This is a genomic window from Flavobacterium niveum (genome assembly GCF_055231775.1).
The window spans coordinates 115,343-346,028 of sequence record NZ_JBUYSX010000006.1 but is presented as its reverse complement, the minus strand read 5'-3'; the positions used below and the strand labels follow the sequence as shown (position 1 = coordinate 346,028).

At 43.7% G+C, this 230,686-nt stretch carries 185 protein-coding genes, 3 tRNA genes and 1 pseudogene (2 of these 189 cut by a window edge); 67 read left to right on the top strand and 122 right to left on the bottom strand.

Annotation, left to right across the window (positions count from 1 at the left end):
* Both hemC and hemA read right to left on the bottom strand, forming a co-directional pair.
* On the bottom strand, nucleotides 1-469 hold the 5' portion of the coding sequence (hemC, locus tag ACZIX4_RS16265; protein ID WP_463336697.1) for a hydroxymethylbilane synthase. It extends 455 nt beyond the left edge of the window; the window shows 469 of its 924 coding nt (coding positions 1-469); the start codon lies at nucleotides 467-469; its stop codon lies off the left edge, out of view.
* Between the two features lie 45 nt (nucleotides 470-514).
* Nucleotides 515-1,777 (bottom strand): glutamyl-tRNA reductase, encoded by a 1,263-nt coding sequence (gene hemA, locus ACZIX4_RS16260; protein WP_463336696.1) that lies wholly within the window; start codon nucleotides 1,775-1,777, stop codon nucleotides 515-517.
* A gap of 228 nt (nucleotides 1,778-2,005) precedes the next feature.
* On the opposite strand from hemA, the gene ACZIX4_RS16255 reads away from it, so the two are divergent.
* From ACZIX4_RS16255 to ACZIX4_RS16230, 6 genes are all read left to right on the top strand, one after another.
* A complete protein-coding gene (locus ACZIX4_RS16255; protein WP_463336695.1) occupies nucleotides 2,006-2,878 on the top strand; it encodes a helix-turn-helix transcriptional regulator in 873 nt (290 codons plus the stop codon).
* Nucleotides 2,879-3,158: 280 nt separating this feature from the next.
* On the top strand, nucleotides 3,159-4,196 hold the full coding sequence (gene hemH, locus ACZIX4_RS16250) for a ferrochelatase (RefSeq protein ID WP_463336694.1): 1,038 nt from the start codon (nucleotides 3,159-3,161) through the stop codon (nucleotides 4,194-4,196).
* A complete protein-coding gene (locus ACZIX4_RS16245) occupies nucleotides 4,196-5,530 on the top strand; it encodes an MATE family efflux transporter (RefSeq protein ID WP_463336693.1) in 1,335 nt (444 codons plus the stop codon). Before hemH ends, ACZIX4_RS16245 begins: the two co-directional genes overlap by 1 nt.
* Before the next feature lie 37 nt (nucleotides 5,531-5,567).
* The gene (locus ACZIX4_RS16240) at nucleotides 5,568-5,717 is read left to right on the top strand and encodes a hypothetical protein (protein ID WP_463336692.1); all 150 of its coding nucleotides are present in this window, start codon (nucleotides 5,568-5,570) and stop codon (nucleotides 5,715-5,717) included.
* On the top strand, nucleotides 5,718-6,269 hold the full coding sequence (locus ACZIX4_RS16235; protein ID WP_463336691.1) for a CopD family protein: 552 nt from the start codon (nucleotides 5,718-5,720) through the stop codon (nucleotides 6,267-6,269).
* Nucleotides 6,270-6,429: 160 nt separating this feature from the next.
* Nucleotides 6,430-7,131, top strand: a complete 702-nt coding sequence (locus tag ACZIX4_RS16230) for a DsbA family oxidoreductase (protein WP_463336690.1) — start codon at nucleotides 6,430-6,432, stop codon at nucleotides 7,129-7,131.
* Between the two features lie 77 nt (nucleotides 7,132-7,208).
* Here the strand turns inward: ACZIX4_RS16230 and ACZIX4_RS16225 are convergent, their stop codons facing one another.
* The 4 genes from ACZIX4_RS16225 to ACZIX4_RS16210 form a co-directional block, all read right to left on the bottom strand.
* Nucleotides 7,209-7,991 carry an enoyl-CoA hydratase/isomerase family protein gene (locus ACZIX4_RS16225; protein WP_463336689.1) on the bottom strand — a complete coding sequence of 261 codons (783 nt, stop codon included), beginning with the start codon at nucleotides 7,989-7,991 and terminating at the stop codon, nucleotides 7,209-7,211.
* 18 nt (nucleotides 7,992-8,009) lie between these two features.
* Nucleotides 8,010-9,488 carry a sensor histidine kinase gene (locus ACZIX4_RS16220; RefSeq protein WP_463336688.1) on the bottom strand — a complete coding sequence of 493 codons (1,479 nt, stop codon included), beginning with the start codon at nucleotides 9,486-9,488 and terminating at the stop codon, nucleotides 8,010-8,012.
* Between the two features lie 184 nt (nucleotides 9,489-9,672).
* Nucleotides 9,673-11,469: a translation elongation factor 4 gene (lepA, locus tag ACZIX4_RS16215; protein ID WP_463336687.1), complete on the bottom strand. Its 1,797-nt coding sequence runs from the start codon at nucleotides 11,467-11,469 to the stop codon at nucleotides 9,673-9,675.
* Between the two features lie 160 nt (nucleotides 11,470-11,629).
* Entirely contained in the window at nucleotides 11,630-11,911 is a 282-nt protein-coding gene (locus ACZIX4_RS16210; RefSeq protein WP_463336686.1) for a hypothetical protein, read from the bottom strand.
* A gap of 319 nt (nucleotides 11,912-12,230) precedes the next feature.
* On the opposite strand from ACZIX4_RS16210, the gene dusB reads away from it, so the two are divergent.
* Nucleotides 12,231-13,223 (top strand): tRNA dihydrouridine synthase DusB, encoded by a 993-nt coding sequence (gene dusB / locus ACZIX4_RS16205; RefSeq protein ID WP_463336685.1) that lies wholly within the window; start codon nucleotides 12,231-12,233, stop codon nucleotides 13,221-13,223.
* A 50-nt stretch (nucleotides 13,224-13,273) separates the two neighbouring features.
* On the opposite strand, the gene ACZIX4_RS16200 is transcribed toward dusB, so the two are convergent.
* From ACZIX4_RS16200 to ACZIX4_RS16165, 8 genes are all read right to left on the bottom strand, one after another.
* The gene (locus ACZIX4_RS16200) at nucleotides 13,274-14,056 is read right to left on the bottom strand and encodes a Bax inhibitor-1/YccA family protein (protein ID WP_463336684.1); all 783 of its coding nucleotides are present in this window, start codon (nucleotides 14,054-14,056) and stop codon (nucleotides 13,274-13,276) included.
* Between the two features lie 258 nt (nucleotides 14,057-14,314).
* The gene (gene proC / locus ACZIX4_RS16195) at nucleotides 14,315-15,091 is read right to left on the bottom strand and encodes a pyrroline-5-carboxylate reductase (RefSeq protein ID WP_463336683.1); all 777 of its coding nucleotides are present in this window, start codon (nucleotides 15,089-15,091) and stop codon (nucleotides 14,315-14,317) included.
* Nucleotides 15,092-15,273: 182 nt separating this feature from the next.
* Nucleotides 15,274-15,660: a hypothetical protein gene (locus ACZIX4_RS16190; protein ID WP_463336682.1), complete on the bottom strand. Its 387-nt coding sequence runs from the start codon at nucleotides 15,658-15,660 to the stop codon at nucleotides 15,274-15,276.
* Between the two features lie 19 nt (nucleotides 15,661-15,679).
* On the bottom strand, nucleotides 15,680-16,162 hold the full coding sequence (locus tag ACZIX4_RS16185; RefSeq protein WP_463336681.1) for a hypothetical protein: 483 nt from the start codon (nucleotides 16,160-16,162) through the stop codon (nucleotides 15,680-15,682).
* A gap of 109 nt (nucleotides 16,163-16,271) precedes the next feature.
* Entirely contained in the window at nucleotides 16,272-17,816 is a 1,545-nt protein-coding gene (locus tag ACZIX4_RS16180; protein ID WP_463336680.1) for a glycine--tRNA ligase, read from the bottom strand.
* Between the two features lie 73 nt (nucleotides 17,817-17,889).
* Nucleotides 17,890-18,624 (bottom strand): protein phosphatase 2C domain-containing protein, encoded by a 735-nt coding sequence (locus ACZIX4_RS16175; RefSeq protein WP_463336679.1) that lies wholly within the window; start codon nucleotides 18,622-18,624, stop codon nucleotides 17,890-17,892.
* 150 nt (nucleotides 18,625-18,774) lie between these two features.
* Nucleotides 18,775-19,365, bottom strand: coding sequence for a putative polyvalent protein kinase domain-containing protein (locus ACZIX4_RS16170; protein ID WP_463336678.1), 591 nt, complete (start codon nucleotides 19,363-19,365; stop codon nucleotides 18,775-18,777).
* Between the two features lie 25 nt (nucleotides 19,366-19,390).
* Entirely contained in the window at nucleotides 19,391-19,816 is a 426-nt protein-coding gene (locus ACZIX4_RS16165; protein WP_463336677.1) for a VOC family protein, read from the bottom strand.
* A 158-nt stretch (nucleotides 19,817-19,974) separates the two neighbouring features.
* Between ACZIX4_RS16165 and ACZIX4_RS16160 the strand changes: the two genes are divergently transcribed.
* Nucleotides 19,975-21,216, top strand: coding sequence for an OmpA family protein (locus ACZIX4_RS16160; RefSeq protein ID WP_463336676.1), 1,242 nt, complete (start codon nucleotides 19,975-19,977; stop codon nucleotides 21,214-21,216).
* Between the two features lie 4 nt (nucleotides 21,217-21,220).
* On the opposite strand, the gene ACZIX4_RS16155 is transcribed toward ACZIX4_RS16160, so the two are convergent.
* The 5 genes from ACZIX4_RS16155 to ACZIX4_RS16135 all read right to left on the bottom strand — a co-directional run bounded on the left by ACZIX4_RS16155 (nucleotide 21,221) and on the right by ACZIX4_RS16135 (nucleotide 27,097).
* Nucleotides 21,221-21,640 (bottom strand): DUF1801 domain-containing protein, encoded by a 420-nt coding sequence (locus ACZIX4_RS16155; RefSeq protein WP_463336675.1) that lies wholly within the window; start codon nucleotides 21,638-21,640, stop codon nucleotides 21,221-21,223.
* 237 nt (nucleotides 21,641-21,877) lie between these two features.
* The gene (locus ACZIX4_RS16150) at nucleotides 21,878-22,639 is read right to left on the bottom strand and encodes a succinate dehydrogenase/fumarate reductase iron-sulfur subunit (RefSeq protein ID WP_463336674.1); all 762 of its coding nucleotides are present in this window, start codon (nucleotides 22,637-22,639) and stop codon (nucleotides 21,878-21,880) included.
* A 16-nt stretch (nucleotides 22,640-22,655) separates the two neighbouring features.
* Nucleotides 22,656-24,665 carry a fumarate reductase/succinate dehydrogenase flavoprotein subunit gene (locus ACZIX4_RS16145; RefSeq protein ID WP_463336673.1) on the bottom strand — a complete coding sequence of 670 codons (2,010 nt, stop codon included), beginning with the start codon at nucleotides 24,663-24,665 and terminating at the stop codon, nucleotides 22,656-22,658.
* Nucleotides 24,666-24,682: 17 nt separating this feature from the next.
* Nucleotides 24,683-25,528, bottom strand: a complete 846-nt coding sequence (locus tag ACZIX4_RS16140) for a succinate dehydrogenase cytochrome b subunit (protein WP_463336672.1) — start codon at nucleotides 25,526-25,528, stop codon at nucleotides 24,683-24,685.
* A gap of 717 nt (nucleotides 25,529-26,245) precedes the next feature.
* Nucleotides 26,246-27,097 (bottom strand): ChaN family lipoprotein, encoded by an 852-nt coding sequence (locus ACZIX4_RS16135; protein WP_463336671.1) that lies wholly within the window; start codon nucleotides 27,095-27,097, stop codon nucleotides 26,246-26,248.
* 210 nt (nucleotides 27,098-27,307) lie between these two features.
* Here ACZIX4_RS16135 and ACZIX4_RS16130 point away from each other — a divergent pair, with 210 nt between their 5' ends.
* Complete coding sequence (locus tag ACZIX4_RS16130) at nucleotides 27,308-28,669, top strand: hydroxymethylglutaryl-CoA synthase family protein (RefSeq protein ID WP_463336670.1); 1,362 nt, start codon at nucleotides 27,308-27,310, stop codon at nucleotides 28,667-28,669.
* A 328-nt stretch (nucleotides 28,670-28,997) separates the two neighbouring features.
* Here ACZIX4_RS16130 and ACZIX4_RS16125 read toward each other — a convergent pair whose 3' ends face one another.
* Complete coding sequence (locus ACZIX4_RS16125; protein WP_463336669.1) at nucleotides 28,998-31,862, bottom strand: triple tyrosine motif-containing protein; 2,865 nt, start codon at nucleotides 31,860-31,862, stop codon at nucleotides 28,998-29,000.
* 269 nt (nucleotides 31,863-32,131) lie between these two features.
* On the opposite strand from ACZIX4_RS16125, the gene ACZIX4_RS16120 reads away from it, so the two are divergent.
* The 3 genes from ACZIX4_RS16120 to ACZIX4_RS16110 all read left to right on the top strand — a co-directional run bounded on the left by ACZIX4_RS16120 (nucleotide 32,132) and on the right by ACZIX4_RS16110 (nucleotide 36,815).
* Nucleotides 32,132-33,553, top strand: a complete 1,422-nt coding sequence (locus ACZIX4_RS16120) for a glycoside hydrolase family 30 protein (protein WP_463336668.1) — start codon at nucleotides 32,132-32,134, stop codon at nucleotides 33,551-33,553.
* A complete protein-coding gene (locus ACZIX4_RS16115; protein WP_463336667.1) occupies nucleotides 33,553-35,865 on the top strand; it encodes a glycoside hydrolase family 3 N-terminal domain-containing protein in 2,313 nt (770 codons plus the stop codon). Before ACZIX4_RS16120 ends, ACZIX4_RS16115 begins: the two co-directional genes overlap by 1 nt.
* Nucleotides 35,866-36,050: 185 nt before the next feature.
* Complete coding sequence (locus ACZIX4_RS16110) at nucleotides 36,051-36,815, top strand: amidohydrolase (protein ID WP_463336666.1); 765 nt, start codon at nucleotides 36,051-36,053, stop codon at nucleotides 36,813-36,815.
* A 240-nt stretch (nucleotides 36,816-37,055) separates the two neighbouring features.
* On the opposite strand, the gene ACZIX4_RS16105 is transcribed toward ACZIX4_RS16110, so the two are convergent.
* The 5 genes from ACZIX4_RS16105 to ACZIX4_RS16085 all read right to left on the bottom strand — a co-directional run bounded on the left by ACZIX4_RS16105 (nucleotide 37,056) and on the right by ACZIX4_RS16085 (nucleotide 41,441).
* Nucleotides 37,056-38,666, bottom strand: a complete 1,611-nt coding sequence (locus ACZIX4_RS16105; RefSeq protein ID WP_463336665.1) for an Ig-like domain-containing domain — start codon at nucleotides 38,664-38,666, stop codon at nucleotides 37,056-37,058.
* Between the two features lie 231 nt (nucleotides 38,667-38,897).
* Complete coding sequence (locus ACZIX4_RS16100; protein WP_463336664.1) at nucleotides 38,898-39,578, bottom strand: ComF family protein; 681 nt, start codon at nucleotides 39,576-39,578, stop codon at nucleotides 38,898-38,900.
* 12 nt (nucleotides 39,579-39,590) lie between these two features.
* Complete coding sequence (locus ACZIX4_RS16095) at nucleotides 39,591-40,217, bottom strand: hypothetical protein (protein ID WP_463336663.1); 627 nt, start codon at nucleotides 40,215-40,217, stop codon at nucleotides 39,591-39,593.
* 19 nt (nucleotides 40,218-40,236) lie between these two features.
* The gene (locus tag ACZIX4_RS16090; RefSeq protein ID WP_463336662.1) at nucleotides 40,237-40,758 is read right to left on the bottom strand and encodes a hypothetical protein; all 522 of its coding nucleotides are present in this window, start codon (nucleotides 40,756-40,758) and stop codon (nucleotides 40,237-40,239) included.
* Nucleotides 40,759-40,928: 170 nt separating this feature from the next.
* Entirely contained in the window at nucleotides 40,929-41,441 is a 513-nt protein-coding gene (locus tag ACZIX4_RS16085) for a hypothetical protein (RefSeq protein ID WP_463336661.1), read from the bottom strand.
* 560 nt (nucleotides 41,442-42,001) lie between these two features.
* Between ACZIX4_RS16085 and ACZIX4_RS16080 the strand changes: the two genes are divergently transcribed.
* The 6 genes from ACZIX4_RS16080 (at nucleotide 42,002) to ACZIX4_RS16055 (ending at nucleotide 51,812) form a co-directional block, all read left to right on the top strand.
* Nucleotides 42,002-42,706 carry a hypothetical protein gene (locus tag ACZIX4_RS16080; protein ID WP_463336660.1) on the top strand — a complete coding sequence of 235 codons (705 nt, stop codon included), beginning with the start codon at nucleotides 42,002-42,004 and terminating at the stop codon, nucleotides 42,704-42,706.
* On the top strand, nucleotides 42,684-46,043 hold the full coding sequence (mfd, locus tag ACZIX4_RS16075) for a transcription-repair coupling factor (RefSeq protein WP_463336659.1): 3,360 nt from the start codon (nucleotides 42,684-42,686) through the stop codon (nucleotides 46,041-46,043). The genes ACZIX4_RS16080 and mfd overlap by 23 nt, the downstream gene beginning before the upstream one ends.
* A gap of 135 nt (nucleotides 46,044-46,178) precedes the next feature.
* Nucleotides 46,179-47,072: a PGN_0703 family putative restriction endonuclease gene (locus ACZIX4_RS16070; RefSeq protein ID WP_463336658.1), complete on the top strand. Its 894-nt coding sequence runs from the start codon at nucleotides 46,179-46,181 to the stop codon at nucleotides 47,070-47,072.
* Nucleotides 47,073-47,269: 197 nt separating this feature from the next.
* Nucleotides 47,270-47,704, top strand: a complete 435-nt coding sequence (locus ACZIX4_RS16065; RefSeq protein ID WP_463336657.1) for a DUF2314 domain-containing protein — start codon at nucleotides 47,270-47,272, stop codon at nucleotides 47,702-47,704.
* A 109-nt stretch (nucleotides 47,705-47,813) separates the two neighbouring features.
* The gene (thiL, locus tag ACZIX4_RS16060) at nucleotides 47,814-48,866 is read left to right on the top strand and encodes a thiamine-phosphate kinase (protein ID WP_463336656.1); all 1,053 of its coding nucleotides are present in this window, start codon (nucleotides 47,814-47,816) and stop codon (nucleotides 48,864-48,866) included.
* Nucleotides 48,867-49,007: 141 nt separating this feature from the next.
* A complete protein-coding gene (locus ACZIX4_RS16055) occupies nucleotides 49,008-51,812 on the top strand; it encodes a T9SS type A sorting domain-containing protein (RefSeq protein WP_463336655.1) in 2,805 nt (934 codons plus the stop codon).
* 18 nt (nucleotides 51,813-51,830) lie between these two features.
* On the opposite strand, the gene ACZIX4_RS16050 is transcribed toward ACZIX4_RS16055, so the two are convergent.
* Nucleotides 51,831-52,220, bottom strand: coding sequence for a DUF1634 domain-containing protein (locus tag ACZIX4_RS16050; protein WP_463336654.1), 390 nt, complete (start codon nucleotides 52,218-52,220; stop codon nucleotides 51,831-51,833).
* Nucleotides 52,220-53,056 carry a sulfite exporter TauE/SafE family protein gene (locus tag ACZIX4_RS16045; protein WP_463336653.1) on the bottom strand — a complete coding sequence of 279 codons (837 nt, stop codon included), beginning with the start codon at nucleotides 53,054-53,056 and terminating at the stop codon, nucleotides 52,220-52,222. Before ACZIX4_RS16045 ends, ACZIX4_RS16050 begins: the two co-directional genes overlap by 1 nt.
* A gap of 401 nt (nucleotides 53,057-53,457) precedes the next feature.
* Between ACZIX4_RS16045 and rbfA the strand changes: the two genes are divergently transcribed.
* From rbfA to ACZIX4_RS16030, 3 genes are all read left to right on the top strand, one after another.
* Entirely contained in the window at nucleotides 53,458-53,850 is a 393-nt protein-coding gene (gene rbfA / locus ACZIX4_RS16040; protein WP_463336652.1) for a 30S ribosome-binding factor RbfA, read from the top strand.
* A 6-nt stretch (nucleotides 53,851-53,856) separates the two neighbouring features.
* Nucleotides 53,857-55,065 (top strand): ABC transporter permease, encoded by a 1,209-nt coding sequence (locus ACZIX4_RS16035; protein WP_463336651.1) that lies wholly within the window; start codon nucleotides 53,857-53,859, stop codon nucleotides 55,063-55,065.
* Nucleotides 55,066-55,622: 557 nt separating this feature from the next.
* Nucleotides 55,623-57,047 (top strand): MATE family efflux transporter, encoded by a 1,425-nt coding sequence (locus ACZIX4_RS16030; RefSeq protein ID WP_463336650.1) that lies wholly within the window; start codon nucleotides 55,623-55,625, stop codon nucleotides 57,045-57,047.
* Between the two features lie 126 nt (nucleotides 57,048-57,173).
* On the opposite strand, the gene ACZIX4_RS16025 is transcribed toward ACZIX4_RS16030, so the two are convergent.
* From ACZIX4_RS16025 to ACZIX4_RS15995, 7 genes are all read right to left on the bottom strand, one after another.
* Nucleotides 57,174-57,581, bottom strand: coding sequence for a VOC family protein (locus ACZIX4_RS16025; protein WP_463336649.1), 408 nt, complete (start codon nucleotides 57,579-57,581; stop codon nucleotides 57,174-57,176).
* A 130-nt stretch (nucleotides 57,582-57,711) separates the two neighbouring features.
* Nucleotides 57,712-59,355, bottom strand: coding sequence for a glucose-6-phosphate isomerase (gene pgi, locus ACZIX4_RS16020; protein WP_463336648.1), 1,644 nt, complete (start codon nucleotides 59,353-59,355; stop codon nucleotides 57,712-57,714).
* Nucleotides 59,356-59,362: 7 nt separating this feature from the next.
* A complete protein-coding gene (locus tag ACZIX4_RS16015; protein WP_463336647.1) occupies nucleotides 59,363-60,601 on the bottom strand; it encodes a peptidoglycan DD-metalloendopeptidase family protein in 1,239 nt (412 codons plus the stop codon).
* A gap of 24 nt (nucleotides 60,602-60,625) precedes the next feature.
* Nucleotides 60,626-61,558 carry a tryptophan 2,3-dioxygenase family protein gene (locus ACZIX4_RS16010; protein WP_463336646.1) on the bottom strand — a complete coding sequence of 311 codons (933 nt, stop codon included), beginning with the start codon at nucleotides 61,556-61,558 and terminating at the stop codon, nucleotides 60,626-60,628.
* Nucleotides 61,559-61,564: 6 nt separating this feature from the next.
* Nucleotides 61,565-62,332 carry a DUF3108 domain-containing protein gene (locus ACZIX4_RS16005; RefSeq protein ID WP_463336645.1) on the bottom strand — a complete coding sequence of 256 codons (768 nt, stop codon included), beginning with the start codon at nucleotides 62,330-62,332 and terminating at the stop codon, nucleotides 61,565-61,567.
* 301 nt (nucleotides 62,333-62,633) lie between these two features.
* Entirely contained in the window at nucleotides 62,634-63,794 is a 1,161-nt protein-coding gene (gene hppD, locus ACZIX4_RS16000) for a 4-hydroxyphenylpyruvate dioxygenase (protein ID WP_463336644.1), read from the bottom strand.
* A gap of 304 nt (nucleotides 63,795-64,098) precedes the next feature.
* Nucleotides 64,099-65,256, bottom strand: a complete 1,158-nt coding sequence (locus tag ACZIX4_RS15995) for a homogentisate 1,2-dioxygenase (protein ID WP_463336643.1) — start codon at nucleotides 65,254-65,256, stop codon at nucleotides 64,099-64,101.
* Between the two features lie 1,266 nt (nucleotides 65,257-66,522).
* Between ACZIX4_RS15995 and ACZIX4_RS15990 the strand changes: the two genes are divergently transcribed.
* Entirely contained in the window at nucleotides 66,523-67,719 is a 1,197-nt protein-coding gene (locus ACZIX4_RS15990; protein ID WP_463336642.1) for a T9SS type A sorting domain-containing protein, read from the top strand.
* 97 nt (nucleotides 67,720-67,816) lie between these two features.
* Complete coding sequence (locus ACZIX4_RS15985) at nucleotides 67,817-68,995, top strand: right-handed parallel beta-helix repeat-containing protein (protein ID WP_463336641.1); 1,179 nt, start codon at nucleotides 67,817-67,819, stop codon at nucleotides 68,993-68,995.
* A 117-nt stretch (nucleotides 68,996-69,112) separates the two neighbouring features.
* Here ACZIX4_RS15985 and ACZIX4_RS15980 read toward each other — a convergent pair whose 3' ends face one another.
* The 5 genes from ACZIX4_RS15980 to ACZIX4_RS15960 form a co-directional block, all read right to left on the bottom strand.
* Nucleotides 69,113-69,511, bottom strand: coding sequence for a protein-export chaperone SecB (locus ACZIX4_RS15980; RefSeq protein ID WP_463336640.1), 399 nt, complete (start codon nucleotides 69,509-69,511; stop codon nucleotides 69,113-69,115).
* 4 nt (nucleotides 69,512-69,515) lie between these two features.
* On the bottom strand, nucleotides 69,516-70,067 hold the full coding sequence (locus ACZIX4_RS15975; RefSeq protein ID WP_463336639.1) for a hypothetical protein: 552 nt from the start codon (nucleotides 70,065-70,067) through the stop codon (nucleotides 69,516-69,518).
* Complete coding sequence (locus ACZIX4_RS15970; RefSeq protein WP_463336638.1) at nucleotides 70,064-70,498, bottom strand: hypothetical protein; 435 nt, start codon at nucleotides 70,496-70,498, stop codon at nucleotides 70,064-70,066. Before ACZIX4_RS15970 ends, ACZIX4_RS15975 begins: the two co-directional genes overlap by 4 nt.
* A 257-nt stretch (nucleotides 70,499-70,755) precedes the next feature.
* Nucleotides 70,756-71,715 carry a succinylglutamate desuccinylase/aspartoacylase family protein gene (locus ACZIX4_RS15965; RefSeq protein WP_463336637.1) on the bottom strand — a complete coding sequence of 320 codons (960 nt, stop codon included), beginning with the start codon at nucleotides 71,713-71,715 and terminating at the stop codon, nucleotides 70,756-70,758.
* A complete protein-coding gene (locus tag ACZIX4_RS15960) occupies nucleotides 71,712-73,160 on the bottom strand; it encodes an ATP-binding cassette domain-containing protein (RefSeq protein WP_463336636.1) in 1,449 nt (482 codons plus the stop codon). The genes ACZIX4_RS15965 and ACZIX4_RS15960 overlap by 4 nt, the downstream gene beginning before the upstream one ends.
* Before the next feature lie 973 nt (nucleotides 73,161-74,133).
* On the opposite strand from ACZIX4_RS15960, the gene ACZIX4_RS15955 reads away from it, so the two are divergent.
* From ACZIX4_RS15955 to ACZIX4_RS15940, 4 genes are all read left to right on the top strand, one after another.
* Nucleotides 74,134-77,295 (top strand): UvrD-helicase domain-containing protein, encoded by a 3,162-nt coding sequence (locus ACZIX4_RS15955; RefSeq protein WP_463336738.1) that lies wholly within the window; start codon nucleotides 74,134-74,136, stop codon nucleotides 77,293-77,295.
* A gap of 5 nt (nucleotides 77,296-77,300) precedes the next feature.
* The gene (locus ACZIX4_RS15950) at nucleotides 77,301-77,762 is read left to right on the top strand and encodes a hypothetical protein (RefSeq protein ID WP_463336635.1); all 462 of its coding nucleotides are present in this window, start codon (nucleotides 77,301-77,303) and stop codon (nucleotides 77,760-77,762) included.
* A 208-nt stretch (nucleotides 77,763-77,970) separates the two neighbouring features.
* On the top strand, nucleotides 77,971-79,767 hold the full coding sequence (gene uvrC / locus ACZIX4_RS15945; protein WP_463336634.1) for an excinuclease ABC subunit UvrC: 1,797 nt from the start codon (nucleotides 77,971-77,973) through the stop codon (nucleotides 79,765-79,767).
* 85 nt (nucleotides 79,768-79,852) lie between these two features.
* Nucleotides 79,853-82,051 carry a patatin-like phospholipase family protein gene (locus tag ACZIX4_RS15940; protein ID WP_463336633.1) on the top strand — a complete coding sequence of 733 codons (2,199 nt, stop codon included), beginning with the start codon at nucleotides 79,853-79,855 and terminating at the stop codon, nucleotides 82,049-82,051.
* A 436-nt stretch (nucleotides 82,052-82,487) separates the two neighbouring features.
* Here ACZIX4_RS15940 and ACZIX4_RS15935 read toward each other — a convergent pair whose 3' ends face one another.
* Both ACZIX4_RS15935 and kbl read right to left on the bottom strand, forming a co-directional pair.
* Entirely contained in the window at nucleotides 82,488-83,873 is a 1,386-nt protein-coding gene (locus tag ACZIX4_RS15935; protein WP_463336632.1) for an OmpA family protein, read from the bottom strand.
* Nucleotides 83,874-83,984: 111 nt separating this feature from the next.
* Entirely contained in the window at nucleotides 83,985-85,178 is a 1,194-nt protein-coding gene (gene kbl, locus ACZIX4_RS15930; RefSeq protein WP_463336631.1) for a glycine C-acetyltransferase, read from the bottom strand.
* Nucleotides 85,179-85,549: 371 nt separating this feature from the next.
* Between kbl and ACZIX4_RS15925 the strand changes: the two genes are divergently transcribed.
* The 3 genes from ACZIX4_RS15925 (at nucleotide 85,550) to ACZIX4_RS15915 (ending at nucleotide 87,175) form a co-directional block, all read left to right on the top strand.
* Nucleotides 85,550-86,158, top strand: a complete 609-nt coding sequence (locus ACZIX4_RS15925; protein WP_463336630.1) for a superoxide dismutase — start codon at nucleotides 85,550-85,552, stop codon at nucleotides 86,156-86,158.
* 85 nt (nucleotides 86,159-86,243) lie between these two features.
* Nucleotides 86,244-86,714, top strand: a complete 471-nt coding sequence (locus ACZIX4_RS15920; RefSeq protein WP_463336629.1) for a hypothetical protein — start codon at nucleotides 86,244-86,246, stop codon at nucleotides 86,712-86,714.
* A 104-nt stretch (nucleotides 86,715-86,818) separates the two neighbouring features.
* Nucleotides 86,819-87,175: a TfoX/Sxy family protein gene (locus ACZIX4_RS15915; RefSeq protein ID WP_463336628.1), complete on the top strand. Its 357-nt coding sequence runs from the start codon at nucleotides 86,819-86,821 to the stop codon at nucleotides 87,173-87,175.
* Between the two features lie 244 nt (nucleotides 87,176-87,419).
* Here ACZIX4_RS15915 and ACZIX4_RS15910 read toward each other — a convergent pair whose 3' ends face one another.
* The 9 genes from ACZIX4_RS15910 to ACZIX4_RS15870 all read right to left on the bottom strand — a co-directional run bounded on the left by ACZIX4_RS15910 (nucleotide 87,420) and on the right by ACZIX4_RS15870 (nucleotide 101,684).
* On the bottom strand, nucleotides 87,420-88,469 hold the full coding sequence (locus ACZIX4_RS15910; RefSeq protein WP_463336627.1) for a PA0069 family radical SAM protein: 1,050 nt from the start codon (nucleotides 88,467-88,469) through the stop codon (nucleotides 87,420-87,422).
* A 120-nt stretch (nucleotides 88,470-88,589) separates the two neighbouring features.
* Nucleotides 88,590-90,023, bottom strand: a complete 1,434-nt coding sequence (locus tag ACZIX4_RS15905; protein WP_463336626.1) for a T9SS type B sorting domain-containing protein — start codon at nucleotides 90,021-90,023, stop codon at nucleotides 88,590-88,592.
* 122 nt (nucleotides 90,024-90,145) lie between these two features.
* Nucleotides 90,146-90,985 carry a T9SS type A sorting domain-containing protein gene (locus ACZIX4_RS15900; protein ID WP_463336625.1) on the bottom strand — a complete coding sequence of 280 codons (840 nt, stop codon included), beginning with the start codon at nucleotides 90,983-90,985 and terminating at the stop codon, nucleotides 90,146-90,148.
* Nucleotides 90,986-91,092: 107 nt separating this feature from the next.
* On the bottom strand, nucleotides 91,093-94,059 hold the full coding sequence (locus tag ACZIX4_RS15895; protein ID WP_463336624.1) for a T9SS type B sorting domain-containing protein: 2,967 nt from the start codon (nucleotides 94,057-94,059) through the stop codon (nucleotides 91,093-91,095).
* A 75-nt stretch (nucleotides 94,060-94,134) separates the two neighbouring features.
* On the bottom strand, nucleotides 94,135-94,977 hold the full coding sequence (locus ACZIX4_RS15890; protein WP_463336623.1) for a helix-turn-helix domain-containing protein: 843 nt from the start codon (nucleotides 94,975-94,977) through the stop codon (nucleotides 94,135-94,137).
* 435 nt (nucleotides 94,978-95,412) lie between these two features.
* On the bottom strand, nucleotides 95,413-96,810 hold the full coding sequence (locus tag ACZIX4_RS15885) for an efflux transporter outer membrane subunit (protein ID WP_463336622.1): 1,398 nt from the start codon (nucleotides 96,808-96,810) through the stop codon (nucleotides 95,413-95,415).
* 16 nt (nucleotides 96,811-96,826) lie between these two features.
* Complete coding sequence (locus tag ACZIX4_RS15880; RefSeq protein ID WP_463336621.1) at nucleotides 96,827-99,988, bottom strand: efflux RND transporter permease subunit; 3,162 nt, start codon at nucleotides 99,986-99,988, stop codon at nucleotides 96,827-96,829.
* Nucleotides 99,989-100,005: 17 nt separating this feature from the next.
* Nucleotides 100,006-101,151 (bottom strand): efflux RND transporter periplasmic adaptor subunit, encoded by a 1,146-nt coding sequence (locus ACZIX4_RS15875; protein WP_463336620.1) that lies wholly within the window; start codon nucleotides 101,149-101,151, stop codon nucleotides 100,006-100,008.
* 44 nt (nucleotides 101,152-101,195) lie between these two features.
* Nucleotides 101,196-101,684, bottom strand: coding sequence for a GbsR/MarR family transcriptional regulator (locus ACZIX4_RS15870; protein ID WP_463336619.1), 489 nt, complete (start codon nucleotides 101,682-101,684; stop codon nucleotides 101,196-101,198).
* Between the two features lie 269 nt (nucleotides 101,685-101,953).
* Between ACZIX4_RS15870 and ACZIX4_RS15865 the strand changes: the two genes are divergently transcribed.
* Nucleotides 101,954-102,526 carry a lipoprotein signal peptidase gene (locus ACZIX4_RS15865; protein WP_463336618.1) on the top strand — a complete coding sequence of 191 codons (573 nt, stop codon included), beginning with the start codon at nucleotides 101,954-101,956 and terminating at the stop codon, nucleotides 102,524-102,526.
* A 65-nt stretch (nucleotides 102,527-102,591) separates the two neighbouring features.
* Here the strand turns inward: ACZIX4_RS15865 and ACZIX4_RS15860 are convergent, their stop codons facing one another.
* The 10 genes from ACZIX4_RS15860 to ACZIX4_RS15815 all read right to left on the bottom strand — a co-directional run bounded on the left by ACZIX4_RS15860 (nucleotide 102,592) and on the right by ACZIX4_RS15815 (nucleotide 110,718).
* Complete coding sequence (locus ACZIX4_RS15860; protein ID WP_463336617.1) at nucleotides 102,592-103,158, bottom strand: NAD(P)H-dependent oxidoreductase; 567 nt, start codon at nucleotides 103,156-103,158, stop codon at nucleotides 102,592-102,594.
* 13 nt (nucleotides 103,159-103,171) lie between these two features.
* Nucleotides 103,172-103,975: an enoyl-CoA hydratase/isomerase family protein gene (locus ACZIX4_RS15855; protein ID WP_463336616.1), complete on the bottom strand. Its 804-nt coding sequence runs from the start codon at nucleotides 103,973-103,975 to the stop codon at nucleotides 103,172-103,174.
* A gap of 78 nt (nucleotides 103,976-104,053) precedes the next feature.
* Nucleotides 104,054-104,950, bottom strand: a complete 897-nt coding sequence (locus tag ACZIX4_RS15850; protein ID WP_463336615.1) for a helix-turn-helix domain-containing protein — start codon at nucleotides 104,948-104,950, stop codon at nucleotides 104,054-104,056.
* A 131-nt stretch (nucleotides 104,951-105,081) separates the two neighbouring features.
* Nucleotides 105,082-106,212, bottom strand: coding sequence for a hypothetical protein (locus tag ACZIX4_RS15845; RefSeq protein WP_463336614.1), 1,131 nt, complete (start codon nucleotides 106,210-106,212; stop codon nucleotides 105,082-105,084).
* A gap of 27 nt (nucleotides 106,213-106,239) precedes the next feature.
* Entirely contained in the window at nucleotides 106,240-106,701 is a 462-nt protein-coding gene (locus tag ACZIX4_RS15840; RefSeq protein WP_463336613.1) for a hypothetical protein, read from the bottom strand.
* 364 nt (nucleotides 106,702-107,065) lie between these two features.
* The gene (locus ACZIX4_RS15835; protein WP_463336612.1) at nucleotides 107,066-107,677 is read right to left on the bottom strand and encodes a hypothetical protein; all 612 of its coding nucleotides are present in this window, start codon (nucleotides 107,675-107,677) and stop codon (nucleotides 107,066-107,068) included.
* Nucleotides 107,678-107,882: 205 nt separating this feature from the next.
* Nucleotides 107,883-108,413 (bottom strand): hypothetical protein, encoded by a 531-nt coding sequence (locus ACZIX4_RS15830; RefSeq protein WP_463336611.1) that lies wholly within the window; start codon nucleotides 108,411-108,413, stop codon nucleotides 107,883-107,885.
* Between the two features lie 110 nt (nucleotides 108,414-108,523).
* Nucleotides 108,524-108,814 (bottom strand): hypothetical protein, encoded by a 291-nt coding sequence (locus ACZIX4_RS15825; RefSeq protein ID WP_463336610.1) that lies wholly within the window; start codon nucleotides 108,812-108,814, stop codon nucleotides 108,524-108,526.
* 3 nt (nucleotides 108,815-108,817) lie between these two features.
* Entirely contained in the window at nucleotides 108,818-109,705 is an 888-nt protein-coding gene (locus tag ACZIX4_RS15820; RefSeq protein WP_463336609.1) for a hypothetical protein, read from the bottom strand.
* 308 nt (nucleotides 109,706-110,013) lie between these two features.
* Nucleotides 110,014-110,718 carry a hypothetical protein gene (locus tag ACZIX4_RS15815; RefSeq protein WP_463336608.1) on the bottom strand — a complete coding sequence of 235 codons (705 nt, stop codon included), beginning with the start codon at nucleotides 110,716-110,718 and terminating at the stop codon, nucleotides 110,014-110,016.
* A 386-nt stretch (nucleotides 110,719-111,104) separates the two neighbouring features.
* Between ACZIX4_RS15815 and ACZIX4_RS15810 the strand changes: the two genes are divergently transcribed.
* Entirely contained in the window at nucleotides 111,105-112,838 is a 1,734-nt protein-coding gene (locus tag ACZIX4_RS15810) for a helix-turn-helix domain-containing protein (RefSeq protein WP_463336607.1), read from the top strand.
* Nucleotides 112,839-113,003: 165 nt separating this feature from the next.
* Here the strand turns inward: ACZIX4_RS15810 and ACZIX4_RS15805 are convergent, their stop codons facing one another.
* From ACZIX4_RS15805 to ACZIX4_RS15785, 5 genes are all read right to left on the bottom strand, one after another.
* Nucleotides 113,004-120,059 carry a T9SS sorting signal type C domain-containing protein gene (locus ACZIX4_RS15805; RefSeq protein WP_463336606.1) on the bottom strand — a complete coding sequence of 2,352 codons (7,056 nt, stop codon included), beginning with the start codon at nucleotides 120,057-120,059 and terminating at the stop codon, nucleotides 113,004-113,006.
* Between the two features lie 509 nt (nucleotides 120,060-120,568).
* A complete protein-coding gene (locus ACZIX4_RS15800; protein WP_463336605.1) occupies nucleotides 120,569-121,006 on the bottom strand; it encodes a type II toxin-antitoxin system death-on-curing family toxin in 438 nt (145 codons plus the stop codon).
* Nucleotide 121,007: 1 nt separating this feature from the next.
* Nucleotides 121,008-122,063, bottom strand: a complete 1,056-nt coding sequence (locus ACZIX4_RS15795; protein ID WP_463336604.1) for a DNA-binding protein — start codon at nucleotides 122,061-122,063, stop codon at nucleotides 121,008-121,010.
* A gap of 294 nt (nucleotides 122,064-122,357) precedes the next feature.
* Nucleotides 122,358-122,429 (bottom strand) — tRNA-Arg (locus ACZIX4_RS15790).
* A gap of 84 nt (nucleotides 122,430-122,513) precedes the next feature.
* Nucleotides 122,514-123,566 (bottom strand): glycosyltransferase family 9 protein, encoded by a 1,053-nt coding sequence (locus ACZIX4_RS15785; RefSeq protein WP_463336603.1) that lies wholly within the window; start codon nucleotides 123,564-123,566, stop codon nucleotides 122,514-122,516.
* An 88-nt stretch (nucleotides 123,567-123,654) separates the two neighbouring features.
* On the opposite strand from ACZIX4_RS15785, the gene ACZIX4_RS15780 reads away from it, so the two are divergent.
* Entirely contained in the window at nucleotides 123,655-124,161 is a 507-nt protein-coding gene (locus ACZIX4_RS15780; RefSeq protein WP_463336602.1) for a hypothetical protein, read from the top strand.
* A gap of 249 nt (nucleotides 124,162-124,410) precedes the next feature.
* On the opposite strand, the gene ACZIX4_RS15775 is transcribed toward ACZIX4_RS15780, so the two are convergent.
* From ACZIX4_RS15775 to ACZIX4_RS15730, 10 genes are all read right to left on the bottom strand, one after another.
* Nucleotides 124,411-125,406, bottom strand: coding sequence for an aldo/keto reductase (locus tag ACZIX4_RS15775; RefSeq protein ID WP_463336601.1), 996 nt, complete (start codon nucleotides 125,404-125,406; stop codon nucleotides 124,411-124,413).
* A 130-nt stretch (nucleotides 125,407-125,536) separates the two neighbouring features.
* Nucleotides 125,537-126,754, bottom strand: coding sequence for an MFS transporter (locus tag ACZIX4_RS15770; protein ID WP_463336600.1), 1,218 nt, complete (start codon nucleotides 126,752-126,754; stop codon nucleotides 125,537-125,539).
* 300 nt (nucleotides 126,755-127,054) lie between these two features.
* On the bottom strand, nucleotides 127,055-127,606 hold the full coding sequence (locus tag ACZIX4_RS15765) for a hypothetical protein (RefSeq protein ID WP_463336599.1): 552 nt from the start codon (nucleotides 127,604-127,606) through the stop codon (nucleotides 127,055-127,057).
* Nucleotides 127,607-127,610: 4 nt separating this feature from the next.
* Nucleotides 127,611-128,612: an alpha/beta fold hydrolase gene (locus ACZIX4_RS15760; RefSeq protein ID WP_463336598.1), complete on the bottom strand. Its 1,002-nt coding sequence runs from the start codon at nucleotides 128,610-128,612 to the stop codon at nucleotides 127,611-127,613.
* 33 nt (nucleotides 128,613-128,645) lie between these two features.
* Nucleotides 128,646-130,409 carry a MutS-related protein gene (locus ACZIX4_RS15755; protein ID WP_463336597.1) on the bottom strand — a complete coding sequence of 588 codons (1,764 nt, stop codon included), beginning with the start codon at nucleotides 130,407-130,409 and terminating at the stop codon, nucleotides 128,646-128,648.
* Nucleotides 130,410-130,441: 32 nt separating this feature from the next.
* Nucleotides 130,442-131,428, bottom strand: a complete 987-nt coding sequence (locus ACZIX4_RS15750) for a 2-hydroxyacid dehydrogenase (RefSeq protein ID WP_463336596.1) — start codon at nucleotides 131,426-131,428, stop codon at nucleotides 130,442-130,444.
* A 478-nt stretch (nucleotides 131,429-131,906) separates the two neighbouring features.
* On the bottom strand, nucleotides 131,907-132,857 hold the full coding sequence (locus ACZIX4_RS15745; protein WP_463336595.1) for an aldo/keto reductase: 951 nt from the start codon (nucleotides 132,855-132,857) through the stop codon (nucleotides 131,907-131,909).
* A 13-nt stretch (nucleotides 132,858-132,870) separates the two neighbouring features.
* Complete coding sequence (locus ACZIX4_RS15740) at nucleotides 132,871-133,239, bottom strand: DUF1304 domain-containing protein (RefSeq protein ID WP_463336594.1); 369 nt, start codon at nucleotides 133,237-133,239, stop codon at nucleotides 132,871-132,873.
* Between the two features lie 19 nt (nucleotides 133,240-133,258).
* Nucleotides 133,259-134,299, bottom strand: a complete 1,041-nt coding sequence (locus ACZIX4_RS15735; RefSeq protein ID WP_463336593.1) for a Gfo/Idh/MocA family oxidoreductase — start codon at nucleotides 134,297-134,299, stop codon at nucleotides 133,259-133,261.
* A 406-nt stretch (nucleotides 134,300-134,705) separates the two neighbouring features.
* Nucleotides 134,706-135,776: an NADH:flavin oxidoreductase/NADH oxidase gene (locus tag ACZIX4_RS15730; protein WP_463336592.1), complete on the bottom strand. Its 1,071-nt coding sequence runs from the start codon at nucleotides 135,774-135,776 to the stop codon at nucleotides 134,706-134,708.
* A 270-nt stretch (nucleotides 135,777-136,046) separates the two neighbouring features.
* Here ACZIX4_RS15730 and rseP point away from each other — a divergent pair, with 270 nt between their 5' ends.
* Entirely contained in the window at nucleotides 136,047-137,384 is a 1,338-nt protein-coding gene (gene rseP, locus ACZIX4_RS15725; RefSeq protein ID WP_463336591.1) for an RIP metalloprotease RseP, read from the top strand.
* A gap of 124 nt (nucleotides 137,385-137,508) precedes the next feature.
* A tRNA-Asn gene (locus ACZIX4_RS15720) sits at nucleotides 137,509-137,582 on the top strand.
* Nucleotides 137,583-137,751: 169 nt separating this feature from the next.
* On the opposite strand, the gene ACZIX4_RS15715 is transcribed toward ACZIX4_RS15720, so the two are convergent.
* The 3 genes from ACZIX4_RS15715 to ACZIX4_RS15705 form a co-directional block, all read right to left on the bottom strand.
* On the bottom strand, nucleotides 137,752-138,171 hold the full coding sequence (locus ACZIX4_RS15715; protein ID WP_463336590.1) for a hypothetical protein: 420 nt from the start codon (nucleotides 138,169-138,171) through the stop codon (nucleotides 137,752-137,754).
* 38 nt (nucleotides 138,172-138,209) lie between these two features.
* Nucleotides 138,210-138,686, bottom strand: coding sequence for a hypothetical protein (locus tag ACZIX4_RS15710; RefSeq protein WP_463336589.1), 477 nt, complete (start codon nucleotides 138,684-138,686; stop codon nucleotides 138,210-138,212).
* 410 nt (nucleotides 138,687-139,096) lie between these two features.
* Nucleotides 139,097-140,008, bottom strand: a complete 912-nt coding sequence (locus ACZIX4_RS15705; RefSeq protein ID WP_463336588.1) for a WG repeat-containing protein — start codon at nucleotides 140,006-140,008, stop codon at nucleotides 139,097-139,099.
* Nucleotides 140,009-140,109: 101 nt separating this feature from the next.
* On the opposite strand from ACZIX4_RS15705, the gene ACZIX4_RS15700 reads away from it, so the two are divergent.
* Nucleotides 140,110-140,343, top strand: a complete 234-nt coding sequence (locus tag ACZIX4_RS15700; RefSeq protein ID WP_463336587.1) for a helix-turn-helix domain-containing protein — start codon at nucleotides 140,110-140,112, stop codon at nucleotides 140,341-140,343.
* A gap of 178 nt (nucleotides 140,344-140,521) precedes the next feature.
* Here ACZIX4_RS15700 and ACZIX4_RS15695 read toward each other — a convergent pair whose 3' ends face one another.
* Both ACZIX4_RS15695 and ACZIX4_RS15690 read right to left on the bottom strand, forming a co-directional pair.
* Entirely contained in the window at nucleotides 140,522-140,956 is a 435-nt protein-coding gene (locus ACZIX4_RS15695) for a JAB domain-containing protein (RefSeq protein WP_463336586.1), read from the bottom strand.
* Between the two features lie 60 nt (nucleotides 140,957-141,016).
* The gene (locus ACZIX4_RS15690; RefSeq protein ID WP_463336585.1) at nucleotides 141,017-141,400 is read right to left on the bottom strand and encodes a hypothetical protein; all 384 of its coding nucleotides are present in this window, start codon (nucleotides 141,398-141,400) and stop codon (nucleotides 141,017-141,019) included.
* A gap of 465 nt (nucleotides 141,401-141,865) precedes the next feature.
* Between ACZIX4_RS15690 and ACZIX4_RS15685 the strand changes: the two genes are divergently transcribed.
* Complete coding sequence (locus ACZIX4_RS15685; protein WP_463336584.1) at nucleotides 141,866-142,708, top strand: phospholipase D-like domain-containing protein; 843 nt, start codon at nucleotides 141,866-141,868, stop codon at nucleotides 142,706-142,708.
* Between the two features lie 95 nt (nucleotides 142,709-142,803).
* Here the strand turns inward: ACZIX4_RS15685 and ACZIX4_RS15680 are convergent, their stop codons facing one another.
* The 8 genes from ACZIX4_RS15680 to ACZIX4_RS15645 all read right to left on the bottom strand — a co-directional run bounded on the left by ACZIX4_RS15680 (nucleotide 142,804) and on the right by ACZIX4_RS15645 (nucleotide 152,159).
* Nucleotides 142,804-143,916, bottom strand: a complete 1,113-nt coding sequence (locus ACZIX4_RS15680; RefSeq protein WP_463336583.1) for an HNH endonuclease — start codon at nucleotides 143,914-143,916, stop codon at nucleotides 142,804-142,806.
* A gap of 58 nt (nucleotides 143,917-143,974) precedes the next feature.
* A complete protein-coding gene (locus tag ACZIX4_RS15675) occupies nucleotides 143,975-145,048 on the bottom strand; it encodes a DUF3871 family protein (RefSeq protein ID WP_463336582.1) in 1,074 nt (357 codons plus the stop codon).
* Nucleotides 145,026-145,892, bottom strand: coding sequence for an AAA family ATPase (locus tag ACZIX4_RS15670; protein WP_463336581.1), 867 nt, complete (start codon nucleotides 145,890-145,892; stop codon nucleotides 145,026-145,028). The genes ACZIX4_RS15675 and ACZIX4_RS15670 overlap by 23 nt, the downstream gene beginning before the upstream one ends.
* Before the next feature lie 216 nt (nucleotides 145,893-146,108).
* On the bottom strand, nucleotides 146,109-146,972 hold the full coding sequence (locus ACZIX4_RS15665; protein ID WP_463336580.1) for a hypothetical protein: 864 nt from the start codon (nucleotides 146,970-146,972) through the stop codon (nucleotides 146,109-146,111).
* A gap of 166 nt (nucleotides 146,973-147,138) precedes the next feature.
* On the bottom strand, nucleotides 147,139-148,341 hold the full coding sequence (locus ACZIX4_RS15660; RefSeq protein WP_463336579.1) for a site-specific integrase: 1,203 nt from the start codon (nucleotides 148,339-148,341) through the stop codon (nucleotides 147,139-147,141).
* An 11-nt stretch (nucleotides 148,342-148,352) separates the two neighbouring features.
* A complete protein-coding gene (locus ACZIX4_RS15655; RefSeq protein WP_463336578.1) occupies nucleotides 148,353-149,501 on the bottom strand; it encodes an AAA family ATPase in 1,149 nt (382 codons plus the stop codon).
* A gap of 190 nt (nucleotides 149,502-149,691) precedes the next feature.
* Complete coding sequence (locus tag ACZIX4_RS15650; protein WP_463336577.1) at nucleotides 149,692-151,236, bottom strand: recombinase family protein; 1,545 nt, start codon at nucleotides 151,234-151,236, stop codon at nucleotides 149,692-149,694.
* Between the two features lie 131 nt (nucleotides 151,237-151,367).
* Nucleotides 151,368-152,159, bottom strand: coding sequence for a hypothetical protein (locus ACZIX4_RS15645; RefSeq protein WP_463336576.1), 792 nt, complete (start codon nucleotides 152,157-152,159; stop codon nucleotides 151,368-151,370).
* Nucleotides 152,160-152,518: 359 nt separating this feature from the next.
* Here ACZIX4_RS15645 and ACZIX4_RS15640 point away from each other — a divergent pair, with 359 nt between their 5' ends.
* Nucleotides 152,519-152,698 (top strand): hypothetical protein, encoded by a 180-nt coding sequence (locus tag ACZIX4_RS15640; protein ID WP_463336575.1) that lies wholly within the window; start codon nucleotides 152,519-152,521, stop codon nucleotides 152,696-152,698.
* 26 nt (nucleotides 152,699-152,724) lie between these two features.
* Here the strand turns inward: ACZIX4_RS15640 and ACZIX4_RS15635 are convergent, their stop codons facing one another.
* The 4 genes and pseudogenes from ACZIX4_RS15635 to ACZIX4_RS15620 form a co-directional block, all read right to left on the bottom strand.
* Nucleotides 152,725-153,063 (bottom strand): hypothetical protein, encoded by a 339-nt coding sequence (locus tag ACZIX4_RS15635; protein ID WP_463336574.1) that lies wholly within the window; start codon nucleotides 153,061-153,063, stop codon nucleotides 152,725-152,727.
* A 1-nt stretch (nucleotide 153,064) separates the two neighbouring features.
* Entirely contained in the window at nucleotides 153,065-153,754 is a 690-nt protein-coding gene (locus ACZIX4_RS15630; protein ID WP_463336573.1) for a hypothetical protein, read from the bottom strand.
* Nucleotides 153,734-153,949 (bottom strand): annotated as a pseudogene (locus tag ACZIX4_RS15625) (RHS repeat-associated core domain-containing protein); the annotation flags it as partial. The pseudogene ACZIX4_RS15625 and the gene ACZIX4_RS15630, both read right to left, overlap by 21 nt.
* 50 nt (nucleotides 153,950-153,999) lie before the next feature.
* Entirely contained in the window at nucleotides 154,000-154,170 is a 171-nt protein-coding gene (locus tag ACZIX4_RS15620) for a hypothetical protein (RefSeq protein ID WP_463336572.1), read from the bottom strand.
* A 427-nt stretch (nucleotides 154,171-154,597) separates the two neighbouring features.
* On the opposite strand from ACZIX4_RS15620, the gene ACZIX4_RS15615 reads away from it, so the two are divergent.
* Nucleotides 154,598-154,966: a hypothetical protein gene (locus tag ACZIX4_RS15615; RefSeq protein ID WP_463336571.1), complete on the top strand. Its 369-nt coding sequence runs from the start codon at nucleotides 154,598-154,600 to the stop codon at nucleotides 154,964-154,966.
* Nucleotides 154,967-155,011: 45 nt separating this feature from the next.
* Here the strand turns inward: ACZIX4_RS15615 and ACZIX4_RS15610 are convergent, their stop codons facing one another.
* The 6 genes from ACZIX4_RS15610 to ACZIX4_RS15585 form a co-directional block, all read right to left on the bottom strand.
* Entirely contained in the window at nucleotides 155,012-155,356 is a 345-nt protein-coding gene (locus ACZIX4_RS15610) for a hypothetical protein (protein WP_463336570.1), read from the bottom strand.
* Between the two features lie 27 nt (nucleotides 155,357-155,383).
* A complete protein-coding gene (locus ACZIX4_RS15605) occupies nucleotides 155,384-156,265 on the bottom strand; it encodes a tyrosine-type recombinase/integrase (protein ID WP_463336569.1) in 882 nt (293 codons plus the stop codon).
* Entirely contained in the window at nucleotides 156,262-157,173 is a 912-nt protein-coding gene (locus ACZIX4_RS15600; protein WP_463336568.1) for a tyrosine-type recombinase/integrase, read from the bottom strand. The genes ACZIX4_RS15605 and ACZIX4_RS15600 overlap by 4 nt, the downstream gene beginning before the upstream one ends.
* A 97-nt stretch (nucleotides 157,174-157,270) precedes the next feature.
* Nucleotides 157,271-158,944, bottom strand: a complete 1,674-nt coding sequence (locus tag ACZIX4_RS15595; protein WP_463336567.1) for a hypothetical protein — start codon at nucleotides 158,942-158,944, stop codon at nucleotides 157,271-157,273.
* A gap of 4 nt (nucleotides 158,945-158,948) precedes the next feature.
* On the bottom strand, nucleotides 158,949-159,512 hold the full coding sequence (locus tag ACZIX4_RS15590) for a hypothetical protein (protein ID WP_463336566.1): 564 nt from the start codon (nucleotides 159,510-159,512) through the stop codon (nucleotides 158,949-158,951).
* A gap of 199 nt (nucleotides 159,513-159,711) precedes the next feature.
* Nucleotides 159,712-159,936: a hypothetical protein gene (locus ACZIX4_RS15585; RefSeq protein WP_463336565.1), complete on the bottom strand. Its 225-nt coding sequence runs from the start codon at nucleotides 159,934-159,936 to the stop codon at nucleotides 159,712-159,714.
* 268 nt (nucleotides 159,937-160,204) lie between these two features.
* Here ACZIX4_RS15585 and ACZIX4_RS15580 point away from each other — a divergent pair, with 268 nt between their 5' ends.
* Nucleotides 160,205-161,515, top strand: coding sequence for a site-specific integrase (locus tag ACZIX4_RS15580; protein WP_463336564.1), 1,311 nt, complete (start codon nucleotides 160,205-160,207; stop codon nucleotides 161,513-161,515).
* Between the two features lie 3 nt (nucleotides 161,516-161,518).
* Here the strand turns inward: ACZIX4_RS15580 and ACZIX4_RS15575 are convergent, their stop codons facing one another.
* Nucleotides 161,519-162,190 carry a recombinase family protein gene (locus tag ACZIX4_RS15575; protein WP_463336563.1) on the bottom strand — a complete coding sequence of 224 codons (672 nt, stop codon included), beginning with the start codon at nucleotides 162,188-162,190 and terminating at the stop codon, nucleotides 161,519-161,521.
* Between the two features lie 221 nt (nucleotides 162,191-162,411).
* Here ACZIX4_RS15575 and ACZIX4_RS15570 point away from each other — a divergent pair, with 221 nt between their 5' ends.
* Nucleotides 162,412-163,401 carry a DNA cytosine methyltransferase gene (locus tag ACZIX4_RS15570; protein WP_463336562.1) on the top strand — a complete coding sequence of 330 codons (990 nt, stop codon included), beginning with the start codon at nucleotides 162,412-162,414 and terminating at the stop codon, nucleotides 163,399-163,401.
* A 48-nt stretch (nucleotides 163,402-163,449) separates the two neighbouring features.
* Here the strand turns inward: ACZIX4_RS15570 and ACZIX4_RS15565 are convergent, their stop codons facing one another.
* The gene (locus ACZIX4_RS15565) at nucleotides 163,450-163,893 is read right to left on the bottom strand and encodes a hypothetical protein (RefSeq protein ID WP_463336561.1); all 444 of its coding nucleotides are present in this window, start codon (nucleotides 163,891-163,893) and stop codon (nucleotides 163,450-163,452) included.
* An 11-nt stretch (nucleotides 163,894-163,904) separates the two neighbouring features.
* Nucleotides 163,905-164,330 (bottom strand): hypothetical protein, encoded by a 426-nt coding sequence (locus ACZIX4_RS15560; protein ID WP_463336560.1) that lies wholly within the window; start codon nucleotides 164,328-164,330, stop codon nucleotides 163,905-163,907.
* Between the two features lie 114 nt (nucleotides 164,331-164,444).
* Between ACZIX4_RS15560 and ACZIX4_RS15555 the strand changes: the two genes are divergently transcribed.
* From ACZIX4_RS15555 to ACZIX4_RS15545, 3 genes are all read left to right on the top strand, one after another.
* Nucleotides 164,445-164,666, top strand: coding sequence for a helix-turn-helix transcriptional regulator (locus tag ACZIX4_RS15555; RefSeq protein WP_463336559.1), 222 nt, complete (start codon nucleotides 164,445-164,447; stop codon nucleotides 164,664-164,666).
* Between the two features lie 550 nt (nucleotides 164,667-165,216).
* The gene (locus ACZIX4_RS15550) at nucleotides 165,217-166,695 is read left to right on the top strand and encodes a BT4734/BF3469 family protein (protein ID WP_463336558.1); all 1,479 of its coding nucleotides are present in this window, start codon (nucleotides 165,217-165,219) and stop codon (nucleotides 166,693-166,695) included.
* Nucleotides 166,696-166,815: 120 nt separating this feature from the next.
* Nucleotides 166,816-167,097: a hypothetical protein gene (locus ACZIX4_RS15545; protein ID WP_463336557.1), complete on the top strand. Its 282-nt coding sequence runs from the start codon at nucleotides 166,816-166,818 to the stop codon at nucleotides 167,095-167,097.
* Between the two features lie 20 nt (nucleotides 167,098-167,117).
* Here the strand turns inward: ACZIX4_RS15545 and ACZIX4_RS15540 are convergent, their stop codons facing one another.
* The 5 genes from ACZIX4_RS15540 to ACZIX4_RS15520 form a co-directional block, all read right to left on the bottom strand.
* Complete coding sequence (locus tag ACZIX4_RS15540; RefSeq protein ID WP_463336556.1) at nucleotides 167,118-167,534, bottom strand: hypothetical protein; 417 nt, start codon at nucleotides 167,532-167,534, stop codon at nucleotides 167,118-167,120.
* Between the two features lie 55 nt (nucleotides 167,535-167,589).
* Nucleotides 167,590-171,114: a DUF6443 domain-containing protein gene (locus tag ACZIX4_RS15535; protein WP_463336555.1), complete on the bottom strand. Its 3,525-nt coding sequence runs from the start codon at nucleotides 171,112-171,114 to the stop codon at nucleotides 167,590-167,592.
* An 11-nt stretch (nucleotides 171,115-171,125) separates the two neighbouring features.
* Nucleotides 171,126-174,554, bottom strand: coding sequence for a hypothetical protein (locus tag ACZIX4_RS15530; protein WP_463336554.1), 3,429 nt, complete (start codon nucleotides 174,552-174,554; stop codon nucleotides 171,126-171,128).
* A gap of 14 nt (nucleotides 174,555-174,568) precedes the next feature.
* Nucleotides 174,569-176,188, bottom strand: coding sequence for a T9SS type A sorting domain-containing protein (locus tag ACZIX4_RS15525; RefSeq protein ID WP_463336553.1), 1,620 nt, complete (start codon nucleotides 176,186-176,188; stop codon nucleotides 174,569-174,571).
* A gap of 268 nt (nucleotides 176,189-176,456) precedes the next feature.
* Nucleotides 176,457-176,993 (bottom strand): hypothetical protein, encoded by a 537-nt coding sequence (locus tag ACZIX4_RS15520; RefSeq protein ID WP_463336552.1) that lies wholly within the window; start codon nucleotides 176,991-176,993, stop codon nucleotides 176,457-176,459.
* 82 nt (nucleotides 176,994-177,075) lie between these two features.
* Between ACZIX4_RS15520 and ACZIX4_RS15515 the strand changes: the two genes are divergently transcribed.
* The 4 genes from ACZIX4_RS15515 to ACZIX4_RS15500 all read left to right on the top strand — a co-directional run bounded on the left by ACZIX4_RS15515 (nucleotide 177,076) and on the right by ACZIX4_RS15500 (nucleotide 185,524).
* A complete protein-coding gene (locus ACZIX4_RS15515; RefSeq protein WP_463336551.1) occupies nucleotides 177,076-177,309 on the top strand; it encodes a helix-turn-helix domain-containing protein in 234 nt (77 codons plus the stop codon).
* A gap of 810 nt (nucleotides 177,310-178,119) precedes the next feature.
* The gene (locus tag ACZIX4_RS15510) at nucleotides 178,120-180,648 is read left to right on the top strand and encodes a glycosyl hydrolase 115 family protein (RefSeq protein ID WP_463336550.1); all 2,529 of its coding nucleotides are present in this window, start codon (nucleotides 178,120-178,122) and stop codon (nucleotides 180,646-180,648) included.
* Between the two features lie 99 nt (nucleotides 180,649-180,747).
* The gene (gene galB, locus ACZIX4_RS15505) at nucleotides 180,748-183,423 is read left to right on the top strand and encodes a beta-galactosidase GalB (RefSeq protein WP_463336549.1); all 2,676 of its coding nucleotides are present in this window, start codon (nucleotides 180,748-180,750) and stop codon (nucleotides 183,421-183,423) included.
* Between the two features lie 16 nt (nucleotides 183,424-183,439).
* Nucleotides 183,440-185,524 carry an alpha-glucuronidase gene (locus tag ACZIX4_RS15500; RefSeq protein WP_463336548.1) on the top strand — a complete coding sequence of 695 codons (2,085 nt, stop codon included), beginning with the start codon at nucleotides 183,440-183,442 and terminating at the stop codon, nucleotides 185,522-185,524.
* A gap of 69 nt (nucleotides 185,525-185,593) precedes the next feature.
* Here the strand turns inward: ACZIX4_RS15500 and ACZIX4_RS15495 are convergent, their stop codons facing one another.
* Complete coding sequence (locus tag ACZIX4_RS15495; RefSeq protein WP_463336547.1) at nucleotides 185,594-187,507, bottom strand: sialate O-acetylesterase; 1,914 nt, start codon at nucleotides 187,505-187,507, stop codon at nucleotides 185,594-185,596.
* 330 nt (nucleotides 187,508-187,837) lie between these two features.
* On the opposite strand from ACZIX4_RS15495, the gene ACZIX4_RS15490 reads away from it, so the two are divergent.
* From ACZIX4_RS15490 to ACZIX4_RS15470, 5 genes are all read left to right on the top strand, one after another.
* A complete protein-coding gene (locus ACZIX4_RS15490; RefSeq protein ID WP_463336546.1) occupies nucleotides 187,838-189,364 on the top strand; it encodes a xylulokinase in 1,527 nt (508 codons plus the stop codon).
* On the top strand, nucleotides 189,336-190,658 hold the full coding sequence (xylA, locus tag ACZIX4_RS15485) for a xylose isomerase (protein WP_463336545.1): 1,323 nt from the start codon (nucleotides 189,336-189,338) through the stop codon (nucleotides 190,656-190,658). The genes ACZIX4_RS15490 and xylA overlap by 29 nt, the downstream gene beginning before the upstream one ends.
* A gap of 79 nt (nucleotides 190,659-190,737) precedes the next feature.
* Nucleotides 190,738-191,835: a glycoside hydrolase family 43 protein gene (locus tag ACZIX4_RS15480; RefSeq protein WP_463336544.1), complete on the top strand. Its 1,098-nt coding sequence runs from the start codon at nucleotides 190,738-190,740 to the stop codon at nucleotides 191,833-191,835.
* Nucleotides 191,836-191,847: 12 nt separating this feature from the next.
* Nucleotides 191,848-192,975 carry an endo-1,4-beta-xylanase gene (locus ACZIX4_RS15475; protein ID WP_463336543.1) on the top strand — a complete coding sequence of 376 codons (1,128 nt, stop codon included), beginning with the start codon at nucleotides 191,848-191,850 and terminating at the stop codon, nucleotides 192,973-192,975.
* A gap of 136 nt (nucleotides 192,976-193,111) precedes the next feature.
* A complete protein-coding gene (locus ACZIX4_RS15470; protein WP_463336542.1) occupies nucleotides 193,112-194,101 on the top strand; it encodes a PfkB family carbohydrate kinase in 990 nt (329 codons plus the stop codon).
* A 52-nt stretch (nucleotides 194,102-194,153) separates the two neighbouring features.
* On the opposite strand, the gene ACZIX4_RS15465 is transcribed toward ACZIX4_RS15470, so the two are convergent.
* Complete coding sequence (locus tag ACZIX4_RS15465) at nucleotides 194,154-196,775, bottom strand: glycoside hydrolase family 3 C-terminal domain-containing protein (protein WP_463336541.1); 2,622 nt, start codon at nucleotides 196,773-196,775, stop codon at nucleotides 194,154-194,156.
* 574 nt (nucleotides 196,776-197,349) lie between these two features.
* Between ACZIX4_RS15465 and ACZIX4_RS15460 the strand changes: the two genes are divergently transcribed.
* The 3 genes from ACZIX4_RS15460 to ACZIX4_RS15450 all read left to right on the top strand — a co-directional run bounded on the left by ACZIX4_RS15460 (nucleotide 197,350) and on the right by ACZIX4_RS15450 (nucleotide 203,651).
* Nucleotides 197,350-200,439 carry a SusC/RagA family TonB-linked outer membrane protein gene (locus ACZIX4_RS15460; RefSeq protein WP_463336540.1) on the top strand — a complete coding sequence of 1,030 codons (3,090 nt, stop codon included), beginning with the start codon at nucleotides 197,350-197,352 and terminating at the stop codon, nucleotides 200,437-200,439.
* An 11-nt stretch (nucleotides 200,440-200,450) separates the two neighbouring features.
* Entirely contained in the window at nucleotides 200,451-202,403 is a 1,953-nt protein-coding gene (locus tag ACZIX4_RS15455; protein ID WP_463336539.1) for a RagB/SusD family nutrient uptake outer membrane protein, read from the top strand.
* 201 nt (nucleotides 202,404-202,604) lie between these two features.
* The gene (locus ACZIX4_RS15450) at nucleotides 202,605-203,651 is read left to right on the top strand and encodes a LacI family DNA-binding transcriptional regulator (protein ID WP_463336538.1); all 1,047 of its coding nucleotides are present in this window, start codon (nucleotides 202,605-202,607) and stop codon (nucleotides 203,649-203,651) included.
* A gap of 329 nt (nucleotides 203,652-203,980) precedes the next feature.
* Here ACZIX4_RS15450 and ACZIX4_RS15445 read toward each other — a convergent pair whose 3' ends face one another.
* A complete protein-coding gene (locus tag ACZIX4_RS15445; protein WP_463336537.1) occupies nucleotides 203,981-205,879 on the bottom strand; it encodes an amidophosphoribosyltransferase in 1,899 nt (632 codons plus the stop codon).
* A 70-nt stretch (nucleotides 205,880-205,949) separates the two neighbouring features.
* Complete coding sequence (locus tag ACZIX4_RS15440) at nucleotides 205,950-206,879, bottom strand: PfkB family carbohydrate kinase (RefSeq protein WP_463336536.1); 930 nt, start codon at nucleotides 206,877-206,879, stop codon at nucleotides 205,950-205,952.
* 185 nt (nucleotides 206,880-207,064) lie between these two features.
* Here ACZIX4_RS15440 and ACZIX4_RS15435 point away from each other — a divergent pair, with 185 nt between their 5' ends.
* Nucleotides 207,065-207,979, top strand: a complete 915-nt coding sequence (locus ACZIX4_RS15435) for a phospholipase D family protein (protein ID WP_463336535.1) — start codon at nucleotides 207,065-207,067, stop codon at nucleotides 207,977-207,979.
* Between the two features lie 164 nt (nucleotides 207,980-208,143).
* On the opposite strand, the gene pyk is transcribed toward ACZIX4_RS15435, so the two are convergent.
* The 5 genes from pyk to ACZIX4_RS15410 all read right to left on the bottom strand — a co-directional run bounded on the left by pyk (nucleotide 208,144) and on the right by ACZIX4_RS15410 (nucleotide 212,639).
* On the bottom strand, nucleotides 208,144-209,574 hold the full coding sequence (gene pyk / locus ACZIX4_RS15430) for a pyruvate kinase (RefSeq protein ID WP_463336534.1): 1,431 nt from the start codon (nucleotides 209,572-209,574) through the stop codon (nucleotides 208,144-208,146).
* 4 nt (nucleotides 209,575-209,578) lie between these two features.
* A complete protein-coding gene (locus tag ACZIX4_RS15425) occupies nucleotides 209,579-210,058 on the bottom strand; it encodes an IPExxxVDY family protein (protein ID WP_463336533.1) in 480 nt (159 codons plus the stop codon).
* Between the two features lie 118 nt (nucleotides 210,059-210,176).
* Complete coding sequence (gene rnc, locus ACZIX4_RS15420) at nucleotides 210,177-210,923, bottom strand: ribonuclease III (protein WP_463336737.1); 747 nt, start codon at nucleotides 210,921-210,923, stop codon at nucleotides 210,177-210,179.
* Between the two features lie 7 nt (nucleotides 210,924-210,930).
* Complete coding sequence (gene fabF, locus ACZIX4_RS15415) at nucleotides 210,931-212,184, bottom strand: beta-ketoacyl-ACP synthase II (protein WP_463336532.1); 1,254 nt, start codon at nucleotides 212,182-212,184, stop codon at nucleotides 210,931-210,933.
* 218 nt (nucleotides 212,185-212,402) lie between these two features.
* Entirely contained in the window at nucleotides 212,403-212,639 is a 237-nt protein-coding gene (locus tag ACZIX4_RS15410; RefSeq protein ID WP_026980165.1) for an acyl carrier protein, read from the bottom strand.
* Between the two features lie 178 nt (nucleotides 212,640-212,817).
* On the opposite strand from ACZIX4_RS15410, the gene purN reads away from it, so the two are divergent.
* The 3 genes from purN (at nucleotide 212,818) to ACZIX4_RS15395 (ending at nucleotide 214,605) form a co-directional block, all read left to right on the top strand.
* Entirely contained in the window at nucleotides 212,818-213,387 is a 570-nt protein-coding gene (gene purN / locus ACZIX4_RS15405; protein ID WP_463336531.1) for a phosphoribosylglycinamide formyltransferase, read from the top strand.
* A 103-nt stretch (nucleotides 213,388-213,490) separates the two neighbouring features.
* Nucleotides 213,491-213,961, top strand: a complete 471-nt coding sequence (rnhA, locus tag ACZIX4_RS15400) for a ribonuclease HI (protein WP_463336530.1) — start codon at nucleotides 213,491-213,493, stop codon at nucleotides 213,959-213,961.
* 203 nt (nucleotides 213,962-214,164) lie between these two features.
* Nucleotides 214,165-214,605, top strand: coding sequence for a response regulator (locus tag ACZIX4_RS15395; protein ID WP_463336529.1), 441 nt, complete (start codon nucleotides 214,165-214,167; stop codon nucleotides 214,603-214,605).
* Between the two features lie 98 nt (nucleotides 214,606-214,703).
* On the opposite strand, the gene ACZIX4_RS15390 is transcribed toward ACZIX4_RS15395, so the two are convergent.
* Complete coding sequence (locus ACZIX4_RS15390) at nucleotides 214,704-214,838, bottom strand: hypothetical protein (protein ID WP_463336528.1); 135 nt, start codon at nucleotides 214,836-214,838, stop codon at nucleotides 214,704-214,706.
* 263 nt (nucleotides 214,839-215,101) lie between these two features.
* Nucleotides 215,102-216,286, bottom strand: coding sequence for an MFS transporter (locus ACZIX4_RS15385; protein WP_463336527.1), 1,185 nt, complete (start codon nucleotides 216,284-216,286; stop codon nucleotides 215,102-215,104).
* 96 nt (nucleotides 216,287-216,382) lie between these two features.
* On the opposite strand from ACZIX4_RS15385, the gene ACZIX4_RS15380 reads away from it, so the two are divergent.
* Entirely contained in the window at nucleotides 216,383-217,216 is an 834-nt protein-coding gene (locus ACZIX4_RS15380) for a helix-turn-helix domain-containing protein (protein ID WP_463336526.1), read from the top strand.
* A gap of 4 nt (nucleotides 217,217-217,220) precedes the next feature.
* Here the strand turns inward: ACZIX4_RS15380 and ACZIX4_RS15375 are convergent, their stop codons facing one another.
* Together ACZIX4_RS15375 and ACZIX4_RS15370 are read right to left on the bottom strand one after the other, a co-directional pair.
* Complete coding sequence (locus tag ACZIX4_RS15375) at nucleotides 217,221-217,616, bottom strand: helix-turn-helix domain-containing protein (protein WP_463336525.1); 396 nt, start codon at nucleotides 217,614-217,616, stop codon at nucleotides 217,221-217,223.
* 30 nt (nucleotides 217,617-217,646) lie between these two features.
* The gene (locus tag ACZIX4_RS15370) at nucleotides 217,647-219,764 is read right to left on the bottom strand and encodes a hypothetical protein (protein WP_463336524.1); all 2,118 of its coding nucleotides are present in this window, start codon (nucleotides 219,762-219,764) and stop codon (nucleotides 217,647-217,649) included.
* A 136-nt stretch (nucleotides 219,765-219,900) separates the two neighbouring features.
* Between ACZIX4_RS15370 and ileS the strand changes: the two genes are divergently transcribed.
* The 3 genes from ileS to ACZIX4_RS15355 all read left to right on the top strand — a co-directional run bounded on the left by ileS (nucleotide 219,901) and on the right by ACZIX4_RS15355 (nucleotide 224,560).
* Nucleotides 219,901-223,365 carry an isoleucine--tRNA ligase gene (gene ileS / locus ACZIX4_RS15365; RefSeq protein ID WP_463336523.1) on the top strand — a complete coding sequence of 1,155 codons (3,465 nt, stop codon included), beginning with the start codon at nucleotides 219,901-219,903 and terminating at the stop codon, nucleotides 223,363-223,365.
* Nucleotides 223,366-223,372: 7 nt separating this feature from the next.
* Nucleotides 223,373-223,756: a TraR/DksA family transcriptional regulator gene (locus ACZIX4_RS15360; RefSeq protein ID WP_463336522.1), complete on the top strand. Its 384-nt coding sequence runs from the start codon at nucleotides 223,373-223,375 to the stop codon at nucleotides 223,754-223,756.
* Between the two features lie 114 nt (nucleotides 223,757-223,870).
* Nucleotides 223,871-224,560: a hypothetical protein gene (locus ACZIX4_RS15355; protein WP_463336521.1), complete on the top strand. Its 690-nt coding sequence runs from the start codon at nucleotides 223,871-223,873 to the stop codon at nucleotides 224,558-224,560.
* A gap of 82 nt (nucleotides 224,561-224,642) precedes the next feature.
* Here ACZIX4_RS15355 and ACZIX4_RS15350 read toward each other — a convergent pair whose 3' ends face one another.
* Nucleotides 224,643-225,317, bottom strand: a complete 675-nt coding sequence (locus tag ACZIX4_RS15350) for an MBL fold metallo-hydrolase (RefSeq protein ID WP_463336520.1) — start codon at nucleotides 225,315-225,317, stop codon at nucleotides 224,643-224,645.
* A 175-nt stretch (nucleotides 225,318-225,492) separates the two neighbouring features.
* Between ACZIX4_RS15350 and ACZIX4_RS15345 the strand changes: the two genes are divergently transcribed.
* The 3 genes from ACZIX4_RS15345 to ACZIX4_RS15335 all read left to right on the top strand — a co-directional run bounded on the left by ACZIX4_RS15345 (nucleotide 225,493) and on the right by ACZIX4_RS15335 (nucleotide 229,053).
* Nucleotides 225,493-228,258: a PD-(D/E)XK nuclease family protein gene (locus tag ACZIX4_RS15345; protein ID WP_463336519.1), complete on the top strand. Its 2,766-nt coding sequence runs from the start codon at nucleotides 225,493-225,495 to the stop codon at nucleotides 228,256-228,258.
* A gap of 43 nt (nucleotides 228,259-228,301) precedes the next feature.
* Nucleotides 228,302-228,871, top strand: coding sequence for a hypothetical protein (locus tag ACZIX4_RS15340; RefSeq protein WP_463336518.1), 570 nt, complete (start codon nucleotides 228,302-228,304; stop codon nucleotides 228,869-228,871).
* Between the two features lie 108 nt (nucleotides 228,872-228,979).
* A tRNA-Ile gene (locus tag ACZIX4_RS15335) sits at nucleotides 228,980-229,053 on the top strand.
* Between the two features lie 143 nt (nucleotides 229,054-229,196).
* On the opposite strand, the gene ACZIX4_RS15330 is transcribed toward ACZIX4_RS15335, so the two are convergent.
* Together ACZIX4_RS15330 and ACZIX4_RS15325 are read right to left on the bottom strand one after the other, a co-directional pair.
* Nucleotides 229,197-230,126 (bottom strand): BT4734/BF3469 family protein, encoded by a 930-nt coding sequence (locus ACZIX4_RS15330; RefSeq protein ID WP_463336517.1) that lies wholly within the window; start codon nucleotides 230,124-230,126, stop codon nucleotides 229,197-229,199.
* A 190-nt stretch (nucleotides 230,127-230,316) separates the two neighbouring features.
* A protein-coding gene (locus ACZIX4_RS15325; RefSeq protein ID WP_463336516.1) for a DNA primase family protein crosses the window boundary here: on the bottom strand, nucleotides 230,317-230,686 show its end. The gene runs 1,292 nt beyond the window's last position; 370 of the gene's 1,662 nt are visible here — the last part of the coding sequence; its start codon lies beyond the right edge, outside the window — the gene reads right to left on this strand; its stop codon occupies nucleotides 230,317-230,319.

Genomic DNA, 230,686 nt, shown 5'->3' with positions numbered 1-230,686 from the left:
CTTCCAGCTTTTTAAGGCGGGTGTTTACGTTGCCACGCAGGTCGGTAATCGTGTGGTTCGGGTAACGGTGCAGCCATTGTGCCTGTCTGCGAAGGCTTCCGGTGGCTATGGTAGCCGCATCCTGAAAGAAACCGTCGTTTCCTTTGTGTACCAGTATGTCATGGGTGTCGGCGCGTTCCAGCACTGCTGCCTGAACGATGCCTTTCGGCAGGGCGGTAGGTACATCCTTCATGCTGTGCACGGCTATGTCCACTTCGCCTTTAATCATGGCTACGTCCAGCGTTTTGGTAAAAATACCGGTAATACCCAGTTCGTACAGCGGTACATCGAGTATCAGGTCGCCGGTGCTCTTTACGGCCACAATTTCGGTGGCGTAGCCTAATGACTCAAGCTTCCGTTGTACAGTATGGGCTTGCCACAATGCGAGTTCGCTGTCGCGGGTGCCAATCCTTATTGTTTTTTGTTCCAAGTTTAAAGTTTCAAGTTACTGACTCGACTGAAAGTTCTTTACAGTTTAAGAAGCTTGCTCTTTGGTTTCCAGTTTAAACACCTTTTCTATCCACTCTATGCTTTCGTCTACCGAAGTAGTGTGGTCTTTAAGGTGGTTTGCAAAATGCGTTGTAATTTTCTGGATGATGCGCTGGCTGATAATCTCTGCCTGCTCTTCGTCAAAATTACGTATTTTTTTGCGCTGGAAATCCAGTTCGCTGTCTTTTATGGAGTTAAGCTTGTCCTTAAGTGCGTTTATGGTCGGGGCAAACTTACGGGCGTTTGTCCAGTCGATAAACTCGTCCATTACTTCGGTGATAATGGCCTCAGCAGCAGGGATGTGCTTTTTGCGGTTTTCCAGCGTGCTGTCGGTAATTTTGCTCAGGTCATCCAGGTGTACTACGGTAACACCCGACAACTGGCGCACGTTTTCGTGTACGTTCATCGGTACCGAAAGGTCCAGTATCAGCAATGGCTTTTTAAGGTCCAGTATATCTTTGTCTATAGTAGGTTTTTGTGCGCCGGTGGCAACCACAAGCACGTCGGCTTTTTCTATTTCCAGCGGAAGCAGGTCGTAGTCCTTTACCTCCAGGTTAAACTTCCCGGCTATTTTTTCCGCCTTTTCGCGAGTACGGTTTATCAGTACTATGTGGTTGTTTTTGGTATGCTTTACCAGGTTTTCGCAAGTGTTGCGGCCTATTTTACCCGTGCCGAAAAGCAGTATGTTCTTGTTTTGGATATCCTCTACATTCGCCATCATGTACTGCACCGATGCAAAAGATACCGATGTGGCACCGCTGCTCAGCTCGGTTTCGTTTTTGATGCGCTTGCTGGCCTGTATTACGCTGTTTACAAGGCGCTCTGTAAAGGCATTGGCAAGCCCGGCTTCCTTGCTTTCGTTAAAGCTGGCTTTTATCTGTCCGATGATTTCAAAGTCACCCAGTATCTGGCTGTCAAGCCCGGTACCCACGCGGAATACGTGTTCCATGGCTTCGTTTCCTTTAAACACAAAAGCGGCGCGCTGAAATTCTTCAACCGAACCATTACTGTTATCGCAAAGCAGTTTTATAAGCTGGAAAGGGTGCTGGGCAAATCCGTAGATCTCAGTGCGGTTGCAGGTGCTTACCACAATAAGGCTCTCTATGCCCTCGGCAGCGGCCTGCTCTAATACGGCAGCACGCCCGGTGGCATCAAGGCTGAATTTTCCCCTTACTTCGGCATCAGCTTTCCTGAAACTCAGTCCCACTGCATAAAAGTACTGATGCCTGTGCATGTTATTATTGTCCATATACACTTTTACCTAAAAAGTTTAACAAAAGTATAACAAGCCTGTTTTAAAAAATAACGCTCTACGTCCTTTTTGTATCGCTGTGGGATATTTTGGCCCTGCAGCGTTATTTTTTGCAGAAATCCTCTAACTTTGCACTAATATCAATGCTTTGTAAAAACACAGTTTAGAAACATTCTAAATAAAAATAAGCTCGTTTGTGTTTTTGGCTGATGAAAAAATATCGCTATGGGTTCGCATGAGGAGATAATGATTGAAGACGGTTTTTATGTGCTGAAGTTTGAAAACAACAGCGACGAAACCTCACATTTTACAAGGGAAGCAGGCACCGAATTGATACAATTCCACTTCGGGATAAAGGGGCGGGGCAAGTTTATTTTTAATGAGGGCCGCTACGCGCTGGACCTGCGTGAGGAGGTTTCGCTGTTCCTGTACAACCCGCAGATAAGCCTGCCCATGCAGCTGGAAGTGGCGCCACACAGTTGGGTAATATCAGTGCTGATTTCCATAAAAAAATTTCACGGTTTTTTCTCTGAGCAGGCCGGCCATATACCGTTCCTCAGTCCTGAAAATATCGACCGTAAATATTATAAAGACGATACCATAAACCCGTCTATGGCCATAGTGCTGAGCCAGATGTTCCACTTTAACATGCACCCTTCTATAAAGAAGCTGTATTTTAAAGGCAAGGTGTACGAACTGCTGAGCCTGTACTTTAACCGTGCCGAAGACCCGAATGCCGAGCAATGCCCGTTCCTGATAGACGAAGACAACGTACTTAAAATACGCCGTGCAAAGGATATTGTTATTGCCAATATGGCCGAACCACCCGGGCTGGAAGAACTGAGTGAACAGGTGGGCATCAGCCTGAAGAAGCTGAAAATGGGCTTCAGGCAGATTTATGGCGACAGTGTGTACGGCTTTTTGTTTGATTATAAGATGGACTATGCGCGTAAGTTGCTGGACAGCGGCTCGTATAACGTAAATGAAGTGGGCCTGAAGATAGGTTACAGCACGGCCAGCCATTTTATTTCGGCATTTAAAAAGAAATTTGGCACCACACCTAAGAAGTATTTGATGAGTATAACGGAGAAGGTGTAAAGCCCCACCCTAACCCTCCCCAAAGGGGAGGGAATCCGAACCCGTTCACCCAGCGTCCTGTCATTGCGAGCGAAGTGCAACGGAGCGTGGCAATCTCATCCTTGCGAAGTATCATTATAAGATTGGTTCGTTCCTCTCACACGAGGGCTTGCCCGAACTGACGAAGTAATGACGGCGCGTGAAGAAAGGAACGGTTGAATGAACAAAAGTTAAATAAAAAACAGATACCGCCCGTTATGCGATATTTGCAGTACAAGCGGAAATACTATAAAACAGACAAATGAAAGGCGTATTACTTGTAAACCTTGGCTCGCCTGAGAGCCCTACACCTAAAGATGTAAAACCGTACCTGGATGAGTTCCTTATGGATAAGTACGTTATAGACGTGCCATACTTGCTGAGGGCACTGCTGGTACGCGGTATTATACTGCGCAAAAGGCCTGAGGAATCGGCGCATGCGTATGCCAAGATATGGTGGCCTGAGGGTTCCCCACTTATCGTACTTTCTAAACAGGTGCATGAACTGGTAAAACAGCAAACCGATGTACCCGTGGCACTGGCCATGCGCTATGGCAAGCCGTCTATAGAAAGCGGGTTGCAGGAACTTGCTGCTAAAGGGGTAGATGATGTACTGTTGTTTCCGCTGTACCCGCAGTATGCCATGGCAAGTACCAAAACCATAGAGGTGCTGGCAGAGGAGATAAGGGCGAAGAAATTCCCGAATATGAAAGTAACCAATGTACCGGCGTTTTACAATAATGAGGATTACATTGATGCATTGGCAAACTCCATAAAAAAAGGGTTGGAAGGCTTTGAGTACGACCAGCTGGTATTCAGTTACCACGGCATACCCGAAAGGCACGTGCGCAAGACTGATGCTACCGGTTCGCACAAAAAGTTTGTTACGGGCCAAATGTGCTGTACACCCGGTACACCGGCGGCAGAATTCTGTTACCGTACCCATTGCTACGAAACTACAAGGTTGGTGGTAGAAAAACTCGGCATACCTGAAGATAAGTATGTGCAAACGTTCCAGAGCCGCCTGGCAGGCGATAAGTGGCTGGAGCCGTATACCGATGTAGAAATAAACAACATGCCTGCAAAAGGCATTAAAAATATAGCTGTAGTAACGCCTGCCTTTGTGGCCGACTGCCTGGAAACCCTGGAGGAAATAGGCATGCGTGCCGATGAGGACTTTAAGGAAAACGGTGGCGAAAACTTTAAAGCCATACCGTGCCTTAACGACGACCCGCAATGGATAGCTGCACTGGGTAAATGGATAAACAACTGGGCACAGACCGGTAAAGTACTAAACTAATGGAACCCACCAGCCGTGACCTGGCCACACAAAGCATCCGTTCGCTGCTCATAAAGCAAAGCATACCGTCATCTGTAGGTATCTTGTTTATGAGCCTTAACGTGGTGATAGATACCATTTTTGTGGGGCAGTGGATAGGGCCGCTGGCTATAGCCGCGCTAAGCGTGGTGATGCCCATTACGTTTTTTATATCGTCTATGGGTATGGCGGTGGGCATAGGGGGCAGCTCGGTACTGTCGCGCGCACTGGGTGAGGGCAATACCGAGAAGGCAAATGCTACCTTTGGACACCAGTTGGTTATGACACTGCTGGTATCGGTGGTTTTTGTGGCTGCCGGGCTTTTTTATGGCGATGATATTTTGGTGGCTTTTGGTGCCAGGGGCAAAATTTTCAAACCGGCACAGGAATTCTTTTTCCCGATACTGCTGGCGGTGCCGTTCCAGGCATTCAGCATGATGGGGAGCAACGTTATCCGTGCCGAAGACAAATCGAAACACGCCATGCGGGGCATGATCATTGCCTCTGCGGCCAACCTGATACTGGATGTTATCCTGATAAAGTTCTTTAACCTTGGGGTGTTTGGTGCGGCGGTAGCTACCGGTACTTCATTTGTACTGGGCAGCCTGTACACACTGTGGTTCTTTATCTTCCGCAGCGAACTGAAACCCGGCATGAAAAGCTTCCGTTGGGACATTCCCCTTACCAAAGAAATACTCAGCCTTAGTTTTGTCACCTTTGCCCGCCAGGGTGTTATAAGCCTGCTGAACCTGGTGCTGAACCAAACCCTGTATACCCACGGTGGCGAACACGCCATTACCGTATACGGCATTGTAAGCCGCATGCTTATGTTTGCCCTGTTCCCGGTATTAGGTATTACGCAGGGATTTTTGCCCATAGCAGGGTATAATTATGGGGCAGGAAACCGCGGCCGCGTGCGCGAAAGCATACTCACTTCCATAAAATACGCCGGGGGATTTGCCATTATCATCTTTGTAATCATACTGGTTTTGGCCAAACCCATTGTAGGCGCTTTCACTACTGATGAAGCTGTACTGCGCGATACGCCGGGTGCACTGCGCTGGGTATTTGCCGCTTCGCCCATTATAGCGGTACAGCTTGTGGGTGCAGCGTATTTCCAGGCGGCGGGGAAAGCGACCAAGGCACTGCTGCTTACGCTAACCAAGCAAGGGTTTTTCTTAATACCTTTGGTACTTGTGTTGCCAAAATGCCTGGGGCTTTTCGGGGTGTGGATTGCCTTCCCTATAGCCGATGTGCTGTCAACGATTGTAACGGGTATTTTCCTGAAGAAGGAGATGGCAACAGAGTTGAAATAAACAGAAGAATACGAAATAATTGTAAATCAAATATACCATGGCGGCTAAAGATAGTATTATCCGGCTTTCAGAATCTCAAATCTTCATGCTCAATATGAGTGAAGATGATATTCAGAATAACAGGGTATTATCTCAGGACGATTTGGATAAGATTGATTTAGAATGGCTAAGGCTTACGCAAAAATAGATGGACTACAACTACATAAAATCACTGCACCTTATCTTTGTTATTACCTGGTTTGCCGGGTTGTTTTACATTGTACGGCTGTTTGTATACCACATAGAGGCCAACAGCAAGCCTTCACCGGAAAAAGAAATCCTTATTAAGCAATATAAGCTGATGAGCTACAGGCTGTGGTATATCATTACGTGGCCGTCGGCAGTGCTGGCCAGTATTTTCGCGTACTGGATGCTGTTTTTTACCCCTACGGGCAATGCCTGGCTTACCCAGCCGTGGATGCATGTAAAGCTTACATTCGTATTCCTGCTGTACCTATACCACCTGAAATGCCACCAGATATTTAAACAATTACAGCGCGATGAGGTAAAACATACCACCGGTTTTATGCGTTTGTGGAACGAAGGTGCCACACTGATTTTGTTTGCCGTGGTTTTTTTGGTAATTTTAAAAAATGCCATCAACTGGATATACGGCGTGGTGGGCATCATGGCGTTTAGTATACTGCTGATGCTGGGGTACAAATTTTATAAAAGAATAAGGGAGAAAAACAACTCCTGATTTTTGTAATACTGAATTACCTGGAAAGACCTTGTGGCCTTAGCACGGAAAGTACATCTCCCGATGAAAATACAAAGCAAAAGAACAAATCCCCTTACCTCAAGTATAGCAGCCCGTAACCCCAATTTACCCTACCTTTGCATACTAAAACAGTACGACTATGAAAGTTGAGATATGGAGTGATATTATGTGCCCGTTTTGCTACATTGGCAAGCGCCGTTTTGAGGAAGCACTGGGGCAGTTTGGCAACAGCCAGAATATAGAGATAGAGTGGAAAAGCTACCTGCTTTCGCCGGACATGAAAACCGACCCATCTAAAAACATCCACCAGTTTTTGGCAGAGCACAAGGGTATTTCGCTTGAGGAAGCCAAGGGCATGAACAACTACGTTACAGAAATGGCTGCAAGTGCCGGCCTTACATATGATTTTGACAAAGCCATACCGGCCAACAGCTTTAATGCACACCGCTTTTTGCACTTTGCCAAGCAATACGGCAAACAAAACGAAGCCGAAGAGCTATTATTCAAAGGTTATTTCACTGAAGGTAAAAACATAGATGCAGCCGAAACGCTGATAGCCATAGCGCAGGAACTCGGCCTTGATGTGGCTGCACTTACGCAGGCTATGGGCAGCGATGCGTACGTTAACGATGTGGTGGCCGACATACAGGAAGCCCAGCACATAGGCGTGCGTGGCGTACCGTTCTTTGTGTTCGACCGTAAGTATGCGGTATCGGGTGCGCAAACGGCAGATGTGTTTATGCAAACGCTGCAACAGTCGTATGACGAATGGCAGCAGGCACACCCGCAACTCACTGTTATAGAAGGCGACAGTTGCGCTGTAGACGGGGAGTGTAATTAAACATAAAAGCTAACGGCAGGAGAAATCTCATTTCTGAGTTTCTCCTGCCGTCATTATTTAAACCTTAAAGAGCAGTATTATTTCCCCGGGAAATTCGCTTTTCTTTTCTCTACAAAGGCTGTTGTGCCCTCTTTAAAGTCCTCAGTGCCGAATGCCTCGCCAAAAGCCCTTATTTCGCTTATAAAGCCGTTTACACCGGCTTCGTAGCCCGCATTTACAGCTTTAATCGCCTTACTTATTGCCACGGGTGAGTTCTTCATTATTTTAGCGGCAATGCCTTTGGTAAATTCCAGCAGTTCGGCCTGCGGCACTACGTGGTTTACTAGCCCCCATGCTTTGGCATCATCGGCAGTAACCATACCTGCGGTCATTATCATTTCCATTGCCCTGCCCTTGCCTATAAGCTGCGGCAGGCGTTGCGTACCACCGTAACCCGGTATTACACCCAATGATACTTCAGGAAGTCCCATTTTGGCATTATCACTCGCTGTACGGAAATGGCATGCCATAGCCAGCTCTAACCCGCCACCCAGTGCAAAGCCGTTTACGGCAGCTATTACCGGGGTACCCAGGTTCTGTACAAAGTCAAACAGCATGGCCTGCCCTTCGGCCGCCAGCCGTTCCCCCTCTTCCACACCGAAGTGTGCAAACTCAGCAATATCGGCACCGGCCACAAAAGCCTTTTCACCGCTGCCGGTTACTATTATCACCTTTACGGTTTCGTCGGCATCCAGGGCTTTAAACGCCTCGTGGAGTTCGCCTATGGTATCTTTATTCAGGGCATTCAGCTTGGCAGGCCTGTTTATGGTAACCAATGCGATGCCGTTATCGGTTTCGGTAAGTATGTTTTCAAAAGCCATGGTTATGTATTTTGGTTCTTATTGTTCTTTAGTAATGGGCAATGCTACTGTAAATATAGTGCCTTTTGTGGGAGTACTGTCAAAAGTTATGGTGCCGTGGTAACTTTCCACTATGTTTTTTATGATGCTGAGGCCAAGCCCCATACCGCTTGATTTGGTCGTAAACTTCGGCTCGAAGATGCGGCTGTGGTCTTCCGTGCTTATTCCCTTTCCGTTGTCGGCTACGGTAATTTTCACCTTATCACCTTCACGAAGCACCTGTATGGCCACGCGCGGGTTGGGCTTGTCCTCATCCAACGCCTGTATGGCATTCTTCACCAGGTTGGTAATAATGCGTATCAGCTGGGTGCGGTCCATGCGGGTGATGATGATGTTCTCATCGGCATGGAAGCTGATGTAACTTTCGTTGAATATGTCCAGTGCCAGCTTTACAATCTCCACCACATTCAGCGTCTCGTTCTGCTGTGCCGGTAACGAGGCAAAGTTGCTGAACGCCGATGCCACCGATGTCATCGTATCTATCTGCTGTATCAGCGTATTTACAAACTCGCCCAGTTTTTCACGTATGTTAGGGTCCGCCGGGTCAAATTTCCTCTGGAAACTCTGCACCGTAAGGCGCATGGGCGTAAGCGGGTTCTTTATTTCGTGGGCTACCTGCTTGGCCATTTCGCGCCAGGCTTCCTCACGTTCCTTTTGTGCCAAAAGCGCCGCACTGGCCTCCAGGTCGTCTACAAGGCTGTTGTAGGCATCTACCAGCAGGGTAATTTCCTGCGGGGTATTGTCCATATGTATCTTTTCGTTTACCTCATTCAGGCTGGCTTCCTTTATACGGTTACTCACGGCCTTAATGCTTTGTGCAATATAACTGCTGAGGAAATACGCTATAATCACCGAAATGATAAGCATAAACGAATATACCTGTATAAAACGGGCAATGAAGTTGTTTATCTCCTTTTCGTAATAGCCGTCGTCTTCCATATACGGCAGGTTAAGGATGCCCAACGGTTTGAACTTGGTATCTTTAATGTAGCTGTATGAGGAACGGAAATTTTTATTGTTTGGCGTAGTACCCGCTTCCACGTAACGTTTTTCGGGATTGGTGCGGATAGAGTCCAGTATTTTTACAGGCAAATCCTGGTTGATGGTATCTACCGAAAAGGCCGCTTTGCTCGATTTAAGCAACTGCCCGTTAAGGTCGTATATATTGATTTCGGTACCCTGTATGTTTGCCAATTCGTGGATGCGGTCACGAAAAATAAGCGGAAGGTTCTCTGTAGTAAGCGGATAGGTGGTATTGGCCAGTACGTAGCTGATGTGCTCCTTTATGGAGTTTTCCTTACGCTCCAGGCGGTCCTGGTGGTATTCTTTGGCCTCCCGGTTAAACTGGTAAATGGATACCAGCGCTATAAGGAATGATGCTATAAGGGTAATGAATATCATGGATATGAATATCCGCACCCGTAACGACCATTTTTTTATTTTAAATTTTTCTTTCATTTAAGCGTGTAGTAAAGCTACACCAAATTTTTCTTTTATCAGTAAAGGACCCTAAAATAGGTTACTGTATTAGTCAACTTTTTTGCAAAGATACTATACAAAAAATCCCGCCTTTCGGGCGGGATCTAATATCTATTATCTTACGTCTTTAAGTCCTGATTCCCCCTTTGGGGGTTAGGGGGCTTTAGTCGTTCAGCTTCAGTACAGCCATAAATGCTTCCTGAGGTATCTCTACGTTACCCACCTGGCGCATACGCTTTTTACCTTTCTTCTGTTTTTCAAGGAGTTTACGCTTACGTGAGATGTCACCACCGTAACACTTGGCCGTAACGTCTTTACGTAGTGCCTTAACCGTTTCGCGGCTGATAACCTTAACGCCAATCGCGGCCTGGATAGGAATATCAAACTGCTGGCGCGGGATAAGTTCCTTCAGCTTTTCGCACATCTTTTTACCGATGTTGTAGGCATTATCCTCGTGGATAAGTGCCGACAGCGCATCTACCGGCTGGCCGTTTAGCAGTACGTCAAGGCGTACCAGCTTAGACGTACGCATACCTATAGGCGAGTAGTCAAACGAGGCGTAACCTTTAGATACAGTCTTTAACCTGTCGTAAAAGTCGAATACAATCTCGGCAAGCGGCATGTCAAAGTTAAGCTCCACACGCTCTGTAGTCAGGTACGTTTGGTTGGTAATAATACCGCGCTTTTCTATACACAGGCTCATTACGTTACCCACAAAGTCGGCTTTGGTAATGATGGTCGCTTTAATATAAGGCTCCTCTACATGGCTCAGTTTAGACGGCTCAGGCAGGTCGCTCGGGTTGTTTACAATAAGGGCTTTTTCCGGCTCTTTTTTGGTGTAGGCGAAGTAACTAACGTTAGGTACGGTGGTAATCACCGTCATGTCAAACTCGCGCTCTAAACGCTCCTGGATGATTTCCATGTGCAGCATTCCTAAGAACCCGCATCGGAAACCGAAGCCCAGTGCCGCCGAACTCTCCGCAGCAAATACAAGCGAAGCATCGTTAAGCTGCAGCTTTTCCATAGAGTTGCGCAGCTCTTCGTAATCCTCAGTATCTACAGGGTAAATACCCGCGAATACCATCGGTTTTACGTTCTCAAAACCGGCAATCATATTTTGGGTAGGCACTTTGGCATCGGTAAGCGTATCGCCCACTTTTACCTCTTTTGCCTCTTTAATACCGCTTATAAGGTAACCAACGTCACCCGCGCTCACCACTTGTTTCGGAACCTGGTTCAGTTTCAGGGTACCAATTTCATCGGCAAAGTACTCGTTGCCCGTAGCCATGAATTTAATCTTCTGGCCTTTTTTAATTTCACCGTTTATCACACGGAAAATAACCTCAATACCACGGAACGGGTTATACACCGAGTCGAAAATCAGTGCCTGTAGCGGTTCGGCAGGATCGCCCTTAGGCGCAGGGATGCGCTCTATAATGGCTTCAAGTATCTTGTCTACACCAAGGCCTGTTTTACCCGAAGCCGGGATAATATCCTCCAGCTTACAGCCCAGCAGGTCTACAATATCGTCGCTTACCTCCTCAGGGTTGGCGCTTGGCAGGTCTATTTTGTTCAGTACCGGGATAATCTCCAGGTCGTTTTCCAGGGCCAGGTACAGGTTGCTTATGGTTTGCGCCTGTATGCTCTGTGCGGCATCTACAATAAGCAGTGCGCCTTCGCACGCCGCTATAGAGCGCGACACCTCGTAGCTAAAGTCTACGTGGCCCGGGGTATCTATAAGGTTCAGTATATATTGTTCGCCCTTGTAGGTGTATTCCATCTGTATGGCGTGGCTCTTTATGGTAATACCACGCTCACGCTCCAGGTCCATATTGTCCAGCAGCTGCGCCTGTTGTTCACGGGCTGTTACGGTTTGTGTAGCATCCAGCAGTCGGTCGGCCAGGGTACTTTTACCGTGGTCTATGTGGGCAATAATACAAAAGTTCCTAATGTGCTTCATCTTCGTCAGTTATCATAGTTGGTGCCTGGGCACAGCTTACCCATAAAGGTACGCGTTTTAATCGGCAAATATAGTTAAAGTTAGCGGGTTTCAAAACGCATTTTGTAAGTGGCATAAAAAACAAACGCCGGCCCCTCATGGCCGGCGTTTGTATAGGAGCTTAGCAGGTGCTGTAGCTCTTTTTATTTAATGAGTATGGTATCAGTATCGGGTCTTTCTTTTTACGTACTCTTTTTTGTATCCTGCTTTCAGCAACCTCTTTGGCAGTAAAGTAGTGGTTTAGCGCTTCGCCCATGTTTTGTTTGGCAACAGCGTTAAATGTAACAGCAGTTTTTGCTTCGGCAGCAACAGTGGTGTTACCGTTTTGGGCAAAAGCGCTTCCGGCAGTTAGCATGCAGGCTATAACACTTATTTTTACTACGATGTTTTTTAGAGGTTTCATTTGCTGTATTCTTTTGTTTTAACTTCTGAAGCAAAGGTACGGTGTAATCAAAATCTTAATAATGGGTTAACGTTAAACGGCGTTTTTCGTTCGACGAATGGTATTTTAGCATGGACAAAAAGTGCTTAACCTCTTTAAAAGCAACAATTGTTCGGTTTGAAGCATCGGTAAATGGCAATTTAGCAAGGATAAACTGATATTTAAAATTTAAATAATTATTCTTTCCGGTGAAAATTCTGCACAAAACCGCATCGGGCATAAAAAACTACGGCTGGGGCGGTTATCATATTAATTTGTACTTTTGCACAAAATGTAGATGATGGTAAAGATTGGAGACATAGAACTGCCTGAATTCCCGCTGCTTCTGGCCCCGATGGAGGATGTAAGCGACCCGCCGTTCCGCAGGTTGTGCAAAACCCATGGCGCCGACCTTATGTTCAGCGAATTCATTTCGAGCGAAGGCCTTATACGCGATGCTATAAAAAGCCGCCAGAAACTGGATATATTCGACTACGAACGCCCGGTGGGCATACAGATATTCGGTGGCGATGAAGAGGCCATGGCCATGAGTGCCCGCATTGTGGAAGCTGTAAACCCCGATATTGTAGATATTAACTTTGGCTGCCCCGTAAAAAAGGTGGTGTGCAAAGGCGCCGGTGCCGGTGTATTAAAGGACATTGACCTGATGGTGCGCCTTACCAAAGCAGTGGTAAACAGTACCAGCCTGCCCGTAACAGTAAAAACGCGTTTGGGTTGGGACGAAAATTCCATTAATATAGACGAGGTTGCCGAACGCCTTCAGGATGTGGGTATAAAAGCGCTGAGCATCCACGGGCGTACGCGCGCACAGATGTACAAGGGCGAAGCCGACTGGAGCCACATAGCCCGGGTGAAGAACAACCCGCGCATCCAGATACCTATTTTTGGCAATGGCGATATAGACAGCCCCGAAAAGGCTTTGGAATATAAAAACAAATATGGTGTAGACGGGCTTATGATAGGCCGTGCCGCCATAGGTTACCCATGGATTTTTAACGAAATAAAGCATTTCTTTAAAACGGGTGAACATCTGCCGGAGCCAACTATTGCCGATAGGGTAGAGGCTGCACGCAACCACCTTAAATGGTCTATAGAATGGAAAGGCGAACGTGCCGGTATAAACGAAACCCGCAGGCACTATACCAACTACTTTAAGGGCATACCTAACTTTAAGGAATACCGCCAGAAGCTGGTTACCAACGATGCCGCTGAAGATGTATACGCTGCATTTGAAGAAATACTACAGAAATTTGGCGAAGGCCAACCGGTATAAACAACAAAGCCCCTTTATTAAGGGGCTTTGTTGTTTTATGTAGGTATGATTTAGTTCCTGCCTCGTGATTTGGCCAGGAGTTTCAGTATTTCCAGGTACAGCCAAATTATAGTAATCATAAGGCCCAGGCTGCAATACCATTCCATATATTTTGGCAGGCCTTGTTCGGCACCTTCTTCTATAATGGCAAAATCAACAAGCAGGTGCATGCATGCCAGTACTATAAGGAACAGGCTGAAGCCGATACTGGCCAGCGAAGAACCCATATGGAAAGGCTGCACACCACTAAACATGCTGAATACCCAGGCGATGATGTAGTAGCTGATTACGGCCAGTGTAGCTGCAATAGTTATAGATTTAAAACGCTCTGTTACTTTAATAACCCTGAAACGGTAGAGTGCAAGGCATACACCAAAAGTAACCAGTGTACCCATTACCGCCTGCAAAACAATGCCCTGCATTTTAGGGCTTGATGCCTCTATAAGGATGGATACTGTGGTAACAAACACACCCTTAAATAAAGCATAGGCCGGTGCCAGGTAAACAGAAGATTTGGGTGAAAATGATGCTATAATCACCAGCACCAAAGCAACTAAAGTACATGCTATGGCCGGAGGTAATGGGTTAATGCCTGCTGCCATCATGTAAAACGGCACCATGGCACCTGCAAACAACAATGCAAACAGTATTAATGTTTTATTGATGGTCCCTTTAACCGTCATGGTTTCATTACGGTCTATTATGTATACCGGGTTGCCCTGGGCATCATAAACGTTTGTCTGTGCTTTTTCGAATGATTTTCTTAAAAATGGGTTGCCTGATTTCTGTTCCATTGGTTTAATAATTTACGATGTAAATATAGTTGTTTTGAACAAATCGGGATATTTCACGGCTTGGTTTTAAAACATAAAAAAAAGGGAAAACGATGTGTTTTCCCTTTTTTGCCCCCAAAAATACCGTAAAACTTAATTTTACTAATGCTATTTTACTGATACAAACATATGTTAGTTTTTCGGGTTGCCAAAATTTATTAGATGTATATTAAATAAATCCGATGAAATGCTTCATATTAACATAATGAAACCTTAATATCACCCTTTTATCTGTTTTAGCGAGGTTTTTATACCCTTTATCAACGACGAACTGAAGCCTTCGTGCTCCATTTCGTTAAGTCCCGCTATGGTACAGCCCTGCGGTGTGGTTACTTTATCAATGAGCTGTTCCGGGTGGGCACTTTCCTTCAGTAGCATTTCGGTAGCACCCAGGGCAGTCTGTGCCGATATGGCCAGTGCTGTTTTGGCATCAAAACCTATCTCTATACCCGCCTGCATGCTGGCGCGGATATAGCGCAGTGCAAAGGCAGTTCCGCAGGCGCCGAGTACGGTGGCGGCATCCATCAGTTTTTCGTCGATAATAACAGCCGTACCCACCTTATCAAACAAGTCGACAACCGGCTGGGCTTTGGCTACATCTTCCCCCTTAGCCGAAACACACGTAGCCGAAGCCCCATATTGTGCTGCTATGTTTGGCATGATGCGCACCACGGTATTGGTTCCGGCTATTTTGGCATGCAGCTGTTCCAGCGTTACACCGCTTGCCGCCGAGGCTATTATTTTTTCCGATACATGCGGCAGTATTTCATCCAGCACCGCATCGGCCTGCCACGGTTTTATGGCCAGCATTACAATGTCGGCAGCAGCTATACCTTCGGTGTTATCAGCTGAAGTGGTTATGCCGTATTGTTTCAGGTTGTCTATCAGCTTTATGTTGCGGCGGGTTACGGTAATGCTGTTGCCCGTAGTGTATTGCGCCAGCCCTATGGCAATGGCGGTACCCAGGTTGCCCCCTCCTATAATGTGGATGTTCATGATGTGCTATTGATTATTTGCAATGTCCTAAAGATAGGGATTTTTCCCGTAGAGACGCATTGCGTGCGTCTCGCGAATGAGTATGTGTGTGAGACGCACGCAGTGCGTCTGTACAAAGGAACGTGAAGAAAGCGGTGCAATCCGGTACGTCACTGCGAGCGGAGGTATGGAGCGTGGCAGTCTTAATCTATAAGTGTATTTTTCAAAATCAGTAATAGGTTTGACAGCCTTTCATCTTCTAAGGATTCAACTGTGAAATCGCTATGCAGAACCTCGCCGTTAATAAAAACCACCCTGAATTTATCATTTTCGGATATGATTCGTATACTTTTTTGATCCGGCCTTAACCCATGGTCAACCGAGCGAGATATTATTAAATGGTGTACCGATGTGCTAAGCCTGAAATATTTTTGTTGCCGTTCATTACGTTTGTCCCTGATAAATTGTAAAAGAGGCATAAGCCTGTCCCAGCCTTTATATTCGTAAATAAGCGTATTATAAAATTGCTCGGTATTATCCCAGGAGACTTCAAATCGTTTCAATATTTCAACTGTGGTTTCTGGTGTCATATGGTAGTGGTTGTTAATCTTAAAATAAGTATTCAGAGTAATTATAAACGCCAATTTTCGATTTGCATTCAGATTTAATTTCTAAAAAATCTTCATCCCAGTCACCCCCATATACAGGCCTTTTTAAAATAATGTAGTTGTAAAAGGCTACTAAAAAATTGTCGTAGCTTTTTAATGTTATGGTGTAATTGAAAGTAAAATGCGAAATTAAGTCATATGTTTTTGCTGCACTTATGCTGCCCTTTTCATACTGACTGATGATAATTAATAGCTTCTCATATGGATTTATTTTGATAATACCCAGCTTTTCAAAAAACAGCTTTTCAATTTCATAGAGTTGTGGCTTATGAGAAGAAGCAAGTTCGATTAAATGTCTGTCATCATAATTTTCCGGATTAGAAAATAGATGTTCAATTACTAAATCAGGAATTTCATCTGCCCGTATTAATTCAAGTTCGAGAGATATGTAAATGTCTTTTACCGTCTTGATTTCTAAACTCATTACTTGTCAGATAAGTATACTTGTAGGTAAATATAAAGAAAGTATACTGTTTCCAAGCAAAAAAAACGCCCCACAAAGTGAGGCGTTTCATATATCTAAAATAAAAATCTTATTTCATTTTAAGCAACCAGTTCCTTATCGAAACCTCGTCGTTTATAATACCGCGCAGTTCAGAGATTTTCACCCTGTCCTGAGCCATGGTATCGCGGTGGCGAATGGTTACGGTTTGGTCTTCCAGCGACTGGTGGTCTACCGTAATACAGAACGGCGTACCCAGCGCATCCTGGCGGCGGTAACGGCGGCCTACGGCATCCTTCTCATCATAAGCCACGTTGAAGTCCCACTTAAGGTCTTCAATGATTTCGCGGGCAAGATCAGGCAGGCCGTCTTTCTTAACCAGCGGAAGTACAGCAGCCTTGGTAGGGGCAAGCACCGCAGGCAGGCTCAGTACGGTACGTACAGAACCGTCTTCAAGGGTTTCCTCTTTAAGCGATGTGGCAAATACGGCAAGGAACATACGGTCCAGCCCCACAGAAGTTTCTACCACGTATGGCACGTAGTTTTCGTTCAGCTCAGGGTCAAAATACTGTAGCTTTTTACCGCTGTACTGTTCGTGCGCCTTGAGGTCGAAATCCGTACGGCTATGGATACCCTCAAGCTCCTTAAAGCCAAACGGGAAGTTAAATTCAATATCGGCAGCAGCGTTAGCATAGTGCGCCAGCTTTTCGTGGTCGTGGAAACGGTAGTTCTTTTCGCCAAGGCCCAGCGACAGGTGCCACTTCAGCCTGGTTTCTTTCCAGAACTCGTAGTATTTCATTTCCTCACCCGGACGCACAAAGAACTGCATCTCCATCTGTTCAAACTCCCTCATACGGAAGATGAACTGGCGGGCTACAATCTCATTACGGAACGCCTTACCGGTCTGTGCGATACCAAACGGCACTTTCATACGGCCGGTTTTCTGCACGTTAAGGAAGTTAACGAAGATACCCTGTGCCGTTTCCGGACGCAGGTACAAATCCATAGCGTTAGCCGCCTCAGCGCCCAGCTTGGTACCAAACATCAGGTTAAACTGGCGTACGTCCGTCCAGTTTTTAGAACCGGTATCCGGGTCGGCTATTTCCAGCTCTTCGATAAGGGCTTTAACGTCGGCCAGGTTTTCGGTTTCAAGAGAACGTGCCATGCGCTCCAGTATCTCGCGGTTTTTGGCAAGGTACTCTTTCACGCGGCCGTTAGTAGCCTTAAACTCCTCTTCGTTAAAGGCATCGCCATATTTGGCACGGGCCTTTTCTATTTCTTTTTGCGCTTTCTGGTATATTTTCTCGGCGTGGTCTTCTATAAGTACGTCGGCCCTGAAGCGTTTTTTACTGTCTTTGTTGTCTATAAGCGGGTCGTTAAAGGCATCAACGTGTCCCGATGCTTTCCATGTGGTAGGGTGCATAAAAATTGCGGCATCTATCCCCACAATGTTTTCGTGCATTTGCACCATGCTTTTCCACCAGTACTCGCGGATGTTTTTCTTTAGCTCGGCACCATTCTGGCCGTAGTCGTATACGGCGCTAAGGCCGTCGTATATTTCACTCGACTGGAATATGAATCCGTACTCCTTAGCGTGCGATATTACGTTCTTAAATAAATCGTCTTGTTTTGCCATGGTGCAAAAATAGGAAAAGGGATTATTTAATTGAAAGATTGAAGATTGAAAAGATTGAAAGATTTTATGTCTATTACTTAATCATCCTTATTATAGCCAGATCATCTGTAGGTTTTAAGCCGTACTCATGTTCCAGTGTTTTCAGTTTTAAATTGAGCATTTCTTCACTCTTTATACCTGATTTCTCCAGTATCAGGAACTCAGGTGTGTTTATAATGCTCTCATTTTGTGCTTTTTTTACCCGTTCAAAACTGAAAATTCCGTCTGTAGCAATGCTTATATCCTGGATATCATTAAAGGAAATTTTTTGGTTCTGATTATCATACCATATATCAAAATCCTCGGTCAGGTGAAACCCCAGATAATCAGGTTTGTTATCCTGGTCAAATTCGGTTATTTGTCCGTTGATGCTTACAAGTCCATCGCCAATTGTCAAAATAATTCCCTCATTGGCTTTAGTGTCTGCCAGAAGGATTATCAGTGTGGTAAGCAACTCGTTTCTTTCAAGCAGGAGTTGGTTTTTTACAATAATGAGCTCTTTAAACAATTCCCTTAATATTGATTTCAACGTAACATCAATATCAGAAGAAGCTCCGGTATTGTAAAGTTCTTCATATCCTTTTTCTATTGCTATTTTACGCAACAATTTACCCACTAACGCCGATACAAAATGACTGTCTATAGCTGTAGTACAGCCGTCCATTACAGCGCACAGTATTTTATCGTTGCTAATTTTCCCTGTAAATAAATAATCTTCGCAATGGTTAGTGTGGTAATCGCCTATTTGTAAGGCGGTGTAAATTTTCATGCTGTAATATTATGCTTCTTTTTTTAGATTTCAAATGAAATTGAAAAAAGAGACTGTCGAAATGTACTATATGTTTTTTGTTTGAATGCGCTATGACTATTTCTGTTATTCCCAAAATTCATCGGTAATGTAAAATACGGTGTCAATAAATTAGAGTACTCCATTTCGGGTTAATACATTCTCGTCGTGTAAATCTTCTAAAATTATCCCGAGTCCATGGTTTTGATAATCATTGTTTCTTGTGTTATCAAAACCATTAGATATTAAAAATCGCCGCACTTCTTCTAAGTCAGTAAGTTGGGTTATCGAAACAAATGGTTGCGCTACTACACCATACAGCACATTTTCTTGTTTAGTAAACCCCCTTAACTCGTAAGCCGTATCCGGGAAAAAGAAATTGTGAAGCAGTAAGTTACGAAAGTAGTCAAGCCAGGATGTGTAATATATAGCATCGTTTAGTTTAATAACATGGTCGGTACCATTTAAGTAAACTTTTTGTTCTGCTCCTTCGCTAACGTATTGCGATAAATCAATGTTGCGAATCCAGAGATTGTTTAACGAAATATATTCTTCTAAGTTCTTTGTTTCTTGTTCCCGGACCTGCTTTGTGTTTTCAGTTCCTCTGCCTGCCTGCGCGCCATTGTTAAGGTAACTGGCGATTGATTGGATAGTTGCTCCAAAGCTAACTTCGCTCTTTCCTGAAAAGACATTGTGTATTTCATTTTTAAGCAGGTTTTTCATTTACAAATATAAGAAAATCTAATTATTACCTCCCGTCAAAACTCACCATCCATTCTATGCCGTATTTGTCACGGAACATCCCGAAATACGAACCCCACGGACTGTCGCCAATAGGCATTTCTACCGCACCGCCTTCAGACAGGCCGTTGTACAGTTTATCGGCCTCTTCCTTGCTTGCTGCGGCTATCGAAATTTTGCTGCGGTTTTCGTTTTCATTTACAGTGCCAAGCATTTCCGGGACATCGCTGCCCATAAGGATGCTGGTTTCGCTTATCGGCAATGAAATATGCGCAATCTTATTTGCTTCTGCTTCCGATACAGGAAATTCCGGGTTTTCAAATGCCGTAAAGCGGACTACCGATGCGAATTCCCCGCCGAAAACCGATTGGTAAAATGTAAATGCTTCTTCGGCATTGCCGTTAAAATGGATGTAAGGATTTAAGTGTGCCATAAGTATTGTTTTTGTTTAAGTGATGCGTTTGAGTGACTTACATAAACCTACGACAAAATTTACTCGCAGCCAATTTTTTTGGTTTAAGAACGGTTTAATTTTTACTGGATTCCAACCCTTTCTTATCCTCCCCGCATCTTTATAAGAAACAACCGATTATGAAACACTATAGCTTTTACCTGTTATTACTTTTGGCTGCCGGTGCATTTGCCCAAACCGCAAACCACCACGCTACCGTTTATTTTGATTTCGACCGCTACAGCCTGAAAAAAGAGGCGTGCAAAACATTAGACAGCATTGCCGCACTGGCCGGTGCCGATGAAAATGTATACATCTATGGTTTTACAGACGACCACGGCAGCCGTACCTATAACGATACGCTGGCACTGCGTCGCGCGGGTATTGTAAGTAGCTACCTGAAGGACTTTAACAAGAAAGCCTGCTTTATAGCCCTGGGAGATTCCGACCCGCAGTGGGCTACCTTTACCGATGTGCAGAAACGCAGGGTTACGGTGTCCTTTGGCAGGGCACTGGCATTTGGTAAACCGAAAGAACTGTTGCGCAATGAAGACGGCATCTCGGTTTTGGGATATACCGGTTTGGGTTGCGGCCTGCCCGATGAAGTGCTTGATAAAGATGATTTCGGGTTGAGGGGCTACCTTTCGGCATCGCAAATGATAGCCGATGATATGTATGCTGTGGCGACTGACGGCGAAGTGATAGAAACCGGCGGTATGGTTTCTATGGACTTGTCTGAAGATGCAGTGAGGGCTTTGGCCGGACGCCCGCTTACGGTAAAGCTTCCCGTTAAGGGTAAGGCATTGCCGAGCATGACCGTGTGGGTAGGTGTAGAGGAAAACGGGGTTATCCACTGGAAGAATACCGAAGTAAAAGTGTCTACGGACGGCAAAAGCTATAGTATGGAAGTACCGCCGCAACGTGGCCGCGTGTATTTTAACTGCGACAGGAGGGTGTGTGGCTACGATGACAGGGTAGTGAGCAACGCGGGGCGCGACAGCATTGCCAGGCAGGCGCCAAAAGGGCCGTGGCAAAACAAGGTGATTTATATAGCCACCCACAAAAAGCATAAATTCAGGGATTTGTCGCTACGGGGCGGTGGGTACAGTATGCAATTTGCAGCTAAGGTAAACGACACGCTGTGGGCATTTACAGCACCGGTTAAGTTTAATACCAAAGGATTGATATTCCAGGGGTATACACAGGAAGACCGTGCGCTGAAAAGGCCTACGGTACGCATCAACCTAAAACGTTGTGTATACACCGCCCAAACCGACGGTAACGACCTGTACTACATTTGCCCCGAATGTATCAACAAACCGACTACCGTTCGAGAAAAAGGTTTTTGGGCCTGGGTAAAAAGGACGCTGGGTGTGAGTTAGTAGCTTACAATCCGGCACCAAACAGTATCGCGGCTTTAAGCACCTTAATATTTATATCTTTTAGTGCTTTAAACTTAATGCAATAGCCCGTTACGGTTGCCTTGCCAATCGTTGCGCCGTAAGTGTCAGCCAGGTGTTTTTTATCGGCAATGCCCATAATGTACACTGAAATCCCCGTGGTGTTGCCGCTAAGCCCTATACGGTAAAACTCACGGGTTTTGCCACCGGCAAGTTGCATCACCATGTTGCCGTAGCCTATGTTGGGGTTAGATACTACTTTGCCTTCATCATTTTTACCGTCTAAAAACCACAGCGTACACCCCGGCATGAGTTGCAGGATGGTGTTGTGCAGCGTTTCCATATCGGTACGCTTGGGTTCCGGCAGGGAGGTTATGTAGTGGTGTATATGTTGTTGCAGTGACATGGCTGGTTTTGTTTGGCAGTAATTCGCTTACTATTATTGATATATAAAGATATTACTTTGTATTGGCGAAAGGCTGTTAAAAAGTTACAGAGTGGTAAAATTACAAAGTTTTCCCGTAGAGACACATTGCATGCGTCTAGTCTCCATTTTGTACAGGAGACGCATGCAATGCGTCTCTACAAAACAAAAACGCGCCCCAACCGGAGCGCGTTTTTATATCTGAAAAAGCGAAGCTTATTACTTAACGCTGGCGAAAAGGTATTCCCTGTTCATACGGGCAATGTTTTCAAGCGAAATACCTTTAGGGCATTCTACTTCACAAGCACCGGTATTGGTACAGTTACCGAATCCTTCTTCGTCCATCTGGCGTACCATGTTCAGTACACGCTGTGTAGCCTCTACCTTACCTTGTGGCAGTAGTGCATACTGAGATACCTTAGCACCTACAAACAGCATGGCAGAACCATTCTTACAGCTGGCCACACAAGCACCGCAACCGATACATGCAGCGGCTTCAAACGCGCGGTCTGCATCGTGCTTAGGCACCGGGGTAGCATTAGCATCTATAGTACGGCCTGAAGTGTTTACCGATACGAAACCACCGGCCTGCTGTATACGGTCGAACGCCGATCGGTCTACCATAAGGTCTTTAATTACCGGGAATGCCTTACTCCTCCATGGCTCTACGTAGATGGTATCGCCATCTTTAAACGAACGCATGTGCAGCTGGCAGGTAGTAACTTTATGTGCAGGGCCGTGTGCCTGGCCGTTAATGTATAGCGAACACATACCGCAAATACCCTCGCGGCAGTCGTGGTCAAAGGCCACCGGCTCCTGCCTGTTGCTTATCAGCTGTTCGTTCAGCTGGTCCAGCATTTCAAGGAATGAGCTGTCTGTTGAAACGTCTTTAAGTGTATACGTTTCTATGCTTCCCTTTTGTTTGGCGTTTTTCTGGCGCCAAATTTTCAGGGTTATATTTATATTTTTATTAGAAGCCATATCTCTGTAATGTTTTTTATTTGTAATTCCTGGCTGCGATTTTGATATACTCGTAGTTCAACACTTCTTTATGAAGTACTTCGGTGTTAATGTCGTCGCCTTTGTATTCCCAGGCGCCAACAAAATTGAAGTTCTCGTCATCACGAAGCGTTTCACCTTCAGAGTCCTGGTATTCTTCACGGAAGTGGCCACCGCAAGATTCCTTACGTTGCAGTGCATCGCGTGCCATAAGCTGGCCCAGGTCTATAAAGTCGGCTACACGTATTGCTTTTTCAAGCTCAGTGTTTATCTCATCGGCAGTACCCGGTACAAATACATCTTTGTAGAATTCTTCTTTAAGGGCAGCAATTTCGGCAATAGCCTCAGTAAGCCCCTGCTCGTTACGGCCCATACCTACCTTGTTCCACATAATGTGGCCCAGGCGTTTGTGGAACGAGTCTACAGATTTAGTACCGTTATTGTTAAGGAAACCGTTTATCTGCGCTACTACACCAGCTTCGGCTTCATCAAATTCAGGAGTGTTTGTAGGTATCTTACCTGTACGGATTTCGCCGGCAAGGTAGTCTGATACTGTATACGGAAGTACAAAGTAACCGTCGGCAAGTCCCTGCATCAGCGCTGAAGCACCAAGGCGGTTAGCACCGTGGTCTGAGAAGTTAGCCTCACCTGCCACAAAACAGCCCGGTATAGAGCTTTGCAGGTTGTAGTCTACCCATACACCACCCATAGTGTAGTGTACCGCAGGGTAAATCTTCATTGGCACTTCATACGGGTTTTCGTCGGTAATCTGCTGGTACATCTGGAAAAGGTTACCGTATTTCTCCTCTATCCATGCTTTACCAAGTTTGGTAATTTCAGCATCAGACGGGTTGTGGTTACCCTGTGCATAGGCAGCCTGGCGCCCTTTGTTGATGATTTCTGAAGAGAAATCAAGGTAAACACCTTCGCCTGATTCGTTGTTTTCGATACCGAAACCGGCATCTGAACGCTCCTTGGCAGCACGCGAAGCTACGTCGCGCGGTACAAGGTTACCAAAGGCAGGGTACCTTCTTTCAAGGAAGTAATCCCTGTCTTCTTCTTTAATATCGGTAGCTTTAAGTCTTCCTTCGCGGATGGCCTGTGCGTCTTCAAGTTTTTTAGGGACCCATATACGGCCCGAGTTACGCAGCGACTCAGACATCAGCGTAAGCTTAGACTGGTTAGTGCCGTGTACCGGGATACAGGTAGGGTGGATTTGTACGTAGCACGGGTTAGCAAAGTAAGCGCCTTTTTTGTGGATTTTCCATCCGGCTGTTACGTTACTGCCCATAGCGTTTGTAGAGAGGAAGTATACGTTACCGTAACCGCCCGAAGCAATAATAACCGCGTGAGCCGAGTGCCTTTCTATAGCACCGGTAACCAGGTTACGGGCTATGATACCGCGAGCTTTGCCGTCTACTTTTACAATATCAAGCATTTCGTGGCGGTTGTACATGGCCACACGGCCAAGGCCTATTTGCCTTGAAAGTGCAGAGTATGCACCCAGTAGCAGCTGCTGGCCTGTTTGGCCTGCTGCGTAGAACGTACGTTGTACCTGTGTACCACCGAACGAACGGTTATCAAGCATCCCGCCGTAATCGCGGGCAAAAGGTACGCCCTGTGCCACACACTGGTCGATGATGTTTGCAGAAACTTCTGCAAGGCGGTGTACGTTAGCTTCACGCGCACGGTAGTCACCACCTTTTATAGTATCGTAAAACAGCCTGTACGTACTGTCACCGTCGTTTTGGTAATTTTTAGCGGCGTTAATACCACCCTGTGCAGCAATAGAGTGCGCACGGCGTGGCGAATCCTGGAAACAGAATGCCTTAACGTTGTAGCCCATTTCGCCAAGCGAAGCGGCAGCCGAAGCGCCGGCAAGGCCGGTACCTACAACTATTACATCAATCTTAGGCCTGTTGTTTGGGGCAACAAGCTTAAGGTGGTCTTTATATTTGGTCCATTTTTCGGAGATGTCCCCGGCTGGTATCTTAGAATCTAAACTCATATCGGTAGACGTTGGGATTATTTAAGCTTAAAGTGAATGAATAGTGGGATTATGGCAAATGCAAGTGGCACTATAACGGCAAAACCGTAACCAAAGCCTTTTATAAAGCCATTGTATTTAGGGTTGTTAAGCCCCAGCGACTGGAATGCGCTGCTGAAGCCATGCCATAAGTGGAAGCCCAGCGTACCCATAGCCAGTACATAAAGTATAGCTGCTATAAGCCCGAATTTATCATTGGTAAAGAAAGCCACTGTAATCCTGTACAAGTCTTTGTAACCTTCTTTTATTTTAACATTGGCCTGCGCATCATAAAATGCGGTCCTGTCTTTTATAACTACAGCACCACCGTCTACCTGAGATTTGGCTATGTAACCGCCATCGGTAGTAACATATAGTTCCTGTGTTTGGCCCTGTATGTTTATGGTTGTAGTTTGCAGTGGCATTTGCTCTGAATCACCAAAGTGCATTACTGCCCAGAAGTTTACCATGTGCGTAACAATAAACACCAGTACCAGTGTACCCAGTACAGCCATATTCCTTGAAGCCCACTTAGAGTTTTTAGAAGGCCTGTTCATGGCATACCCCACAGGGCGTGCCTTTTTGTTCTGTATGGTAAGCAGTATACCGTCTACAGCGTGGAAAAGGATAGAGAAGTACGTAAGGTAAGACAGTGCTTTTACTGCCGGGTTGGTGGTCATGAAAAGCGCATACTGGTTAAAGTGCAGTGCAGCGTGCTCGCCGGTAGCCAGCAGCTGTAAGTTACCCAATAAGTGCCCCGTAAGGAACAGGCAGAGAAATAAACCTGTTAAAGCCATCCAGTATTTTTTGGCGATGGACGACTTCAAAAATGCAGATTTTGCCATAATGTTTGTATAAAAGTATAAGGTTTTAAAAAAAATCAAACAAAAGTAAGGCTAAATCAGTTTTACCGCAACCTTTCGAACCTAATTTATAATCAGTTTAAAGTAGGGATTTTTTAAAGGATTTACAGAGATAAAATAGAAAATGTGTTTTTTTTACCCAAAAAAATCTTAAATAACGCAACGGCTTAAGGAATCCCTACTTTGGTCATTTAGCCTGCTGTATTCCCTACAACGGTTTAGTGGATTAAAAAACGCCTGAACTTTCAAAATTTTTGAAAGTTCAGGCCGAATTATTTTATATAGAAATCTTAAATCCGTCTTTGCAAAAAATGATGAAGTCAAGCTTCAATATGAGTGAAGCTATTTCCTCTGCGGGCTATCGTATGGAGGCAAGTCACTTTGTGGACTTGTTTAGCTTTCCTTTGGAAAGCCTTTGTGTTCGTGTTGTGTATGATTTATGTGTTTCGTGTACTTTGTGAAAAACTTTGTGAACCTTGTGGTAAAAATTTCTCGCAAAGCCGCTAAGTCGCCAAGAAGTGTCACACGATAGCTCCCCGAGATGATGTGTGTTCGTTCTTATAGAGAAAGCTATTACCCAAAGTCCCCCAAAGGAAACGCAAAGTTTCCCAAAGTTTTCATTTGTAGTATGGAAGCACACAAAGCATTCCTGCGGAATGTAAGGAAGGACGCTAAGTTCTTTGTTTATACATGACAAAATTAATATGTCTTCGTCATGTTATCATCTACCACAATGATAAAGTCGGCTTTTTTAAGGTGTTCCGTTTCCAGCTTATCCAGGTCTTTTTGCGAAACGGCGGCTATCGTAACAATCTTCAATCCCGGCTTGTATTTGTTTAAATACCAGCTAATACCCTCATAATTTTCGCTGTGGTAAGATCCGTTATAGTGGATGAACGTACTTCCCGGTTTTACGTTTTGGCTTATAGACCATGCCATGGTAGCATCTTTTATGGCCTGCGCCTTCGGCAGGTTATCGCCACCGTGGCCGCCACCCATTTCCAGCATGGCTTTATATCCCGGCAGTGAAGCATCATAGGCTATAGGCAGCGGGGCTATCCACGCTTTTTCGTCAGCAGGAAGGGCTTCAAGAGATTCCAGGCCTTTTTTGTACACCTGGCTGGCGTACCTGCGCGGTACATTGGCCGCCACAAACGGCAGGTGGAATTCCTTAGCCAAATCCACCAACGGCTTATAGTCAGTTTTATGGTTTTGCCAAAGGCGTGCCAGGCTGTCCAGCTGCTTTTGGTTTATTTCTCCGGCAAGGTAACGGTTCAGCGCCTGCTGGTTGTCGGTTTCTACCATTTCAGCGCCCAGTATCACCGGCTTTTGCTTTATAACATCGGCAGCGAGCTCGTACTCCAGCCAGTGGATGATGCTATTATCGTGCAGCTCGCCAAACAGCACAACATCGGCACCTGCGGCGGCTTTTAGTAAATCTTTATAGGTAGTTTTCTTTCCTTTTGCATTATACAGTTGGTATCCCTGCTTGTCTTGTGCGGTGGCAGTCAGGGTTATGATAAGGGCGGCAAAGAGGGTGTAAAGTTTCATTGGTTATTTATAATGAATATGAATAATGCGCTAAAGTAAGGATTGTTTGCCGAAAGTACTGCCACGGATTACGGTAATTCCACAAATTTTTACAGCAGGCTGATGTTTAACACACATTATGCACCTGATGAGATCACAATAATTCGGGAAATTGGTGCAATTCGTGGCTTATTCTTTTAAATTTGCATTCTTTCAAACCCTGACACAATAATGAATACCGGAATTGACGCTATAGCATACGACATTGCCAAGATACATTTACCCATAAAAGACCTTGCCATAGCGAGGGATATAGACCCCGATAAACTGGAAAAAGGCCTTGGGCTGCTGAAAATGACCCTACCCGATGTGCATCAGGACACTGTAGTGTTCGGGGCCAATGCATTGACCAGGCTGATAGACGAAAACCACCTTAACCCTGCCGACATAGCCCGCATATACGTAGGTACCGAAAGCGGTATAGACAACTCTAAACCAGTGGCCTCATTTATCGTGGCGCTTATGGAGCAGAAATACGGGCACAACAGCTTCCTGCATACCGATGTGGTAGACCTTACCTTTGCCTGTATCGGTGCGGTAGATGCCCTGCAAAACTGTATTGACTTTGTACGCCTTAACCCGGATAAAAAAGCCGTGGTTATAGCCAGTGACATAGCCAAATACGACCTGGAAAGTAGCGGCGAATACACCCAGGGTGCCGGAGCCGTGGCGCTTTTGGTAAGTGCCAATTCGCGTATCATTGCTTTTGACAACACCTGGGCAGTGAGCACACGCGGCGTGTTCGACTTCTTTAAGCCGTACCGCACCATCACCAAAAAAGACATTACCAATGTTCCCGGCAACGAACCGTGGTTCGGTAACCTTGAAGCCGAGATAGAAATACACAAAGACCAGCCGGTTTTTGATGGCCAATACAGCAACGTGGTATACACTGAGCGCACCAAAGAAGCCTACTATAGCTTTAAAAAACTGAATAACATAGAGGGTTCGCTGTACGAAACGTGGGAGAGCATCATCATGCACCTGCCGTACGCGTTCCAGGGCCGACGCATGTTCAGCGAAATTTTTGCGCTTGACGCAAACGAACCGCTGCTTACCGGCAATGAAGATGCGGCTGACTTTGCCAACCGCGTTAAGGAAATTGGTAAAAGTGATGATTACAAAGCTTTTGTAAACCAGAAATTACAACCTGCCGAGCCTGCTTCATCGCTTATAGGCAACCTGTACACCGGTTCTATTTTTATGGGCTTGCTAAGTGCCCTTGTGGTAAAAGCGGAACAGGGTACTGAGCTTGAAGGCAAGAAATTCGGGTTCCTGGCGTATGGTAGCGGCTCTAAGAGCAAGGCATTTCAGGGTACGCTGCAAAGCGGCTGGAAGGCTGCAGCCGAAAAAGCCCGCCTGTTTGAAACCCTTGGCGGAAGCACCGCCATTGACTTTGAAACCTACAACAAACTCCACAAAAAGGAGCAGCACTACAGCGTGGTTGCCCCGGTAAACGAGTGGATTTTAGACAAAATAGAGACTGAACTGCCTAACCTTACCGGTGCCCGCTACTACCGCTGGGTAGAGTGATTTGGGTTATGTGGTGATTTGGTTATGTAATTATTCGTGGATTCGTTAATCCGGAAAAATGCCCGGGCTGTACGTAGTTCGGGCATTTTTTATCTTGGTTATGCACTATCTGTTGCTCTGTGAACATTGTCGCTTTCTGAAAGAAAGCCTTTGTGTCCCTATATAATATCCTCTAAGCTTCGTGAACTTTGCGAAAAAACTTTGTGCACCTTGTGGTAAAAAATCCACTTAAAGTGTCAACCCGCAAAGCTTTGAACCTACAAACATTGCGTAGCAATACCTTAGCGACTTAGCGGCTTTGCGAGACTTTTAAAAAATGATATTCTGACTACTCCTGTGTGGTAACCTCATCTACAATCCCCTCCAAAAAAGCCGAGAAATTATCCTCATTCGCTACATTCAGCTTTTTACGGATGCGGTAGCGTGCGTTTTCCACCCCGCGCAATGATATGCCCAATAGCGGTGCAATCTCTTTATTGGACAAATTCATTTTTACAAAGGCGCACAGGCGCAGTTCACGCTGGGTGAGGGTAGGGTTTAGTTCCTTCAGCCGTTCAAAGAAGTTGTGGTGGACTTTCTCAAAATGCACGTCAAACACCTCCATATATTCCTCGCCCACCCGGTGGCGGTTCAGCTTCTGGAATATTTCCAATATCTTTTTGCGGCTCTCCTCGTTGCGCAGGTAATCCTTCAACTCCTTAAGGTCGTCAGTAATCTCGGCAAAGAAATCCTTTTTCTGCACCAGCAGCATGGTATAGTTGGCCAACTCTTTACTCTTATATATAACGTCTTCTTCCAGCTGGGCTTTATCACGTATTACGGCCTCCTTATCGCGTTGCAGCTTCAGCTGTTCCAGTTCCAGTTCCAGCATGCGTTTGCTGCGTTCGGCTTCGCGGGTACTCTTTGCCTTCTCGTAGCGTATACGCCTTTTTACCAATAGCCTTATGCCGTATATGGCAAAGCCCGCTGCCACAATATAGAGCACAAACGCCAGGGTAGTCTCATACCAGCGTGGCAGCACGGTAAATGAATAATACGCTTCGGCTCCGGCTATGCCCGCAGTATTGCGGCTACGCACTTTAAAAGTATATGTCCCGGCACTGAGGTGGGTGTATTCCTTATAAGGTTCATCCTGCCAGGGGCTCCACCCGGCATCGCTGTTTTCCAGCAGGTAACTGTACTGTACGCGGGTGCCGTGCGGCATTTTTGGCGCAGCAAAATCGATACGGATAATATCGGTGCGGTTGGGTAGTTCAGCCACTTCCTTCCCCGAAAGGCCGAGCAATACCTGCTTACGGTTGCGTGAATACGACACGCCCGTTATCGCCGTTTGTACCTGAACAGTAGCCGGGTGGCTGTTCAGGTTGTAGAGGAACAGCCCGTTAGTAGTGCCAAACAGCATTTTGCCACCGGGCAGGCCTATAAGACATTCCATACCACGGTTAAAAGTGCCCTTCAGGTTCAGGAACAATTCTTTTTCAATCTTTTTATCATTGCCAAAATACCCCGCCTCATCGTCCTGTATAAACCAGGTGCGGCCACCGTATTGCAGCAGCTTACGGGTGTTTTTGGAAGTATTGAGCACAGTGTTTAGAGGCGCAAAAGGGATGAAACGCCCCGATGGCGCATCAAACGTATAAATGCCGGTATTGGTGGTAAACACTATAGTGCCGTTCCAGCGGAATACGTTAACGTTAAGCGGATTTTTAAGCCCGTTTTTATTGGTAAACTGGTCTACGGCACTCACGCGGGTGTACGCCGGGTCTATGCGCACGCGGTACACCCCCTGGTAGCCGTGGCAAATCCAGTACGTATCGGGTTCGCCCGAAGGCAGTATATCGCGCGCCGACTCGTTAAAGCCTGCTATTTTACTGTGCAATACCCATTTGCCCTGTTGGTTTTCCAGCAGGTAAAGGCCATTGTATTGCGAAGCCAGGTAAAAACCGGGCTTGGTGCTGATGGGGGTTATTTTCCAGAAGCCGGTGGCGCTGCCGATGCGTGCAGCGGAATGCCCCGATATTTCATAAAGCCCCGTATCGGCAGCCGCGATAATAGAACTGCCAGCCTGCTGCACGCTCCATACCTGTCCCTGTATTTCGTTGATTTTGATAAAATCGGGTGCTGCGTTATTGTACACTGCCGCATGCAGCCCCTGGGTGGTAGCCACATAAAGCATGCCGTTGTGCAGCAGGGCATCATACACCGAAGCCTTGTTAAATAGCATACGGTAGGGCGAACGGAAATCGGCATAGGCGAGGCCGTTATTTTGTAAAATCCACACATTACCGTCGGCAGCGCGGTACAGTTTCTGGATTACGCCTTCGGGCACACCTGTAAACGCCGGGGCATTGCGCACCACTTCCCCTTTCAGGTTGATGCTTATCATCCCCGAATCCACACTGCCTACATAAATGCTGCCGTCGGCATTTTTCAGTGCTGATGTAGCCCAACCGGGGTGGCCAGCATCAAAAAAGCGGTTCATCAGCAGCATTTTCCCGGTGGCAAGTTCGCCCAGGTACAGCCCGCCCTGCAGGGTAATTACCCAAATGGTCCCGGCACGGTTACCGGGTAGTATTTCGGCAATAGCTTCATTGTTATAGGTTTCCGCGCTGAATACACGGGCCAGCGTATTGCTTACAGGTTGCAGCGTAAGTATGCCGTGGCCTTCCTCTTCCACATAATAATTATTACCCGCCACAGCCGAATAGGTAAACGTAGATGCCGAGGGGATGTGCGTAGCCGTTTTACCGGATGTAATGATGATTTCGCCATAAGCGCGGTACAGCATACGGTTGCTGAAGTACTGTATATCCCAAATGTTTTCTATGTTTTTGCCTGCCCCGGCTATGTCTTTTATCAGCGAACGGTAGGCATATTCGCCCGTCGGCTTGCGGTATACAATACCAGCTTCGTCATACCCACCGGCATAAATTTGCCCTTTCGGGCCTATGGCAAGGCTGCGTACCGATGAGTTATTGGGCAGGGCTATCTTCTGCCAATGCTCGCCATTGTAGGCTAAAACACCATCGTTATTCCCAAAAAACAATGTTCCGTCTGCCGATTCACAAACCGCCCAAAACTGGCTGTCGGCATTAAAGTCGGTTTTGGTATAGGCATGTATCTTCAGGTTGTCCTGGCTGAACAGCACAGCAGGAAAAAACAGCAGGATAATTTTTAAAACGATTTCTCTCATTATCGGGCAAATGCATCAAAGCTTTCGAAAACGATATACTTCAGGTTGAATTTTGCTTCCAAAAATAAAATTTTAAATGAAAAAGTGTATAAATATTTCTGAGTTAATTTTTTGAAAATAAATTTTTTACAAAAAATAACGAATAATAAACGTAGGCATATTATGTATTGATGTAAACAAAGTGTAGTAGGATTTTTCGTGGCGGCGATGCTAACCGTTAATTTTGGGATTGTGATGCTGCGAGTGCATTCACCCAAATTTCAAATTTCATGCAATACCCCACAAAAAGAGTAACTACATTCTTTGCTGCCGGAGTAACCTGCGCCATGCTTGTGAGTGCATGCGCAGGCTCGGGCACTGCAAAGCAACCTAACGGAGCAATGGCGTATGTAACCATGCCCGACAAATCGGCATTACTGCAACCCACGCTGCTGTACGGTAAACCCGATGCCGCACACGAACAGCTTACCATAAACCCGAAGCAAACCTACCAGGTTATGGACGGTTTTGGCTATACGCTTACCGGTGGTAGCGCACTACACATAAGTAAAATGAGCGCGGAAGCTCGTGCTAAACTGCTGAACGAAATCTTTGGCCACGGCCCTGAGGGCATTGGCGTAAGCTTCCTTCGTATCAGCATAGGTGCTTCCGACCTTGACGAAATGGTATTTTCGTACGACGACCTGCCCGCCGGGCAAACCGACCCAAAACTGGAGAAGTTCAGCCTCGGCTACGACCGTAAATACCTGATACCGGTATTAAAGCAAATACTGGCCATTAACCCAAACATTAAACTGCTGGGCTCGCCGTGGTCGCCACCCGCATGGATGAAAGACAACGGCGATACCCGTGGCGGCAGCCTGAAGCCGGAGTACTATACCACCTACGCAAACTATTTGGTAAAGTACCTTCAGGAAATGAAGAAAGAAGGTGTAGATATTTATGCCATAACCGTACAGAACGAACCGTTACATCCCGGTAACAACCCCAGCCTGCTGATGCCTGCCGACGCCCAAAAGGAGTTTGTAAGGGATCATTTGGGCATAGCCTTTTCCAAAAACAATATCCAAACCCGGATTATTATTTATGACCACAACGCCGACAGGCCCGATTACCCTATCAGTATACTAAACGACCCTAAGGCCGCACAGTATATAGACGGTTCGGCATTCCACATGTACGGTGGTGAAGTAAATGCCATAAGTAAGGTCCACACTGCCCACCCGGACAAGAACCTGTATTTTACAGAACAATGGGTGGGCGCACCGGGAGATTTCGCCAAGGAAATGACTTGGCATACCGAAAACCTCATCATCGGTGCCCCGCGCAACTGGTGCAAAACGGTGCTGGAATGGAACCTGGCCGCAGACGATGCCCAGCAACCCCACACCGACCGCGGCGGCTGTAAAGGCTGTATGGGCGCGGTAACCATAACGGGCGATACTTACAAGCGCGAACCGGCCTACTACATTATAGCGCAGGCGAGTAAATTTGTACCCGCAGGTTCGGTACGGGTAGCAAGTAACATGCCTGAAGGCTTGCCTAACGTGGCCTACAAAACGCCCGATGGCAAAACGGTAACCATTTTACAAAACACCTCTGCCGAAGAAAAAACGGTTGACGTAACAGACGGAACCATTAAAACTACTATAACACTAAAAGCGGGTGGCATAGCTACCCTTGTATTGTAATGAAAATTTTTACGCAGAAAATTGCCCTTGGCACGCTGCTCCTTGCAGGGTTTGTGGCACAGGCACAGCAAAAACAGGCCGACATCGACAAAAAAGTGGAGGCGCTTATAGCTAAAATGACCCTTGAGGAAAAGGTGGGCCAGATGGCGCAGGTAACCCTTGACGTAATAGGCAAAGGGGGCAACCGCTATGCCGCGGCACAGCCTTTTGACCTTGACCCGGCCAAGATGAACGATGTATTTAACAAATACCACATCGGTTCTATACTGAATACATCGTACAACACGGCGCTTACGCCAAAACGCTGGTATGAGGTTATCAGCGAGATACAAAAGGCATCGCTAAAAACAGACCGTAACAAAATCCCGGTACTGTATGGCGTAGACGAAATACACGGCGCTACCTATACCGATGGCGCTACCATGTTCCCGCAGCAAATAGCGCAGGGAGCGGCGCGTAACCCTAAGTTTACCGAACTGGGCGCATCAATAACAGCTTACGAAACCCGCGCGAGCAATATCCCGTGGAACTTCAGCCCGGTGCTGGATTTGGGCTTAGACCCGCGTTTCAGCCGCATGTGGGAAAGCTTTGGCGAAGACCCGTACCTGTGTTCGGTACTTGGTGCCGCAATGATAGACGGGTACGAGGGCAAGGACAACAACATAGCCGACCCATACAAACTGGCCAGCTGCATGAAGCACTTTTTGGGCTACCATGCAGTGATTTCGGGTAAAGACCGTACGCCAAGCTACATAAGCATAGATGCCCTGCGCGAATACCACCTGCCGTCGTTTAAGGCTGCGGTAGATGCCGGTGCACATACCATTATGATAAATTCGGGCATTATCAACGGGGTTCCGGTGCATGCCAACTATGATATCCTTACCAAACTGCTTAAGGAAGAGCTGGGCTTTAACGGCCTTGTGGTTACCGACTGGGCAGATATAGAAAACCTGCACAGGAGAGACAGGGTAGCCGCTACCGACAAAGAAGCCATAATGCTGGCCATAAACGCCGGTATAGACATGAGCATGATTCCTTATAACTACGAGGTTTTTTGTGATAATTTAACCGCCCTTGTAAAAGAAGGCAAAGTAAAGCAGGAAAGGATAGACGATGCCGTACGCCGTATACTTAAAGTGAAGTATGCACTGAACCTTTTTGATAAGCCGAATACCCACTACAAGGATTACCCAAAATTTGGCAGTAAAGAACACGAAAAAGCCGCGTACGATATGGCTGCCGAAGCCATTACCCTGCTGAAGAACGAAGGTAATGTGCTTCCACTTAAAAAGACAACCAAGGTACTGGTTACAGGCCCTAACGCTAACAGCATGCGTACCCTTAACGGCGCGTGGACCTACAGTTGGCAAGGCGACCGCGTGGACCTGCACGCTGCTAAATACAACACCATACTGGAGGCCGTTCAAAATGAAATAGGAAAACAAAATGTTACCTACGTGCCGGGTGTGAGCTATAAAATGGACGGACACTACTACGATGAGTATGCCGACAAAATGGACGAGGCTGTGGCTGCTGCCAAAAATGCCGATGTAGTACTGCTTTGCCTTGGCGAAAACAGCTACACCGAAAAGCCGGGCGACATGAACGACCTGTACATGAGCGACCTGCAAACGGAACTGGCACAGAAAATAGCCGCTACCGGAAAAACGGTTATCCTTATCCTTAACGAAGGCCGCCCAAGGGTAATAAGCAAGTTTGAGCAGCAAATGAAGGGTATTGTACAAACGTACCTTCCGGGTAACTTTGGTGGTGATGCCCTTGCCGACGTGCTTTTTGGCGATGTAAACCCAAGTGGTAAGCTGCCGTATACTTACCCGCGCTACCCTAACGCTACCATTGGCTACATACACAAGCCGAGCGAAGAACAGAAGAAAGCTGAAGGGGTGTACAATTATGAAGCCGACTACAATCCGCAGTTTATATTCGGGCACGGGCTTAGCTATACCACATTTGAATATAAAGACCTTACGTTGGGCAAACCCTCAATTAAAAAAGGCGAAAAGATACAGGTAAGCGTTACGGTAACCAATACCGGTAAAGTAACCGGAAAAGAGGTGGTACACCTGTTTACCAGCGACTTGTATGCCAGCAGCGTAACGCCGGATGTGAAGCGCCTGCGCCGCTTTGAGAAAATAGAACTGAAACCTGGCGAAAGCAAAACGATAAGTTTTGAGCTGAACCCGGCCGACCTTAGCTACATAGGCCGCGATGGTAAAACCATGCTTGAGGCGGGCGGCTTTGAAGTAGCCATAGGCAAGCTAAAGGCACAGTTTACAATGACAGAATGATAAATGTTATCATAAATTAGAGTTTTAGGTTAGTACATTTGCAAGGACCGGCAGCTGAGCACTGCCGGTTTTTTTGTTTTGATTTTTTTGTAGTGCGGAGGTGTTATATATCAACGCTTAAAAATTCAAACGAATCAAAGATGTTGTCAATAAAATTCGTGAACTTCGTGTCAAACAAAAAAGAAATGAAAATATCCCTTATACAAACCACCCTGGCGTGGGAAGATTCCGCTGCTAACCGTACGCATTTTACCTCGTTTATAGATACCATAGAAAGCACCGACCTTATTGTACTGCCCGAAATGTTTGCCACAGGGTTTACCATGAACCCGGCTACCGTAGCCGAAGCTCCTGATGGAGATACGGTGAAATGGATGCAGCAAACGGCCATAGCTAAAAACTGTGCCATAACCGGTAGCCTTGCCATAAAAGAAGGTAACAGCTACTACAACCGCATGTTTTTTGTATTTCCTGACGGAAGTATAGAGACCTACAACAAGCGCCACCTGTTCTCCTATGCCGATGAGCACAAGCACTACACCAAAGGCACCGAAAAACTGATTGTAGAATATAAAGGCTGGAAGCTATGCCCGCTGGTATGCTATGACCTGCGTTTCCCTGTTTTTGCGCGAAATGTGGAAGATTATGATGTGCTGTTGTATGTGGCCAACTGGCCGCAGGTACGCACCTATGCCTGGGATGCGCTGCTGAAAGCCCGCGCTATAGAAAACCTTAGCTATACCATAGGTGTCAACCGTGTGGGGCAAGACGGCAACGGCCATACCTACAGCGGCCATACACAGGTGCTGGACGCACTGGGCGCTTACCTGCTGGAACCGACCGAAGCCGATGGGGTTTTTACTGTAGAACTGGACAAGGAAGCGCTGGAAGCCACACGCAGCCGTTTTGCATTCCTGAATGATAAAGATGACTTTGAGATAAAACTGTAAAGAGAAGGGGCTGTCTCAACATTATTAATTACAGTCGAGTGTTCCATTTCGACGATAGGAGAAATCTCGACTACAAATTTTGAGATTTAACTTCGTTCGGCCTTCGGGGTCTCGACTCCGCTACGCTGCGCTCGAAATGGAACCCCTGTTTGCGCCAGCGAGGAAAATAAAGCTATAACAAAACTGCCGGATATTCCGGCAGTTTTGTATAATTCGTAATTGAAAATTCACAATTCTAAACTACCCTCCGGCGGGGAAATCCTGGTCTACGTCCCACATGGCGCGGACATCTACGGCACCGGTATGGTAAATAACCTCTTCGGGTTGCAGTTTTTTCTGGTAGTCGCCCGTATCCCACTCCTTGTTTTTGTTGTCGTCGTAAAACAGGCGCAGGGTATACTTGTTTGGTTCTATCAGGTCAAAATTCAGTTCGGGCGTTTCGGTGTAGGCCGATGCATACACGGTGCCCTTGTCGTCAGTAAGTTCTACTACCACCGGCCAGCGTTTTACATCTTTCAGCTTTACCCTCATATTGCCATAGTCGTTAAAAGCTTTGGTAGCCAGCTTGTAGGACAGTGTGTCGTTCTGCTTACCGTAAAAATCGGTTAGGGCGCCGGGCAGTAACTGTACCGTGTACTTTTCGTTTTCCGTTTTTTCGAAATCAAAGGTTATCTGTTGCTCAAAGTCGTCGTACACATGGGTAAACGGCACCGCAACAGAGTCTTTGTTTGTTACCGATATTTTTGCTATGTCAATGGTGTCCAGTGGGGTACTTACCTTCACCTGGAATTTCTCCCTAAAGTGCAGCCCACCTTTCTGTACTGCTTCCACCGCAAGGGAGTCGGCCGCCTTCATTTCCTTCAGCTTTATAAGGTAACTTTTTTCACCCGATGGCTCGGTAACCTGTACCCTTAACGAGTCTTTAAGGCCGCGTGGCAGCCACAGATTTAGCGAGTCTTTATCCTTAACACGGGTGAGGCGTGTTTTTATATCCTCTTTGGTAACAGCATTTTTCACCGAAGCCCTTAGCTCTTTTACCCCACTCTTGCCTTCGTAGGGTAGAAACAGCCTGTTAGACGACGCCTGGAACGGCTTTAGCGATTTTACAGGTATCTTTTCCTTAAATAGTTCCAGTAAAAACAGTGTATCGTTCGGCACGGTAAGCGGTGCGCCGAGGAACGCTATCTTATCCGATTTCGGGTTGTACATGTAGTTGTTGCCCACATCCTTCACGGCAAAAAGGTGGTACCTGCCCGCCTTTATGTTTTGTATGGAATATATTTTAAGGCTGTCCAGCGTATTGGTTACGTAGTGCGGTTTCTGTTTGTAAATGGTACTGTCGTTAAAGGTTTCGTTGTCCTCGTACAGCATTATGGTTACAAAGTTGTCGGTCTTCAGGTCGTGCGCATCCTTAATTTGGCCGTTAACGCGCAGTGAGTCGATATAATCGCCGGTAGAAAACACAAAACGGAACTGCGAATACGGGTTGCCCTCATTATTATCGGTAATACTCTGCCCGAAGTTAAGGCTGTAGGTAGTGTTAGGCGGCAGCGTATCTTTAATCTTTACGCTGATAAACTTGCTCGCGCTGCCCTGGGGTATAATTTCGGGCTGGTATTTTAGCGGCGGCGAAATAATCAGCTGCTTATTGATGTCCTTTATCTTTATGTATTCGTCAAAGTCGATGCGGATTTCCTTGCCGTTAAAGTTGGTCGTCATGTTCTTAGGCGAACTGCTTACCATGGCGGGGGCCAGGGTATCTTTAGGGCCGCCGGTAATACCGCCCCTTTTGGCACAACTGCTCATAAGTGCCAGCAGGAATATGTAGATAAGAAGGTTATTCTTAAGCATAGTTTTTTACTGATTGTAACGGCAAAATAACGATTATATTTACTGATGCGGAAATGTTTTGCCGAAATTTAAAGCGTTAAGGCGTTTTGCCACGAATTACACTAATTCACACAAATTCATATACAGGTTAAATCTGTTTTATTTCTTTAGATAAATTAAAAAGAAAATGAATTCCTTTAATTCGAGCAATTGCTTCGCCCGTTCGCTATCGTTTGGGTCGTGGCTGTATTTTTAGCTTTGCGCGTATGCTATGGTAACGATGCTGAGGCGTGCGCCGGGCAGTTGCAGCAGCAGTTTGCCGCAGGCCTCAAGCGTGGCGCCGGTGGTGATAACATCGTCTATGAGCAGGAAGTGCCTGCCTTCGCCCGCATTTTCGGGGCGTACGGCAAATGCACTGGCAATGCCTGCACGTTTTTCGCGGTCTTTTTGGGTCTGGGTTTTGGTGTAGGCTTCACGCACCAGTATGTTATCGGTGTATGGGATATCCAGTCCGTCTGATAACGCACGTCCAAACTGCTCCACCTGGTTGTAGCCGCGTTCGCGCAGCCTGCGAGGGTGCAACGGCACGGGGATGATATCCGTTACGTCGGCAAGTTCGGGCACCTGTTTCAGCAGCGGGGCGTACCACTGCCCCATAACACGGCCTACAGATTGCTGCTTGCGGTACTTAAGGTTGTGGATGAGCTGCTGCACCATACCCTCCTTATGGAAATATACCAGTGCCGAGGCATGCTCCAGCGGCAGGCGCCCGTAAAACTTTTGTGCGGTTTCGTTGCCCGGGTTCAGGTAGTGGTGCGTGAGGGGCATATCGTGCCGGCAATGGGTGCACAGGGTGTCTTCGTATTCCAGCAGCAGGGCATCACAGCCGTTGCAAAGGGTTGGGTACAGGAGGTTGATTAGGGATTGGAGCATTTTGGTTGTTGGTTATTTTCTAATTTTTATTAGCGTGTCCTTAGTCATTATATCGTGCTCAATAGTATCCATATATTCGATACTGAACTTAAATTCGGTTTTGTCTATTTTAGTTACAAGGTTGCTATAAGTATCCTTTTCATACATCCAGTTCTTGGCTAGAACAACCCAACTTTTCTTTTCCTTGTCAAACGAATAAATATAAACACTGACGTGGCTACCGATCCACCAGCCCGTCAGGAACACAAACTCATTAATACCATCTTCGTCAAGGTCGCCTAACGGCTCTACCGACCCCCACAATGAGTTTCCATGCCATATTTCGGGATAACCGGCAGAAAACCTTATGCGGTTGTAGCAGGTATCGCCTACACAGCCAGCATATTCAAATTTACCGGGGCGTCCTTCAAACGGTATTTCATAGTAGGGCGGGGTATATACCTCTGCAAAATCACGTTTACCATCACCATCCATATCACCAAGCCGGAATTTCTCCCATTCACCTTTTACGTAGGTTTTACCGGGTGGAATTTTTATAGCGGGTTCAGATGTTTTCTTAGTATGACAACTTATGAAGAATGTCGTTGCAATAAGAAAGATGGTGTAGCGGAGTAGCGGATTGATTAGGGATTGGAGCATTTGGTTGTTGGTTGGTTAATTATTCTTCAGTAACACCATTGTCATATTCAAAATACGACTGTATAATTACGGCATCTTTTGTGATTATACCCCTTATGCAGGCATTTCCTTCTATAAGCCATTCGGCAGCATACTTACCCTTGCCTTCAGAAAACCTGACTTTCACAATACAGGCGCCATCAGCACCGCATATCATCTCAAATAATTTCTCATCAGCACTTTCACCCAGCCAGGGATTGTACATGTTGTCAACCTGGAGGTTATAGGTTTTACCACTTTTTTTCAAGACTGCTTTTGAAAGCACATATTTTGGAACTTCTGTGTCTGACCCAAATATTGGGATATTATCAATCGAAATAATATGTGTGTCCTTGTATTCGATTTTGTGTTTTTTCGGATTGAACTTTTCCCGGGATAATTCAAGGGTGGTATCGCCGCCGAGCGTAATTTTAATGTTATCACCTTTTAATTGTGTTTCCTGCCCGTTACATAAAATGGGGATAAGGAGTAGTATTGGTATGAGTTTCTGTAAAAATTTCATTGTCAAATGGTGTGTTGTTGTTTTTGTAGGTAGGTTGAAAGATTTATTCCATAAACCTACAAAAAATATCTTAATAATTAAGATTGCCGCGGTCGTACCTCCCTCGCAAAGACAGGCCGTATTGGGGCATTGGTTTTGGTTGGTTATTTTTGACACGTTAAACAATTACATTATCTGATTATGGCCTCAACTTTAAATATTTCCTGACTATGGTATTTCATAACTGAAGGCAATGCGTCATTAAAAGACTCTCTTAAGTAATTCCAGTCGCTTGCATTTACACTTCCATTTCCGTTTAAATGAAGATTGTCTACTACATCTAAATTGCCAATAAACTGAAAATTATCGAGAAACTTTACTAAGGCTTTTCTAAGAATTAAAAAACCATAAGAACTCAAAACATATGGCTTAATTTCAGGATGTATACTCCACATTTTAGCGAGTTCGTCTTCATTATATTTAAAATAATCCCCTTTTGTTGCATTGCCAACACCAAAAAAGCTACTTTGTTTTATATCTTCAATTGATGGAGTTACAGTATCACTATAAGTAGTAGCACAAAAGTAAAAATGGTATGGGCTTTTGTCTTTATATACGCTTGTACAGATAATAGCCTTATGCTTACCATCGGCGGCCCTAAATGTAAATGTATCGCCAATCGCTATATCATTTATTTTTTTCATCTTTATTTTAGTCAATCGGTTTTGCTAAAGATACAAACCCCTCCCGTATATTCATGAAAACTTTGGTGTTGGATTTGTATATTTTCATGGTTTTTTGTTTCCATAAACCTACAAAAAATATCTTAATAAAAGATTGCCGCGGTCGTGCCTCCCTCGCACACGAGGGCTTGCCCGAACTGACGGAGTAAAGACGGACCGGATTGGGGCGCTTTCTTCGCGTCCCGTCATTGCGGTACGAAGCAGTCTAATAAGCACACCTTTAGGATATTATGTAGGTACATCATTTTGTGAACTTCATAGCCTTCCAAAGGAAAGCCTTGGTGCACTTTTCAGGGCATGTTATTATACACTGTTAAAGAAATTGTGGACTTAGTGAAAACCTTTGTGCACTTTGTGGTAAAAAACACACCCCTAACCCCTCTCGCAGAGGGGAACAGCTTCACTCATGCCCATGAACACTCTTGCTCAGTCGCTAAGTAGCTCAGAAACTAAGTAGCCCTAATTTATTTATGAAAAACTTTGGCGCGGGATTTGTATTTTTGCGTGGCAATATTGTATCCATGAAATATTTAAAGATTTTAACGTTCAGCTGCCTGGCATTGCTGGTGGTATCGTGCAAGGACGACGAGCAGCTCCGCATAGCGGAAACCCAGCGCACGCAGAAAACGAACGACTCTATACTGAAGGTGCTTAGCCGCAGCTGGCATTTTGATGTGGCACAGCCTGCCCCAAAGGTAGCCGACCGCATAAACGGCTGGAACGAATGGCAGCAGTTTAACAACGAACTGCACCAGAAGCCTACCGGTACGCTGGAAGCCTTTAAGCGCAAAAGCAAGGTGCTGGTAAGCAAAGCCAGTGTGCTGAGGGACAACGTACCGGTGTTTTTTAACAAGCCGCAGGTACGCGCCCGCCTGGATGTGGTGGTAACCAACATACAGATGATTTATACCTACATGAACCTGGAAACGGTACCCGATAAAAAAATCATAGCGCTGATAGGCAGTGTAACGAGTGAGCTTAACGCCACGCAAAACCAGTTTGACGAAATTATCCGCGTAAGCGAAATACCTAAGGAAGAGGGCGAAGAGCAAATGCTGCGTGCCCTGGATACCACAAGGCTGGCCAACCCCGATGCGATACCCATGGAGGAAGGAAGGCCGCTGCCACAAGCAAAACCCTTAACACCACAAACAAACCTGCACACACCGCCAGGCCACGGTGCAGGTGCTAAGAAACAACGTTTTGGAAAACGAAATAACCCGTAAATACCATAGTTCAGGTAAAATAAAACAGATAGCGGAAGCCTTGCAGCAACCCGGCAGTAAAGTGCTGGTTAAGGGGCTGGTAGGTTCGTCACTATCGTTTGTTACCGACCCGCTGTTCCGTGAAAGCGGGCTGCCGTTCCTGCTTATTTTAAAGGATAAGGAGGAGGCTGCCTATTATCTTAACGACCTTGAAGCCCTTGTGGGCCAGGACGATGTACTGTTTTATCCAGGATCATACCGCCGCCCCTACCAGATAGAAGATACCGATAATGCTGCCGTACTGCTCCGCGCCGAGGTGCTGAACCGCATCAACTCGCGTAAGAAGCCTGCAATCATCGTTTCGTACCCTGAAGCACTGTTTGAAAAGGTGGTGACCCGCCAGCAGCTGGACAAGAATACCCTGAAAATTTCCGTGGGCGACCAGGTGAGCATCGACTTCATTAACGAAGTGCTGTTTGAGTACGAGTTCCGCCGTGTGGATTTCGTTGCCGAACCGGGCGAATTCAGCGTGCGCGGAGGTATTGTGGACGTGTTTTCGTTCAGCAATGACAACCCGTACCGTATAGAGTTCTTTGGCAATGAGGTAGACAGCATCCGTACGTTTGATGTGGCGAGCCAGCTGTCATTGGAACAGAAAAAGAAGATAACGGTTATCCCGAATGTGGAAAACAAGCTGGTGAACGAAAAGCGCGAAAGCTTCCTCGAATACATCAGCCCGAATACCGTACTGCTCATAGAAAACACCGATGCGCTGTTGTCAAGGCTCGACAGCCTTTTTGAACGTGCCAACGATGCTTTCAGCAAGCTGAGCACCGAGATTAAGCACGCCACCCCCGCCGAGTTGTTTGTAAACCAGGAGGCATTCATAAAAAAAGCACTCGATTTTACCATAGCCGAAATTGGCAGCAAAGCCATATTCAAGGCGCAAAAGACCTTTGAGTTCCGCACAAGGCCCCAGCCGTCGTTCAATAAGCAGTTTGACCTGCTGCTGAACGACCTGAACATCAACCAGAACAACGGTTACAAAAACTATATTTTTTGTAGCAATGAAGCCCAGGCGAAGCGTTTTGCCGACATCTTCGAAAGCCTGGACAGTGCCAACCAAAAGGACGTAAACAAGCAATACAAAACCATCGTCTTCCCGATATTCGAGGGTTTTGTAGACGAAGAAAACCAGATAGCCTGCTATACCGACCACCAGATTTTTGAGCGCTACCATAAATTCAGCATCAAAAACGGGTACAGCAAAAAACAGGCGATTACCATAAAAGACCTTACCTCGCTAAGCGTGGGCGACTACGTAACACACATAGACCACGGTATCGGTAAGTTTGGCGGCCTGCAAAAAATTGAGGTCGACAACAAATTACAGGAAGCAATAAAGCTGGTCTACGCCGATAACGACATTGTGTATGTGAGCATCCACTCGCTGCACAAGATTTCGAAGTACAACGGTAAGGACGGCGTAACGCCGAAAGTCCACAAAATAGGCAGCAGCGCCTGGAAAACCCTGAAGCAGAAAACCAAGGCGCGTGTAAAGCACATTGCCTTTAACCTGATTCAGCTGTATGCTAAACGCAGGCTGGAAAAAGGCTTCCAGTTCGGGCCGGACAGCTATCTTCAGGCGGAGCTTGAGTCGTCGTTCATTTACGAAGACACGCCCGACCAGGTAACTGCCACAGCCGACGTAAAGCACGATATGGAAAGCGAACGCCCAATGGACCGCCTGGTGTGTGGCGACGTGGGTTTTGGTAAGACTGAAGTCGCTATCCGTGCTGCATTTAAGGCGGTAGATAACGGCAAGCAGGTGGCTATCCTTGTCCCGACAACGATACTTGCCTTCCAGCATTATAAAACGTTTAGCGAGCGCTTAAAGGATATGCCCGTTACGGTAAGCTACCTGAACCGTTTCCGTACTGCCAAGCAGAAATCGGAGACCCTGAAAGGTTTGGCTGAGGGGAAGGTTGATATACTAATTGGCACGCACCAGTTAGTAAACAAGAACGTGCAGTTTAAAGACCTTGGACTGCTCATCATCGACGAAGAACAGAAATTTGGCGTAAACGTAAAGGACAGGCTAAAAACCATAGCCGAAAACATCGACACCCTTACGCTTACCGCTACCCCTATACCGCGTACGCTGCAATTTTCGCTTATGGCTGCGCGCGACCTTTCGGTAATAAGCACGCCACCGCCCAACCGTTACCCGGTGGAGACTAATGTGGTAGGCTTTAACGAGGAAGTAATCCGCGATGCCGTGGCGTATGAAATAGAGCGCGGCGGCCAGGTGTACTTCATCAACAACCGAATAGAGAACATTAAGGAAGTAGCCGGGATGATTCAGCGCCTGGTACCGCATGCCAAAGTGGGCATAGGCCACGGCCAAATGGATGGTAAAAAGCTGGAAGAGCTGATGCTGGCCTTTATGGCGGGCGAGTTTGACGTGCTTGTAGCCACCAGTATTATAGAAAGCGGCCTTGACGTACCGAATGCCAACACGATTTTCATCAACAACGCCAACCACTTCGGGCTTAGCGACCTGCACCAGATGCGCGGGCGTGTGGGCCGTAGTAATAAAAAAGCGTTCTGTTACTTTATAACCCCGCCATACAGCGCCATGACCGAGGAGGCACGCAAGCGCATACAGGCACTGGAACAGTTCAGCGACCTGGGCAGCGGGTTTAACATTGCCATGAAAGACCTTGAAATCCGTGGCGCGGGCGATATACTGGGCGCCGAGCAAAGCGGTTTCATTAACGAGATAGGCTTTGAAACCTACCAGAAGATAATGAATGAGGCCATTGAGGAACTGAAGGAAAATGAATTCAAAGACCTGTACGATGAGGTAGAGGGCGAAACCGAGAAGGAATACGTAAAAGACCTGCACATAGACAGCGACTTTAGTATGATGTTCCCTGATGAGTACGTGAACAACATTAGCGAAAGGCTGAACCTGTACAACGAACTCGGCACCCTGAAAACCGAGGAGGAGCTAAAAGCCTTTGAGCAGCGCCTTATCGACCGTTTCGGGCCGCTGCCGAAACCTGCGCAGGCGCTTATTACGAGTATAAAAATCAAGTGGCTGGCTACCAAAATGGGTATTGAAAAACTGGTACTGAAACAGGATAAAATGGTGGGCTACTTTGTGGGCGACCAAAACAGCCAGTACTACCAGAGCGGTAACTTCCACCGCGTGCTGCAGTTTGTACAGCAGTTTCCTACCCTGGGTAAAATGAAGGAAAAGCAAACCAAGAACGGCCTGCGCCTGCTGCTTACCTTTGAAAATGTACGCAGCCTTAAAAAAGCACATGACTTGCTGAAGATGGTTTTTGAGTAAAGATGCTTAGATTCTGAGTTTGGGAGACGCTGAGTTTTTTCTGCGGCTGTATTTGCTAGGGAGGCACGGCCGCGGCAATCTTTTTTTGTCAGGATATTTTTTGTAGGTTTATGGGAACCACCAAATTTTATTTTAATGACTCTACCGAACATAAGATGTAAATGCGGAAATCTAACACTCTTAGCATCAACGGAAATTAAAAGAACCTCCTCTTATTCTGACTGTATTAGACGTTGTAATAACTGTAAAATTGGTTTTTCAAATTCAAAAAACAATCCAATTCTTATTTATGAAAATCATCTTGAGAATGTTCCAGAGCTACTTAGGCACAATATAGATAACGTACTAACCGAGTCATTAAATAAAGTAAATCGAAAAAACAAGATAAACAAGTTTGGGTTTTCTACTTCTGAGGATGCTCTTTCATGGAGTTTTTTCAACTATTTTGTAGTAACAAAAAAATACTCTCAGCTACTTAAATTATTGAATATAAAAAGTGAAGAGAAAGAATTTGGAATTTATTTGTGGGGCTCTAAGATTAACGAAATTTCGATTAATTCAAATTTAATAGATACCTTTTTAAAAATATCGGATTCATTTAATGAACTTTCAAATAGAAGAACTGAGCCAGACGTAATTATAGAGTTATCGGATAGATTAATTTTTATTGAAGTAAAGTATAGAAGTAAAAATGATAATATAAAAGATAAAAACAAATTCGATAAATATATAATTGAAGATATAGATGAAAAGCAATTGTTAGAAAGTGGATATTACGAGCTCTTTCGTAATTGGGCTTTTCTAACTAGGTTAAGTGCCGGACGAGAATATGAGTTAATTAATCTTGGGCCTGATAAATTATTCCGAGGAAAAAATAAAGAGACTCTTGATATCTTTGAAAGTTCCCTTAATACTAATATTGGCAAATTTTCGAAAATTAGCTGGAAAGATATTTTCGAAAAGATGGATGTTAAACAATATGAACAATGGTTCTTAGATTACCTAACGGAAAAATTTAAATTAATTTGAAGGTGTAGTAAGATTGCCACACTCCGCTATGCTGCGTTCGCAATGACGGTACGTGAAGAAAACACCGCAATCCAGTCTGTCATTACTCCGTCAGTTCGGATAAGCCCTCGTGTGTGTGTGAGACACAACCGCAGCAATCTTTTTTGTCAGGATATTTTTTTGTAGGTTTGGATTAAATCAACCTTAACAGATTTACCATGGCCAAACCAACCTTATTTTTAATCGCCCTTATCTTTATCATCGGCTGTAACCCGCAAAAAAGGACCGCAGAATGGGACCGTGACAATGTAATAAGGGTAAAAAAAAGCGACAGCAGATACATTGATGCGGCTAAACTGGCACAGGAAAACCTGCCCGCTTTTATACAACTTTTAAACAGCAGGGAAAAGAAACGCTATAAATTTAATATCAGTGCGCCATACACGGAGGGTGAATACACTGAAACAATGTGGTTTAAAGTACAGTCTGTTGACGGCGATACGTTTACTACTACACTGAACAATGTTCCCTTGCGGCTGAAAATAATAAAACTGGGAGATGAGGTAAAAATTCCGAAAGACAGTGTAAAAGACTGGGTAATATCCAGAAAACATAAAGTAGTTGCCGGAAATTTTGCCAATGAAGATTTGTAGGATTGCCGCACCATACAATATCACCCTGCAAGGTATGCCGCTCTGTAACTTTTAAACTACCTTTGCGGCTTAGTTACTCAGTAGCTAAGAAACTCAGAAGCTAAAGAAAATGATTGAAGATAAAAACCAGCAGCGCACCAGCCTGGGTTCGCTGGGCGAATTTGGCCTTATAGAACACCTTACAGCAAACATCGAACTAAAGCAGCCCTCTACCCTTACGGGGATAGGCGATGATGCCGCTGTACTCGATTTTAAGGATAAAAAAGTGGTGGTAAGCACCGACCTGCTTATAGAAGGCGTGCATTTTGACCTGGCCTATATGCCGCTGAAGCACCTTGGCTACAAAGCTGTGGTGGTTAACCTGAGCGATATTGCCGCCATGAACGCCAAGCCTACGCAAATTACGGTGTCGCTTGCCGTGAGCAACCGTTTCCCGGTAGAAGCGTTGGACGAACTGTATGACGGTATTAAACTGGCTGCCCGTACCTACGGTGTGGACATCGTAGGTGGCGATACTACGTCATCGCAAAAGGGGATGATCATCAGCATTACCGCGATTGGTGAGGCCGATGCCGAAGATATAGCCTACCGCAACGGTGCAGGTACTAACGACCTGCTTATTGTAACCGGCGATGTGGGTGCTGCCTATATGGGCCTGCAGGTTTTGGAACGCGAAAAACAGGTGTTCCAGGTGAACCCGAACAACCAGCCCGACCTTGATGCCTACAATTACCTTATAGAACGCCAGCTGAAACCGGAAGCCCGTACTGATGTACGCGAGCTGCTGAAAGAACTGGACGTGAAGCCTACAGCTATGATAGATGTGTCAGACGGGTTGTCGTCTGAGATTATACACATTTGTAAGCAGAGTGGGGTGGGGTGCAACCTGTATGAGGAGAAAATCCCTGCCGATCCGCAACTCATAAATACATGCGAAGAGTTTAATATAGATATTACAACAGTAGCCATAAACGGTGGTGAGGATTACGAACTGTTGTTCACCATAAAAATGGAAGACTTCGACAAGATTAAGGGCAATCCTAATTTTACCGTTATAGGCCATACCACGCAGGAAAGCGAGGGCATACACCTTGTAACCCGAGCCAATACCAAAATCCCGCTTAAATCGAGGGGATGGAATGCGCTTCAGGAAAACGAATAGTTTTCAGGATAGAGAAATATATTAAAAGCGGTTGTTCTTACAACTGCTTTTTTATTTTTTTTAAGTTATTTGTTGTGTATTTATTTGGTTTTTAGTTTAATATTGTATTATTACATCTTTTAAATTTAAACACTAACCAATATGAAATCAACCATCAACCTGCAACGTGCCTTATTAAGGTGCTTTTTTTTAATTACGGTTTTTGCTTACAGTCAAAACCCCGGAGATTTAGATACTTCTTTTAATACTCTTAACGCCCAGTTTTTGGCTAACCCGGGATTTAGCAACTATGTAACATCCTTGGCGGTGCAGCCCGATGGCAAAATTATTGTTGGCGGTGGGTTTGATTCTTATAATGAAACCGGAAGCAACCTTATAGCGCGCCTTAATGCAGACAGTACATTAGATACCACATTTAATATTGGCACCGGCTTTAATTATTTTGTCCAGGAAATAGTATTGCGGCCTGATAACAAGATAATTGTAGGCGGCGGTTTTAATTATTTTAATGGTGTAGAGCGAAATGGCATGGCCCTCCTTAACGAAGACGGAAGCCTTGATACAACGTTTAATACCGGCACAGGCGCAAACGATATGGTTATGTGTATGGCGTTACAGCCAGACGGTAAAATTATTATAGGGGGAGACTTTACTTCTTATAACGGCATAAGCTGTAACCACATAGCCCGACTTAATGCTGATGGCAGCCTTGATACAAGTTTTGATGGCGGCACAGGTGCAAATAACAGTATAAGGACTATGGCTTTGCAGCCAGACGGCAATATACTTATAGGTGGGCTTTTTACTACTTATAATGGCGTAGGCAGTAATCGTATTGCAAGGTTAAACAGCAACGGTAGCTTAGATACAGGTTTTAACTATGGTACAGGTGCAAATGATTGGGTAATGGGTATTACACTTCAGCCGGATGGAAAAATACTTTTCGTAGGCGACTTTACCAGTTACAATGGCTCAGCATGCAGCGGTATTGCGCGGTTAAATACCGATGGAAGCATAGACAGTAGTTTTAATATAGGTACCGGCCTTGTGGGTGCGGTTTACCCGTCTGGTGATAGTGTACTCATGCAGCCCGATGGTAAATTACTTGTTTGTGGAGGCTTTACTACGCATAACGGTTTAAGCCGCCACGGAATTACACGTTTTAATGCTGATGGCAGCCCTGATATGGCTTTTGATCCCGGCACGGGCACAGATATTGCAATTACCGATTTAGTACTACGCCCGGATGGTAAAATTATTATGGGAGGCAACTTTACTGCTTATGATGGATATAACAGGAACTATATTGCCCTGATTGACCAAAACGGCGGGCTAGACCACAACTTTGAGCCGGGAATGGGTACTTGGTACGGCATGGTTAATGATTTTGCAATACAACCAGATAATAAAATAATTTTAGCAGGGTCTTTTAATTCTTATAATGGATTATTGGTAAATGGTATTGTAAGGGCAAATGAAGACGGTAGTATAGATACATCATTTAACCCGGGCAGCGGTGTAGCAAGCGATTTGGCCATTATTGAAAAAGTAGTACTTCAGCCGGATGGGAAAATACTTATAGGCGGATATTTTACAATGTTTAACGGGATAACCCGAAATAGAATTGCACGGCTTAATGCAGATGGCAGCCTTGATACTTCATTTGACCCCGGCATTGGCCCCGGTCTATTAGACGACCTCACGTATCCGGGAGTAACATCTATTGTTGTGCAGCCCGATGGCAAGATACTTGTAGCGGGTGGGTTTACATCTTTTAATGGGGTAGATTCTATAAGTATTGCAAGATTAAATGCTGATGGTAGTGTAGACACCTCTTTTAATTCTACAATGAGTTTTTACAATATTTATAATACTCACATAGTTGCCATGGCACTACAGCCCGACGGCAAAATTATTGTAGGAGGATTTTTTGAGTCATACAACGGCGAGAGTACTAACGTAGCCAGGTTAAACAGTGATGGCAGCCCGGATACTACTTTTGTGTCGGGTAACGGCGCAGGAGGAATAGATTCTTTAGTGCTTCAGCCCGATGGCAAAATAATAATTACAGGAACCTTTAATTACTATAATGGCACCCCCATTAATGATATAGCGAGAATAAATACAGATGGTAGTACCGATACTTCTTTTGATACGGGCAGTGGTACAAACGATTATATATTTGCACTGGCATTACAGCCTGATGGTAAAATTATCATAGGCGGCAGGTTTCATCAATACAACGGTACAGACGTAGATGGGCTTGTTCGTATCAATACAAATGGTAGTACCGATACTTCTTTTGATACTTCTGAGGGTATAATTTATTCATATACAGACCAGGCGGCAATATATGCAATAGCTGTACAGGCCGACGGTAATATTTTGATAAGCGGTGTTTTTAACCAGTATGCAGGAGTTAAAAGAAGCAAATTAGCACGTATTTATGGTAGTGCACAACCATGTTTTGCTGCTTTGCCCCAAGGATTGACTGCCCAAACGGTTACTGCAGACCCCGCTACAGGCGCTACACTGGAAGACCTGGTTGTAAACGGTACTGACATACAGTGGTATGATGCAAACGGAAATTTATTGCCTGCCGATACCCAGCTGATAAATGGTGAAACCTATTATGCTACACAGACAATTGACGGGTGCGAATCAGAAACTTTTGCCGTAACAGTAGAGGTGATTTTAGGCACTACGCCTACAAAAGATACTAAGTTTTCTTATTATCCTAACCCTGTTTCAGACAACCTTCATATCGTGTCAGGCACGGTTATAGGGCAGGTAGAAGTATATAACCTGACAGGGCAAAAGATATTAACCCGGATATTTGATGTAACCGAGGCAGATGTTAACATGGCCGGTCTTGAGGCAGGTTCATATCTGGTACGGGTATCATCTGGCAATAGCTCTAATACCATTATGGTGATGAAAAGGTAATAAAATCTGAAATGGCACTTAATGCGAAAACCCTAAGGCAATACTCATACAGATGATGCCCATTACCAGCAGGGTAATGAAAACATACTTGGTATCTTTTTCCCTGATAAATGAGAATAGCGAGAGTACCATGCGCAGTACCGGGGTAAGGAACAGCAGCAGCACGCCAAGGAATATCATGGAGTTACCGTCGCCATTGGCTATGCCGGTAAAAATATCGCTTATAACATCAAAAAGGCTGCGGTCGTTTTCGGTGAATTCGGCGTAGTTTACCGTGTCGTGGCTGTGGGTGCTCAGGTATACCACACCACCCGCAAGCGCCACGCCCAGTGCCGTCCATACGCCATAGCGCAGCAGGTTGCCTATCAGTTGCTGGAAGTCTTTTTCCTGTTCTGTATTGTGTTTCATTATATATTGCCCATTAAGCCGTTATAAATCATGTTCAGCGCCAGTACTATGATAAGGACTGCAAAGAAAACACGCAGTTTCTTCGGGTTGGCCTTTATCAGCACCTGTGCCCCGGTAAGCGCACCCAGCAATACACCAATAACCACCGGCATGCATATAGCTGGCTGAATATACCCCTTCTGTATGTAGATTACCGAACTGGCTACAGCGGTAACACCCATCATAAAGTTACTGGTGGTGGTAGATACCTTAAATGGTATGCGCATAATGTTGTCCATGGCGATAACCTTAAACGCACCCGAGCCGATACCCAGCATACCCGACATCATCCCCGCAAGGCCCATCATGCTGAAACCGCCGATTACGTTTTTTACGCCGTATTTTATCTTGGTGCCGTCTGTAGCGGGATAATCCGATGGGAGGTCGAGTTTTTGTGCCAGAGCGCTGGAGGTTTCCAGTACGTGTTCTGTTTTTTTGCGCAGCGAATTAATGGCTGAGAAAACCAGCGTCAACCCGAAAATCACCGCTATTGCCGAAGCCGGTGCCGCGCTCGATATGAGCGCGCCGCCTACAGCCCCCAGTGTGGTGGCTATTTCCAGGAACATGCCCAGGCGCATGTTGGTTATGCCTTCGCGTACGTAAGCCGCTGCCGAGCCCGACGATGTGGCGATAACGGCTACCAGCGCCGTGCCTATGGCATAGTGGATGTCTACCCCAAGGCCTATGGTAAGCAACGGGATGATGATAATGCCGCCGCCCAGCCCCGAAAGCGAGCCTACAAAGCCCGCCGCAAAGGCGCCGATAAGCATTATGAGTGTAAATGTGAGTAAGGTCATGTACCGTGAATTTTGGTATGAGGGGTAAATTTACGGCGCAAAAAATAAAAACCCGGCTACTTGTGCGGTATTTAAGACATAAATTGCACTAATTTCCACAAATTCATGCTCCAACTCGCATAAGAAATTAAACACATAGTTATGGGAGGAATTATATTCCCGAGTTATCGCATATATAAATCACTTCGTGTTCTTTTCAGCTTTCCAAAGGAAAGCCTTGGTGAACTTTAAAGAGTAAAAGGAATTGTGGACTTTGTGAAAAACTTTGTGTCCCTTGTGGTAGAAAATTTCCCGCAAAGACGCCAAGCCGCAAAGATGTACCCGTATAGGAACTCTTTGTTGGCAAAATCCGCTGTATTTATTTGGTAACACCCTATTAATAATTTGAGTACTTTTGCAGGATGGAAACAAACAGGCAAAAAAAAATAGGGGCCTTGCTGCAAAACGACCTGGTAGACATACTACAGGGCGAAATCCGTAAGAACGGAATCAGCAACCTCGTTATCTCTATAAGCAAGGTGGCGGTTACCACCGACCTTTCGCTGGCAAAGGTGTACCTTAGCGTGTTCCCGTCTGAAAAGGGCGGCGAAATACTGAATGCGGTAAAAAGCAATGCGCCGCTTATTAAGCACGACCTTGCACAGCGTGTGCGCCTTCAGCTGCGCAAAGTGCCGAACCTTGTGTTTTATATAGACGATTCGCTGGACAGGATAGAAGCGCTTGACAAAGAGCTTAAAGGCGAAAACAACCCAATAGCCAACCCAGACCTTTTACCACGACGCAAAAAACTGTAACTATACGTGTCATTTCCGCTGTACATAGCAGGCCGCTATACCATAAGCCGCAGTAAAAGCACCGCCGTAAACATTATTACGTGGATTGCTGTGCTGGGCATATTGGTAAGCAGCGCCGCACTGTTCATTATCATGTCGGTGTTCAGCGGGTTAAAAGACTTCAGCCTTTCATTTTCTAATGATACCGACCCCGACCTGAAGGTGTTTCCCGCCAAGGGGAAATCATTTATGGTGAGCCCTGCGCAGCTTTCTGCAATTAAAAATATGGAAGGCGTTGCGGCCTATACCTTTGTAGCCGAAGAGCGTGTGCTGTTTTACTACAACGGCAAGGAGCAGGTGGCCTACATGAAGGGCGTAGACAGCCTGTACAACAATGTTACCTCCATGAACGACCCAAAACGCCTTTTGGGTGGCGAATGGCTGGCCCCGGAAACCAACCAGGTTGTGGTGGGTGGCGGCATTTTCCACAGGCTATCGCTGGGGTTGCTAAACCTGAACAATGCCCTTGAAGTATATGTGCCAAAGCCTGGTAAAGGCGCTATCGATTCGCCGGAGGAAGGTTTTAATACCGAGCAGCTGGTGGTTATGGGCGTGTATTCGGTAAATGAGGATATCGATAACAAATACGTGTTTTGCACCTTGTCGCTTGCACAGGACATGCTGCAGTTTAAGCCGAACCAATACACCGGCATTGAACTGAAAATGAAACCCGGCGCCAGTGAATCTTCCATAAGGGATGGGCTGTCAAAACTTTTTGAAGGTAAAGTCGACGTAAAAAACCGCGCCCAGCTGAACGATTCACTATACAAAATGCTGAACGCCGAAAACCTGGTTACCTATCTGTTTTGTACGCTGGTGGTGGTACTTACGCTGTTTTGCCTGGCCGGTGCGCTGATTATGCTGATACTGGACAAGCAGGAAAACATACGTACCCTGCACAGCCTGGGTGCCGAAACAAGCAGCCTGCGCAACATCTTCTTTATACAAGGGGTGTTTATTACCGGTATAGGCGCCATATTTGGTATGGTTATCGGTGTGCTTGTGGTTTGGCTGCAACAGCAGTTTAACCTTGTTATGATTACCGAAAACATGGCATACCCTACGGCCTTTACCATGACCAATGTAGTGGTGGTACTGGCAACCATCTTCATACTGGGTGTTATAGCATCGCGCATTGCGGCTTCCCGGGTAAATACTTCTTTGCTGGAAAGTTAGTTTACTACAGGCTAAATTTATCTAACCATATAGTTACATAGATTAAGGATTTATCGGTGTACGCGTTATTAAACCCATGCCTATGCGTGAAGCTATTCCCTTTTGAGACTATCGTGCGGACACATCTTGGCGACTTAGCGGCTTTGCGAGAATTTTTTTACCACAAGGTTCACAAAGTTTTTCACGAAGTTCACAATTTCTTTTTTTCTGTAAAGTTCACAAAGGCTTTCCTTTGGAAAGCTACGAAGTCCACGAAGTAATTTTTAATAACACAAAGGCAAAGATAATTTCTCACATGGCTATGTGAAGCGCAGCTTCGACTATGTAGCACTGTATATTTTGAACATTTTGACTATGTACCTATGTGGTTCAAAATTTTACATTTTCAGGCAGCTAATAAAATCTGTTTTTTATTTCGGGAAAACCCTATATTTGTATTCCACTCTTTTGCATATGATTGTTTTGTAAGCCTTAATGCAGGCTGAAAATTTTTAGTTGACCCCGGGTGCAAACTGCGCCCTGTACAATCATATCGTTCACCAAACCATTTTAAAATAATGACACAGACAGGACAAAAACCAAGTGCCCTGAAGCGTTTCTTTTCACTTTTGAAACAGTCGCTTAATGGCGAAAACATAGACCTTACCACGGGCAGCATACGCCGCGCCGTAATATTACTGGCCATACCCATGATGCTGGAGATGATGATGGAATCCGTCTTCGCGCTGGTAGACCTTTATTTTGTGGGCCACCTTAAAGACAGCAGTTTTGCCGTGCAAACCGTGGGCCTTACAGAATCGGTACTTACCGTAATCTACTCCATAGCCATAGGCATGAGCATGGCCGCTACCGCCATGGTGGCGCGCCGTGTAGGGGAGAAGGACCCCGAAGCCGCTGCTAAAGCCGGTATGCAGGCCGTTATTGTAGCCATAGCCATTAATGCGGTGATAGCCGTTGCCGGGGTTATTTATGCACAGGACATACTGGTGCTTATGGGTTCGTCGGTGCGCTCGGCTGAATTTGGAGCGCCGTTTACCCGCCTGATGATGGGCGGCAGCTTTGTAATTATGCTGCTCTTTTTGCTGAACGGCGTTTTCCGTGGGGCGGGCAATGCCGCCATTGCCATGAAAAGCCTTTGGATAGCCAATATTGCCAACATAATACTTTGCCCACTATTCATAAAAGGGCTTGGCCCCGTACCTGCTTTCGGGTTGACAGGGGCTGCCATGGCTACTACCATAGGCCGCAGTGTGGGTGTGCTGTACCAGCTGTACAACCTGTTTAACGGCAAGGGCGTGCTGAAGGTTTCGCTTGCGTATTTTAAGCCGCACTGGGGACAGATAAAGGCTTTGGTAAAAGTTGCCGCTCCGGGCATTATGCAGTTTGTCATAGCCAGTTGCAGCTGGATTTTCCTTGCCAAGCTAGTAGCCGATACGGGCGGTGATGAAGGTTCGGCCGGGTACCAGAGTGCGCTGCGTATCATGATGTTCTTTATGCTGCCTGCCTGGGGGCTTAGCGGGGCTGCGGCTACGCTGGTAGGGCAAAACCTGGGCGCACAGCAGGTAGAACGCGCCGAACGCTCGGTATGGGTTACGGCGAAGTTTAACGTGGGCTATATGGCAATTATCATGGCGATTACCCTGCTGGCCGCCGATCCCATGATGTGGTTCTTTACAAACAACCCGCATGTGCATGATATCGCTGTAAAAGCGATACGCATCCTTAGCGCCGGTTATGTGTTTTACGGTATGGGTATGGTGCTTATCAATGCGTTTAACGGCTCTGGCGATACCAAAACGCCTACTATGGTCAATTTCTTTGGCTTCTGGCTGTTCCAGATACCACTGGCCTACCTTTTGTCCATACAGGCGGGTTTAGGCCCTGTTGGGGTGTTTATAGCCATTCCCGTTGCCGAAACCTGTATGAGTATTGCCAGCTTTATCCTTTTTAAGAAAGGGAAGTGGAAAGCGGTGAAGGTGTAGAGACGTTGCACTGCAACGTCTTTTTAATCTATAAAGCTATAGGTCTTCCATTTCGAGCGGATGTGCAATTTAACTTACAAGAAAACGCCCCACATCGTGGGGCGTCCTGTATATCATTTCAATAAACTACTGCTCTTCAAATCGCTTAATGGCTTCAGTGGATAACGGTGTAAAGAAGTTGACCAGGTTACCATCGGGGTCGCGGAACAGCAACGAACGGTTTCCCCACGGCATGGTTTTAGGCTGCTGTACAAGGCCGGGCTCTAATAGTAGTTCCAACTTTTCGTAAACGCTGTCCACGTCCTTTACCAGGAACTCTATGATAACACTGCGGTTTTTTGCGGCCTGTGCCACGGCATCGCCACCAAAAAACTGTAAGCTGCGCATGCTGCCTATGGCCAGGATTGTGGTTGGGGTTTTCAGTTCGGCAAAATCTTCGGTGTATTGTATGGCGGTTATCCCGGTTATTTGTTCGTAAAAATGTACCAGTTGTTGTACATCGGCGGTAATAATCCTTGTTGAAACGAAATTCATGATTGTTGCTTTTAGTATTTATTACTGCAAACGTACATGCGGGTTGTGACAAGGGTGTGTCAGGAGGGGTTTTAAAACCAAAAAAAACGCCCCACAAAGTGAGGCGTTCTGTATATCATTTCAGTAGAAATTACTTCTGTGCAAGAAATGCTTTTACAAGGAAAGAAGTAGAAGCATCGTGTGCCTTAACCTCACCTGATTTGATTTCGTCAAGGATAGAGTTGGCAAGCTGTTTACCAAGCTCCACACCCCACTGGTCGTAGCTGAAAATATTCCAGATAACGCCCTGTACAAAAATCTTGTGCTCGTATAATGCTACAAGAGAGCCAAGGGTTTCCGGGGTAAGTTTCTTAATCAGGAAGGTGTTTGTAGGCTTGTTGCCTGCAAATATCTTAAATGGCGTAAGGTATTCTACCTTATCGGCAGCGGTACCTGCTTTTTCAAACTCAGCACGCACAGTAGCCTCAGATTTGCCTGTAAGCAGCGCTTCAGTTTGTGCGAAGAAGTTACTCATCAGCTTCTCGTGGTGATCGGCATTACCGTGTAGCGGTTGGCTGAAGCCAATGAAATCGGTAGGAATAAGCTTGGTGCCCTGGTGTATCAGCTGGAAGAACGCATGCTGTGAGTTGGTGCCCGGCTCACCCCAAATGATAGTACCGGTCTGGTAGTTAACTACCTCGCCATCACGGCCTACGCTTTTACCGTTACTTTCCATAATACCCTGTTGCAGGTATGGGGCAAGTTTTTGCAGGTATTGCGTATACGGGATAAGCGCTTCGCTCTCTGCACCGAAGAAGTTGTTGTACCATACGCTAAGCAGTGCAAGCATTACCGGCAGGTTCTGGTCAAATTCCGCCGTTTTAAAGTGCTCGTCCATTTTGTTGGCACCTTTCAGCAGGTTGTCGAAGTTATCGTAACCTACCGCAAGGGCTATGGTAAGGCCCACGGCGCTCCATAGTGAGAAACGTCCGCCAACCCAGTCCCACATCGGGAATATGTTTTCTTCGGCTATACCGAACTCGGTAACCTTTTGTATGTTGGTAGAAACCGCCACAAAGTGCTTGGCCACATCTTCAGATGAAGCCGACTCCAGGAACCACTTGCGCGCTGTTTCGGCATTGCTCAGTGTTTCCTGTGTGGTAAAGGTTTTAGAAGCTACTACGAATAGTGTAGTTTCAGGGTTAAGCCCTTTAAGGCTTTCCATAACGTGGTCGCCGTCTACGTTAGAGATAAAGCGAACGTTCAGCTGGTTTTTGTAGAATTTAAGCGATTCTACCACCATGGCAGGGCCAAGGTCAGACCCGCCAATGCCTATGTTTACCACATCGGTAAAGGCTTTGCCGGTGTAACCTTTAAATTCACCGCTGATTACAGATGCTGTAAAGGCTTTTATTTTATTTTTAACGGCATATACTTCAGGGATAACATTAACGCCGTCTACCAGTACTTCAGCGCTTTCTGGGGCGCGTAATGCAGTGTGCAGTACAGCACGGCCTTCGGTGCGGTTTATGGCCTCGCCGCCAAAGTACGCATCTATAGCGCCTTTAAGGTTTACATCCTTGGCAAGGTTTTGAAGTAGTTCAAATGTTTTTTCGGTAGCGATGTTCTTAGAGAAGTCTACCAAAAAGTCTTCCCACTGAATGTGGAATTTCTCTGCACGCTGCGCATCGGCGGCAAACAGGTCCTGCATTTTGGCGTCTTTCACTTCGGCAAAGTGGCCTTGCAGCGCTTTCCATGCCGGGGTATGGGTAGGGTTAATGTTGTCTAAAGCCATTTTTCTTCTATTTTGTTGAGGAGTTTAATTTCTTTTCTGCAATGTCATCCAGCTCTTTCCTAAGCGGTTTTATGTGCTCCAGGTAGGCCGGTATGTATTTCTTGTCCATAGGCAGCGAGTTGGGCAATTTCTGCCTCAGCGCGTCTACCTGTACGCCGTTCTTCCAGAAACGGTAGCACACGTGCGGCCCGGTGGCAAGGCCGGTACTGCCCACAAGGCCAATGGTTTGCCCCTGTGTTACGTGCTGCCCGCGGTGTACCAGTATGCGGCTCATGTGCAGGTACTGGGTGGTGTAGGTGCCGTTGTGCTTCACTTTTACATAATTACCGTTACCCGATGTATAGCCCGCCTGTATTACCGTACCTGTGGCGGTGGTCATAATAGGCGTGCCGGTAGGGGCGGCATAGTCGGTACCGTTGTGGGCTTTCCACTGCATGGTAACCGGGTGGAAACGCTTGGGCGAAAAACGCGACGTTATGTGGCTGAACTTAAGCGGTGCCTTAAGGAACATGCTTTTCAGTACCTTGCCGTTTTCGTCGTAATACTGCGCTTTCGCCTTTTCGTCTGTTTTATAAGGGAATGCATAAATGCGTTCGCCTTTATATTCAAAGAACGATGATTCTATATTTTCTACGCCTGCATATATGCTGTCGCTTATGTAGCGCTCGTTTACGGCTACGGCAAACTTATCGCCCCTTTGTATTTTAAAGAAGTCGATGGTCCAGGCATATACATCGGCCAGTTCCTGCGCCATTGCGGCACTTGCACCCGCCTTGTCCAGCGTTTCGGCAAGCGAACCTTCTATCTGTGCGGCAATCACCCTGCGCTTTATGGTTATGGGCTTCACGGTCTTGCTCACTTTGGCTATACTGTCGCGAAGGTCTACCACATAAAAGCTCAGGTTGTCAGGCTCGTAAATAAACATCTGCAATGCCTTAGGGTCTTTCTTTGCCCTGAACAGCGCATAGGGTTTCCCCACACGGATGTCGCGAAGGTCAAAAGTGTCCTTTATGGCCTCGGTTATCTTGTGTATTGCGGCTGCATCATATCCTTCCTTTCCCAGTAGTCCGCCAAAGGTATCGCCCCGTTTTATGGTGTCGTGCACCACGGTAAAATCATTGGTTACAAAGCCGTATTCTTTGGTTACTTTAGGCTTTGGGGCTACTGTCTGCGGCTTTTTGGTTTCCTCTTTGTCGTTGCAGGCTATTAATGTTAGTAGTGTAAGTATGGCTACAAGATATCTCAATGCTGATGTTTTAATAGTACGGTTTTAAACATTTTCTCCCCAGGTGCGTAATTCTTCTTCAGACCATAGCTCCGGGAAAAATATCCTGCGCTGGTACTTAGGGTGCATGTACTTTTTCCAGTCGCTGCCGCCGGTAGCTTCCTGCGGGCCGCTGGTGCTTTCTATGTACTTGCGGGCGGTATTAAGGTGGCCCATAACCCAGGTAACGTTTACCGTATAGTCGTAGTGGCGCATGGCTGCTACCAGCTCAGGGTTTGCCTGGCGGTCTTCGGGCAGCTGCTTAAACTTGCGCCATATGTTTATGGTATTGTATTCTTCCATAAAGCGAAGGAACTCGCCTTTATAGCGGCGCTCAAACTCGGCAAGCAGGTAGCTTTTTTCGCCGGTATGGTAGTCCTTGCCTGCGGCCTGCCAGTACAGGTGCTCCAGGGCATGCTCATAAGGCGTATTACGGTCTATGTTATGCCTGTAGCGGTAGTCTATAAGGTTTATAAGGTCGGTACTGGCAAATTCAATCAGCCTGTACTGTGCGCTCTGGAAACCGCTGGCCGGGGTAAGCGTATTGCGGAACTTCATGTACTGCTCTATTTCCATACCATCGCCCATAATGTCAAACGAGGTGGTAAGCATGTCGAAGTAGCGGCTTATGCGGCGCAGCTTTTCGGTAAAATATTCGGCGGTGGGCACATCCGTATGGCACAGCTGGTCGATTTCCCAAAGTATCATTTTAAACAGCAGCTCGTTGATTTGGTGGTACATAATAAATACCATTTCATCGGGCAGCGTGGTGCGCTGTATCTGCAGGTTCAGCAGCGCATCGGTTTGTATATAATCCCAGTAGGTAATGGGTTTGGCCCATAACAATCCTTCCAGGTGGGTTTCGGTGCGCTGGTTAATCGCGCTGAACTTCTTTTCAAGTTCGTCCAGTTTTTCGGCTATAGGGGATGTGATCTCCATTGTGTGTTATTTCGATTTTACCTTCATCGGGTTCACAAGGCCTGAGTACGACTCCAGGTCGGCCTTAAGCGAACCTACGGCCAGGCTGGCCTTTATCCTTAGGGGTATTTTATTGTCGTCGTCTGAAATCCAGACGGTTAAACTCTCTTCTTCTTTAAATACACGCCCGGCCTGTACAAGGGGGCGGAATATCATAGTAGAAACGGTGCCAAATTTAGTGGATATATCCTCCCTACCCATGAATTTTAGTTTAAATTTTACCACTTCATCGTCAAAAAACATATCCACGTTTACAGATTCGCCCACCTTCAGCTTGTCTACCTTCGGGTGGTTCCTAAGGTAGTAAAAGGTGGAAACAATATCCTGCACATCTTCGGTTACCGAAATGGTCTTTTGTTTCTTGTGCTTATAGTCCTTAACCAGCACAGTATTATTGGCCTGGTTAAAAAAACCTTCCTGGTCTTTGGTGTAGCCGCCTTCGTCTATTTTGCGCACATACTGGTACGGTTTGCCCGTTTCCCTGTCAAAATAGCTTTCGTACAGGTCGGTTACCTTAAAAAAGAACTTGGTCATACCGGTAGTATAGCCGTTGCCCACTACGTGGTATACCTTTTTACCGTTCTTGGTTGCATCTTTTACCTCCAGTGTGGCATACCCTGCGTTTACCACACCGTAGTGTATCCTGAACTTGAAAAATTCCCCCGTCTTAAATGCACTTTGCGAAAAACCTAATGCCGTCACAAAAAGCATAATAATAACCATTAATCTTCTCATAGTAAATTTTTCTTTTGGTGTTTTGATCGGAAAATGCAATTTCTGTTCCAAAAATAAGAAAACAAAAAAACCCAGTCAAAAGTATGACCGGGTTTTTATGCTATTAACCAACCAAAAACTATAAATTATGAAAATTTACTTGCTAAAAAGAATACATTAATTACCACTTTCTTTTTCGCGGTGCAAAAGTACTGCTTTTTGTTGCATAATTCTTTCTCTAAAAATCACTTTAACATAAATTTGCTAAAAGTGAAGTTATTTTCGGTGTGTTTTTTAATGAATGTTTAAAAATATGATGCTTTTATAGCGTTCCGCGCAATGCCTGTTCGCGTTCTATGCTCTCAAACAGTGCTTTAAAGTTACCGGCGCCAAAACCGCGGGCACCCATACGCTGTATGATTTCGTAGAAAAGCGTAGGCCTGTCTTCCACCGGCTTGGTGAAGATTTGCAGCAGGTAGCCCTCCTCATCGGCATCTACCATGATACCCAGTTTCTGTATTTCAAGGATGTCTTCCTTAAACGCATCTTTATGTGCGCCAAGTCGGCTTGGTACGGCATCATAATAGGCCTGCGGTGGCTGCGAAAGGAACTCCACGCCACGTGATTTAAGGTCGCTCACCGTCTTGATGATATCATCGGTAGCGATGGCAATGTGCTGCACGCCCGCACCACCGTAAAAGTCAAGATATTCCTCAATCTGTGATTTCTTTTTACCCTCGGCAGGCTCGTTGATTGGGAACTTGATACGGCCGTTACCGTTACTCATTACCTTACTCATCAGTGCCGAATATTCGGTTGTAATCTGCTTATCATCAAATGATAAGAAGTTTACAAAGCCCATAACATCCTCATACCATTTAACCCAGGTATTCATTTCGTTCCAACCCACGTTGCCCACCATGTGGTCTACGTATTTAAGGCCGGTAGGGGCGGGATTGTAGTCGCTTTTCCATTCTTTATAACCAGGCAGGAAGGTGCCGTTATAGTTTTTGCGCTCTACAAACATGTGTACGGTTTCGCCATAAGTATAAATACCGGCACGTACCACCTCGCCAAACTCATCAGTTTCCACGGTAGGTTCCATGTATACTTTAGCGCCGCGTTTGGTAGTTTCTTCAAACGATTTGCGTGCATCTTCTACCCAAAGTGCTACTACTTTAACGCCATCGCCATGCTTTACAATATGGTCGTTAAGCGGGCTGTCGGCAGTAAGCGGGGTAGTAAATACAAAGCGGATTTTATCCTGTTTAAGCACATAACTCGCCCTGTCGCGAAGGCCGGTTTCAAGCCCTGCATACGCCACCGACTGAAAGCCGAAAGCGGTCTTGTAGTAGTGTGCAGCCTGCTTGGCATTGCCCACAATAAATTCTACATAATCAGTACCCATAAGCGGCAGGAAGTCCTGCGCACCCTCAAATATCTTTTCTAATCCGTATTCTACGTTTTTAACTTCTCTTTCCATAAAGTTTATTCTTTTGTTAACTGACATGGTGTCAGTGGTTTTTTGTTTTGTCCTGTTCTTTTGCCTTGATGCAAAAGAACCAAAAAATCAAGGCTCGCACCCTTTTACGCTACAAATTATTTCATTCGGCTAAAACATTTGAACTCGCTGCGCTCAAACAGCAAATGTTTTTACACCTCATTCCATAATTTGCTTAACGCTCAAAGGCTGATGCCTTAGCTTCACTCGAATGTACATAGAACCATAATCAGGTTCGAGTGAAGTTACTCCCCTCTCCTTTGGAGAGGGGCTGTGGGTGAGGCTTTTACTCCACCCAGCTCTTATAGTACTGTCCATCATCAAGGCCCATAGCTTCCTCGGTAACCATAAGCGGACGGAAGGTATCTACCATAACCGCAAGCTCTTCAGTCACCGTTTTGCCGATGCTGCGTTCCATGGCCCCGGGTGCGGGCCCGTGCGGTATGCCCTTAGGGTGCAGGGTTATATGGCCCTGCTCTATGTTGTTGCGGCTCATGAAATCGCCGTCTACGTAGTACAGTACCTCGTCGCTGTCTATGTTGCTGTGGTTGTAGGGTGCCGGTATCGCCTTAGGGTGGTAATCGTACAGCCTCGGGCAGAACGAACACACCACAAACGTACTGGTTTCAAAGGTTTGGTGCACCGGAGGCGGCTGGTGCACACGGCCGGTAATCGGCTCAAAGTTATGGATGCTAAAGCCATACGGGAAGTTGTAACCGTCCCAACCCACCACATCAAACGGGTGCGTGGCGTACACTACTTCGTGCAGCATGCCTTCCTTCTTAATCTTCACGATGAAGTCGCCCTTTTCGTTGTGCGTTTCCAGCTCTACAGGCAGCTTAAAATCACGCTCGCAGAACGGTGAATGCTCCAGCAGCTGGCCGCTGGCGTTTTTGTAACGCTTTGGTGTATAGATAGGTGCGGTAGATTCTACATAAAAAATACGGTTGTCCGTTGTGTCAAAATCTATCTGGTAAATCATGCCGCGCGGTATCACCAGGTAATCGCCGTACTCAAACGGGATGTTGCCCATAAGCGTACGCAGCGTACCCGTGCCACGGTGGATGAACAGCATCTCATCCGAATCAGCATTCTTATAGAAATAGCTGCGCAGCGATTGCTGCGGTGCGGCAAGCCCTATGATGCAGTCGCGGTTCACCAGCATGGCCTTACGGCTGTCCAGGAAGTCGGCTTCAGGTTTTAGTTCAAAACCTTTGAATAACAGCGACTTAATATTTTTGTCTATGGCAATTTTAGGTTCAACCGAGTACGATTTCAGTATCTCCTTTACCTGCGTAGGGCGGTGCACATGGTACAGCAAAGCCGAATGCCCGTGGAAGCCCTCGGTGCCAAACAGCTGCTCGTAGTACAACCCGCCTTCGGGCTTCTCGAACTGCGTGTGGCGCTTTTGCGGTATATTTCCTAATTTGTGGTATATAGGCATAACAGTTTCAAATTTAATGAATTAAATAATGTAATGGCGCGAATCGGTATGCCAAAATCATTCCGGGTTCCTCTTAATTAGGAACTTAAGATACGTAAGTAAGCCCTGCCATTGCGGTTTCATGTAACAAATATCGTAAAAATTTAATTTTACATTTATTTTCTGTGCTAAAAATAAATATTCGGCAATGTAAATCGTTGTAGCGCTGACTGAAATGTTATATTAATAACAAAAACCGCAGCCGTGGTTACGTAGTTTCTAATTTTGAAAGCAAAACCTTACAATAAAGTTATCAACAGGGAGATATTCCACTTTTTGTACAAATAAGTACAAAAACCTGTGGACTTTTAGTGTTGCCTAAAAATCACAATGCTTTAAAAATCAATATTTTAATAAAATTCGCCATTCCACACACCCACCCGGATATTCCACATTTTCCACAGCGTTTTTACTGAACAAATGCCTTCAGTACTACGTGTGGTTTTTTGTTTATGGTTCATGGTTTGTAGTTGTTGGTTGTCAGTTGCCGGTTGTTGGGAGCTTCACTCGGGTGGATTTTACTGAACGAATGCCTTCAGTACCTTGTGAAGGATGCTGTTGTAATTTTGCGGGGTGGTTGAAGGTTGCCAGGAGCTACACTCGGTGTGGTTTGTCTGTATATAAATCTCCCATAAGCATCTTTGCGTCTCTGCGATTTTGCGAGATATAATGGCACGCAAAGTCGCAAAGCCGCCAAGTTTTGGCGTGGCTGATTTTACTCGTCCCGTCCCAGCTAGGTACTAAGCAGTCTCATTATTATTACGTTATAAGATGGCCGCGCTCCGTACCTCCGCTCGCCAAGACGGCATCTGAAAATTGTGGACGGACACTCTGCGTCCTTCCTCCATTCCGAAGGAATGCTCTGTGTGCTTTAAGTTAATTGTAAGAAACTTTGAGTAATAACTTTCTCTGCGAAACTCTGTGCCTTCTCCGTGTGTCTCTGTGTTACAAAATTCTCATCCAGGAGCGAGCATAAGCCGAAACCATTGCAAATCCGCAGCATCAACTTCAAAACCCATCAAAAATCCCCATAACATTTCCTTTTTCTACAAATCCGTTCAGCGGGCGCTTCTGCGTGCCTCAAAATCAAACTTGGCACATTTCGCATAAAGATTGAAACAGTTGCCCACAGTGCCAAAATTGAAATCCATATAACTTTGAAAACGTTGTAGTTGATGATTTTTCAATTTTCACGCAACAAAAAACATAATTTAAAAAATAAACCCAATGAAAAAAATTACTTTTTTAACGCTGCTACTTTGCTTCAGCATCACCGCAGCATTTGCCGTAACGGTACCGCCGGGTACCAACAACATCCAGGCTGCTATTAACAGTGCCAGTGCAGGGTCTACCATTAACCTTCAGGCGGGTACCTATTATGTTTCGCAGGTTATTACGCTGAACAAGAACATCATCATCCAGGGTGTGGGCATGAACACCATTATCCAGAAAACAAACGGCACCTCGGCCGACGTCGCTGCTTTTGTAATACCCGATGGTATTAACGGCTGTACGCTGAGGGATTTCAGGCTGCTGGGGCAAAGCCTGGGCGGGCCCGGCATCATGGTGTTTTCAGACAGTAACCACCTTATAAATGTCAACGTTTCCGATTGCGGCAACAACAGTGCCGGAGGGCCGGGCAGCTGGCGTTCGGGCATCATCCTGGACGGGGCTGCCTATAACGAACTAACTAATGTAAAATCGCACCACAACAGCTGGGTGGGCATATCGCAAAACAACAGCCCCGGAAGCAGCATTACCGGCGCCGATTGTTTCCTGAACCACGGCGAGGGCCTTACCATAGACCTGGGCAGCGATAACTGCATTGTGCGCAATTCGTTATTCAACGAAAATAATGTAAGCACCCGCGGTGTGGGCGGCATTGGCATAGACGATGTTAACGGTGCCGACATACAGTACTGCACTATTAACGGTACCAAAAACCTTTCGGGCATTACGTTCCAGAACAATGTGGGCGGCGAAGACGGCTGTATCATAAAAAACAACACCATAAACAACAGCGCCCTTAACGGGGTGAGGATAAAGAATTGTACCTACGCCGTAACCCACACCACGGTAGACCTGAACAGCTTTAGCGGTAACGCCGGTACCAACGAGCTTTGGGAATGTTCGCCCGGCTCTACATCAAACAAGTTTGCACCGGCACCGGGTAAGGTTAGTGATGTTTCTGTAGCGCTGTTCCCTAACCCGGCATCAGGGTATGTAACGTACAGTTTTGGCAAAAAGGAAGAACCTGTAAGCTTCGAACTGTTTTCGCTTTCGGGCCAACGCGTACTGTCGGTACAGCTGCAAAAAGAGCGGCAGTCCGGGCAGGTTGATGTTTCATCGGTTGCCAAAGGAGTCTACCTGTACAGGGTGGCCCATTCGCAGGGTACCGCAAACGGGAAGCTGATTATTAATTAATAAATACTGCATTTATAACTATAAAAGCATCCCGTCGTGGTTTGGCTGTATTGGCAAAACCGGCGGGATGCTATTGTCTTAAACCTGAATCCTGATTATGAAGAAAATTATATTTTTAGCCCTTGCTTTGCTCCTTAACCTCACCGCCGCTTTTGCAGTAGACATACCGTTGGGCACCAATAACATCCAGGCCTATATTAACAATGCTGCTCCGGGCGCAACGCTTAATTTGCAAGCGGGAACCTATTATGTTTCGCAAACCATTACGGTAAATAAAAGCATTACGATACAGGGGGTAGGCATGGGTACGATTATCCAGAAGACCAATGGCACCACTGCCGATGTTGCCGCGATTGTAATACCCGACGGCACAAACAACGTTACGCTGAAAAATTTCAGGCTGCTGGGGCAGGACCAGGGCGGGCCCGGCATCATGGTATTTTCAGACAATAACCATTTGGTCAATGTAAATGTATCGGACTGTGGCAACAACAGTGCCGGAGGGCCTTCAAGCTGGAGGGCAGGCATACTGCTGGACGGCGCTGCCAATAATGAGTTGACCGATGTAAAATCGCATCATAATAGTTGGGTAGGGATTTCGCAGAACAACAGCCCCGAAACGACCATTACCGGTGCCGACTGCTTCCTGAACCACGGCGAGGGCCTTACCATAGACCTGGGGAGCGACAACTGTATTGTAACCAATTCATTATTCAACGAAAATAATGTGAGTACCCGTGGTGTAGGCGGCATTGGCATTGACGATGTTAACGGCGCAAGCATACAGAACTGCACCATAAACGATACCCACAACCTTAGCGCCATTACGTTCCAGAACAATGTGGGTGGCGAAGACGGCTGCATCATTAAGAATAACATTATACACAACAGTGCCGAAAACGGTGTGCGCATTAAAAACTGTGTACATGCGGTAACCAACACCACGATTTCCGATAACGACTTCAGCGCGAACGGTGCAGCCAATGTGCTGTGGGAGTGCGGCGAGCCTGTAGCAGCCGGTGACAGTTTCACTGCTAACGGAGATTTGCACGTACGCGTTTACCCAAACCCTGCCGCTGAAACCCTGATGATTGACTGGCCTTCGGGTGTTGCGCCGGTTAGCTTCCGGTTGTTCACGCTTTTGGGGCAGGAGGTATTGGTATCAGGTGCCAACGGACTTAACAGCATTGATATTTCAAAAATAGCCAAAGGCGTTTATGTATATAAAGCAACTCATGCCAAAGGACAAATCACAGGGAAACTGATTGTCAACTGATTTTTTACAGCTTAAATAGGGTTCTTTCCCGGCACAGGTGTATTATTTGTATAATATGCTTGTGCCGGTTGGGTTTTGTGGGGTGAGGTTATTTGCCAAAAAATGTAATCTCAATTATTAGGATTTATTTGCTTCTTTATGAAAATTAATTGTAGGTAATAAAAGTGGTTCTAAACCTGCTTTTAAAGAAAGACTTGCAATAGTTTCTCTTACAAAAGGGAATAGCATAGCAGGGGCATTTATTTTTGAAAAATGTTCTATAGGTAGTATTTCAACATCGCCAATCTCCCACTCACCAAGGTAAGTGACGTCAAAATTAAATAAAATATTATTCTCATCATCTTTGCCATTGACACTCACTTTCAGTCTAATTATAACTATGTCTTCATTAACTGCATTTTCAATATTTATTGATAATGAGTTAACTATAGTGGTGTCGAAATCTGCTTCAAATTCGCGCTTAAAATTACTCTCAACTAGATTGATTTTTTTTAAATTATAAGTTTTTTTTTCCATTTGATTAAGCTGCTAATGCATAATTATTTTCGCCAGCTACCAGAATATCTTTGTTATTAGTTACATTTATTACAAAGTTACAGTCAATTTTATTGTTTGTAGCAATAAAATTTTTGTTTTCTTTTCTGTTTGAAAAATTTAGATCATTAAAAATATAGTTGTTTTTGCCTATAATGTTTGAAGTTTTCAATGAACGTGGTAAAACTATTTCACATTTAATGTTCGGGAATACTTGTTCAAAAATTGTGTCATATATATCTAATAAATATTCTTGATAAAGTATCTTATGGGAGATTAAAGTAGCTTTATTTTCAGTGTCAAATAAATTGTCTTCTCCATATATAACTAAATTGTCAAAAGGAAAATTTGAGATAAAATCTAACTGTAAATCAATTTCATCGCTTCTAAAATCTTTGTTAGTTTTATACAAATCATGAGGTAATACTTCTACATAATGAGAATATGTAGAATCGTTATAATAATATTTAAATATAAAATCTTGAAATTTTTTTGCTAAATTTTCAAGTCTTTCTAAAATGAATTTTTCTGCTTTCATATTTCATAATGTTTATATAGCAATTCTCGTACCTTTTTGGCTCTTTCAAATGAGTCATCAGCCCATGTTGATTTTATTACTTTTTCTTCATAATCAGAAGCTGTTCTGGCAGCTTTTAAAGAGTTAATTTTTTGTCCAAATTCAGAGGCTACATCGTAGCCATCTTTGCTTTTGAATAAGTTTTGCAAAAGAAAACTTATATAAAGATTATGTAATCCTTTTTCATCTTCCTTTTTCTCTTCTTTTTTGTTAGCATCAGCTTTAAACTTTTCCCACTCAGTTTTAAGTTCCGTGTTTGTAATAAGATGTAGAACCACTTGTAGACAGGAATAATATGAACAATGAATACTAGATGAATAGAAAGTATAGTTTTTCTTTAATACATCTGCGGACTTATAATTAATTAAAGCTTTATTCAATAATTCGCTCATCGATAGAGAATTTTTTTCATAGGTTGGTAATTTATGAAAACTACTCCCTTATAAAGGGAGTGCAAAAGTATATATTTTTAATTTAAAATAGAAACGTATAATTATTTGTCCTCCAAAATTATGCCAATTTAAAGAATAATTTATTTTATTATTAAGTATTGAGGTAATATTAGTGATTTATTTCAATATAGTTTCAAACTATAACTTTAGTTGTTATAAAATTTTTTCAATTATATTAAGAAGTAACTATTTTACTCTCACCCCATCCTCATACTAATATGAAAAATAGCATCGCCCTCGTATACAATAGGCGCATCGTTGCTGTTGATGATATAACCGCTGTGTGGTGCGCGTACCTTCTTTTCAAACTTGCCGTATGGGTCGGTAATTAAGGCAATCACTTCGCCTTTGGTAACAAACTGCCCGGCCTTGGCCACGTTTTGGAACATACCCGACTCCCGTGCGCGTATCCATGCCGACGACCCTATGGTTATCGACGGCCTTTCGGCGGGGTGGGCGTTTTTCTTCGGGTTCAGCATGCCCAGGTGGTGCAGCACTCTCTTTACGCCCTGCACACCCTCATGGGTAATGTCAGGGTTGAGGTCGAGCGACTTACCGCCTTCAAACAGCAGCATTTTTACGCCAAGCTTACCACATGCACTGCGGAACGAACCCTTAATGTTCTTGCTGTACAGCGTAAACGGTGCGCAAAACACATCGCTCAGTTCCTTAAGTTCGGCGTCGTTTGGTACCAGGCGTATCTGCGGCGCATTAAAACGGCTGGCACCCCCGGCGTGGAAGTCAATGCAGTAATCCACATGCGGGATTATTTCCGTCAGGATGTTATAGGCAAAGCGGCTGGCCAGCGAACCCTTTTTACTCCCCGGGAACACCCGGTTAAGGTCGCGCCCGTCGGGGAACTCCCGCGATTTGTTTACAAACCCGAAGATGTTCACCACAGGTATGCAGATTATGGTGCCAATTTTCGGCTTGTTGATGTTGCGGGTAATGATTTGGCGGACAATCTCGGTGCCGTTTATTTCGTCGCCGTGCAGCCCGGCAGAGAACAGTACCACGGGGCCGTCGGCCTTGGCGCGTTCTACAATTACGGGTATTTTCAGCTTGGTCATGGTGTGCAGGCGGGCTATTTCCATGTTTATGGTTTTGCCCTGCCCCGGCAATATGGTTTCTCCCAGTATGGTAAGTTCCTGGCTCATAGGCTTGGGTGTGTTATGCGGCCGCCCTGCAGTTGCAGCGTTTGGCTAACGCTGGCAGGCACCTCGTTCTCGTAGTGGCTTACGTAGAGCAGGGTAGTGCGGGTGGTGCGGCAAATATGGTCAATAATGTTCTTTACAAGGGTTACCTGCTGCGCGTCGAGCCCCTGGCAGGGTTCGTCCAGTACCAGCAGTGCGGGCTTTTTTATAAACGCGCGGATGAGTACGGCCAGGCGCTGCACGCTGAGTGGGGCGGTGTTAAACTGCGCCCAGGCAAAGGCTTCAATGCCAAAAAGGTCCATCCATTCCAAAATTTGGCGGAGGTTATCGGGTTGTGATTTGCGGAACAGCCCCATGGTATCGTGCAGTCCCGATTCTATCACTTCGGCACACGACTGCCCCTGCGGGAAAAACCGTGGTAATTCTGCCGAGGCAAACCCGATGTGCTTTTTTATATCCCAAATGGATTCGCCAGAACCGCGTTTTATGTCGAATAGTGTGATTTTATTGGCGTAGCTCTGCGGGTTGTCGCCGTTTATCAGGCTCAGCAGGGTACTTTTTCCTGCGCCGTTATGGCCTTTTATGGCCCAGTGTTCGCCCTGTTGTACTTCGAAGTTTACAGTATCCAAAATGATTTTTTCGCCATAGCGGATGGTAACATCTTCCAGTTTTATAAGGTTGGTAAACTCCGGTATGTCCCAACCCGAAATCAACGGGTTTATCAGGCTTTCGTCAAGCCCGTGCGTTAAATCGTCGTAAGCATGCTGTGCAAAATCTTTAGCCGTGTACGTAGCGGTGAGTTTCCTGTCCTCAAAAACCGCCACATGGGTAATGGCGTCGGGCAGTTCGTCGGCCTTGGCAGACATAACCACATGGATCCCCGAAGCGATGATGTCTTCCAATAAATCATTAAAATTCTCCCGCGAGGCAATGTCAAGCCCTGCCAGCGGGTTGTCCAGCAACAGCAGTTCGGGGTTCTTTATTAAAGCTTCCGCCAAAAGCAGCCTGCGGGTTTCGCCGTTGCTCAGCAGTATAATGGGTTTTTCGGCAAAAGCCTCAAGGAGCGTCCGTTTCAGGGTATGGTTTATCGTCCAAATATCGCTTTCGCGCAAAGGGGTAATGGCCTCCAGGTATTCGCGCACATTGAGTGCATCGCCTGCCTCGGTGCTGTTAAACCGCTGTTGGTAGTAGAAATCGCCCATGTTAGAGCGGTTCTTAAAGTGGGCTGTATTGGCTACCAGCAGGGTGTGTTTCGGGCCGGTGATTTCGCCGCCACTCACACGGGTTTTGCCTGCCATAGCCTGTAACAGTACCGGTATGCCCGAAGCCGCATCGCCCACAAGCGCCCAGTTCTGGCCTGTTTGTATTGTAAAACTGAAGTCTTTTAAAACCGCTTCGGTGCCGTTAGTCACCGTAACGTTAGTATAGCTGAAAAATAGGTCTGTCATTCACAAAAAATATTCGCAACACAGGTGGTTGCTGCCAAAGCCATAAATTTAGGGAATTGAAATAATATGACGGGGATTTATGTTGTTTTTCCACCCCGGCTTTCAGCCACCCCTCCAAAGGAGGGGAATGCCACTCTGCTTATACGCTGTACAATTCCCCTCCTTCGGAGGGGTGCCCGCAGGGTGAGGTGGTTAATTAAAGACTTCGCGCTTCCTTTGAGGGACTTTGGGTAATAACTTTCTCTGTGGAACTCTGCGGTATAATTTCGCACGAAGGCGGAGAATCGCAAAGGTATGAGATGGCCGCGCTCCGTACCTCCGCTCGCCATGACAGAGCCTGAAAACTGCGAATGAACACTCCGCGTCCTCCCCACATTCCGCAGGAATGCTCTGAGTGCTTTAAGAAAACGCTTAAAAAGCTTCGGGAAACTTTGCGTTTCCTTTGAGGGACTTTGGGCAATAACTTTTCTCCGTGAGACTCTGTGCCTTCTCCGTGAAACTCCGTGTTATAAATTCTTCATCGATGGCGCGGATTTACTTCGTCAGTTCGGGCAAGCCCTCGGGTGCAATCCATGCCTTATATATAGTTTAAAATAGCTATAACTAAAAAAGCACGGATTGCAAATCATAACTGTTCGAAACCTTTCATCAGCTCCGGAGGAGCGGTATATCTATAGCAAAATGAATGATTTGGTAAGCAAAGGAGTTCCGGAGGAACGGCATATAGCCGTAGTAAATATGCCGCTCCTCTGGAGCTCTGCCCACTCCTATGCATTATTTTGCTATAGATATGTCACCCCTCTGGGGTTCTACAACCGACAAAATTCATGTTTCGAACACTTATGATTGCAAATCCGCGCTATCAACCGTGAGGGTAGTGCCAATACCCGTGTAAATCCGTTCAATCAGTGTCATCAGTGTCCCATTTTCTGAAAGCTGAGAGCTAATGGCTAAATTTATTACCTTTACCCCTATGCCAAACACCGCATTTTCCATATACAACGCCTCGGCCGGATCGGGTAAAACCTATACGCTGGTTAAGGAATACCTGCGTATACTGCTCACTTCGCCGACTGACGATGCCTACCGCCGCATACTGGCCATTACCTTTACAAACAAGGCCGTAGAGGAAATGAAAAGCCGGATTATCCTTAACCTGTCCGACTTTGCGAAAGACGACCCGGGGCCGCGCGCCGAAGCCCTTATGCAGGTAATGCACCAGGAAACAGGGCTTTCGCTTGCCACCATTAAAGATAAGAGCCGCGCGATTATAAAGAACATTATCCACAATTACGCGGCGTTTGACATCAGCACCATCGACAAGTTTACGCATAAGGTAATCCGCGCCTTTGCGCACGACCTCAACCTACCCGTAACCTTTGAGGTGTCGCTGGAAACCGACCTGCTGTTGCAGGAGGCGGTAGATGCCGTAATAGCCAAAGCCGGCGACGACCCTACCCTTACCTCGCTACTGGTGGATTTTTCATTGGACAAAACCGATAATGATAAGAGTTGGGACGTAACCTTTGAGCTGTTCCAGACCGGGCGGCTGCTGGTAGACGAAAACAACCGCACCGAACTGGAGCAGTTTGAAACCAAGACCATAGACGATTTCCTTGCTATAAAGGAAAAACTTCGGCTTACGGTAGACAACCTGGAAGCCGAATGCGTGGCGCAGGCCAATGAAATGCTGGCGCTGCTGGACAGCAACGGCGTAGACCTGAAGTCGTTTTCGCGCGGTACGTTCCCGAACCATATCGGTTACATACGCGACGGCGTGCTGAAGCCTTCGCACAAGCGCTTTTATGAGGAAGCGGAAGTAGCCATAAACAAAACCGCAAAAGACCGTGCCGTTATAGAGGGCCTGCTGCCCACCCTATTGGCACAGCTGCAAAAAATATACAAGAACTATGAGAAGAAGAATTTTTACGCCGCGTTCCTCAAAAACATTACGCCGCTGTCGCTGCTGAATACCATAGGGCAGGAACTGAAGCGTATACAGGAGGAGCAGAACGTACTTTCCATTTCGGAGTTTAATGCCATCATCCACCGCGAAATACAAAACCAGCCCGCGCCGTTTATATACGAACGCCTGGGCGAACGCTACCGCCACTTTTTTATAGACGAGTTCCAGGATACCAGCCACATGCAGTGGCACAACCTGGTGCCGCTTATAGACAATGCCCTGGCGGGGGAAGACCTGCATGCCGGGCGTGGTTCGCTAATGATTGTGGGCGACCCGAAACAGAGCATTTACCGTTGGCGTGGTGGCCGTGCCGAGCAGTTCATTGAGCTGGGCAAGGAAACCTTTAACCCCTTCTCTAACCCGGCCAAGCAAACGGTAACGCTTGATACCAACTTCCGTAGTTTTAGCGAGGTTATCGGGTTTAACAACGGGTTCTTTACGTTTTTGGCACAAAAATTCACCAACCCCGAATATGAGGCATTGTACACCAACAGCGCCCAGGGCGTAAATACCAAAGACGGCGGCTATGTGAATATTTCGTTTTTGCCAAGCCCCCCGGCCCCCGAAGGGGGAGTTGAGGGCGACGATGAGGAAGAGGTAACCAAAGACGACCTGTACCTTGAAGCTACGCTGGCTACGATAAATAAAGCGCGGGCGCAGGGTTTCCAATACAGGGATATTGTTTTGCTTACGCGGAAAAGGCAGCCGGGCGTGCTTTTGGCCAATTACCTTACCGAAAACAACATACCGATACTATCGAGCGAAACGCTGCTGATAGAGAATGCTACCCAGGTTAAGCTCATCATCAACCTGCTGCGTTACCTGAAGAGTAACGAAAATAAGGAGGCCAAGGCGCATTTCCTGTACTTTGCCAGCCGTACGCAGGCGCTTATTGCCACGCACGATTTTATAGCGCAAGGCATGGAGCAGGCCACCGAACACGATTTGGAACAATGGCTGAGCCGGTACAACATAAAAATATCGTTTAAAGACTGCCGTAAGAAATCGCTTTACGAAGCGGTGGAAAGCATTATTGACGCGTTCATTAAAGAGAAATCTAACCAGAGTTACGTGCAGTATTTCCTGGATTTGGTGCTGGAACGCGACATCCGTACGCAAAGCGGTATTGCCGACTTCCTTGAATATTGGGACAAAAACGGGTCGAAATTTAGCATACCGTCGCCCGAGGGTAACGATGCTGTACGCATCATGACCATCCATAAAAGTAAGGGGCTGGAGTTCCCCGTGGTAATTTTCCCGTTTGCCGAGGAAGACTACAGCCGCGCCCGCCGCGACAAACTGTGGCTGGAACTGGACGACGAAACCTTTGAATTTGAAAAAGCCCTGATAGACAGCAGCCGCGCCGTAGCCGAATATGGCGAAAAGGCCGCCGAACTCTACAACATTAAAGAGCAGGAGGCTATGCTGGACAACATCAACATACTCTACGTGGCGCTTACCCGTGCCGAGGAGCAGCTGTACATCATCAGCAACAGAAACTTCAGCAAAAGCGGGGCATTGCCGGAGAATAACATGTCTACATTCTTTATAGAATACCTGATGCAGCAGAGGCAGTTTAACCGCGATGTAGCCGAATATGCCTTTGGCAGCCCGCAGCGTATTTCGCACCCTGAAACCCATTCGGCAGAACAGCCAAAGATACGGGTGGTAAAGGAACGCTTTAACCCGCGTAAGGTGAAAATCGCACAGCGCGAATCGCTCATGTGGGGCAGTACGCAGGCGCAGGCCATTGAGTTTGGTAACGTTACCCACGAAGTGCTTTCGTTTGTAAAAACAACTCACAATATTCCGCTTGCGCTGACCAAAGCCATAGAAAACGGGCTTATAACCACCGCCCAACGCGAGGATATGGAGGCAATAGTTAACCTGGTGGTTACCCACCCCGACCTTGAAATTTTCTTTGCGGAAGGGAATACGGTTTTCAACGAGCAGAACATCATAGGCCCTAATATGCCGAACATAAAACCCGACCGGGTTTCTATTAAGGACGGCAAGGCCTACCTGCTGGATTATAAAACCGGCGCGCATAAGGATATCTATGAAAAGCAGCTTGCAGGCTATGCTTTTGCATTGAAACAGATGGGATATACTGTAGAGAAACAGACGATTGTTTACATAAGTGACAGTATTGAAATTGTTAATGTTTAATATTGATGGATGCTATAAATAAAGAAACCGAACTTGCCCGTTATAAAAAACTTGTGCTTGCCACGTTAGATTACCATGAAAAAGCCGGTTTCATTAAAAGCGATTACCTAAATCAGCTGAAAGCACAAACTGAAGAGCATTTTGCCAAATCAAGGCTTGCAAAACTTAAACAATGGTTCAAGGATTTGTCCGAAATATTCATAGAACAACTTGATTTTGGTTTTAATGATTTTATAAAAGAGAAAACCGGACATGATATAAATGTTTTTGAAACGTACTTTATCTATATTGAAAAGATAATCCAAAAAGGAAAAATCACTACTGATAATCAATTTCGCGATGTAAAGAATGCTGTAGACTTACTGGCGCACTCTAAACCTGTAGACACAGATAAAGTTGAACAGTTGAATAAACTTCTTGCTGATTATGAAAACAAAAAACGCAAACGACCGGAACAATCAAAATAATCATTGATGGCGGGAATTTATTTTTACTCATTTTAACCAATAAACCTTTGGGAAACTTTGCGCTTCCTTAGGGAGACTTTGGGTAATAGTTCTCTCTGTGTTACTAACGCATTAGTAAGCACTGAAAACTGCGCTTTAATTCTGTTAAACCCGCTATCCCAAATGTAACCCTTTCTTTACCGACGGAAATGTTTGTTAACTTTGTAGTATGCAAACGCCCTTGGAACTCCAGATACAAACCCTGCCGGACAGCCCGGGGGTATACCAATATTTTGATAAAGATGAGAAGCTGCTGTATGTGGGCAAGGCAAAAAACCTGAAAAAGAGGGTAATGTCTTACTTTAACAAGGTGCACGACAGCGGCCGCATCCGCGTTATGGTACGCAAAATTGTTGTGGTAAAACACATAGTGGTACCCACCGAAAGCGAGGCATTGCTACTGGAAAACAACCTGATAAAAAAACTGCAGCCCCGCTACAACGTACTGCTTAAGGACGATAAAACCTATCCGTGGATCTGCATAAAGCGCGAACCCTTTTCGCGCATATTCCCAACGCGCAATGTGGTCAAGGACGGTTCCGAGTATTTCGGGCCGTATACCAGCTTTAAGACCGTGGGTACATTGCTGGACCTGATTAAGGAACTCTACCCGCTGCGTACCTGCAATTACGACCTTACACCGACCAATATCCGCGCGGGCAAGTTTAAGGTGTGCCTGGAATACCATATAGGCAACTGCAAAGGCCCCTGCGAGGGCCATGAACCGCTGGATGTGTACCAAAACCATGTAGATGCCATCCGGGAGATACTGAAAGGCAACTTTAAGGAAAGCCTGCGCGATTTTAAAAAGCTGATGATGGACCTGGCATCCGAAATGCGTTTTGAGGAAGCCGAGGTCATCCGCCAGAAAATAGAAACGCTGGAAAACTACCAGGCGCGCAGTACGGTGTTCAACCCGAAAATCAACAACCTGGACTGCTTCAGCATCATCAGCGACGAAAGTATGGCGTATATCAACTTCATACAGGTGTCGCACGGGGCCATCATCCGCAGCCATACCATGGAAATTAAAAAGAAGCTGGACGAACCCGATGAGGAACTGCTGGAAATAGCCGTGGTAGAAATGCGCGAACGCTTCAGCCTGAACACCCGTGAGGTTTTGGTACCCTACGAAATAGACCTTGGCGAAAACGTAAAGGTTACCGTACCGAAGCTGGGCGATAAAAAGATGATTTTGGACCTGAGCGAACGCAATGCCCGCTTCTATCGTATGGACCAGATGAAGCAGATGAAAATCGTAGACCCGGACAGGCATACCAACCGTGTTATGGCGCAAATGAAGAAAGACCTGCGCCTGCCGGTAGAGCCACGCCACATAGAATGTTTTGACAACAGTAATATTCAGGGTACAAATCCCGTTAGTGCATGCGTAGTGTTTAAAGACGGCAAGCCGAGCAAAAAGGATTACCGCCATTTCAACATTAAGACGGTGGTAGGGCCAGATGACTTTGCGAGTATGGAAGAGGTGGTATACCGCCGCTACAAACGCCTGCTGGACGAGAATGAGCCGCTGCCGCAACTGATAATTATAGACGGTGGAAAGGGGCAGCTGGGGGCAGCATTAAAAAGCCTTGATGCGCTGCAACTTCGTGGGAAAATTAGTATCTTAGGCATCGCCAAGCGACTTGAAGAACTCTTTTACCCCGGCGACCCGGTACCACTTTACCTTGACAAAAAAAGCGAAACACTGAAAATCATCCAGCAGCTGCGCAATGAGGCGCACCGCTTCGGGATTACGCACCACCGTGACAAACGGAGCAAAGGTGCGCTGCAAACCAGTGTAGAAAGTATACCCGGCATAGGGGAAAAAACCATGGTGACGCTGATTAAGCACTTTAAGTCGGTTAAGCGTATGGCTGCCGCACCCGAGGAAGAGATAGCCAAAGTGGTAGGCCCGGCTAAGGCCAAAAAGATAACGGAATATTACAAGGATAAAGCGAAATAGCCCGAGCCGGGCGGGCAAGGTATTTAATTCCATAAGATTTGGAAACCTTGCAGGTTACGCTGAACCTTAACCTTAAACAAAACAGATGAGAAACCTTCTCCTCCTGCTGCTGTGTTTTACACTCACATTATCGGCGCAGGAGAAACCGGCAAAACCAAAGGTGGGTGTGGTACTCAGTGGTGGCGGGGCTAAGGGCCTTGCCCACATAGGTGTGCTTAAGGTATTGGAAGAAGCCGGTGTAGAAGTTTCGTATATAGGCGGTACAAGCATGGGTGCCATTGTTGGCGGCCTGTATGCATCGGGTTATTCGGCTAAGGAGCTTGATTCTATTTTCCGTTCGCTTGACGCCGATGCACTGCTGCGCGACTATACCCCACGGCAAACCAAGAACTTTTTCGAAAAAAGGAACGACGAAATGTACGCCCTGCAACTCCCATTCCAAGGGTTTAAGATAGGCGTACCTACTGCCCTGTCTAAAGGCTTATACAACTACACTACCGTAAACCGCCTTACCGACCATGTGCGCCACATACGCGATTTTAACGAGCTGCCCATACCCTTTGTGTGCATAGCCACCGATGTGGAAACCGGGCAGGAAGTGGTGCTGAACCGTGGCGTACTGGCCGATGCCATACTGGCCAGCGGCGCATTTCCGTCGCTGTACAACCCTGTGGAAATAGACGGCCGCCTGCTTATAGACGGCGGGGTGACCAACAACTACCCCATAGAGGAGGTGAAAAAGATGGGTGCCGACATCATCATCGGTGTAGACGTGCAGGACCCGCTTAGAACCCGCGACCAGATAAAAGGCGCCACCGGCATACTGGTGCAGATAAACAACTACCAGATGATACAGAAGATGCAGGCCAAACGCCAGGCTACTGACATCTATATAAAACCTGATATTTCGGCATTTTCGGTAGTATCGTTTGAGGATGGTGAAGCCATTATACAACAGGGTGAGGAAGCGGCACGCAAAATACTGCCCACACTACAGGGGCTGGGTACCGGCCAGCCTGTACACAGGGAGCGCTTTTCCATAGCTGATTCGTTGTACGTGGAGCAGATTCGCATTACGGGGCTTAACCACTACACACGGTCTTACGTTATAGGTAAGCTCAACTTTAAACCGGGGACAAGCATTACCTATGCCGACCTTAATGCCGGGCTGAGTACGCTGAACGCCACGCAAAACTTTACTTCAATGAGCTATTGTTTTGAGAAAGGCGAACGCAAAGGGGAAATCCTGAAGCTGACGGTTAAGGAAAACCCCATAAGCCGTTACCTTAAATTCGGGCTGCATTATGACGGGTTGTTTAAGAGTTCTATACTGGTGAACCTTACCCAGAAAAACCTGCTGAAGCACAACGATGTGGCTTCATTGGATATGATACTGGGCGATAACAGCCGGTATAATTTCGATTATTATATAGACAACGGTTTCCACATCAGTTACGGTTTCCATTCGCATTTTTACAGTTTCGACCGCAATGTTACCGCAGATTATGCAGGCGGCAGCCTTAGCGATGTGCTTGGCGTGGAGAGTATGAGTGTGGATTATAAAGACTTTACCAACCAGGTGTATATACAAACCGTGTTTGCCCAGCGCTTCCTTATAGGCGGCGGCGTAGAGGTGAAAAACATAAAGATAGAATCGCCCACCATACCGGGCATCAACCCTGTTTTTGACAACAGTAACTACTTCAACACCTACGGTTACCTGAAGTTTGACTCGCTGGACAATAAGTTTTTCCCGTCTGAAGGGTATTATTTTTCGGGCGAGGCCAAAAACTTCTGGTATTCTTCAGACTATACCAAGGCGTTCCAGAGATTTACGCTTATAAAAGGGGAACTGGGTACGGCCAAAACGCTGTTCCGTAATTTTACCGTAAACCTGCAAAGCGAAGCCGGTATGGCCTTTGGCGAAAACGAAGTGCCTACATTCGATTTTGTACTGGGCGGCTACGGCTTTTACCAGATAAACAGTTTCCGCCACTTGTACGGATACGATTTTATGAGCATTTCGGGCAACAGCTACATTAAAGGCACCGTTACTGCCGACTATGAGTTTTACCGCAAGCACCACGTAAATTTTGCTGCAAACTATGCCAATGTGGGCCATAACCTGTATGAGGAAGGCCTTATGTTTTCGCTGCCCACCTACTCGGGTTATGCGGTAGGCTATGCCCTGGAAACCATTTTAGGCCCGCTGGAAATAAAACACACCTGGAGCCCCGAAACGCGTAAGCACTACACATGGTTTAGTGTAGGGTTTTGGTTTTAAGGACTGGCTAAATTCGTTGTTTTTAATTTCGCGCAAAGCCACAAGGTTGCCAAGGTTCATCACGAAACTATCATTGATGGCGCGGATCTGTGATTACAAGTGTTCGAAACATAAAACTTATCGGTTATAGAACCCCAGGGGGGTGACATATTTATAGGAATAATGTGCGCAGGAGTGAGCAGAGCTCCAGAGGAGCGGCATATTTATACGATTATATGCCGTTCCTACAGAACTCCTCCGCATCTCAACCATTGTTTTCTATAAATATGCCGCCCCTGACGGGGCTATGAAAGGTTTCAAACATATGTGATTGAAAATTGCCTTCGGAACAAATCCGCCTAAATCCGTATCTTCAATCCGCGTTCCAAAAAATTATACCGATAAAAAAACGCCCCCACAATGTGGAGGCGTTTCTCAGTTTATATTGTAATCCTGATTACTTAATCAGTTTCACTTCTACCCTGCGGTTAAGGGCTTTGCCTTTAGCCGTTTTGTTAGAAGCGATAGGTTTGCTTTCGCCATAACCCCTTGATTCAAGCCTGTCAGCAGCAATACCGCCTTCAATCAGGAAGCCTTTTACAGCTGCAGCCCTTTCTTCAGAAAGTTTTTGGTTAAATGCATCTTTACCGTCGCTGTCTGTGTGGCCTTCAATGCTGAATTTAGCCTGAGGGTACTCTTTAAAGATAGCAAGCATGGCGTTTAGTACCGGCATAGTTGCTTCTTTAAAGCTTGCTTTACCACTGTTAAACAGTATGGTTTTAGCGTACTCGTTCAGTTTTTTAATAACTTCTTCAGTTACTTCAGGGCAGCCGTAGTTAGCAGCAGTACCTTTCACTGTAGGACACTTATCGTCTTTGTCAAGAACGCCGTCGCCATCGGTATCAGGCCAAGGGCAACCTGCATTTTCTTTAGGGCCTTTTACATCCGGGCACTTATCGTCTTTGTCAGCAATACCGTCACCGTCTTTATCAGGACATCCTTGCAGTTCTTTAGGACCTGCTACGTCCGGACATGCATCGTTTTTATCAGCAATACCGTCACCGTCAGTGTCAGGACAGCCGTTAAATTCTTTAAGGCCCGCTACATCCGGACATTCGTCGTTTTTGTCGATTATACCGTCACCGTCTGTATCAGGGCAGCCGTTAAACTGCTTAAGACCCGGTACATCCGGACATTCGTCGTATTTGTCATAGATACCGTCTTTGTCAGTGTCTTTACCGCCAAATTTGAAGGTAATACCTGCAAAGTGCTGTATGTGGCGAGGTACATTGGCTTCAGCCGGATCTTCAAATGTGTGCTTGTATGTAGATTGTAGTGTAAGGCCCACATTTTCTGAGAACCAGAAGTTAACACCTACACCACCGTTTACGGTACCGTTACCTTGTTGGTCTACCCAAGTGTAACCGCCACCAAGGTGTAGGTACGGGTTAAACCAGCTTTTTTCAAGGAAGTTGTATTTAATAATACCGTCTACTGCGTAGTAAGTAAGGTCGCCCGGGTTAGATACTGTATAGTCTAGTGTGCCGGGAGTACGGCTTACCATTTTGTCAATTTTGTTTACCGAACCTGTTACACCAAAAGCGAAGCCGCTGCCGATGTAGCGCGATACGTTAAGGTAAGACACAGAAGGAAGTACGTTCCAGTGCTCGTCAGTTTTGAAGAAATGCGTAAACTGGTCGCCAAATTCCGAAGAAGCGCCAAACCTGTTGCTTACAGCATTAACACCAAAGGACACAGCCCAAGGGTTATCTTCATTCTGCGCCTGAGCGGTAAGGCCCGTTGCAAGGAGCGCAGCAACGAAAAGTTTGTTTAGATGTTTCATACTTTTTTGTTTAAATTACATTATAGGTTATATACTACAAAAGTAATTTGTTCGTTTAAGACGGCAAAACGAATTAACAGAATATCTCTTACAAGACACCTTAAATTATCGTTAAATCACACCCAATGCTTTGCCAACCTCTGTAAATGAAGCGATTGCTTTATCCAGATGTTGCTGTGTATGCGCGGCAGAAAGCTGCACCCTGATGCGCGCTTTTTCCTTCGGTACCACCGGGAAAAAGAACCCTATAACATAAATCCCTTTCTTTAACAACTCGTCGGCCATGTTCTGGCTCAGCTTGGCATCGTACAGCATTACCGGTACTATGGCACTGTCGCCGTCTATAATATCAAAGCCTGCCTTTTTCATACCGTCTTTAAAGTAGTTGGTATTCCATTCCAGCTTGTCGCGAAGTGAAGTATCTTTTTCCAGCAGTTCAAACACCTTAATAGATGCACCCACAATAGCCGGTGCCAGCGAGTTGCTGAACAGGTACGGGCGCGAACGCTGCCTTAGTATTTCTATGATTTCTTTTTTGCCGGTAGTGTAGCCACCCATAGCACCGCCCAGGGCTTTGCCCAGGGTTCCTGTTATAATATCTACACGGCCCATAACGCCTTTTGCCTCAAGGGTGCCTTTGCCCGTAGCGCCTATAAAGCCAGCGGCATGGCATTCGTCTACCATAACCAGGGCATCATACTTATCGGCCAGGTCGCATATTTTATCCAGCGGGGCTACAACGCCATCCATACTGAAAACACCATCGGTAACAATGATTTTAAACCTGTGGCCTTTTTCATTGGCAGCAATAAGCTGTGCCTCAAGGTCGGCCATGTTGCTGTTTTCGTAGCGGTAACGTGCGGCCTTGCACAGGCGCACCCCATCTATAATACTGGCATGGTTAAGGCTGTCGCTTATAATAGCGTCTTCCTCGCCCAGCAGCGGCTCAAACACACCGCCGTTAGCATCAAAGGCTGCGGCATATAATATGGTGTCTTCAGTACCGTAAAATTTGGCAACAGCGGCTTCAAGGTCTTTATGGATGTCCTGTGTGCCGCAGATGAAGCGTACCGACGACATTCCGAAACCGTGCGTATCCAGTGCGTCCTTGGCTGCCTGTATTACTTCCGGGTGCGATGAAAGCCCCAGGTAATTGTTGGCACAGAAGTTAAGCACCGTTTCGCCCGATGTAAGGGTTATTTCTGCCCCCTGCGGCGAAGCAATGATGCGTTCTTTTTTATACAGGCCGTTTTCTTTGATGGTTTCCAGCTCAGCGGCTAAGTGGTCTTTGATTTTTGAATACATTTTATGAGTTTGTTGTTTATAGTTTGTAGCAAAGTTATACATTTATTGTAAAGCTGTGTCACACACAGCGAAGGCTATTACACAAAGTAACTCTAAGGAAGCGCTAAGTTCCCCGAAGTTTTACTTAAGTAAACTGATCATTCCTGCAAGTTGTGCAGAAGTCCCCGGTCTATTACCTAAATACGTTCATAAATCCATACTGGGGTATCATGGAAAAAGCATGTTTTATGATGAAAAACCAATACATTGTGTTGCAAATGTGATTTTATTATTCTGCCTGCTAAATATTTACAAAATGCTATTTTTTGTAAAGGCTAAAATCCCTAAATTTGGTTTAAAATTTAGTACTAATTATAAAAACCACGATAATCATGGCATTCGAATTACCGAAACTACCTTACGCATACGACGCATTGGAACCGCACATTGATGCACGTACGATGGAAATCCACCATACTAAGCACCACAATGCTTATACTACAAACCTTAACAATGCTATTGCAGGTACTGATCTTGAAGGTAAAACAATAGAAAACATACTTATAAACCTGGACATGAGCAACGCTGCCGTGCGTAACAACGGCGGTGGTTTTTACAACCACAACCTGTTCTGGACCATACTTTCGCCAAAAGGCGGCGGCGAACCTACAGGCGAGCTTGAGGAGGCTATAGACAAGGCTTTCGGTTCGTTTGAAGAGTTTAAGGCGAAGTTTGCCAAAGCTGCTGCTACACAGTTCGGTTCGGGCTGGGCATGGCTTTGTGTACACCCGGGCGGCAAGCTTGATGTATGCGGCACACCAAACCAGGACAACCCGCTAATGCCGGAAGTAGGCTGTGGAGGTACACCAATCCTTGGCCTTGACGTGTGGGAGCACGCGTACTACCTGAACTACCAAAACCGCAGGCCTGATTATATTGAGGCATTCTTCAGTGTAATCAACTGGGAAGAAGTAGCAAGGCGCTATGCCAACGAAAAATAATCTTTTTTGATTTTTTAGATAGAAAGACGGGTGCCGTAAGGTGCCCGTTTTTTTGTTTATATTTGGTTTTCAAAATCATATACCCATGAGCAAAGGTTCTATAGTATTGTTTATTATGTTTTTCTTTACATCAGTACAGGCACAAAAAAAGGCAGATATATTTAAGCAAATAGAAAAAATAGCCAATGAAACAAAAGGTTCTGAATTTTCCCGGAAAGAGGATTTTACCGGGAAAGCAATTATAGGGGAGCAATCGTTTACAGAGAATAATGTTTCTACAATCCTTACTTATGTTGAGCATAAGCAGTCTTTTAAGTATTACTACACTGGTATGGATTGGGATAACATAAAAGTATTTAGTGCAAAACCGTATGATGACTCCCAAAACATTTACGTTGTTTACATAGTTTTTAAAAGTAACATTGTGAAAATGAATAGGGATGAGCCTTACACGGGCGATGCCACCGGGAATGATACCGATGTGCTGGAGATTTTAATTCCGGCGGCAAAGTGGAAAGATGTAAAAAAACTCCTGAAACTATTGCAGGGTAGCTAAAAGGACTAAGGCTATAATAAAGCGCCCAAATTTTGTATAACACGCCTGAGTGAAGCTTCCCCTTTCCTTGGGAGAGGGGCAGGGGAGAGGCTTATTTTAATCTTATGCCCTACAACGAACACACCATACAACGAATCCGCGAAATACTGCAGCAAAAAGGGGCCAACTTCTACGAGAAAGCCATGTTTGGCGGTATCTGCTTTATGGTAGACGACAAAATGCTGTGCGCCTGTAAAATTGAAAAGACCACCAAAGCCGACCGCCTTATGTGCCGCCTTAGCCCCGAAGACTACGAAAAGGTACTGGGCGAAGACGGCGTTACCCCTATGGACTTCACAGGGAAAAGCATGAAAGGCTATGTATATGTAGAAGAAGATGCCTTCGCCACCGCCCGTGACCTGAACCGTTTTATACAGATGTGCCTGGATTATAACCCTTTTGCTAAGGCTTCAAAAAGGTAGGTTTAGAGTGAAGTTACTCCCTCTACAAGGGCCTATCCTGTGGATACAAATTGCTTTGTGGACTTTTTAGCTTTCCAAGGGAAAGCCTTTGTGTTCTTTTATAAGTTTTAGATTAATTTTTTAATCAACTTTGTGAGACTTTGTGCCTCCCTTTGAGTTCTTTGTGGTAAAAATCCGCGCAAAGCCGCCAAGTCGCCAAGATTTGTACACACGATAGCCTTTAGTAAGGCCGGAGGTGAGGCCCCTAAAACAACCGTAACTGCTCCCCCTTGGTGCCGTCAAAAAGGTCGGTGCGCAGCTCCGGGAAATCTTCACCGTTAAAATACTTCTGCCGCCCTATGCGGAAGGTGGTGTGTACCATCTCGGCTATATTGCCCTCGCCCTTTTTACGTTTAAAGAATGTTTTTTCGCCGAGCTTACCGCTGTGTATGCTCTGTATGTGGTGGATTATCTTCTCCTTACGGTCGGGGTAATGCTCTTCCAGCCAGTCGACAAACACGGGCTCTACAGTATCATTAAGCCGCACCAGCGTATACCCAAAGCTTTTGGCACCTTTCTCTTTTATTACCTTCAGTATATTCAGTATTTCCATGCTGTTCAGCCCCGGGATTATAGGGGCCACCATAACGTTTACTGGTATGCCATTACTGTTCAGCGTTTCTATGGCCTGCAGCTTGTTGTTTACCGATGAGGTTCGGGGTTCCAGCTTGCGCCGTAGTTCCTCGTTTATAGTCGGGATGCTCAGTGACACACTTGCCAGGTTTTTCTCTGCCAGTGGCGCTATAATATCGATATCGCGGGTTACCAAAGCATTTTTGGTAAGGATATGCACCGGGTGGCGGTAGTCCAGGCATACTTTAAGCAGGTTGCGCGTAATTTCCAGCTTACGCTCCACAGGCTGGTAGCAGTCGGTATTGCCCGATAGTAATATGGGTTCAGGTTTGTAGCCCCGCTTTTTAAAGAACTGTTCCAGCAACTGGGGAGCGTTTTTCTTTACCATAATTTTCCGTTCAAAGTCCACACCCGCACTATAGCCCCAATACTCGTGCGTGGGCCGTGCAAAGCAGTACGCACATCCGTGTTCGCAACCCTGGTAGGGGTTCATGCTGTACATCATGGGCAGGTCAGGGCTTTTTACCTGGTTTACAATCGTCTTGGGGTATACTTCCAGTATCTCGGTTTTGGCTACGGTTTCTTCAAAATCATCATCGTAAATGGATTTCTCGTAGCGGTGCTTTATAAAGTGGTTGTGAATGTTTTGTACGGCGCCCTGGCCCTTAATTTCCTTCTTCATGGTTCCTTGCCTTTTGTGTGCAAGGTAAATCATTATAAGAAAATAATCTTATATTTTTAAGAAAATAGTTTTAAACATTCCTTTTGAGGCTGATTCTTTCGCAGGCCTAAACCCCGGTATTTAATTATCGTTCAGGTATATCCAGCCTGTTTTTGTTGCCTGGTCTGTTTTTACAACATAGTAATAAGTACCTGTAGGCAGCAGTTTACCATTCTGGGTCTGCCCATGCCATTCATCAGTATAATTATCTTTCGAAAAAACTTCTAACCCATAACGGTTGTATATAATAAGGTGCTTTACATTTAAACCTGTAAGGTCAAACGTATCATTCAGCTGGTCGCCGTTAGGTGAAACGCCTTTAGGGATATCGTTAAAAGTAACAACCGGCTCTTCAGGTTCTTGGGGTTCCTCTGGCTCTTGGGGCTCTTCAGGTTCTTGGGGCTCTTCAGGAGTGTACGGTTTATAAAAAGGGGTAGCACAAAAAGCAGGCAGCCCGTAAACGCAAATACCGGTTTCCAGGTCTATCGCATTAATTTCAAAATTACATGCCATGCCCTCTTTTTCAGGTTCATGTATTACACTTGCTTTGTTGTTTTGTAAACTGCCTATGTAAATTTTACCGTCTGTAGCCAGCTGCATCCCTGTAACATAATAACTATCCGAACCCTCATAAGAATAAAGCAACACCATAGATGAGGGAATATCGGCAGCAGTAAGGTTAAACTGTATCAGCTTTCTCGCTCCGCCTACGGCAGCATACAGCATCCGGCCGGAAGGCGAAAATTCAACTCCATATTTTTCAGATCCCGAAAGAAGTACAAGCCGGTTACTCAGTACCCCGGTTGCCACATCAAAATCATACAGTTCTAAAGTACCCGAGCCATTACAGGCCACTAATTTTGACCCATCGGGCGAAATTTTTTGCTGGCCGCTATACTGGCCTCCCGTAGACAAAATGGTATCGCCTATGGTTGTTGTTACTGCAACAGGATTTACCCCGGCGGCTGTTACTTCATAAGCGTAAAAAACGTCACTGTTTATCTGGTGTGTAACCACCCAAAAGTCGGTGCTGTTTTTCATAACAGCAGAAAGTTTTTCGTTAGTGTGGTTTACTAATGGTACATTTTTAACCGTAACTGCACCATTACCCCCATCAAGCGTCATGTCTACCTCGCTGTATTGCAAACCATAAGGGCCGGGAGACTGGTATATCCCCTTATTGGTAAAAATGTAATACACATCGGCAGCACCCGGCTTTTTCATTATGAGGCTACCCTGCGTTACCGATGTATGCCCGTTAAGCCCCGTACCATTTAACATAAGCACATGATTACGGTTCCAAACACTTATCCCATTGGTATAAAAAAGCAGGTTACCGCTGCTATCGGCTATCGAAGCACACGGCTCCGGACTATTCATGGCGCTGTTGTTTAGAGCAACAGGGCTGCCACTATTAAAATCGAGCCCCGCCTTGTTGCCAAAATACCAGATGTTGTTTTCTTTTTGCGAATAGCACAATGTAGAGATGAGCAGTAAGGCATATAATTTTTTCATAATGGCTGTAATTGGTATTTGTAAGATACGAATTACATTAAAACGTTGCGTAATAATTAAAAAAAAACCGCCCGAAACAGCTCTGACTGCCCCGGACGGTTCCACCTTGCTAAAATCTAAATTCATTCTTTCACAATCCTCAGGGTTTGCCTGCGGCCATCGGCTTCCACGTTTACAATGTAAGTGCCTGTGGCAAAACCTGTAATATTTAATGAGGGAGTACCGGCAGTAAATTCCTGCTCCAGTATTTTTTGCCCCGCAATGTTTAGTATGGTAGCTTTTGCCTGTTGTATGTTGCCGCTCAGGGTTACAACATCTTTGGCGGGGTTAGGGTAGGCCACAACAAAATCCTGCGGTTTACTGCCCGGTATACCTAATGCATCTGCTTCCTGCACCAGTATGTCGTCAAGGTAAATATAGCCCTGTGTGCCGTGAGAATACGTATTAAACGATACCTCATACACACCCGTTAGGGCTACCGTAAACGGTTCTGATACAAAATTAACCGGTGTAGCGCCTGTTATGTCGGTATGTTCTGCCACGTTTACATAGATGGTACCCCACGATGTTATAGATGCACTAAGGCTTTGTATGGTTTTATCTGGGTCGCTGTTGCCATACCGGTAAGACAGCGTGTAGCTTACGCCCTGTACCAGTTGCACCCTTTGGGTAGTAAGCGAGGCACCTACATCCATAGTTGGGTCGGTAATAAATTCGTTTAGCGGTACTGTTGTGTCATAACCCAGTACGTTACCTTCAAAGCCCTCTACGGGTCCCTGCACTGTGTGGAATTTATTTTGTGAGGCAAAGGTTACGTATTCGCTTGAAAGGCATTGTGGCAATGCGGGCGGTACAACATCTTCTGCGGCTACCAGGTAAGGTACCGGCGCTGAGGAGCACTGCGCCGATACCACCTGGGCCAAAGCCAGCAGAAAAGTATGAAATAGCATTGTTTTTTTCATGACAATCTTCTTTTAATGTTTTTGTAAAGCTACAGTCCCGGTAATCCTAATCCGTTATAAAAAAACGGGTTAGGATTGTAAATTTCCGGGGAGGAATCATTTTTATTTTAGCGGTTTACGTATACCCATCCGGTAATGTCTTTACCGCTGCGTTTATGGATGCAGTAAAAGTAGGTGCCGGTGGGCAGTATATCCCCGTCATTGGCCTGCCCGTGCCACTGTGTGGTATAGTTGTGCCGGCTGAATACTAACAGCCCGTAGCGGTTAAAAATATCGAGCTTGGCCACATCGTGCAGGCTAAGGTCGAACGTGTCATTTTTGCCGTCATCGTTTGGCGATACGCCCCTTGGTATCATCTGGTCGGGGCAACCGGTATCTGCAACATTCCAGGTGTGGGTTAGTACGCAGCCCCCATCGGTGGTAAGCGTCAGTACATACGTTCCCGGTGTGGCTATTGCTGCCTGTGCACCGCTTGCGCTAAAACCGTTTGGCCCCGTCCAGGTGTATGTAGCGGTTGCCGCATTAAACGAATCCTCTTCAGGGGTGGCACCAAGCGTGTAACTGTTGTTTACACAGCCTTCGGTAAAGGTAGCGGCAATGCTTAGCTGCGTAACCTCAATGGTTTCTGTGTTTTTACAGCCGTTTACCGTTATGGTAAGCGTATACGTACCAAACTCTTCAGGCTGTAATGTTGCTGTAGTGGCTACGGCTACACCGTCCAATTCCCACAGGTAAGTAGCCTGTGCGGGAGCAAAGTTCTGCGGTTGTGGTACTATTTCCAGCTGGTTTGCGGTACAGGCCGTATACGGGCCACTCAGCGTAAACTGCGGCTTATTGGTATCGGTTACATTCCAGGTGTGGGTTAGTACGCAGCCCCCATCGGTGGTAAGCGTTAGTGTATACGTTCCCGGTGTGGCTATTGCTGCCTGTGCACCGTTTGCGCTAAAACCGTTTGGCCCCGTCCAGGTGTATGTAGCGGTTGCCGCATCAAACGAATCATTAGCCGGTTCCGCGCCCAGTGTATAGCTGTTGTTTATACAACCCTCTGTATAGGTGGCGGTAACCGTTTTCTGGATTATTTCCACGCTTTGTGTGGTGCTGCACCCGTTTACCGTTACGGTAAGGGTATAGGTACCAAATTGCTCGGGCTGTAGTGTAGCCGTATTAGCCACTGCCTGCCCGTTATACTGCCACAGGTAGGTAGCCAGGGCTGGGTCGAAGTTCTGGTTTTGCGCAGCAAGCTCTGTTTGTGCGGCGGTACAGGTTGTATACGGCCCGCCGAGTGTAAATTGCGGCCCGCTGATGTTCGCTACATTCCAGGTGTGGGTTATGGTACAGCCATCGGCAGTGGTAATGCCCACGGTATATTCACCGGTTGCCGGTATTGCTACCTGTGCACCGCTTGCGGTAAAACCGTTAGGCCCTGTCCAGGTATAGGTAGCGGTAGCAACATCAAACGAATCCTCTGCCGGAGCTGTACTTAGTGTGTAGCTATTGTTTATACACCCCTCTGTATAGGTGGCGGTAACCGTTTTCTGGATTACTTCCACGCTATGTGTAGTGCTACAGCCATTTACCGTTATAGTGAGGTTGTAGGTGCCAAATTGCTGCGGTTGCAATGTAGCTGTATTGCCCACCGCCTGCCCGTTAAGCTCCCATAGGTAGGTAGCCTGCGTTGGGTCGAAGTTCTGGTTTTGCGCAGCAAGCTCTGTTTGTGCGGCTGTACAGATAGTATATGGGCCGCCAAGTGTAAACTGCGGCGCGGGGGTAATAACTACTTTGTGTGTCAGCGTTTTTGGGATGCCCAGGAAATTTATGGTAGCTGTTACCGTATAGGTGCCTGCTGCGGTAAATGTGTGCTGTGGGGTAACCTCCTGCGAGGTGGTGCCGTCGCCAAAGTTCCAGGCTACGCTATCCGGGGCACCCGGCCCGGTGCTGAACTGTGTGGCCTCGCCAAGGCAATATTCATTTGAGTTGATGTGCTGTTTAAATATGGATGGGGCAAAATTTGGCAATCCGTAAAATGCATTGCCTATACCCAGCGGAACCGTTTGATAGGTTATGTTACAGCCTGTACCAATAATTTCGGGGTTGTTTATAACGCTGAGCGAGTTCAGGTTGTTAAGCACAAAGTATATTTTACCGTCGGGTCCCATTTGCAGTGCGCCTACGTGTTGTTCAATATCTTCTGCTACTATTTGCCAGGCTTCCGGTATGTCTTCGGCGGTAAGGTCATACTGTACAATTACGTTAGGCATGGAGTGGGAGATGTACAGCACATTGCCCGAAGACGAAAACTCTGCCCCGTAAAAAAAGATTCCTTCTGTAAGGGTCTGTACGTTGCTGAATACCCCTGTTGCCGCATTAAAATCAAACAGCTGTACCCCCGATTCATTGGCCGTAAGCACCACTTTGTCACCATCCGGAGATGCTTTGACTAAACCGATGGCACCAGGAGGCGAGTCTAAATTTGCCATTACAAAACCTATGTTGGTTGTAACCGCTGTGCTGCTAAGGCCATCTTCGGTGAGTAAATAGCTGTAAAATGTATTGTTGTTATATCCGTGGGCTATAACCCATATATCGGTGCCGTTGCTGTGGGGTATTACGGTACACTGCTCTGTAACCAGCGGAAGGATGACTATGTTTTTGTTTTCGGTTACCTTCCCCAGGCCGTTGTTTGCATTTATATCTACCTCGCTGTAAGCAAAGGAACCAATGCCCTGCATGCCCGTGGTAAAAATGTAAAACAGGTTTAGCGAACCCGGTTTCTGCACTATCGTGGCCGACTGTGCACTGGTGTAGCTGCCCAGCAGGTTGTTGCCATTTTGCATAACCTGGTGGTTTTTATTGTATACCGTAACGCCATCGGTATAAAACTGAAGCTGGCCCTCGCTGTTGCTCAGCACTGCACAGCCCTCATCGGTAAACAGGGCGCCGTTAGTAAGTGCTACAGGTGCGCCGCTGTTAAAATCTACTCCGCCTTTGTAGCCAAAATACCAGATATTAGCCTCATTTTGCGAAAATGCCGCTACTGCGTGCAGCAGCATAATAATGGAAACAATTTTCTTCATAAGCGCTCTCTTTTATAGGGTTACAGTACAAAACTATAACTGCAAAACCAGGGAGCGTTTATTAAAAAACGGGGTTTAATTGTAAATATCCAGTAAAGATGCCTGTAATCCGCCCGGCGTGTAGCCTGTATGGGTTTTTATGAAATTACTGAAGTTGGCCGGGCCGTCAAAGTTAAGCTCGTATGCTATTTCTTTAAGCGAATGCGTATTAAGCAGCATCATGCGGCACACCTCCAGCAACAGCTCTTCGTGTATCAGCTTCAGGGCGGTTTTGCCCAGTGCAGCCTTGCAGGCATCGTTAAGCTTTTCGGGTGTGCAGGCCAGTATGGCGCAGTAGTCCGGTATTTTTTTGCGGGTGGCTATGTATTGTGGCAATAACGACAAAAAGCTCAGCACAAGGTCTTTTTTGCCCAGTTGCTTTTGCGCTTCGTGTACCTGTGGCAGCGACAGCAAAATTACCTGCAGGTAGCTGTACAGCCGCTGTGCCGTAAAGGCGGCATTTTCGGGCGCATCCATAAGTGCGGCCATGTGCAGGGTAAGGTCATACAAATGGCTGAAGACATCGGGGTTAAGGTTAAACGCCTGCTCCCTGAAATACAGGTGGTAGTGGTGCAGCGGCATCATGTGCCTGAATATATCTTTGCGGAACTGTATGAGCAGGCCCTTGGCGGTGCCCCTTTCCATAAGGTGTACCTGCCCGGGGTATATGGCATAAAACTGCCCCGCGCCCAGGGTGTACTGCTTGCAGTCTATAACCTGCTTGCCGGTACCGCCCGTTATCAGGATGATTTCGAAATAATCGTGCCGGTGCGGTTTATGGAAATCGTAAGGGTTGTTATAATCTAAAGGCTCTATAATAAGCGCTTTGCCCGGGTAAGGCAGCGGCACAAAAGTGGAGAAAAGTTGTGTAGCGTTCATTGTATTGCATTTAAATTAAACATTTTAACCAATCCTGATGCAAATGAAAGCCTTTTGTGTTTTATAGGCGTATATTATTTAGTATTTGAGCGTTTTCATTTAGAATATGAAAAAACACAGGAAAGGATATATAGTCAAATCTATAAAAAATGTCATAATTTAAAAGACACACCCCTAGCCCCTCTCAAGAGGGGAATAGCTTCACTCTTGCTTATAAAAGCGATTATGTTTTAAAGGTCTGAGTAAGCACATCTGAGTGTTCCCCTCTTGAGAGGGGCTAGGGGTGTGTTTTATAGAATAATTATGACAAACAGAAATGATTCAACTATACTAAGAATATAAAAAAAACCGCCCGGAACAGTTACCTGCCCCGGACGGCTACATAAAACAAACAATTAATCTATAAGAAATTAAGGGACTCCCTTAACTCTGCTGTTACTTCCAGCCGCCGCCCAGTGCCTTGTAAAGCGTTACGGTAGCCGAAAGTTTTTTGTATTTCATATCTATAAGGCTCAGTTCGCTGTTCAGCGCATTAGCCTTGGCAGTTAGTACTTCAAGGTAGTTTACCATGCCGTAGTTCAGTAGCTCATCGCTATAGTCGGCTGCTGTTTTCAGGGCATCGGTCTGCTTTTCATACAACGTGATTTTTTCCTCGGCATTGTTGTAGTTTGCCAAAGCATCACTTACCTCACGGCTTGCGGTAACCACCGATTGCTCAAACCTTATGTAAGCAGCCTCCTGCGTAGCCTTGGCAGCCTCGTATTTGGTACGTATCTGCCTTTGGTTGAATATCGGCTGGGTAAGCCCGGTAAGTATGGTTGCAAAAAGCGAATTGGTACTGAACCACGTTTTTAAATCCACACTTTGTATACCGCCCTGTGCAGTAACCGTAAGCGAAGGGTAAAATGCGCTGCGTGCCACATTAGTAAGCTCAAACGCGTTTACCAAACCGTATTCGGCACTGATAACATCGGGCCTGTTCTTCAGCAATGATGCCGAGTAGCCCAACTTAATCTCAGGGTTTACCTGCTGTGCGGCAAAGGTGCTGCGCTCTATTTTGTGCGGGGCTTCACCCAGCAGCAGGCTCAGGCTGTTTTCAGTCAGTATAATGTTGTTCTTAATATCGGCTATGGTAATTTCCGTAGCATACTTCTGCGCCTCGGTTTGCTTTACAGCTACCTCGGTAGTATTGCCGCCGTCTTTAAGCGCCTTAATGGTTTCTATGCTTTCCACACGGTTTTGCAGTGTGTTTTCGGCTACTTTAAGCTGCTCGTCCAGGGCCAATAGCTGGTAGTACATAGAGGCTACATTGGCTATTATTGTGGTCTTTATCGTTTGGTTTGCCGCTATGGTTTGCAGGTAGGTAGCATTATACGCCCGCTTGTTGCTGCGTATTTTGCCCCATATATCGGCTTCCCAGCTCAGGTTACCGGTAAGCAGGTACGTATCCAGCGAACCGCTGAAGAACGACCCGAACTGGCTGTTTTGTGCCAGTTGCTGGTGCTGCCAGCTGGCCGTACCACTAAGGGTAGGGAAGAAGCCCGCTTTACCCTGCTTCAGGTAGGCCTCGGCCGACGTTATGTTTTGCAATGCCACACGGGTATCAAAGTTGTTTTGCAGGCCTTTTTTAATGTGCCCCTGTAAGATAGGATCGGTAAACATCTTATCCCACTTTATGTCGGCCAGCGAGGCGCTGTCCTGTGCCACGGTCTCTGTGCGGTACAGGTTTTCGGCCTTTATGCTGGGGCGCTTATAGTTCTTTGCCGTAAAGCAGCCCTGTAACAGCAGCCCTGCCGCTACTACAAATGCTATTTTATATAGGTTGTTTTTCATGATGATTTCAGCTTGGTTATACTACCGGGATTGTTTCTTCGTCCTGGTCTTTATCTTTTGGCTTGCCCGAAATGCGCTCCTGTATACCCTGGAAGATGATGAACAGGATAGGGATAACAAACACCCCGAATACGGTACCTATAAGCATACCGCCCACGGCACCCATACCTATACTCCTGTTACCCACAGCACCTACACCACTTGCCAGTGCCAGTGGCAACAGGCCGAAGATGAATGCAAACGAGGTCATAAGGATAGGTCTTAAACGTGCCTGTGCACCTTCTATGGCGGCTTCTACAAGGCCCAGGCCGTGCTTACGCCGCTGCATGGCAAATTCCACAATAAGGATGGCGTTTTTGGCCAATAGCCCGATAAGCATGATAAGCGCCACCTGGAAGTAAATGTTATTCTCAAGCCCGGCCAATTTTACAAAACCAATGGCACCCGCTATACCCACAGGCAGTGACAACAGTACCGATAGCGGCACTACATAACTCTCATACTGCGCACTAAGCAGGAAGTACACAAATATCAGACTCAAAAGGAATACGCCCGCAGCCTGGTTACCGGCTATAATTTCTTCGCGGGTCATACCGCTAAACTCGTAGGTGTAGGTTTTAGGCAGGTGCTGTGCAGCCACTTCCTGTATGGCCTTAATGGCATCACCGCTACTGTAGCCTGCATTACTCTTACCGTTTACGTTAACCGCCTTTAGCATGTTAAAACGTGCCACGGCTTCCGGCCCGTAAATCTTTTTAAAGCTTACAAACTGGTTTATGGCTACCATTTGCCCGTCGGCATTGCGCACGTATATTTTGTTGATGGAGTTTTCATCAGCACGTTGCCCTGCCTCAGCCTGTATCATTACACGGTACTGCTTACCAAAACGGTTAAAGTCGGTAGTGTACAAACCACCATAGTAGCCCTGCATGGTATTGAATATATTGCTTACCGATACACCGGCATCTTTAGCCCTTTCCACATTAATATCCATCTGGTACTGCGGGAAGCCCGGGTTAAAGTTGGTCATCGCGTACTGAATTTCAGGACGCTTGCCCAGCTCGGCAAGGAACTCGTTGCTCACCTTGCTTACCGTAGCCCAGTCGTCGTCTCCGGTATCCTGTATCTTAAATTCGAAACCGTCGGCAGTACCAAAACCGTTTACACTCGGAGGTGTAAAGAACAGTACCCTGGCATCTTTAAAGCCTGCTGTTTTAGCAAAAAGCTTGCCTACCATGGCATCTACCGTCTGGTCTTTTTCGGTACGGTGGCTCCAGTCTTTCAGTTTTACAATGGTAAAGGCATAACTACCACCGTTTACACGGTTCAGCAGCGAGAAGCCCACCACGCTCATACGTGCTTCAACCAGAGAGTCGGCGGCAAGGATAGCATCAAGCTGGTCTACGGCCTCCTGGGTCTTCTCTAAGGTAGTACCCGGCGGCAGGGTAATATCGGCCATGATGATACCACGGTCTTCGTTCGGTATAAAGCCCGATGGGGTAGTGGTAAACAGCCAGTAGGTGATACCCACGAATACCAACAGGATAATACCCGTTACCCATCTGTGTTTGGCAAGGCGTTTCAGCGAGCCTACATACTTATTGTTCATAGAATCGAAACCGGCGTTAAAGGCCGTAAAGAAACGGTCTTTAATGTTTTTCTTTTTGTGTTCGCCATGGTCTTTGTGCGGTTTAAGGAACAGCGCACACAGTGCAGGCGACAATGTAAGGGCGTTTACTGCCGAGATAACGATAGATACCGCAAGGGTAATGGCAAACTGCTGGTAGAATACCCCCGAAGGCCCGTTAAGGAACGATACCGGGATAAATACCGCCGACATAACCAGCGTTATCGATACTATGGCACCTGTAATTTCGCTCATGGCGCTCAGGGTGGCCTTCTTAGGGTCCTGCTCGCCTTCGTCGAGCTTGGCATGTACCGCTTCCACCACCACAATGGCATCATCCACCACAATACCGATGGCAAGGATCATGGCGAAAAGCGTAAGCATGTTTATAGAGAAGCCAAACACGTTAAGGAAGAAGAACGTACCGATGATGGCCACCGGCACCGCTATACCCGGTATCAGCGTACTGCGCACATCCTGAAGGAACAGGAATACCACAATAAACACCAGGATAAAGGCTTCTACAAGGGTGTGGATTACTTTGTCTATTGATGCATCAAGGAAAATCTTGGTGTCAAACGGTACCACATATTCTATACCTTCTGGGAAGGTAGGTTTTACCTCCTCAAGGATTTTGTTTACCTCGTCTATAATTTCATTGGCGTTAGAACCCGATGTCTGGAAGATACCTATAGCCACACCGTCATGCCCCATACCGAAGTTCTTCTGGCCGTAGTTAAATGCGCCCAGCTCTACTTTGGCTACGTCGCCCAGGTGTACAAAGTTTCCGTTACCGGTGGCTTTTACCACTATGTTTTCGTACTGCTCTACCTTGTTAAGGCGGCCTTTGTACTTAATTACGTATTCATAAACTCCATCGGCATTTTCACCAAATTTACCCGGTGCAGCCTCTACGTTCTGCTCTTGCAGGGCAGCCTGTATGTCGGCGGGGGTAAGGTTAAAGCCTGCCATTTTTTCGGGGTCTATCCATATACGCATAGAGTAGTCCTTGGCGCCAAATACGTTTACCTGGCCCACACCTTTTACCCTTTGCAGCTTAGGCACCAGGTTTATCTTGGCATAGTTCTGCACAAACGTACCGTCGTATTCTTTATTGGTAGAATACAGCGACAGGAACATAAGCGAACTCGTTTGGCTCTTTAGGGTGGTAATACCGGTGTTTATAACCGCCTGTGGCAGCTTAGGCGTGGCACGTGCCACACGGTTTTGTACGTTTACCGCAGCAATATCGGGGTTAACACCCAGCTCAAAGAACACACTGATGTTAGCCGAACCGTCGTTTGCGGCGCTACTGGTCATGTAGGTCATGCCCTCTACACCGTTAATTTCTTCCTCAAGCGGAATAACAACCGAGTTCAGTACCGTTTCGGCATTGGCACCCGTATAGGTAGCCGTTACCTGTACGGTAGGCGGGGCAATTTCAGGGTATTGCTCTATGGGGAGCGATGTAATCCCCAGGATACCCAATATGGTTATCAATATCGAAATTACGGTACTTAGTACCGGCCTTTCTATAAATGTCTTTAGCATAACTGATGTGTAGGTTATTATTTACCCTGTGCGTTAGTTGAATCTTTAGCAGGGGCTGCGGCTGTGTCGGCAGCAGGTGCTTCCTGTTTTACCGGCTGTGGCTGTATGGCCATACCGTCTTTCAGTTTGCCTGCACCTTCTACCACTATGGTTTCACCTGCTTCTATACCATCGGTTACTATAAAGTTTTTACCGGAAGTGGTAGCTATGGTAAGTACTTTGCTCTTTACCGTATTGTCTTTGTTTACTACGTACAGCATTTGTTTGCCCTGCATGTCAAACACAGCGTTTTGAGGTACAACCAGTACATTTTTGTGCAGTACCGGTATGCGTACGGTACCTTTACCGCCGCTCCTCAGTACTGCCTGTGGGTTGTTAAACTCAGCACGGAACTGTGTAGTACCGGTTGTGGCATTGGCCAGCCCGTTTACGGTTTCCAGCTTACCTTTTATGTTATACTCACTACCGTCGGCAAGCAGCAGGCTTACCGCAGGCACCGCTTTAAGCTTCTGCTGTAGGGTAGCGCCGTTAAATGTTTTGGCAAAGTTTATAATCTGTGTTTCGTTCATGCTGAAGTACGCACGCACTATGTGGCTGTCGCTTACTGTAGTAAGCGGGTCGGTAGTAGTGGGGCTTACCAGCGCACCTACTTTATACGGCAGGCCGCCTATAACACCGCTTACCGGGGCAGTTATGGTACCAAAGCCTATATTGGCCGCAATACTGCTGTACGCTGCCTTGGCTGCCTCCAGGTTGGCCTGCGCGGTTTCCAGCTGCACGTTGCTGATGATTTTACGGTCTACCAGCGGCTTCAGGCGGTTAACCTCTACCTGTGCAGCCGCCACTTTGGCCTTAGCCGAAGCAGCATCCTGGTTCAGGGTTTGGGTTTCTATTTTAAAAAGCACCTGGCCTTTGCGTACTTCCTGGCCTTCGTCTACCAGTATCTGGGTGATGAAACCTGTAACCTTTGGCCTGATTTCCACATTTTGCTGGCCTTCCAGGTTGGCCGGGTACTCATCGTATACGGTGGCATCTTCACGGGCTACCGTTTGCACAGGGAAAGGCATAGGCCCGGCCTGTTGTGGTGCCTGCTGCTCTTTTTTGCCACAGGCTGCGAGTAATATCGTAATGGCCAGTACGCCAATAGCGGATGTTTTTCTCATGATGGTTTTGTGTGTAATTGATTGTTTATTTAACAAGGTGATGTCTATTTTTTTCCTTTTTCTATTTCTTTAAAACGGTTGATGCTTTTGTTCAGCAGGGCTTCCATTTCCAGTATGTGCTCTTTATAGGCAAGCGATTTTTCCAGTTCCGATTTTTCTGCTTCGCAGCTCACCGTTTTGCTGCGGTAGTCCAGCATCTTCTCCATGATTTCCTTTTCAAAGGCTATCATCTTCAGGTAATTGTCAAACCGTTCGCTGAATGCTGCGGGGCGGTAGTACTTTTTGCGGTCGCCCGGCAGGGTGTAGTACGTTATCTTGCCCATTTTAAGCAACAGGTTCAGGTTTGTGGAAATCGAGCTTTTGCTGGCAGCCATCTGCTCCACAAGGTCGTCAAAGGTGTAGGGGCGTGTGCACGAATCCAGTATCAGTGTAGCCAGTATGCGCGACCCAAGGGGTGGCAGGTGGCCTATGTTTTCGAAGTGGATGCCAAATAGCTCTATAAGCTCTTCGCGCTGCTGTTTTAAACCGTCCATAGTACCATGCTGTAGAAATTTTGGGGCAAAGTTAAGTATTAGTTCGGTTGGTTCGGTTGTTAACGAACTTCGAATCGCGTTAATATTTTGTTAATGTTTTAATTTGAAGCAAAGGCGCCGGATTTTTGGATTGTTAGAATTTTAGATTTTCAGAAAAGAGGGTTAATGTGAACAAAAGGGGATATTTTATTAAAACATTTATGAAGATGTGGCGTTAAAGCTTTTAATTTGAGAAAATAATTTATTTTTGCCGTTGAAAATTTGAGATAATGTCGTTAAAGAAAGCGTACCTGATAGCCATTGTTGTGCTGCTTATAGACCAGGTTTCTAAAATCTATGTAAAGACACACTTCAGGCTCGATGAGGGTGTAAATGTGTTCAGTTGGTTCCAAATCCGTTTTATAGAAAACGACGGTATGGCCTGGGGTGCCAAGCTGCCGGGGTCTTACGGTAAGCTTATCCTTACGCTGTTCCGTATTATTGCGGTAGGAGGTATAGGCTGGTGGCTGGCCGATTCGGTTAAGAAACACGCCTCACCCTACCTTGTGGTATCCATTGCGCTGATACTTGCCGGTGCTTTCGGTAATATTATCGACTCTGTTTTCTACGGTGTTATCTTTAACAACAGCCTGCCGGGCACGGTAGCAACATTTGACACCGCGCACCACTATGGTACCTGGTTCCACGGTAAGGTGGTAGACATGTTCTATTTCCCGATTGTAAAAGACAGCGAAGGCAACACCCTTTTCTTCAATGCAATTTTTAACGTAGCCGATGCCGCCATTTCTGTTGGCGTGGGCATCCTGATTATTTTTAATAAAAAGGCATTCCCTAAAAACTAAACAGCTCAGGATATTATATATAAAACCTGCCCATTGGGCAGGTTTTTTTAGCTCCTTTTTTATACTTAAAGATGTTTGTTTAAGTGCTCTTTAAGCAGTATCAGGTCGCGCTCTATAGCCGGATTTTTAAACACATCGTAAAAAGCAAAAGTGGGCAGGGTATTAACCCCTACAAACTGTAAAGTTGCCGTAAACGGTTTTATAAAGTCTTCCATAGAGGTCCCCTTGAGCAGCTGGTCCTTGGCTGTAAAGGTTTCTTCGGGTGCATTCCAGGTATTTACAATCATGCCTTTGCTTTTCAGCAGGCCGCCGGTGCCATAATACCCTCCGTTGTTACGGCCGTCGCCGGCATAAATTTTGCCATAGCCGCTCATTAAAACCTTGTCTATATAATCCTTCGTCTTTGCCGGCATGCCAAACCAGTTTATGGGGAAATGCAGTAGTATAAAATCGGCGGTTACCCATTTTTCAATTTCCTCTGCTATGCTGTAGCCGTTGTCAATTACAGTTTCTGAAACCGTGTAGCCGTTTAACCCGAATACCGTCTTGGTTTCTTCAAAAATGGTGTTGTTCAGCCTGCCTTCGGCAATACGCTCCCAGCGGATGTGCCCGTTTATAATTAATGCGTTCATGTACTCTTTGGGTTTAAAGGTATTTTGCAAGGTTCAGTTCCACATCGCCATAGGTTTGCAGGCCTTTATCCAGCAAAGCCTTAATCCTTGTACGTGCCTCAGGTTCGGTAAGCGATGCAAAGAAAGCCGTTTGGGTTTCCATAATATGCCCGTCTTTAGGTAGTATTGCCCTTTCGTTCATCGTGGCTTTAATTTTCCTGATGATTTTTAAATCGAAAGAAGCAATGCGGCGGGCCAGGTTTTCTACAAAAGCATCGAGTTCGCTGTCGGCTAATGCCCGGTTAATCCAGCCGTAAGCAGCAGCAGTTTCGGCATTGTAATCGTCGCCGCTTAAAATAACCTCCAGCGCCCTGGCCTTGCCGGTAAGTAAGTGCAGACGTTCCAGCCCGCCACCGCCCGGAAAAGAGCCTATGCCGATTTCAGGCTGTGCAAATACAGCTTTTTCCTTACTGGCAAAACGCATATCAAAAGCCTGGATAAACTCACTGCCCAGGCCCCTTGCCCTGCCCCTTACAGAGGCTATGCTTACAAACGGCGCCTGCTCTAAGCGTTTGGCAATATCGGGCCAGGATTTGGAAAGGCCTGTTTTGCCCTCGCCTTTAGGGAAGTCGAAGATGTTAACCAGTTCGGCATGCGCCACATAAAAATCAGGGTTGGCACTTTCAAACACAACCACTTTCAGGCTTTCGTTGGCTTCCAGCTCGTCTGTAAGGGTGCGTAGCTGTACAGAAAATTCGGGGTCAAATACGTTTACGGGAGGGTTGTCAATGCTAACTTTCCAGTAGCTTTCGCTAATTTTTTGAGTAGTAAAAATCATGGTAAAGGAATTGAATTAATTTTAATGATAAAATTAGCCCTGCCCTTTACCCGCGGGTAGCACAAAGTGCACAATTGCTTATACTTTTCCCTGATTCCTTACCTCAAGCGGCGATTTGCCATTTATCTTTTTAAACAGGCGCGAAAAATAAGCGGGACTTTCAAACCCCAGCCTGTAGGCTACATCGCTGATGTTTATATCGGTCTGGAGCAGTAAAATTTCGGCCTGCCCGGCTATAAATTCGTGTATAAGGGTTACCGTGCTTTTACCGGTTTCTGCACGTACCAGGTTTGTAAGGTAGTTTGGAGACAGGTGCAGCTGTGTCGCAATATACGATACTGTGGGGATGTCTTTTAACGGTGCCGAAAGGTTGCTGTAATATTCCTGTAACAGTATTTTTACCCTGGCAGCTGTTGAATTTGCCTGTAAGGCCGTTTCTTTAAATTGCCTTTCATAAAACACTTCAGAATACGTGAGCACAACATTTAACAGTGACAGTATTACACCTGTATTGGCAGTATCCCGGTTGTTAACCAGCTCGTAGTGTATTTTTGTAAACAGCCAGGTAATTGTTTCTTCCTCTTCAGGGGTGAAAAACAGGGCATCATTAATTTCATAGCTGAAATACCTGTACTGCTTTATTTTAGCGGCAATAGGGTGTTTTTTTATAAGGTCGGGGTGGAAAACGAAAGAGTACCCGTCCCAAAAAGTTAGGCTGTCCCATGAAACTACCTGCCCGGGTTCGCTAAACAGCAACAATCCATTATCGGTATTGTACGTGCTGCTGCCATATTTTATTTGCCCCGGGAAGTTTTTCTTTAATGAAATTTTGTAGAGGTTAACCTGTATTTCGCTGCTCGACTGCGGAAAATTGGGTATAGCGTTTTTGCAAACCCTGCTGTCCATAAACGGGTGCGGTGGAGGTGCAAGGTTGAGGTACTTGTTATACGGGGTAAGCTCATTAAACACTTTCATAAAAGCAAATATGATGATTTTTAATGAACACACCACATAATTGTCCTTCTTGCCCTCACAAATAAAAAGGGGGAGCAGGTGTTACCAATACCTTACTCCCCCCGCGTCAACCAATTTACTTTAACCAAAAACTACTTATCGAATTCGTTAATCCCGTAAAGGATTTCTTTCATTTTAGTGCCGTTAATTTCTACCGGCCTGTAAGCAATATTAAACTTGTTTATTGCCACATCTATATCTTCCTTCAGTTTAGAATACTCTACAGGCAATTTTGTTTCGCACTGTTTTTCGTGTTCATAGCTGTTTAGTATTATCTTAAACTTCTCATAGAACTTTCCGCCTTGGTCTATAAAATTGTTGTACTCTGTAATGAATTGTAACAACCGGTCTACCGGGAAAGCCATATTTACCTGCATCTTGTCCTGGGTTGTGCCCTGTGCCGCCTGTGTTTTTGCGGCGTATTCATCCAGCTTTGTTGTTATGGTTTCCCAGTCGTCTGTAAGGCGGCATTTTTCTAATGTTTCGCTGTAACCTATGGGTTTTGTATATTCTTTAAACAGGTCTTCTATATCTGTTTTTACCTTAGCATTAGATGCCGTAAGGAAAGAGGTTTCGTAATAAATGGTGTTAAGGTCATTTTGCATACGTAATGTAAAATCAAGGATGCACTCTACATTTGTAAGCTCTTTTTCCTTCTCTTCCTTACTAAGGTTAGATGTAACCATGTTTGTAAAGGTTTGCACTACAGAAACCAGTGGGTTTGCACCTAAAATTGCAGAAAGGTCTACGCTGCTTTTTTTGTCTTTTTTTGCCGCTACCATCTCCTTCATTTTGTTGTACTCAGTATACTGGTTAGGGTTAGACATCTTATTAATCTCAGAAAATGTCCTTACCGAAGAAAAATGATGGTCCAGGCTTAGCACCTTATCATAAAGCAGCCTTATAATATGTAGGCCTTTTATATAACGCAGCCGGGTAACATCGGTAGTATTACTTTTTTGCAGCCGTAAAAGTTTGTCTTTTATAACATCTTTCTGAATGAGCAGGTTTACCTTTTCTTCAACACTATCTGCTTCTAAAAGCCGGTTATTAACTTGTTGTAGTTCTCTTTCCTTATCCAGTATAAGTTTGCCATAGTAGTTGTTTATCCCGCTTATTTCTGCAACCAGTTCTTTAACCACATCATTAGGGTCACCTCCGGGCGGATTTGCAAATCCCCCGAAACACACCATTAACATCATTATTACAAAAAATGGTTTCATAAATTTAAATTTATGCAGGTTAAAAAATTACTTGACAGACAGCACCAGGTCTATCTGTGCTGTATCGGCAGTAATGCGCAAAGAGTATTGTCCTGCCTTAACAATGCTGTAGGCAGGGTCTATACCTATATTACGCAGGCTTGTGGTGTCTATAGCCAGGTCCTGGGGCATTAAAAAATACACCGTTTCATTGGCTGCTATATTGTTAAAAGCCTTGCCGGCTATGCTTATCTGTTCGGTTTCAGACAGCAGCGCCCGCGATAGCTTCAGGGTAATAGTATTAGCCCCGGTTTTAACGGCTACACCATTTGCACCCGGATCAGAATGCAAAGCGCTGAATGATGTACTGCAGGAACCACGCATGTGTTCATCGCATTTTCCGTCTGCGAGCAGTTTACCCAATTCCATTTTGGCATCGAATGTAACGGGCGACTGTGCCAATACAAACGCCGGGAATAATCCCAGTACCATATACCACGTTTTTTTCATGTTGGTTTGTTTTTATTTATTAAATATTAGGTTTTTCATAAAATTGTAGGCAATGAAAACCAGGTTGCAAAACATTGCCGCTAAAAATAACCACGCATACATCCGCGGGTTTAAAGTGCTGTAGTCTCCATTAGCCCCGTATTGTACTACCGGGCTGTAATGAGACAGCTTTATAATAAAGTATACACTTACCGCATTTATAGTAAACAATACGGTATAGATAATATAATATGCTTTTATTTTCAACATTATAATAGTTTAGAACAGGGTAATAGAATACCGCCCCTGTTGTTTTAAAACAAGGTTATACTATATAATAGACAAGAAAATCCTGTACTTGCCAGGTTAAGGGATATCTGTGTATTTAATCTTCAAAGAGTGATTTTTTATCCTCTTCGGTTAAATTCCATTGTTCTTGTACGTCGGTATTAAGCAGGTAGTATTTTATATTGGCACCACTGCTATTGGCTTGTTTAATAAGCTTTACCCACTCAAAGGCTTTTTCCTTGTTCAGCTTTCCGGCGTGTATTGCCCAGGTTATTACTACATAACCATTATAACCCTTTTTAGGGTTTAAGGCCGCACCGTTAAAGTCATACACCATAGGTTTTAAATTAGTAAGCCCTTTAGTCGCGTCGGCAGGCTGGTCATTCAGGGTTTTTAGATCTGCTATGAAATCACCCACTTTTGCATTACAGTCTTTGGCCGTTTTTTTATAGCTTACAAATTCGCCCTTTGCGTTATAAAACATAGCATCTGGTATGGTGAGCATTTTAGCCTCAGACGCTTTTAACAATGAAGGCAAGTCCTTAAAAATAACCACATCTGTAGTGTCTATCTTTTTTTTATTCAGGTACTTATATACAGTTTCCTTGTTTTCAAGTTTTGGGTCTTTAATGCCATAATATTTTACAAGCAACGGCTTACAGCCGGTAAGAAAAGCTGCGAATAACAGAAGTAGTAATACTTTTTTCATTTTAAAGAATTTATACCTTTACATTGTTAAACCTATTATTTGGTATAATTGTAGTAAATAATAACTACCATACAGAATAAGGCTAATACTGCTTTAAGCAATCGTAAGAATGAAAATTTCTTTTCTTCCCTGTAAACTTTTACCAAATAATATAAATCGGTAAAAAAGATAACAGCCATCATAATTATAAGGATAAATTTCATAATTACTTAGAAGTAAATTTATCTGTGCTTATGAAGAAAAACTGTACACTGTCTTTGTATTTATTATACATGGCAGGGATAACCTTAGAGTCAAACTCTTTAGCATACATTCCGTAGTGGTAAAACACATAATACTTTTTACTTGGGTCTATACCGGCCTTATTTCCGTTTATTCCTATAATCTCCTTCATTTTTTGTTTAATAGGAATCGGATTTTTTTGATAAAAAACCATAGTGTCATTAACAATTTTCTTCTGGACTAAAAGGCTGTCAATAAAAAACGGAAGTTCCATATAACAGGTCCCTATATGTAATTGTGTAAATTTTTTATTATATACATTCAGGTTTGGCTGTCCTTTTGCCAAAGCATCCGGTTGCAAAGAATCGGCAAGCCTATACAAGGCATTATGTGGCAATCCCATTTCATCTGCATAACGGTTAAGTTTATTTTGTGTTACAAAACCTTTGTTTGTGTTGCATGAAGCAATCGCCGCTAAAATTATAAGACCGATAAAAAATGTATATGTTTTCATACTAATGGATTTTAAAAACCCGGCCTGCTAGTTTACAGGCCGGGCAGAATGAATAGATTACGTCAGCGTATTATAATCTGCAGCCCTTTTTTAAGAGGGTTATTTAAATGCTAATTGGCTATTATGAAAAAAAGCTCAATAAAAAATAAAACCGCTATTAGTAAGAAAACCGAACTAATTCTCCATCTATCACGATACCATTGATAAATTGAGAAAACAGGCAGGCAGATATTCAGTAAGACGACAGGGAACCAAACAATTTCAAAAATGGCCCCAACTCCGGCATGATCATATATATCATTATTTTTTGCAAAATACCAGTATAAAGATGTTACAATCAGGAGAATGAAAAGAATAGCTGAAACCAAAAATCTGCTTTCTACGTAAGATTTATTTTTCATTTTTTAAAAAGGAGTTATTGCCTTTACGGCCCACCAGTAATATGAAATAGTATTTCCGGAGCAACTGGTGGGTTTACATCCGCTGAAACACCAAGAATGCTGGCATTGCTGACATGCCATATCATGAGCAAGACACCCTGCACTCCAGTATAAACAATTTCCACTGTAATTTCCACAACAACCGCATTCTCCACCTTGTGGCCAACCTGTTGTTGTAAAAGAATTATTAAGTTGAGTCCTGATTTGCGACATAGTCATATCACCCTCAAAATTTGCTAAAGCGGTTAAGTAATAACCTATTCCCTTATTTGCCGAATCGCTTTGCTGCCTTTGTTTTAAATAAGTTTTAAATGCTGCTGCATTTATAACAACATCTTCTTCGCATACAAAGCCAGATACAACTACAGGGTAAGTATCCATAACTTTAAAATTAACGTTTCCGTTATTTGCAGCATCTCTTTTAGCACCATTCAAAACAGACTGAAACATAAGTAATCCCTGATATACATATGAGCGATGAAACTTAGCACTTAACGTATCATGAACCGATAATGCCATATCACCAACATATTTACTGTGTTTTAATATTGGGGTTTTGCCATTAGCGGTAAAAAGTGATTTATATTTACTTTTAAGCAATGCATCAAGGGCTGTTGTGTCTTTGACATTCGACGCATTCAAAGAAATACTACCGTAATCAATAGTGTTTTTTAAGATATCATCCTTTACCTTTAAACTTACAACCATTGATGTGTCTTTGTTAGTAACGTTTAATTTTACTCCGTAAGTTATAGTAATACCGTCTTTTGTATTCTTATGAATCCATTGGGAAAATGCCCCTTGTGAAAAAATTGTGAAAAACGCAAAAAGCAATAAAAATTTTACTTTCATATTTTAATAAGTTGATTAATAATCAGATTTAATGATTGATAAATTGATTCGTTGTTATTTTTTGGCTTGTTTTAGACGTTTAGGGCAGCTGAACAGACAAGCCTGCTATAAACTTTCAGCAGCCCTCTTATATAAGGTACCGGTACTTATTTTTATGGGTGCTCCCTTGCTTTCATGGCAATACTTACTTTAAATTGGTTGAACATTAAATGTTGGTTGATTCCGGCAACAATGCCGGTTGGTTGGTCTGTCGGTGGTTGGTTTTGCCCCCTCGGGTAATCGCGCTAATTTTTTGGGTGGTTAGCAGCCTATTCTGCCCTGCTACAGGCCACACTTATTGTTATGGCTTGTTGTATTCCGGTGTTTGCACCGGTTATAGCTCCGTGGAGATTATGCCTCCTTATGTACCATTTCCCGTCTTTTCCGCCATCATATGCACCATATCTTGCTACGGATGCCGCCATCAGGATTAGGTTTTTGTCTGTACCTGTAAGGGCGACATTGTTAAGAATCCCCTGTTCAAATACCAGCATGTTATTATAACACTCTGTAAAAGGTTTATCATTATATGATTCGGCCATTGTTAATAATTCGGCCAGTTTTTGGCGGCCCGCTGCCGATGCACTTGTAGCATTAATAATAGTTGTACTGCTGTTAGTGTTGTTTAGCACCCATTGTACCGTAGTGGCATTTGTTGTGCCGTAATTTTGGCCTAAGGCAGTAAATTCGGTATTTTGCCCTGCCTGTTGGTCTACAGATGCACATATTGCCGAAACAGTATGTGTAGGGCTTGCAGCAATAACAGCATTGTTAACATCTATAAACAATCTTCCTGCGGCATCATACGGGTTGTTTTGGTTACCGGCTTCGGGCCCGGCCTTACTATACATGCTACTGTTTATCACGCCGGCATTCGCAGCAACATCGGTTTTAGCTATATTCTCGTTTTCATCTGTTGTACACGATACAAAGAGCACAGATACAAATAGTGCAGGTAATAAAAATTTTTTCATGGGTTGGTAACTTGTTTAAAATTGGTTGCTATAATTTCAGTTTTCAATTTGCCCGGGTAACTGAATTTTTCATAAACGTTAACTGCAATTGCTTGTTGCTAACGATGACAAAACTATAGCGCTAAAATGCCCTGCACAACTGTACTTTCATGGAATTTATAAATTGCACGCTACGAATTTATAAATTACACGCAGTGAAAAAAGCATCCTAAAATACTGATAGAAAGTGGGTTAATCCGGCTTGTTTTTTGAAAAAAATGTGTGTAGATATTTCCGGTTTTTATGCTGCGCGGATTAGTAAAGAATAAGGAAAAAATGCCGCTTTTTGCGTAAATTGCATCACCCTAAACCAGAAAAGAATTAACTAAAACATGAAAAAAAATAGCTTGATATTTTTTTTTCTGCTCCTGTTTACAAAACAGATAGTAAGCGCCCAGGAAAAAACCGGGCTGCTTGATAAAAAAAGTTACACAGAACTCCAGAAAATAATCGATAGTGTAGACAAAGGGAAGCCAGCCCTTCCGTACCTGAAAGCATATTTAGATAAGGCAAAAGCAGAAAAGCAGCCCGAAAGGCTGTTTGACGCCTATGAGAATTATGCCTACAGCGGAGAGCCTGTATTAATGTTGCATTATGCCGATAGCGTACTGCAAACAGCTGAAAAAATTAATACAAATGAGAAGTTAGGCACAGCATATGAAGCATTGTCTATAGTCAATTATCATGTAAAGAATTATAAGAAAGCTTTAGATTATATATTAATAGCCGATAAATACGCAAGTAAATCAGATAATGCCGATTTAAAATTTAGCGTAAAATATGGTATTGCAGATATTAAATCCTACCTCGGGTTTTATAACGATGCCCTTTTGTTATACAAAGAGTGTGCAGCATATTATAAAACGGAATCTATACGAGGGTATATAAGTTGCCTGGAAAGTATTGCGCATAGTTACAACAAAATGCATGATTTTAATGAGGCAACTAAATACAATGAATTGGCACTATCTGAGGCCCGTAAAATAGACGATGAAAACTCAATAGGCTACTATTATTATTACGAGGGTATAAATCTTTATGGGAAAAAACAATACCAAAAAACAATTGAATACCTGCACAAGGCCGAACCGGCAATAGCTCAGCTAAATGATATCGCTGCTAAAACTATTTCATCGTATTACATAGGGAGAAGTTATAAAGCCCTTGGCGACAATGCTAAAGCCATGGCGTATTTCAAAAAAACCGACCAGTCATTTAATAAGTATAAATATTTCAATCCGGACCTGCGTGCGAATTATGAATTACTGATTAATGAAGCCAAAAGGACAGGCAGTACTTCCGAACAACTGTATTACATTAACCAGCTTATGAGGGCCGACAGCCTGTTAAATACCGACTATAAATACCTTTCGGGGAAAATATACAAAGAGTATGATACCAAGTTACTGATTGCCGAAAAAAGCAGGATAGAACGCCAGCTGGCATGGGAAGAAAACATATCGCTTGTACTGTATATAATCATCGGTATGCTGTTTATAACGGTAATTACGCTGTTGTACCGTTACCTTACCAATCAAAGAAAGTATAAGCAGCGCTTTAAAGAATTACTTGAAGCAAAAGCTGAAACCGTATCGGTTATTGCTTACCCGGAAGAAATCCCTGTAGATACTGCAGCAACTGTAGAAGGCGCCGGTTATGAGGGCGGGGAAGAAAAAGAAACAGAGAAAAAACCGGATATCAACCCCGAAGTGGTTACTGCTGTACTGAAACAGCTTACACGGTTTGAAGAAAAAAGTAAGTTTACACAAAAAGACATTACCCTTAGCGGGCTTGCGGCTACTCTGGGAACAAATTCCAGCTATCTGTCTAAAATAATAAACTATTACAAAGGCACATCGTTTGCAGGATATCTTAATGATTTACGCATAAACTACATAACCGAGCTGCTAAAAAACGAACCGCGGTTACGAAACTTTACAATGAAAGCACTTGCCGAAGAAGCCGGCTTCAGTACACCCCAGCACTTCTCTAAAGCATTTTTTGCAAAAAACGGGATATATCCCTCTTACTTTATAACAGAACTTGATAAGGCTTTCCCGGGGCGCCCGGTAAAACTATAGCCGTTTATATTACAACGTACAAACCCTGCCTTTACGGGCAGGGTTTTTCTTGTGCAGCCTTTAAGGTATTTTCGGGATGCAGTATAAAAATGAAAAGGGCTGCCCCGTTTTTTTGAGGCAGCCCCATCATGGTAGAAGATGTTGCTTAATGAAAATAAAGTTTGATTAGAAAATTATACGTTTGCTTACTTTGCCTTTTGCGGTTTGCACTTCTACTATAAGCACCTGCTGTTCTGCCGCAAGGCTGCTTATACTGAACTGTGTGGCGTTAATACCGGCATGGCTGTACAGTTTACGTCCGCGTATATCAAAAACGCTAACGCTTTCCATCAGCTCATTCCCGCTGTTAACGCCTATGGTTTTACCTTCGGTGTATATTATTACGCTGTTGCTTTCAGGGGCAGGATTGTCTGTACCCAGGGCCTGCGTTGTATAAATCACATCAAAACGTCCTTCAAAGCTGCCCATTTCCGATGCAAAAGTATAGTCAAGCTGGGTAAGGTCGCGCACCAGGCCTTCCTGGTTATCCCTCAGGTAAATTTTCTGCCCGTCTTCAAACAGCCCGTCTACATGGTCCAGGCTTACGGTATAGGTACCTGCCTCAGGCACGGTATACCCCATTGGCACTACGTCGGCCACTTCAAATTCAGGGCGTGCCTGTATGGCAAGCGGCGTACTTTCGGCTACCGAATAAAATGCCACGGTATTGCCGTCTGTAAGTTTCTCGGCATCAAAGCCGTAATCCAGTGCCATAGTGCCCTCTTCCATGTAGGCAACCATGGTTTGGCTTGTAGTACCGTTTTCGGCGGCCATGTTCAGCCACAGGCGCGATGCAGCTGCCGCAGCCGACTTAAAGAAGCCCTGGCTGGCACCCGGAGCGCCACGGCGCATACCGTTTGTAAAGGTTACCGATGCCGATGGAAGCGATGGTAATGTTTTTACAAAGAAGCCCTGGCCCTGAGATATCAGCCAGCTGCTGTAAGACCCGGTTTGGTAATAACTTGCCTGGTCGCTGCCGCCACCGGCTGCCGGGTTTGCCACAAAGCCTGCCTGGCTTAGCGTGGCATACGATGAGTTTGCACTGTTGTTTTTCTTCCTCCAAAGGTAGATACCCGATGTTACGTCTATAACCGTATTGTTTCCGGTAAAGAAGTCCGACAGGTTTATAGGCGAAGGGTAGGGGTTACCTACAGCAGTAAAGCGGGTGCCCTGCGTGTTAAGTGCATAGGTAATGGTACCGTTGTGCGGTGTACCGGTAAATACGCCGTCAAAATAATAGTTGTCCGTACCGGCTATATATTCCGATGGTGTGGTTATACCGTCGTTAGTACTGCCGGTTACGTTAGCCGTAGTTACATTCGGCATACGGATAAGGAATCCCTTAGCGGAAGTAAATGTTGTTGTAGACGGCGTTACTGGCGAATACGCCGATATGTTTAACGTAGGGCTGTAAATATACTCGTAGAAACGGTTTGCCGAGGTTGCCGGTGAAAAATCAAGCAGGTTTTGCCCGTCTACCGGAGATGACCACAGGGTATAATCTAACCTGTACAGCGGGTTGCTGGTTTTGTGCTGGGTAATGTTACCACTGTTAGCAGCAGTGGTTATCTGCACCAGCGCAGCATTGTTGTTAAAGGTAAATGTACCGCCTGTGTTTACGGTAACACTGCCGTTTACCGTTACGGTATAGCCTGTAGGCACTACCACGTTGGCACCGTTGTTTACTACCACCGTACAGGCGCTGAAGCTTCCGGTGGCGGTATAGCTTCCGTTAAATATTACAGCATCGGTAGCGGTAGGTGCGCCGTTATCCCATGCAGTACCGTCCCAGGTGGTGGTATTTATTTTTACTTCTACGTAGTTAGAGTATACCACATCGCAAGATCCGTTTTGTATTACAGCCCTAAGGTAGCGGGTAGAGGTAAGCGTAGTACCTATTTCGGCACCGGTAAGGGTGGCATTTGTACTGGCTATAAACGTAGGGTTAGGGAATGCTGTAGAGGTAGAACGCTCCCAGCGTACTATAGTACCTGTATATCCTGTAAGTGTTATGGCTGCCGGGGTGGTATTGGCACAAATAGACTGGTTAGCCGAAAGTGTACCGGCCACCGGTGCAGCGGTTACTGTTACTGTGGTATTAGATGTACCTGTACCACCGTTAGCATCACGCACGGTTAAGGTGTATACAACAGTACCCACAGTACTTGTAGGGGGAACTGCCGTAGCTGCGTTGCCCAGGCCATTGCTCCACGAGTAGGTGTAACCACCCACACCGCCCGATACTTCAGAGCTGAGTGTTACAACAGTGTTTTGGCAGAAGGTACCTCCGCCGCTTGCCACTACTGCCACAGCTGCACTCTTAATACCTGTAAAGTACGACGTTTGGCCTGCGGTAAGCGTAGCGCCTGTAGCGGTAAGCGTGGTGCTGCCCAGCGTGCTGAAGCGTGTCCATGGGTTGCTGGTTACGTTAAAGGTGCCGTTTAGCTGGGCTGCCACAAGGGCGCTTTCGCCGCCTACGGCATCACCGGTTACGTAAGTGCCGGTTACGGTAGCTATGGCATTGGTTATACCGGTCTGCGTTACGCTCCAGTAACGGGTAAGGTAATTGTCGGTAGCGTAGTTGTTAGGATGCGAGGCATCGGTTACATTAACGCTTACATAAGCGCCGCTAAACGTACCCGATGTAACATTTACCGTTACAGGCGAATATGTGGTATTGCTCGTAGTTTCACCAATAGGGAAGGTATACGAACCCGTGCCGGTATACGGCCTGCGTACACGGCCCGTGCCGTCGGCATCTATCATGCTGGTGGTAGAGAAGGTACCTGCCACGGCATTGGCACCCAGGGTAAGGTCGTAATTGGCTATGTCCAGTACACCTGATGTTAAAGTAAGGGTATTGGTCACCGCAATATTGTTTTGCAGGATAAGCGTACCCGAACCCGAAGGTTTGTTAAGCGTAAGGTTATAGAACGACGGGCTTACAGTACCGCCTATGCGTTGTCCTTCATCATCAATACCTAACATTGATATTGTTTTGTTCGAAAAATCTACGGCCTGGTTCAGGGTAAGGTCGCCCACAATATTAAGCGATGCAGGGAATACTGCCCCAGTACCGTTTATTATAAGGTTGTGGTAAGCATTTTGGTAACCGTCCGGTGTTACTATCGTTTGGTTTGTACCGGCGTAAATTACCGTATTGTGCACCGCAGCTGTAGAGAACGTGCCCGATTTTGTAAACGTGCCGGCTATGCTCAGTACGTTATCGGTAAGCGGCCTGAATATGGTGCCCGAAGGTATGGTAAGGTTGTTAAAGGTAGTACTACCCGCCATAGTAACATCGCCCGTAGCCGAAGCGGCGTTAAAGGTTACCGTACTGGTAGACGGGTTAAAGGTACCGTAGTTAATCCACGCACCGGTGGCGGTGGTTACGGTTAGGCTGCCTGCCGCAGGCGCGTTAAGTATACCGCCGGTTTCTATGGTAAGCGAGCCTATGGTTACGGTAGCGTTTAGTGTTGGGTCGTTCGGTGTAGTGGCAGCATCAGGGATGATAACCTTTGTAGCGTCAGACGGCGTAGCATTTGGCGTCCAGTTAGCAGCCGTAGTCCACGATGTACTTACCGATCCGTTCCAGGTAGCGGTTGTTACCTGAGAGTTGGCCAGGGTAAGCAGCTTGGAACCGAATGTAGATGAGAAGAACGCTACGTTTACGTTAGCCAGTTCCACAAAGTTATCGGTAGTGCTGTAGTTGGTACGGCTTTGCTCTATCACCTGTAGTGGCGATACCTGTACTACCCAGTCTACCAGTTTGTTCTCGGTATTGCCATTCAGTTCGCTGTCCAGGTAGTGGGCAGATATGATGGCTTTGGTACCGGTTCCGCCTGTTTGTATAAAGTCGTACGTCCTTAAAATACCATCGGTTTTGCCTGTAGGGGCCTGGCCCAATGTCAGCTTAATAGACATGGAGGTAGGTAAAGTACCTCCAACAGGATATAAAATACTGGTGCGCGGGTGGCCAAAGGTATACAGCGTATTGGTAGTAATACCCGCTGTACGTGCCGTAATACCGCTTACCTCTCCCACACCGGTGTTAGATGCCGTAGCAGCCATGGTTATAGTGTACGTACTGGTGTCAAAGGCACCTTTAGTAGCACTAACGTTGGCATTTGGCAGGTGCAGGTCACCGTTAAGGGTTATGTTGCCGGTAGCGTTACCGCCACCGGTTGTATTTACCGTTACCTTGTTATAGGTACCCGCAGGCAGGTATTGCGCTGTAGTAGCCGCATTTAAGGCAACCGTACCGGTGCCGCTCCATGTTTTACCACTGGCAAATGGCGTTGTGGTAGTATTTGTAGTGGTCACCGTACCGTTATTGGTTATTGTGGTAAGCGTACCTGTTAGCGTATTGGTACCCAGTGCCAGGGTTTGGCCTTCGTCTACGGTAAGTGTGCCGTTTACCGCCAGGCTATTGCCCAGGGTAACGGTATTGGTACCCGATGGGCTTACCGTAAAGTTATTCAGCAGGTTAGTGGTGCCCACTGTTACCTGGTCAAAGCTAAGCGTAGGGCTTACTGCACCCGATACGGTAAGATTAGACGAACTGCTTCCGCTAAGGCCTGCAGTGGTGGTATTGGTCACCGTACCGTTAAGCGTCAACGTATTGGCACCAATGTATAGTTTACCATTGTTAAAGGTAATGTTGCCGTTTAGTGTGGCAGCGCCTACAAGGTTGGCATTACCGGCCAGTACGGCGGTTTCTGCCGTGCCGGTAAGCGATGTAAACACCGTAGACGGGTTGGCTACGATTTGTATATCGTCCAGGGCTATTTCGTCATAGGCTGAGCCTGACACGCTGGTGCCGCTCCACCTCAGGTAGTAGAAGGAATTACTGGCTATGTTAAGCCCGGTAAGGGTAACTACTTTGTAGTACATTTTCCAGCCCGGCAATGCATCTGCCGCAGCGGTGGAGCTTAAATCCAGTACCGATGCTGCTGTATACGTGCTGTTATTGGCACTGTAACTAAAGTTATAGCTGTTAGCACCGGCCTGGTCATTGTATACATATACTTTGTAGCCGATGTTTAGCGACGTTATAGCGGCGCCGGTTTGGTTCTGGAAACGCAGTGTGGTACTTCCCGAAACATAATCGCCTCCGGGCTGTAAACCTAAAGCATAGTTTCCGGTGGCCACTTCAAAGGCGTAAAGCCCCGGGTCGGTTTCCCCACCGTCAGACGGGCCGTTGCCATATGCAGCATCGTCTTCGTTTGTATCGGTACCGAAAGTTGCTGCTCCTGTAGTCAGTGACCCGAATACAAAAGCATACGAACTCAACTCGCCATCATCAGGGTCGGTGTTTATACCGGCACCACCATAGGTACCCATATTTACACCTTCTACCGTAGTGTCAAAGTTTATGGTATAGCGTGTATTGGTAGCGGCTATTTGCCAGCCCAAAGGCGCGTTAAGGGTAGTGGTGTTTCCTGTGGCTGGGGTAGTAATCCTGTAATTTTCTGTACCGCCCGAACCGTTAAGCCCATACACGGCCACATAGTAGGTAGTGGTGGGCGAAAGGCCGCTAAGGGATACACTGTTTCCGGTGCCTTTGTATACGGCATAGTTTCCTGCGCCTACTTCAGAGCCTGCGCCAAATGTGGACGAAGCCGTGTACACAACTCCGTCTGTAGGTGAGCCGTCTACGGCACTGCCTGATTTTACTACCACAAGGTGGTTGCTTCCGTTGCCGTTTGTCCAGTTTATTGTGGTGCCTATAGAGGTAGTGCCGCTAAAGGTAACCCCGGTAGCCGAAGTGGTAGGCTCGGTAGAAAGTACCGTTGCCGAAACGGCAATTTGCTTAGTAGCGCCTCCGGTAGTGGTAAGGGTTATGTTGCCGGTATACAAGCCTGCCGGGGCAGTAGAACGTACCCGCACATACGTGGGGACTGTGGCTGCCGCAACGTTAATGCTGGTGCTGTATGTACCGCCCGAAGTAGCGGCTACTTCAAAGTTGGTAGGCGCAGTTATGGTAATACTGCCCGATGTAAGGTTAGCACCGGTTGAGGTAAAGCTTTGAAATGCCGATACCGTACCGGTTATGGTGCTGAATGCCGTGAGCGCATTTGTAGATGTAGAGATTGACGGTATACCCGCCGGGTCTATCGTAAACGTTTGCGCTGAAGAAACTGCCGAACCCGTGGCTACTGTTATAGAAGCAGTGCCTGCACTGGCTATATTAGCTGCGGGTACCGAGGCGGTGAGCTGTGTAGCCGAAACATACGTGGTGGTTAGCGGTGTGCCGTTCCACCGTACGGCTGAGGCACTGGTAAAGTTGCCCCCGTTTACGGTAAGTGTAAATGTACCGGTACCGGCCACCCTCGATGTAGGCGATATAGAGTTAAGGTAAGGCGTGTCTACCGTTACCTTTACGTTGTCATAAAAAGCTGTTTGCTTGCTTTTGGTGGCTGCGTTCCAAAAGGCGCCCATTAGCGGCAATGCGGTAGTGGTAGAACCGTTGTTTACCACAGTACCCTGCGATGTAAGCGTACCCGATGCAGGATCCTGGAATGAGCTGCCGTCATTACGCACATACAGCTGCCAGGTATTGGTAGACGGAGTATAGGTTACCTTTACGCTGAGGTATTGGTTACCAAAATCGTTAAGCCCCGATGTATTAGACATCATCAGGGTGGTATTGGTCCGTATACCTGCGGTGTAGCGTACCAGGCGCAGGCGGTCGGTTTTGCCTGATTCGCCCAGTGTTACGGCATAGCCGGACCCTGTAGTGGCACTGGTGTTTGTGGTACCTGCCAAAACAAAAGCGGTACCATAATACGCCGTTTGCAGGCTGGATGGGTTTGTACGTATCTGGCGCATGTTAAACGTCCAGGTTACCACACCGCCGTTAGACCCCAGCGTGGTGTTGTACGGCGCTGCCTGGCCGGTAGTGTAGGCCAGTACCCAACCCCAGTTGTTAAAGCTTCCGCTGGCATCGTTAGTCAGCGCCATGTAACCGGAGTTAATCATGGCACCCATATCGGTACCACTGCGTAGCATGGACCAGGTGCTGCTACTGCCTATAGGCCCGTTTGTAACGGTGTAGGAAGTACCTGCCGAAGTTGAAAAATCAGAGCTGAATACCGTAGTCTGCTGGCTGTACACTACAGCGCTGAGCAGCAAGATGAATACGGTGACGGTTTTTTTGAGATTGAGTAATTTTCTGGGCATAAAAATATTAATTTAATAAATTACATATACTGAATTTAGTAATAAATCGATTTTTAATATTTAAAACGAATACGGATTCCGACCAAAAGCTTGTTTTGTCGATTAAAGAAATGTTATGTAGCTATTTTTTGAAACCCACTCCTGTTACAAAAATAGTAGGTACAAAATTGGTTGGTGTTAATGCGCTGATTTATCGGGTAAAATGCAATAGTTTTCGACTAACTGCTGAAAATCAATTGCTTTAGAAAGGGAACACTTGTTAAGAATTTTATAAAATTCTATTTTATACTACCTGAAAAATAAATATTTATAAAAAATATGGCTTAATTCTGCGAAATAAAAAAAGCACTTACAATTGTAAGTGCTTTTTTAGTAGCCCCTACTGAAATTAATTCCAACTATTTAGTGGAGGATTTAGGAAGACTATCGGCAATTATGGTTTTAATAGATTTACTACTTTTCAGTAGACCTACTATTATATATCTCAAACAATATCACAAGATATTTTATTACAAATCTTCACAAGTGGCATCTATTAGTTTCAACCTTAATTCTTCACTAAATTCATTATCGTTAATAATTGAGTAGATAATTTCATGAAGGAAATTCTTATCTATTTTGTTTGCCGCCACATGCACGGCAATATTTTCCATCTCTATGATAAATTTGTTAACACAATATTCTAAACCATTAATTTCAAGAAAATATGCTCCAAGAGCTATACTACTTCTTTTATTTCCATCATTGAAAGAATGGTTTTTGTTAATTGAATAAACTAAATGCGTCAATTTTGCTTCAAAGTCCGGATAATAGAAATCATTCTGCATGTGTTCTAGTACACTTTCAATTGTTCCAATATCTTTTGTTCCATGTGAGCCTCCAGATTCAGCGATTATAAAATCATGAGTTTTAATCGCTTGATGTACATTAAAATAATTATAGATCATATTATCTATCTTTTAGCCTTTTGAATACATCAATATTTTCTTTCAGTCGCTCCTCAAGAGTCATACTTTTCTCTCCCAGGAATTTTTCAAAATCGTCTGCATTTAAGTGTGTCACATAATTTTTTAGCTTTTCATGTAGAGCGTCGCGAAATGCCATGTCTCTACTAGCCATCAATGTCCTTGCTTTTTCTAATAAAGGAGTAAACGCTGCGTTATGATTGGACTCAAAAAGTTTGAAGAGAGAGATTGTTTCAGATAGCGTCAATTTTCTTCCAATTTCTTCTTTCTCCTGACATAAAAATTCTGCGAATCCATTTTCATATGCAGCGATAAGATCTAAGACTTCTGTATACATTGTATCCCGTGCAGAGTCTTTCACTTTTAGATTAAGAATCTTTTTATATTCCTTCGAATTCTCATGAAATATAGATTTATACACTGCATCAGTAAGTTGAGCATATTTCCATTTATTTTCTACAACACAATTATCCAAAGCATTGGTAAACGTTTCGCGATAATTAAACTCCCGAATTGCGCTTGGGAGAAACTCTTCCTCTCTTTGGTTTATATATTTTGTATTGCCTCCAATTTTAGCATTTATGGTATCAATTACTATATCTAAAATCATTGATCTAAGTTGCTTAGCGGGTTCACTTTCATTCAATAGCATGCCTATATTTAGAAATGAGCGAAAACTGAACACCCCTAAAACAGATGTTTTTTTTATTGATTCATCCATGGTAGCGACATCAATGTCGTTACCATCGCTATATTGTTTTTGGAATTTGTCGTAAAGTGATTTGAAATCATTTAGGCGCGTACCTCTCAAAACTTCATATCCGTTATACGAAATCTCTTCAGAATGACTTTCTAAGTATCGGTCAATTGTTCTCTCATCAATTTCATAAAATTGAGCAATTTGTCTTTTTGTATATCTTAAACTCCCTTCAAATACAATTGCTGGAAAATCAATTTGTTTTTGTATTTCTTGCAAAGCGTACTTATTGTTAAGTATGTTTTTGCGATGTATATCTGATGTGGTTAAATCTTTTGCCATAATTTTTATTGTAACACCTTAAGAACGTTTACAAAGGAAACATTTTTCTTTATTCAAATATATATCAAATAATATTTTTTGAATATCATGAATGAACTCCGTGATCTTACAGAGTTGTTTTATTTGCATCATAAGTTTTTTGATGTAAATCAGAACGATTTGTAGCAACTCCTTACTTTATCAAGAATTTAAACTGTGCAATTCAAACAAATGGAACAATATCATCCCGGTTTTTGCTAATCCTAATGCACATAAACAAAAAAAGCCACACATTGCGTGTAGCTTTGATTTTTGTAGCCTCGCCAAGAATCGAACTTGGATCAAAAGTTTAGGAAACTCCCATTCTATCCGTTGAACTACGAGGCCAGCCGTTATTTTCAGGGTGCAAATATAAACAAATTCGCAATTTTCAAAAACAAAAGCTTTTAAATTTTTAAAACACTTTTGTTTTTATGCTTCACCCAGTATGTTTGCTACTATATTTATCAGCGTGTCAGCGTCTGTGGTTGTGGTGTTTACCGCTATACTGCCGTTGCCGTACGGCTCATAGCGTTTGGTATCGGTAATATTGAATAAGCCCACGGTAGGCGTTTTCCCGGCGCTGGCCAGGTGCATAATGCCGCTGTCGGCACCAATAAACACTGCCGATGCATGTATAAATGCCGAAATTTCGCGTACATCGCCACTGTAAAACGACGGTGCGGCAAAATTTATCTGGCTCACATTTTCGGCGGGCAATACTTCCACAATATTATAATCCGGGAAACGCTGTTGAAGTTTTTCATACACCGGCAGCCACCATTCGGGCTTGTGGCATTTTTCGCCTGTGGCATAGGTAAAAATACTAATCGTTTTCCTGTCAGCCGGAACCAGCTTGTCCAGTTCGGCCTTGCCGTTTGCCAGTTCGGCAGCGTCCAGCCTTAAATCCATAACGGGTACAGGGCTGTTTTGTGTGGCAAAACCCAGTTTGGCAAATTCCGCGCGAAGTGCATACACCGGTTGCTTGGCCATGTGCATATTATCCGGGTATTGGGTAATGGCGGCTTCAGGCAGGTCGCCGTACAGCTTGTATTTCGCATGGCTTTTCTGTACCGACATACGCCCGCTCGACGAACCTTTTGCAACGTTAACCACCAGGTCGTAATTGCCGCTTTTTACCGCACGCCATGCCGCAAAGTATTCGCGGGGCTGCTTAAGGGGGCGCTTGGGCAGTTTTATAACACGGCCTATGCTGCTGTAGTTTTTAAACAACACATGGCTAAGCCCACCGCGTACAAAAAGATCTATGGTACATCCCGGGAAGGTGTTTTCCAGTTCTTCTACCAATGGGGTAAGCAGCAGCTGGTTACCCAGGCGGTGGTTAGGGCGGCTTACCAGTATGCGTTTAATACCGGCATTGCCTTCGGGGCCTGCAGGCGAGTTAACGTGGTCAGTGCCTATATCTTTGGTAAGGCTGCGCATTAAGGCACGCCTTATTTTATTTACTTCACTTTTAAAGCTCATTACTAAAGTTATACGGCCTAAGCCAACGAATGTGCAAATATAAGTTGTATTAATTACTTTTACATTGAAAAGCAATGCAAACCTACCAATGGAAAACCAACCCTTTTTCAGGGCATACCCTCTTACTTTGTGGAACTATATAACCATAGCTTTGTACACGGTAGTATCGGTGGTTATCCTGTATTATTATGCTTTTTCCGAAGCGCCGGAACAAAACTATATCTTCTTCTATGTTATAGGCACGCAACTGTTTTTATACTTTGCCCAATACAGGGCAATCCGAAACTTGTATATGTACCTGTTTTGGTTACTTGTGGCACTTTCACATTTTGTTACGGCCTTGACTATAAAAGATAACCCTTTGTTTATGTTTTTCAGGGGGCATTTGTGGACGGTAATGGCGAACATGCTGACTCTTACATTACTTATACAAGTGTTACGCTATCTGAGCCTGCAAACGCAGGGTATAGAATTAGTGGCTCCGGGTAGGGGTGCTAAAGATTTATTTGACGAAAGGAAACCCAAAGTCATAGATTTTGTATGTTTTGTGGTTTATATAATAGCACTTTCGTTAAGCGTGGTTTGTATGAAGTAAAATTAATTATCTGGGGAATGTTATCCCGGAGGTATCTACCGTTTGTAGTTTTCAATTCTGTATTTTCAATGTCACGCAAAGCCGCTAAGTCGCCAAGGTATTGCTGCGCAATGTTGACGGGTTCTAAACTTTGCGGCCTGGCGTCTTTGCGAGACATCCAGTTAAAAAGAAAATTACATAGTTTAAATTCAAACAAAAACCCCGCAGCCAAAGCCACGGGGTTACACCTATAATGATTTAAACAAGCAATTACTTCACCAAATGCAAATCGGCCAGCAGGCTGTTTATAAAGCCAATTTCATCCGGCGCAAGTTTTACGTTTACCGCCTTTGCATTGGCCACACTCTGTTCGGCATTGCGGGCACCGGCAAGTGCTATGGTAATACCCGGTTGCTCCACGGTCCAGCGCAGTACCAGTTGCGATAACGTAGCGCCTTTCTCCTCAGCCATAGGGCGAAGTTTGTCCAGCACCTCGTTTACGCGCTTCAGGTTTTCGTCTTTATAAAAATACACGCTTGCCCTGTGGTCGCCTTCGGCAAACTGGTGTCCCGGTTGCATCTTTCCGGTTAGCAATCCTCTTTCAAGCGGACTGTACGCCAGTATACCCTTGCCATGGTCCAGCACGTATGGTATAAGTTCGTCTTCTATACCGCGCTTCACCATGCTGTACGGCACCTGGTCGCTTACTATGTTTACGTACTTACTGGCTTCGGCTACCTGTGCAGCACTGTAGTTGCACACACCCGCATAGCGCACCTTACCCTGCTTAATCAGTTCGGCTACGGTCTCAAAGGTTTCCTGTATCGGTGTAGTACTTTCCGGCCAGTGGATCTGGTACAGGTCGATATAATCCGTTTTCAGGCGGCGTAGGCTGTCCTCGCATTCCTTAATAATGCTTTCGCGCCCGGCATATTTATAAATATCGATGTCCTTACCGCTGTTGTCTTTGCTTTTCATAGCAAGGTCGCCCTTGGCCAAATCCCATCGCATCCCGAACTTGGTTACCAGTTGCACCTTATCACGCCCCAGCGGTGCTATGGCTTCGGCTACAATTTCCTCGCTGTCGCCCATACCATATATCGGTGCGGTGTCGATACTCGTTACACCTTCGTCAAATGATTTCTGGATCGCTTCAATAGCTTCGTTGCGTTCGGTACCGCCCCACATCCATCCCCCGGCGGCCCATGCCCCGAAGGTTATTACAGACAGCTCTAAATCGCTGTTTCCTATTTTCCTGAATTCCATGTTTTTTTTAAGTTTTCAGTCGCAGTCACAGTTTTCAGTACCTGTTGTACCTATGACCATTAAAAGCGACAAATTGTTTTTTATTTTTCGAGTGAAGCTACTGCAAACTGTCACTGTAAACTGCGACTCCTTACTCTTCCTTAATCTTATTCACAAACAGGGCAATGCACACCCCGAATACCCCGATAATGGCAAACGACATTTTAAGCCCTACCGCATGCGCTATGTACCCGATAACCGGTGGTCCAAGCAAAAAGCCCAGGAAGCTGATGCTGGATACTGCCGTAAGTGCCTGGCTGGGTTCTATGCCCGGGGTTTTGCCCGCAAGGCTGTACACACCCGGCACCACCGTACTTACGCCAAGGCCTACGAGCATAAAGCCCAGTGCGGCGGGAATTACATACGGGAAGAACACTGCTATATACATACCGCCCGAAATCAGGAAGCCGCTAAAAGCCAGTACCTTTTTTCGCCCGAAACGCTGCGTGATTGTATCGCCTATAAAACGGCCGCTTGCCATCATACTCATAAATGAAGCATAGCCAATAATAACCAACGATTCCGGGGCTTTTATTACGTCTTTAAAGTATACGCCGCTCCAGTCAAACATAATGCCTTCACTCACCATACTGCAAAAACCTATTACGCCCAGCCATGCCAGTGCGGGGTTAATCTTAGGTATAAGGCCACGTTTTTTATCGGCTTCTATGGCCTTAGGTTTGGCAGGTTTGGTCTTTACCAGGTAACGATAGTTGGCAAAGATGTTAATGTACAGTACTGCGCCCACCGCAACAAAGTGGTATAGTGGTACCCATTTAAAGTTTATCATGCCCCAGCCGATAAGCGCGCCTGTAAGTCCGGCAAGGCTCCATGCCCCGTGGAACGACGACATTATAGGCCTCCTGTACAGTCCTTCTATAAGGATGCCCTGGGTATTAACCGATATATTGGTAAAGTTGCTGAAGATACCGAAGAAGAACAGCGACAGCATAAGTTGCCACACCTCCGTAGCAAGCCCCAGCGTAGCCATAGACAGGATGTAGAATATAATACCGAACACCACGGTTTTGCTGCTGCCGTAGCGGATGACTATCTTCCCCGAAAAGGGCATCATGCACAGCTGCCCCACGGGTATGGCAAAGAGCACCGTACCCAGGTCGGCTTCGGTAAGGCCCAACGCTTCCTTAATATCGGGGATGCGGCTGGCCCAGGTGGCAAACGTAAGCCCCATACTAAAGTAAAACATGGATACCGCTATGCGTATGCGGTTAAGGTAGCCTTGCTTGGCTTCTTTGTACGCCTTCAGTGGTTTGCGTACCTTCCGGGCATTATTTAATTCTATATCCATACCTGCTCTGGTGTTTACTTACAAATTTACACACTTATTCCTTACGAAGTATTTGGTAACGCAGAGATACGCAAAGTGTACCATTATGAGATGGCCGCGCTCCGTACCTCCGCTCGCCATGACGGAGCCTGAAAACTGCGACGGTAAACTTAGCGCCCTTTTCACATTCCGAAGGAATGCTTTGTGTGCTTAAAGGTAATCGGCAAAAACTTTCAGAAACTTTGCGCTTCCTTCGGGAGACTTTGGGTAATGGCTTTATCTGTGTTACTGTAAACTGCGACTGAAAACTCTAAAACCACATTATCTCCCAATATGCTTGTGTCTCCATATTGCAATTACATTGGTGTCCGCATGATATTCATCCGGGTTATTTTCCAAAATGCTTTTTGCAATCGTATATGCTCTTTCATAATCATCTATAAGTCCGTAAGGATTCAGGTCTTCCGGCAAAAATGATTCATCAAACCCACCACAGTTTATGAGTGCACTTATTTCGAAATGCATATCCAGAAGCTCATATCCTAAAAATTCATATCCGTCTAAAACAATTTTCCTGCAATCCTCAGAGGGTTCAACGATGACAGCCAGGAAATTAAATTTTTCTGCCGGCAACATTTTAGACAATACATATTCCGGTGACCTGTATAATCCTGACCGAAAATAATCACCTGTGTAGAGCTGTAGCCAATACTCTTCATTTTCTTGAGGTTCTACCAAGTCTTGATTTAGCATATAGTCCAAACCTGAAGTTTCCTTCAAATGGAATAGTTTACTCCATGCTGCAAATTTTTCCCAATGCTCAGATTCTTTGGTGTGTACACCTCTTGCAGCATACAAAAACTTGTTTTTCATATTATTATTTGGCTAAAAACTCCTTCAGCGGTTTTATAAAACGGTCGTAGGCCTCTATGTGTGGCAAATGCCCTATACCGTCAATCTCGGCAATCTTGGCATTTGGTATTTTCTTAGCAGTTTCCCTGCCCAGTACCGGGTAGTTGCCCAACTTCTCCTGGACATCTTTTGGGGCTTTGGCCTTGCCCAGGGCAGTACGGTCGCGCTGTCCAATGATGAGTAACACCGGCATTTTCAGGTTCTGGAACTCATAGCACACCGGCTGCGTAAAAATCATGTCGTAGGTAATCGCAGAAGTCCTTGCAATGGTGGGGTAAATTTCCTTATTCATTACCCACCCCACCGGGATGTCCAGCCACTGGTCATAATCATTCCGCCAGGTATTGCCGTAATAAAACACAATCTGGTAATTTTTAATGGATTCGTATGTTTGCTTCAGTTCGTTTTGGTACCAGTCGTCCACGCTTTGGTAGGGCACCCAGATTTTCCAGTCTTCAAGCCCAATAGGGTTTTCCAAAATCAGCTTATCCACTACATCCGGATACATGAGTGCAAAACGCGTAGCTACCATACCGCCCATAGAATGCCCCAGCAGGTTAATCTTTGTAATCTTCAGTTCGTCCAGTATCTTCTTGGTATTCTGTGCCAGCAGCTGGAAACTGTATTGTATGTTCGTCGGCTTGCTGCTTTTTCCAAAGCCAATCTGGTCGGGCATAATCACGCGGTAGCCGTCTTTGGCAAGGTCGTTTGCGGTTTGCTCCCAATACACGCCGCTAAAGTTTTTACCGTGCAGCAGTACTACGGTTTTGCCGTTTGGTTTGGCAGGCTTCAGGTCCATATAGGCCATGGTAAGCTGCTGACCCTGTATATCGAGCTTTATGGTGCTTACGGGGAATGGGTAGGTATAATCTTCCAGCATCAGCCCCAGGGGGCGTGGCTCATCGGTTTGTGCCCGGGTGGGGATAAAGGCAAAGACCGCTACTATCAGTAAAGCAAATTTCTTCATAATCATTGTATTTCCGGTTTTGTAATTTTTCTTTTACGCGATGATTTCCATCTTCTTCATCAGGAACGTCGCGCTTTTATTTTGGCAAATACCCTCGCGCAGGGTGTAGTCAAACACTAGTTCATTATTGGTAATCTGCACCTCGAAGCACTGGTTTTTCAGGTACTGCGGGTACTCGCTGCTGGTATTGCACACCTCAATATCGTGCGTGGCAATAACACCGATACCGTTTTGGGCAATCACCTTTTTAATCACGCCTATGGTGCCACTCTGCTTATCGTCGGAGTTGGTTCCTTTCAAAATCTCATCAAGCAACACAAACGAGCGTTGTCCCTGCATAGCTGTGATAATCTGTTTCAGGCGTTTCACTTCAGCAAAAAAGTACGACTCGCTGTCGGCCAATGAATCGCTCTGTCGCATCGAAACCAGCACAGGCAACGGATGTACCACCGCCTTTTCGGCACATACAGGGGCGCCCACGCCCGCCAGCACCATATTAATGCCCAGCGTGCGCAAAAAGGTACTTTTGCCCGACATATTACTGCCCGTAAGGATACGGAACGGCTGCTGCGTAAACTGAATATCATTGCACACCCGCACCGTTTCCGGAATCAGCGGATGGCCCAATTGTGTAAATTCAATACGGTTTTCCACTGCAATTTCCGGAAACGCAAAGCCGGGATTGTTCGCAGCGTAGTTGGCCAGGCTGTTCAGCGCTTCAAATTCGCCCATTACGGCAAGCCAGTCGTTTATGTGGGCCGCGTGCTTTGCCTTCCACTTATACAGGCGGTGCAGTATGTGTACATGATACGTGCACACACCGTTAACCAGCATCGCGCCAAGTGGGTTGGCTGTGTTATTCAGGTCGGCAAACAGGCCCGACAGTGTGCGGATTTCATTACTAGCCGAAGCCACACGCTGTTGCAGCGCTATATTCTTTGGGGCGGTAAACAATGCCTGCTCTATGCTGTGCAGTATGTCGCCATAGTTTTTCAGTATCTCGTCTATTTCATCCGAAAACAGGGTAATGGCGTGTATCTTCTTAAAATGCGAAAATGCCTGCCCCACATTGAACAAAAACAGCCATGTAACCGCGCTATAGTACTTCCCCGTAATAACCGAATACACTACCGCCGCTGCAAATGCCACCGACCCGGCAATACTGAGTACCCTTGCCGTAGCGGACAACTGCTCTGCGGGTGAAGCTGTCCATTGTGTAAGCTGGGCGTACTTCTTAGCCGTATCGTTTTTACTGCGTGCCAAAGCCGCTATGTGCTGCCTCCATTCGGTTTTATCCTTCAGTTCGGCTATGGCCTGCTGGTTTTTCAGGATTTCGGCATTGGGTAACAGCCCGCCGAGTAATTTCGCAAAGGTGTTTTTGCCAATGAACGTATACGTGCGGTTCAGCTGATGGAATAACGACCGCGCCCCGAAAATATCCAGGTCGTACGTATAGGTATGGCTTGGGTCAACATACTCCTTACCATCCTCAAACGGGATTGCCGTACGGTTCAGGTAGGCAATTTCGTCTTTATTGATTTGTATCAGCTGGCGCAGCAAATTGCGTTGGCGCGATACCTTCTGGTGTTTTTTGTAGACAAAGGCAAAGCCAATGCACAACACAACAACCCCTGCCCAATAGCCCTGCCCGCCATATTTTATGCTGATGTAAATGCCAAATACTATGAGTGCCGCCAGCACCAGGCGAATAGTGCCGATGAGGTTATACTGCTGTTGCTGTTTTTGATAGGCTGCCTCGTGTTGTTGCAGTAATTGTTCGTAGTCGGTTATTTTCAAAGCAAAATGTATTTATCCGGCTAAGGTACAACTTAACCCTGAGCCTTTTGGTATACCTCCGGGTTAACGCACGCAGGCAGCGGTTCGCCTTTAATACCTGCAATAACGTTTCGTGCCGCAAGGATTGCCATATCGTCTCGGGTTTCTTTTACGGCCGAGCCAATGTGCGGCAACACACATACGTTCTCTAAATCCAGCAATGGGTTGTCTTTGTCCATCGGCTCCGGATTGGCAACATCCAGACCCGCACCCCAAATGGTACCGTTTTCTAACGCTGCTTTTAAATCCACTTCATTATGGATGCTACCCCGTGCCGTATTGATAAACAACGCTGAAGGTTTCATTTTGGCAAAAACCTCCGCATTAAACAAGCCTTTCAGTTCCTCGGTAAGGTTGGCATGCACGCTGATAATGTCGCTTTGCGCCAATAGCTCATCAAACTCCACACGCTTCGCGCCTACCTGCCATTCGGCATCTTTGTTGTGTCCGCGGTTATGGTAAATAATGTCCATGCCATACGCGCCCTTGCACATCTTGGCCATTTCCAACCCGATGTTGCCCAAACCAAAAACACCCAGTGTCTTACCAAACAACGAAGTGCCAAGCCCGGCAGTAGGCTCAAAGAAATCCCAGTTGCCGCGGGCGATGCGCTTGTGGTGGTAAAATGCCTTACGGGCGGTGGCTATCATCAGCAGGAAGGCCGTTTCGGCAGTGGCACGGCTCAGCACGTCGGGCGTGTTCCCTATCGGGATGCCTGCCCTGGTAGCCGCTTCCACATCTACGTTATCATACCCCACCGAAAACAACGATACTACCTTCAGATGGCTGCATTGGGCAAAGAATGCTGCATCGGCCTTGCGCCTGCCGGTAAGCAGCAGGGCATCGGCAGCCTTACAGTGGGTTAAAAATTCTTCCTCGGTCAGTTCGCGTTTTTCTTTCCACTGGGTTATTTCGTAGCCTTCTTTTTCCAGAAGCGCCAGACCTGCCCGGGGTATTTCGCGTGTTATGAATATTTTCATGATAATACATTTAAATACACCGGGCGCTGCCCGGTGCTAATATGCGTGACCCTTTCAGGGTCAGTTGCGTTTCAAACTCGATGCGCGAATCTGCTGTTGCTCGATGTCGCGGATCTATGATCCGTGCCTAAGCTTTCACACAAAATAAGCACGGATCACAGATCATAAGTGTTCGAAACATGAATTTTATCGGTTATAAAACCCCAGAGGGGTGACATATCTATAGCAATACAGTATACAGGAGTGAGCAGAGTTCCGGAGGAACGGCATATTTATACGGCTACATGCCGTTCCTCCGGAACTCCTTTGCTTACCAAATCATTCATTTTGCTATAGATATGACGCTCCTCTGGAGCTGATGAAAGGTTTCGAACACTTATGATCACAGATCCGCGCTATCGCTATGCTACTCTGCTGTTATCCGCTCCACAACTTTGAACCTGAAACTTTGAACCTGAAACTTTAAACCTGAAACGAATTAATATCCGCTCTCGGTTGTAAGCAACTCCAACTGCGCCGCCGTAATTTTCAGTTGCGGTGCCTGTATAATGCTGTCCAACTGGTTAAGGCTTGTGGCGCTGACAATAGGTGCGGTAATACCCGGGCGGTGGATAAGCCACGCCAGGGCTACGGCTGCCTGCGTGGTATTTAGTTCCGCTGCAACAGTATCAAGGGCAGCGAGGATTTTATGGCCGCGTTCGTCCAGGTATTTTTCCATACCGCCACCACGAGGGCTTTTACCAAAGTCGGCTGCACTGCGGTACTTGCCCGTAAGGAAACCGCTGGCAAGTGACCAGTAGGGGATAACCCCAAGTTTATGTTCCAATGCTATGGGTTCTACAGTGCTTTCGTAGTTGGCACGGTCGTACAGGTTGTAGTGCGGCTGTATGCTCTGGTACACAGGGATGCCCTTATCTGCCGAAAACTGTAGCGAGGCCAGCAGCCTTTCGGGTGTCATGTTGCTGGTGCCTATGTAGCGTACCTTGCCATCCTTCACCAGTTGGGCGTATGCCTCAAGGGTTTCTTCAACCGGGGTTTCAGGGTCGTCGAAGTGCGTTTGGTACAGGTCGATATAATCGGTTTTAAGGCGGGTAAGCGAATCCTCTACCGCTTGCAGTATGTAGGCTTTTTTCAGGCCTTTTTTACCGTCGCCCATATCGTTGCCCACTTTGGTAGCAATGATAACATCATCGCGGCGGCCACGCTTTTGCAGCCAGTTGCCTATTATGGTTTCACTTTCGCCGCCCACATTACCTTCTGCCCAGCGCGAATACATATCGGCAGTATCTATAAAATTAAACCCTGCGCCTGTAAAGGCATCAAGGATTTCAAAGGATTGTTTTTCGTCAATGGTCCAGCCAAAAACATTGCCCCCGAAGGTTATGGGGTATACGTGCAAATCGGATTGGCCTAACTGTCTTTTTTCCATAATTGAAGTATTGTTACAGCCCCGACGCGATGATCAGGACTATGGTTATGAGCGCAGGGAGCCCCTGCACAAAAAATATTTTCTTAGATGCGGTAAGTGCGCCGTAAATGCCCGCCACTGCCACGCAACCCAGAAAGAACAGGGCTACATTGTTTCGCCAGTGCTCATCGTTTATGAAATACGTCCAGATGAGGCCCGCGGCAAGGAAACCGTTGTACAGCCCCTGGTTTGCAGCCAGGGCTTTGGTTTTCGGGAACAGTTCTTTCGGGAAATTGCGGAATATTTTCGGCCCGCGGGTTTCCCACGCAAACATTTCGAACCACATAATGTAGAGGTGGAACAGGGCAATGAGGGTAATCAGGGTACTTACTGCTATTTCCATGAGGTTTGGTGTTTATGGATTATATTTTCACTACGTGTCCTGTGTCGCTGCTTTGCAGTGCAGCATCTATGATTTTCATAACGCGTGTGCCGTCTTCGGCGGTAACGGGTTCGGTGGCACCTTCGGTAATGGCTTTATATACCCCGTCAAACAGGCCGTAATAATTGCCCTGTAACGTAGGTATGGTTGTGCGGACAGATTCGCCATCCTTCACAATGCTAAGTATACCACTAAGTTCTCCCGGTTCGGTACCCCAGTCGGTAAGGTTAGGCTTGGCACCAGTTTTCAGGGTGTCTTCCTGCATATCGCCGCGTTGTTTCATAAAAGTACCGTTGCGCCCCTGTAGTATATAGCTTGGCACCATTTCCTTGTTGAAGAAACCGGCATGCAGGCGCACGCGCTTATCGGTATAATACAGCAATATATCAATGTTATCATCTACCAGCGAACCTTCGCGTAGGGTGCGTACATCTGCAAACACCGCTTCAGGGTAACCAAACAGGTAAATCGCCTGGTCTATGATGTGCGGGCCAAGGTCTTTCAGCACACCGGCACCGGCGTTGGCGCTTTCCTTCCATGCCTTAGGGCTGAGGTTCGGGTTATAACGGTCAAAACGGATTTCAGCTTCCACAATACCGCCCAGTTCACCCGATTCCAATACCTGTTTTACGGTTTTCAGGTCGCTGTCCCAACGGCGGTTTTGGTACACGGTAAGCTTCAGGCCTTTTTCTTTGGCAAGAGTATCCAATGCTTCCGCTTCGGCGGCTGTGGTGGTAAAGGCCTTTTCTACAATGGCATGCTTACCGGCCTCCAGTACTTTTTTGGTGTATTCAAAATGGGTATCTACAGGGGTATTTACCACTACCAGGTCTACGTCGTCGGCAAGGAGCTCCTCCAGTGTTTCATACCGTTTTACATCTGGGTAATCCTGGCGGATGAGGTCTTTGCTGCGTTCCCAGGCGCCGGTAAGCTCAAAGCCTTCGTGCAACGTAAGGAACGGTGCGTGGAATACTTTGCCGGACATGCCGTAGGATAATAGTGCTGTTTTTATTTTTTTCATGTTATGCTTCGCAAGGCGTTGCCATGCGTTATTGGTTATTATAATTTGTATTCCAAATGGCGTTGCCATCATCATTGTGTACGTACGGCGTGCCATACGCTAATACACGCGACCCCTTCAGGGTCGGCTGATGATACATCGTTTAGTGTCCATTTTAGCTTTCCAAAGGAAAGCCTTAGTGTCCATTTTAAGTGCAGCTGGTAATTATTGTGAACGTAGTGTAAAACTTTGTGAACTTAGTGGTAGAAATTTTACCACAAGGGGCACCAAGGCTTTCACCAAGAACACCAAGATTTATAAAAAATCCCCATTCTCTTAAAAGAACACAAAGGTTTTCCTTCGGAAAAATAAGACAAAGACCAACGCAACCATGCGACTAAAAACTGAAAACTGCGACTGAAAACTTTTATCTCCTCTTCGCGCGGTCGTATTGTTTTGGCCAAATGGTTTCGGCGCCAAGTTCGTGGGCGAAGGTTAACCCGATGGCCGGGTCGCGCAACGATTCACGGGCAAAGAGCACCAGGTCGGCTTTGCCTTCGGCTACAATGGCTTCTGCCTGGCTCGCTTCGGTAATAAGCCCTACGGCACCGGTGTGTATGTGGGCTTCGTTTTTAACCCTTTCAGCAATGAACACCTGGTAGTTTGCTTCCACCGGAATTTTTTGCCAATACACCGCCCCGCCCGATGAGCAGTCGATAAGGTCTACACCTTTTTGCTTTAAAATTTTAGCCAGTTCCACGGCTTCGTCCACATTCCAGCCGCCTTCAGCCCAGTCGGTACCCGATATGCGTACGAAAATGGGCAGTTCGGCAGGCCATTCGCTTTGCACGGCTTCCAGCACTTCCAAAAGTAAACGGATACGGTTTTCAAAGCTGCTGCCGTATTCATCGGTACGTTCATTAGCCAATGGCGATAAAAACTGGTGCAGCAGGTAGCCGTGTGCCGCATGGATTTCCACTACCTTAAAACAGGCCTGGTGCGCACGGCGGGTAGCTGCTTTAAAGTCGGCAATAATCTTGGCTATGCCTTCTTTGTCCAGTTCCTGTGGGGCATGTTCCTCGCGGTCGCTGAAACGGATGGCGCTTGGCGCTACGGTAGTCCAGCCACCTTCGGCTTCGGTAAGCTTATGGCCTCCCTGCCAAGGCGCAGCGCAGCTTGCCTTTCGGCCTGCGTGGGCCAGCTGTATACCCGGAACCGAGTTTTGTTCCAGTATAAAACAGTTTATTTCTTTTAGTTTTTCAATCTGGGCATCGTCCCAAAGGCCAAGGTCGCCCTGTGAAATACGGCCTTCCGGTGAAACCGCAGTGGCTTCCTGTATGATAAGGCCTGCACCGCCCGTGGCCCTTGCCCCAAGGTGCACCAGGTGCCAGTTATTGGCAAACCCGTCAACAGCGCTGTATTGGCACATGGGCGAAATGGCGATGCGGTTTTTCAGGATGATGCTCCTGAATTGTATTACTGAGAAAAGGTGTGACATAATAGTATGTGTAGTTTAAGTGATTTTATGTTTAATACAAGTAGCACTGTGTTGTTTCTTTGTTTGAAATGAAATTGCCGTTTATGCTTTTCTAAAGAATAGCCTTACGGATAAATTTACTAAAGGTAAAGTTACCCCACAAGGTGCAATTATGAATTGCATTCGTCATTATTAACAAACTTTTAATTACACTACGCTTTTAATAATTTCGACGGGTATAAATCAGAAAACACTATTTTTGTACGTTTCATATACATTTAAAACTGATCAATGGATACACTTATTCAGATTGCCCAACTTGTTTTAATGCTGTCAATACTTGTAGTACTGCATGAATTTGGGCACTATATTACCGCAAAAATGTTTAAGGTACGTGTAGAAAAATTCTACCTTTTTATGGATGCGGGCTTCTCATTACTTAAAAAGAAAATAGGCGAAACCGAATGGGGTATCGGGTGGCTTCCGTTGGGCGGCTACGTGAAACTGAGCGGTATGATAGACGAAAGCATGGATACTGAGGCTATGAAAAGCGAGCCGCAGCCATGGGAATTCCGATCTAAACCGGCCTGGCAAAGGCTGCTGATAATGCTGGGTGGTATTATAGTAAACCTGCTTTTGGCCTGGTTTATCTACACCATGATATTTTGCACCTACGGAAAAAAATATGCCAGTACCGAAGCCGTAATGGAAAACGGCCTTGCCTTTGGCCCTATAGGCACTGCTGCCGGGTTTAAGGACGGCGATAAGATACTTAGCGTAGACGGTAAATTCCAGCCGCAGTTTGACCGTATGCAGCTTGATGTGCTGCTGGGCGACGAAATAAAAGTGCTGCGCGATGGTAAGGAGGTAACCATACACCTTAACGATAAAAGCCTGCACGACATCCTTGAAAAAGAGGGACGCGACTTTATGCACCTGAGGGCTACCCAAACAGTTGTAGACAGCCTGTTGCCAACAGGGCTTGCTATAAAATCAGGCCTTAAGACAGGCGACAGCATTGTAGGGGTAGAAGGTAAACCGCTGCGCTATATGGCACAGGTAAGCGAGGAGGCTTTTAAGCACAAAAAAGGCAACCTTGTGCTGAACATAAAGCGCGACAGCAAGCCAATGGATATCACTACGGCTGTAGACTCTACCGGTACCATAGGCCTGGTGCAAAAAGCCCCGTATGAAAAAGACATACTGGTTAGGCAAAAGTACAGTTTCTTTGGTGCCATACCGGCTGCTATGGAGGAGTCGTACTCTAAGCTGTACTATACCATAAAACAGTTTAAGCTTATCCTGCGCCCTAATACCGGTGCATACACGCAGGTACAAAGCGTGGTGGGCATAGCCAGCAAGCTGCCTACAACGTGGGACTGGGAGTTTTTCTGGAACTTTACGGCGTTCTTTTCGGTGGCACTTGCCTTTATGAACCTGCTGCCTATACCGGGATTAGACGGTGGGCATGCCATTTTTACCATTGCTGAGATGATAACCGGCAAAAAACTTAGCGATAAAGCAGCCGGTGTGGTGCAGACTGTGGGTATGGTTATTTTGCTTAGCCTCATGGTGTTGGTTATCGGCAAGGATGTATGGATTTTGGTGAAGGCAAAATTCTTTGCATAAATTTTAAAAAAATGTTTGCGGAATTTAAAAATGGGTGTATATTTGCACCGCAATAAAGGCAACACGCTAAGTCGCCGAAAGCTCTTAAAAATAACGATTTTTCAGAAACTAAAAATATACAGTTTCCTCCTTAGCTCAGTTGGTTAGAGCATCTGACTGTTAATCAGAGGGTCCTTGGTTCGAGCCCAAGAGGGGGAGCTTTTAAAGCCTTACAGTAATGTAAGGCTTTTTTTATGTCTATATTTTACTGGTGTTTTGTAACTATGAAGCTGTATAAAGTTTAGCACTATTGAAATAGTTTTGGGTTTAAAAGGTATCACTTGAGGTATCAATCAAGTTTCAGGAGGTATCATTGTGAGCACTGTGGTTAGCTGCTATTTAGCAACAGGTTTAAAAGCCTTAGCATAAACCTGGATTTCCCATATATGATAAGCGCTCTACTCTCTGTTCTTCTGTAGACTGTACAGTACATTACCTGATGGATTTTAAACTTTTTCACATCTTCTCTAACAACCATCTCTTTGGAAGAATTATGTCCTAAGAATTGATTTAAAGCTGTCAGTTGGTGTATGTCTAAATCCTTTATAGTTATTATTACTGCTGTAAGATAGTCACCATTAAAGATAAGTTCAGTTTCATCTGTACTATAGTTCAGAAAATAATTAAGCTGTTCACCTATATATTTATAACTATGATAGCCACTAAACCTGTCATCAAGGGCATCTAATTCAAACTCCCAATTCTCATATTGCTCATCAATTTTAAAAGGTAGGTCAAGTTGTTTCATTGTGTTATGGTATAAAAAAACCACCTATTGGTGGTTAGTTAATGTTTGTAACAAGCTATTCTATAAACCATTTCAATCATTGAATCTGGTACTATAGAATTAAATTCAGTATAATCTTTATAGTTATCATGGCTAACAATTTTACCATTTCCATCATATTTGTAATTTTCAAGTATAGCATATTCTTTACTACTACATGTAATTTGAATTAATGTTAATTCCTTGCCCTTCTTTTTATAATCAATCCACTTACCCTTTTTGTTTTTAATTCTTTTGTAGGTATGTGTTACCTCAAGCCATATCTTATTTTCTAATAAATCATCAGTGTAAAATTTCATCGAATACACATACTCACCATAAGTACCAACAACAACAAATGTTCTATAAGCAAGATTGTTTTTTTTATTTAGGACATAATCATTATACCCATAAATTGATATTGAATCAAGTGAAGATTGTGAATATGCAAATCCTGAAATAAATATGAAAAGTATTATTAAAATATGTTTTTTCATGTTTTAAATTTATTGGTTAGTAATATTAATTAAGTCCTATAGTAATCTCTTCATCAAGGTTTTTGGATATGTACTGTACAATTTCATCCTGTATCCTTGGTAAATGTTCAACATCAAATACTTCTGTATTTGTTTCAATATGGTATAGCAAACTGTTATCAAGTTCAAGTTTGAATAACACTTTATAATCTTGAGAGGAAATGATATTTTTCTTATGTGTAATGATGTTATAAGTTTTGTATACTCTAAACTTTTCCTGAATTACAAACACCTGTAGTGACAGGATATAATTGTTTGTTGAGAAGTCATCTAAGATAGACTGTATCAGTTCTAAAGCATGTAGCTTATGATAAAACGTGTTTAGCAGATAACCTGTTTGGTTTTCTTCAAATATCACAGAATAATACATATTAACAGCTTATACTTCTTTCACAAAGTTCTTTACCATCAATTAGTATGTAAAAGGTGTTATTATTAACTGCAACCCTTGCCAAACCATCCTCAAAATCTTCTGCATATGTGTAAATGGGTTCTATAAGTATTCTTCCTGATTTATCCTTGTAGCCAAAAGTCTCTATAACTCCCTCATCACCAAAACTGGTCTTCACTAAATGTCTTTTTATGAATTTAATAGGGTAGTGACTTTCATTTCTTGTTGGATTAACTACATTGTCAATCTTTCTGCCTTTAATATCTATATGATATTTCTCATTCTCTTTCATTACAAAAGCTATCTTATTATTGAAGGACTCAGCATATTCAAATTGAAAATCAATGATAGTTTTTCCTGTTGTATCAATGTAACCATATTTTATGATACTATCATAGTTTTCATCTAACCCCACATACTTGCCTACAACTGCAAGCCCTTCTGAAAAATCTTCAGCAGGTGTAAATTGTGGTTGAATAGCTATTTCATTTTTCAAATTTAAATAGCCATATTTTACATCATCATTGACTGCAACATCTTTGTATAAATCCTCCTTATTTGCAAATAGTATTAGTCCATTCTTTACATTTGAAAGATTTTCATAAATAGGTGGTATTATTACTCTCCCCCTTATATCAACTATTCCATATTTACTATTCAGACATATCAAAAAATGTCCTTCAGAAAAACTTACTATACATGTATAAATTAGAGGTATGAATAACTCCCCATTTAAATTTACAACACCATACTGGTTGTTATGCTTAACTATTGACACTCTGTCCTTAAATGGATAAATAAAATCAAATTCAAGTGAACCAAATACCCTATGCAAAGTTTTTGAGTCCACATATATGAAAACACCTGTTTGTAACCTGAAAGGAACTATCATAAACTTATAATTGATAAGTCACAAATATAGCATTGTATCATAAATGATAGCAACATTTTTATCAAATATGACAACTTTTGGCTATTAACAGTTAAAAGGGCTTGGACAAGCAAGAATTTCAAATAGCATTAGGTAAAAGGATAAGGCAATTGAGAGAATCAAAAGGCATCTCCCAAGTGGCACTATCACATCTAATTGAAATTGAAAGGTCCAACATGAGCAGAATTGAATCAGGCAATACTAACCCCACCAGTTTCTTGCTATATACTATAGCACAAAAATTAGGAGTTGAGCCATCAGAGTTACTTAACTTTAAAACCCTAAAGAAAGAATAAAGTTTTGGCTATTAATATCTATCTCTATGTTTCAGGAGAGGTATAGAATGAATGAATTTTCCTTATCAAGGTATGTGTGCACATCTGCAAATAGTTTTAAAATACCTGGAAATGAAATAATATAAAAGTTGTACTTTTTCCTTTTCTGTATATAGAGTTTGGGAAAAAATGTAACTTTTTATATTAATCCCTCTTGAGTAAAGCTCAAACAATCCTGTTTTGATATAATTAAGTGGTCAATCAATGTAATTTCAAGCAGCTCACAGGCTTGTTTCAGTCTTTTGGTAATCTTCCTATCAGCTTCACTGGGTTGTATATTACCACTTGGATGATTATGAACTAATATGACACCTGATGCATTACACTTTAATGCTACTGCAAGGACTATCCTTAAATCAACAATAGTTCCTGATATACCACCTTTGGAAAGATTATGGATACCCAAAACCCCATTCCCTCTATTAAGCAAGATGATTTTACTTTCCTCCTGGTACTCTATGATGTTCATATCCCAATGGGATAGAATAAATTTATAAGTGTCCTTAAAGTTAGTGAGCCTGACTTTATCAGGCTGATTAGTGGTATATGAAACCTTGATTTCTGCTACTTTCATAAAATTAGTTATAAAAAAGAAAAAATACCTGTACCAAGAAGATACAGGTATTCATTGTGATTAAGCATGAGCCATTTCATGCTGCTTTTCATTCATGGAGAAAGCATCTGCTGAGGGCCTGAAGTTTTGGTAGGTAGGCTTGACAGTTTCTTCAGGTATATAGCAATACCTGTGGGAAAGAGTAATGATTTCCCCTGTACTTTGTACAGTGTATTCATAGGGCTCACACTCCTCTTTTTCTATACTGCCTGGCATCTGTGTACCCACTAATGCCTGACAAGTCATAGCATCAAAGGTTGAGGGCAGATAAGCCTTCTTAGCTGTTGCATAGAACTGCCCTGTGGACTGGCTTCTTACCATTTCAAGCCCACCCTGAATTTCTAATACAAAGAATGATGTGCCATCCTCTTTGTTTCTTTCTTTAAAATTGATAACTGTTACCATAGTTTTGAGTTTTTGAATTGAAGAACAGCTATTACAGTATTATAGATTTACAGGTGTCAGCTATCACCTTGAACTTGTAAATACAGTACTGCAATTAGCACAATGACTACCATTGCCAAGATGAGTGAGGGTTTTTAGGGGAGCTGGGGTATGTAAAAGAATTTATAGCCAGTAGTAACTGTTGTGTAGAAGCAGGAGTACCTTGAAGTTGATTGAATTCATTTTTTTATAAAGATTACAGCTACAACTGTAAGGGATGTTATCATCAAGGTTTCAGGAATCAGGACTTGAAAATCTGTGAGTACATTTTTTTACTTTATAATAGTGCTGCTGAAAAAACTACATCTTCTATAAAAAGGGGTGGGGCTGCTCCTGCCAAGATTAGCCTATGGCCTCTTATGTGGGGTGGATTACTCTCTTGAAAATTTTTAAAAAAAAATTATATTTAGCCTTTAAAGCATAGTTATGAAGTTTATCCAACCACTTGAAATTTCTTCTAAAATAATGACATTAATAGAAGATGCAAATAAAGAACTCATTTTAGTATCACCTTATGTTGAAATATCAAAGTGGGATAAAATGAAGAAATGTCTCCAAAGAGCTATTGATAGAAAGGTGTCTATAACATTTGCTGCAAGGAAAAATGCAAAACAAGACTTATCATTCTTAGAGCAACTTGGAATAAAAATAATTTTAGTTAATGACTTACATGCTAAACTATATATAAATGAGAATTATGGCATTATAACATCACAAAATATAGTTTATTATTCAGACATTAATTCAATTGATATAGCATACAAGACTGAAGATATAAATGAGAGGCAGGAGTTAATGGATTTTGTAACTAAATATATAATAGTTAAAGAACCCAGTAAAAAAACTATCTCTTTTGAAAAAGTCAATAGTTATAACTATGATAAAAAAGTTCAATTGAATGATAATCAATTGCAAAGCCTGTGGGTAAAGATGATGAATGACTATCCCACTGCTTACTTTAAAAAAACATCATCATATATATTTTGTGGTGATATTTTCAAATTTGCTGATGTAATGATTGATACAGTTTTTACTATAAAGATAAATAAGAAAAGGCCAGATGTGGAGCCACTTATCCATAAACTTCAAGAGGTAGATTTTCAGTTCTTCCATCAATTTAAAGTAGAGCTATTAGTGTCACATAAATCATATTACTATATAGAGTTTACACCTTTGAATAAAATTGATTTCAATAGATTACAACAAGATTATGTTGGATTAATCAACACAATTATTAAACATCCAGAAGTTAAGAATCTTACTGTTTAAAATGAACAATCATTTTACTGTAAAAGAGTAGTAAAACATTTTTTGCTTTTTTGGACTAAAAAAACTTCTATAATGCTTGTAAATAGTGCCTTATCTTAAAAGTAGGATTTGTCTCCAGCTTCTTTCCTTGTTAAGTAAACTGCCATTAAATATGAAATGTCATTTACAAACTCTTCAAGCATTTCTTCTGTAAAAGTTTGACCTATCCTCTTGCCAAAAACCTTTTCAATAGACTCATTAACTATATTGCTTACAACTATATCAGAGTGCATCTTATGTGCCACATTGAAAGTATGCTGTAAGTTTTGTTGGATACTGCTAATAAAGTATTGATTATCATCATCATTTAGTATTTCAACTATCTCACTTCTCTTATAATTAATTTTGATAGGTTGTTCAATTACTTCTTTGGAGAAAAGATTATAGAAGTATTGATATTCAAAACTTTCTCCAATAAAATTATCATCCAAATACACTATAAATTTTAAGGTTCCAAATAGCTCAATATAGCAATAAACTATCCCTTCAGATGAATCACCTATTATTTTTATAAAGTGATAAAGATTTTGGTCTGTTACTTGTAAATGTTGGTCTGCTAATTTAAAATGATACCATATTTTTTTTGATTGACTTTCCCCTTTTATATATTTTAAAGCATCAGTAATATTATTTCTACTACCACCTTTATACATATAAAAGTTGACTGCAATTTTACTAACAGCCCTTAAGACTTTATCCCCACCCACATGCAAGTCTAAGGTAATAGGTTCATTTAAATAGAACCTTTGTTTGTTTGCCCTTGCAATTATATCTTGAATATTTAATGTAGGATATTTTTTTAAAAGACCTTTAAAGTAAACTTTCAAATCTTCCTCATCATTCCCAGAGAAACTGACACTATTCTTATCAACTGATATTTTTGGTTTAGACTTAATTTCAGCACCATTTAAAATATACTCTTCTCCCTTTTTTGTCCTTCCAGAAATTGGCTGAAATGTTCCTCTTTCTCTTTCAACCATAAAAAAGTTCATAAAAAAATTAAGTTGCTTTCCAAGTTCAAAATCAATCTCCTTTCCTAACTGTTTGTTGCAAGGCTCACATAATAAATGGCTTGACTTTAATTTTCCCCCTAATGAGTTTGGAATAATATGTTCTATACTAAAGTTGTCAGTATTTAGAGGTGTTTCACAACAATAACAGAGTTTCATGTGTTTTTCAGTAAAGATATAAAAAAACCTACCCCATTTTTAATGAGGTAGGTTCACATCAACTCAAAAACCAATGGTAATCTTCATTACCCATTAGTGCTGCTTGAATACCCTTAGTAAAATCAAAGGCATTTACATTCCTGTCAAGGAAAGTATCAATATAACTGCTTTTATTAGCCTGTGTGAATAGATTGTACACATTCCACAGGTTTATATCTCCTTGCTCATTTCTGCTGAAGCTGGCATCCTCATAGTAATCCTTTGCTATGGTGTTTACATGGCCATCAGTAAAGTTCAGGTTAGGAATCAAGGTTTTTTCAGCTTTAGGCAGGTACTGGTATAGTTTTGCCCTACCTATCATCTGGGCAAACTGGTGTTCAGTTAAGGAGTGTTGTGATAGTTGCTTCATCTCCTGCAAGTGCTTTTCAGCATTGTAACCTTGAATAACAGCTAATATCTTACTTTGAAGTTCCAGGTATGATGAAACCCTCATGTCCTCTACAAAGCCATCACTCCATACACACAAATTACAGCAGACCTTATTCTGAAAGCCAATAAAGAACTTAAACCTTTCCATTGATTTCTTGTTATAGAGGTTTTCAAGGTTATAGCTTCTAACACCACCAACAGTGAGGGCTATTTCATTTCCATTGATAGAATCAACTATACCTGGAACTCTAATGATAAATGCCATCCTTTCAAAGTACTGGGTTCTCTCATGGTCTAATAGGTCTTTAGCATTCTTATGTATGGCTTCAGGTATTCTACCCTTTATCTGGTGGCTCACCCTGATTTCAGGCTGCTCAATGCTTTGCTGTGGAAATGCCCTTAAAATACATTCATGGACTATCTCAATAAATTCTTGGTGGGCTATAGTCCTCTCATTGTCTTTGCTGAAGACAGGTATTACACAGTCATTTTTAAGGCTGAGCAGGCTGATTTCTGAAGTGTTGGCTTCTATGAAAGGTTTGCTTGGGAATTTGGTTATAACAGATAAATCTTCTTGGGGTTTGTATAAACCTGGATTTGAAGATAAGCTGTTGTTAAGTTCTACAACTGGGGTCTGCCTTACAGGTTGTAATGTATAGGATTCCAGGTTTATGTTTTGGTTAGTGGTGAGTTGTGCTTCCATTTGTACTGAATGCTTTTGAGTTCAACAATAATTCTTTTGTGGTAATAGCATCTTTCTGTAGCTTGAAGTCATGCTCCAATAGCTCTTTCCAGTTGCTGTATTGGTTATAAAGTACCTTTAGCTCATCTAATGTAGAGGAGGCTTTTATCTTCTCTCTTGCTTCCTGTAAATTAGTGCCACTGTTGCACCATTCCAGTATTTTCTTACCAGTAAAGGAATTGATAACAAATTCAGGTTTACCCATGAATAAGCCTGTTCTGTCCTTGCTTGATACAGCAAAATGCTTTATATCAATATCAAAGACAATAGTAAACTCGTAGTCCAAGCCATCTTTTTGCACTGCTTTCAAGCCTATTTTTTCAGGGATGTATTTTCCATCTTTTTGGTTAAGTACATAATCCTGTTTTGTTCTCATGGTAGCAATTACATGGGCATCACACTGAAGTATTCTATCAGTGAATGATTTCTGTAAAGGTGTAATCTTAGCCCAGTTGGTAAATGAGTTGCCAGCAAGTGAAGCATGATAATCAAGTAGGAAATCCCAGCAGTGGGAAATGCTGTCAATAACTATCACTTCCATTTTTGCCCTCTCACATACATCAATGGCTTTAATATAGTTTTCAGGTGTATAGGGTGGTGCTAATGTCAATACATTGTATTGTCCCAGGTGTGCATACAGGTCAGCACTTCCATTTTCAGTATCAATAATGGCTATTTTAGTAAAATCTCCATTTGTCAGTCCTTGTGCAAGTAGTAAGCTGCTGTAGGTCTTACCAGATGAACTACACCCTTGCAGAGCCATCTTTATCTTGGCTCTCTTTCTTTCAGATTGTCTTAGTTGCATAATGTAATTTTGTAGTTAATAGATTGATTATTTTCAAGGTTTTTACAAATAAAGGAGCCAACCCTTTACAGAGATTGGCTCACTTTTAATTTTCCATTGGAGGAAATACCTCAATAAAAGAGAATATTAAACAGTTTTATAGCTATTATACAGTATTTAAAGTGGGAGGATTTCTGCTAATGGAAAAGGCTACCAAAAGTGATAGCCTTTAAATACTTATTTTTTAAGTGCAGGGAACAAGTACTTTTTAATTTCTGTTGTCAAATTAACTCTCTCTGTTTCTTTATATATTTCTGGCATTAGTTCAATTATTCTATCTGGATTCAGTTCATAGTAGTTAATTTGCATAGGTCTATTATTAATAAAACTTTTTTTAAGCTCTTTCTTTAGGATACCTAACCCAATTAGCTTATCAAGTATTTTAGTTGACCTATCCTTTTTAATTCCCAATTCATCAAAAATCACTTCTTTTGACCAATAGAATGGCTTAAAACCAAATCTTTGATATTTAATGAGCAGTGCTTCAAACATTACCCTTTCATCACAAAGAAAGAAATTGCTCATATATCTTTGGAAGCTCAAGAGCCTTAATCCAAATAATGTTTCATAGTCAATAGGTATAAATTCTAAAGAACTATAGTCTTCAACTTTTTCAATATCAATAATGCATCTGCTTTGAGGGGTAGGTATAACAGATATTGAATTTGCTACTCCCTTGCTTCTGTTTTTATCTATGCTTAGAAGAATATATTTTATATCATCCCCATTCTTAAAGTTCTCATCAAAAGTCTTTTGATTATCATAAAGTTCAATCTCTTGATAGCCTTCAGGTAACTCAATATCATACCTGTTAATCTCTTCTTCCTCTTCTTCATAATCTTCCTCTTCAGGAGCAACAAAAAGTATACTATTTAAAACTTCAGGAATTGGTTTACTATTATCTAATGTACTTCTTGAGACTTGAAAAACGTGACTTAAAAACTCTTGATTTGGTTCACCAACATTATTGTAGTTTTCTTTTGTTGGATTTTGGAAGCCTTTAATAGCTTCTACATCATTAATTAGGAATATGTTTCCCATAACTTATAAAGTTTAAGATTAAAATGAAAGTGTTAACTTTCAAAATGAATACTAAAAAACTCTTTTATAGAAAACTCAGAAATTCAGTTTTTGTATATAATAGGAAAGAGGTTTTCCTTTAACTGAACTCCTACAAAGGTAAGCAATTGATTGTAAATAACTATGTTTAGTTCAGCTTTTTTTGCAGTTTTTTCATCTGCTCGCTAACTTTTTCAGGCACAATTTTTCCATAATGTTCCTGTGTTATGCTCATTTTAGAGTGCCCAAGCAATTCAGATACAATCTCCATTGGCACATCATTAAATAACAGTACTGTAGTAGCAAAGGTTTTCCTCGCTGTGTGGTGGGTCAGCTTCTTGTCAATACCAACAATTTCAGCTATCTCTTTTAAATATGAGTTGAACTTTTGATTGCTGATTTTAGGCAGTAAATATTCATTATCAAGGTATTTTTCAATTATTGAAACTGCCTTTGGAAGTAGGGGTACTGATACAGGTTTTTGTGTTTTCTCTCGTATCATTTTAATCCACTGTGCTCCATCAAAACCTAATTGTAGGTGTTTGGCATTAAGCCTACTCATTTCATTAAAGGCAAGCCCTGTATAACAGCAGAAAATAAACATATCTCTTACTTGTTCAAGCCTGGACTGTGAAAAAGTACATGTTTCTAATTTGTGAAGTTCTTCAGGTGTTAGATAGATTACATTGGTAATAACCTTTTTTGGTTTATGTTCTACAAATGGATGAAACTCTATGAGTTTATCTATTAAAGCTGCTTTTACTACTTTTTTCAACCTCTGTAGAGCCTTATTGACAGTAATTTGTTTTTGGTGTTTTTCTGTCTTTAAATAATATTCAAACTCTAAAATGAAAGAATAATCCAAGTCTTTTAATAGTATATCAGCTTTGTTATACTTAAATTTAATAAAGCCTTTAACATCATTAAGGATATAATGAAACTTATTCCAGGTACTCTGCTTTATTTCTATACCTATAAGTTTATTATTCTTTTCAAGGTATTCTTTATAATAGGCTATGATACCTAAAGTCCTAACAGCAGGTTTACCCAAGTAGTGATTATAAATATCTTCAACTGTAAAGGATGTATCTTGTGCTAATAGCATTAAAAAAGCCTGATTAGTTTTTGACTTAATCAGGCTTATTGTAGTGTTGTAGTTTTTATAATCTTCTTCAGGTGGCTTTATCTTCTGGTTTTTGGTATCCCAATTCTTAGGGTTGATAAATATTCCTGTAGCAAATTGTTTTCTTTTCTTCAGGTATGTTATTCTGCAAAACAAAGGAACTTTGCTATCCATTCTCTCCCTGTTTTGGGCAATTACAAATAGTATTGATATATTATGTATACTCATGATGTTAATCTTTATAGTGTTTCTTCAGGTTCAGCATTTTCATCTAAACTGCCCTCAAATTGTTCATCAAAACTTACTTCAGCACTGCCTATCTTGCCAGCTTTCATTTCTTTGATGTAGTTTGAAATAGATGACTTCCCTATTGAGTAGCCTTGGTCTTTCAGTTCTGCTTCCATCTTCCTGAGAGAATATTTTTTCTTATTCATCTCTTCAATCAGAGGTTTTATTTCCTGTTTCTTTGGATTGAATTTTGTTAAGTTTAAGATTGCATCTGAAGCAACCATTTCCCCTGTGTCATAGAAGAGCAACTCCTCTTCATTAAAAGTAAGCACTTTGGAGTATTTCTTTATTTTTGATGATATATAGTTACCTTTTGTGATTGTCAAGGTTCTCTTGCTATCATCATTGGGGTAGTGTTTTAACTCCAAAAGAACCCTCATTTTTGCTTCAAATGCTTGTGAACCCAATACATTATCTTTATTAGCAGAGAACTTGTCTGTCCTTTTCCCTGTATGGTGTAGGAATAGCACTAAGCAATTATGTTTCTTTGCAAGTTTGCTGAACTGGTTTAAAAACTCCCTGACCTTAGTACTTGAATTAATATCTCCATTAAATACATCTGTAAAAGCATCTACCACTATCAAATCTGCCCCTATTTTTGATAAATCCCTTTCTAACAGTTTAAAGAGATTCCTATCACTGTCACCAGTAACATCAACATCAAAGATAAATTTAAGGTGATGTAGAACTGATTTATCAATGTTGCCTATTAGCTTACTTATAGGCTTCTTTATAGAAACACTTGTTGAGGCAGGGTCATCTTCAGTACTTACAAATATTACATTCCCGGTTGTTGAATTTATGCTGTAACCAACAAAGTTATCCAACCCCAGGGCTATAGAGATACCCAGTTGTCTTAAAAATGTGCTCTTGCCTGTATCAGATGAACCAACTAAGGATACTAAGCCCACCTTTGGAAAGATAGGGTCAATTAACTTTGGTAATTCTTCATAGTCAAACTCATATAATTTCAATGCTGAAAAATCATCTTTTATGAAATTTGATTCTTTCTCCTTATTGTTCTTTTCAACTTTAGGTTCATAATCTGTCCTTGAAAAGTCTATATCTTCCCAAGCAGCATCACTTATTTTGTCTGACATATACTATAACTTTAAAACTTTATATATGAACATTTGTACATGACTGTCCAATGTCCATTACATTAATAGGGTGGACAAATATATAAAAGGTGCAGAAATAGGGGCATATAAGAGACAGTAAAGGTGTTTTTCAAGGTTTATTGATGTGTAATGTTCTGATAATAAAATAATTGAATTGTGTAGCTGTTAATCAGAGGGTCCTTGGTTCGAGCCCAAGAGGGGGAGCTTTTCTTGACAAGCCGCTAATTTTAGCGGCTTTTCTTTTTTCTAAACCCTGCAACTGCCCGGTATTATTGAAAAGTAGCTCCACAAAGCTATTAAGTCTAGTGGTTCGATATTTTTCATTTGAAAAAACTAGATTTTCAGGAAATATCGAACCAACAATCTGTTTTTTAATTTTTGTAGGGGATGATACATAGAATATTTTAAGACCACTAAGAAACGAAATGCCATATCCGAGATAAATATCCAACTTTTGTTTTTCTATATTGATTTGGTCTAGAGTTGTCTGTGTTTGAAATAACTCAGATTCAAATTTATTTTTTGTACGTTGGTATGTAGATTGGTCTAATTTGTTATCTATATACTTTTCTGTTAAAGATTCGAGGCGTTGGGTTAGAAGTGTAATTTGCTCCTCCAGTTTCTTTTTTTCAATTAGCCGACCTTTCTCCTCGTCCGAGAATACATCTTTCATAATTGCTAAGTATAATTCTGCAATTTCCGGTTTGAGTTGAAACTGCTCCAGGTATTGAATAAACTTTTCGTTAGCTACTGGCGCGCTAAAACGTGTTTTACAGCCATTATTACTATGATAATAGGCATACCTATTTCCATTCCTACTTTTCGAGAAACTGGCCGTCAATTTCTTTTCACAACAATCACAAACTAAATACCCTCTTAATGGGAACTCGTCATCTCTTATTTTTAGTTGACTTTTAGGTTCATTATTGTTTAGATACATCTGAACCTTTTTAAATAAACTTTCGTCAACAATTGGTTCATGTAGGCCTGAAACGATTTGCTCCTGCTCTTTTTGCCATTTGCGAACAACAATTTTGCCTGAATAGACAGGATTTCTAAGTAAATTTATAAATCCTTGTTTTGAAACTTTTAGACCTTTTCTTAAGAATATCTTACGTAATTCCTCTGCCGAATAAATACCTAGACTAAATTCATGAAAAGCTTCTTTAATTAAGGATCCTACATTTTTATCAATACTTAAAGTCGCGTGCCCATTTTCATCTCTTGTATTTATATAGCCTTTTGGAGCCAGTCCCATAAAATAGCCCAGTTTCATCCCCTTTCGCATCCCTTCTCTAGTTCTAAGACTGTTTTTGTCATTTTCAACCTCTGGAACAGTCAAATAAATGGAAAGCATAATTTTATTCTCAGGTACACTCAAATTGATAGATTGATCTACAGCATCGACCTCTACTCCAAGCATTTTAAACTCATCTAACTTTATTAATGCATGTAAAGCGTTTCTGCTAAAGCGATCCCATCTTGTGATCAATAATATATCGATATTTTTCCGGTTTTGCTTGACATAATTAAATAGTTTAACAAATTCGGGTCTATCGAAGTCTTTTGCTGAAAAGTCTTCCTCAAAATGACGGGTAATGTTGATGTTTTTATTTTTACAATAATTTTCTAACCTGTTCTTTTGATGCTGCAAGCTATATCCATGCTTAGCTTGTTCATCTGTTGAAACCCTTGTGTAAATAATTGCATTCATTTTAGAGATTTTTATATTTTTCTAAATCAATTTTAGCGTTTGCATATAAAATATCTAGTATATACTTGACTTCCTCATCTGTAAACTTTTTTTTAGAATGCTGCTCCAGTATTTTTTTACATTCCTTCTCGCTAAGCATTTTCAATTATTATTTTTTGATTATCAGCATATATCTCAACTTGATAAAATTCTTTTCGCCTTAAAGAATCTAATAGCTTGCTATTTAAATCTATCTTGCTGGAATTTTCTATGAAACGTAAATCATTGTCACCTAGATTAACTATAATTGTCTCGAATAATCCAGACTTTATATAGAATAATATTTTCATACAGTCAACATCATCCATGAAATCACTAACATCGAATCCTGGTGTTAGAGGCATACCTGTAAATACCTTTTTGATCATAGATTTGAAATCGATTAACAAGTGAGTTGTGAGTGTCCTTGAGCCTAAGAAATTTTCATAGCTCTTTTTCGATAACAGTGTGAAACTTGAATCAGGGAAGATTAAAAGAAATTGTTCGCCTCCTAAAATTGTCCAAATAAGGCTATGCCTAAATAGGTAAAATCCTGTGACAGGCTGTATAAATAGTTTGTTCTGTAGTTGTTTAATTTTGCTTAATGAAAGCCCAAACGCTCTAAATTCTTCCACTAATAGCATCCAAATAGCCTCCTCTCTTGCAAAACGATTGATTTTACCCTTATCTGAATCTTCAACTTGGATGAGGTCTTTGTTTATCCAGTTATTTATTACCCGCGCAGATTGGCCGGTCAAATTTTTAGTTTTAACGTCCTTGAAGCTATAATTTATATCCTTATCTAGGATTAAATTTATAACCGATGGAGGTAATTCTTCGTAAATTTCTAGCCTAGCCTGTTCTTCTATTCTCGCATTAAGCGCCTTTATTTTCTTGATGTCCATATTTTTATTTTTTTTCAAAGATAAAAATATTTTACACAAATGTAAAATTTATAAAATAATTTTACACCACCTCTTTAGAAAAGTATTTCAGTGAAGCGATTATAGCAGTCGATATAATATAATAGACATTTATTTCTTAATTAATGTGACACCCAAGCTTACCGAACCTACCGCTATAGTCCGCAATTTTAAGATGTCACAAGTGTCACAATAAGCGAATCTGCATTTGAGATAGGGAGAGTGTCACATCTTGTCTGGGCTCATGAGTGTGATACACATTACTTTGCAAGTTCATGGCTCTTTAGGACACCTTGCCAAACCTTAACGGTCTCCCTACAGACAATGCACCCGGCACACAAATGAAATACGATATAGTGGCCAGCAAATTTATAGCTGGCATACACAACCACCAGCGGCGCAACGCACCTGTTGGCTTTGGTGCTTTGGGGTTAGTGGGTACGGTTTTACAGGGCGTGGTGGCTTTGGCTATTATTGCTTTTTTTGGGGTACGGTGGGTTGTCAGGGGCTTAAAGGAATAAAGCGACCCGAAGGCCGCCTTATTGTTTCAATTTCGGACTTTAACTTTTTTATCAGTATCGTCCCAATAGAGTTTGTCTTTATTTTTATTAAACCACCTCTTCCAATCTTTTAAGTTCTTCTCTGTGGGTGTATAAAAAACCGTTAATTGATTATCTACCTCTCCCTTGATTCCCGTTAAACCTTCTAAGAAATTGTACGAACGTCTTAATGATGAATCATCATCAATATATTGCACTTTAATAAAATTCTCAATAACTCCGAGATGATATAAATATACTCTTTCGGCTATGTCGCCATCAGCATAGGATGACTTGCAAGAAAATAATGCAATTGTCAGTAAAAAATAAAATAATTTCCTTTTCATATTAAGGTCTTTTAACTACGTTTCCTTCACGGACTTCATAAGTTGAATATACAGTTTTTCCATTATTTGTTAAAGGGGTTGTTATTGTACCCGATTTAACTGTACCTTCTCTGGGAACTGCTCCTGGTTGCCGATATGATTTTTTTTCTGCTCTATAGTTAGTTGTAGTACTTTCACCTTGAACCCAACCGCCGTTTGTTTTAGATGCTGTTACATTTGCGTTTTGATGTGCTCCTGTCCCTTCTTCATTAACATATTCATGATTTCCATTCAATTGTTTATCTGTAGTTTCTGCAATTTCATGTGCAAATGTGGTGGTTGAGCCATAAATTTTATCCGAACCAAAATTCATTATATCATCTATATCAATTCGTCCTGGGTTATTACTTAGCTCTTGCATAGAGCCTCCCATAATAAAGTTGTCACTTTCATACAAATCAACATTTACATTAGTTTCCCCTGTCATTGCGGCGTTCACTATATCATAAAATCCTTTTTGTTCAGTAGATAGACCTGCTATCTGCTCTTTAGTCATATTCAATGTAAGTTTACCACTTTCTTTATCGATGCTTGCATATTTACCACCTAGACCTTGATTAATGACACTTTCAGTTTTACCAAACGCACGTTGATTGTTAGCGCCATGTTGTGAACCTCCGACAGATTTAAAAATTAAATCGTCTGCCTGCATTCCATCTGGGTCAATAAACCTTAACGGATTATTATAACAGTAAGTATATGGCGACCACCTTCTACTACTCTCCGCAAGCGGGTCAATATTCATCCATCTACCTAAAGCGGGGTCATAATTCCTTGCGCCGTAGTCGTACATGTTAAGCCCCAGCTCGTCTTGCAGCTCTTTGCCGTTGTACTTATACTTATAAGCCTTTGTGAACCTGCTTTTAACCCGTAAGAACGTACACCAAATATAAATAACTATTGTCTTTTATTGTAATATTCTTTAAGGCAATCAAAAAATTTACTTAACGGCAAAACACCAAGTACATTTTTGAAATTTCTTGATGCAACTGTTCCCCTTTTGGGGTAAGCCATTAATAATGCAAATATTATTGTTAAGAAAAGTAAGATGCTTTGTAAGTCGCTCATAATTTCTATGTTTAAATTATGAGGCTAAAGTATTTTAGTGTGTTTAGATACTTTGTAACATGAGATTAAGAATAAGCTTGTCTGTCTTGACCATTTGTATTGCTGGTCGTATTTCGTTGATGTGATTATTAAAATATCTGGTTGAATTGCGGTGTTAAAGTCCTTCGGATTAATTTGCTGAATACTTTGATATACAACACCGTATCAGCATCCAAATTAGTATTAGCCACATCCAGCTGTATGATTTTATCACTGGTCTGCCCTTGGTGGATAAAAGGACAAAATCGACTAAAACTTTTTTGTCCTTTTTATTTATATATTAGCTTAAACAATAATTTTCAACAACATGGATACATTTGTCGGCTTGACTGGCCCAGGTAATGATTATAAACACCAAATAATCATAACGTATATAATTCATTCGTTAATGGATAAATTTAAAAATGTTAAGAAGTACAAAGATTACCTTCCTTTTCCCGAGTTTTCACTCAAACCTGACAGTAGTTCAATTCCTGATGTTACAGTTTGGAAAGTAGTTAATGGTAAACCAACAATACCAGTGGTATTAATTGAGATTTGTAAAACCAATATGGTAAAAAAAGATGGCGAAAAACTCAAGGGATTGATGGAGAATATACCCAATTTAAAAGAGTGTTTTGTTATTGATAAAGATACTTTAAAAGTATTCAAAATGGATAGAACTCATACAAACAAACCATCCACATTGAAAGTGTCTTCAAAAATTGATTTTTTTAAAATTGATTTATCAAGGACTTTGGAAGACTTTAAAATTTGAAAACCTGTCAAATCATTGACAGGCATTTTTTTGAATCATGTGTTACTAAAAACATAATTCAAATTTTTCAGGGTTATACTTCTTGAATATTGATTTCGCTATACTCATATTTTTTTCGGTATCTCCAAAATCGATGCCTTGTGAAAGGGCGAGTTTGGTACCATAATAATAGTCGTAGAGTGCAATACAAATTGGGTCTAACATTACAATTTGTTTTTGCTTAACCCCATTTTTTACAATTGGTGCGGGTTCATTACACGGAAGAAATTCAAGTTGGGACATAAAAAGGACTTCCTCAGTAGTTATCCCAAAATCTTTGTGTAGTGCATGGGTGTCAAATGCTTTCATGCCGAACGGTAATAATTCTAAATACTTGGTAATTTTAATCATATATAAAAATTTATAGTTACTTGTTTTTCATTGAAGGGGAAAGAAACTATTGATAAGCTCCCGTTGCTTCAAATCATCCATTTTGCGGTACTTTTCTGTAGTGCTTGGCCACTTATGGCCCGCAAGCTCCTGAACGTCCTCCAGGGGCTTCTTTTGCACATTCATCCAATTGGATATTACGCTCATCCGTATGCTCCTCGGGTTTAGCTTTCGGTCGGGGAATAGCGGTGCCATGACCTCTATAACAGCGAAAATTCCTTCGACGGTAATAGCATCCCCCAGCTTGTTAAGAATCAGCTTACTTGTTTTATGTGCCTTACGCTTCATCATTTCGCCCCTCGTCTGGTTAATGTACCTGCTAAACAGCAGGATTTGGGTTGGTTCCATTTTGAGGGTACGCCTGTTGAGCTTGTTAGAACCTTTTATATGAATTTTGCCATCATCCAAATCAATATTATCGGTGTCCAGTCGGATGAGTTCGTCGCTGGTCAGCCCTTGGTAGATAAGCAATGAAATCAATACCTTATTCCTGTTTTCAAGATGTTTGTATCGGTTTTCTCGCTGCATAAGCATTTCCAGTTCCTGAACGGTAAACAAATCCTGTAACTGGATGCTTTGGTCATGACCCTTCTTTACCGTCAAGGTCTTACAGGGATGGTCGTTGCGATGGCCTGTCCAGATGAGGTAATCGTAATAGTGCTTAATGGCTGCCAGTATCCTGATGCTGGTCTGTATGTTGGGGTATTTTTCCCTTGTATCGGCAAGGAACCGAACCAAATCCCTGTATTTGTATTTTTTGGCCTTTGGGTGGGTTTTAAGGAAGCTATCAATGGTGTAGCCGTAATTCTTTGCCGATTGAGGTGCCAAATGCTGGTTGAGGTATTCTTTTAGTTTTAGTGCCTTATTCATTTATATCTGTGGTTTGTCGTATTAATCATTTTCTTGTTTTTAATCGCATAGATGTAGGAGGTATTGATGAAGGAATGCCCTAAAAAGCCTTTTATAAAATCAATCCCAGCATTATTTTCCATGAGGTGGTGCGCAATACTGTGGCGGAGGCAATGCAGGGTAATTTCCTTGTCAATAATCGCTTGGTTCTTTGTGCGTTGGATTATCTTCTTTAATAGCTTGTTCATGGCCTCGCCACTCATACGCAGCCCCTTTTTATTAAGAAAGAAAGCCGTTGCGGAAGATTTTAAAATCATTGGGTAACGGTATTCCAACACATAATCCTTAACAGCCCGCAAAACAGAATCGCTCATTGGCACCTCACGCCTTTTGCTACCCTTACCGCTCCTTACTACCAGCATACCATTTGAAAGCTGTACATCATTGCCGTTGAGGTTTTCTATTTCCGAACGGCGGAGGCCACAGCCGTAGGCAACTGAGAGCAGGGCCTTTTCAAGATGGTTCTCGGTATGGGAAAAAAGTGCCTTGATTTCTTCAACACTAAGGATATTCCTTGGTTTTTGGTCGTCGCTGCTGAATTTGGGGATGACAAAAGCCCTTTCAATCTGGCCATCTTCCAAAAGATTATCCAAAAAGAATGACAGGCTGAGCAGGTGCGTTTTAATGGTGCTGCCCGACAGGGTGCCTATACGCTTTTGGTTCGGCCTTTCAATAAGGTAACGGTAATACGCCATTATTTCTTTGGTTGTAATATCCTTTGCGTTTGTAATCCCAAAATCTTCCATCCAGTTCAGCAATTCCCGTATGGGTGCTACAAAGCATTTACCTTTGAACCCTTTCGCTTTTATGAAGGTTTCGTAATCCTGTAAAAGCCTTTTGAATGCTGCTGTAAGTAGTTCTTTTTTCATATCGTTTTTAAAGTTGCCTTATACTATTTCCTTGGCACATGGGTCGCCAGCGGTGTATGCTTTGGTATCACTGGGCTGGCGTGTCCCATTTTGTGATTCAGAGTGCCTCAAGCTGCCTGTTGAGGTCTTCCTTTATTTTAGCCTTCACTTTTTCAAGGTTATCCCAATAGCTTATAACATATTTGAACCCTTTATTGGCCGAGCCTTCCACGGCCTGGATGTATTCGAGTTCCTGCAGGCTGGTAATGAGCCTTGCAGCAGTGGTCTTTGGCAGATTCATGGCCTGGCGGGCCTCACGCTGCGTAAATTTGTAGGTGGTGCCATTAACCTGCGCTTTTACAAAGTCTTTCAGGCGTTCAAAGAACTGACGGGTTGAGCCGTCCAGTTCATCTACTTTCAGGATGATGGCAGTAAAGAAAATATCGGTTGCCATTTCTACATCCTCTTTCGTGGCTACAAACCTGCCGTGACTGTCTTTTTTTCGTTGGTACTGGTGTAATAGTGTAATCTGGGCCACAAAATCCTGAAACTGGTCGTTAAGCCTCCTTAGCATCTTTGCTTCAAGCGGCAGGCTGATTTTATCGGCATAAGGATTCACTACCTTACAGCTTTTAAGTACACGCATACAGTTCCGCAATAGCTGCTTTGCATCGTTCTCGGCTTCCTCATTGGTAATGCCAGCTTTCTTTTGGTTCTGCCGCTTTATGATGCGAAGGGTCTGTTCCTCACTTTCATCAATGCCCGACAGTACTGAACGGCTCATATTGTCAAGGTAGATTTGGGTTTTGGTAGTGGCTACGAGGCTGGCAAAATGGGCATTGACGGTCTTAATCTTACCTCTTGTGTTGCCCAGCATATCCTTGACGGCGGTTGATGAGCTTAGCCTTTTATTGGACTGGATTTCCCGAAAGGCAAACTGTGCATCTTCATCAAGGCCGTCCCAATCCTGTATGATAACCAGCTTATTGGTCAGTTCGGCATCCCTGTAATGGTAGAGGCTTTTGCTGGTAATCCGTGTCATATCCAGAAGGTCTTCCTGTGGTATACATTGGGCAATGCTATTAATGAGGTGCGACTTACCACCTCCTGATGTTCCCTGGACCATACCGTGGAGCGGGTAAGGCATCTTATAGCTAGCAGCAGTTATATAGAGCAATAACCTGAGGCTTTCCTCGCCAATAATGCCCGCCTGTCCCAATAGGCTGTTGATGTTCTGTAATAGTTCCTTTTGGCTTAAAAATGCTACTGCTTTTTCGCCAGCCTTTGAGGTAAGCTCTTTTTCCGAGTATTTGTCTGTAAGTGGATTTGTTTCGTTGTCAAAGAGCTGTTCACGGTAGGCCTCCAGTAAATCGGTCAGCACCATCAAATCGGCTTCTAAGAGATTATATTCAAGGCTGTGTTTGTCCGATAGCTCCCTGCACTGGTTCTGTATACTCATAAAGTCAAAGAGGTCGATTTTTGCCCTGTGCTTCCGCTCGGTGTCTTTATCTACAATCTGGAGCGATACCCGCATATTGGATAAATCATTGGGCAGGTGGCCTATAACGTAGTAAGCTGCTGCCTTGCCCATGAATCTTATTTTATATTCGTTGATAATTTCAAGGCCGCTGCCTTTAGGCTGTGGCTTCGGGTAATCGTTAATCAATTCGGTAATGGCTTCCCTGCCGTAACTTACCCACATATCGTTAAGATTATGCCCATCGGGCAACTGTACCTCTGAAACCAGTACATTGGGTTTTATCTGTTCTATCTGTGTGATGATGCTTTGCATGTTGTCAGCGTTTAATGATAATAATTTCTTCAAGCTCGGTCAGTGAGGCAATTGCCTGTTGGTGCTGCGGCAATACTTTACCATCAAAAAGGGCAAGTACGGCTTCACGCTGGTCAAGAGCTTTGGACTGCAACAGGCTGGCAGCATCCAATATGGTAGGCACAATAAAAAGCCGTTTGGTACTGGTATGCGGATAGCTGGGGTAAAGGCCGTCACTGTTCAGGTAGTTTTTCTGTGGTGTAGCCATATCAAAGCGTAAGGCATAATAATTTACAATCTGGCCTGTATCGTTAATTAATGGGAAGATGAGGCCGTACCTGCCAAATACCGTATAGGCGGTCATACTATCATCCCTTACAGGTACCTCACTTTTAGTTAAAAGTCCCAACTGCTCATAATGGTCTTTGGTTTCCTGTAGCTCCCTGTGATGGAACTGGCCGCTATTGAATCCAATACGTAAATCGATGTAATCCAAACCGATGGACTTTAGATATTGCTGGGGTTTTATCGCCTTAGCATTGCGTATGCCTGTCTCGAAAGACTTGAAAAGCTGGTCTAAATTTTTCATATTCGATAGTTTGTGTCGGGTTTTTTGGGCATAAGTATCCCGTTTCGGGTATTGCACCGAAAAAAATCAATCCGAGAATTAGTAGATTTTATGGCTTAACTGGAAGCCCTGAAATAAATCTTACCGCGAGGATAAGAGGAAGTTTTTACATCTGCCAGCTTTTGGCGGCTTTTCTTCTCCGTTGTATTCGGGGAATAACTTAAATCGGGTATTCTTCAAGAAATTCCTTCACGAATTTTTCAAGCAGGTCCAGATTGCCCCCAAATGCATCATACAGTTCATTGTTAAGGTCATCACAAGCTGAATCAAGGCCATCTGGTAAATCGTCATAATCGGTTTCAAGGTGGAATACCACTCCATAACCACCATGGCACATAATATCGTGAAGGACTGCCCAGTCATAATATAGCCCGTTTTCGTCCATAATTTCAATTACGGTTTCAAATGGCAGCTGATAGCATCGAAGGTGTCGGGATTGTCTGTAAAATGTTTCATGAGTTTTTGTTTTAAAAAATTAATATTTAAAATCCCGTTGCAACTGTGATTTCGATGAGGCAAATTTCTGATAAACAATTGGATAAAAAAATAGCACTCCGTTTTCCTCTATTTTTCCATAAAAAACAAATAACTGTAATTCAGTAGTTTAAAATTTAAATCTATAAGATTACTTCATTTTACTCTATTTTTACGCTATGAGAGATTTTAAATCAAAACTGGTTTTTGCTGAATATGATTTCTATTCAGGTAAGCGCGAACTTGCTTTTGGTAAATTTTTCCAATTGCTTTTGGGCTTTACCCATCATGAAAACACGTGGCTTACATGGGGTGATATTTTTAAATTAGATTCTGAAGAAAATGGAGTTGTAAGGGATTATATTGAATCGGTACGAGGATACAAAATTCCAATTCCAGAATTCCTGAAATTTTATTTACAGAAAGCATTAGATAACAATCCAAATTTTTCGTGGCCAGAGGTTTTTCAGGTGCAAAATCCTGAAGAAGATTTATCAATTGACTATGGATTACGGATTTTAGATGTGAGTGGATATTCAGATGATATAATAAAAGACCTTAAAACCCATTTTAAAATCAAGCAAAATTCAGAGCTTCTTACCTTGCTTGGTTTTTCGGACAAATCTGAAATAGAATATTATTTAGGAGATATTAATTTGGATTACACTTTTAATTCTATCGCTAAATTTCCCGATAAGAATTTCAGGCAAGGCTTTCACTTTCAGAAATGGACTTTTTTTGTACGTGCTCTTTTTTCTGAAATCGACTATATGCATCAATCACATACCAGAATCAGGATAATGCTTTTATTAGGCCTGTATACAGGTACTCGGATTTCTGATTTTTTAAATCTACAGTGGAAAGATATTTTTGAAATAGATACGCAAAACAAATTCATCTATATTAAAGAGGACATTGAACTGAACAGCAAAACAGTCACTATCCCTCTAAAATTGTATGAGATTATTTGTTACACTTTTGCGATACATCTAATCATAAGGAGCAGAAACGGTGAAACTGAAATTAAAATAGACTCAAAAGGTAAATTATATGAAGATTTTGCAACTGGCCATTTTGGGTTTGATTGTGAGCAATATCCTGAAACGGTTTTATCTGGCTCTATATTTATAACTGCGGGTGGAAGTGACATACATCCAAATAATCTTTCGCGTGAAATTAGCAGTTTACTGAGCGACATGAATATAGTCCCAAAAGATTCCCTTAAAGCAAATTCTACACAGATTATGTGGGGAAGACGGATTATAGAACTTAAAGGAGACCACAAACCAACTATCAAGGCACTGATGAAGCACTTTAACCGCAAATCCAAAAGGGAATTGGCAGAGTTCTTATATCTTGTAGATGCATCTGGGGAAATTGAATTTGAAGGGCAGAAGAGAAAAAATCTGGCAGAAGAAATGACTTACGATATTATACCATCAAACCCGTTTGGAAAAGGGAGGGAAGAAAACGATGGATATTATAATTAATCCTTAATTCATCATACTTCTGTCGTAAAGCCTTTTTACACTTGTAGAGTTATGTTTCTTCCCTTGAGAAGTTCCAAAATTAAGTTGGTTAAGGGCATCGGCAATCTTGTCATAGCTTAATCCTTTAGCTCTGTATTCTATAATAAGGGCAGTAGCCTGTATGTTGGCTTTATTCTGTGCCGCTTTCTCTTTAATTATCTTTATTCCTTTTGCTTTAGCTTCCTCGGTCAGGTTCTCAGGTGTACCCAGCTTAAAACCTTGTTTCCTTTTTTCGGCCAACGCATTTTTAGTACGTTCTGAAATCATCTTACCTTCCATTTCAGCTAGCGCAGCATATAAGTGTATAGTGAAGTTGGTAGCCTGTGGAAGGTCGCAGGCCACGAACTCAACGCCAGCCTCCATTAGTGAGCTTACAAAATATACATTCCTTGCAAGGCGGTCAATCTTTGCTATGACCAAGACAGCGTTATTTTGCTTTGCAAATTCAATCGCTTTATATATTTCAGTCCTTTTCCTTTTGGATGTACCCGTTTCAATTTCGGTAAACTGGTTCAGTAAAATCCCATCATTGTTGCCGATGTAATTTTCAACCATGCTCCTTTGGGCTTCCAGACCCAAACCTGACTTACCCTGTTCTGCTGTACTAACCCTGAAATAAGCCACAAATTTCCTCATAATATCATTTTTTAAATAATCCAGCGGATTTTAAACGGATGTTTAAGGTCTGCTGGATATGCCACGAGGATACGAGGAAATAAGTTCCTGCGCCAGCTTTTTTAAAATTATTTTATTTGGGAAGCCACGCCAATAGGGCATAGTTTAAAATTGTTGCCTTTTCCCCACGGCAAAATCGGTCTTTTCCTCCAGGGCGGAATATTTATCAAATAAAGGTAAATATGAGCCAAAATGAAAAAGAAGGAATCAATGTGCTTTCCTTGTTCGATGGAATAAGCTGTGCAAAGCTCGCCCTGGAGAAAGCTGGCATCAAAATCAATAAATACTATAGTTCAGAGATTGACAAATCGGCCCTGAAAATACAGGAATATCACTATGGCAGCGACCCTAACTTTATCCAGTTGGGGGATGTAAGGAATATCAGCGGGTATGATTTGGCCGATGAGATAGATTTGGTTGTATTTGGAAGTCCCTGTACTAATCTTTCATCTATCAATCCCATTGACAGGCGCGGGCTTGAAGGCTCTGAATCAAGATTATTTTATGAAGCTTTACGTATAATCAAAGACATCTATACTTTCCAGCCAATACATAAAAAATTATACTTCCTGATGGAGAACGTAGCCAGCATGAAAGCGGCTGACAGAGACAAGATAACTGCCGAACTGGAGTATATCTTTGAGGATGAGTTGCAGCTATTGAAGATTGATTCGGCACTGGTGGCACCAGCGCACCGTAGGAGGCTCTACTGGACAAATATTCCTAACGCTACGGTTCCTGAACCTGCTGGATTAAACTATGCTGATATATTGGAGAATGGTTTTGTGGACCGTGATAAGGCACATGTATTATTGTCAGGTAACGTTACCCTCACAAATGGTATATTCAGGCACTTCAAAATGAGCATCGGCAATATCATATACAAGGATAAGGATTTTGCCGAGCTGCCAACCGAGGAGAAGTTATTGAGGTACCCGCAGATTTTAGCCAGTTCAGGATATGTGGGTAAGGCACGTGGCATAACTGATGATTCGGTTTTCCCGAATGGCTGTTACCGCAACCCTACCATAAAGGAATATTCAAGGATGATGACTATATCCGATGATTATGTAGATGGCGTTGCGGGTGTTTCAAAGACGGAAAAGCAAAAAACGCTAGGCTTGGCTTTTACAGTAGACGTGATTGCCCATCTGTTTCATGGTTTAAAGTAACGGATGCTATAACAAGAATAAAGCGGCGCAGTGCCGCTTTATTCTTGTTTATTCCCAACCTTTTTCTAAACATTTATTATTGAAATTAAGACACCCATTTTCAAACGTTAACCCGCCACCACGATTTAATCCTAAATCTGTTTCGCCTATATTAAGGGTTCGGAATTTGGTGCCGTATGTATCCCGTATAATAGGAGAAAGTTCATAAGTGTATATTTCATTTGGCTCGGTTTTCCAATCCCAATCGCCAAATCGTATCCAATATTTAAGTTGGCTATCAGTAATTTCAAACCTGTAATACCAAGTTGTTCCGAGGTCAGTGAAACTTGTTGACCATCTCCCAATAACATATTCATTAATGGCTGTTTCATTTTCTATGCTCATATTGTTGGCTGATGATGACTCCTTGTAGGAATCTTTACATTTCATAATCAGAAGTAGAACTGATACCAATAGCACAATCCCAAATCCCGTAATTATTTTATCTTTCATATTAGATATGATTAATCAACGGTTACTGTAATATCAAAAAACTCGGCAAATGGTGCATCATGATTTTGTATGGTAACACTTTCTGATTTTAATTCCTGATTGCTCTGCACTATATGGTATTTAAGTGTTAAGGGCTCGGCTATACCTATTGCATATCTTACCTTGATACGGTCGCCAACTTCAACGTAAGCCCACGGAGTTGTTTCAGAGCCGTTAGAAGCCATTTGATTAATTGATGTATTTTCTCCATTAGCAACCTTGTAAATTTTTATCTGGTTGATTGGATAGTTGCCCTGTTCAACTGTAACCGATAATTTAAGTTGTCCTGTTGGGGTGGTCGGGTCTCCACCGTTCAAAGTTGTACTGTCATCGCTTGAACATCCAGCTAATAATAGCGAGATACCTAAGAAAGCCATCCGAAAAAAAGATTTTGTCATTGGTTAATATTTTAAATTATAGCCACAAACATAATAAAAAGAATGTCTTAACATACTATAGTATGTTAAAAATATTAAACCGAAAGCCCACATTGCTCTAAACATTTAGGAGCTATGGATAAATCAGTTGAATTGCTAAAATTAGGAAACAAAATCAGGGAGTTAAGATTGTCGAAAGGGCTGTCACAGGCTAAATTAGGAGTCAAAATATTTAAAGACCAGCAATCAATTCATAAAGTAGAAACAGGAGAATTTAATCCTACTTACATCTACCTATTGGAAATATGCGAAGGGCTGGATGTAACGATTTCAGAGTTGTTAGATTTTAAAAAATAGTTTATTTTAAATATTTATTCCCTTTTCCGATTTATTAAAGCTGATAATTCCTGAAATTCCCTTTTGCTCACCCTATCCATTTGTACAGTGACAGGCAACTTCACTGGTTCGTTTTCTAATATCCTCTTTAGCTGGTCAACTGTTAGTATAATTTTCATATTTCTTTTTACTATAAATAGTTTGCCATGGGCAAATCCTTGAAAATTTGGAAAAAAATTTCTGGAATTTTCCGAGGCCATCTGATTGGCCATATAATGACCTTTGAAAATGTCCATCGTAAGAGCGGATACGCCAACGGTAACTTCAATTTTTTCTCAAAAACTAACCCAGGCAGGGAAGGACCCGTATACCAATCTGTATAATCGTCTCAAATCGGTTTAAAATCGCAGATTTCCGTATTGGGTTTCCTCCGATAAGGTGCTAAGGTAGGTGCGGAATTGCAGCATTAAAGCATTAATTTCAGGTATATCCTTTACATATTTTGGTATTTTATGTAAGATGGTTACAAGGGGCTTAGAGCTTCCCATAACATGAAACTAATAAAATATGAATGTTTCAACTTACGCAGTATGCATCTTCCAAAGAATCGAAGGTGCAAAATCAAATCAGCCTTACCGAGGTTTTAGAAATAATAAAAACTGGAGATAGGAAGCTTAGCCTTATTCATTTCGCCCGAACTTTAGTAAGGGGAAGTGAGGAATATGATACTTTTAAAAAAAGTATGTTGCCCACATTTCGATTCAACTTCCTTTTTGATGGTTCAGCAGCAAACGATAATATTATAGCACCAACGGGCCTAATTTATCTGGATACTGATAACGTAGATACTATTCCCGATAGCCCTTATATCCTTGCGAAATGGAAATCACTGTCAGATACTGGCTTTGGTATTCTTGTAAAGGTAAACGGCCTTACGTTAGAGAACTATAAGGATACCTATAACCATTTATCAGAATTGATTGGTATTAATAGCGATGCAGGCGCACGCAAGGCAAGCCAGCAAACCATACAAAGCTATGACCCAAACCTGTATTATAATCCTGATGCCTCGGTATATGAATGTATTGAAAGTAAAAAAGTCTCACACGCTACTATAAGAAAAGAAGAGAAGTGTATAGGAACGTATGAGACCTTTTTTAATGGGCATGAAGTTGCTATACGATTTAATAACATTGCTGACTACTTTATAAATGAATATACTGATGTCGACTACAGGGTGTTTGATGTAAAAGAAAAGATATGCAATCCGTTTATACCGTTTAGGATAGAAGAAGGTAACAGGAACAAAACTCTATTTTTACTACTATCGCAATATGTGTTGTTAAATCCAAATACAGGCAGGGGCTTCTTAAAGGCTATTTCTACTACAATTAACTCTAAGATGCACCCGAGCTTGCCAGAGAAGGAAGTTAGTATTGTTATAGATAGTGTGTTAAAGAAAAGGCAGGTAGGTTCGTTAGAATTATACCTGAATGAGGAAAGAAGGGTATTATTTAACCCTAAGGCTCTGCTAACGACAAAGGCAAAGATGAAAATAGTTAATACAGAGCTTGGCAAACGTAAATCGGATTTTACAAAAGAGATTATTTATCTGGTGCTTGAAAACTGGGATTTTGAGGCCGATGGCAAGATTACACAACAAAAGGTAGCTAAGCTTGCCAATAGGGATAAATCTACCGTAAAAAGACATTGGGGCGATTTTAAGGCTTATGCAAAAGACCTGAATGATACATACTATAAGCCTGCCAAAATTAGAGAAGAGACAGCAACAAAGAGTACAGAACAAACGGTAAAATCAACTTTCAGGCTTGATGAAGAGGTAAATCTATATGACTTATTGCCTGTATTATCTTTCACAATTCAGGAAAGTATGGCCATTATTACTGATTTGGACCAGTCCAAGATTTCAATGAAAGACTTGGTAGTGTATATAGGCCATCAAAGGAAACAGCAAAAGTACAATGATTATACAGGCGTTGCTATTACACCCGAACGGGCGAACCTCCTGAAGAATATTATAGCAGCTTAAGGTCAATCCATCATCTGCCCGCCGGGCAGATGATGGATTTATACCTTTTAATTTCTTTAACAAACAAGCTGGCGCAGGAAAACTGAATTGTTTACCTTCATGGCAAATAGCAAAGAGAATATGAAAAACACCTTGCCAAACCTTAATGGTTTCCCTACAGACAATGCACCCAGCACCCAACTAAAATATGATATATTGGCCAGCAAGTTTATCACTGGCATACAGAACCACCAGCGGCGCAACGCACCTGTTGGCTTTGGTGCTTTGGGGGTAATTGGTGTGGTGTTGCAGGGCGTGCTGGCTTTGGTCGTGATGCTTATAGCAGGTATATGGTGGACTTTTAAAAAAATAAACCACTCTAATCCGAGTGGTTTATTTAAAAAGGAGGCTATTTTTATATAGCCTCCTTTTTAATTTAAATTTTATTGAATTGGTTTGAACTGTTTATTCTGTAAAATAAACCTTTTTCTATAAATACATTCAAATTCATTCGGCACAGGATACAAAATTACAGAATCAATAGGTCTACTATCTATATCTATAAACTTACTAATTGAATTTTTTAAGTTTTCAGTATAATAAATGTAAATAAGTTGGTTTTCATATTTTTTTACATGAATTAAGTTTCTTACATCAATTGGAGGACAATTTTTTATCGAAACGATAGTATCATAATTCATATAGGGGTCAATGTAAAATTCGAGTATTCTGCTTTTACTTGCGCCATCCATTGAAACTTCTAATTTTTTCAATGACGTTTTAAATATTTTTTTGAATGTACTATCCTTAAACTGAACTTCTTCAATCTTTTGTTCAGAAACTTCTATTTTATTTTCCATTTTGCAACTAACTAACATTAGTGCTAGTAAAGGAAAGATTATATTTTTATTATACTTAATCATTAGTTTTTATCGCTTTTGTTCCGTTATATTTTATTTCAACTGGATTTGAGCCTCCAAAATACATTTCGCTATAAGCGGGTAATCTTCCATTATTTTTAGGAGAGTGTAATTCAATATATCTATTTCTGTCTCCATTAAATGTAGGGTCTGGCGTTAAATCTTCATGAAAACCAGATGGGTATGGAGAACCCAAATAGCTAGGATGCGAATGTGATAATCTAGTTATAATAGCATTCGGATTGCTATTTAAAACCGACTCTGCATATGAGGTTGCACCAACAGAAGTAAGTTTAAAATCTGTTTTAACAACAGTTTCACTATTTCCAGACATTTTATCAGAAATACCTGTTAAAGCAAATTCAACATTAGACTCCGCAGCAAATTTATAAAACTTATCTGCTTTGGAAGCATTATTAAAATGTATTTCTTGGCTTACAATCATGTTTGTATGGTCATCAACTTTTTCGGTTATAGTATTTATTTTTGCATCCTTATTAAAACTCCCATTCTTACCATACACATAGGAATCAACAACACCCTTCTCGTCAAATAGTACTACCGTATCTGGCCCAGCTGCTTTAACAATACCGATTTGTCCAGTTGTCTTGTAAATTCCAATAACGTCCTCTCCTTGCATCCCATCAGGATCAATAAACCTCAAAGGATTATTATAAGCGTAGGCATAAGGGCTAAACCTCCTGCTTGTCTCCGCCAACGGGTCAATATTCATCCATCTACCTAAAGCAGGGTCATAATTACGTGCGCCGTAGTCGTACATGTTAAGCCCCAGCTCGTCTTGCAGCTCTTTGCCGTTGTACTTATAATTATTAACCAGTTTATCCGTTGTACTTAACGGAGGATAAAGTTCAATATCACCCTCTATCTCCTGATACTCCAGGTAATCCATGTTATAGTTCAGGTGTTTGAGCCCGAATGGGTAATAGTGGTTCTCTTCTTTGATCCTTGCCTGGTTCTTTGTATAGCTATAGCTCAGGCGTACATTTCCAAGGTGGTCTTTGTATTGGTATACATAGTTGTATACGTTATTCCCAGATGCGTTTACAGTATTATCTACATACCCTTCAGCGGTTGGAAAAAACTGTAACACGCCACCCTTGTACTGAAAGCCGCCCATATAGTCCACATACACCGTGTTACTACCTTCCGTAACGGTCTTTTTGAGCTTTACACCATTGGCATCATAAAGGTATACAATTTTATTAGTCCCGAAGGTTATCTCCGTAGGCAAATTCAGGTGGTTGTATTTTATGCCGGTGATACCCTTATTCATATCAGTCAGCATATTGCCATTATCATCGTAGGTATACTCGGTATTATTGGAAGTGTTAATGTCCTTGAATCCCTGTGGGCTTGTGCTGTTATCCACTACTTTGGTAAGCCTGTTACTGTTAGGCGCATACGTATATATCAGGTTGTCAATAGTAACTTGAGTAGATGGGTCATCTACGCCCCCGGTACGCAGCATCTGGATGATGTTGCCGTGCATATCATATCGTGGATTCTCATTATAACTGCCTGTATAAGGCACACTGGCACCTGGCTTTTGGTAATAAGAAAACGTCAGCCTATTCAGGTCGTCATATTTGTAGCTGTACTTACGCAGGGTATTGTCACTACTGCTACGCCAGTAAGTCTCGGTAATATTGCCGTTATATAAAGCAGGGATGCTCAACGCACCATTCGACTGATCGGTTACGTTATTGTAAGCAATCTTAAAGGCGAATAGGTCACTACCCAGGTTACCGGGGTTTACATCATTGATATCGGTCAGCCAGCCCCTGATGTTATATTTATAATCTACGGTTTGGATTGGATACATCGTTGGAAGCCCTCCCGGTGGCGTTGCCGTGTAGGAACCAACCTTTTTGGTAATGAGCTGGCCTAATTCATTATAGGTGTTACTTGCCAGCGTCTGGCCGGTTGTACCGGTAATGGTGTGATTGTGCGCTTTAAGCCTGTCCTGTGCATCATAGATAAAATCTTCCTGATAAGCTATTTCGGTACTCGAAGACAGGCGCTTGTGTTTTGTCTTTGTATATATTGGCTTGCCACTAAAATCAAGTTTCGTATCTACCTGCGTATACCCACCCAGATAATTTGTAGTATAGTTACGCACAGCGCGCCCACGGCGGTCATAAAGTACGTATGATAGTTGACGTTCTGTTCCTGTAGCTGAAGTTAATACCCTTGTCCAAGTACCTGTAGGCAGGCCTTTGGCCTTATTCCGGATATTCTGGCCTTCAACCTGAGATGAAGCGGGTACGGTAGGTGCGCCCGGCCAGGTATAATCGTCATAGTAATTCACCGTAAGCAGTTTAAATGTTGAAGGCAATGAAGTAATGGCATTATATCCTACTGCAATGCCATCAACGGTACTGCTGCCGCGTACGGCTGTTACCACACCTGCGCCAAACGTAGCAGAACCCTGCCTGCTGTTCCTCGTGACAGAACTTATGGTCTCCGAAAACCACCCGGTCATGGCAACGCGGCCAAAAGCATCGTAAATGGTCATAATCCAGCCTACATCATTTGCTGTGGCAGCACTTCCTCCAAAAGGGGTAGTAACCGGACCTGATAATATCGGCTTGTCCAGTTTATCGTATACGATATACTCCCATTGTTTCCCTGGAAGTTTTTTCTCGGCCAAACGGTTACGGCTGTCGTATTTGTATTGGTAGCCCAGGGTGTTTATATTGGTAGCCGAACCGTTACAAAGCGGCGGCAGTACATAGGTCAGGTTGCCAAACTGGTCGTATATGTAATAGGTTTCATGTGCCGTCGAGCCATTGTATGTTTTCTTAAGAACTACTTGGCCTTCCTTGTTTTTGAATTCTTCTGTGGTATTGGCAACTCCTGAAGTCCAGTTCTCATTTTTCGTTACCGCTTTGGACAGTGTATTTGCATCGTAATACGATGAAGTTCCATTAAGGGTCAGTGTGCCAAAAATCCCATAAGAGTCAGTTGTAGCGGTAACACTTAATTTACGCACCTCATTGGCAACGTTTGTCCGGTAGCTAAATTTTACTGTATGGTCGTTGTTGTTATACGGGTCGGCGTTGCCCTGCCAGGCCAGGCCGGGTGCACCCTGTTTTAAGACTCTGTTCAGCGGCGAGGGTTCAAAGAATTTTTCAGAATACGGAAATGCTGTTGTTTCCTGTACCATTGCAGTGTTTGCATAAAACTCCAGGATTTTTGTAGGCGCATCTGCATTATAAGTCAGGTCAGAGGCTGTTGAGGCATATGGCAAATAGTCCTTGGCCTGTCTGCCGAAGCCGTCATATTGCATATGCGTAATGATGTCTTTGCCGGTATTAGACATCTTGCCGGCTACCTGTTGTATGGGCCTGCCCAACCCATCGTAGTAGGTAACTACTGCTTTTGCTGTCGTAGCTGTGGTGGAGTCACGGTAAATCAGAGTCTTCACATAATTCTGGTCAGGACTCTGTGCCCAAGCCAATACAGGCAAAAGGCACAATAGGTATAATAGTTTTTTCATCAGTCAGTTGGTTAAGGTCTGTAATTATATTGGTTTTCAGAAAGCGTTTTACCGAATTTATCCTTGACCGATTTTAATCTCCCAAAATTATCATAATCATAGGTTATCATATCACCTTTAGGGTCGGTGATAGTACTTACGCCTATGCTTGGCTTATATGTGTATGTAGTTACCATAGCGTTAGGGAAGGCTGTTCGTAAGGATTGTAGAGATGATTGCATATAAGATTCTGAACCTGTGACAGATGATCCGGATTCTATGTTGCTTATTAATTGAGTAGGGATTGATGAATATGTTACACCTTCAATTTTGGCTACAGGGACTGTCTTGTTATAACCATAGATGATAGATATAGGTGTACCTCCTGCTAAAATATATTGAATTACATCTCCATTTGAATTATATATAATATCCACCCTGTTTTCTTCTGGGTCGGACTCAAGTTTTTTTGTGTAAATATTTAACGGCGGCCAGGCATTATACCTAACACTTGATAAAAAATTTCCTGCTCTGTATTGCTCTGTTTTAATAGGCACAGATGTGATGTTTGATGTGATGGATAAATCAGGAAAGTAATAATAAGTAGTTTTAAGGGTTTCACCGGCACTTGATGTTGTTATTACATTCCTTGTGTTTTTAAGCAATGGCTCATACTCATAAGATTCAGTCTGGCTTATCTTTTTATTAACATCTCCATCAATATAAGTATTTGTTGTAACGCTCTTAGACTTATAAAAATGAGAATCTAAAGGGTATGATTCAAAACTATATTTATATGGCTCTCCATCTACATTAACATCGCCATCACCCATGTCAGATTGACCATAACAATGATTTACAATTCTAATCCCATCATAAGAAGTGGGGGTAATCTGGTCTTCATATAGATATATTTTTTCCAGAAATAGCTGGCCAGTCCTATTTCGGTTTTCCTCTGCTTTCATTTTTCCATTTAAAGGATTTATTACATTTGGAAAACCTTTATTTACAATATTTTCAAAATTGTTGTATTTAAAAATTCTTTTACCAACAGTAGTTGTATCGGCAATATTATGCTCTATCTCAATTACTCTGTTATATCCTATTATGGTACCTCCGCTCATCCCAAAATCATCGGCAGAAATCTGTATTTGCCTGAATGGAAACATATAATTTCCAGGTTGTCCATTTCCTCCTTGTCCACATGTTGTACAAAAAGAGTCTACAACACTTAGAGGATTGAACCTATTAAGCAATTTTCCTGAAGATTTTCCATCTTCATTTAAATACAATATTTCTTTATCACTTGCTATTACGTTTGCCGAAGTATAATTCTTTATCCTCTTGATTCTTAATCCTCCAGCAAAACTAGTAGTTTTGTCAACCAACTGAGCATTATAATAATTTACGCCTGCAAAAGTTCCATGGCTCATTAAATACGGCCAGTATTGAGAGGCATTTGCTATGCAAACACCATTGTCTATAGGTTGCCCATTTGTATTTAGAGGGCATTGATCGGGGAAAAATACTTCAATCACAAAATTTGCACCAGATGGGTTTTCAATTCTATAGTTAACAACTCCACTTACACTTACATTATTTGTAAAATACTCTAAACCACTTGGGGTATTAGGGGGAATAAAGTTAAAGGGTGTCCAGCGTTTTATTTCATAACCGTTTTTAAGAATCCTTACATACGAATTAGAATATATTCGGCTTATAATGTCAGTATTTATGGGCTGCCCATATAAGTGAGGATTGCCGTGGTTGAATGTGATGTTTAAGTTTATTGTGGTCGAACTATTTAATGTAAAGGAGTGACTACATGGTTCTATTTGACAATTTGCATAACTTTTATGCAGTGATGGGTTTACTAAACCTTGTAAAACCTGAACACTGTTAGGTATAAATTGATTAGTAAACGAATGCGGTTCAAAAGTAAAATCGGTATATCCTCCTGTTGGGTATTGTATCCTGGTGAGCATACATGCACCCACATAATTATTATCTGTATACCTGTAATTTTTATTATAATTATAATTCCAAGGTAAACGCCCAGGAAAAGAATCAATAAATTGTGGGTCATAGTTGTATTCAAAAAAATCGAGGTTGGGTAATAAACCTGAATTTCCGTGCCAACCGTTATAGTATCCCCAAAAATCTTCATCATGAGATGTTTTAGAAGGTAGTTGAAGTGAGTTATATGTAAAAATATAAGGCGGTTTTGAAAGATCCTGTACACCATAGGAGTCATAACCTACTTCTTTTACAGAGTCTAATCGTAAACGTCTCGTTTCTGTCGTTGATGACAAACCAGAAGCAGAGTCAAAATAACTATAGCTGAATAAAAATGTTTTTATTTTCTTTTTATTTACATTTGAATATATATCAATAGACTCCAGTTTGCCCGTATAGTCCTGATAGCCATTGGCTAAGTAGAAAATATCGGTTCTTGAGCCAATATTAAAACGTATAGAATCTTTGTCTGTTTTTAAGTAAGTAAGTTTTTGTACTTCATTTTCGGTATACGTCATAACAGGGACATTTTCAGGCATAGGTGGTGAAAGGCAAACAAAATTCATAGCAGAGTTTTGAGAATACACTTTGCTGGTCTGGTGTCCAAGCTGATAACCAAATGCAACTCCTTTGCCTTCGGCATATTGGATTGAGGTTAATTTATATGTACCACCGGCATAACTATCATTGGTTTGAGTGTTTGCTTTCTCATAGGCTCCAAAGTTATACACATCACCCTTTGATGTAGTAGCGGTGATACCACCACCACTTATAGCAAATGTGATATTGTCAGTTTTATCAAGCATAACCACTTGATTAGTATTGGGGTTAATGAAAAAACTCCCGGAATAACCATCAAAATTATACCTGTAAATATCAGGTTGGCCACTACCTTCCTGTAATCCCAGTATTATAAATTCTGGGTCAAAGTAATACATTGAATTCCATGTTGGACCAGGAAATGTACACCAATTGTAACCAACTATACCCTTTTGTGTAATCTTTTTATAGCTGCCCATTGGAAGTGTGTTAAAACGTGCTTTAAACTCATCATACTTTGAGGGGTCGGTGGATTTTCTTATATTATCATCATATTGATCTTTTTTGCCACGTACTTCTTGTATTATTGAGCCTTCAGGAGCCAAATTCCATCCAAGCCCTACCCAGGTAGCATCCTCCTTAACCTTAATTCCAGAACTATGATAATCCAATGATATTGAAGTTTGCCTACCTGCTACATCAATAGTATAGATAGGTATTGATATATTGGCGGTACCAGTATAATAGCCTATAGGAATATCTCCAAATTTACCTAACATTGCTGCTTCTGGTGAAGTAGGCACGTTAAGTTTAGGGGCATAATTCATAACATTGTTACTTTGAGAATAACTAATGCAGATAGGCAGTATAAAAAATAATGTTAGAAGATATTTAATCGTATTCATTTTAGCAGTCAATATTATTTTAATCCTTTAATCACTTTCACAGAATCGGTCCCTTTGTCGGTGCGGACTTCCACAATGTACACTCCTTCTGGGTAGCTGCCCATAGCAAGGGGGATAGTACGGCTGGTCACCTCAAAGCTTTGCAACTGCCTGCCCGATAGGTCAAAAACGGATGCCGTACCTTTGGTAAAATCAAAGGTTACGATAATGTTGGTGTAATCACCGGCAGGGTTGGGGATGGCTTCAATCTGTGTACGTTTTTCGGTTTTCTTTTTCTTCTGTTTGTCGCCCAGCTTGACTACCCAAAAGTCATGGCTTCCTTTACCGCTGTATTTGTCTTTTGAGTATGCTCCGTCACTGGTACCGGCGAGAATGTAATCACCATCGCGGGTTTCGATTAGTTTGCGGAGCCTGTCCTGTCCATTACTGCCCACAGTCTGTTTCCACAACTCTTCACCCTCGGCAGATATTTTAAGGGCGATATAGTCGTTGATTTCATTCTTGTCTTTTTTTACCTTTTGCCCGATAACCTCACTTTGGGCATAACCTCCTAAAAGGATGGTGTTGTCTTTGTTTTCTACCATTGAGGTAAGTATATCGACCTTTCCGGTGTTATATGCCTGTTGCCATAGGATTTCACCTTTTTCATCCAGTTTTACCACCCAGAAATCGGTGCCGCTTTTGTTCGACCTTGATTTATTTCCAGTCGTCCCTGAAGCCGAGTTCCCGGCAAGGATATACCCACCGTCATTAGATTGGGTTACGCAGGCAATATGGTCGTCCTGCTCGCCGCCCAAAACCTGCTGCCACTCGGTATCGCCGTTCTTATCCAGTTTCAGTACCCAGTAATCGCCTTCACCATAACCGTCAATAGCTTTATCTGTTGAAGATGGGGAGTTGGTGTAACCACCTACGATAAAGCCGCCATCGGTGGTAGGTTCTATGCTTTCCAGCATGTCCGTATATTGTCCGCCCAGTGTACGCTGCCAGGTTACCTTGCCTTTGCTGTCCAGTTTGATAATCCAGAAGTCCAGGCCTCCAAGGTTATCCTGCCATTTGCCGTAAGGGTCGGTATCGCCCTTGCGTACTTTTAAGCTGATAGGGGAAGCTGAAGAACCACCGATAATATAACCGCCATCTTTGGTTTGTACCACAGCCTTTACCAAATCCTGTCCCGGGCCGCCAAGGGTACACTGCCATTCCTCACCACCTTTGGCATTCATTTTCATGACCCAGATGTCTTCTCTGCCTAATGCATCGCTCGATTTGCTGAAACCTTTTGCAGATTCGGATGTACCGGCGATGATAAAGCCGCCATCGTTGGTATTGCGGATGCTGTACAGCATATCGGGGCCTGAACCACCCAGGTTTTTTTGCCAGTCCAACTCGCCATGCTCGTCCATTTTCCATATCCAGTAATCCAGGTCGCCGATGTTTTCTTCATCTTTGTTGCCTGATTTTTTGGACAGGGAGGCACCGGCTAGGATAAAACCGTAATCGGCTGTGGGCTGGGCATCCAGTAAATACTCGGCCTGTTTGCCACCGTATGATTTTTCCCAGAGGATGTCCTGTGCCTGTATAGGTATATAGCACAGCAAGGCCAACATAAGTGGCTTAAAGTAATTTGTTAGCATGAAATAATTTTTGTACAGCCTAAGTCGTTGGATGCTATGAAGAGGACTGGTTGGCTGTTGGTTTTACGGAGGTAAAATTATTAAAATTTTGTTAAATGAAAAGATGAAGCTTTTAAATAAACATTATTTAAAGTAGAACATATTTTTGTAACACATAACAACGGTTGTTTAATCTGTCTCGTTGCGATTACGTGTTGGTTGTTTGAAGTATTTTATAGCTATGAAGAATTTAAAAAGCTGCTTGGGAAAGCAGCTTTAGTAGGTTCACTTAATTTTCATAACAATCCAATTTTTTTATTTCCTCATCTAAGAATTCCATGAGCGCGAGATTTCTTGATCCACTCCCCCCATTAGCTTGTATCTTATCCATGTTATCTGCTGCAATATTAAATTCTTCTTGGAGACCGTTGCAATCTTTTTGTTCAATTTTTTCATAGATGCGATCTTTAACAATAGGATCAAATTCTTTCCAAAAATTTGAATTGTCTCTTCCCTCAGGTTTGTTATTTTCAACTATCGTAACGGGCTTGATTTCTTCGACTTCTTCTTTGCTTATAGCTGGTTTAGGTTTTACCAAAAGTCCACATATAAATAATAGAAAGGCATAGGTTACATACCTTACTATTTTGTTTGTCCAAAATGGCAATTTTTTCGCTATAAGTACCGAAACTGGTGGTAGTATTAAACCCCCTAATATTATAACTATTATAAGTGGAAATTCTGGCTCAGTAAGCAGGCCATTTATTCCACTTAGAATTAGAAGTGAACCTAATACATATTTTAATACTTTCATTTTAATTTTCATTGGTTAATAATAACCAAAAATACAAAATAATGACAAATAAGTCATTAATAATGATTTGGCTATTTTAAAATTTTGTTGACTTATGAGTCAGCAACGTAAAGACATACAATTATTAGGGGCTATTTCACAGAGGCTAAAAGCAATCCGTGCTCAAAAAGGATTGTCGCAGGAGATTGTTTTTAACGATACAGATATACACATAGGCCGAATTGAAACAGGGAAAGTAAATGTCTCAGTTTCTACCTTAAATAATTTGTGTCATTATTATTCAATTTCTTTACAAGAGTTTTTCTCTGAGGGATTCGAAAATATTTAATACCCACCTTTTTTACCGGTATTATTCAGCTATTCTTATTCATCATTTTTTAATTAAAATTAGTTGGATACTAATATGGGAAGTACTTCCCTGGAAAATAAGGTGTTTTATATATTCCATTAAAACTATTAAGCAGCCACAAAGCCCTTTAAATCATAGATTTTTTTCAAATCTTCATAAATTTGGTTCGAGAATAAACCAGAAAGGGGAGCTTTTTAAAGCCAGTCTTATGACTGGCTTTTTTGTTTTATGCTGGTTTTACGGGTTACCTCGTGGTTAGAGCATCTGCTGTTAATCAGAGCCCCGATAGCTATCGGGGTTGGCCGAGTCCAAGAGGGGGAGCTTTTTAAATCCAAGCTAATGACTGGCTTTTTTGTTTTTATTATTTTAGTATTGCACTTTTATTGTTTTACACCACCAATCCATGCAAATCCATATTGTAAATATCCTTTCTTCAAAAAAAACTTAACCGATATTATGTAGGCTACACTTCAGATATTGACGTCAGGATGGATTTTCATAACGATATGCTGCACATAAATTTATTGAAGTATCACTTCCTCTTTATAATACCGAAAACATAGTTAAACCAGTTCTTGTAGATGTTTTACTAAAGTATAGCGTAAAAAATATTTAAGAGTAAAGGCTAATTACTAAAACGTATTCGGAGATTTTATGTCCTAAATGGATTACCACACATTTCAAATTTATATTTTTGAAACTACGGCAATCTTTGCTTGCAAAACAGCCGTGATTTTTTAGAAAAATAAATTTATAAAGGATAAAATTATATCTCTTTTAATTCCTGCAATGAAACCAATTTTAAAAATATGCCTTAGTGTAGCACTGTTTTTTCTTGCAGTAGGGGCCGGTGCTACAGAACCTTTTATTACCGTTAATGCATCGGGCAATACAATAGCTGTCAAGGAAAAAGAAGGAGGGCTTACCCTGTACAGCAATGAAAATATAGACAAGGGCATAAGCCGGGCTATCCTTAACCTGCAGTCGGATTTGTATAAAGTAACCGGCGACCAACCGGTATATACTACCCAAACTACAGGTATACAAACCCCGCTGGTTATCATTGGTACTTTTGGTACAAAATCCATCATCGACCTGCTGGCTGCCCAAAATAAAATTGATGGCAAGCTGCTTAAAGGCAAACGCGAGAAATACATCATACAGAATATTAAAAACCCTTTCGGTACAGGCGATGCTATAGTTATTGCCGGCAGCGATAAGCGCGGTACCATATACGGCATTTACGAATTTTCAAAACAGGTAGGCGTGTCACCCTGGTACTATTGGGCAGATGTGCCCGTAGCGCACCGGGATAACCTTTACTTTATTAAAGGTACGTATACCGATGGCGAACCGGCGGTGGAGTACCGCGGCATTTTCCTTAATGATGAGGCACCTGCATTAAGCGGATGGTCTAAGCAAACCTTCGGGGGATTTAACAGCAGGTTTTACGAAAAGGTATTTGAGCTGCTGCTGCGCCTTAAAGCCAATTATATGTGGCCCGCCATGTGGGGCAACGCCTTTTATGATGACGACCCCGAAAATGGTGTACTGGCCAATGAAATGGGGATAATCATGGGTACATCGCACCACGAGCCTATGGCCATGGCGCAGTCTGACTGGCATCGGTACATAAAAAAGAATAACCTGCCTAACGTTTGGGATTACTCCAAGAATGCTGCTGTGCTGCAAAAATTCTGGCAGGCGGGTATAGAACGCAGCAAGAACTGGGAAAAGCTGGTAACCGTAGGCATGCGCGGCGATGGCGATGAGGCCATGGGTGAGGGGACTAACATTAAGCTGCTGGAACAGATAGTAAAAGACCAGCGTACCATTATAGGGAAAGTAACCGGACAAAAACCTGAGAAAACACCACAGGTATGGGCATTGTACAAGGAGGTGCAGGACTATTATGACAAAGGCATGCGCGTACCCGATGATGTTATCCTGCTGTTTTGTGATGATAACTGGGGCAATGTCCGCAAGCTGCCCGACCCTGTGCGTAAACCCCATAAAGGCGGTTACGGTATGTATTACCATTTTGACTATGTGGGCGGCCCGCGAAATTCTAAATGGATAAACATAAGCCCCATACAACGCGTATGGGAACAGATGAACCTGAGCTACGAGCACGGTGTAGACCGTTTGTGGGTGGTAAACGTGGGCGACCTGAAGCCGATGGAATACCCGATAAGCTTTTTCCTGGATATGGCATGGAACCCTTCGCAATTTAATGCGCAAAACCTGCTGTCGCATACCGAAGCTTGGGCAACACAACAGTTTGGAACTGGACATGCCAAAGAGATAGCCCGTATTATTAACTTGTATGCAAAATATAACAGGCGTGTAACTCTGGAAACACTGAACAGTACCACTTACAGCCTTCAAAACTACAACGAGTTTGAAACCGTACTGAACGATTACCGTGCCCTGGCGCTTGATGCCTATCGCCTGTACGACGCTATGCCACCACAGTACCGCGATGCATACTACCAACTGGTATTGTACCCGGTAAGCGCATGCAGTAATCTGTACGAAATGTATTTTGCCGTGGCAAAGAACAAACAGCTTGTGGCAAAAAATGATGTAGGTGCAAATTATTATGCTGATAAGGCCAAGGAATGCTTTGCCCGCGATGCCTTTTTACAGCACCAGTATAACGATAGTATATCGGGTGGGAAATGGGCACACATGATGGACCAGGTGCGGATAGGCTATTCCTCATGGCAGGAACCTAAACAAAGTATAATGCCCGAAGTGGTGTACGTGCCTGAAACAGCTACTACAGCAGGAAAAGTATTTGCAGAAAAAGACGGTTACGTAGCCATAGAAGCAGAAAACTATTCGCGTGCTGTGGGTACTAAACAAATACGTTGGGAAGTAATCCCTGATTTTGGGAAAACCAAATCGGGTATTACCACGTTCCCTCAAAATAGTACTCCTGCTGAAAAAGATGCTGTGTACGTGGAATATGATGTTGACTTTACATCAACGGGGGAAGTGGAGGTACAGTTGCTGCTTGCGCCAACGCTTAATTTTAATGAAAACAAGGGATTGGTATATGAAATCTCTTTTGATGATACCCCACCGCAGCCGGTTAATTTTAACGGGCATTACCGTGGCGAACTGGGGCAATGGCAGGCAGAACACATTATACGTTCGGCTACAAAACATACCATAAAACAGCCGGGCAGGCACAAGCTCCGTTTCAGGGTGCTGAACCCCGGTATTGTGTTAGAAAAAATAGTCATCAATACCGGTGGCCTAAAGCCGACTTACCTTGGCCCGCCGCAAAGTGAACTAAAAACGGAAAATTAAATACAGCAATCACCTAATTTAAAAATATCATCTACCATGTGTAAGCCGGTTTTATATAAAATACTGTTTTTCAGCTGCATTTTTAGCTTTTATAGTTGTATGGCCCAAAAACAGGATAAAAGTAATAAAGAAGTGCGCGAACGCATTTCTATTAACGAGGGCTGGAAGTTTTATAAATATGCTGCAACGGAAAAACCGGACAGCCTTATATATGACGTGCGCCCCGATGCTGTTAATGAAGATGGCAAAGCCGCCGACGCCGAGCCTACAAAGGCACTTCAGGTTAAGGCGAAGACTGCGGTGCTGAAACCGTGGGTAATGCCATCGGGTAATAGTTTTATAAAAGATGCTGCCCACCGTTATACCAGGCCTGCGGGTAAAAGCCCCGGTGGCGATTTCCCATTTGTACAGGGTGGGTTTAACGATGCAAAGTGGCAGGACGTAAACCTTCCGCATGACTGGGCCGTTCAGGGGCCTTTTTATAAAGGTTGGGATACCGAAGTAGGTGGGGGCATGGGCCGCCTTCCTAGCCAGGGAGTGGCATGGTACAGGAAAAAGCTTGACATACCGGCTACAGACAAAGGGAAAAACATTTACCTGGATATAGATGGCGCCATGTCGTATGCTATGGTGTGGCTAAACGGGCAGCTGGTAGGCGGCTGGCCTTACGGATATGCATCGTGGCGCGCAGACCTTACGCCTTATATTATTCCGGGAGGCGAAAACCAGCTGGCTATCCGTATAGATAATCCGCTAAGCTCATCGCGCTGGTATCCTGGTGGGGGTATTTACCGCAGTGTATGGCTGGTAAAAACGGGCGGCGTGCATGTAGCGCATTGGGGTACTTATATAACCACCCCGAATGTTTCGGCATCGTCTGCCACGGTAAAAATTGAAACAACAATAGAAAATACATCTGCCCAGGGTGGCAAGTTTGATATTGCTACCGTTATATACGGCCTTGACACCAATGGTAACAAAGAAAAGAAAGCTGCTGCAACTGCTAAAAGCATAAGCCGCGATATTGCCGCCGGTAACAGCGCTATAGTCGATGCCCAGGTAACAATTGCTAACCCGAAGCTGTGGGGGCCTCCGCCAACACAGAAACCCAACAGGTATGTGGCGGTAACTTCGGTTTACCAAAACGGCAGGCTGCTCGATGTGTATGAAACACCTTTTGGTATAAGGAAATTGGAGTTTGATGCAGAGAAAGGGCTGTTTGTAAATGGCGAGAAAATAATAATTAAAGGAGCCAACCAGCACCACGACCTTGGCGCACTGGGTGCAGCTTTTAATGAAAGGGCAGCCGAAAGGCAGCTGGAACTGTTGCGCGAATCGGGCTGTAATGCCATACGCCTGGCACACAATCCGCCCGCACCCGAATTGCTGGACCTGATGGACAAAATGGGCTTCCTTGTAGTAGATGAAGTCTTTGATTGCTGGGAGCGCAAAAAAACATCGCTGGATTTTCACCTGATTTTCCCGGAGTGGAGCGAACAGGATTTGCGCGCCATGCTCCGCAGGGATAGGAACCACCCCGGTATTATACTGTGGAGCTTTGGTAACGAGGTGGGCGAGCAATATACAGGTGAGGCCGGTGCAGCCGTTGCCGAAAGGTTAAAGGCCATAATAAAAGAAGAAGATACAACAAGGCCGGTAACCGTATCTATGAACTATGCCAAACCCGATATGCCGCTACCGGCAGTACCCGATGTCATCAGCCTTAACTATCAGGGTGAGGGCATACGAAATGGTGGCGCCTATGCCGGGCTTAAAGGTATTACCACCCCGCCGCTGTTCCCGGCATTCCACGAAAAGTTTCCCGGTAAAATGATTATCAGCAGCGAAAATGCAGCAGCGGTAAGCAGCCGTGGCAAATATTATTTTCCGGTGGCAGCGCTAAACAGCGCCCCGGTAAAGGACAATGCGGGCGGTAACCCCACAGAGCAGCAGGTAAGCGCGTACGAATTGTATTCGGTAGATTTTGGCTCATCGGCAGATAAGGTGTTTGCCACTACAGATGCCCACCCCTACGTGGCCGGTGGCTTTGTGTGGAGCGGCTGGGATTACCTGGGCGAACCCACACCGTACTATCTTTCGCGTAGCTCATATTTTGGTTTTATAGATTTGGCAGGCTTTAAAAAAGACCGTTTTTACCTGTACCAGTCATACTGGGCCCCGGAGAAGCCTATGGCGCACCTGCTGCCACACTGGAACTGGCCCGAAAGGGTAGGGCAGGTAACCCCTGTGCACGTATTTACATCGGGTGATGAAGCCGAACTGTTTTTAAACGGAAAATCACTTGGCAAAAAGAAAAAAGGCGCATTAGAATACCGCATAAGGTGGGATGATGTGGTGTACACACCCGGCGAATTAAAAGTGGTGGCCTATAAAAACGGGAAACGCTGGGCCGAAGACCGTATCGCTACAACAGGCAGTGCCTATAAAATAGAGTTGGTACCCGACAGGGCTGTGCTGAATGCCGCCGGGAGCGACCTTAGCTTTATAACCGTAAAAGTAACCGATAAGGAGGGTAATGTAGTGCCCGATGCCGCAAACAATATCCGTTTTTACATAGAGGGAGACGGTGAAATTGTAGCCACAGACAATGGCGACAGTGCTAACCTTGTACCCTTCCCTTCGCATGAGCGTACGGCCTTCAGCGGGCTTTGCCTTGTAATTGTAAAACCGAAGAACCACAAAAAAGGGACTATGACTGTTAAGGCTGTTGCTGATGGCTTACAGCAGGGCAGTGTTGTGGTAAAAGTGAAATAATAAAGTATACCTTACTATGTATTACAAAATAAAAAAGTGTAACCCGCTTTGGTACATTATATTGTTTCTAAGCCCCCTGTTTTCCTTTGCAGATAATGGGCACCAGCTGTGGCTCAGGCCTGTAAAAGCTAACCCGGTAACGGTTTTTGCATCAGGTAATTCGCCTACGCTGCTTATTGCCAAGACGGAACTCGAAAAAGGGTGGACAGGTAAAAGCGGTGCCACAGTAAAACTTACCCTGACTAAAGATAACGCCCTTAAAGCCGACGGTTACAGGCTTACACCCGCAGGTGTTGAAGCCCGTACAGAAACCGGTTTGCTGTATGGTGTATACGAACTGCTGCGCAGGCAGTATATCCACCAGCCGGTTGAAAGTGTTGTGTCTAATCCGTCTTATGGGCTGCGTATACTAAACCATTGGGATAACCTGAACGGCAGTATAGAGCGCGGTTATGCAGGCGAATCCATTTTTTGGCGTAAGGGTGCCGATGCTTTTACCGTTACCGGTAACGATATTACGGCCTGGACAGAATATGCCCGTGCCAATGCATCCATCGGCATTAACGGTGCGGTACTGAACAATGTAAATGCTTCACCGCAAATGCTTTCTACAGATTACCTGAAACGTACAAAGGCCATTGCCGATGTACTGCGCCCGTATGGGATAAAGGTATACCTGTCGGTCAATTTCGCTACGCCGATAAAGTTGGGCAACCTGCCTACTGCCGATCCGCTGAATAAAGATGTTGTAAAGTGGTGGAAGGCCAAAACCGAAGAAATTTACCGCCTTATACCTGATTTTGGCGGCTTCCTTGTAAAAGCCAACAGTGAAGGCCAGCCCGGCCCACAAGATTACAAGCGCACCCATGCCGATGGTGCTAATATGCTGGCCGATGTGCTGAAAAAATATAAGGGTATAGTAATGTGGCGGGCATTTGTATACAACGCTACCGAAACCGACAGGGCTAAGCAGGCGTATGCCGAATTTACGCCGTTAGACGGTAAGTTTCGCGAAAATGTAATCATACAGGTAAAAAACGGGCCCATAGATTTCCAGCCGAGGGAGCCGTTCAGTGCGCTGTTTGGTGCCATGAAAAAAACACCTGTAATGCCTGAGGTACAAATCACGCAGGAATACCTGGGGCACTCTAACCAGCTGGTGTTCCTTTCTACAATGTGGGAAGAATTTTTAAACAGCGATACCTGGCAGCAGGGCAAAAACAGTACCGTAGCGCGCTGTACAGACGGCAGTATCTTCTCTCAAAAATATACTGCAATAGCCGGTGTGGCAAACATTGGCCTTGATGATAACTGGTGCGGGCATCATTTTGCGCAGGCCAACTGGTATGCCTTCGGGAGGCTGGCATGGAGCGACACCTTAAAAAGTGATGCAATAGCAGATGAGTGGATCAGGCTTACTTTTGGCAATGCTGATAAAAAGACGGACACGGAATGGGAACAAAATTTTTTGGCACCCATAAAAGAAATGATGTTGCAAAGCCGGGAAGCCGCTGTAAACTATTCTATGCCGCTGGGGCTGCACCATATTTTTGCTGCAGAGCACCACTACGGTCCCGGCCCATGGTATGCCCCGCCCAAGGTGCGTAAAGACTGGACGCCGCCCTACTATCACCAGGCAGATGATAACGGTGTCGGCTTTAACAGGACAACTTCGGGTAGTAATGCCGTAAGCCAGTACCACGAGCCACTTGCCTCACAGTTTAACAGTGTGGCTACCTGCCCTGAGGAGTATTTGCTGTGGTTCCACCATGTGCCGTGGGATTATAAAATGAAAAACGGCAGGATATTATGGGACGAAATCTGCTACCGCTACGATACCGGGCTGCAACAGGTAAGGCAGTTCCAGAAAGTGTGGGATAAGGTACAGCCTTATGTAGATGCCCAGCGTTTTACAGCAGTGCAGGAAAAACTGCAAAGACAATGCATAGATGCCCAGTTTTGGAAGGATGCGTGCCTGTTGTATTTTGGCCAATTCAGCCACAGGCCGGTACCATACGATATAGAACGCCCCATACATAACCTGGAGTATTATGAAAAAACCGACCCAATTACATTAAAAGAAATAAAGGAGCATAAATAACAACATCACATATAAAACACACAGGGCTGCATTTGTACAGCCCTGTGTGTTTACTATAGAATTTTTATTCTACTTATCCGTCCTGAAAGGAGCCATAGGCAGCCCTTCGCTGTTTACAAGGTTAGGGTTTACAGGGTTGTCTGCCCAGGCGTAGCGTACGTACCTTGGTTCGGGTACAGTTTCGTTCCACAGTACTATTTTTTGCCCGTCTATTTTGGCATTGGCCCATACAAACTTTTTGTCTTCTCCCGCAATGGCAAATTCGGCAGGCGCTTCGCCATCGGTGGTTTTCAGGCCTTCGGAATTGCTAAACCGTACAAACATTTTGCTGCCCATAATAGAGGCCTCTTTAAATACGGGGCCTTCTGCAACAATCTTTTCGTTATAGGCCAGCTTCCTTGCAGCTATTGCCAGCCGTTCGCCTACTTCTTTTTTCCTGTCCGGGTGTATGTCGTTCCATTCCCCCAGGTCTATTGCCACAGCCATAGCGGTATTGGGTACCGAAAGCGTTTTGGCCTGTGCTTCCCTGAAAAGCGCCCACTGGCTTTCTGAAGGCCAGTAATTGTAGTCCATATAACCGGGCAATTGCGTAAACAAAAACGGCAGGTTATTGTTGTTCCATTTGGTACGCCAGTCCTGTATCAGTGCGGTTTGCAGCGCAGTATATTCATTCGCCTTACCCGAATTGCTTTCGCCCTGGTACCATATAAAGCCTTTTATCTTGTACTGTATTAACGGCGCCACCATGGCATTGTACAATGCAGTAGGCTGGTTTTGCAGGTTTATCTCTCCCGGCATGAGTTTCTCGTTAGGGTCTTTAACCCGGCTCACCTTGTATTGCCAGTAGCCCGTAAGAGGAACCGTGTCTTTTGCTGTGGCAATGTAGTACGGCTTATCGGGTACAAAACCGCCCTTACCCGAATTGTTTGTTACCTTAATGCTGATGAGGTTTTTACCTGGCTTCAGCAGGCCGTTTGGTATTTCGTAGCGGCGTTGCGGGTACATGTAAGAGGTATGGCCTACTTCGGTGCCGTTTATGTATACCAAATCGGCATCTATTATACGCCCCAGGAATATTTTTGCCGGATTGCCGGGTATGGTTTCAGGGATGTCTACCTCGCGGCGGTACCACACAGTACCGTCAAGGTTGCGTACGCCTTGGTCTTCCCAATATCCGGGTATGGCTATCGTATGCCAGCCTTTCGGGGTGTAATCCGTGCTGTACCATTTTTCGGTTACACCCTTATCTATGGGTTCAGGCGAATTGTATAGTTTTCCTTTATCAATATCTCCGCTAAGGGTAAGCTGCCTGTTTTTTTCTATAAGTGCTTTAGCATCTGCAAAGTTTTTAAACCCGCTTTCGCTGATCCAGGCTTCCACCGGTGTACCGCCCCAACTTGTATTTACAATTCCTATAGGGATGTTGTATTTTTCGTAAAGTGTCTTGGCAAAGAAATACGCCACTACCGAAAAGTCGCCAATGTTTTCCGTCGTAGCAGGCAGCCATGAGGTCTGCGGCACATCGGCTGCGGGAGCAACCAGGTTGGTAGTATTGGGTACAAAAAACTGCCGTATTTTAGTGTTGTTTGCACCGGCTATTTCCTTGGCGTACATCACACTGTGTATACGCATCTGGTGTACCATGTTAGACTGCCCTGCGCATATCCATACATCGCCAATAAGTATATCGTTCAGTGTAATTTCATTCTTTCCTTTTAGCACCATGGTATACGGCCCGCCTGCTTTTTGTGCTGGGAGGGTTACGGCCCAGGTGCTGTCTTTTGCCGTAGTGGCCGTGTATGTTTTCTTGTTGAATTTTACGGTTACTTTTTCACCGGGCGATGCCCAACCCCATACGTTCAGGGGTTCGTTGCGCTGCAATACCATGCCGCTGCTTACAATTTTAGGCAGTTTTATCTGCGCCATGGCAAAGCCCGTAAGCAATAAGCAACCCGACAGGAGGATGTGTTTAAAATAGTTCATTTTGATGGTTATAGCAGTAAGGTTTTACGAATCTGAAATAAAAATAATGATATAGTCAGTAATACTATATACTGTCTGGCTATTTTTACGGAAAACGTTTTCGTATTTTTTGGCATGCCTGCGCACCTACTTATATTTCTTACAACTACATTTGGCATAAATCGCTTCATCACAACTTATTCCGGTATTTTTTAGCTATATGGATAAGAGGGTAAACGTGTGCTTAAAAAACATATGGTTTTAATGACCATTATTGCGTTCGCTGATTGAAGGATTCAGATTTTGATTGCAGCTTTTTTTATGATTTATTAAAAATTAAAAAGGTATTTTATGTTGTTTCTTGGTATTGACCTCGGCAGTTCGTCTATAAAGCTTTCAGTATTTGATGCGGGAAGGGGAGAGAGCCTGGCATCGGTAACCGTGCCGGAGCAAGAGATGTCTTTCTTTGCCGAAAATTACGGCTGGGCAGAGCAGGATCCTGGTTTATGGTGGCAATACGTTAAGGACGGGCTGCAAAAGCTGGGTTCGGGCTACAACATAAACCTTAAAAATATTGCCGCCATAGGCATAGCGTATCAAATGCACGGCCTGGTACTTACCGATGATAAGCTGAACCCGGTACGCCCTTCAATTATATGGTGCGACAGCCGCGCTGCCGAAACCGGTGAACAGCTTTACCGGAAGATAGGCCCCGAAGTTTCGCAATCGCTGATACTGGGCAGCCCCGGCAATTTTACAGTTTCGAAACTGAAATGGGTGCACGACCACGAACCTGAAATATTCCACAGTGCGCGTTTTATGATGCTTCCGGGCGATTTTATAGCGGCAAAGCTGTCGGGTGTGGCACAGACTACCCCGTCGGGCCTTTCGGAGGCTGCTTTATGGAATTTTAAAGAAGGCAGGCTGGCCATAGAACTACTGGAAGCCGCAGGCTTATCTGCCGCCCTTATACCCGAAATAGTACCGAATTTTGGTTACCAGGCTACCGTACATCCTGATGTTGCTGCGGAGCTTGGGCTTAGCGCCGATGTAAAAATAACGTACCGTGCAGGCGACCAGCCAAACAACGCCCTTTCACTGAACGTATTGAAGCCCGGCGAAATAGCCACTACTGCCGGTACATCGGCGGTGATATATTCGGTTACCGATAAAGATGCTTTTGATGTACAGAACCGCGTTAATACCTTCCTTCATGTTAATGATGCCGAAAAGGAGAAGCGAAACGGTGTGCTGCTGTGTATAAACGGCAGTGGCATATTGTACAGCTGGCTGCGCAGTATGGTTTCTTTAGGGGGCAGTACGCCGGTGCCGTATAACCTGCTGAATGCCGAGGCCATGAAAGCAGAGCCGGGCAGCAAAGGGCTTCGTTTTTATCCGTTTGGTAACGGAGTAGAGCGTATTTTTAATAATAAGCCTGTGTTTAGCGGTATACAAAACCTGAGCTTCACCATGCACCATACACCGGAGCTGGTCCGCTCGGCTTGTGAGGGTATTGTTTTTGCCATGAACTACGGTTTTGATATTATGAAAGAGCTTGGTGCCGGGGGTGAAGTGGTGCGTGCCGGTATGGCAAACCTGTTCCTTAGCCCTGTGTTCCGGGAGATATTTGTAAACACTACCCAAACCACAGTAGAATTATATAACACTGCAGGCAGCGATGGCGCTGCCCGTGGCGCCGCCTATGGTGCAGGGTTTTATAATAGCCTGGACGAGGCCTTCCTGGGGCTGCAATGCCTGGAACGCGTAACGCCCGATAAGCACCTGGCCGACAGGTACAGCGATATTTACCAGGAGTGGAAATGGAATATTAATATTGAAAATAAGAAGAATGAGTACAACAAAACAAGCTTACTTTAAATCGGTAGACAAAATAAAGTTCGAGGGCCGCGAGAGCGACAACCCGCTTGCTTTTAAATGGTATGATGAAAATCGCGTGGTTGCAGGCAAAACCCTTAAAGAGCACTTTAAGTTTGCTATGGCATGGTGGCATACACTATGCAATACCGGTAACGACCCTTTTGGCCCGGGTACCGAAACACACGCATGGAACTCTAAAGATAACGCCGTAGCGCGTGCTAAAGATAAAATGGATGCCGGTTTTGAATTTATGGAAAAACTGGGTATACCGTACTACTGTTTCCACGATGTAGACCTTGTAGACGAAGCACCGACCCTTGCTGAGTTTGAAGAGCGTGTACAGGCTATGGTGGAATATGCAAAACAAAAACAACAGGAAACCGGCATTAAGCTGCTTTGGGGTACAAGCAACCTGTTCAGTAACCCACGTTACATGAACGGTGCTTCTACAAACCCTAACTTTGATGTAGTTGCTTACGCCGGTGCACAGGCTAAAATAGCCATTGACGCTACTGTAGCCCTAAACGGTGACGGTTACGTTTTCTGGGGTGGCCGCGAAGGTTACATGAGCCTGCTGAACACCGACATGAAGCGCGAGCAGGAGCACCTTGCCATGTTCCTTGCTATGTGCCGCGACTATGCACGCAAGGAAGGCTTTAAAGGTACGTTCTTCATTGAGCCAAAGCCAATGGAGCCAATGAAGCACCAGTACGACTTTGATGCTGCTACCTGTGTAGGTTTCCTTAACCAGTACGGCCTTAAAGACGACTTTAAATTAAACATAGAGGTGAACCACGCTACACTGGCCAGCCACACTTTTGAGCACGAGCTTCAGGTAGCTGCAAATGCGGGCATGCTGGGCAGCATCGACGCTAACCGTGGCGATTACCAAAACGGCTGGGATACTGACCAGTTCCCTATCGACATCTATGAAATCACCCAGGCAATGCTTGTAATACTGCAAAGCGGCGGTATACAGGGTGGTGGTGTAAACTTTGACGCCAAAGTGCGCCGTAACTCAATAGACATTGAAGACAAATTCGTAGCCCACATCAGTGGTATGGACGTATTTGCACGCGGGCTTATTGCAGCAGAAAACATACTTACAAACACAAACTATACAACACTGCGCACACAGCGCTACGCATCATTTGACGGCGGTAACGGAAAACAGTTTGAAAAAGGAGAGCTCACTTTGGAAAACCTGAACACTATCGCACGCCAGAATGGAGAACCTACACCTATAAGCGGTAAACAAGAACTGTTTGAGCAGATTATTGCTAACGCTTACTAATATACTAAAGCCACTTTCGGTAGGGAGTGGCTTATTTTTCCAAAAACAACTATAACGATTTAGTTAAAAAACAAAACCGATGAACAAAAGATATTTTACAAGGGCTACAGCATGCCTGCTGGCAGTAACGGCTTTAAGTGTTACGGCCTGTAAAAAAGAAACGGAGAACAAAGAAGAGAACAAGGAGGCGGCACAGTTTGAAGGTAAAAAATACCTTTCGCAGCCGCTTGTTTCAGATATATATACAGCCGACCCTTCGGTACGCGTGTTTGAAGGGAAAATTTACATATACCCGTCGCACGATATTGATGCGGGCACGCCTGAAAATGATAACGGCGACCATTTCGATATGAAGGATTACCATATATTTTCGCTGGACAGTGTGGGAGGGAAAGTTACAGACCACGGTGTGGGGCTTGATATAAAAAATATCCCGTGGGCGGGGCGCCAGCTTTGGGCACCCGATGCCGAATTTAAAAACGGTATGTACTACCTATATTTTCCGGTGAAGGATAAGCAGGATGTTTTCCGTATAGGGGTGGCTACCGGTAAAAGCCCTGCCGGCCCGTTTGTAGCCGAAAAAGAGCCTATAAAAGGCAGTTATAGTATAGACCCGGCCATTTTTACCGATGAAGACGGTACTTCGTACATGTATTTCGGGGGTATATGGGGTGGGCAGCTACAGCGCTGGGCTTCGGGCAAATATGATGCTAACGGTTCTAAAACCGATTCTGAAAAACCGGATGAAGCGGCACTTACCTGCAAGGTAGCTAAGCTTAGTAAAGACATGCTGCAGTTTGACGGGCCCGTGGGCGATATTGTTATTAACGACAATGAGGGCAAGCCGCTGCTTACCAAAGACCACGACAGGAGGTTTTTTGAAGGTTCGTACATGCATAAATACAATGGCAAATACTATTTTACCTACTCTACAGGAGATACCCATTACCTGGCTTATGCCGTGGGCGACAAACCTACCGGGCCGTTTGAGTACAAGGGGCATTTTATGAACCCGGTAGAAGGATGGACAACACACCATTCTATCGTAGAGTTTAAGGGCAAATGGTACCTGTTTTACCACGATACCCAGCTTTCGGGCAAAACGCACCTGAGGAACATAAAGGTGACGGAACTTGTGCATAATGCTGACGGTTCGCTACAGCTTATCAATCCGTAAACAGCAACAGTTATGAAAGCCGTAAGCAGGTTTACCGGATTATTTGGTTGTATGTTTTTGGCTATTGGCACAGTGTATTCGCAGCCCGCTATACAAACATTCAAGTCGGTTTTTAAAGACAAGTTCTATGTTGGGGTGGCCATAAACAGGCAGCAGGCAATGGGAGGCGATAAGAAAGAGCAGGAGCTTATAAAACAGTATTACAATAGTACAAGCCCTGAAAACGACCTTAAATGGGAAAACATACACCCGGCTGAGGGTACATACAATTTTGCCCCGGCTGATGCTTATGTAGACTTTGGGAAACAGTCGGGTATGTTTATCATTGGGCATACGCTGGTATGGCATTCGCAAACGCCCGATTGGGTATTTAAAGACAGTAAAGGCAATGACCTTACCCGCGAAGCCCTGCTGGCCCGTATGAAAGACCATATAGAAACCGTGATGCACAGGTATAAAGGCGTTATAAAAGGTTGGGATGTAGTAAATGAAGCCCTTAATGAAGACGGTACATTGCGTAATTCGAAATGGAAAATGATTATAGGCGATGATTATATAGAAAAGGCTTTTGAATATGCGCATGCGGCAGACCCTGATGTTGAATTGTATTACAATGACTACAACCTGAACCGCAGCGAAAAACGGCAAGGGGCTGTAAAAATAGTACAACAGTTAAAGAAAAAGGGATTACCCATAAAAGCAGTGGGGGAGCAGGCACATTACAGCCTGAAACATGGTACTGATGCTGAGGTAGAGGCGCTGATACTCGATTTTATAAAGGCGGGTGTTATAGTAAATTTTACTGAACTTGATATATCTGTGTTGCCCGATAATGGAGCCGGCATTACCGCCGACGTGGCAAATACCGCAAAGTATGAGGAACGGCTTAACCCTTATACTACCGGTTTACCTGCCGGTGTGCAGCAGCAGCTTGCAAGCCGTTATGGTAATATTTTTAAGCTGTTTGTAAAATACAGCGACCACATAGACCGGGTTACTTTTTGGGGGCTTTCAGACAGGAATACGTGGCTTAACAACTGGCCCATACATGGCCGCACGAATTATCCGCTGCCTTTTAACCGTGATCTTTCTGTTAAGAAAGACGTGGTAGGGAAGATTTTTGAAGCGGCTAAAAATTAGGAATTAAGAATATTTAATATAATCATTAAATATAGAGTTTGGTTTTTTACACAAGGCCTGCCGGGTGGTTCCGGCAGGCTATTTTTAATCGATAACCAAATTTTAGGGGGAAGTTTAACCTTGTTATACCGGGAAAATGACACATTTTAATGCAAAAGGAAAGGTAGTTACAATAGGGGAAGTGTATATGGTAGCGATGTCTTCAGAGCAACTGAAGATAAAGCAATCGGCGAGCCTTGATTTTTCGTTTAAGGGCTGTGAAATGAATGTAGCAGCCTCATTATCGAGCCTGGGACAGGACGTTTCGCATTTTACAATAGTATCAGATGACCTTTTGGGCGATGCAGTTGTAACGCTTATGAAACAAAGGGGAATAGATACACACTATATACAAAAGGCGGCAGTTCCGTTAGGCATCTGCATTGTAGAACGCGGCAGCGGGGTGCGGCCAAACAAGGTGGCAAATGTGCTGCACAAAAGCCCGTTTGAAACTTTTGACTGGAACGCGATGTTGTGGAACAACATACTGGCCGATGCAGGATGGCTGTTTTGGTCGGCAAGCCTGTCGCGGCTTCACGGCGCGGCAGATAAGCTGGCAGGTATATTACAAAACGCGTATGCCGATAATGTAAGCATTGTTACCGACCTGTCTCTTATAAATCCCGGTATCGAAGATTTTTCGAGGGATATGGTTACCTCACTGCTACCGTACTCATCTATAGTGATTGCAGGGGTAAACAACATTAACATACTGCTGGGTACTGATTTTGGCACTGATACGGCCGGGTTTACCGATGCCTGTGCGATGCTTAATGCCGTATACCCTAACATAACCGGGGTGTTTGATAAGGTTTGTAACGGCTCCAGGTGCTATGGGCGTGGCTGGGTAAATAAACGTTACATACAAACTCCCGAAATAGAAATAGGCAGTATTGTAGACCGCGAAGGCGCATCGGAATCGTTTGCTGCCGGGCTGCTGTATATACTGCGGTTCCATGAAGAGCAGCATGCGCTTAATTTTGCCATAGCGGCTTATGCCTTACAACACACGGTAAGGGGAGATTATAACGTGGCAAGCGTAAATGAAATCATAGAAACATTACAGTCTTCCCGCCAAATAACTTAATGATATATACCGGATTCACTCACAAAAGCGAATCCGGTATATTTATTTATAGTTACTTCATTGTAATTACTTTGCTAAGTGTATTATTGCCGGTTTTGTTAGGTTCACCCGGCTGGCAGCTGCCCACAAATAGCTCTACTTTTCCGTCAAATTGTTGTTGTGTGCCGTCTTCGGTAGTGTAAGAAAGGTCGGCAGCAGTAAGGGTAAAGGTAACGGTTTTAGTTTCCCCGGGTTTCAGGGCTAACCTTTCAAACCCCTTCAATGACTTCAACGCCGATTTTATCTTTTTATCCTTGTTCACCACATAAAGTTGTGCCACTTCCTCCCCGGCAAATTTTCCGGTATTGGTAATTTCAACCGATACTTTTACCTCACTATTTTTACGGATTGTAGCAGGCATCTTTAAGTTGCTGTATTTAAAGTTGGTATAGCTTAACCCGAACCCAAATCCGTATAACGGTTGCCCTTTAAAATAACGATACGTGCGGTTTTCCATGCTGTAATCATTAAACGACCCTAAGTCACTGTCGCCCTTATAAAACGTAACCGGTAGCCTGCCCGAAGGGTTATAATTGCCAAAAAGTATATCGGCTACTGCCTTGCCTGCTGCCTGCCCGCCATACCATGCATTAAGTATGGCAGGTACATTTGCCGATTCCCATGGGGTGGCTATGGCGCTGCCCGTCATCATCACAAATACTACGGGTTTACCGGTTTTGTGCAATGCCTTCATCAGTTCTGTCTGCACTTCGGGCAGCATTATGCTGGTGCGGTCGCCACCGTTAAAGCCGGGATCATCCACTTTCATTTCTTCGCCCTCAAGCTGTGGTGAAATACCCCCTACAAAAACAAAGGCATCTGCATCTTTATGTTTGGCTGCAATGTCGTTGAAATTGCTTTTCACGTATTGCCCGGCACTCAGCCTTATGTTAGCTTTTCCATCGCCCTGCCAGTACTCTGTTACCAGGTGGTATACCGAATCTTTCTTTACATCGAGCTGGTAGGTTTTGGCTCCCCAACGGTTTCTTTCCCATGCATTGATAACCGTTTTACCGTTTATAATAAAGCGGTAGCCGTCGTCGCCCTCCAGCTCAAAGGTAATAGTGCCATCCTTTACAGGTTTAAAATCAGCAGAATACCTGGCCGAGAAATCCCTGGCTGTAATACCGGGGGCAACAGCCTGGCCTTCCTGCCACATGTTTTCAAGCTTGCTATGTTGCAGTATTACCGGTGTTCCGCTTAGTTGCCTGTTATTAAAGTACTCTGCCTTAAAGCCTGTTTTTCCGTCATAAGAGTATTGTTGTGAAAAGTCTTCATAAGCAAGCAGGTTGCTGTTAGTAAAGTTTACCGCCCTTTCATAAACTACTTCGGTATTTGGTCCTGCTTTTTCCTTAATGCCCTGTAATACCGTTGTCAGCTTAGATGGTATGCCGTTATAATTGCCTAATATAGATATGCTGTTATCTGCATTAGGACCCAAAACCACTATTTTTTTAAGGTTTTTACTTAGCGGCAGGGCGCTTTTTTCGTTTTTCAAAAGCACCATAGACTGTTGGGCCATCCTGAGTGCCAGGTCGGCATGTGCTGCACTTTCAAGCTCCGTGTCCGGAATTTGGGTGTATGAAACCATCGATGCAGGGTCAAACATTCCCAGGCGGAAGCGTATCATAAACAACCTTTTGACCGATATGTCGATTTGTGATTCGGTAATTATACCGTCCTTCACAGCTTTTATAAGTGACTTGTACACGTCTGTACCGCACTCCACATCCGTACCGTGAAATACGGCATCGGCTGCGGCAGTAGCAGCATCGGGGTGGGTTTTGTGGTTTTTAAAAAAATCGTCAATAGCCCAGCAGTCTGATGTTACATAGCCGTTAAACTTCCACTGCTTGCGTAAAATATCATTCATTAAAATATCGCTGCCACAGCACGGCTGTTTCCTAAAGGCATTGTAGGCGCACATAACCCCTGCCACTTCAGATTCTGTTATCAGCTTTTTAAAAGCAGGCAGATAGGTGTCCCAAAGGTCGTACGGGCTTACATCTACATCAAACTCGTGCCTTAACGGCTCCGGGCCGCTATGTACTGCATAATGCTTCGCACAGGCGGCAGCTTTAAGGTATTTAGGGTCGTTTCCCTGCAGGCCGTGTACAAAAGCATCGCCCAGCATGGCGGTAAGGTAGGGGTCTTCGCCATAGGTTTCCTGGCCACGGCCCCAGCGCGGATCCCTGAATATATTAATATTGGGTGTCCAGTAGGTTAGCCCCAGGTAGCGTTCGTTAGTACGGCCTGTAGCCACGGCCTTATTATAAATCACCCGCCCTTCAGCAGCCGAGTAATCGGCCATATTATAAAGGTCATCCTTATTAAATGTTGCCGCCATGGCTATGGCCTGCGGATACACAGTTACCTTAAAGGGTGTACGTGCCACCCCGTGCAGGGTTTCGTTCCACCAGTCGTAGGCAGGTATGCCCAGCCTGTCTATAGCAGGCGAGGCATTAAGCATTTGCGATACTTTTTCTTCGAGTGTCAGCCTGCTTACAAGGTCATCTACACGTTGGTCAAAACTTAGGTTGTAATCCCGGAACGGGTAATTGTTTTGTGCATTAACCTTTACAGTAAAATTAAACAGCAGGAGTATAATGGCTAAATAGCGATTTCTGAATTTCATGGTTAAGGATTGTTTTTAAATTGTATTGGTATTGCAGAAAAATAATTAATGGTAAAAGGTACTATATGCAGGGTTTTTATAAGAGGTACAGGTAGTATCGCAGTCCGTTTTTTTAGGTGAATGCACTTGGTTTCCTCAGCAGGGCCTGTAAATATTGTAAATTATGCAATGCACATTTTTGCGCAGGTTTTTTTTTCAAATATGTAATTTATGATAATTTATTTCATGTGAATGATAGACGGACTCAAATTTACTAAAACGTATTCGTAGATTTTTAGTGTCTGATTATGGGCTTCATATAACTAAATTTTACTTTTGGTCTGTAATACCATAAGTTGCCCATTGCCATACATCTGCAAACACTGTTTTCAGTACACAGAAATATGGATACTGACCATGGCGCGAAAGCCCATCCAAATTTTATCAATACGTTTTTTGTGAAATTATTTTAAAACTTTTTAGAATGCGAGAAAAACACCTTATTTGCGAAATCGTTTTAGTTTAAAAGATTTGTATTATGAACAGCTATAACCAAACACATTTTATTTTAATCAATAACTAACTAATTTAATTTATGGAGAACCTCTACAAAGTATTAATAACACCCAAAAGGCTGTTGTTACTATTTACGTTATTCTTAGCTCCGCACTTTATTATGCAGGCGCAAAATATAAGTGTTACCGGAACCGTTACTTCGGCAGAAGATAAACTGGGCGTACCGGGAGTAAATGTTGTTATAAAAGGCACTACAAATGCCACGGCTACAGACTTTGACGGTAATTATACCATTTCTGTGCCACAGGGTACTGTGCTGGTGTTTTCGTCTGTAGGTTTTAAAACCCAGGAAATTGCAGTTACCGGAACTACCCTGAATGTAACCATAGAAAGCGATACAAAACAGCTTGATGAGGTTGTGGTGGTGGGTTACGGTGCCCAGAGAAAAGAGGCCGTTACCGGATCTGTTGTGTCTATAAAAGGAGAACAGCTGCGCGAAATGCCTTCGGCTAACATTACCCAGGCGTTACAGGGCAGGATGGCAGGTGTGGAGTTGTCTCAAACCTCTACAAAACCGGGTGCCACAATGCAAATACGTGTTAGGGGAAGCCGCTCGCTTAATGCGAGTAATGAACCTCTGGTAGTGCTGGACGGAATACCGTTTGCAGGTTCGCTGGGCGACCTTAGCTCAGACGATATAAAAAGCATAGAGATACTTAAAGATGCTTCTGCAACGGCCATTTACGGTTCGCGTGGTGCCAATGGTGTTATACTTGTTACATCTAATAAGGGCCAAAAAGGAGGCGAGGCACGTTTTACCTATAACGGCTATTACGGTACCAAGGAAGTATTTGCCGATTACCCGATGATGAGCGGGCCGGAGTATGTAAAACTGCGTGCCGCTGCAGGTATGTATACTAACGGCCTTGATGAGGCAGATGATGTAAATACAAACTGGCAAGACCTGTTTTACAGGACGGGTACCATGCAAAACCATTATATGGGTGTAAGCGGCGGTACTGCAAAAGGCAGCTATAACTTTAGTACAAGCTACTATAAAGAAGAAGCTGTAATACCATTACAGGACTACCAGCGTGTAACCCTACAGGGCTCGCTTGACCAGGAAATAGGCCTGTTCCGTTTCGGGTTTACATCAAACAATAACTATTCTGTAAACAATGGCAACAGCCTTAACATGTATGGTGTGCTGAGCATGTCTCCTATAGCTAACCCGTATAATGAAGATGGTACCTGGAAAAGGACCGTAAGGATGCCGCTTGATGAGCAGTGGGTGTACAGCAGGTATACCCTGGAGCACCTGGGCGATAAGTATGTAGATAAAACCAAGGCATTTTCATCTTACAATGCATTATACGGAGAGGTAAAAATACCATGGGTAGACGGCCTTAAATTCCGTACTAACATAGGCGGTACCGTACGTACAAGCAATAGCGGCAGCTATACCGGCGAAGGTGTTTTCAGCTCAACTGCCGATACGCCTTCGGTAGCAGCTATTGGCAATTCGCTTACTACAAACTGGACCATAGAAAACCTGCTTACATATGACCACACTTTTGCAGAAAAGCACAAAATTAATGCAGTAGCACTATATTCTGCACAGGAGAATATGTTTAACAGTTCATCTATAAGTGCCAGGAATATACCGTCTGATGCTTTCCAGTTTTATAACCTGGGCCAGGCGCAGGGCGAAGTTACCATTAACCCGGCTAACCAGGCGTATCAAAAAAGTGGTTTGGTTTCATATATGGGCCGTGTTATGTATTCTTATAATGATAAGTATATGCTTAGCGCCACCATGCGTTCAGATGCTTCATCAAGGCTGGCGCCGGGCCACCAATGGCATACATACCCTGCGGTTTCTGCTGGCTGGAACATCAAGTCAGAATCGTTCCTTAAAGAATCTAAATTTATAGACCTTCTAAAGCTTAGGGTAGGTTATGGTGAAACGTCTAATCAGGCTGTAGATCCATATAAGACACTTGGGCTTTTAAGTACCAGGCCATACAACTTTGGTGGTACTTACTCTACCGGTTATTATGTATCGCAGCTGCCAAACCCTAAACTGGGTTGGGAGTATTCTAAAACATGGAACTACGGTATAGATTTCGGTTTCTTTAACAGCAGGCTTACCGGTACAGTAGAATATTATGTTCAGGATACAAACAATGTACTGCTTAGCGTAGGGCTTCCTCCTACATCGGGTGTAGACAGCTATACTGCAAATATCGGTGCTACCCAAAACAAAGGTTTTGAAGTTTCATTAAACGGTATTATCATAGACAACCCTGACGGATTTACGTGGGATGCGGGTATAAACCTGTATGCAAACCGAAACAAGCTGGTTTCGCTGGCTTCGGGTGCTACAAGGGACGAAAACAACTGGTGGTTTGTAGGGAAACCTATAAATGTTATTTATGACTATCAAAGGATAGGCCTTTGGCAGGAGGGCGACCCATACCTGGCCATACTGGAGCCGGGTGCTGCTAATGACCCTACTGTAGACAACGGTATAGGTATGATTAAAGTAAAATATACCGGAGATTATAATGAAGACGGTACGCCTGTAAGGGCTATAGGTCCTGATGACCGCCAGATAATGGATGTAAACCCTAAATTCCAGGGAGGTTTTAATACCCATGTTAATTACAAAGGATTTGACCTGGGTATAGTAGGTGCTTTCCAGGAAGGTGGTATACTTATAAGCACGCTTTATGGCTCTGCAGGTTACCTTAACCTTATGGACGGCCGCAGGGGGCAGGTAGACATAGACTACTGGACACCGGAGAATACCAATACAAGATATCCTAACCCTAAGTCGCAGCGTAGCAGTAACAACCCTAAGTACGGCAGTACACTGGGATATTTTGACGGCTCGTACATAAAAGTACGTACCATATCGCTGGGTTACACATTTAAGCAGGATTTTATTAATAAGGCAGGTATAAGCAAGCTAAGGCTGTATACTACCGTGCAAAACCCATTTGTAATATACTCCCCTTACCATAAAGAAACAGGCCTTGATCCTGAAACAAACTCGTATGGTGATGAAAACTCTGCCGTAAGCTCTTACCAGAGGCGCCTGTTAACCCAAGGGGTAAATACGCCGGTTACACGAAACTTTATGATTGGTATGAACATAACTTTCTAAAAAAAGACACTATGAAACTTAAACAAATAAAAACCATTTTAGGGCTGGTACTCTTTTCGGGCATGTTCCTTACAGGCTGTACCGATGTGCTGGACGAAAAGCCCCGCAGTATATATACGCCCGAGTATTTTAAAACTGAAAAAGGAGTTTACGGTGGTTTGACGTCCATGTACGCCCACCTGAGATACATATACGGTAACGGATATTACTATAACATGTGCCTTACCGGTACAGATGAGGCTACGTACGGCGCCAGCGGTGACGGTAACTTTAAAGATATGGACCTCTCTGGCGTGGGGCAGCTTACCAGTGTTACCAGCCGTTCGGACGTGTTGTGGTTTGCCGCTTTCCCTAATATAAATACGGCGAGCGGTATTATAGAAAATGCTACCACGGTAGGCATATCTGAAGCGCTTATCTCTGAAGCCAGGTTTTTCCGTGCTTTTGATTACTTTATGCTTGTGCAGACTTTTGGTGGCGTACCGCTTGATTTGGGTGCAGGCGAACTTAAATTCAATACCTCGGCTACACGCGTATCTGTAAGGAACACGGTGCCAGAAGTGTATACTAAAGCCATATTCCCAGATCTTATAATTGCCACACAAAACCTGCCCGATGGTGGCCGTGTTACCGGTGGCGTTACTAAAACTGTAGCCAGGCTGTATCTTGCCAAGGCTTACCTTACATATGCATGGTGGCTACAAAACCCGGGCAACATACCTACCTATCCTGAAGCATCGCGTACAGACCCTGACGGGCATGATGCCGCCTGGTACTTTCAGCAGGCCTACAATGTAGCTACAGAGGCTATAGACAATCCCGGCTCGTTTGGGCTACAGCCTACGTTTTATGACATAAGCCTTGCACAAAACGACCGTAATAACGAAATACTGCTTTATGCAGACCATACACAGGCAAGTGAATTTTACAACGGCGGCAGCCTTACTTACGGTACAGGTGCATCGCCCGATAACTTTGCCAGCTGGATGATGACGTGGAACTATACCATAGTAAGAAGCGCGGCAGATGCAGGGCAAACATCTCTTATAAGTTCTGTACAGCGTGAGGCTGCACAAAGGTATGGCCGCCCTTGGACCTGTATGGCACCTACAATAGGCACCATAACAAATACATTTGCCGATAAAACAAACGACTCACGCTACGATGGTACTTTTACAACGGTGTACAGGGCAAACTGGCCTAAAGGAAACCTTAACTATGCATTTTTGTATAACGCAAACAATGAGCACGTGGTACCCGGCGATGCTGTAATGACGTTCCTGGACAATGAGCCTTCAGAATCTATAGATTACAGTAACAGTACATATAAAAGTAACGTAGGTGCGGGTGTAATTGCCGGAAGGCCAGATTATGTAAGGTCGCCTACTGCAATAAGCAGGATTTCGTTCCCGAGCATATGGAAACAAGGCCCGTACCGCACCGATAACGGTAGCGGCTTAGGCCAGCCAAATGCAGGCAGTACCCGTCCGTTTAACATAGCTAAATTCTCAGAATTTTACCTTATAGCGGCAGAAGCTGCGGTTAAGGGTGCAGCCACAACTTCGGGCAGGACCGCTTACGACCTGGTAAATGTACTTAGGGCACGAGCCGGAAAATGGCGCTGGGATAACAACGATAATATAACTAAAAACGAAGACCACAGCGCACAGATGGTGGCAGCTACACCTGCCGTTATAGATATTAATTATATTTTGGCAGAACGCTCAAGGGAATATTATGGCGAATGCTACCGCTGGTACGACCTGGTTCGTACACAGAAATGGGCAGAACTGTCATCTACATACGTGATTTGCGGGCCTACGTTTGCAGACCATACACCACAGACATTCCAACGCGATATACAATCGTACCTGTATTTGAGGCCTATACCACAAAGGCAGTTGGATGCAATGGAAATGAGTGATGCCGAAATAGATGCTTACCAAAATCCGGGTTATAATTAATTTTCATGCTAAATAGTCCAAAATATTTGGGTTAATATAGAGTTTATTTGGGTTAGGTTACTATGAGAGAGGCTGCCGGTATAGGCAGCCTCTTTTTCTTTTTCTTTTTATTTGTTTTGTTACCCTAAATTTATCTTTTATGCAAAAATCTTTTAATTTTACAGAAAACGTTTTCTTTTAATCCCTGAGGTGTAAAAATGTATGTCTAATATTACTATAAAAGATATTGCCAAAGCTTTAAGCGTATCGGTGTCTACGGTTTCTAAAGCCCTGAACAATAGTTACGAAATAAGCCCCGCTACTAAGCAGCTTATTACTGATTATGCCAAGGCAAATAACTATAAGCCAAACCGTTTTGCAAAAAGCCTTAAAGTGGGGCAAACCACATCGGTGGGGGTGGTTATATCATCATTTTTCAGCAGTACATTCCTTGCACAGGTAATAGACGGCATATATAAAGCCTCTTATGAAGTGGGCTACGATATCATTATTATGCAAAGCTTCGAAAACGTGGAAAACGAACGGGCATGCCTGGATGCACTTCTGTCTAAAGGGGTAGATGGTATACTACTGGCACCCGTAAGTGAAACTTCAAATTCTGATTACCTCAATTACATCAATGATAACCTGTGCCCTATAGTGCTTTTTGACAGGATAAACCCCGATATAAGGACTATAAAAGTTGGGGTTAATGAGTACAAAGGCACATTTGAGGCCATTCAGCATTTAATAGACATACACAGGAAACGTATATTATTTATTACAGGCGATAAGTTTGGCGAAAACAACCAAAGGATACAAGGGTATAAAAAAGCGCTGAAAAACCTTGATATACCCATTAACTCAAGGTATATGGTGTTTTGCAACCTTGAAAACATTGAAGAGCTTGATGCTAAAATCAAAGACTCAATACTACAGCTTAAAGAGATGAATATAGGCCCCAATGCCATTTTTGGCGCTACCGACCTTATCACCATGCGAACACTGGGTATACTGGCGGAAATGGGCATTAAGGTGCCCGATGAAATTGCGGTTATCGGTTTTGCAAATACAGACATTGCTTTTGCGCTTAACCCGCCTATTTCAGCCATCAGGCAACCTGCCAGGGATATGGGGTACCTTTCGCTAAACAAGCTTATAGAGCTCATAGACTTAAACGTTTCAGGGAAAAGGAACCAGAACTACGAAGTTATACTTTTAGATACTTCTATGCAGCTGAGGAAATCTACAAGCGTGGCTGGTGCTTAAAGCAATGTTATGGTATTTACAGATAATATTAGAGTGATACCATTCTGGGAATTATTTCTTTTTCGGGTATAGTTATGGCATAAATTAAAACATAAAAAAAAGGGAAAACGGTTAGTCTTCCCTTTTTTAGCCCCCAAAAAATACCGTAAAATTTTAAATTTTACTAATGCTATTTTTTGTAAATGTATATCTATTGACTATACAATGCAAGCCTATTAGATGAAATGCATGCAAAAATCGTTGAAATGCAAATTTATCCGTTAAACAACCGTTAATGCAGTTATAACATAACTACGAAAACGTTTTTCTCGGGGTTGTTTATTTAAATATTAGTATGCCCTGGCGTCGTTACCTTCGTAGAAGTTTATAAACGCACGGTTCACCACGCGGTTACCGCCCGGTGTAGGGTAGTCCCCGGTAAAGTACCAGTCTCCCAGGTTTTTAGGGCATGCTTTGTGCAGGTTTTCTACCGTCTGGAAGATGATTTTCACTTCAGCCTTAATATCGCTTGTTGTTAACATTTGTGCAATCTTGTCTGATATCTCCTGGTCGGTAAACGGAGCGTAGAACTCCGTAACGTGGTTTACCACCTCGTTGTCTGGCAGGCCTTCCTGCGCCTTACATTTGGCATACACATCGTGCACTATATGCTCCAGCCCACGTTCTTTAAGCAGCTCGTGTGCCGCACGGAATGCCACAAGGCCCTCCAGCTTCGCCATATCGATACCGTAACAGTCAGGGTAACGTATTTGCGGCGCACCTGATACCACTACGATACGCTTAGGGTTAAGGCGGTCCATCATTTTAATGATGCTCATTTTAAGCGTGGTTCCGCGCACTATAGAGTCATCTATAATCACAAGGTTGTCCTCGGGCTTAATAACGCCGTAGGTAACGTCGTACACGTGCGCCACAAGGTCGTCGCGGCTGCTGTCTTCGGTAATAAAGGTGCGCAGCTTGGCATCTTTAATAGCGATTTTCTCAGTACGTATTTTTACCGAAAGCAGTTCCTTAAGCGTTTCCTCGTTAAGGATATTGCGTTTTTCAAGGATTTCGTTGTTCTTACGCTGGTTCAGGAAGTCGTTAGCGGCTTCCACAAGGCCGAAGAATGAAGTCTCGGCAGTGTTTGGTATGTATGAGAAAACGGCGTTGTCTGTATCGTTGTCTATGGCTTTAAGCACATCGGGCAATACAAGACGGCCAAGCTCTTTACGCTCTTCGTAGATTTCGGCATCGCTTCCGCGGGAGAAGTAGATACGCTCAAACGAACACGCTTTGTTTACAGTAGGCGGGATGATTTCCTTAACCGAAACGGAACCATTCTTCTTGATGATGATGGCACTGCCCGGGGTAAGTTCCTGTACATCGTCAAAAGCTACGTTAAACACGGTTTGTATCACCGGCCTTTCGCTGGCTACAACGGCTATTTCATCGTCCTGGTAGTAGTAGGCAGGTCGTATACCTGCAGGGTCGCGGAAAACGAATGCATCGCCGTGGCCAAACATACCAGCCATGGCATAACCGCCATCCCACTGCTTAGAGGCGCGCTTAAGGATGCGTGCCACATTCAGCCTGTCTGATATTACCGGAGAAGCTTCCTGCTTGGTGTATCCTTCCTGCTTGCATTCCTGGTAAAGGTCAGCTACCTCGTCATCAAGGAAGTGGCCTATCTTTTCCATTACCGTTACTGTATCGGCAAGTTCTTTAGGGTGCTGACCCAGCTCTACAAGGCTGTTAAACAGCTCCTGCACATTGGTCAGGTTAAAGTTACCCGCTACAATAAGGTTACGGTGCATCCAGTTGTTCTGGCGCAAGAAAGGGTGAACGCTCTCTATGCTGTTTTTGCCAAAAGTACCGTAGCGTACGTGACCCAAAAACACCTCACCTATATAAGGGATGTTCTCTTTTTGCAGTGCTACGTTATCGGCATACTCAGGGTTTGCAGCCAGTTCTTCATTAATGCGTTCGTTTATCTGGGCAAAAACGTCCAGTATCGGCTGCGGCTTGTTGCTGCGTACGCGGCTTATGTAGCGTTGGCCAGGTTTCACGTCAAGCTTAATGCTGGCAAAGCCTGCACCATCCTGGCCGCGGTTGTGCTGCTTTTCCATCATCAGGTACATTTTCTGTATCCCGTAGAAAGCCGAACCATATTTTTCTTTATAGTATTCTAACGGCTTCAGAAGCCTTAGCATTGCGATACCACATTCGTGTTTAATAGCGTCGCTCATAGTAGTGTATGTGTTGTTGTGTTGTAGTTATATCAAAAAAAGCCCCGTAATGAGGCCTTAGTTATTCTGTTTATTCTTCAAGCGCTATGTCAAACTGTGTGAGCGCCTTAAATTCCTGTAAGCGTTCCAGCACTTCGTCCCTTTGCAGCCCTTCCATACGCTCTGTGCCGAATTTCTCCACGCAGAACGATGCCAGGTTAGAACCGTAAATTATAGCATTCTTCAGGTTTTTAAACGATACATTTTCGCTTTGCGCAATGTAGCCGCTAAAGCCACCGGCAAAGGTATCGCCCGCACCTGTAGGGTCAAACACTTCCTCAAGCGGAAGCGCCGGGGCAAAGAATACTTTTTTATCGTGAAACAGCAATGCGCCGTGTTCTCCTTTTTTAATTACCACATACTTAGGCCCCATAGTGTGGATTTTGGCAGCAGCCTTTACCAGGCTGTATTCGCCGCTAAGCTGGCGTGCCTCTTCATCGTTTATGGTAATAACGTCTACACGTTTTATAACATCCATAAGTTCAGGAAGTGCGCAGTCCATCCAGAAGTTCATAGTGTCCAGCACTACAAGCTTTGGTGTAGCCGTAAGCTGGTCCAGTACGCTTGTCTGTACAATAGGGTGCAGGTTACCCAGCATCACTACTTCAGCATCGGTAAAATTAGCCGGTACTTTCGGCTGGAAATCAGCCAGTACGTTCAGTTGGGTTTCAAGGGTGTCACGGCTGTTAAGGTCGTTATGGTATCGGCCGCTCCAAAAGAAGGTTTTGCCGCCCGGCACTACCTCAATAGCTGTAGTGTCTATACCTTTGTTGTTCAGCATATCTATATACTCCTGCGGGAAATCTTCGCCCACGACAGATACTATGGCGCTTTTTACCTTAAAGAATGAAGCCGAAAGGCCAATGTAAGTAGCGGCACCGCCAAGTATTTTGTCGGTTTTGCCGAAGGGGGTTTCTATGGCATCAAAGGCCACCGTTCCCACAATGAGTAGTTTGTTCATTTGTTGCAGTCTCAAATTTGAGGACGCAAAGATAGTGCAAAGCTATGAGAGAAGCAACAAGGTAACAATCAATTTAAGTTATTGTGTAATAAGGATAAACCTATAACGTTCGAGATGTTAAACTTTAAAAACATTTAACATTTTTTGTAATTTTACAGTTCTTTAAAATCAACCACTTTTTCAATATGAGTAAATTTATTACAGGTACAGAACTTGTTAAAACAATTGACAGTATTATATGGGATGCTGAAAAGTCGCTGTTAATAGTGTCGCCATTCATCAAATTAGACGATTACTTTAAGAAGCTTTTTAAAAAACATATCAATGAACCCAAACTGCATATAACTATTGCTTTTGGTAAGAATGAAAATGAAGTTAGCCGAAGTTTTAGCGAGCACGATTTTGAATATTTTAAACAGTTTCCAAATATCAGTATCGTCTATGTTCCCAATCTTCACGGAAAGTATTATGGTAACGAAAGAAAGGGCGTAGTAACCTCAATTAATCTCTACGATAAATCTTTCCAAAATAATATTGAATTTGGTATTTATTCAGAACAGTCTGTGCTTAATGTTATTACAGATCGTTTCGCTACAAATACCGATATGGATGCATGGAATGAATGTTATAGGATTGCCTCAGAAAATGACGTGATATTTATTAAAAGGCCTTGTTATAAAAAGACGATGCTGGGGTTTAGTAAAGATTATATCACATCAGAAATATTGGCAGATAACACTGCATTTTTTTACAAAGGGGGAATCAAATCTTTAGGGTCTAAAAGGTTGGATGATTATCCGGTTGAGCTTGATGTGGAAACTGAAAGGCCAAAAAGAGAGGACTATGTAAAACCTGAACGTGATTATTCTAATAGAGTACTACAAGAGCCAAAACCTAATTCCGTTTTTCAGCAAACGGGCTTCTGTATAAGGACGGGCCAACCAATTCCATTTAACCCATCAAGGCCTTTTACTTATGATGCATGGGCTTCATGGGCACAATGGCAAAACTATGATTTTCAAGAAAAATATTGCCATCGTACGGGGAAACCTTCTTATGGCAAGACTTCTATGAGAAATCCTATTTTACATCGTGAGTAGGTTTCTGTATTTTACTCTTCTGCTGATTTCTTTGCAGGCTTTTGCCAGCATCGGTATGGCTCAGCGATATCTTTCCTCAAAGTATATGACTTTCCTGATAGTAATACATAAAAAAATGGCTGCCCAAGGGCAGCCATTACTATATAAACCAACGTTGTTGGTTACTATTCAATTTCAGAAACCCTTAGGGTGTTCACCATACCACGGTCGGCAACCGGCATAGCAGCAAGGTTGATAACGATATCACCTTTTTCTACGATACCTTTTTGTACTGCAATGCTGTTTACGTCTACTACAGTTTCGTCGGTACTAAGCGACTTGTCGTAATAGATTGGGGTAACGCCCCAAAGCAGGCCAAGTTGCGTAACGATTTTTTTGTTGTCAGTAAACACAAGGATGCGCGAGTTTGGCCTCCATGCAGAAATCTGGAATGCTGTGTAACCGCTGTTTGTAAGCGTACAGATGGCTTTAGCCTGAACTGTACCGGCCATTTGTGCAGCGTGGTAGCAGATAGATTTAGTTATGTAACGCTTAGTACGTACAGTAGGTACGTTTTGCGGCACAGTGATAAGCGGAGAATCTTCAACAGCTTCAATAATCTGTGTCATTTTCTCGATAACCTGTACAGGGTAGTTACCTACCGAAGTTTCACCTGAAAGCATTACTGCATCGGCACCGTCCATAACAGAGTTTGCCACGTCGTTTACCTCGGCGCGTGTAGGCGTAAGGCTGGTAATCATGGTTTCCATCATTTGCGTAGCCACAATTACAGGGATACGGGCAGTTTTGGCACGGTTGATAAGCTTCTTCTGGATAAGCGGCACCTCATGAGCAGGCATTTCCACACCCAGGTCACCACGGGCCACCATAAGGCCGTCGCAGTACGCTACAATCTTATCTATGTTTTCTACACCTTCAGGCTTTTCAATTTTAGCCACGATAGGAATTTTATGGTCAGAATGCTCTGTAATAAGTACGCGAAGGTCTTCAAGATCCTGAGGCGTACGTACAAACGAAAGCGCTATCCAGTCTACCTGTGCTTTAATAGCGAAGATAGCATCGCGGATGTCTTTCTCCGTAAGTGCAGGAAGCGATACTTTAGTGTTAGGCAGGTTTACCCCTTTTTTAGATTTAAGCGGGCCACCTTGTATAACAACAGTTTTTACTTCGGCAGTTTTATCTGTCTCAACAACTTCAAATATAAGTTTACCGTCATCAAGCAGTATCCTTTCGCCCGGGTTTACGTCGTTAGGGAATGCCTTGTAGTTCATGTACACCCTTTCGGCAGTACCGGGAACATCCTCAGCAGTCTGGAAGGTAATGATGTCGCCCGGGTTTACCACCACGTCTTCTTTCATTACGCCCACGCGTAGTTTTGGTCCCTGCAGGTCGGCAAGGATTGATGTGTTGTAACCAAACTCTTCGTTAAGGCCGCGGATAATGTCTATACGCTCCTGTACATCAGCATAGTCAGCATGCGAAAAGTTGATCCTGAATACGTTTACACCGGCGTCTATCATATTCTTGATAACTTCCCTGGTGCTGCACGCAGGACCCAGCGTGGCTACAATTTTAGTTTTCTTGTTTGTCGGCATTCTCTTAAAAAATTAAGTTGTTCTTCGATTTTAGTTTATAGTGGTCTACAGTATAGGCAGTGGTTACCTGTTTTATCTTCAGCAGCTGCTGTACTATCACAGAGTCGGCGTCGGCAGCGTTCTCTACTTTCAGTACATAATCGGCCGTTTTCAGTTCCGGCAAAAAAAATGCGCTGTAGCTAAAGGCAAACCTATCTGCGCTAAAAAGCGACACATTGTTTGTCTGGGCAGCGCTAATACTGGTTTTGTTCTGTATAAGGTGCCAGGCCTCATCCTGATCCTCGAAGTCGAAAAAATAACGCGAAAAAAAAGCTAATCCTTCTTTTTGTTTCACACCCAGGTCGTTCGGGCATTTTTCCATCCTTATTTCAAGTTCCCTATTTACAAAATAGGCCAGCCGGTAGTCTTCTAAAGACGAATGTATTGCGATTAGTGTATAATCGGCACTTTCAAAATCGTCTATCAATAACTTATGGATAGCCATAGCATTAACACTCCAAATAAGTTGTAAATATAGGACTTAAAAATTACAAAAAATAATCTTAAAATTAAGTTTATGCTATTTTCTATACGAAAACGTTTTAGGATAATCGAAACTTAATTTAATTTTTGTTAATTTTTTTCTGAAATGCGAAATATGCACGTTGAGATGCCTTTTCCTCAGCCTTCTTTTTTGAAGTAGCCCGCGCTTTTGCTACAATTTGGCCATCAATTTTGAGTTTTACGCCAAAATGCTTCGGACCCTCCACGCCGTTGTCTTCGTAAATTTCATAGTGAAATGCCTTTTTTTGTTTTTGGCACCATTCTATAACCAGGCTCTTGTAGCTTATTACCTTGCCCTCCAGCTTCGGTATGTCTACATAAGGCAATATCACTTTTTCGTGGATGAACCTTTCGCAGTAGGGGAAGCCTCTGTCCAGGTAAATAGCACCGATAAAGGCTTCAAAAAGGTTGCCGTGTATGTTTTCGCCAAAATGGTTTGCCGATACCTTGCTTTGTACCCACTTAATAAGGTTAAGGTCGCGGCCCAGCTCATTAAGGTGTTCGCGGCTTACAATTTTAGAGCGCATTTTGGTAAGGTAGCCTTCATCGCCGGTAGGCACTTCATTAAATAAGTGTGCAGCGATGACCGACCCGAGCATGGCATCGCCCAGGAACTCAAGCCTTTCGTAGTTTATGGGGTTCCCCTTTTCGTCCTGCTTGTTGCTGCTACGGTGGGTAAACGCCCTGAGGTAATGATTAAGGTCTATTGGGTCAAAACCCAATATGGCTTTCATTTCGGTAAAAAAAATCCCGCCCTCATTAGGAACCGGGCGGGATTTTGTAAATATCTTTTTAAAGAATCCCATAAGCGGATTATTCTTCAAGCTTTTTAACCAGTACACAGGCATTGTGGCCACCAAAACCAAAGGTGTTGCTCATAACCACCTTCATATCGCGTTTTTGCGCGGTATTAAAGGTAAAGTTAAGCTTAGGGTCGATGTTTTCATCGTCCGTAAAATGGTTTATGGTAGGCGGAACAATCCCGTACTTAATAGAAAGTATAGAGGCAATGGTTTCTATAGCCCCGGCAGCACCCAGCAGGTGGCCCGTCATACTCTTGGTAGAGTTAAGGTTCAGGGTATAGGCATGTTCGCCAAATACGGTAAGTATGGCTTTGCTTTCAGCAATATCACCCAGTGGTGTGCTGGTGCCGTGCATGTTTACACCGTCTACGTCTTCAGGCTTCAGGCCTGCGTCCCTAAGACAGTTTATCATTACGTTTTTAGCGCCAAGCCCTTCAGGGTGGGGTGCGGTAATATGGTGTGCATCGGCACTCATGCCGCCGCCGCCTATTTCGCAGTATATCTTTGCACCGCGTGCCTTGGCATGCTCATACTCTTCAAGGATAAGCGCACCGGCACCTTCGCCCAGTACAAAACCCTCGCGGTCTTTGTCCATAGGTCGGCTTGCGGTTTTAGGGTCGTCATTACGGGTGCTCAGGGCATGCATGGCATTAAAGCCACCCATACCGGCTATGGTTACGGCTGCCTCGCTACCGCCTGTCACAATAACATCGGCATGGCCCAGGCGTATGTAGTTAAAGGCATCTATAAGTGCGTTTGTAGATGAGGCACAGGCACTTACCGTAGTAAAGTTTGGCCCGCGGAAACCATATTTTATAGAAATATGCCCACCTGCAATATCGGCAATCATTTTAGGGATAAAGAACGGGTTAAACTTAGGTGTTCCGGTACCGCCGGCCCAGTTTATAACCTCTTCCTGGAAGGTTTCAAGCCCGCCTATGCCGCTGCCCCATATAACGCCCACCCTGTCTTTGTTAAGGGTGTCCATATCAAATGCAGCATCAGTCACAGCCTCGTCGCTGGCTACTACGGCATACTGCGCATAGCGGTCCATTTTACGGGCTTCCTTGCGGTCTATAAAATCTTCAACCTTAAAGTTTTTTACCTCACAGGCAAACTTGGTTTTAAAGTTGGTGGTATCAAAGTATGTAATGGGTGCAGCGCCGCTTACACCATTTATAAGGCTGTTCCAGTATTCTTCTACAGTATTGCCTATTGGTGTTAGTGCGCCTAAGCCGGTTACCACAACTCTCCTTAACGTCATACAGTTACTTTTTGGTTATATTTTATAAAACAATACCCATGTGCCTTTTTGAATCTAAATGATAAATACAAAGAGAACATGGGTATCGGCTATTTATTTTGTTGCCGCAGCAAGCTACAGCTTTTCTTTTTAAAAAGGCGATTATCAGACACCTAATCGCGGGATGCTAATAAACAATAACATCCATGTAAATACATTACATGGATGTTAGATATTTATTACTTCTTTGCTTCTTCTATGTAAGAAATAGCCTGACCAACAGTAGAGATGTTTTCAGCCTGGTCGTCCGGAATCTGGATGTCAAATTCTTTTTCGAACTCCATGATAAGCTCAACTGTGTCCAGCGAGTCGGCTCCAAGGTCGTTAGTGAAGCTTGCTTCTGATACTACCTCGTTCTCGTCAACACCTAGTTTGTCTACGATGATCGCTTTTACTCTTGATGCAATGTCTGACATAATCTTTGAATTTTAGAATTTAAATTGAACGGCAAAAATAAAAAACTTTATTTTAAAACCACGCATTACCTAAAAAATGTGAGTACTAAGGTAAAAAATTAATTTCAGAAAAATGTGAAGACCTTGTTATTTTGCGGCATATTATTCTTTTTTTTGCACTGTGAAAACGGTTATATAAATGAAAAATATCGTGATTTTCGCCTCCGGAGGGGGGAGTAATGCCGAAAAAATAATGCAGTATTTTGCCCAAAGCCCCGTGGCAAGGGTGGTATTGGTGCTGAGTAACAAGCCCGGCGCCGGTGTGCTGCAAAAGGCAGAAAGCCATGCAATACCCACGCTTACCTTTACAAAAGAAGAGCTTGAAAACGGCTGGGTACTGCGCCACCTGCAGGCTTTTAACCCTCATATTATAGTGCTTGCAGGCTTTTTGCAGAAGTTTCCGGCCGATATAATTGAAGCATATCCGCATAAGGTGGTTAATATTCACCCGGCGCTGTTGCCTAAATACGGCGGTAAAGGCATGTACGGCATACACGTACACCGTGCCGTGCTGGAAAACAAAGAAGCCGAAAGCGGCATTACCATACACTATGTAAATAATGATTATGATGAAGGTAATATCATCTTCCAGCAGGCAATAGCTATTGAAGAATGCGCAAGCCCCGAAGAAGTAGCCGCCAAAGTGCTTACCCTGGAGCATGAACATTTTCCGAAGGTGATTGAACAATTGATTAATGGAGATCTTTAGATTTTTAGACTTAGGATGGTTGCTGTCTAAGTAGTCTAAAAATCCAAAAATCTAACAATCCACCCGAATAACCGAATTAACGAATAACCGCATAACCAAAAAAATGCATACCGTACACATATATACTGATGGCGCTGCCAAGGGAAATCCCGGGCCGGGTGGCTATGGGGTAATCCTGGAGCAGGTGGGTACCGGCTACCGCAAGGAGTTTTATGAAGGGTTCCGTCTTACCACCAATAACCGTATGGAGCTGCTGGCTGTTATAGTGGGGCTGGAAAAACTGACCAAGCCCGGTACTACGGTGCTTGTGGTGAGCGACAGTAAGTATGTGGTGGACAGCGTGAGCAAAGGCTGGGTGTTCGGGTGGGAGAAAAAAGGTTATAAGGATAAGAAGAACCCCGACCTGTGGAAACGCTTCCTTAAAATATACCGGCAGCATAAAGTGGACTTCAAATGGATAAAAGGCCACAACAGCCACCCGCAAAACGAGCGCTGCGATGAGCTTGCCGTAATGGCCAGTACCATGCCCGACCTGCATATTGATGCTTTTTATGAGCAGTTGGGCGACGAATAGCGGCTTAAATGTGTGGCTATTATTACATCTGGGTTAATTTTGTAACATTTCGGGTTTAAAATCAGTGTTTTATAAAACTAATGGTGTATCTTTGTGCGTATATAAACCCGATTTACCGAAGGGCTACTTTTATTAGATTAACTTTCCTTACTTAGGCTTTTCTTTTAAAACGATCTTTTAGCAAGTCATAAAAAGAAAAGCGTATGTTATCTCCACTCAAAAACATTTACCTGGCAGACGACGACCGCGACGATGCCGAACTTTTCCAGGAAGCCGTATCTGAAATTTGCTCAGGCTGCAGGCTTACCGTATTTAGCGACGGTCGCGACCTTGTTGATGCCATAAACATGAACAGTACTTTACCGGATATTATATTTATAGACGTAAATATGCCGAGGATGGGTGGGCTTGAAGCACTGCCTGAAATACGGGACAATGTCTTGTTTAAGTTAATCCCGGTAATTATTTATTCTACCAGTTCTAATGTGTCGTATGTTTCTAAGGCACATACCGGTGGGGCAAACTATTATTTTGTAAAACCATCTGATTTTAAATCCCTGCGCAACCAGATAAACCATTTTTTATCGCTTGACTGGAAAAACCACGCCGTACCCGCACTGGATAAGTTCTTGTTGCAGGCCTGATTTCCCTGAAAAAATACAGCTTAAATTTTTAGCTAAAAAATAATAAAGCCCGTAAACACTTCTGTTTACGGGCTTTATATATCGAAATCGTTTTCGGGTTACAGGCTGAAAAGAGCAAGCGCTAATAGGCATGCCCCTACAACCGACCCTATGCTTACAGCAAGCATTTTGGTAAACATACCGTTAGGTAGCTCATCCTCATGCTCATATCTCTGGTCCTGATTTGCTAACATGGTCTCTTGTTTAAAAATTCTACATTAAATTTACCGCCTCATTTAATCATAACATTACAATAAAATATTAATTAAAACTTTACAGTGTGTTAATCTTATAACGGCTAACTTATATATTTATTGCTTATTAAACAAGCATCCGCAAGGGTGAAACTGCAAATTTAACATTAAAATCTGCTTAAAATTTTTGGTTTCGTAATTTTCGTGATAAATATTAAAAAGTACCACTGTAATTGATGAAATTATAACAGCTTTCCTGTTTGTTAATGCATCATTACGGGTTTTTCTGTTGCATTAATTTCAGTTTCAGGAGTTGTTTTTATAAATAGCAGGGTGGCTGCAGCGCCGCATAGTGCCATAACCACGCCTACAAGGTTCGGGCTGGTATAGCTGTAGCCGGCCACGAGTGGTAATCCGCCCAAAAATGCACCCAGTGCATTGCCTATATTAAAGCTGGCTTGTATAGCCGCCGATGCTATCATTTCAGAACCCTTAGCCGTTTGTATTACAAGCATCTGTATAGGGGCTATTAGTGTGAAAGCCATACAGCCGGTAAGGAACACCAGCGCCAGTGATATGTATTGGTTTTCTGAAAGGAAAAATACCCCGGTAAGCACCGCACCCATAATAACCAGCATGGCAAACAACGTTTTTGCAGGGCTGAAACGGTCGGTAAGGCGGGCGCCCAGCAGGTTGCCCACTACCATGCCCAGCCCGGCAAGCATCATTATATAGGGTACATTTTCGGCGTCAAAGCCCGATACATCGGTAAGTAGTGGTGCTATATAACTTATCCAGCAGAAAAGCCCACCAGTGCCTATGGCGGTAATAAACATAATAAGCCATGCTTTAAACTTCCCGAAAAAGTTCATTTGCGTGCGTAGGTCGGCAGTGTTGTCCTGTTTCAGTGCAGGCATAAATACCAGCATGCCCAGAATGGTTATGAGGCCTATAATGGCTATGATTACAAAGGTGTACCTCCAGTTTAGGTTGTGGCCTATCCAGGTGCCCAGCGGCACGCCCAGTACATTGGCTATGGTAAGCCCGCTGAACATTACGGCTACGCTTTGTGCTTCCTTGCCCTTGGTGGCAAGTCGGCTGGCTACCACAGCACCCACACCGAAAAACGCCCCGTGCGGCAACCCCGATAAAAAGCGTGATGCCAGTAGCAAACCGTAGCCCGGTGCTATTATACTCAGTGCGTTAAATACCGTGAGCATAATGGCCAGCAGGGTCAGCATTTTTTTAGGAGGCATGTTGCGCCCGGCTATAACCAGTACCGGTGCGCCCACCACCACGCCCAAAGCGTATGCCGATATAAGATGCCCGGCTTCGGGGATTGTTACGTTAATATCTTTGGCAATGTCCGGGAGGATTCCCATCATTACAAACTCGGTAATACCTATGGTAAGCCCGCCTAAGGCGAGGGGGAGAAGGCTTAATTTCATGGTGCTTAAAATGATTGTGTAAAAGAAGCAACAAAGCTACGCCGGGCATGTTATATTTAGTTGTAAATTTGCAATACTTACTTGTAAATATTAGATATGAAGCTGAACCAGTTTGCATTGCTGATGCTCGATGAGTTTGAGGAGGAAAAATTTCACCTGCCGGTACACAGCCATACCTATTATGAGCTGATTTACATAGTAAAAGGGGAGGGGGTACACCATATAAATGAGAGCAGGCTCGCCTATAAGGCTGGTGACCTCTTTGCCATTTCGCCAGATGACAGCCATTATTTCGATATACACAGCAGCACGCGCTTTGTGTTTATTAAGTTTACCGACAGTTATTTCAGCAGCAAAAAGAACCTGTATACCGATGATATGCTGATGAACACCCCCGAGCAGTTTATGCGCAACCGCCTGCTGAAGGAGCATGTACTGCAACTGGGCGACGACTGCCGTACCATACTGAAAAATACGGTGGAAAATATTACCGCCTATAAAGGCCGTACCGATATTTCCACTTCACCCATTATGTTTTTCCAGATACTGTCGATTTTCGGGTTGCTGAAGGAGGCCACCGAAAAAATGCAGCAGTCTACGCAAAGCACCGGTATAGATAACAACAACGTTATCGCATACATCCACCAGCATATTTATTTCCCCGACAGGGTGCAGGTAAAGGAAATCGCGGCGCATTTTGCCATAGCGCCCACGTATTTCAGTGCGTGGTTTAAGCGGAATTTCGGGCTTACTTATAGAGATTATATAAACAACCTGCGTACCCGCCTTATAGAACAACGTATAGCGGGGCGTAATATGCCCATTAAGCAAATCGCACACGAGTTTGGCTTTACCGACGAAAGCCACTTATCTAACTACTTTAAAAAACGGAAGAATATAAAGCCCAGTGCTTTTGGCAAACAGAAGTAAGGTTTTAAGGCTTTTTACGGTATTGCAGTGGCGTTATACCCGTCATGCTTTTAAAGAATTTGGTGAAGTTTGTAGGTTCGTCGTAAGCAAACTTCTGGCCTATTTCGGCTATAGAAAGCGTGGTGTTTTTTAGCAGCTTTATAGCTTCTGCCAAAATACGTTCCTCCATAACCTCGCAAACCGAAGTGTCTATAGTAAGTTTGAGTGTATTGGTCAAATGCCGTGGGTGGATGAACAGCATAGCGCCAAAATCCTGCGCATGGAACCTGCGGGTAGCCTTGCCACTCATCAGGTCTGCCACATGCCCTTCTACAAGCTTTATAAACCCGGCCGTAATCTCATCTTTTCGCGATAGTATCTTTTCAGGGATTTTCTGGGTTTTGGCTATAAGTGTTTCCATAATGCTAAGTTACGAAGAATTTTAACCAATTTAATAATTACGTCCCCACCTGTTGTAAGAATAGTTATACCGGTGAAATGAAGGTGGCTCGTTGTGTTCTTCCTTTAATAATTTATTGTCTTTTAGGTACGCCATCCACGCCATTACTTTAACATCGCTGTCGCATGCATAAATATTATTAGAGCTACAATATTTATTCGAGAACCCAAGGGTAGTGTTAAACGTAATTTCAAGGAGCTTTATGGCTGCATACACACCTTTATCTTGATTGCCACCACCTCCACCTGCTAAAGCAGTAATTTCATCATATTTCAGGTGGTCGTATATGGCATCATAATTTAAGGTGCCATCGGGATTTTTGTATGTTATACCTGCCTCATCTAAGTAGTAAGCATAGAGTTCATATTCAGAAAGGCTGTTGTATAGATTTAAAAACGTTTTGCTCACATTATAGCCGGTGTCATCCATTAGAAAAAAACCAAAATCTCTATTCAGAAATGAATAAATTTTAGTGTTGTCTTTAAATGTTACCGTACTAAGACGCGTAAGTGCTGTACCTATTTGCTTGTAACTTATTTCCGAAAGCAATGAAATGAGGGTGTCCCTATTCTCTTCAGAGTCTTTATATTCTTTCAGTATTGCGTTTAGCTTGTTCTCAAAATCCTTAACATAGTAGGTTTTGGTTTCCATTTCATGTAAAGGACGCCGTACGTATGGCCTGTTTTGCATTTCAATTGCTAATTTAGTCTGAGAAATAACATCTGGGTCTTTAGATTGTAAGTTTGTAAGGGTTTTTAAGACTTCAGGTGTGGCGCTGTCAAATTTTATAAGATAGCCATAGCAAACACCTACAATGCCCAGCCTGTTAAATAAGGCTGATTTTTTTAAATAAAGAGCCAGTTGCTTTTGGTTGTTTACAATGTTGTTCCATTGTTTGGAATAAAAAACATCCAGTATTCTGCCTGCCGAATACGTTAAATTCCATTCCTCTTGGTGTATAAGGCACCAGTATTCAAAAGCGGTAATATCGTTTAAGGTAAGTTCATTTATCAGCTTATTTTCAAGCAACCAGCGTTCTTTAAAAGGCAATTTGCTTTTCAGTTTTTCTATTGCCTTTTTTAAACCGGGACTGCCTTTATAGTCAATGTGTTGTTTACGGCAATACTCTGTAAGATATGCCAGTTGTTGTGCAAACCTATCAGGGAACGTAGGTAAGCTGTGATTTAACTCAAATGAAATTTTATCCATTTCATACGCTATCTCCTTAACGCTTTCGGGCGGACATTCGGTTAGTTTCATAAACGCATGCATAGCCTGTATATCGTCTTCCACTTTCATGTTCTCTATTAGTATTTCGAGTCCCGGCGGAGCGGTCTTAAGATGTTTGTTAATAAACAATTGCTGTTTATCATCCCACTTAAAGTCTTTATAATGTTGTGTGTAGAAAATAAGCAAATTAAGTGAGGGTACATCACTGTATTCATTGTCTATGCTCCAGACAATGTTTCCACGCTCATTTTCTACCCCTACCATTATACCGGTAAGCAGTTCCAGCACGTCAGTAAAATTAGCTTTATTAAAATTGTACCGGTCGTACCTGTCGCGTTGCCGGTAAAGTTCAGAAGCTATTGTTAAGAGTGCTTTAGGATTGTGTGCAGTTATAAGTGAATCTACCTGGTTAAACTTTACCCAGTCTAACTTCATTAATTGTTGCTTCTTGTCTGCTAAAATTGCTAAATGTTCATTGGAAAGTTGACGTATTTCTGTGCGTATTGTGCGTTTTTCTAATGGAGTAAGCACAAAGGTGTTGGCTCTTTCATCAAAAAATATTTTAGAATCGTTCTTTTGCAGGAAGTCTTTAAACCGTACTGCTGTAGCGGTAGAGTCTTGCGCAAATTCATTAGGCAGGAAGCTGGTGTTTTCTTCAATAATCCTGCGTGCTATGTAACGTATTTCGGGGTGCAGAATATGGTATCCCAATGTTTCTAAAATGGTATCTTTTACATCAAGGTAAGGAGCTATTTTGTATAAGGATTCCTTATTGCCTTCCATGAGGTTAAATTCATGTTGGTAAACAACATGGTTGCGTTGCGCGGTTACCATCTGGCTTAGCATAATAAATAAAGCAAGCAGGAGTGTTTTCTTCATAATTGCAGCGGTTGGATGTACTGTAAAAATAAATATTTTAATGATAACGTTACCTTGGCCACATTATGATTGATATATCCGTGTTGCATAAAAAAAATCATTACATTCGCAAATTGATTTTTTGAACGCAGTTATAATGAGTAAGAAGTTTACTGAATATAAGGGCCTTGACCTGGCAAATGTGGCCGGCGAGGTGCTTGATTTCTGGAAAAAGGAGAACATATTTGAAAAGAGTGTAACCACGCGCGAAGGCAAGCCGCAATACGTGTTTTTTGAAGGCCCGCCAAGTGCAAACGGCCTTCCGGGTATTCACCACGTTATGGCACGTGCCATTAAGGACATTTTTTGCCGTTACCAAACCCAAAAAGGTTACCAGGTAAAACGTAAGGCAGGCTGGGATACACACGGCCTACCTGTAGAGCTGGGCACCGAAAAAGAACTGGGCATTACCAAAGAAGATATAGGTAAAAGCATTACCGTAGAAGAATATAACGAAGCCTGTAAGCGCACCGTGATGCGCTATACCGACGTATGGAACGACCTTACCGAAAAAATGGGCTATTGGGTAGATATGGAAGACCCATACATTACCTACAAGCCAAAATACATGGAATCGGTATGGTGGCTGCTGAAACAGATATACGACAAAGGTCTTTTATACAAAGGCTATACCATACAGCCGTATTCGCCTAAGGCGGGTACCGGCCTTAGTTCGCACGAGGTGAACCAGCCGGGTGCGTACCGCGATGTGACTGACACTACTATTGTAGCGCAGTTCCGCCCCCTAACCCCCAAAGGGGGAACAGAGGAGAACTCCCTGAATAAAGCATTCGGGCTTTCTGAAGAAAGGACGGGTGACGATTTTATACTTGCATGGACTACTACACCGTGGACGCTTCCGTCAAATACAGCTTTAACGGTTGGCCCTAATATCGACTATGTATTGGTAAAAACATTTAACCAGTACACCTTCCAGCCGATAAACGTGGTTTTGGCAAAGAACCTTGTGGGTAAGCAGTTTGGCGGTAAATATTTTGAAAGCACTGACGATGCCGACTTTGACAACGTAAAAGAAGGCGACAAAAAGTTCCCATATAAAGTTTTGGCGGAAGCCAAAGGCAAGGATCTTGTAGGCATCCGTTATGAGCAGTTACTGCCGTTTGTACTGCCGTACCAAAACCCTGAAAACGCATTCCGTGTAATATCGGGCGACTTCGTTACTACCGAAGACGGTACCGGTATCGTACACACTGCGCCTACTTTTGGTGCTGATGACGCCAAGGTTGCCAAGGAAGCCAAACCCGAAGTACCGCCAATGCTGGTGCTGGATGCGCATGGCAACCCTGTGCCACTGGTAGACCTTCAGGGTAAATTTACCGGCCACTTGGGTAGCCTGGATAATCCTGCCGGTAAGGCGCTGGAGCTTGCAGGCAAATACGTGAAAAACGAATATTACGATAAAGGCGAGGCTCCCGAAAAGAGCGCCGACGTAGAAATATCTATCTATCTTAAAGAGAACAACAAAGCCTTTAAGGTGGAGAAATACGTACACAGCTATCCGCACTCGTGGAGGACGGATGAGCCGCTGCTGTACTACCCGCTGGACAGCTGGTTCATAAAAATGACCGACGTTAAAGAGCGTATGTTCGAGCTGAACGAAACCATAAACTGGAAGCCTAAGGCTACCGGTGAAGGACGTTTCGGTAACTGGCTGAAAAACGCCAATGACTGGAACCTTTCACGTTCGCGCTACTGGGGTATACCGCTACCGATATGGAGGACTGAGGACAAAACCGAAGAACTTATTATAGGTTCGGCAGAGGAGTTGTACAACGGTATAGAAAAAGCCATCGCAGCAGGCCTTATGAGCGAGAATCCGTTTAAAGGATTTGAGCCGGGTAACATGAGTGAGGCGAATTACGATCTTATCGACCTGCATAAAAACGTGGTGGATGCCATAACACTGGTTTCGCCAAGCGGCAAGCCTATGAAACGCGAAAGCGACCTTATAGACGTGTGGTTTGATAGTGGTGCCATGCCGTATGCGCAGTGGCACTATCCGTTTGAAAATAAAGAATACATAGACAACCACGAGTCGTTCCCGGCAGATTTCATTGCCGAGGGTGTAGACCAAACGCGCGGCTGGTTCTATACGCTACATGCTATAGGCACGCTGGTGTTTGACAACGTTGCCTACAAGAATGTAGTGTCTAACGGCCTTGTGCTGGACAAAAACGGCCAGAAGATGAGTAAGCGCCTTGGTAATGCGGTAGACCCGTTCACCACGCTTGCCGAATACGGCCCGGATGCTACGCGCTGGTACATGATAAGCAATGCCAACCCGTGGGATAATCTGAAGTTTGACATAGAGGGCGTGGCCGAAGTGCGCCGTAAATTGTTTGGTACACTATATAATACGTATTCTTTCTTCGCGCTATATGCGAATATCGACAACTTTACATACGCTGAGCCTGAAGTTCCATTGGAAGAAAGGCCGGAAATAGACCGTTGGATACTATCGGAACTGAATACACTTATAAAGGATGTAGACAGCTTCTACGCTGATTACGAGCCTACACGTGCCGCCCGTGCCATAAGCGACTTCGTTCAGGAAAACCTGAGCAACTGGTACGTGCGCCTGTGCCGCCGCCGTTTCTGGAAAGGCGAGTACGCGCAGGATAAAATAGCGGCTTACCAAACGCTGTATACCTGTATGGTTACCGTGGCTAAGCTGGGTGCACCTATAGCGCCGTTCTTTATGGACAGATTATACAAAGATTTAACACAGTCTTCACAGAAAGAAGCAGCCGAGAGCGTACATTTGGCCGATTTTCCGCAGTATGCTGATAACTTTGTTGATAAATCGTTAGAAAGCCGTATGCAGAAAGCGCAGACTATATCTTCGCTTGTCCTTTCGCTAAGGAAGAAGGAAATGATAAAAGTGCGCCAACCGCTGCAAAGGGTAATGATTCCGGTACTTGACGCAAATCAGAAGGCGGAAATCGAGGCTGTGGAAGAGCTGATAAGGGCCGAGGTAAACGTTAAGGAAATACAGCTCCTGGACGATGCCAGCGGTGTACTTGTTAAGCAGGTTAAGCCTAATTTTAAGGCGCTTGGGCCTAAAGTTGGTAAGGATATGAATCTGGTTTCCAAAGAGATACAGGGTTTCTCTCAGGAGCAGATAGCAGAGATTGAAACGAAAGGCAGCATAGATATTGCAGTTTCAGGAAAAAGTATTACTTTAACCCCTGAAGATGTGGAGATTTCGAGCCAGGACATACCGGGCTGGCTGGTGGCTAATGCAGGGGGCATTACTGTAGCCCTGGACATAACCATAACCGATGAATTACGACACGAAGGTATAGCCCGCGAACTGGTAAACAGGATACAAAACCTGCGTAAAGACAGCGGATTTGAAGTGACCGACCGTATCACCGTAACCCTTAAGAACAATAATACACTTGAGGAATCCGTTAAGGCAAATGAAGCGTATATAAAAAGTGAAACACTTACTGATGAGTTGATTTTCAGCGAAGTGGTGCCAAATGGCACAGAAATTGAATTTGATGATATAACAACCCTAATATTAATTTCAAAATAGATTGAAAATGGTAGATGAGCAGCAAATTAGATACTCGGATGCAGATCTTTCCGAGTTCAAGGAATTAATTACCAAAAAGATAGAAAAAGCCAAGGCTGATTTGGAGCTCATTCGTAGTGCATACCTTAACGACCTTAACAACGGTACTGACGATACGTCGCCTACCTTTAAGGCTTTTGAGGAAGGAAGTGAAACCATGAGTAAGGAAGCTAACTCGCAGCTGGCCATCCGTCAGGAAAAGTTCATCCGCGACCTGAAAAATGCGCTGATAAGGATTGAAAATAAAACCTACGGCATTTGTAAAGTTACCGGTAAGCTTATCAGCAAAGAACGTCTTAAACTGGTTCCGCACGCTACAATGAGTATTGAAGCTAAGAACATGCAACGATAATTTCACCTTTACAACGGTATAAAACCCCGGAAAGTTAGATGCTTTCCGGGGTTATTTTTTTACGGTGGCATAAAATAGGTATATTAGTGGCATCAAATCCTTACACCAATTATTATGAAATTATCCCTGTTCGCAGTTTTCTCATTGCTGTTTTCGGCAGTAGCCTTTGCCCAACCATACAAAGCCAGTATAACCTATAAAAATGGCCAGGTTAAAGAAGGTTTTATATCAGACGAACCGGCCTACAATGAAAATAAAATAAAACTGAAAGGCGAAGACGGAAAAACCATTAAGGTTAAAACCGAAGAGCTATCGCAGCTTACTTATACCAATAATGGAGGCGTAACTAAAAAGTTTGTAACCGTACCTGCTACAGATGTAGGCTTTTACATGAAAGGCCAGCCTTTTTATTCGCCAAGGGCTAAAGGCATTTATTGGCTAAAAGTAGAAAAGGAAGGGGAGAAACTATGGCTTATAACGTTTAGTTTTAACTACTCAGAATTATTATTTATGCTCGGTGAAAAAAATTCCGATATGGCCGCACGCAATATTTACTTCCTGCAAAACCCTAAAGTAGGTGGGGCAGAATATATTTATGATACCCCTATAAACGATAGCGATAAAATAGACAACGTTTCTCTATTTAAGGAAAAAGCCCTGGAGTTGTATGATGACGACTGGAAAGCATTTGTGGAATCGCTTGACGAGAAAAGCCTTAAAGGGAAATCGTTAAAAGAAGTGGTAAAGCTTTACGATGCTTATGTGCCTGAAGACAAAGAAGCACTAAAACTGAAACGCCTTTAATAATTGCCATGTAACTGCTGTTTAGTGGCCTCAAAATGATTTATACTCCCGGCGGATTTAAACTGAATTCCGGGGATTAAGTTTAATAAGGTATTGTTATTATTTCGCCCTGGTTTTTCAGTATTAAAAGATAGTCCGGTATTTCCCCGTCAACTTTTTGTTCTGGGTACAAGTGATAGATGCCAATTTTTTTCGCATCGATATGAACCTTGGCATTTAATGCACCCATATACATCCAGGGGTTTACAAATGCCCAGTCAATATCTTTTATTTGGCTTACATCTTCCAGGTCGCCGGTGTCGCCGGAAAGGTATATCTTCTTGTTGTGCCAGGTTATGAGGTAAGAATAGTGTTTAAACGGTATGCCAAAAACCACATGCTTCGTACGGAATGCTTTGATGTTAAAATCAGGGATAGATTCTCCCAGTTTTTCCAGTTCTGGGATGCTCCACGGGTCAAATTTTTGCCCTTCCAGTTTTTTTAAAAGTTTGTTTGAATAATGGTCGGCATGGCGGTGTGTAAAAATAAAAACAGCATTGTCTTTTATACTGTCAATTTCAGCCTCGTCATATTCCATATACTTGTGCGCCCCTGATTTGTAGGGGAAATCAACATACAGGTTTGAACTCCCGTCGGTAAGGTATAATCCGCAATTGCCGATAAATTTGATTTTAATTTGGCCCGACTGGCTGAAGCCAAAATTAGATATAAGGGTTAACAAGATTGTGAGTAGAGCTGTTTTGTAGAATTTTGTCATAAGCTTTAGCTTTAAATGGTGTTGCTGTTGGGTTTTATTGCCTTGTTTTTTTTTGGTTCGAGATAAAGATATATAAAAAATTAACATTTTAAGTTTAGATTTAATAAATCTCTAATGCTGTTTTGCCGGGTTGGGTTCTTGGTGCAGTTAATGTTATTTTATGTAGCTTTGTTATATGTCTTACCCAACCTTTCTTGATAAACTAAGCGAACGCATCATAGCCGATTACGGTACGCAGTTGCCGGGCATTTCCATTGTATTGCCCAATAAAAGGGCGCGTGTGTTCCTGTTAGAATCGCTTAAAAAGCACATCAGCGGTGCTACTTTTGCCCCGACTATAACCAGTATTGAAGATTTTGTACAGGAAATGGCGGGTGTACGCAGCGCCGACCCTATAGAACTCCTTTTTGAGTTCTACAATGTATACCTGTGCCTTACCCCGGCCGACAGGCAGCAGCCTTTTGAAAATTTTGCCAACTGGGCAAAAACACTGCTACAGGATTTTAACGAAATAGACCGCTACCTGCTGGAACCGCACAAAGTACTGAAATACCTGGAAAACATACAGGAAATAGAGCACTGGGCGGTAGATGTGGATAAGCGCACCACGATGATAAGCAATTATCTCGAATTTTATAAGCAGCTTCCCCTGTATTACGATACGTTCTATACGCATTTGCTTGAAAAAGGTTTCGGGTACCAAGGGCTTATTTACCGCGAGGCGGTGGCCAACCTGTCGCACTTCAGCAACAACTATAAAGGCACAAAGCTCATCTTTGCAGGCTTTAACGCACTGAATGCCGCCGAGGAAAAAATCATACAGCATCTTTTACTGGAAGGTCAGGCTAAAATTTACTGGGATATAGACTATGTTTTCCTGAACGACGCGTACCACGATGCAGGTTTGTTTATCCGCCGCTTTAAAAAGGACTGGAAACAGTATGCGGGTAACGAATTTGAGTGGGTTGTAAATGAATTTGACCAAAAGAAGGACATCCAGATCATCGGCACGCCAAAAACCGTGGGCCAGGCAAAGATTGCCGGAAAAATAATTGAAGACCTGAAAGAGCAGGGCTACAGCCTTGACAAAACCGCTTTGGTACTGGGCGAAGAAAACCTGTTGATTCCCATGCTGTACAGCCTGCCCGAAAATGTAGGCAGCCTGAACATCACCATGGGTTACAACAGTCGCAACAACCCCGCACAGATACTGCTGCAAAAACTGTTTAAGCTGCATACCAATGCCATAAACCGCAGCGAAAAAAGTTATACGCTTTACTACCGCGAAGTGCTTGATGTGCTTACGCATCCGTTGGTAGAACCTTATGTCCGTGCCGGTAAGCTGGTGGATACCATAAACCGTAATAATATTACCTTCTTCTCCCTGCAAAAGTTATTTGATATACAGGGCGAGGCATCCGATTTTTTCAGGCTGTTGTTTGAGCGTTGGAATCCGGAAGATGTAAAGGGTGTACTGGCACGCCTGTCTGAAATCCTTTTGGTACTGAAAAATTACCTTGGTAATGACGAGGAGGAAGACAAGATAACCAAGGCGTTTGTATATTCCATTTTTAAAGTGATGAACCGCCTTACCAACTATGCCGAAACGCACAGCCACATCGGCAGCCTGCAGGTATTGCATGCCATTTACAAGCAGGTAATTGATTTGGCCGAAGTGTCATTTGAAGGCGAACCGCTGAGCGGCCTGCAAATTATGGGGGTGCTGGAAAGCCGTGTGCTGGATTTTGAAAACGTAATCATCACCAGCATGAACGAGGGAAAATTCCCCGCCGGGAAATCGACCAATTCGTTCATCCCGTATGATGTGAAGCGTGAGCTTGGCCTGCCCACCTACAAGGAAAAGGATGCTATTTACACCTATCACTTTTATCATTTACTGCTTCGCGCAAAGAATATTTACCTGCTTTACAACACCGAAAGTGAGGGCCTTGATGCCGGTGAGCGCAGCCGGTTCCTTACCCAGCTTGAGATAGAGAAACGCCCGTCGCACAACCTTACAAGGGTTATATACAACGCCGAATTGCCTCAAAAGGCCTACGAACCCATGGAGGTAGCCAAAACCCCGCTTGTAATGGAACGCCTTCGCGAAATTGCTACCGTAAAAGGTTTTTCCCCATCGGCACTTACGGGTTATTTGCGCAACCCTATGCAGTTTTATTACCAGCGCATCCTCCGCATCAGCGAAACGGACGAGGTGGAAGAGAATATTGCATTGAACACTTTGGGCACCATCATCCACGGTGCTTTGGAAGAATTGTACAAGCCGACTTTAGGACGTTTCCTTACGGTAGCAGATATTGAACAGATGGAAAAACAGGCCAACCGGGCCGTAACCGAACAATTTACTGCTGTTTATAAGGAAGGCGAAATTAAAAAGGGGCGCAACCTGCTGGCTTTTGAAGTCGCCAAACGCAACGTAAACAACTTCCTGAAGCAAGAAAAACAGGCACTTACCGATGGAGAGGCCATAAAGTTATTGGCTTTAGAGACAAAATTTGAGCGTTGGCTACAGCACGAGCTTTTGCCTTACCCGGTTCTTATTTCCGGAAACATAGATCGCGTGGAAGTGCGAAACGGCAAACTCCGCATTACCGATTACAAGACTGGTAAAGTGGAAAAGGCTAACGTAACCCTTAAAGACTGGGACGGGCTTACGCAGGATTATAAAAACGATAAGATTATCCAGCTGCTGTGCTACGCCTTTATGTACGAACCGCAAGCGGCCGGGCTGGAAATGGAAGCGGGGATTATTTCGTTTAAAAATATGCGCAGCGGCTTTATGGGCTTTAACTACAAAGCTCCTGAGGCAGAATACCGCATTATAAGCCCGAAGCTTTTAGAAAGCTTTAAAACGCAGTTGGCCGGCCTTATCGCTCAGGTTTTAGATATGGAAGTAAGCTTTAAGGAAGAAATTGTGTAAGCGAGGCAAAGTTTAATATATTTACAGGACTATTCTAACCAATATGAAACAAACACTCTTTATTGCCTTGCTGCTGCTTGGCGGATTTGCGAAAGCGCAAAGTATTTTAGTAAACGAAACCGATAAGGAAACCGGTGCACGCCTCATCCTTACCAAAGGGTTTGCCGGTAATGAAGTAACCATAGACGATAGCGTAGTGCGCAGGGGTACGGTGTTTTTCTCGGCAGGCTACCAGGAAGTGAAAACAAACGGGGCTGTAACACCGCTTTATTTTATAGAGCTGAATATAGTGCATAACGACCTGCGTATAGGTTGCCTGAAACAGGAAACAAGCAAAATACTACTGGAACTGGAAGACGGCACCATAATAGAATGCATGCAGATAAGCCCTACCGAATGTGACCCTGTAGGCTTTACAGGTGATTTTGCGTTGGTTCCGAGAGGTGGCAAATTGGCCGAAATGAAAGACAACCTAAGGAAATTACAGTCGACTGCAATTAAAAAAATCACAGTATTCACATCTGAAAGGGAGGTGGATTTTACGATTAAAGATAAATGTAAGCCGGTATTGGAAAAACATTTTACACTTTTAGAGCAAACTTTAGCAAAATGACGCATTGATATACTGTTAGTTATAAAAACCTGAAAAAATAATGGCAGAAAACCTAATATTTTATTTGGTTTGTATTAGAAATAGCAGTAATATTGCACCCACAAAAGCGGTCCTATAGCTCAGTTGGTTAGAGCACCTGACTCATAATCAGGTGGTCCCTGGTTCGAGCCCAGGTGGGACCACTGCTTGAAAATCAAGCGCTTACAAAGAAATTTGTAGGCGCTATTTTTTTGCCCGTTGCACACAATTTGCACACAACTTCTCAAAAAGCATAAAAAAAGGGTCAAAGTGATTATCACTTTGACCCTTTGACGTTAATTAAAGTTTACAGCCCGTGCTGCTTAGCATAGTAAAAAAATGTGCCTATTTTATATGATGAAGAAAGTGCACTGAAATCGTTATACTTTATATCACAAAAAGAAGGATTATATTCAGGGTGGAATTTTGACACTTGGTGAAACATACTTCGCCCCTCTTCTCCAAACTCACTGGCTAATGATGCTGCAATCTCCATCCAAGCTTTATGACTGTCTGTAATATCTTTTTTTGCCTTACATATTTTCGATATTACATTAATGACTTTGTCTTTTGTCACTTTATTTTGTGACTTGTCCTTATTTACAACTTCAAAGGTCTTTTCAGTTTTATCCTTGATTTTAGATTTATCCTTAATTTTAGGCTTATCCTTGAAATCAAGAGTCTGATTAAATACAATTGCATTATCATTGAAATAAGCATTCGGATCATAAGAATATCCTCTCAATCTTGACACATCACTACAGGCCTTATCAATTACAATCCCATAAAATTTAAAACATTCCTGTAGGGCTTTAAAATGATCTTTATGATTCTCTGGTGTAGATAAAGGAATTAGACAAAAGACTCCCTTACCGCTAACTGACAGTGCTGCATAAGCAATGTTTTCAATCTTTGATATCTCATCCCGCACATAAGCGAAATCGGTTAGGTGGGGATTATCCCCTGCATCAATATCAATACAGATAAAGCCACTATGCTCTACCAAGCCGGCAACTTTTCTCTCCGAAAAAACACCACTAAGTGTAGCTCCAGGTAATTTAGCCTTAAGTTTATTTCTCTCCTCTTTACTTTCAATCTGCCTGATTTGCCTAACAATATCTTTGTACTTATCATTTTTTAAGTAGTTCAGCAGATTCACAGTTGTAGGGCTTTTAGAAAAATAGTTTTCAAAATAACTTATCTGGGTTTCGCTCATTGATTTCGATGTCGTATTCATAATTTTAACATTTTTTTTATAAATATTCACTTGTTTAACATTCTAAAGTTTTTTTTTGTCCCAAAAAAAGGCTAACTTCGTCTTGCTTGCTTCCAAAACAGGCTTTGCAAAAGCAAATCCTGACAGCAGAGTAGCTTGCGAGCTTTTTCAAAAGCGTTACAAGACGAAGTTAGCCTTTTTTTCAGGCCTCTTAGATTCTATCGGCTTTAGGATTTATCACTACCGCTGAATCATCAACTCCAGGAATCAACTTTTCATAGTATACATGATAATAGCCATTAGTACTTCTACTAATTTCAAAACCAGCGTTACGAAGTTGAGATTTAAAATTATTGTTATTTAAAGGGCTGAATCCACTTTCCCTACAGAAATCCCTATAAAACTGATAGAAATCTATAACTCGCATCTTTTGGCTATCTGAAGGTTTATACATCTCTTCATCAAGCCATGTAAGTAAGCTATTTGATTCTTTACGAAAGTTTGAAACTAAATTTTCCACAACCGAAGATTTTGTAAAATATTTTTGTTCAATTAACCTTTTCATACCTTCAATTATAAGG

Excerpts from the sequence above, each read along its gene's own strand:
- hemA (WP_463336696.1), bottom strand. The coding sequence starts at position 1,777 with ATGGACAATAATAACATGCACAGGCATCAGTACTTTTATGCAGTGGGA.
- ACZIX4_RS16255 (WP_463336695.1), top strand. The coding sequence starts at position 2,006 with ATGGGTTCGCATGAGGAGATAATGATTGAAGACGGTTTTTATGTGCTG.
- hemH (WP_463336694.1), top strand. The coding sequence starts at position 3,159 with ATGAAAGGCGTATTACTTGTAAACCTTGGCTCGCCTGAGAGCCCTACA.
- ACZIX4_RS16245 (WP_463336693.1), top strand. The coding sequence starts at position 4,196 with ATGGAACCCACCAGCCGTGACCTGGCCACACAAAGCATCCGTTCGCTG.
- ACZIX4_RS16240 (WP_463336692.1), top strand. The coding sequence starts at position 5,568 with ATGGCGGCTAAAGATAGTATTATCCGGCTTTCAGAATCTCAAATCTTC.
- ACZIX4_RS16235 (WP_463336691.1), top strand. The coding sequence starts at position 5,718 with ATGGACTACAACTACATAAAATCACTGCACCTTATCTTTGTTATTACC.
- ACZIX4_RS16230 (WP_463336690.1), top strand. The coding sequence starts at position 6,430 with ATGAAAGTTGAGATATGGAGTGATATTATGTGCCCGTTTTGCTACATT.
- ACZIX4_RS16225 (WP_463336689.1), bottom strand. The coding sequence starts at position 7,991 with ATGGCTTTTGAAAACATACTTACCGAAACCGATAACGGCATCGCATTG.
- ACZIX4_RS16220 (WP_463336688.1), bottom strand. The coding sequence starts at position 9,488 with ATGAAAGAAAAATTTAAAATAAAAAAATGGTCGTTACGGGTGCGGATA.
- lepA (WP_463336687.1), bottom strand. The coding sequence starts at position 11,469 with ATGAAGCACATTAGGAACTTTTGTATTATTGCCCACATAGACCACGGT.
- ACZIX4_RS16210 (WP_463336686.1), bottom strand. The coding sequence starts at position 11,911 with ATGAAACCTCTAAAAAACATCGTAGTAAAAATAAGTGTTATAGCCTGC.
- dusB (WP_463336685.1), top strand. The coding sequence starts at position 12,231 with ATGGTAAAGATTGGAGACATAGAACTGCCTGAATTCCCGCTGCTTCTG.
- ACZIX4_RS16200 (WP_463336684.1), bottom strand. The coding sequence starts at position 14,056 with ATGGAACAGAAATCAGGCAACCCATTTTTAAGAAAATCATTCGAAAAA.
- proC (WP_463336683.1), bottom strand. The coding sequence starts at position 15,091 with ATGAACATCCACATTATAGGAGGGGGCAACCTGGGTACCGCCATTGCC.
- ACZIX4_RS16190 (WP_463336682.1), bottom strand. The coding sequence starts at position 15,660 with ATGACACCAGAAACCACAGTTGAAATATTGAAACGATTTGAAGTCTCC.
- ACZIX4_RS16185 (WP_463336681.1), bottom strand. The coding sequence starts at position 16,162 with ATGAGTTTAGAAATCAAGACGGTAAAAGACATTTACATATCTCTCGAA.
- ACZIX4_RS16180 (WP_463336680.1), bottom strand. The coding sequence starts at position 17,816 with ATGGCAAAACAAGACGATTTATTTAAGAACGTAATATCGCACGCTAAG.
- ACZIX4_RS16175 (WP_463336679.1), bottom strand. The coding sequence starts at position 18,624 with ATGAAAATTTACACCGCCTTACAAATAGGCGATTACCACACTAACCAT.
- ACZIX4_RS16170 (WP_463336678.1), bottom strand. The coding sequence starts at position 19,365 with ATGAAAAACCTGCTTAAAAATGAAATACACAATGTCTTTTCAGGAAAG.
- ACZIX4_RS16165 (WP_463336677.1), bottom strand. The coding sequence starts at position 19,816 with ATGGCACACTTAAATCCTTACATCCATTTTAACGGCAATGCCGAAGAA.
- ACZIX4_RS16160 (WP_463336676.1), top strand. The coding sequence starts at position 19,975 with ATGAAACACTATAGCTTTTACCTGTTATTACTTTTGGCTGCCGGTGCA.
- ACZIX4_RS16155 (WP_463336675.1), bottom strand. The coding sequence starts at position 21,640 with ATGTCACTGCAACAACATATACACCACTACATAACCTCCCTGCCGGAA.
- ACZIX4_RS16150 (WP_463336674.1), bottom strand. The coding sequence starts at position 22,639 with ATGGCTTCTAATAAAAATATAAATATAACCCTGAAAATTTGGCGCCAG.
- ACZIX4_RS16145 (WP_463336673.1), bottom strand. The coding sequence starts at position 24,665 with ATGAGTTTAGATTCTAAGATACCAGCCGGGGACATCTCCGAAAAATGG.
- ACZIX4_RS16140 (WP_463336672.1), bottom strand. The coding sequence starts at position 25,528 with ATGGCAAAATCTGCATTTTTGAAGTCGTCCATCGCCAAAAAATACTGG.
- ACZIX4_RS16135 (WP_463336671.1), bottom strand. The coding sequence starts at position 27,097 with ATGAAACTTTACACCCTCTTTGCCGCCCTTATCATAACCCTGACTGCC.
- ACZIX4_RS16130 (WP_463336670.1), top strand. The coding sequence starts at position 27,308 with ATGAATACCGGAATTGACGCTATAGCATACGACATTGCCAAGATACAT.
- ACZIX4_RS16125 (WP_463336669.1), bottom strand. The coding sequence starts at position 31,862 with ATGAGAGAAATCGTTTTAAAAATTATCCTGCTGTTTTTTCCTGCTGTG.
- ACZIX4_RS16120 (WP_463336668.1), top strand. The coding sequence starts at position 32,132 with ATGCAATACCCCACAAAAAGAGTAACTACATTCTTTGCTGCCGGAGTA.
- ACZIX4_RS16115 (WP_463336667.1), top strand. The coding sequence starts at position 33,553 with ATGAAAATTTTTACGCAGAAAATTGCCCTTGGCACGCTGCTCCTTGCA.
- ACZIX4_RS16110 (WP_463336666.1), top strand. The coding sequence starts at position 36,051 with ATGAAAATATCCCTTATACAAACCACCCTGGCGTGGGAAGATTCCGCT.
- ACZIX4_RS16105 (WP_463336665.1), bottom strand. The coding sequence starts at position 38,666 with ATGCTTAAGAATAACCTTCTTATCTACATATTCCTGCTGGCACTTATG.
- ACZIX4_RS16100 (WP_463336664.1), bottom strand. The coding sequence starts at position 39,578 with ATGCTCCAATCCCTAATCAACCTCCTGTACCCAACCCTTTGCAACGGC.
- ACZIX4_RS16095 (WP_463336663.1), bottom strand. The coding sequence starts at position 40,217 with ATGCTCCAATCCCTAATCAATCCGCTACTCCGCTACACCATCTTTCTT.
- ACZIX4_RS16090 (WP_463336662.1), bottom strand. The coding sequence starts at position 40,758 with ATGAAATTTTTACAGAAACTCATACCAATACTACTCCTTATCCCCATT.
- ACZIX4_RS16085 (WP_463336661.1), bottom strand. The coding sequence starts at position 41,441 with ATGAAAAAAATAAATGATATAGCGATTGGCGATACATTTACATTTAGG.
- ACZIX4_RS16080 (WP_463336660.1), top strand. The coding sequence starts at position 42,002 with ATGAAATATTTAAAGATTTTAACGTTCAGCTGCCTGGCATTGCTGGTG.
- ACZIX4_RS16070 (WP_463336658.1), top strand. The coding sequence starts at position 46,179 with ATGACTCTACCGAACATAAGATGTAAATGCGGAAATCTAACACTCTTA.
- ACZIX4_RS16065 (WP_463336657.1), top strand. The coding sequence starts at position 47,270 with ATGGCCAAACCAACCTTATTTTTAATCGCCCTTATCTTTATCATCGGC.
- thiL (WP_463336656.1), top strand. The coding sequence starts at position 47,814 with ATGATTGAAGATAAAAACCAGCAGCGCACCAGCCTGGGTTCGCTGGGC.
- ACZIX4_RS16055 (WP_463336655.1), top strand. The coding sequence starts at position 49,008 with ATGAAATCAACCATCAACCTGCAACGTGCCTTATTAAGGTGCTTTTTT.
- ACZIX4_RS16050 (WP_463336654.1), bottom strand. The coding sequence starts at position 52,220 with ATGAAACACAATACAGAACAGGAAAAAGACTTCCAGCAACTGATAGGC.
- ACZIX4_RS16045 (WP_463336653.1), bottom strand. The coding sequence starts at position 53,056 with ATGACCTTACTCACATTTACACTCATAATGCTTATCGGCGCCTTTGCG.
- rbfA (WP_463336652.1), top strand. The coding sequence starts at position 53,458 with ATGGAAACAAACAGGCAAAAAAAAATAGGGGCCTTGCTGCAAAACGAC.
- ACZIX4_RS16030 (WP_463336650.1), top strand. The coding sequence starts at position 55,623 with ATGACACAGACAGGACAAAAACCAAGTGCCCTGAAGCGTTTCTTTTCA.
- ACZIX4_RS16025 (WP_463336649.1), bottom strand. The coding sequence starts at position 57,581 with ATGAATTTCGTTTCAACAAGGATTATTACCGCCGATGTACAACAACTG.
- pgi (WP_463336648.1), bottom strand. The coding sequence starts at position 59,355 with ATGGCTTTAGACAACATTAACCCTACCCATACCCCGGCATGGAAAGCG.
- ACZIX4_RS16010 (WP_463336646.1), bottom strand. The coding sequence starts at position 61,558 with ATGGAGATCACATCCCCTATAGCCGAAAAACTGGACGAACTTGAAAAG.
- ACZIX4_RS16005 (WP_463336645.1), bottom strand. The coding sequence starts at position 62,332 with ATGAGAAGATTAATGGTTATTATTATGCTTTTTGTGACGGCATTAGGT.
- hppD (WP_463336644.1), bottom strand. The coding sequence starts at position 63,794 with ATGGAAAGAGAAGTTAAAAACGTAGAATACGGATTAGAAAAGATATTT.
- ACZIX4_RS15995 (WP_463336643.1), bottom strand. The coding sequence starts at position 65,256 with ATGCCTATATACCACAAATTAGGAAATATACCGCAAAAGCGCCACACG.
- ACZIX4_RS15990 (WP_463336642.1), top strand. The coding sequence starts at position 66,523 with ATGAAAAAAATTACTTTTTTAACGCTGCTACTTTGCTTCAGCATCACC.
- ACZIX4_RS15985 (WP_463336641.1), top strand. The coding sequence starts at position 67,817 with ATGAAGAAAATTATATTTTTAGCCCTTGCTTTGCTCCTTAACCTCACC.
- ACZIX4_RS15980 (WP_463336640.1), bottom strand. The coding sequence starts at position 69,511 with ATGGAAAAAAAAACTTATAATTTAAAAAAAATCAATCTAGTTGAGAGT.
- ACZIX4_RS15975 (WP_463336639.1), bottom strand. The coding sequence starts at position 70,067 with ATGAAAGCAGAAAAATTCATTTTAGAAAGACTTGAAAATTTAGCAAAA.
- ACZIX4_RS15970 (WP_463336638.1), bottom strand. The coding sequence starts at position 70,498 with ATGAGCGAATTATTGAATAAAGCTTTAATTAATTATAAGTCCGCAGAT.
- ACZIX4_RS15965 (WP_463336637.1), bottom strand. The coding sequence starts at position 71,715 with ATGAGCCAGGAACTTACCATACTGGGAGAAACCATATTGCCGGGGCAG.
- ACZIX4_RS15960 (WP_463336636.1), bottom strand. The coding sequence starts at position 73,160 with ATGACAGACCTATTTTTCAGCTATACTAACGTTACGGTGACTAACGGC.
- ACZIX4_RS15955 (WP_463336738.1), top strand. The coding sequence starts at position 74,134 with ATGCCAAACACCGCATTTTCCATATACAACGCCTCGGCCGGATCGGGT.
- ACZIX4_RS15950 (WP_463336635.1), top strand. The coding sequence starts at position 77,301 with ATGGATGCTATAAATAAAGAAACCGAACTTGCCCGTTATAAAAAACTT.
- uvrC (WP_463336634.1), top strand. The coding sequence starts at position 77,971 with ATGCAAACGCCCTTGGAACTCCAGATACAAACCCTGCCGGACAGCCCG.
- ACZIX4_RS15940 (WP_463336633.1), top strand. The coding sequence starts at position 79,853 with ATGAGAAACCTTCTCCTCCTGCTGCTGTGTTTTACACTCACATTATCG.
- ACZIX4_RS15935 (WP_463336632.1), bottom strand. The coding sequence starts at position 83,873 with ATGAAACATCTAAACAAACTTTTCGTTGCTGCGCTCCTTGCAACGGGC.
- kbl (WP_463336631.1), bottom strand. The coding sequence starts at position 85,178 with ATGTATTCAAAAATCAAAGACCACTTAGCCGCTGAGCTGGAAACCATC.
- ACZIX4_RS15925 (WP_463336630.1), top strand. The coding sequence starts at position 85,550 with ATGGCATTCGAATTACCGAAACTACCTTACGCATACGACGCATTGGAA.
- ACZIX4_RS15920 (WP_463336629.1), top strand. The coding sequence starts at position 86,244 with ATGAGCAAAGGTTCTATAGTATTGTTTATTATGTTTTTCTTTACATCA.
- ACZIX4_RS15915 (WP_463336628.1), top strand. The coding sequence starts at position 86,819 with ATGCCCTACAACGAACACACCATACAACGAATCCGCGAAATACTGCAG.
- ACZIX4_RS15910 (WP_463336627.1), bottom strand. The coding sequence starts at position 88,469 with ATGAAGAAGGAAATTAAGGGCCAGGGCGCCGTACAAAACATTCACAAC.
- ACZIX4_RS15905 (WP_463336626.1), bottom strand. The coding sequence starts at position 90,023 with ATGAAAAAATTATATGCCTTACTGCTCATCTCTACATTGTGCTATTCG.
- ACZIX4_RS15900 (WP_463336625.1), bottom strand. The coding sequence starts at position 90,985 with ATGAAAAAAACAATGCTATTTCATACTTTTCTGCTGGCTTTGGCCCAG.
- ACZIX4_RS15895 (WP_463336624.1), bottom strand. The coding sequence starts at position 94,059 with ATGAAGAAAATTGTTTCCATTATTATGCTGCTGCACGCAGTAGCGGCA.
- ACZIX4_RS15890 (WP_463336623.1), bottom strand. The coding sequence starts at position 94,977 with ATGAACGCTACACAACTTTTCTCCACTTTTGTGCCGCTGCCTTACCCG.
- ACZIX4_RS15885 (WP_463336622.1), bottom strand. The coding sequence starts at position 96,810 with ATGAAAAACAACCTATATAAAATAGCATTTGTAGTAGCGGCAGGGCTG.
- ACZIX4_RS15880 (WP_463336621.1), bottom strand. The coding sequence starts at position 99,988 with ATGCTAAAGACATTTATAGAAAGGCCGGTACTAAGTACCGTAATTTCG.
- ACZIX4_RS15875 (WP_463336620.1), bottom strand. The coding sequence starts at position 101,151 with ATGAGAAAAACATCCGCTATTGGCGTACTGGCCATTACGATATTACTC.
- ACZIX4_RS15870 (WP_463336619.1), bottom strand. The coding sequence starts at position 101,684 with ATGGACGGTTTAAAACAGCAGCGCGAAGAGCTTATAGAGCTATTTGGC.
- ACZIX4_RS15865 (WP_463336618.1), top strand. The coding sequence starts at position 101,954 with ATGTCGTTAAAGAAAGCGTACCTGATAGCCATTGTTGTGCTGCTTATA.
- ACZIX4_RS15860 (WP_463336617.1), bottom strand. The coding sequence starts at position 103,158 with ATGAACGCATTAATTATAAACGGGCACATCCGCTGGGAGCGTATTGCC.
- ACZIX4_RS15855 (WP_463336616.1), bottom strand. The coding sequence starts at position 103,975 with ATGATTTTTACTACTCAAAAAATTAGCGAAAGCTACTGGAAAGTTAGC.
- ACZIX4_RS15850 (WP_463336615.1), bottom strand. The coding sequence starts at position 104,950 with ATGAAAGTGTTTAATGAGCTTACCCCGTATAACAAGTACCTCAACCTT.
- ACZIX4_RS15845 (WP_463336614.1), bottom strand. The coding sequence starts at position 106,212 with ATGAAACCATTTTTTGTAATAATGATGTTAATGGTGTGTTTCGGGGGA.
- ACZIX4_RS15840 (WP_463336613.1), bottom strand. The coding sequence starts at position 106,701 with ATGAAAAAAACGTGGTATATGGTACTGGGATTATTCCCGGCGTTTGTA.
- ACZIX4_RS15835 (WP_463336612.1), bottom strand. The coding sequence starts at position 107,677 with ATGAAAAAAGTATTACTACTTCTGTTATTCGCAGCTTTTCTTACCGGC.
- ACZIX4_RS15830 (WP_463336611.1), bottom strand. The coding sequence starts at position 108,413 with ATGAAAACATATACATTTTTTATCGGTCTTATAATTTTAGCGGCGATT.
- ACZIX4_RS15825 (WP_463336610.1), bottom strand. The coding sequence starts at position 108,814 with ATGAAAAATAAATCTTACGTAGAAAGCAGATTTTTGGTTTCAGCTATT.
- ACZIX4_RS15820 (WP_463336609.1), bottom strand. The coding sequence starts at position 109,705 with ATGAAAGTAAAATTTTTATTGCTTTTTGCGTTTTTCACAATTTTTTCA.
- ACZIX4_RS15815 (WP_463336608.1), bottom strand. The coding sequence starts at position 110,718 with ATGAAAAAATTTTTATTACCTGCACTATTTGTATCTGTGCTCTTTGTA.
- ACZIX4_RS15805 (WP_463336606.1), bottom strand. The coding sequence starts at position 120,059 with ATGCCCAGAAAATTACTCAATCTCAAAAAAACCGTCACCGTATTCATC.
- ACZIX4_RS15800 (WP_463336605.1), bottom strand. The coding sequence starts at position 121,006 with ATGATCTATAATTATTTTAATGTACATCAAGCGATTAAAACTCATGAT.
- ACZIX4_RS15795 (WP_463336604.1), bottom strand. The coding sequence starts at position 122,063 with ATGGCAAAAGATTTAACCACATCAGATATACATCGCAAAAACATACTT.
- ACZIX4_RS15785 (WP_463336603.1), bottom strand. The coding sequence starts at position 123,566 with ATGAGCTTTAAAAGTGAAGTAAATAAAATAAGGCGTGCCTTAATGCGC.
- ACZIX4_RS15780 (WP_463336602.1), top strand. The coding sequence starts at position 123,655 with ATGGAAAACCAACCCTTTTTCAGGGCATACCCTCTTACTTTGTGGAAC.
- ACZIX4_RS15775 (WP_463336601.1), bottom strand. The coding sequence starts at position 125,406 with ATGGAATTCAGGAAAATAGGAAACAGCGATTTAGAGCTGTCTGTAATA.
- ACZIX4_RS15770 (WP_463336600.1), bottom strand. The coding sequence starts at position 126,754 with ATGGATATAGAATTAAATAATGCCCGGAAGGTACGCAAACCACTGAAG.
- ACZIX4_RS15765 (WP_463336599.1), bottom strand. The coding sequence starts at position 127,606 with ATGAAAAACAAGTTTTTGTATGCTGCAAGAGGTGTACACACCAAAGAA.
- ACZIX4_RS15760 (WP_463336598.1), bottom strand. The coding sequence starts at position 128,612 with ATGAAGAAATTTGCTTTACTGATAGTAGCGGTCTTTGCCTTTATCCCC.
- ACZIX4_RS15750 (WP_463336596.1), bottom strand. The coding sequence starts at position 131,428 with ATGAAAATATTCATAACACGCGAAATACCCCGGGCAGGTCTGGCGCTT.
- ACZIX4_RS15745 (WP_463336595.1), bottom strand. The coding sequence starts at position 132,857 with ATGGAAAAAAGACAGTTAGGCCAATCCGATTTGCACGTATACCCCATA.
- ACZIX4_RS15740 (WP_463336594.1), bottom strand. The coding sequence starts at position 133,239 with ATGGAAATAGCAGTAAGTACCCTGATTACCCTCATTGCCCTGTTCCAC.
- ACZIX4_RS15735 (WP_463336593.1), bottom strand. The coding sequence starts at position 134,299 with ATGAAAAAAATAAAAACAGCACTATTATCCTACGGCATGTCCGGCAAA.
- ACZIX4_RS15730 (WP_463336592.1), bottom strand. The coding sequence starts at position 135,776 with ATGTCACACCTTTTCTCAGTAATACAATTCAGGAGCATCATCCTGAAA.
- rseP (WP_463336591.1), top strand. The coding sequence starts at position 136,047 with ATGGATACACTTATTCAGATTGCCCAACTTGTTTTAATGCTGTCAATA.
- ACZIX4_RS15715 (WP_463336590.1), bottom strand. The coding sequence starts at position 138,171 with ATGAAACAACTTGACCTACCTTTTAAAATTGATGAGCAATATGAGAAT.
- ACZIX4_RS15710 (WP_463336589.1), bottom strand. The coding sequence starts at position 138,686 with ATGAAAAAACATATTTTAATAATACTTTTCATATTTATTTCAGGATTT.
- ACZIX4_RS15705 (WP_463336588.1), bottom strand. The coding sequence starts at position 140,008 with ATGATAGTTCCTTTCAGGTTACAAACAGGTGTTTTCATATATGTGGAC.
- ACZIX4_RS15695 (WP_463336586.1), bottom strand. The coding sequence starts at position 140,956 with ATGAAAGTAGCAGAAATCAAGGTTTCATATACCACTAATCAGCCTGAT.
- ACZIX4_RS15690 (WP_463336585.1), bottom strand. The coding sequence starts at position 141,400 with ATGGTAACAGTTATCAATTTTAAAGAAAGAAACAAAGAGGATGGCACA.
- ACZIX4_RS15685 (WP_463336584.1), top strand. The coding sequence starts at position 141,866 with ATGAAGTTTATCCAACCACTTGAAATTTCTTCTAAAATAATGACATTA.
- ACZIX4_RS15680 (WP_463336583.1), bottom strand. The coding sequence starts at position 143,916 with ATGAAACTCTGTTATTGTTGTGAAACACCTCTAAATACTGACAACTTT.
- ACZIX4_RS15675 (WP_463336582.1), bottom strand. The coding sequence starts at position 145,048 with ATGGAAGCACAACTCACCACTAACCAAAACATAAACCTGGAATCCTAT.
- ACZIX4_RS15670 (WP_463336581.1), bottom strand. The coding sequence starts at position 145,892 with ATGCAACTAAGACAATCTGAAAGAAAGAGAGCCAAGATAAAGATGGCT.
- ACZIX4_RS15665 (WP_463336580.1), bottom strand. The coding sequence starts at position 146,972 with ATGGGAAACATATTCCTAATTAATGATGTAGAAGCTATTAAAGGCTTC.
- ACZIX4_RS15660 (WP_463336579.1), bottom strand. The coding sequence starts at position 148,341 with ATGAGTATACATAATATATCAATACTATTTGTAATTGCCCAAAACAGG.
- ACZIX4_RS15655 (WP_463336578.1), bottom strand. The coding sequence starts at position 149,501 with ATGTCAGACAAAATAAGTGATGCTGCTTGGGAAGATATAGACTTTTCA.
- ACZIX4_RS15650 (WP_463336577.1), bottom strand. The coding sequence starts at position 151,236 with ATGAATGCAATTATTTACACAAGGGTTTCAACAGATGAACAAGCTAAG.
- ACZIX4_RS15645 (WP_463336576.1), bottom strand. The coding sequence starts at position 152,159 with ATGGACATCAAGAAAATAAAGGCGCTTAATGCGAGAATAGAAGAACAG.
- ACZIX4_RS15640 (WP_463336575.1), top strand. The coding sequence starts at position 152,519 with ATGAAATACGATATAGTGGCCAGCAAATTTATAGCTGGCATACACAAC.
- ACZIX4_RS15635 (WP_463336574.1), bottom strand. The coding sequence starts at position 153,063 with ATGAAAAGGAAATTATTTTATTTTTTACTGACAATTGCATTATTTTCT.
- ACZIX4_RS15630 (WP_463336573.1), bottom strand. The coding sequence starts at position 153,754 with ATGCAGGCAGACGATTTAATTTTTAAATCTGTCGGAGGTTCACAACAT.
- ACZIX4_RS15620 (WP_463336572.1), bottom strand. The coding sequence starts at position 154,170 with ATGAGCGACTTACAAAGCATCTTACTTTTCTTAACAATAATATTTGCA.
- ACZIX4_RS15615 (WP_463336571.1), top strand. The coding sequence starts at position 154,598 with ATGGATAAATTTAAAAATGTTAAGAAGTACAAAGATTACCTTCCTTTT.
- ACZIX4_RS15610 (WP_463336570.1), bottom strand. The coding sequence starts at position 155,356 with ATGATTAAAATTACCAAGTATTTAGAATTATTACCGTTCGGCATGAAA.
- ACZIX4_RS15605 (WP_463336569.1), bottom strand. The coding sequence starts at position 156,265 with ATGAATAAGGCACTAAAACTAAAAGAATACCTCAACCAGCATTTGGCA.
- ACZIX4_RS15600 (WP_463336568.1), bottom strand. The coding sequence starts at position 157,173 with ATGAAAAAAGAACTACTTACAGCAGCATTCAAAAGGCTTTTACAGGAT.
- ACZIX4_RS15595 (WP_463336567.1), bottom strand. The coding sequence starts at position 158,944 with ATGCAAAGCATCATCACACAGATAGAACAGATAAAACCCAATGTACTG.
- ACZIX4_RS15590 (WP_463336566.1), bottom strand. The coding sequence starts at position 159,512 with ATGAAAAATTTAGACCAGCTTTTCAAGTCTTTCGAGACAGGCATACGC.
- ACZIX4_RS15585 (WP_463336565.1), bottom strand. The coding sequence starts at position 159,936 with ATGGACGAAAACGGGCTATATTATGACTGGGCAGTCCTTCACGATATT.
- ACZIX4_RS15580 (WP_463336564.1), top strand. The coding sequence starts at position 160,205 with ATGAGAGATTTTAAATCAAAACTGGTTTTTGCTGAATATGATTTCTAT.
- ACZIX4_RS15575 (WP_463336563.1), bottom strand. The coding sequence starts at position 162,190 with ATGAGGAAATTTGTGGCTTATTTCAGGGTTAGTACAGCAGAACAGGGT.
- ACZIX4_RS15570 (WP_463336562.1), top strand. The coding sequence starts at position 162,412 with ATGAGCCAAAATGAAAAAGAAGGAATCAATGTGCTTTCCTTGTTCGAT.
- ACZIX4_RS15565 (WP_463336561.1), bottom strand. The coding sequence starts at position 163,893 with ATGAAAGATAAAATAATTACGGGATTTGGGATTGTGCTATTGGTATCA.
- ACZIX4_RS15560 (WP_463336560.1), bottom strand. The coding sequence starts at position 164,330 with ATGACAAAATCTTTTTTTCGGATGGCTTTCTTAGGTATCTCGCTATTA.
- ACZIX4_RS15555 (WP_463336559.1), top strand. The coding sequence starts at position 164,445 with ATGGATAAATCAGTTGAATTGCTAAAATTAGGAAACAAAATCAGGGAG.
- ACZIX4_RS15550 (WP_463336558.1), top strand. The coding sequence starts at position 165,217 with ATGTTTCAACTTACGCAGTATGCATCTTCCAAAGAATCGAAGGTGCAA.
- ACZIX4_RS15545 (WP_463336557.1), top strand. The coding sequence starts at position 166,816 with ATGAAAAACACCTTGCCAAACCTTAATGGTTTCCCTACAGACAATGCA.
- ACZIX4_RS15540 (WP_463336556.1), bottom strand. The coding sequence starts at position 167,534 with ATGGAAAATAAAATAGAAGTTTCTGAACAAAAGATTGAAGAAGTTCAG.
- ACZIX4_RS15535 (WP_463336555.1), bottom strand. The coding sequence starts at position 171,114 with ATGAAAAAACTATTATACCTATTGTGCCTTTTGCCTGTATTGGCTTGG.
- ACZIX4_RS15530 (WP_463336554.1), bottom strand. The coding sequence starts at position 174,554 with ATGAATACGATTAAATATCTTCTAACATTATTTTTTATACTGCCTATC.
- ACZIX4_RS15525 (WP_463336553.1), bottom strand. The coding sequence starts at position 176,188 with ATGCTAACAAATTACTTTAAGCCACTTATGTTGGCCTTGCTGTGCTAT.
- ACZIX4_RS15520 (WP_463336552.1), bottom strand. The coding sequence starts at position 176,993 with ATGAAAATTAAAATGAAAGTATTAAAATATGTATTAGGTTCACTTCTA.
- ACZIX4_RS15515 (WP_463336551.1), top strand. The coding sequence starts at position 177,076 with ATGAGTCAGCAACGTAAAGACATACAATTATTAGGGGCTATTTCACAG.
- ACZIX4_RS15510 (WP_463336550.1), top strand. The coding sequence starts at position 178,120 with ATGAAACCAATTTTAAAAATATGCCTTAGTGTAGCACTGTTTTTTCTT.
- galB (WP_463336549.1), top strand. The coding sequence starts at position 180,748 with ATGGCCCAAAAACAGGATAAAAGTAATAAAGAAGTGCGCGAACGCATT.
- ACZIX4_RS15500 (WP_463336548.1), top strand. The coding sequence starts at position 183,440 with ATGTATTACAAAATAAAAAAGTGTAACCCGCTTTGGTACATTATATTG.
- ACZIX4_RS15495 (WP_463336547.1), bottom strand. The coding sequence starts at position 187,507 with ATGAACTATTTTAAACACATCCTCCTGTCGGGTTGCTTATTGCTTACG.
- ACZIX4_RS15490 (WP_463336546.1), top strand. The coding sequence starts at position 187,838 with ATGTTGTTTCTTGGTATTGACCTCGGCAGTTCGTCTATAAAGCTTTCA.
- xylA (WP_463336545.1), top strand. The coding sequence starts at position 189,336 with ATGAGTACAACAAAACAAGCTTACTTTAAATCGGTAGACAAAATAAAG.
- ACZIX4_RS15480 (WP_463336544.1), top strand. The coding sequence starts at position 190,738 with ATGAACAAAAGATATTTTACAAGGGCTACAGCATGCCTGCTGGCAGTA.
- ACZIX4_RS15475 (WP_463336543.1), top strand. The coding sequence starts at position 191,848 with ATGAAAGCCGTAAGCAGGTTTACCGGATTATTTGGTTGTATGTTTTTG.
- ACZIX4_RS15470 (WP_463336542.1), top strand. The coding sequence starts at position 193,112 with ATGACACATTTTAATGCAAAAGGAAAGGTAGTTACAATAGGGGAAGTG.
- ACZIX4_RS15465 (WP_463336541.1), bottom strand. The coding sequence starts at position 196,775 with ATGAAATTCAGAAATCGCTATTTAGCCATTATACTCCTGCTGTTTAAT.
- ACZIX4_RS15460 (WP_463336540.1), top strand. The coding sequence starts at position 197,350 with ATGGAGAACCTCTACAAAGTATTAATAACACCCAAAAGGCTGTTGTTA.
- ACZIX4_RS15455 (WP_463336539.1), top strand. The coding sequence starts at position 200,451 with ATGAAACTTAAACAAATAAAAACCATTTTAGGGCTGGTACTCTTTTCG.
- ACZIX4_RS15450 (WP_463336538.1), top strand. The coding sequence starts at position 202,605 with ATGTCTAATATTACTATAAAAGATATTGCCAAAGCTTTAAGCGTATCG.
- ACZIX4_RS15445 (WP_463336537.1), bottom strand. The coding sequence starts at position 205,879 with ATGAGCGACGCTATTAAACACGAATGTGGTATCGCAATGCTAAGGCTT.
- ACZIX4_RS15440 (WP_463336536.1), bottom strand. The coding sequence starts at position 206,879 with ATGAACAAACTACTCATTGTGGGAACGGTGGCCTTTGATGCCATAGAA.
- ACZIX4_RS15435 (WP_463336535.1), top strand. The coding sequence starts at position 207,065 with ATGAGTAAATTTATTACAGGTACAGAACTTGTTAAAACAATTGACAGT.
- pyk (WP_463336534.1), bottom strand. The coding sequence starts at position 209,574 with ATGCCGACAAACAAGAAAACTAAAATTGTAGCCACGCTGGGTCCTGCG.
- ACZIX4_RS15425 (WP_463336533.1), bottom strand. The coding sequence starts at position 210,058 with ATGGCTATCCATAAGTTATTGATAGACGATTTTGAAAGTGCCGATTAT.
- rnc (WP_463336737.1), bottom strand. The coding sequence starts at position 210,923 with ATGGGATTCTTTAAAAAGATATTTACAAAATCCCGCCCGGTTCCTAAT.
- fabF (WP_463336532.1), bottom strand. The coding sequence starts at position 212,184 with ATGACGTTAAGGAGAGTTGTGGTAACCGGCTTAGGCGCACTAACACCA.
- ACZIX4_RS15410 (WP_026980165.1), bottom strand. The coding sequence starts at position 212,639 with ATGTCAGACATTGCATCAAGAGTAAAAGCGATCATCGTAGACAAACTA.
- purN (WP_463336531.1), top strand. The coding sequence starts at position 212,818 with ATGAAAAATATCGTGATTTTCGCCTCCGGAGGGGGGAGTAATGCCGAA.
- rnhA (WP_463336530.1), top strand. The coding sequence starts at position 213,491 with ATGCATACCGTACACATATATACTGATGGCGCTGCCAAGGGAAATCCC.
- ACZIX4_RS15395 (WP_463336529.1), top strand. The coding sequence starts at position 214,165 with ATGTTATCTCCACTCAAAAACATTTACCTGGCAGACGACGACCGCGAC.
- ACZIX4_RS15390 (WP_463336528.1), bottom strand. The coding sequence starts at position 214,838 with ATGTTAGCAAATCAGGACCAGAGATATGAGCATGAGGATGAGCTACCT.
- ACZIX4_RS15385 (WP_463336527.1), bottom strand. The coding sequence starts at position 216,286 with ATGAAATTAAGCCTTCTCCCCCTCGCCTTAGGCGGGCTTACCATAGGT.
- ACZIX4_RS15380 (WP_463336526.1), top strand. The coding sequence starts at position 216,383 with ATGAAGCTGAACCAGTTTGCATTGCTGATGCTCGATGAGTTTGAGGAG.
- ACZIX4_RS15375 (WP_463336525.1), bottom strand. The coding sequence starts at position 217,616 with ATGGAAACACTTATAGCCAAAACCCAGAAAATCCCTGAAAAGATACTA.
- ACZIX4_RS15370 (WP_463336524.1), bottom strand. The coding sequence starts at position 219,764 with ATGAAGAAAACACTCCTGCTTGCTTTATTTATTATGCTAAGCCAGATG.
- ileS (WP_463336523.1), top strand. The coding sequence starts at position 219,901 with ATGAGTAAGAAGTTTACTGAATATAAGGGCCTTGACCTGGCAAATGTG.
- ACZIX4_RS15360 (WP_463336522.1), top strand. The coding sequence starts at position 223,373 with ATGGTAGATGAGCAGCAAATTAGATACTCGGATGCAGATCTTTCCGAG.
- ACZIX4_RS15355 (WP_463336521.1), top strand. The coding sequence starts at position 223,871 with ATGAAATTATCCCTGTTCGCAGTTTTCTCATTGCTGTTTTCGGCAGTA.
- ACZIX4_RS15350 (WP_463336520.1), bottom strand. The coding sequence starts at position 225,317 with ATGACAAAATTCTACAAAACAGCTCTACTCACAATCTTGTTAACCCTT.
- ACZIX4_RS15345 (WP_463336519.1), top strand. The coding sequence starts at position 225,493 with ATGTCTTACCCAACCTTTCTTGATAAACTAAGCGAACGCATCATAGCC.
- ACZIX4_RS15340 (WP_463336518.1), top strand. The coding sequence starts at position 228,302 with ATGAAACAAACACTCTTTATTGCCTTGCTGCTGCTTGGCGGATTTGCG.
- ACZIX4_RS15330 (WP_463336517.1), bottom strand. The coding sequence starts at position 230,126 with ATGAATACGACATCGAAATCAATGAGCGAAACCCAGATAAGTTATTTT.